At 39.3% G+C, this 217,702-nt stretch carries 191 protein-coding genes, 6 tRNA genes and 3 pseudogenes; 81 read left to right on the top strand and 119 right to left on the bottom strand.

Annotation, left to right across the window (positions count from 1 at the left end; genetic code table 11):
- Positions 1-131: 131 nt before the first annotated feature.
- Together BM015_RS11355 and BM015_RS11360 are read left to right on the top strand one after the other, a co-directional pair.
- Complete coding sequence (locus BM015_RS11355; protein ID WP_090658414.1) at positions 132-569, top strand: DUF1810 domain-containing protein; 438 nt, start codon at positions 132-134, stop codon at positions 567-569.
- Between the two features lie 144 nt (positions 570-713).
- Positions 714-1,823: an acyltransferase family protein gene (locus BM015_RS11360; protein ID WP_090658416.1), complete on the top strand. Its 1,110-nt coding sequence runs from the start codon at positions 714-716 to the stop codon at positions 1,821-1,823.
- 96 nt (positions 1,824-1,919) lie between these two features.
- Here the strand turns inward: BM015_RS11360 and BM015_RS11365 are convergent, their stop codons facing one another.
- The 8 genes from BM015_RS11365 to BM015_RS11400 form a co-directional block, all read right to left on the bottom strand.
- Positions 1,920-2,933, bottom strand: a complete 1,014-nt coding sequence (locus tag BM015_RS11365) for a tetratricopeptide repeat protein (protein ID WP_143075830.1) — start codon at positions 2,931-2,933, stop codon at positions 1,920-1,922.
- Positions 2,934-3,014: 81 nt separating this feature from the next.
- Positions 3,015-4,247, bottom strand: a complete 1,233-nt coding sequence (locus BM015_RS11370; RefSeq protein ID WP_090658422.1) for a DUF1015 domain-containing protein — start codon at positions 4,245-4,247, stop codon at positions 3,015-3,017.
- A gap of 3 nt (positions 4,248-4,250) precedes the next feature.
- Positions 4,251-4,592: a DUF5615 family PIN-like protein gene (locus BM015_RS11375; RefSeq protein ID WP_090658424.1), complete on the bottom strand. Its 342-nt coding sequence runs from the start codon at positions 4,590-4,592 to the stop codon at positions 4,251-4,253.
- Positions 4,585-4,827: a DUF433 domain-containing protein gene (locus tag BM015_RS11380; RefSeq protein ID WP_090658426.1), complete on the bottom strand. Its 243-nt coding sequence runs from the start codon at positions 4,825-4,827 to the stop codon at positions 4,585-4,587. Before BM015_RS11380 ends, BM015_RS11375 begins: the two co-directional genes overlap by 8 nt.
- Positions 4,828-4,853: 26 nt before the next feature.
- Positions 4,854-5,924, bottom strand: a complete 1,071-nt coding sequence (serC, locus tag BM015_RS11385) for a 3-phosphoserine/phosphohydroxythreonine transaminase (protein ID WP_090658428.1) — start codon at positions 5,922-5,924, stop codon at positions 4,854-4,856.
- Positions 5,925-6,078: 154 nt separating this feature from the next.
- Positions 6,079-6,711, bottom strand: coding sequence for a hypothetical protein (locus BM015_RS11390; protein WP_090658430.1), 633 nt, complete (start codon positions 6,709-6,711; stop codon positions 6,079-6,081).
- A 504-nt stretch (positions 6,712-7,215) separates the two neighbouring features.
- Positions 7,216-7,812, bottom strand: a complete 597-nt coding sequence (locus tag BM015_RS11395; protein ID WP_090658433.1) for a hypothetical protein — start codon at positions 7,810-7,812, stop codon at positions 7,216-7,218.
- 33 nt (positions 7,813-7,845) lie between these two features.
- The gene (locus BM015_RS11400) at positions 7,846-8,907 is read right to left on the bottom strand and encodes a HEPN domain-containing protein (RefSeq protein ID WP_090658437.1); all 1,062 of its coding nucleotides are present in this window, start codon (positions 8,905-8,907) and stop codon (positions 7,846-7,848) included.
- A 503-nt stretch (positions 8,908-9,410) separates the two neighbouring features.
- On the opposite strand from BM015_RS11400, the gene BM015_RS11405 reads away from it, so the two are divergent.
- Positions 9,411-9,797, top strand: coding sequence for a helix-turn-helix domain-containing protein (locus BM015_RS11405; RefSeq protein ID WP_090658439.1), 387 nt, complete (start codon positions 9,411-9,413; stop codon positions 9,795-9,797).
- A gap of 35 nt (positions 9,798-9,832) precedes the next feature.
- On the opposite strand, the gene BM015_RS11410 is transcribed toward BM015_RS11405, so the two are convergent.
- Genes BM015_RS11410 through BM015_RS21975 form a run of 6 tightly spaced genes read right to left on the bottom strand, consistent with a single transcriptional unit; the run spans position 9,833 to position 18,009 of the window.
- Positions 9,833-10,525, bottom strand: coding sequence for a M48 family metallopeptidase (locus BM015_RS11410; protein WP_090658441.1), 693 nt, complete (start codon positions 10,523-10,525; stop codon positions 9,833-9,835).
- Positions 10,525-13,578, bottom strand: coding sequence for a type I restriction endonuclease subunit R (locus BM015_RS11415; protein ID WP_090658442.1), 3,054 nt, complete (start codon positions 13,576-13,578; stop codon positions 10,525-10,527). Before BM015_RS11415 ends, BM015_RS11410 begins: the two co-directional genes overlap by 1 nt.
- Positions 13,579-13,605: 27 nt before the next feature.
- Entirely contained in the window at positions 13,606-14,358 is a 753-nt protein-coding gene (locus BM015_RS21730) for a hypothetical protein (RefSeq protein ID WP_218148484.1), read from the bottom strand.
- A gap of 8 nt (positions 14,359-14,366) precedes the next feature.
- Positions 14,367-15,581 (bottom strand): restriction endonuclease subunit S, encoded by a 1,215-nt coding sequence (locus BM015_RS11425; protein WP_090658444.1) that lies wholly within the window; start codon positions 15,579-15,581, stop codon positions 14,367-14,369.
- The gene (locus tag BM015_RS11430) at positions 15,569-17,410 is read right to left on the bottom strand and encodes an N-6 DNA methylase (RefSeq protein ID WP_218148485.1); all 1,842 of its coding nucleotides are present in this window, start codon (positions 17,408-17,410) and stop codon (positions 15,569-15,571) included. Before BM015_RS11430 ends, BM015_RS11425 begins: the two co-directional genes overlap by 13 nt.
- Positions 17,411-17,412: 2 nt before the next feature.
- Entirely contained in the window at positions 17,413-18,009 is a 597-nt protein-coding gene (locus BM015_RS21975; RefSeq protein ID WP_218148486.1) for an N-6 DNA methylase, read from the bottom strand.
- Positions 18,010-18,219: 210 nt separating this feature from the next.
- Here BM015_RS21975 and BM015_RS11435 point away from each other — a divergent pair, with 210 nt between their 5' ends.
- From BM015_RS11435 to BM015_RS11450, 3 genes are all read left to right on the top strand, one after another.
- A complete protein-coding gene (locus tag BM015_RS11435; RefSeq protein WP_143075831.1) occupies positions 18,220-20,313 on the top strand; it encodes a hypothetical protein in 2,094 nt (697 codons plus the stop codon).
- A gap of 59 nt (positions 20,314-20,372) precedes the next feature.
- The gene (locus tag BM015_RS11440) at positions 20,373-20,897 is read left to right on the top strand and encodes a CHAP domain-containing protein (protein ID WP_090658450.1); all 525 of its coding nucleotides are present in this window, start codon (positions 20,373-20,375) and stop codon (positions 20,895-20,897) included.
- Between the two features lie 368 nt (positions 20,898-21,265).
- Positions 21,266-21,523 carry a hypothetical protein gene (locus BM015_RS11450; RefSeq protein WP_090658455.1) on the top strand — a complete coding sequence of 86 codons (258 nt, stop codon included), beginning with the start codon at positions 21,266-21,268 and terminating at the stop codon, positions 21,521-21,523.
- Positions 21,524-22,281: 758 nt separating this feature from the next.
- Here the strand turns inward: BM015_RS11450 and BM015_RS11455 are convergent.
- Positions 22,282-22,923, bottom strand: a complete 642-nt coding sequence (locus BM015_RS11455; RefSeq protein WP_090658457.1) for a DUF502 domain-containing protein — start codon at positions 22,921-22,923, stop codon at positions 22,282-22,284.
- A gap of 120 nt (positions 22,924-23,043) precedes the next feature.
- Here BM015_RS11455 and BM015_RS11460 point away from each other — a divergent pair, with 120 nt between their 5' ends.
- From BM015_RS11460 to map, 5 genes are all read left to right on the top strand, one after another.
- Complete coding sequence (locus tag BM015_RS11460; protein WP_090658459.1) at positions 23,044-23,664, top strand: TetR/AcrR family transcriptional regulator; 621 nt, start codon at positions 23,044-23,046, stop codon at positions 23,662-23,664.
- Positions 23,661-25,001 carry a TolC family protein gene (locus BM015_RS11465; protein ID WP_090658461.1) on the top strand — a complete coding sequence of 447 codons (1,341 nt, stop codon included), beginning with the start codon at positions 23,661-23,663 and terminating at the stop codon, positions 24,999-25,001. The genes BM015_RS11460 and BM015_RS11465 overlap by 4 nt, the downstream gene beginning before the upstream one ends.
- Before the next feature lie 17 nt (positions 25,002-25,018).
- Positions 25,019-26,176, top strand: a complete 1,158-nt coding sequence (locus BM015_RS11470; RefSeq protein WP_090658463.1) for an efflux RND transporter periplasmic adaptor subunit — start codon at positions 25,019-25,021, stop codon at positions 26,174-26,176.
- A gap of 54 nt (positions 26,177-26,230) precedes the next feature.
- Positions 26,231-29,812, top strand: coding sequence for an efflux RND transporter permease subunit (locus BM015_RS11475; protein ID WP_090658465.1), 3,582 nt, complete (start codon positions 26,231-26,233; stop codon positions 29,810-29,812).
- Between the two features lie 125 nt (positions 29,813-29,937).
- On the top strand, positions 29,938-30,786 hold the full coding sequence (gene map / locus BM015_RS11480; RefSeq protein WP_245751372.1) for a type I methionyl aminopeptidase: 849 nt from the start codon (positions 29,938-29,940) through the stop codon (positions 30,784-30,786).
- 43 nt (positions 30,787-30,829) lie between these two features.
- Here the strand turns inward: map and BM015_RS11485 are convergent, their stop codons facing one another.
- Positions 30,830-32,467, bottom strand: coding sequence for a T9SS type A sorting domain-containing protein (locus tag BM015_RS11485; RefSeq protein WP_090658468.1), 1,638 nt, complete (start codon positions 32,465-32,467; stop codon positions 30,830-30,832).
- A 122-nt stretch (positions 32,468-32,589) separates the two neighbouring features.
- Between BM015_RS11485 and ppk1 the strand changes: the two genes are divergently transcribed.
- Positions 32,590-34,695, top strand: coding sequence for a polyphosphate kinase 1 (gene ppk1, locus BM015_RS11490; protein ID WP_090658470.1), 2,106 nt, complete (start codon positions 32,590-32,592; stop codon positions 34,693-34,695).
- 36 nt (positions 34,696-34,731) lie between these two features.
- Here ppk1 and BM015_RS11495 read toward each other — a convergent pair whose 3' ends face one another.
- Together BM015_RS11495 and BM015_RS11500 are read right to left on the bottom strand one after the other, a co-directional pair.
- Entirely contained in the window at positions 34,732-35,148 is a 417-nt protein-coding gene (locus BM015_RS11495) for an EamA family transporter (RefSeq protein WP_090658472.1), read from the bottom strand.
- 20 nt (positions 35,149-35,168) lie between these two features.
- Positions 35,169-37,337 (bottom strand): TonB-dependent receptor, encoded by a 2,169-nt coding sequence (locus tag BM015_RS11500; RefSeq protein WP_245751374.1) that lies wholly within the window; start codon positions 37,335-37,337, stop codon positions 35,169-35,171.
- On the opposite strand from BM015_RS11500, the pseudogene BM015_RS22065 reads away from it, so the two are divergent.
- Positions 37,316-37,393 (top strand): annotated as a pseudogene (locus BM015_RS22065) (hypothetical protein); the annotation flags it as partial. The gene BM015_RS11500 and the pseudogene BM015_RS22065 sit on opposite strands and share 22 nt — an antisense overlap.
- Here BM015_RS22065 and BM015_RS11505 read toward each other — a convergent pair.
- From BM015_RS11505 to BM015_RS11520, 4 genes and pseudogenes are all read right to left on the bottom strand, one after another.
- A pseudogene (locus BM015_RS11505) lies at positions 37,364-37,765 on the bottom strand (PepSY-like domain-containing protein); the annotation flags it as partial. The pseudogenes BM015_RS22065 and BM015_RS11505 sit on opposite strands and share 30 nt — an antisense overlap.
- A 93-nt stretch (positions 37,766-37,858) precedes the next feature.
- The gene (locus BM015_RS11510; RefSeq protein WP_090658802.1) at positions 37,859-38,542 is read right to left on the bottom strand and encodes a phosphatase PAP2 family protein; all 684 of its coding nucleotides are present in this window, start codon (positions 38,540-38,542) and stop codon (positions 37,859-37,861) included.
- A 78-nt stretch (positions 38,543-38,620) separates the two neighbouring features.
- Complete coding sequence (locus BM015_RS11515; protein ID WP_090658476.1) at positions 38,621-39,907, bottom strand: sensor histidine kinase; 1,287 nt, start codon at positions 39,905-39,907, stop codon at positions 38,621-38,623.
- Entirely contained in the window at positions 39,904-40,578 is a 675-nt protein-coding gene (locus BM015_RS11520; protein WP_090658478.1) for a response regulator transcription factor, read from the bottom strand. Before BM015_RS11520 ends, BM015_RS11515 begins: the two co-directional genes overlap by 4 nt.
- Before the next feature lie 264 nt (positions 40,579-40,842).
- On the opposite strand from BM015_RS11520, the gene BM015_RS11525 reads away from it, so the two are divergent.
- Together BM015_RS11525 and BM015_RS11530 are read left to right on the top strand one after the other, a co-directional pair.
- Positions 40,843-41,556 (top strand): tetratricopeptide repeat protein, encoded by a 714-nt coding sequence (locus BM015_RS11525; RefSeq protein WP_090658480.1) that lies wholly within the window; start codon positions 40,843-40,845, stop codon positions 41,554-41,556.
- 71 nt (positions 41,557-41,627) lie between these two features.
- The gene (locus BM015_RS11530) at positions 41,628-42,872 is read left to right on the top strand and encodes a histidine kinase dimerization/phosphoacceptor domain -containing protein (RefSeq protein WP_090658482.1); all 1,245 of its coding nucleotides are present in this window, start codon (positions 41,628-41,630) and stop codon (positions 42,870-42,872) included.
- Between the two features lie 37 nt (positions 42,873-42,909).
- Here BM015_RS11530 and BM015_RS11535 read toward each other — a convergent pair whose 3' ends face one another.
- From BM015_RS11535 to BM015_RS11660, 26 genes are all read right to left on the bottom strand, one after another.
- Positions 42,910-44,064, bottom strand: a complete 1,155-nt coding sequence (locus tag BM015_RS11535; protein WP_090658484.1) for an XrtY-associated glycosyltransferase XYAG1 — start codon at positions 44,062-44,064, stop codon at positions 42,910-42,912.
- A 37-nt stretch (positions 44,065-44,101) separates the two neighbouring features.
- Entirely contained in the window at positions 44,102-44,839 is a 738-nt protein-coding gene (locus BM015_RS11540) for a hypothetical protein (protein ID WP_090658485.1), read from the bottom strand.
- Between the two features lie 41 nt (positions 44,840-44,880).
- Entirely contained in the window at positions 44,881-45,708 is an 828-nt protein-coding gene (locus BM015_RS11545) for a glycosyltransferase family 2 protein (RefSeq protein ID WP_090658487.1), read from the bottom strand.
- The gene (locus tag BM015_RS11550; RefSeq protein WP_090658489.1) at positions 45,665-46,684 is read right to left on the bottom strand and encodes a glycosyltransferase family 4 protein; all 1,020 of its coding nucleotides are present in this window, start codon (positions 46,682-46,684) and stop codon (positions 45,665-45,667) included. Before BM015_RS11550 ends, BM015_RS11545 begins: the two co-directional genes overlap by 44 nt.
- Before the next feature lie 37 nt (positions 46,685-46,721).
- On the bottom strand, positions 46,722-48,059 hold the full coding sequence (locus BM015_RS11555) for a hypothetical protein (protein ID WP_177191886.1): 1,338 nt from the start codon (positions 48,057-48,059) through the stop codon (positions 46,722-46,724).
- Between the two features lie 14 nt (positions 48,060-48,073).
- Positions 48,074-49,297, bottom strand: coding sequence for a glycosyltransferase family 4 protein (locus BM015_RS11560; RefSeq protein WP_090658491.1), 1,224 nt, complete (start codon positions 49,295-49,297; stop codon positions 48,074-48,076).
- A gap of 24 nt (positions 49,298-49,321) precedes the next feature.
- Positions 49,322-50,386, bottom strand: a complete 1,065-nt coding sequence (locus BM015_RS11565) for a glycosyltransferase family 4 protein (RefSeq protein WP_090658492.1) — start codon at positions 50,384-50,386, stop codon at positions 49,322-49,324.
- A 52-nt stretch (positions 50,387-50,438) separates the two neighbouring features.
- Positions 50,439-51,542 (bottom strand): glycosyltransferase, encoded by a 1,104-nt coding sequence (locus BM015_RS11570; RefSeq protein WP_143075832.1) that lies wholly within the window; start codon positions 51,540-51,542, stop codon positions 50,439-50,441.
- Between the two features lie 25 nt (positions 51,543-51,567).
- Positions 51,568-52,692: an acyltransferase family protein gene (locus BM015_RS11575; RefSeq protein WP_090658497.1), complete on the bottom strand. Its 1,125-nt coding sequence runs from the start codon at positions 52,690-52,692 to the stop codon at positions 51,568-51,570.
- Complete coding sequence (locus tag BM015_RS11580; protein WP_143075833.1) at positions 52,693-53,724, bottom strand: glycosyltransferase family 2 protein; 1,032 nt, start codon at positions 53,722-53,724, stop codon at positions 52,693-52,695.
- Positions 53,725-53,881: 157 nt separating this feature from the next.
- Positions 53,882-54,889 carry a hypothetical protein gene (locus BM015_RS11585; protein WP_090658500.1) on the bottom strand — a complete coding sequence of 336 codons (1,008 nt, stop codon included), beginning with the start codon at positions 54,887-54,889 and terminating at the stop codon, positions 53,882-53,884.
- Between the two features lies 1 nt (position 54,890).
- A complete protein-coding gene (locus BM015_RS11590; RefSeq protein WP_090658502.1) occupies positions 54,891-55,703 on the bottom strand; it encodes an FkbM family methyltransferase in 813 nt (270 codons plus the stop codon).
- A gap of 9 nt (positions 55,704-55,712) precedes the next feature.
- Positions 55,713-56,813: a glycosyltransferase family protein gene (locus BM015_RS11595; protein WP_090658504.1), complete on the bottom strand. Its 1,101-nt coding sequence runs from the start codon at positions 56,811-56,813 to the stop codon at positions 55,713-55,715.
- Between the two features lie 5 nt (positions 56,814-56,818).
- On the bottom strand, positions 56,819-57,454 hold the full coding sequence (locus tag BM015_RS11600) for a DUF5672 family protein (RefSeq protein ID WP_090658506.1): 636 nt from the start codon (positions 57,452-57,454) through the stop codon (positions 56,819-56,821).
- A gap of 127 nt (positions 57,455-57,581) precedes the next feature.
- Positions 57,582-58,475, bottom strand: coding sequence for a glycosyltransferase (locus BM015_RS11605; protein WP_090658508.1), 894 nt, complete (start codon positions 58,473-58,475; stop codon positions 57,582-57,584).
- Positions 58,472-59,563, bottom strand: coding sequence for a glycosyltransferase family 4 protein (locus tag BM015_RS11610; protein WP_090658510.1), 1,092 nt, complete (start codon positions 59,561-59,563; stop codon positions 58,472-58,474). Before BM015_RS11610 ends, BM015_RS11605 begins: the two co-directional genes overlap by 4 nt.
- Before the next feature lie 2 nt (positions 59,564-59,565).
- Positions 59,566-60,498: a glycosyltransferase gene (locus tag BM015_RS11615; protein ID WP_090658512.1), complete on the bottom strand. Its 933-nt coding sequence runs from the start codon at positions 60,496-60,498 to the stop codon at positions 59,566-59,568.
- Positions 60,492-61,274, bottom strand: a complete 783-nt coding sequence (locus BM015_RS11620; RefSeq protein WP_177191887.1) for a glycosyltransferase family 2 protein — start codon at positions 61,272-61,274, stop codon at positions 60,492-60,494. The genes BM015_RS11615 and BM015_RS11620 overlap by 7 nt, the downstream gene beginning before the upstream one ends.
- 48 nt (positions 61,275-61,322) lie before the next feature.
- Entirely contained in the window at positions 61,323-62,243 is a 921-nt protein-coding gene (locus BM015_RS11625) for a glycosyltransferase family 2 protein (RefSeq protein ID WP_090658517.1), read from the bottom strand.
- A gap of 33 nt (positions 62,244-62,276) precedes the next feature.
- Entirely contained in the window at positions 62,277-63,365 is a 1,089-nt protein-coding gene (locus BM015_RS11630; protein ID WP_090658519.1) for a glycosyltransferase family 2 protein, read from the bottom strand.
- Between the two features lie 33 nt (positions 63,366-63,398).
- Positions 63,399-64,160, bottom strand: coding sequence for a hypothetical protein (locus tag BM015_RS11635; RefSeq protein WP_143075834.1), 762 nt, complete (start codon positions 64,158-64,160; stop codon positions 63,399-63,401).
- Positions 64,157-65,428, bottom strand: coding sequence for an ABC transporter ATP-binding protein (locus tag BM015_RS11640; protein WP_090658523.1), 1,272 nt, complete (start codon positions 65,426-65,428; stop codon positions 64,157-64,159). The genes BM015_RS11635 and BM015_RS11640 overlap by 4 nt, the downstream gene beginning before the upstream one ends.
- Positions 65,429-65,433: 5 nt before the next feature.
- Positions 65,434-66,405 carry a class I SAM-dependent methyltransferase gene (locus BM015_RS11645; RefSeq protein WP_090658525.1) on the bottom strand — a complete coding sequence of 324 codons (972 nt, stop codon included), beginning with the start codon at positions 66,403-66,405 and terminating at the stop codon, positions 65,434-65,436.
- Between the two features lie 63 nt (positions 66,406-66,468).
- Positions 66,469-67,317 carry an ABC transporter permease gene (locus BM015_RS11650; RefSeq protein WP_090658527.1) on the bottom strand — a complete coding sequence of 283 codons (849 nt, stop codon included), beginning with the start codon at positions 67,315-67,317 and terminating at the stop codon, positions 66,469-66,471.
- Between the two features lie 87 nt (positions 67,318-67,404).
- Positions 67,405-69,801, bottom strand: coding sequence for a GumC family protein (locus tag BM015_RS11655; RefSeq protein WP_090658529.1), 2,397 nt, complete (start codon positions 69,799-69,801; stop codon positions 67,405-67,407).
- A 109-nt stretch (positions 69,802-69,910) separates the two neighbouring features.
- The gene (locus BM015_RS11660; RefSeq protein WP_090658531.1) at positions 69,911-70,690 is read right to left on the bottom strand and encodes a polysaccharide biosynthesis/export family protein; all 780 of its coding nucleotides are present in this window, start codon (positions 70,688-70,690) and stop codon (positions 69,911-69,913) included.
- A gap of 915 nt (positions 70,691-71,605) precedes the next feature.
- Between BM015_RS11660 and BM015_RS11665 the strand changes: the two genes are divergently transcribed.
- The 7 genes from BM015_RS11665 (at position 71,606) to BM015_RS11695 (ending at position 82,899) form a co-directional block, all read left to right on the top strand.
- Positions 71,606-73,570: an alpha-L-arabinofuranosidase C-terminal domain-containing protein gene (locus BM015_RS11665; RefSeq protein ID WP_090658534.1), complete on the top strand. Its 1,965-nt coding sequence runs from the start codon at positions 71,606-71,608 to the stop codon at positions 73,568-73,570.
- Between the two features lie 330 nt (positions 73,571-73,900).
- Entirely contained in the window at positions 73,901-75,022 is a 1,122-nt protein-coding gene (locus BM015_RS11670; protein WP_090658536.1) for an aldose epimerase family protein, read from the top strand.
- A 230-nt stretch (positions 75,023-75,252) separates the two neighbouring features.
- Positions 75,253-76,935 (top strand): ribulokinase, encoded by a 1,683-nt coding sequence (locus BM015_RS11675; RefSeq protein ID WP_090658538.1) that lies wholly within the window; start codon positions 75,253-75,255, stop codon positions 76,933-76,935.
- 17 nt (positions 76,936-76,952) lie between these two features.
- The gene (locus BM015_RS11680; RefSeq protein WP_317040535.1) at positions 76,953-78,500 is read left to right on the top strand and encodes an alpha-N-arabinofuranosidase; all 1,548 of its coding nucleotides are present in this window, start codon (positions 76,953-76,955) and stop codon (positions 78,498-78,500) included.
- 175 nt (positions 78,501-78,675) lie between these two features.
- Positions 78,676-79,377, top strand: a complete 702-nt coding sequence (gene araD, locus BM015_RS11685) for an L-ribulose-5-phosphate 4-epimerase AraD (RefSeq protein ID WP_090658543.1) — start codon at positions 78,676-78,678, stop codon at positions 79,375-79,377.
- Between the two features lie 207 nt (positions 79,378-79,584).
- Positions 79,585-81,075: an L-arabinose isomerase gene (araA, locus tag BM015_RS11690; RefSeq protein WP_090658545.1), complete on the top strand. Its 1,491-nt coding sequence runs from the start codon at positions 79,585-79,587 to the stop codon at positions 81,073-81,075.
- A 102-nt stretch (positions 81,076-81,177) separates the two neighbouring features.
- Positions 81,178-82,899 (top strand): sodium:solute symporter family transporter, encoded by a 1,722-nt coding sequence (locus tag BM015_RS11695; RefSeq protein ID WP_090658547.1) that lies wholly within the window; start codon positions 81,178-81,180, stop codon positions 82,897-82,899.
- Between the two features lie 11 nt (positions 82,900-82,910).
- On the opposite strand, the gene BM015_RS11700 is transcribed toward BM015_RS11695, so the two are convergent.
- The gene (locus BM015_RS11700; RefSeq protein ID WP_090658549.1) at positions 82,911-83,432 is read right to left on the bottom strand and encodes an NUDIX hydrolase; all 522 of its coding nucleotides are present in this window, start codon (positions 83,430-83,432) and stop codon (positions 82,911-82,913) included.
- Positions 83,433-83,503: 71 nt separating this feature from the next.
- On the opposite strand from BM015_RS11700, the gene BM015_RS11705 reads away from it, so the two are divergent.
- A complete protein-coding gene (locus BM015_RS11705) occupies positions 83,504-84,697 on the top strand; it encodes a carbamoyl phosphate synthase preATP-grasp domain-containing protein (RefSeq protein WP_090658551.1) in 1,194 nt (397 codons plus the stop codon).
- A 183-nt stretch (positions 84,698-84,880) separates the two neighbouring features.
- Positions 84,881-85,738, top strand: a complete 858-nt coding sequence (locus BM015_RS11710; RefSeq protein ID WP_090658553.1) for a sigma-70 family RNA polymerase sigma factor — start codon at positions 84,881-84,883, stop codon at positions 85,736-85,738.
- Positions 85,739-85,816: 78 nt separating this feature from the next.
- Here BM015_RS11710 and BM015_RS11715 read toward each other — a convergent pair whose 3' ends face one another.
- Complete coding sequence (locus BM015_RS11715; RefSeq protein WP_090658803.1) at positions 85,817-86,482, bottom strand: heme exporter protein CcmB; 666 nt, start codon at positions 86,480-86,482, stop codon at positions 85,817-85,819.
- A gap of 134 nt (positions 86,483-86,616) precedes the next feature.
- Between BM015_RS11715 and pdhA the strand changes: the two genes are divergently transcribed.
- From pdhA to BM015_RS11750, 7 genes are all read left to right on the top strand, one after another.
- Positions 86,617-87,612: a pyruvate dehydrogenase (acetyl-transferring) E1 component subunit alpha gene (gene pdhA / locus BM015_RS11720; protein WP_090658555.1), complete on the top strand. Its 996-nt coding sequence runs from the start codon at positions 86,617-86,619 to the stop codon at positions 87,610-87,612.
- 42 nt (positions 87,613-87,654) lie between these two features.
- Complete coding sequence (locus BM015_RS11725) at positions 87,655-88,347, top strand: tetratricopeptide repeat protein (protein ID WP_090658556.1); 693 nt, start codon at positions 87,655-87,657, stop codon at positions 88,345-88,347.
- Entirely contained in the window at positions 88,347-88,829 is a 483-nt protein-coding gene (ribH, locus tag BM015_RS11730) for a 6,7-dimethyl-8-ribityllumazine synthase (protein WP_090658558.1), read from the top strand. The genes BM015_RS11725 and ribH overlap by 1 nt, the downstream gene beginning before the upstream one ends.
- Positions 88,830-88,918: 89 nt before the next feature.
- The gene (locus BM015_RS11735; protein WP_090658559.1) at positions 88,919-89,635 is read left to right on the top strand and encodes a (Fe-S)-binding protein; all 717 of its coding nucleotides are present in this window, start codon (positions 88,919-88,921) and stop codon (positions 89,633-89,635) included.
- 16 nt (positions 89,636-89,651) lie between these two features.
- The gene (locus BM015_RS11740; protein WP_090658805.1) at positions 89,652-90,677 is read left to right on the top strand and encodes a Smr/MutS family protein; all 1,026 of its coding nucleotides are present in this window, start codon (positions 89,652-89,654) and stop codon (positions 90,675-90,677) included.
- Positions 90,678-90,744: 67 nt separating this feature from the next.
- On the top strand, positions 90,745-90,969 hold the full coding sequence (locus tag BM015_RS11745; RefSeq protein ID WP_090658560.1) for a hypothetical protein: 225 nt from the start codon (positions 90,745-90,747) through the stop codon (positions 90,967-90,969).
- 6 nt (positions 90,970-90,975) lie between these two features.
- Positions 90,976-91,227 (top strand): Txe/YoeB family addiction module toxin, encoded by a 252-nt coding sequence (locus BM015_RS11750; protein WP_262497250.1) that lies wholly within the window; start codon positions 90,976-90,978, stop codon positions 91,225-91,227.
- Here the strand turns inward: BM015_RS11750 and pbpC are convergent.
- From pbpC to BM015_RS11770, 3 genes are all read right to left on the bottom strand, one after another.
- A complete protein-coding gene (pbpC, locus tag BM015_RS11755; RefSeq protein WP_245751377.1) occupies positions 91,221-93,542 on the bottom strand; it encodes a penicillin-binding protein 1C in 2,322 nt (773 codons plus the stop codon). The genes BM015_RS11750 and pbpC overlap by 7 nt on opposite strands.
- A gap of 186 nt (positions 93,543-93,728) precedes the next feature.
- Positions 93,729-93,986, bottom strand: a complete 258-nt coding sequence (locus tag BM015_RS11760; protein WP_143075835.1) for a YtxH domain-containing protein — start codon at positions 93,984-93,986, stop codon at positions 93,729-93,731.
- Positions 93,987-94,246: 260 nt separating this feature from the next.
- Positions 94,247-95,578 (bottom strand): exonuclease domain-containing protein, encoded by a 1,332-nt coding sequence (locus tag BM015_RS11770; protein ID WP_090658566.1) that lies wholly within the window; start codon positions 95,576-95,578, stop codon positions 94,247-94,249.
- Positions 95,579-95,820: 242 nt separating this feature from the next.
- Here BM015_RS11770 and BM015_RS11775 point away from each other — a divergent pair, with 242 nt between their 5' ends.
- The 6 genes from BM015_RS11775 to BM015_RS11800 all read left to right on the top strand — a co-directional run bounded on the left by BM015_RS11775 (position 95,821) and on the right by BM015_RS11800 (position 102,987).
- Positions 95,821-98,469, top strand: coding sequence for a valine--tRNA ligase (locus BM015_RS11775; RefSeq protein WP_090658568.1), 2,649 nt, complete (start codon positions 95,821-95,823; stop codon positions 98,467-98,469).
- A 55-nt stretch (positions 98,470-98,524) separates the two neighbouring features.
- Positions 98,525-99,121: a phosphatase PAP2 family protein gene (locus BM015_RS21855; RefSeq protein WP_090658570.1), complete on the top strand. Its 597-nt coding sequence runs from the start codon at positions 98,525-98,527 to the stop codon at positions 99,119-99,121.
- Between the two features lie 2 nt (positions 99,122-99,123).
- A complete protein-coding gene (locus BM015_RS11785; RefSeq protein ID WP_090658572.1) occupies positions 99,124-99,624 on the top strand; it encodes a GNAT family N-acetyltransferase in 501 nt (166 codons plus the stop codon).
- 182 nt (positions 99,625-99,806) lie between these two features.
- Positions 99,807-100,472, top strand: coding sequence for an ABC transporter ATP-binding protein (locus BM015_RS11790; protein WP_090658577.1), 666 nt, complete (start codon positions 99,807-99,809; stop codon positions 100,470-100,472).
- 7 nt (positions 100,473-100,479) lie between these two features.
- On the top strand, positions 100,480-101,928 hold the full coding sequence (locus tag BM015_RS11795) for a TolC family protein (protein ID WP_090658579.1): 1,449 nt from the start codon (positions 100,480-100,482) through the stop codon (positions 101,926-101,928).
- A gap of 420 nt (positions 101,929-102,348) precedes the next feature.
- On the top strand, positions 102,349-102,987 hold the full coding sequence (locus tag BM015_RS11800; RefSeq protein ID WP_143075836.1) for a hypothetical protein: 639 nt from the start codon (positions 102,349-102,351) through the stop codon (positions 102,985-102,987).
- Between the two features lie 1,334 nt (positions 102,988-104,321).
- Here BM015_RS11800 and BM015_RS11815 read toward each other — a convergent pair.
- A tRNA-Leu gene (locus tag BM015_RS11815) sits at positions 104,322-104,405 on the bottom strand.
- 430 nt (positions 104,406-104,835) lie between these two features.
- On the opposite strand from BM015_RS11815, the gene BM015_RS11820 reads away from it, so the two are divergent.
- Both BM015_RS11820 and BM015_RS11825 read left to right on the top strand, forming a co-directional pair.
- Positions 104,836-106,227, top strand: coding sequence for an MFS transporter (locus tag BM015_RS11820; RefSeq protein ID WP_090658587.1), 1,392 nt, complete (start codon positions 104,836-104,838; stop codon positions 106,225-106,227).
- 31 nt (positions 106,228-106,258) lie between these two features.
- Positions 106,259-108,130, top strand: coding sequence for a glycoside hydrolase family 13 protein (locus BM015_RS11825; protein ID WP_090658809.1), 1,872 nt, complete (start codon positions 106,259-106,261; stop codon positions 108,128-108,130).
- Positions 108,131-108,223: 93 nt separating this feature from the next.
- Here BM015_RS11825 and metK read toward each other — a convergent pair whose 3' ends face one another.
- Genes metK through BM015_RS11840 form a run of 3 tightly spaced genes read right to left on the bottom strand, consistent with a single transcriptional unit; the run spans position 108,224 to position 111,774 of the window.
- Positions 108,224-109,474, bottom strand: coding sequence for a methionine adenosyltransferase (gene metK / locus BM015_RS11830; protein ID WP_090658589.1), 1,251 nt, complete (start codon positions 109,472-109,474; stop codon positions 108,224-108,226).
- 44 nt (positions 109,475-109,518) lie between these two features.
- Complete coding sequence (locus BM015_RS11835; protein WP_090658591.1) at positions 109,519-110,952, bottom strand: DUF4270 family protein; 1,434 nt, start codon at positions 110,950-110,952, stop codon at positions 109,519-109,521.
- Between the two features lie 6 nt (positions 110,953-110,958).
- Positions 110,959-111,774 (bottom strand): glycogen/starch synthase, encoded by an 816-nt coding sequence (locus tag BM015_RS11840; RefSeq protein WP_090658593.1) that lies wholly within the window; start codon positions 111,772-111,774, stop codon positions 110,959-110,961.
- Positions 111,775-111,882: 108 nt separating this feature from the next.
- Between BM015_RS11840 and panC the strand changes: the two genes are divergently transcribed.
- From panC to BM015_RS11860, 4 genes are all read left to right on the top strand, one after another.
- Positions 111,883-112,728 carry a pantoate--beta-alanine ligase gene (gene panC, locus BM015_RS11845; RefSeq protein WP_090658595.1) on the top strand — a complete coding sequence of 282 codons (846 nt, stop codon included), beginning with the start codon at positions 111,883-111,885 and terminating at the stop codon, positions 112,726-112,728.
- Between the two features lie 24 nt (positions 112,729-112,752).
- A complete protein-coding gene (locus BM015_RS11850; protein ID WP_090658598.1) occupies positions 112,753-113,148 on the top strand; it encodes a DUF1801 domain-containing protein in 396 nt (131 codons plus the stop codon).
- Between the two features lie 55 nt (positions 113,149-113,203).
- A protein-coding gene (prfB, locus tag BM015_RS11855) for a peptide chain release factor 2 (protein WP_177191888.1) occupies positions 113,204-114,299 on the top strand; the annotation gives its coding sequence in 2 pieces (ribosomal slippage) (positions 113,204-113,263 and positions 113,265-114,299; 1,095 coding nt in all).
- A 196-nt stretch (positions 114,300-114,495) separates the two neighbouring features.
- Positions 114,496-114,714 carry a hypothetical protein gene (locus BM015_RS11860; protein WP_090658599.1) on the top strand — a complete coding sequence of 73 codons (219 nt, stop codon included), beginning with the start codon at positions 114,496-114,498 and terminating at the stop codon, positions 114,712-114,714.
- A 295-nt stretch (positions 114,715-115,009) separates the two neighbouring features.
- On the opposite strand, the gene BM015_RS11865 is transcribed toward BM015_RS11860, so the two are convergent.
- From BM015_RS11865 to BM015_RS11875, 3 genes are all read right to left on the bottom strand, one after another.
- On the bottom strand, positions 115,010-116,278 hold the full coding sequence (locus BM015_RS11865) for an alpha-amylase family glycosyl hydrolase (RefSeq protein WP_090658601.1): 1,269 nt from the start codon (positions 116,276-116,278) through the stop codon (positions 115,010-115,012).
- Positions 116,279-116,367: 89 nt separating this feature from the next.
- On the bottom strand, positions 116,368-116,835 hold the full coding sequence (locus BM015_RS11870; protein WP_090658602.1) for a gliding motility lipoprotein GldH: 468 nt from the start codon (positions 116,833-116,835) through the stop codon (positions 116,368-116,370).
- A 3-nt stretch (positions 116,836-116,838) separates the two neighbouring features.
- Positions 116,839-117,714 (bottom strand): YicC/YloC family endoribonuclease, encoded by an 876-nt coding sequence (locus BM015_RS11875; RefSeq protein WP_090658604.1) that lies wholly within the window; start codon positions 117,712-117,714, stop codon positions 116,839-116,841.
- 135 nt (positions 117,715-117,849) lie between these two features.
- Here BM015_RS11875 and BM015_RS11880 point away from each other — a divergent pair, with 135 nt between their 5' ends.
- From BM015_RS11880 to BM015_RS11950, 15 genes are all read left to right on the top strand, one after another.
- Positions 117,850-118,878: a glycosyltransferase family 2 protein gene (locus BM015_RS11880; RefSeq protein ID WP_090658606.1), complete on the top strand. Its 1,029-nt coding sequence runs from the start codon at positions 117,850-117,852 to the stop codon at positions 118,876-118,878.
- 42 nt (positions 118,879-118,920) lie between these two features.
- Positions 118,921-119,130 (top strand): hypothetical protein, encoded by a 210-nt coding sequence (locus BM015_RS11885; RefSeq protein ID WP_090658608.1) that lies wholly within the window; start codon positions 118,921-118,923, stop codon positions 119,128-119,130.
- 73 nt (positions 119,131-119,203) lie between these two features.
- Positions 119,204-119,276, top strand: a tRNA-Gly gene (locus BM015_RS11890).
- A 44-nt stretch (positions 119,277-119,320) separates the two neighbouring features.
- Positions 119,321-119,407, top strand: a tRNA-Leu gene (locus BM015_RS11895).
- 130 nt (positions 119,408-119,537) lie between these two features.
- Positions 119,538-119,608: transfer RNA gene (locus BM015_RS11900), tRNA-Gln, on the top strand.
- A gap of 35 nt (positions 119,609-119,643) precedes the next feature.
- A complete protein-coding gene (gene trmB / locus BM015_RS11905; RefSeq protein ID WP_090658611.1) occupies positions 119,644-120,348 on the top strand; it encodes a tRNA (guanosine(46)-N7)-methyltransferase TrmB in 705 nt (234 codons plus the stop codon).
- Positions 120,329-120,529, top strand: a complete 201-nt coding sequence (locus BM015_RS11910; RefSeq protein ID WP_090658613.1) for a C1orf53 family protein — start codon at positions 120,329-120,331, stop codon at positions 120,527-120,529. Before trmB ends, BM015_RS11910 begins: the two co-directional genes overlap by 20 nt.
- A gap of 93 nt (positions 120,530-120,622) precedes the next feature.
- The gene (locus BM015_RS11915; RefSeq protein ID WP_090658614.1) at positions 120,623-120,991 is read left to right on the top strand and encodes an MGMT family protein; all 369 of its coding nucleotides are present in this window, start codon (positions 120,623-120,625) and stop codon (positions 120,989-120,991) included.
- Positions 120,992-121,228: 237 nt separating this feature from the next.
- Positions 121,229-122,587 carry a Gfo/Idh/MocA family protein gene (locus BM015_RS11920; RefSeq protein WP_090658616.1) on the top strand — a complete coding sequence of 453 codons (1,359 nt, stop codon included), beginning with the start codon at positions 121,229-121,231 and terminating at the stop codon, positions 122,585-122,587.
- A 331-nt stretch (positions 122,588-122,918) separates the two neighbouring features.
- Positions 122,919-123,500 carry a Crp/Fnr family transcriptional regulator gene (locus tag BM015_RS11925; RefSeq protein ID WP_177191889.1) on the top strand — a complete coding sequence of 194 codons (582 nt, stop codon included), beginning with the start codon at positions 122,919-122,921 and terminating at the stop codon, positions 123,498-123,500.
- 65 nt (positions 123,501-123,565) lie between these two features.
- Positions 123,566-124,000, top strand: coding sequence for a cupin domain-containing protein (locus tag BM015_RS11930; RefSeq protein WP_245751379.1), 435 nt, complete (start codon positions 123,566-123,568; stop codon positions 123,998-124,000).
- 67 nt (positions 124,001-124,067) lie between these two features.
- Positions 124,068-124,262 carry a hypothetical protein gene (locus BM015_RS11935; RefSeq protein ID WP_143075838.1) on the top strand — a complete coding sequence of 65 codons (195 nt, stop codon included), beginning with the start codon at positions 124,068-124,070 and terminating at the stop codon, positions 124,260-124,262.
- Between the two features lie 313 nt (positions 124,263-124,575).
- Positions 124,576-125,373 (top strand): HipA family kinase, encoded by a 798-nt coding sequence (locus BM015_RS11940; protein ID WP_090658624.1) that lies wholly within the window; start codon positions 124,576-124,578, stop codon positions 125,371-125,373.
- A complete protein-coding gene (locus BM015_RS11945) occupies positions 125,351-125,734 on the top strand; it encodes a DUF3037 domain-containing protein (RefSeq protein WP_090658627.1) in 384 nt (127 codons plus the stop codon). The genes BM015_RS11940 and BM015_RS11945 overlap by 23 nt, the downstream gene beginning before the upstream one ends.
- A 111-nt stretch (positions 125,735-125,845) precedes the next feature.
- On the top strand, positions 125,846-128,374 hold the full coding sequence (locus BM015_RS11950) for a BamA/TamA family outer membrane protein (protein WP_090658629.1): 2,529 nt from the start codon (positions 125,846-125,848) through the stop codon (positions 128,372-128,374).
- A 51-nt stretch (positions 128,375-128,425) separates the two neighbouring features.
- Here BM015_RS11950 and BM015_RS11955 read toward each other — a convergent pair whose 3' ends face one another.
- Positions 128,426-128,935 (bottom strand): hypothetical protein, encoded by a 510-nt coding sequence (locus BM015_RS11955; RefSeq protein WP_090658631.1) that lies wholly within the window; start codon positions 128,933-128,935, stop codon positions 128,426-128,428.
- A gap of 76 nt (positions 128,936-129,011) precedes the next feature.
- On the opposite strand from BM015_RS11955, the gene BM015_RS11960 reads away from it, so the two are divergent.
- Positions 129,012-129,443, top strand: coding sequence for an acyl-CoA thioesterase (locus BM015_RS11960; protein WP_090658633.1), 432 nt, complete (start codon positions 129,012-129,014; stop codon positions 129,441-129,443).
- Between the two features lie 42 nt (positions 129,444-129,485).
- Here the strand turns inward: BM015_RS11960 and BM015_RS11965 are convergent, their stop codons facing one another.
- Positions 129,486-130,001 carry a YdeI/OmpD-associated family protein gene (locus BM015_RS11965; RefSeq protein WP_090658635.1) on the bottom strand — a complete coding sequence of 172 codons (516 nt, stop codon included), beginning with the start codon at positions 129,999-130,001 and terminating at the stop codon, positions 129,486-129,488.
- Positions 130,002-130,115: 114 nt separating this feature from the next.
- Positions 130,116-131,225: a 4-hydroxythreonine-4-phosphate dehydrogenase PdxA gene (gene pdxA, locus BM015_RS11970; protein WP_090658637.1), complete on the bottom strand. Its 1,110-nt coding sequence runs from the start codon at positions 131,223-131,225 to the stop codon at positions 130,116-130,118.
- Between the two features lie 186 nt (positions 131,226-131,411).
- Here pdxA and BM015_RS11975 point away from each other — a divergent pair, with 186 nt between their 5' ends.
- Complete coding sequence (locus BM015_RS11975) at positions 131,412-131,639, top strand: hypothetical protein (protein ID WP_143075839.1); 228 nt, start codon at positions 131,412-131,414, stop codon at positions 131,637-131,639.
- A 51-nt stretch (positions 131,640-131,690) separates the two neighbouring features.
- Here the strand turns inward: BM015_RS11975 and BM015_RS11980 are convergent, their stop codons facing one another.
- From BM015_RS11980 to BM015_RS12010, 7 genes are all read right to left on the bottom strand, one after another.
- Positions 131,691-132,689, bottom strand: coding sequence for a beta-ketoacyl-ACP synthase III (locus tag BM015_RS11980; RefSeq protein WP_090658641.1), 999 nt, complete (start codon positions 132,687-132,689; stop codon positions 131,691-131,693).
- A gap of 55 nt (positions 132,690-132,744) precedes the next feature.
- On the bottom strand, positions 132,745-133,239 hold the full coding sequence (locus BM015_RS11985; protein WP_090658643.1) for an asparaginase domain-containing protein: 495 nt from the start codon (positions 133,237-133,239) through the stop codon (positions 132,745-132,747).
- Between the two features lie 128 nt (positions 133,240-133,367).
- Entirely contained in the window at positions 133,368-134,024 is a 657-nt protein-coding gene (locus tag BM015_RS11990; protein ID WP_090658645.1) for a protein-L-isoaspartate(D-aspartate) O-methyltransferase, read from the bottom strand.
- 192 nt (positions 134,025-134,216) lie between these two features.
- Positions 134,217-135,668, bottom strand: a complete 1,452-nt coding sequence (locus BM015_RS11995; RefSeq protein ID WP_218148487.1) for a TolC family protein — start codon at positions 135,666-135,668, stop codon at positions 134,217-134,219.
- Entirely contained in the window at positions 135,649-138,882 is a 3,234-nt protein-coding gene (locus BM015_RS12000; RefSeq protein ID WP_090658647.1) for an efflux RND transporter permease subunit, read from the bottom strand. Before BM015_RS12000 ends, BM015_RS11995 begins: the two co-directional genes overlap by 20 nt.
- Positions 138,883-138,984: 102 nt before the next feature.
- Positions 138,985-140,106 (bottom strand): efflux RND transporter periplasmic adaptor subunit, encoded by a 1,122-nt coding sequence (locus BM015_RS12005; RefSeq protein ID WP_090658649.1) that lies wholly within the window; start codon positions 140,104-140,106, stop codon positions 138,985-138,987.
- A 77-nt stretch (positions 140,107-140,183) separates the two neighbouring features.
- Positions 140,184-140,549 carry a hypothetical protein gene (locus BM015_RS12010; protein ID WP_143075840.1) on the bottom strand — a complete coding sequence of 122 codons (366 nt, stop codon included), beginning with the start codon at positions 140,547-140,549 and terminating at the stop codon, positions 140,184-140,186.
- Positions 140,550-141,019: 470 nt separating this feature from the next.
- On the opposite strand from BM015_RS12010, the gene rocD reads away from it, so the two are divergent.
- Positions 141,020-142,255 (top strand): ornithine--oxo-acid transaminase, encoded by a 1,236-nt coding sequence (gene rocD / locus BM015_RS12015; RefSeq protein WP_090658654.1) that lies wholly within the window; start codon positions 141,020-141,022, stop codon positions 142,253-142,255.
- 103 nt (positions 142,256-142,358) lie between these two features.
- On the opposite strand, the gene manA is transcribed toward rocD, so the two are convergent.
- Entirely contained in the window at positions 142,359-143,564 is a 1,206-nt protein-coding gene (manA, locus tag BM015_RS12020; RefSeq protein ID WP_090658813.1) for a mannose-6-phosphate isomerase, class I, read from the bottom strand.
- A gap of 17 nt (positions 143,565-143,581) precedes the next feature.
- On the opposite strand from manA, the gene BM015_RS12025 reads away from it, so the two are divergent.
- Positions 143,582-143,941, top strand: a complete 360-nt coding sequence (locus BM015_RS12025) for a YraN family protein (protein ID WP_090658656.1) — start codon at positions 143,582-143,584, stop codon at positions 143,939-143,941.
- A 34-nt stretch (positions 143,942-143,975) separates the two neighbouring features.
- Here the strand turns inward: BM015_RS12025 and BM015_RS12030 are convergent, their stop codons facing one another.
- The 3 genes from BM015_RS12030 to BM015_RS12040 all read right to left on the bottom strand — a co-directional run bounded on the left by BM015_RS12030 (position 143,976) and on the right by BM015_RS12040 (position 146,608).
- Positions 143,976-144,380 (bottom strand): hypothetical protein, encoded by a 405-nt coding sequence (locus BM015_RS12030; protein ID WP_090658658.1) that lies wholly within the window; start codon positions 144,378-144,380, stop codon positions 143,976-143,978.
- 6 nt (positions 144,381-144,386) lie between these two features.
- Positions 144,387-145,403, bottom strand: a complete 1,017-nt coding sequence (locus BM015_RS12035) for a YihY/virulence factor BrkB family protein (protein WP_245751381.1) — start codon at positions 145,401-145,403, stop codon at positions 144,387-144,389.
- A 95-nt stretch (positions 145,404-145,498) separates the two neighbouring features.
- Positions 145,499-146,608 (bottom strand): DUF6600 domain-containing protein, encoded by a 1,110-nt coding sequence (locus BM015_RS12040; protein ID WP_090658660.1) that lies wholly within the window; start codon positions 146,606-146,608, stop codon positions 145,499-145,501.
- A gap of 150 nt (positions 146,609-146,758) precedes the next feature.
- Between BM015_RS12040 and tgt the strand changes: the two genes are divergently transcribed.
- A complete protein-coding gene (gene tgt / locus BM015_RS12045; protein WP_090658663.1) occupies positions 146,759-147,895 on the top strand; it encodes a tRNA guanosine(34) transglycosylase Tgt in 1,137 nt (378 codons plus the stop codon).
- Positions 147,896-147,970: 75 nt separating this feature from the next.
- Here tgt and BM015_RS12050 read toward each other — a convergent pair whose 3' ends face one another.
- The 3 genes from BM015_RS12050 to clpB all read right to left on the bottom strand — a co-directional run bounded on the left by BM015_RS12050 (position 147,971) and on the right by clpB (position 152,826).
- A complete protein-coding gene (locus BM015_RS12050) occupies positions 147,971-149,188 on the bottom strand; it encodes a formylglycine-generating enzyme family protein (protein ID WP_245751383.1) in 1,218 nt (405 codons plus the stop codon).
- A 173-nt stretch (positions 149,189-149,361) separates the two neighbouring features.
- A complete protein-coding gene (locus tag BM015_RS12055; protein ID WP_090658667.1) occupies positions 149,362-150,105 on the bottom strand; it encodes a PAS domain-containing protein in 744 nt (247 codons plus the stop codon).
- 99 nt (positions 150,106-150,204) lie between these two features.
- On the bottom strand, positions 150,205-152,826 hold the full coding sequence (gene clpB, locus BM015_RS12060; protein WP_090658669.1) for an ATP-dependent chaperone ClpB: 2,622 nt from the start codon (positions 152,824-152,826) through the stop codon (positions 150,205-150,207).
- 210 nt (positions 152,827-153,036) lie between these two features.
- Between clpB and BM015_RS12065 the strand changes: the two genes are divergently transcribed.
- Positions 153,037-153,843: a hypothetical protein gene (locus BM015_RS12065; protein WP_143075841.1), complete on the top strand. Its 807-nt coding sequence runs from the start codon at positions 153,037-153,039 to the stop codon at positions 153,841-153,843.
- A gap of 161 nt (positions 153,844-154,004) precedes the next feature.
- Here BM015_RS12065 and BM015_RS12070 read toward each other — a convergent pair whose 3' ends face one another.
- Positions 154,005-155,915, bottom strand: coding sequence for a DUF3857 domain-containing protein (locus BM015_RS12070; protein ID WP_090658673.1), 1,911 nt, complete (start codon positions 155,913-155,915; stop codon positions 154,005-154,007).
- Positions 155,916-155,920: 5 nt separating this feature from the next.
- Complete coding sequence (locus BM015_RS12075) at positions 155,921-157,933, bottom strand: transglutaminase domain-containing protein (protein ID WP_090658676.1); 2,013 nt, start codon at positions 157,931-157,933, stop codon at positions 155,921-155,923.
- Between the two features lie 138 nt (positions 157,934-158,071).
- Here BM015_RS12075 and queG point away from each other — a divergent pair, with 138 nt between their 5' ends.
- Positions 158,072-159,007 (top strand): tRNA epoxyqueuosine(34) reductase QueG, encoded by a 936-nt coding sequence (gene queG, locus BM015_RS12080; protein ID WP_090658680.1) that lies wholly within the window; start codon positions 158,072-158,074, stop codon positions 159,005-159,007.
- Positions 159,008-159,149: 142 nt separating this feature from the next.
- Here the strand turns inward: queG and BM015_RS12085 are convergent, their stop codons facing one another.
- Positions 159,150-159,560: a DUF4293 domain-containing protein gene (locus BM015_RS12085; RefSeq protein WP_090658682.1), complete on the bottom strand. Its 411-nt coding sequence runs from the start codon at positions 159,558-159,560 to the stop codon at positions 159,150-159,152.
- Between the two features lie 111 nt (positions 159,561-159,671).
- On the opposite strand from BM015_RS12085, the gene ffh reads away from it, so the two are divergent.
- The 3 genes from ffh (at position 159,672) to rimM (ending at position 162,379) form a co-directional block, all read left to right on the top strand.
- Positions 159,672-160,994 carry a signal recognition particle protein gene (gene ffh, locus BM015_RS12090; RefSeq protein WP_090658683.1) on the top strand — a complete coding sequence of 441 codons (1,323 nt, stop codon included), beginning with the start codon at positions 159,672-159,674 and terminating at the stop codon, positions 160,992-160,994.
- A gap of 238 nt (positions 160,995-161,232) precedes the next feature.
- Positions 161,233-161,670, top strand: coding sequence for a 30S ribosomal protein S16 (rpsP, locus tag BM015_RS22020; RefSeq protein WP_090658685.1), 438 nt, complete (start codon positions 161,233-161,235; stop codon positions 161,668-161,670).
- Between the two features lie 184 nt (positions 161,671-161,854).
- Positions 161,855-162,379, top strand: coding sequence for a ribosome maturation factor RimM (gene rimM, locus BM015_RS12100; RefSeq protein ID WP_090658688.1), 525 nt, complete (start codon positions 161,855-161,857; stop codon positions 162,377-162,379).
- Between the two features lie 384 nt (positions 162,380-162,763).
- On the opposite strand, the gene atpC is transcribed toward rimM, so the two are convergent.
- From atpC to BM015_RS21580, 11 genes are all read right to left on the bottom strand, one after another.
- Positions 162,764-163,012: an ATP synthase F1 subunit epsilon gene (atpC, locus tag BM015_RS12105; RefSeq protein WP_090658690.1), complete on the bottom strand. Its 249-nt coding sequence runs from the start codon at positions 163,010-163,012 to the stop codon at positions 162,764-162,766.
- Between the two features lie 87 nt (positions 163,013-163,099).
- Positions 163,100-164,602, bottom strand: a complete 1,503-nt coding sequence (gene atpD, locus BM015_RS12110) for a F0F1 ATP synthase subunit beta (RefSeq protein ID WP_090658691.1) — start codon at positions 164,600-164,602, stop codon at positions 163,100-163,102.
- Between the two features lie 157 nt (positions 164,603-164,759).
- Positions 164,760-165,104 carry a translation initiation factor gene (locus BM015_RS12115; protein ID WP_090658693.1) on the bottom strand — a complete coding sequence of 115 codons (345 nt, stop codon included), beginning with the start codon at positions 165,102-165,104 and terminating at the stop codon, positions 164,760-164,762.
- A gap of 11 nt (positions 165,105-165,115) precedes the next feature.
- Complete coding sequence (gene nadC, locus BM015_RS12120) at positions 165,116-165,976, bottom strand: carboxylating nicotinate-nucleotide diphosphorylase (RefSeq protein WP_090658695.1); 861 nt, start codon at positions 165,974-165,976, stop codon at positions 165,116-165,118.
- Positions 165,977-166,090: 114 nt separating this feature from the next.
- Complete coding sequence (locus BM015_RS12125) at positions 166,091-167,182, bottom strand: DUF695 domain-containing protein (protein WP_090658697.1); 1,092 nt, start codon at positions 167,180-167,182, stop codon at positions 166,091-166,093.
- A gap of 167 nt (positions 167,183-167,349) precedes the next feature.
- Complete coding sequence (locus BM015_RS12130; protein WP_090658699.1) at positions 167,350-167,664, bottom strand: rhodanese-like domain-containing protein; 315 nt, start codon at positions 167,662-167,664, stop codon at positions 167,350-167,352.
- A gap of 12 nt (positions 167,665-167,676) precedes the next feature.
- Complete coding sequence (locus BM015_RS12135) at positions 167,677-168,501, bottom strand: PASTA domain-containing protein (RefSeq protein WP_090658701.1); 825 nt, start codon at positions 168,499-168,501, stop codon at positions 167,677-167,679.
- Positions 168,502-168,522: 21 nt separating this feature from the next.
- Positions 168,523-169,506, bottom strand: coding sequence for a D-alanine--D-alanine ligase (locus BM015_RS12140; RefSeq protein ID WP_090658703.1), 984 nt, complete (start codon positions 169,504-169,506; stop codon positions 168,523-168,525).
- 125 nt (positions 169,507-169,631) lie between these two features.
- A complete protein-coding gene (locus BM015_RS12145) occupies positions 169,632-171,038 on the bottom strand; it encodes a peptidoglycan-binding domain-containing protein (RefSeq protein ID WP_090658705.1) in 1,407 nt (468 codons plus the stop codon).
- 65 nt (positions 171,039-171,103) lie between these two features.
- Complete coding sequence (locus BM015_RS12150; protein WP_090658707.1) at positions 171,104-171,661, bottom strand: cob(I)yrinic acid a,c-diamide adenosyltransferase; 558 nt, start codon at positions 171,659-171,661, stop codon at positions 171,104-171,106.
- 198 nt (positions 171,662-171,859) lie between these two features.
- Positions 171,860-172,018: a hypothetical protein gene (locus BM015_RS21580; RefSeq protein ID WP_177191890.1), complete on the bottom strand. Its 159-nt coding sequence runs from the start codon at positions 172,016-172,018 to the stop codon at positions 171,860-171,862.
- A 210-nt stretch (positions 172,019-172,228) separates the two neighbouring features.
- Between BM015_RS21580 and BM015_RS12160 the strand changes: the two genes are divergently transcribed.
- Positions 172,229-173,407, top strand: coding sequence for an aspartate aminotransferase family protein (locus tag BM015_RS12160; protein WP_245751384.1), 1,179 nt, complete (start codon positions 172,229-172,231; stop codon positions 173,405-173,407).
- A gap of 16 nt (positions 173,408-173,423) precedes the next feature.
- On the opposite strand, the gene BM015_RS12165 is transcribed toward BM015_RS12160, so the two are convergent.
- Together BM015_RS12165 and BM015_RS12170 are read right to left on the bottom strand one after the other, a co-directional pair.
- On the bottom strand, positions 173,424-173,780 hold the full coding sequence (locus tag BM015_RS12165; protein ID WP_090658817.1) for a helix-turn-helix domain-containing protein: 357 nt from the start codon (positions 173,778-173,780) through the stop codon (positions 173,424-173,426).
- 1 nt (position 173,781) lies between these two features.
- Positions 173,782-174,075, bottom strand: a complete 294-nt coding sequence (locus BM015_RS12170; RefSeq protein ID WP_090658713.1) for a type II toxin-antitoxin system HigB family toxin — start codon at positions 174,073-174,075, stop codon at positions 173,782-173,784.
- Between the two features lie 112 nt (positions 174,076-174,187).
- On the opposite strand from BM015_RS12170, the gene BM015_RS12175 reads away from it, so the two are divergent.
- The 3 genes from BM015_RS12175 (at position 174,188) to BM015_RS12185 (ending at position 177,405) form a co-directional block, all read left to right on the top strand.
- Positions 174,188-175,111 (top strand): PfkB family carbohydrate kinase, encoded by a 924-nt coding sequence (locus BM015_RS12175; protein WP_090658715.1) that lies wholly within the window; start codon positions 174,188-174,190, stop codon positions 175,109-175,111.
- A 51-nt stretch (positions 175,112-175,162) separates the two neighbouring features.
- Positions 175,163-176,794, top strand: a complete 1,632-nt coding sequence (locus tag BM015_RS12180) for a L,D-transpeptidase family protein (RefSeq protein WP_143075842.1) — start codon at positions 175,163-175,165, stop codon at positions 176,792-176,794.
- Between the two features lie 206 nt (positions 176,795-177,000).
- Positions 177,001-177,405 (top strand): acyl-CoA thioesterase, encoded by a 405-nt coding sequence (locus tag BM015_RS12185; RefSeq protein WP_090658719.1) that lies wholly within the window; start codon positions 177,001-177,003, stop codon positions 177,403-177,405.
- Between the two features lie 14 nt (positions 177,406-177,419).
- Here the strand turns inward: BM015_RS12185 and BM015_RS12190 are convergent, their stop codons facing one another.
- From BM015_RS12190 to BM015_RS12230, 8 genes are all read right to left on the bottom strand, one after another.
- Positions 177,420-178,616, bottom strand: coding sequence for a hypothetical protein (locus BM015_RS12190; RefSeq protein WP_090658721.1), 1,197 nt, complete (start codon positions 178,614-178,616; stop codon positions 177,420-177,422).
- A gap of 39 nt (positions 178,617-178,655) precedes the next feature.
- On the bottom strand, positions 178,656-179,945 hold the full coding sequence (locus BM015_RS12195) for a bifunctional folylpolyglutamate synthase/dihydrofolate synthase (RefSeq protein WP_090658724.1): 1,290 nt from the start codon (positions 179,943-179,945) through the stop codon (positions 178,656-178,658).
- A 139-nt stretch (positions 179,946-180,084) separates the two neighbouring features.
- A complete protein-coding gene (accC, locus tag BM015_RS12200; protein ID WP_090658726.1) occupies positions 180,085-181,422 on the bottom strand; it encodes an acetyl-CoA carboxylase biotin carboxylase subunit in 1,338 nt (445 codons plus the stop codon).
- 84 nt (positions 181,423-181,506) lie between these two features.
- Positions 181,507-182,001 (bottom strand): acetyl-CoA carboxylase biotin carboxyl carrier protein, encoded by a 495-nt coding sequence (accB, locus tag BM015_RS12205; RefSeq protein WP_090658728.1) that lies wholly within the window; start codon positions 181,999-182,001, stop codon positions 181,507-181,509.
- Between the two features lie 197 nt (positions 182,002-182,198).
- Positions 182,199-183,791, bottom strand: coding sequence for a bacillithiol biosynthesis cysteine-adding enzyme BshC (gene bshC, locus BM015_RS12215; protein WP_090658732.1), 1,593 nt, complete (start codon positions 183,789-183,791; stop codon positions 182,199-182,201).
- A gap of 45 nt (positions 183,792-183,836) precedes the next feature.
- A complete protein-coding gene (rimO, locus tag BM015_RS12220) occupies positions 183,837-185,144 on the bottom strand; it encodes a 30S ribosomal protein S12 methylthiotransferase RimO (RefSeq protein WP_090658819.1) in 1,308 nt (435 codons plus the stop codon).
- A gap of 128 nt (positions 185,145-185,272) precedes the next feature.
- Entirely contained in the window at positions 185,273-186,382 is a 1,110-nt protein-coding gene (locus BM015_RS12225) for an acyltransferase family protein (protein WP_090658735.1), read from the bottom strand.
- 218 nt (positions 186,383-186,600) lie between these two features.
- Positions 186,601-186,673, bottom strand: a tRNA-Lys gene (locus BM015_RS12230).
- A gap of 141 nt (positions 186,674-186,814) precedes the next feature.
- Between BM015_RS12230 and BM015_RS12235 the strand changes: the two genes are divergently transcribed.
- From BM015_RS12235 to BM015_RS12255, 5 genes are read left to right on the top strand one after another with little or no spacing between them, the layout of a single operon-like run.
- Positions 186,815-187,621 (top strand): SDR family oxidoreductase, encoded by an 807-nt coding sequence (locus BM015_RS12235; RefSeq protein WP_090658737.1) that lies wholly within the window; start codon positions 186,815-186,817, stop codon positions 187,619-187,621.
- A 25-nt stretch (positions 187,622-187,646) separates the two neighbouring features.
- The gene (locus BM015_RS12240) at positions 187,647-188,471 is read left to right on the top strand and encodes an SAM hydrolase/SAM-dependent halogenase family protein (protein WP_090658739.1); all 825 of its coding nucleotides are present in this window, start codon (positions 187,647-187,649) and stop codon (positions 188,469-188,471) included.
- Positions 188,464-189,774 carry an RsmB/NOP family class I SAM-dependent RNA methyltransferase gene (locus BM015_RS12245; RefSeq protein WP_090658741.1) on the top strand — a complete coding sequence of 437 codons (1,311 nt, stop codon included), beginning with the start codon at positions 188,464-188,466 and terminating at the stop codon, positions 189,772-189,774. The genes BM015_RS12240 and BM015_RS12245 overlap by 8 nt, the downstream gene beginning before the upstream one ends.
- A gap of 50 nt (positions 189,775-189,824) precedes the next feature.
- On the top strand, positions 189,825-191,039 hold the full coding sequence (lysA, locus tag BM015_RS12250; RefSeq protein WP_090658743.1) for a diaminopimelate decarboxylase: 1,215 nt from the start codon (positions 189,825-189,827) through the stop codon (positions 191,037-191,039).
- Between the two features lie 47 nt (positions 191,040-191,086).
- Positions 191,087-191,923 carry an ABC transporter ATP-binding protein gene (locus tag BM015_RS12255; RefSeq protein ID WP_090658745.1) on the top strand — a complete coding sequence of 279 codons (837 nt, stop codon included), beginning with the start codon at positions 191,087-191,089 and terminating at the stop codon, positions 191,921-191,923.
- On the opposite strand, the gene rpe is transcribed toward BM015_RS12255, so the two are convergent.
- The 10 genes from rpe to BM015_RS12300 form a co-directional block, all read right to left on the bottom strand.
- Complete coding sequence (gene rpe, locus BM015_RS12260) at positions 191,915-192,568, bottom strand: ribulose-phosphate 3-epimerase (RefSeq protein WP_090658747.1); 654 nt, start codon at positions 192,566-192,568, stop codon at positions 191,915-191,917. The two genes, BM015_RS12255 and rpe, sit on opposite strands and share 9 nt — an antisense overlap.
- Positions 192,569-192,612: 44 nt before the next feature.
- Positions 192,613-193,470, bottom strand: coding sequence for a tetratricopeptide repeat protein (locus BM015_RS12265; protein ID WP_177191891.1), 858 nt, complete (start codon positions 193,468-193,470; stop codon positions 192,613-192,615).
- Between the two features lie 16 nt (positions 193,471-193,486).
- A complete protein-coding gene (mfd, locus tag BM015_RS12270; RefSeq protein ID WP_090658750.1) occupies positions 193,487-196,903 on the bottom strand; it encodes a transcription-repair coupling factor in 3,417 nt (1,138 codons plus the stop codon).
- A gap of 97 nt (positions 196,904-197,000) precedes the next feature.
- Positions 197,001-197,318 (bottom strand): hypothetical protein, encoded by a 318-nt coding sequence (locus BM015_RS12275; protein ID WP_090658752.1) that lies wholly within the window; start codon positions 197,316-197,318, stop codon positions 197,001-197,003.
- Positions 197,306-197,527: a hypothetical protein gene (locus BM015_RS12280; RefSeq protein WP_090658754.1), complete on the bottom strand. Its 222-nt coding sequence runs from the start codon at positions 197,525-197,527 to the stop codon at positions 197,306-197,308. Before BM015_RS12280 ends, BM015_RS12275 begins: the two co-directional genes overlap by 13 nt.
- A gap of 33 nt (positions 197,528-197,560) precedes the next feature.
- Positions 197,561-199,411, bottom strand: coding sequence for an outer membrane protein assembly factor BamB family protein (locus BM015_RS12285; protein ID WP_090658821.1), 1,851 nt, complete (start codon positions 199,409-199,411; stop codon positions 197,561-197,563).
- A gap of 58 nt (positions 199,412-199,469) precedes the next feature.
- Positions 199,470-201,317, bottom strand: coding sequence for a RagB/SusD family nutrient uptake outer membrane protein (locus tag BM015_RS12290; RefSeq protein ID WP_090658823.1), 1,848 nt, complete (start codon positions 201,315-201,317; stop codon positions 199,470-199,472).
- A gap of 100 nt (positions 201,318-201,417) precedes the next feature.
- On the bottom strand, positions 201,418-204,048 hold the full coding sequence (locus BM015_RS12295; RefSeq protein WP_245751387.1) for a SusC/RagA family TonB-linked outer membrane protein: 2,631 nt from the start codon (positions 204,046-204,048) through the stop codon (positions 201,418-201,420).
- On the bottom strand, positions 203,930-204,850 hold the full coding sequence (locus tag BM015_RS21865; protein WP_245751389.1) for a carboxypeptidase-like regulatory domain-containing protein: 921 nt from the start codon (positions 204,848-204,850) through the stop codon (positions 203,930-203,932). The genes BM015_RS12295 and BM015_RS21865 overlap by 119 nt, the downstream gene beginning before the upstream one ends.
- 97 nt (positions 204,851-204,947) lie before the next feature.
- Complete coding sequence (locus BM015_RS12300) at positions 204,948-205,694, bottom strand: DeoR/GlpR family DNA-binding transcription regulator (protein ID WP_090658756.1); 747 nt, start codon at positions 205,692-205,694, stop codon at positions 204,948-204,950.
- Between the two features lie 215 nt (positions 205,695-205,909).
- On the opposite strand from BM015_RS12300, the gene BM015_RS12305 reads away from it, so the two are divergent.
- The gene (locus tag BM015_RS12305) at positions 205,910-206,638 is read left to right on the top strand and encodes a ferredoxin--NADP reductase (protein WP_090658758.1); all 729 of its coding nucleotides are present in this window, start codon (positions 205,910-205,912) and stop codon (positions 206,636-206,638) included.
- On the opposite strand, the gene BM015_RS12310 is transcribed toward BM015_RS12305, so the two are convergent.
- The 4 genes from BM015_RS12310 to BM015_RS12325 all read right to left on the bottom strand — a co-directional run bounded on the left by BM015_RS12310 (position 206,635) and on the right by BM015_RS12325 (position 210,812).
- Positions 206,635-206,850, bottom strand: coding sequence for a hypothetical protein (locus BM015_RS12310; protein ID WP_090658760.1), 216 nt, complete (start codon positions 206,848-206,850; stop codon positions 206,635-206,637). The genes BM015_RS12305 and BM015_RS12310 overlap by 4 nt on opposite strands.
- 90 nt (positions 206,851-206,940) lie before the next feature.
- The gene (locus BM015_RS12315) at positions 206,941-208,404 is read right to left on the bottom strand and encodes a glycine--tRNA ligase (protein ID WP_090658762.1); all 1,464 of its coding nucleotides are present in this window, start codon (positions 208,402-208,404) and stop codon (positions 206,941-206,943) included.
- Positions 208,405-208,605: 201 nt separating this feature from the next.
- Positions 208,606-209,118: a DinB family protein gene (locus BM015_RS12320; RefSeq protein WP_177191892.1), complete on the bottom strand. Its 513-nt coding sequence runs from the start codon at positions 209,116-209,118 to the stop codon at positions 208,606-208,608.
- A gap of 2 nt (positions 209,119-209,120) precedes the next feature.
- Entirely contained in the window at positions 209,121-210,812 is a 1,692-nt protein-coding gene (locus BM015_RS12325; RefSeq protein WP_090658766.1) for a S8 family serine peptidase, read from the bottom strand.
- A gap of 196 nt (positions 210,813-211,008) precedes the next feature.
- On the opposite strand from BM015_RS12325, the gene BM015_RS12330 reads away from it, so the two are divergent.
- Positions 211,009-211,797, top strand: a complete 789-nt coding sequence (locus tag BM015_RS12330; protein WP_245751391.1) for an alpha/beta fold hydrolase — start codon at positions 211,009-211,011, stop codon at positions 211,795-211,797.
- Between the two features lie 348 nt (positions 211,798-212,145).
- On the opposite strand, the gene BM015_RS12335 is transcribed toward BM015_RS12330, so the two are convergent.
- Both BM015_RS12335 and BM015_RS12340 read right to left on the bottom strand, forming a co-directional pair.
- The gene (locus BM015_RS12335; RefSeq protein WP_090658770.1) at positions 212,146-213,564 is read right to left on the bottom strand and encodes an MATE family efflux transporter; all 1,419 of its coding nucleotides are present in this window, start codon (positions 213,562-213,564) and stop codon (positions 212,146-212,148) included.
- Positions 213,565-213,903: 339 nt separating this feature from the next.
- The gene (locus tag BM015_RS12340; RefSeq protein ID WP_090658772.1) at positions 213,904-214,266 is read right to left on the bottom strand and encodes a CoA-binding protein; all 363 of its coding nucleotides are present in this window, start codon (positions 214,264-214,266) and stop codon (positions 213,904-213,906) included.
- 83 nt (positions 214,267-214,349) lie between these two features.
- Here BM015_RS12340 and BM015_RS12345 point away from each other — a divergent pair.
- Positions 214,350-214,424, top strand: a tRNA-Arg gene (locus tag BM015_RS12345).
- Between the two features lie 727 nt (positions 214,425-215,151).
- Here BM015_RS12345 and BM015_RS22070 read toward each other — a convergent pair.
- Together BM015_RS22070 and BM015_RS21590 are read right to left on the bottom strand one after the other, a co-directional pair.
- Positions 215,152-215,934: pseudogene (locus BM015_RS22070) on the bottom strand (recombinase family protein); the annotation flags it as partial.
- Between the two features lie 197 nt (positions 215,935-216,131).
- Positions 216,132-216,299, bottom strand: coding sequence for a hypothetical protein (locus BM015_RS21590; RefSeq protein ID WP_177191893.1), 168 nt, complete (start codon positions 216,297-216,299; stop codon positions 216,132-216,134).
- A gap of 18 nt (positions 216,300-216,317) precedes the next feature.
- On the opposite strand from BM015_RS21590, the gene BM015_RS12360 reads away from it, so the two are divergent.
- Positions 216,318-217,702, top strand: a 1,385-nt coding sequence (locus BM015_RS12360) for an Eco57I restriction-modification methylase domain-containing protein (RefSeq protein ID WP_218148488.1), incomplete at its 3' end; no start/stop codon positions are given.

The following is a 217,702-nucleotide window of genomic DNA, read 5'->3' on the forward strand; positions in this document are numbered from 1 at the left end:
TTTATAACGGGAATGTAATAGAACAACGCCCAATATACCGGTTCATATAAAGTTTTTAAACAAACAATTCAACCAGCTTCCCGATAGTGCGGGATACTTTTATACATTTGCTTAATTCAACATCATTTTAAATGGCACAATCATCTAACGATACATATAATCTTGAAAGGTTTGTTGAAGCGCAGGAAGCGGAATACAACATTGCATTAAACGAAATAAAAAACGGCAAAAAAGAAACCCATTGGATGTGGTACATATTTCCACAGGTTTTAGGCCTGGGCTTTACCAGCGTTTCCATGGAATATGGTATAAAAGATATGGATGAAGCAGCCGCTTATTTAAATCATCCTGTGCTGGGCTTGCGCCTGGTTGAAATATCCAACGTGCTCTTAACTCTTGATACCAATAATGCCCGTGAAATATTTGGAGGCTCTGATGCCGTTAAACTAAGATCAAGCATGACCTTATTTTCATTAGTGCCCAATGCTGATAAGGTTTTCCAGCTTGTGCTGGATAAATTCTTTAACGGGAAGAAAGACGAGAAGACCCTGCAACTGCTGGGGCTATAATGCCTTACATTAAAACCGGTTTTTTCCTATAGCATTATTAATGATAAAAAAATGCATTAAAACGGCGTTGTATTTAATATGTTTGTACTACCAAAATGAATTGACTTATTATAATCACCCCATGAAACAAATCCGATCAGCATAATGAATAAAATCAATAGCCGCAATTTCAATGTACGCAAACTTATTTTTCCATACGATGATAAAAAGGACCATTTTAAAGCGCTGGACGGTTTGCGCGGGCTTGCTGTTTTACTTGTTATCGTAAGCCATGCCAGTCTTGATAAAATATATGCTTTCCAGCATGCAGACTTTTCAGGAATGGGGAAGCCGGGTGTTTTTTTATTTTTTGTCCTTAGCGCTTATTTATTAGACCGGCAAATTATTGTTGGCTTCGTAAACGGAAAGGCCAATATTAAATTCTGGATGAATTATTTTCTGCGCCGGTTTATGCGTATCTACCCGATGTATGTTATTGCTTTATTTACTTTTTATTTATGTTATAAAGTTGGTTTTGGATCGCCTATACATGATTTACCAACCATATTCAGGCACCTTACACTGCAACAGGGACTTGGTATTTTCTGGAGTATTGCAGTAGAGTTTAAGTACTATTTTATTTCGCCGCTAATAATGGCTTTTTGCAATTATGCTTTACGATGGGACCTGAAAAAAGTAACTGCATTTATTTTAGCGATAATGATTGTATCTGTTTACCTGCAAATGCGCAATAAATACGATGAAATTACGCTCGTACGCTATCTCCCTATATTTCTCTCAGGCACCTTATTATCTATTTATGAAGTAGTGTTGGAAAAACGCCACAACCTGCAGCTTTTTAAAAGCAAAGGTTTAGGATATGCGGGCCTGTTTTGTTGTTTGCTCATTATTATAAGTATTCCATCTGTATATACCTGCCTGTTTCTGAAACCCGGTGAAAAATACCCGATAGCAGATTCCATATTTTATTTGCCTTATGCTATTGTATGGTGTGTTATTTTAATGGCAGTTAAGTATGGCAGCCTGAATTTTTTAAGAAGTTTCTTTGAGATTACTGCCATTCGTTTTCTTGGTGTTATAAGTTTCAGCATGTATTTATTTCATCTTCTTTTTTTAAAGATTGCCGGAATGCCTAAGCTGCATATTCCCCAATATGCGCAGTTTTATGTGTTCCTGCTCATTGCATGCTGCGCCAGTTTTTTCAGTTATGTTTTAATTGAAAGAAATCTTCAGAAAATAAAGATCAGGTATTAAGAAATTTCTATGTCCCAATTTGTATGGAGCTCATTATAAATAAACGGCCAGGTACTTTATAACAGGTTTCCTTGAAAGAACAACTGTTGACAGATATTACATCCTGCCATAATATTGTTCCGGCGGCATTTTAAATAAAACATTGCGCTGGTATTGCGTGAAGCTCTGCATTTCCTCATCGTGCGTGTAAACCCAGTTGTCATATTTATTCTTGTTGATGGCCTGCCCGAACAACCATTGGTTGTAAGCATCAAACATGCCATCACGCATTAATTTCAATTGCAGGTCGAATAATTTATAAGGATAATTATTGGCGTTTGTATTTGACCAGTTCAATAAAAACCTTGCCCGGAATGCAGTTATCATTTCAGGCGATATATCGCCGCTTTCGTTTTCCATAACGGCAAGCATAGATGATGCAACAGCTTTTTCAAAATCATTGCCGTTATTTTTCAGTTCCTCAATATTGGCTTTATTATTAAACAAGCCTTTATAATTGTTCAGTAATACAGTTTTTATTTCAGTAGTGCGTTTGGTAAGCGTTTCAATGTTTATGAATATCTCACCATAAATATTACTCCAGAAAATATTGTTGTTATCAGCATAATATTTACAGGCATAATAATAATTGCCGCTGTAACTGGGATCGGCGGCAATGCCTTTCTCCCATTGGTTGATGGCTTCACGCTTATTATTGTACTGCGTGTACATGTCGCCATATTCACTGTATAAAACACCGCTCTTAGGGAATTTTTTCAGTGCAGCCTTATACATTTTATCCGCATCCTTATAAGCTGCTATGGCCTTATATGCCATGCCGAGTATCTGGTAGCTTTGCACATCAGCATCATCACGGCCTGTAAGTGATTTACCTATTTTTATGGAACGCTGATAATCCCTGCTGATAAAAGCGATATAAGCCTCGTCTTTTAGCAGGTCAATATTATCAGGGTATTGCTCAAGCCCCTGTTCGAGTGTTTGAATAGCGCCGGAAAAATCCTGCTGCTGCGCAGCCGCCGTAGCCTGCTTGCGAATGGATTCAACTGTTTGCTGCGCATATAATAACTGCGAACTGTAAAGCAAAGCAATCAATAAAAAAACTCTTTTCATATACCGGCTTTTAATCATAAAGAAATCAAAACGCTTTCTTCATAAAATATCATGCCCATTAGCATCAATCACCCGTTAAATTTATTCATATATAAGATGGGTAACAAGCCCGTCCCTCAGTTTGGGTTCAAACCAGGTGCTTTTGGGCGGCATAATGCTGCCGCTGTCGGCTATATCAAACAACTGCTGTATGGTTACGGGATAAATGCTGAATGCCATTACACATTCGCCGCTGTTTACCCTTTTTTCCAGTTCATTCAGGCCGCGGATACCACCTATGAAATCAATATTCTTATCCGTGCGCTGGTCTTCTATGCCAAGGTATTTGCCCAGCACATTGTTTTGAAGAATGGTTACATCCAGCACGCCAATCGGGTCTTCGGAATAACTGCCTTCTTTTGAAGCAAGCTTATACCATTGATTGCCGATATACAAGCCAAACGTATGCGGTTGCTGTGGCTTATAAGCAGAGTTGGCTTTTTCCACTGTAAAATCTGCTTCCAGCTTTTGCAGGAAATCTTCCTGGCTTAAACCGTTCAGCGTTTTAACCACGCGGTTATAATCCATTATCTCTAACTGGCTGGAAGGGAATAATGTGGTAAGAAAATAATCAGAAGCCGGTGTTCTTTTATCGCCTAAGCTTTTGCGCACTTTAGCCGCTGAAGCAGCGCGGTGATGTCCGTCGGCAATATAAGTGAAGGGTATATTTTTCTCAAATATCTCCTGTATGCTGCTGATCACTTTATCATCGCTCACAATCCATAATGTATGTGCAATGCCATCTTCCGCTACAAAATCATACACGGAACTTTTCTTGCTTATCCAACTGTCAATTAAAGCATCCAGTTCAGCATTGGCCGGGTAAGCCAGAAATACATTACCCGTTTGTGCGCCGGTAGTTTTTATATGGTTAATGCGGTCGTTCTCTTTATCCGGCCTCGTGAGTTCATGTTTTTTAATGATGTTATTTTCATAATCATCAATGCTGCTTAATGCCACAAGCCCCACCTGGCTCCTGCCATTCATCACCAGGCGGTAGATATAAAAACATTCCTTGTTTTCTGAAAACAACACATCGCGTTTGCGAAATGCTTCCAGGTTTTCTTTCGCCTTTTCATAAACAGGTTCGCTGTGTATATCAGTGCTTTCGGGTAAATCAATTTCGCTTTTTGTAATATGGAGAAAAGAATTGGGATTACCCTGCGCTTCCACTTTTGCTTCAGCGCTGGTTAACACATCATACGGCTTACTCGCCACCTGCTTTGCAAACTGCGCCTGTGGCCTTAATGCTTTAAACGGTTTAATAATTGCCATTACTTATACTATCGCCTCAATTTTTGTTTTATAAATGTTTACAAGATTGTTGCTTGCAATCAGTGCTTCTACGTCTTTCCAGCAACCAGATAATAATTCAAAGAATGTTTTCATTTTTACATTTCCGAATTTTATATGTATCACTTTTGGGGGTGGACCATACGATAGCAGCATCAGTGAAAAATCTTTGTCCTTCGATATAATCGTCAGGTTATTTTTTTTTGCGTAATTCCATACCTCATCATCTGAAGCCTGGTCATCAATATCTCTTTGATGCACGAAATCAGCATTATTCCATAAAGAAAAATAGTATGGAAGATTTACATCAATCAAATACTTAGGCATTTACAATAATTGGTTGGATAGTGTAACTCATGCCTGAAATATTTGCAGCATATTTCAAACAGGCTTGTATATCTTCCTCTTCAAGTGAAGGATATTGATGTAATATCTCTTCATGGGTTTCTCCGGCGCTTAAGAATTCAAGAATAGTTTGTACAGAAATTCTCTTACCCCTTATAGATGGCTTGCCATCCAGGATGTTTTTGTCAACCGTAATTCTCTCAGGAAGGATATTCATGCTTTTTTTATAAAGTTAAATAATTGTCACCCATGCTTTTCATTAAAATCTTTCATCAGGTCGCATAAAACCTGCACGCTGCTTAACGGTAAAGAATTGTACATAGATACCCGAAGCCCGCCCACAGTCCTGTAGCCCTTTACGCCCACCATGCCATTGTTTTTACATATATCCAAAAACAGTTTTTCATGCTCCGGGTTTTGCGTGGTAAAAGTTGCATTCATTAAGCTCCTGTCGCGCTTATCCACCTTGCCCATGAAGGCATCCAATGAATCCAGTGTATCATAAAAAAGATCGGCACGCTCCTGCGCCCTGCGCTCCATTTCCGGCAACCCGCCTTCTTTTTTTATCCAGCGCAGCGTGAGCAGGCTCACATATACAGCAAAAACTGATGGTGTATTCATCAGGGATTTTGCCTCAATATGGTTGCTGTAATTTAAAATGGAAGGTATTGCCCTGCTTACTTTTCCTAAAATATCTTTCTTTACCACCACAATAGTTGCGCCCGCAGCGCCTGCATTTTTCTGCGCCCCGGCATATATGAGCGAATATTTTGAAAAAGGCATTTCACGGCTAAAGATATCACTGCTCATATCTGCTACCAGCGGCACATTGGCTTCAGGAATAAAATTCCACTGCGTGCCTTCCACCGTATTGTTGGTAGTGTAATGCAGGTAAGCTGAATCCTGCGGCACAGATAATTCCCTCGGTATATATGTATGTTCCCGGTCTTTTGAGGAACAGGCAATGTGCACATTGCCAAAAAGCTTTGCTTCCTTTATGGCTTTGGCGCCCCAGATGCCGTTATCACAGTAAGCAGCCGTTGCTTTTTCATCCAGCAAATTCATCGGCACCTGCATAAACTGCTGGGTAGCACCGCCCTGCAAATACAACACTTCGTATGAATCATCTAACTGCATCAGTTCCTTCACCAGCGAACGGGCTTCTTCCAGCACATTCACAAACCATTCCGTACGATGGCCTATCTCCAAAATAGATAAACCGATATGGTTAAAGTCTATAACCGCTTCGGCAGCCTGCTGCAATACTTCAGCCGGCAATATGGCCGGCCCTGAATTAAAATTATACATCTTCATTTGTACACCTTAAAAAAAGAGGTGCAAAAGTAAACGCTTTACGGGAGAATTATCTTCCTAAATGCAGCGTGCTGTATAAATGGCATGCGGGTGTTGAAAAATATAAAACCTATATAAAACCTATAAGGTTTCAAAAACCTTATAGGTTTGCCCCTTACAAGTCTAAAAACCGGCCATTCTCCGGTTTGGGGTAAACCACCTGCTGGTGAAATTTTATATATGCCTCCCTTCCTCCAAACCATTCCAATAATTCATTGCGCAACAGGCTTGTGGGCGCATTGCTTAATATAGGTTTATAACTGTCAAATGGCCATTCGCCTATTGTTTTGGTTAACCGGTGGTGCACTGCATTTTTATGAATATACCATACATACCCTGTCAAATCGCTTTCTGCCCCTGCCCTGCTTCGTTTTATATAATCCATAAACAAAGACCCCTTACGCTGGTATGTTTTATTGAAGGCTTTGGTGTAGCTGTTTAAAAAATTACTGAACCGTTCCATGGCAAAATCACAAATATCATGATGCAGCAGGCTGAAAGTAACCTGTTTTACTTTTTCAAAATGTGCTATCATACTTTCTTCGCTGTTCATTTTGGCCAATAAATGAAAATGGTTAGGCAGCAGGGCATAACAATATATTTTGCAAACGCCATCAGTATGTTCTTTTAATTTTTTTAGAAAAAAGAAATAATTCTCCGGCGAAAGGAATAATTTTTCGCTGCCTGTTGCCCTTGAAAACAGGTGATAAGTTTGGTTGGGCAGAAGTGGTTGATGGTACGGGTTCATATTTAAAGCTATAAAAAACCAGCAAAAAAACCTATAAGGTTTCAAAAAACCTTATAGGTTTTACATAGACAGGCCCGCCCGGTTGACTTTTTTAAAAAAATGCTCCGGAGGAGCAACATATTTTTGTAGATATAGATTGAATAATGAATGCATCCCGCCCGCCGGGGTTCGGGAATAAGAAATATTTCAACCCGGATTACAAAATTGAAGATGGCTGCAGAATATAAAACGCATCGAACGTCATTTCGACAACAGGAGAATTTAGAAGCAATCATCAAAACCTAAGAATAAATATGAATGAGACAAATTGAGATGTAGGGGGTATAAGGGTCAGGGCTCCTCCGTATCTCCTTGTACCCTCCTCCATACTTCCTCCATAGTTAGTGCATGGGAATGCATGGTTTCACCGGCTTCCCTTTAAACATATACAAGGTATAGAGCAGGTACCGCTATGGCTGCTCAAAAGCCATTCAATATATTATAACTCTTGCAGGGCATTATTGCTTAATGCTTGTTGATGGGTTTGCTGCCTTTAAACGGCATTCCCGTATCAAGCAGTTTATCCTGCTTCTTCTCCAGCCTGTAAGCCAGGCATACCAGCCATTTCAGGTACTGGTAAAACAACACCACATTGCGGTGTGTTTCTTTCTTAACACCTGTATAAGTAACCACGGCATCCAGTAAATCCATCAGTTCAATTACAGCATAGCTACGCCGGAATAATTTGCAGAAACGCAGAACCACTTTACCAGGTTTTTTTATTTCTTCTTCACATAGGTAATATATCTTGTTGTACAGCAGGCACATTCTTTTGGTTCTGTACCTGGGTTTGTTCAGTTCATATACAAGCCAAAACGCTTCCGCCAGTTTCAGCAGCGCATCCACAAAATCCATCATGTCTTCCCGCATATATGCTTCATCATAGGCACTTTGATCATTCGCCAGTGCCAGCCGCTGCCAGCGGATCAGCTCTTCCCTGCATATATGTAACTGGAAATTGATGAAAAAAGCACGTAACTTATTCAAAACATCTTTATTGCCTTTTATTAAATAGTGATAAGGCTTCTGAAACCTTGTTCTTATTATATCATCATTATTCATCACTTAAAAATTTAATGCCGGTATGCTAAAACATCAGCAATGAGCTTCTTTATTTTCCCGGTTGGTTTCAGCGTTAAGCATTGCGATTTTGCGCCGAAATATTTCCCCCGTGCGTTCATGCAGTTTTTTAGTGGCTTCAGTTATTAAAGTGAAATCATTATCACTTATATTGAAATGCTCCGAATACCTTGCTTCCAGGTAAGCCTTTTCCAGTATGCGCAGCAAACGGTTTTCTTCCGCTTCATCCTCTGACAACAGGTACCATAATTCAGGCACATAACGCCGCAAGGGCTTTTTTAGCTCAGCGAAACAATGCGTTTTGGGGCAGTTGCCTGACAACGCCTTTACCAACCCGCGTATATCCAGTTCAACGGCCTGTTGCAGCATAAAAGTTGCCATAGCTTCTTCATGCCGCCTGTAATAATCACTGGCGCCTTCCAGGAAGTTTTCCGCCCGCTGGTGGGCTACCTCAAATTCGTGGCTTGCGGTAGCTGCTTTTGTTTTCAGCATGCCCGGCTTTAGTGCGGGAAACGCTGTCTTTCCATCATCATACACCAGGTTTTGGCTGGTGCAGGCCAGTGAGTAGAAAATATGGCCTGCTTCCAGTTGTTGCTGCAGGGAAGCTGATTTGTGCAGCGACACATTGATCACGGCATTGTCAATACTGGCCATGGAGATTACCTGTTCATAATGGCTGAAAGCGGTTTGCGTGGTTTCAGGAATAACTACCAGCAGGTCAAAATACTCCTTACCCTGCTCATCATTATATTCAGCAAGCAGGTAAATCTTTTCCGGATTAATGCTGGCCTTAATAAAGCCAATTACTTGTTCTTTAGCGGTAGCAGGAAGTGGTTGCCCTTCTTCATGTTTGAATGCGTCAATTTCTTTACCGGCTTTGTCCAGTATGTCAAGCAGGGTATTGAAAGGATAAAAGAAATCATCTAAATAAAATGGCAAACCGGTACGTAGCTGATCTTCCAGGAAATCAATAAACATCCTGCGCAGGTTTTCTTTAAACTCTGCAGGATGCTGGTATTCGAAAAGCTGCAGGAAACGGTTGGAAACCTCTTCGCTGAGGGTATATGCTGTTTGCATGGCTATGGGTTTTAATTAGCATGAAGTACGGTTTTGTGTTTGGGATAAATTATTCCTGTGGTTACTGTTTTACGCGGTGTGGAAGGATGTTTTATTTCTCCTGTACTTTTTTCTTGATAAAAAAGTACCCCCGCCTGACCGGGGCCAGTCGGGCAGGAAAAAATCAAGAGCGAATGATATTGCTCAGCATCATGTTTGTTTTTATTGTCTTCGCGAACCTCCTTCGTCGGTTTCAGCACATTCGCTCATTCGCCTTGATTGCTCACTATATTTATTATTTTTTATGGTGTTCGCGAATCTCCTTTGTCGATTTTAGCTTTATGCTGATGATTCTTCAGCAGTTGAACCTTGATGCCTTAGTTCGATCCGGATTATGGCCTGCAATATGTAAACGTATATATGCTGACTTATAACCTGCATACCTGTTATTCAATATTCTTTATAACTAATAAAGTAACGCTGTAATTATTTTATCTTTATACCCTAAACCAGGTTATTATTATATGGAAAAAACCATACACGAAGGCCGCAACGTAAAACGCATCCGCGAAATGCTGGGCATAAAACAGGAAACCCTTGCCCTTGAACTCGGCGACGACTGGAACCAGAAAAAAATATCCTTACTGGAAGGCAAAGAATCCATTGAACCACAATTGCTGGATGAAGTAGCCAAGGCTTTGAAAGTACCGGTGGAAGCGATTAAGAATTTTGATGAGGAGAAAGCAATCAATATTTTTTCTAACACTTTTACGAGCAATGATACTTCAACTTTAAATGCGATAAACTACTATCCAACTTTTAACCCTGTTGATAAGATTATTGAGTTATATGAAAGGATGCTGAAGGACAAAGATGGGATAATTGAGGAGTTGAAGAAGATAGGTAAATAAAAAGCTTTGATTTATCCCTATAATATAGGGATAAATCAAACCGGTAATTCATTCAGGTTTTTCTTTCTCAACTGCCAGTTAGGTAAATATTGGTTCATGAGGGCAATAAAATCTTTATCATGGTGCCGTCTTAAAAAATGCATTAGTTCATGAACTACAATATACTCAATGCATTCAATTGGTTTCTTTACTAATTCGAGATTGAAATTAAGCCTGCCACTCTTGTCAGAACAGCTTCCCCATTTCGTTTTCATTGTTCTAATTGTATAGCCGGAAGGATTAACCCCGATTATTCTACGCCACTTGTCAACCAAAGCATCAAGTTTCAAAGCAAGTTGTTGGCGATACCATTTGTGCAATGCTTTTTGTTTTGCAATAGCATCAAATGGTTTTGGAAGTAATATTTCAATTGTACTATGATGTAATAAAACTTTTGTTCCTTTCACTGAATACGTAATCTTTAACAGGTAGCGTTTTCCAAACAGGTAATGCGATTCTCGGGTGATGTATAACTTTTCTGTTTCTCTTGGCTGAGTGATTATTTTTTTACGCTCTTTCCTTATCCATTGCAGTTTGGTTAAAAGATATACTTTAAGCTTATCAAGGGCAATATGTTCAGGCGATGAAATAGTTACCCGCCCATCTGGTGGATGCACACTCAAATGCACATTTTTAATGGGTTTGTATGAAACCTGCACTGCAATATCTGCTACCTTCAGCAACTGCATTAATAATCACTTTTATTATTTTCAACAATCTGGTAAATATCCAATGTACTTTGTTCGTCTTTTACTATTGCATAAATAGCAGCTTTTATCTCATTCTGTTTTTGCATATTTTCTCTGAAACCATCTTTCCTGGCATAATGTATGGCCGCATCACATTCCAGGGCTAAAGTTTCGTTGCCAAGATAATTGTAGATAGCCCTCACTCCTTGTGTTTTCAGTGAAACTGGCATAGCATCCCCAATACCCCTGTTTACCTGTTTAACCAGGTCGGCTATGCGTTGCAAATATTTTTTATATTCTATAACGCCCCGCTTTCTTTCTTCAATTAATTCATTCAGCAGATGCGACATTTTTTCAAAATAAACGGGATCTAACAAATGTTGTTTTACAATTTTTGAACGAACACTATTTTCTATTGTTTCGGCAACAGCCTCTTTATTATTTTTTATCCCTTCAGGCAAGCCATCAATTGCACCATTAATATCTGCTTCAATAAGGTCGAGCAGCGATATATCTTCAAAAGCAGTAACCACCTTAGAATCTTCTGCCTGTATATAATTATCAATCAGGTGCCGCATATCAGCCTCATAAGCCTTCATATCAAGCGTTTCTCCGCTGGCAATCCTTATTGTTTCGCGTAGCTTTAAATAAAAGTCAAGCCTTTCCTCAAAATGTTTTATTTCCCTTTCATTAAAACCTGCTTCTGTAAATTCACCGTTCATGTTCGCATAGGCCCGTATGTAGGCAACTATCAGTTTATATAAAGCAACCCGTTTATGTTCGTTAGCTTTTAAATCTTTCGATATTTCAGTATTGCCGCAGAAGTATTTTATAAAACTCAAATCATCTTTCGGGTACGGAACATCCGAGCATAACTCCTTTACTTGTTCAAGCGCTTCTTCCAATCGCTCACGTGCCATTTTTAAACGGTCTTTCAATACCACTTCCACTTCTTCTTTGGTAAAACTTTCTTCATCTAATTCGGAAGTATAAACATTAATAGCATCTGTCACATTACCGAACAAGCCCATGTAATCAATAATATAACCAAACTCTTTATCATCACTATCCAGCCTGTTTACACGGCAAATTGCCTGGAATAAAGTATGGTCCTGCATCTTTTTGTCAATATAGATGTAAGTGCATGGTGGCGCATCAAAACCGGTTAATAGTTTTGATACCACTATCAGCAGCTTCATTCTTGCAGGCTGTTTCCTGAATAATTCCTTGTTATCTATTTCGTAGCTTTCTGTTTTGGTTTTATTGGGTTTTGGAATAACATTTACCAGCAATTTTTCATACACTTTAAAAATGTATTCCCTTTCGGTTTCTGTATCCTCGCCTGTATCTTCCGTTGTAATATCGCTGTTGTTCGGGTTGTATGATGTGATAACGGCACATTTGTGCTTAAGTGGCGTTTCCTGGAAAAGTTCGTAATAGCGGCATGCTTCATAAATGCTGCCGGCAACAAGAATAGCATTGCCACGCTCTGATGATAAACGTGGCTGTACACTGAAATCAAACAGCACATCCTGCACAATTTTATCCATCCTCGACCTTGAACTGAGCAAATACTGCATTGTTCCCCACTTCTTTTTCAAGGCGGATTTCTGGAAATCATTCAAGCCCTTTGTTTTGGCTTCAAACCAGGCATCCACTCTCTCCTGCGATGATAGTTTTTGTTCTATATCCCTGCCTTCATATACAAGGTCTTTAACCACACCATCATCAACCGCTTCATTAAATTTATAAGTGTGGATATATCTGCCGAAAACATCCATCGTAGTTTTTCTGTCTTGTTTTAATAACGGCGTTCCTGTGAAACCAATGAATACAGCATTGCGTAGCATCACCTTCATGGTTTCATTAAGTTTGCCGCTTTGCGAACGGTGGCATTCATCCACAAACACAAAAATATTTCCCTGTGTTGGTATAGGATTGTTCTTTAATTCTTCGATGAAAACCTTATAATCAATATCGCCTTTCTTTACAAACTTGTGCAGCAGCGAGCAAATTAACCTTGGCCTTGAACTGGTTAAAAACTGCATTAACTCTTTGCCTGATTCCGTCCGTGCAATATCTTTTTCACCGGTATCCTGGAAAACGCGTTCTATCTGTTCATCCAGTTCTGTACGATCGGTTAAAATAACCATACGGGAGTTGGTAATATTTTCCAAAATCCATTTTGCCAACAGCACCATCATAATGCTTTTGCCTGAGCCCTGTGTATGCCATATAATGCCACCTTCCTGTTTTTGCACAAATAACTGTGCTTCTTTCAGCCCAAGGTATTGATGTGGACGCGGTAGTTTTTTAATACCCGCATCAAATACAACTCCGTTGTAAATAATATCGATAAAGCGTTGTTTGCCGCAAAGTTTTTTAAGGTATTTATCTAGTTTATAATCCTCGTTATCTGCTTCATCTTCTTTCCAGTTCAGGTAATATTTTTCAGGGGTTTCAATAGCGCCATAACGCAAACCCTGTGTATTGTTGCCGGCAAAAAGAAACTGAACTGTCGAATAAAACCATTCATGAAAACGGTCTTGTTGATTAGAGATGCTTTGCCGTATGCTTTCTGAAATATCTACAATGCCTCGTTTTAATTCAAGTACGGCAATGGCAATACCATTAATGTACAAAACTATATCAGGGCGGCGGGTGTTGTTGCCTTTTAACGTAACTTCTTCGGCAATACCAAAATCGTTATTTTCCCAGTCTTCTCCCCAGTCAATTGGAAAGACTGTCTGGTTCTGTTCACCAATATCTTCTTTGGCTTTTACGCCATAGCGTATGCGTTCATAAAAAAGTTTATTACGTTCGTATATATTGCCTGAAGTGCTTTTGGCAAGAGCTGTTATTTCTTGTATGGCTTTATTCTGCAAGGCCACACTGTATCCTTTTTTTTCAAGAAACTGCCTTAAATAAACTTCTTCTACATTGCTGTTGTTTTGCCTCTCTTCCCAATTGCCGTAATAAGTGTACCCAAGATTGGTAAACAGTTGTATTATCCTGTTTTGGGTTAAGCGTTCTATAGGACTGATCGTTGACATAATGGCTGGCAGTAATGGTTTATTGTATCATACTTTAATAATACTTGCTAATTTACTGCTTACAATTTTAATATCCTTTGCATGATCACGTTTTATCCGGTGCTTTTTATCATGGCTAAAATCAAAATAACCTAATTCAATTAGTGTAATGCCATGCCTGGGCAACACATCCCTGCGCCTTTGATCGTATAGTTCCCTTTGTACGCCCCTGTGTACACCGCTAACGGTTAATACATCCGGCTTGTCAAAATGTTTTACTGCGTTGGTATGTTGCGTTTCCCTGTATTCAAATACAAGGTTAAGCGAGGAATAATAAATATCCACAGGCAATTTTGTACCGGCATCACCCAACAAAAATACAAACCTGTGCTGGCGAATACCTTTTATACCTATAACCTCGTCACATAAATTTAAAACATACGCTTCATCACTGTCAGCCCTCTTTGATTTTGATACAATAGGTATTTTATTTATTGCTGCAGATTGCAGTTGCTTTTTAGCTACAGGCTTTTGTAAAACAAACTTACCAGTTCTGCCAAAGAACCAATTAGTGTTAATTGATTTTCTCTCAGCAATAACATAAGGAATTAAATGCAGTTGCCTTTCCTTATCCAGCTTTCGTAAAACTTTTCTTATTGGCAAACCCTTCTTTTCATCTTTCTCAAAAATACCAGCTTTTATAAAGTCAGGCATCATGTCTTTTGCTGGAATAGTTATTACAGACGGGTTGTTGCTGAAAAATTGTTGTAATACAGTATTTATGGCAGCTATCTTATTCATAAATTTATTTACACCAACCTTACTTTGCCTGTTAATAACGCCTGCATCATACCTCGTTTTATTTGTTGTGCTTTGACAAGTTTTTTTTCTAATACTTCTATTTCGGAATCCATATTGGAAAGTATGGAGGCGATGCGAGTCTGTTCTTTTTTATTTGGAATTACAACTTCAATTGATTTTACTTTAGTAGGGCTTATTTCTAGAAAAGTACTTCCACTCGCATTTTGCAATAAGGTAGATTTTTTTGTACTCATTAGATAATAAATAAATTCATTATCGTTTTCAGGCGAAACTAAAAGGGATTGAAACCCCTGATTTGTACAAGCTTTTATTTTTAAAATACCTAAATCACCAATAACAGCCCTGGATGTCATTAAAATTGCTCCAATAGGAAGAATTATTGCAGAAGAATTATTTAACCCAGATATAGATATTTTTCTTTTACTTGAAAATAAATATTTACTATACCCTATTTCGGTTGGAGTAAACCATTCAATACTGCCATTCCAATATTCTGATATTGACGTTGAAGGTGTTCCTCCTCCAATAACTGTTGCGACCGCTCCCAACTTCTTCACTTCCCAACCTTCTTTTGGTGTTAGCAGTTGTTGCATTGCACCTTGTTTAATAAGGCGTTTTTTGGCAATTAGTTTTTCAAGGCTTTCAATCCATGCATCGGTATCGCTTAATGCTTCGGCTATTGCTTTTTGTTCGGGAAGTGGAGGGAGGGGCAGTTTAATTTCACTTAATGTTTTAGGATAAATGTGAACAACGGCATCTCCCTGACCTTTAGATGCTTTCTGAAAATTGACAATTTTTGAATTAAGGGCATAACCCAAAAAAATCGAACTATCTTTTTGCGGAGATAAAATAATCACATCACCTCCAGCATATACTTCATCATTAAAAATAAATGCAGCACATTTACCAATCTCTTCTTTTGTTTCGCCTGAACCAGCAAAAAGTAAATCTCCTTTTTTTAATAATTTTGATTGCTTCGATACATTTTTAGAAATAAAAGAATGAAAAGATTTAATTATGTAGTTATGATGAGTGTATAATTCACCATATCTTATTGCGGGAATGTTTCCTGAGTTAGAATCTGATTTATTAATCCCCTTTCCTTTACTAAATGCTCCTATTTCACCTAATTCTTTCACCTCCCAGTCTTCCGGAATCAATCCAACTTCTGTTTCTTTATATTTTGTTTCTACCAGTTCCATCCCATTGCGTTTAAATGCATTTTTACTTTACTTTCATAATCCTGCACTTCCTGTTCTATGGCAGGCAATGTGTTTTCATAACGCTCTGCCAGTTCTTTAATGCGTTGCGCCAGGTTTTGGCTTATGCGCTCCTGTTCTTCCTGTAAAGCCTGTTGCAGGTGCTGCATCCATTTATGGTTAATTACAATATCTTTTATTTCATCTTCGGTAAGCATATCATACTGCGCTATCACCGCTTTTTCCATTTTGGCTTTGGCTGTTTTTATTAAGCTGTTGGTAAGGGCAAGCGTTTCATTCAGCTCAATGTAATTTTCAATAACCGCTATTTCTTCTTTGGGCGCAATCTCTGTTTTCCGCTGCTTTAAAAATTTCTTTGCACTGGCAAGGTTAAGTTTATCTAACTCGGCAAAAATGCCATCCTCAACATTGTTCTCTTCTTCGCTTTCTGCAATTTTCGCCTTTAATTCTTCTATATCCTGTTCAAATTTTTGCAGCACTGCCCAATCTTCGTGCAGGTATATTTCTATCAGCAATTGCGGTGGTATCATTCTCCCTGTAATGCCTTCCAAACCCTCTACTTCTCTGTCTTTGCCAGTCTTGCCTTCCTTGTTTTTCTTTGCTTTAATCACCTGTCGCTCCCATGTATTGCCGGCCTGCCAGCCATTTAGCGCAATAGTATAAAGATCATCCTGCATGGTTTCGTTCCAGTAAGCCATTAGTTGCTGATACAGGTCGTAAGCATCCACCAGTTTATTGCCTGCAAAAGCGTTTAACAGCAGGTCAGCCGTTTCTGCAATCTCCTGTTTGGGGTGTATGCCAGCAGTTAGTTGCTTAAAATGGGCAACTCTTTCCGTTTTCCAGCCGTCAAATGTTTGTTGCAACTGTGCATTGAAGGCTTTAAATTCAGCATGGTTGAATATGCATTGCTTTATTTCCGCAGGAGGCAATTGCAAAGCATAATAGTTATCGCTGATGCTTTTAAACAACGTGTTTTTTAAACTGGGATATACCTGCCAGTATTTATGCAGCGCATCAATATCAGTTTTTGGAATGCCGCCGTTCAAGTGCGCAAAAATATCCTGTATGTCTTCCGGCTCCTGGCTATCTATGTAGCGGGGAATATTCAGGTTGTAATCATTTTTTTCATCAGCAATTTCGTGCAACGGTACCATGCGGCTATATTTTGGCACTTTTTCAAAATGCGTGAACACATCGGTTATTTTGCGAATATCCTGTTCACGCAGGCGGTTTTTATTCCCGTCTTTTATAAAACCTTTGCTGGCATCCATCATAAAAATGCCTTTGCGTTGCGCTGCCTGTTCTTTATCAATCACCATAATGCAGGCCGGGATGCCGGTACCGTAAAATAAATTGGCGGGCAGGCCAATGATACCTTTTATATAGCCTTTGTTTATAATGTTCTTGCGAATCTCTGCCTCAGCATTACCACGGAACAATACGCCATGCGGCAACACCACGGCAGCTTTGCCATTAGTTCGTAAACTCTTTATAATGTGCAATAAAAAAGCATAATCGCCATTCTTTTCAGGTGGCACACCAAAGCCTGTAAAGCGGTCAAATTCATCAGCAGATGTTTGCACGCCATTGCTCCAGTTTTTTAGCGAGAACGGCGGGTTGGCAACCACGTAATCAAAGGTTTTTAATTTGCCATTTTCATTTTTAAAGAAAGGGCGTGATAAAGTATTGTCAGCAATAATTTCAGCGGAGGGATTGTTATGTAGTATCATGTTCATTCTTGCCAGGTTAGCAGTGGCAATTTCTTTTTCCTGACCGTAAAGCGTGATACTTTTTTCTGCTTCCTCTGCCACTTTTAACAGCAGCGAGCCCGACCCGCATGTTGGGTCATCGCTGTGGTTTGCGAAGTAGAATTGTTTTTATTGATTCCAATAACCTTTGCCAGTATGCGGCTTACTTCAGCAGGTGTATAAAACTGCCCTTTGCTCTTACCGCTTTCCGTAGCAAAATGGCGCATCAGGTACTCGTAAGCATCACCTAAGATATCATCGCCTTCAGCACTGTTGCCGGAGAAATCGAGATCCGGGGAGTTAAAAATAAGAACAAGGTTGCTGACTGTATCAACCAGGTCTTTATCTTTTCCCAGCTTACCCTCATCGTTAAAGTCCGGAAATTCATTTAAGCGGTTTGCTTCCTTAATCGGATTAAGTATTTTCTTGTTGACATCATCGCCTATATTGGATGTGCCTACCAGGTTTACCATGTCCTGGAAGCTGGAGCCTTCAGGTACCTTAATAGCGGCAAATGGTTTGCCTGCATACTTATCGGAAATATATTTTACAAATAAAAGCGTGAGCACATAGTCTTTGTATTGAGAGGCGTCCATGCCCCCGCGCAATTCATCACAGCTTGCCCATAGGGAACTGTACAGTTCAGATTTTTTGATGGCCATTAGTTAAAAAAGAAGAGGTTTTGGGCAAAAGTAGGGGGTTGGAAAGTATTAAGAATACCATTATTGGAAATACCATCTGTAAAGAAAGGCCTTTGAACAAGACATTAAGGGGAAAAAACATATAAATGGCGTGGTTTTTCACCTTACAGGCTTTTGATGTGGTTTTGATATTTGCACTTCATTTCTAATATACTCAAATATCAAAACTTTATGAAAAATATCATTATTAGCTGTTTATTATTAAGTAGCCTAAACGCGTTGTCACAAGACTCTGCTCAATACAATAACAAACGTCTTCAAACTGATGTTTTTACTTTAAGTGCTTGCTCGCCTAATCTTATTTCCATTCAGAGATCAGGTGATAACCCATATAAGAACAAACAGATCCCATTAAGCAAATTGTCAATCAACGTAAATAGGTTCAGTGCTTTTAAAGTTGAAAACATTAATCCCTTAAGGTACCATTATTATATTAATAATCAGTCTGTATCCCAATTCTTTGATGAAACAGATTTAATACTTGGCAATTTTATAAAAGATACTGCCGATCTTAAAATAAATGATATTGAGATTTTACAATTTTTTAAATCGGATTATAGAACTGACAAAACTCGTGATGAGATTGAAGACTCGAAGAAAAAAATCAATTTGTATAAAGATACTTTGGCAATTTTAAACAACTTATCGTATAAGATAATTGAAAGAATTAAAAAGAATAAAACAATGTATTATGATACTGCTTCCAACATAATTAAAACAACTGTTAAAGATAAAGAAGAAGAAAATAGTTATAACAAAACCAAGGACAGCATTAATACAGCCTGGGCCAAGCAATCAGCAAATTTGCAAAATGAAACAGATAATTGGGGCAGAAAAATGGAAAACCAAACTATCAATAATAACGGCAGCATAATTTTTGATGACATTCAAAAAATTAAAGCTCCAGGGTATGAAGATGTGCAGCAGTTGATTGCTAATGAAGCACAAAAAACCATTGATAATATGAAAGAGATTGAAAAACTGATTAGACAATTATCAGCTTTGCCATCCGATCAATATAATCAATCACATTTTGAATCTCTTTATAATAATTACAGCTATTATTCTAAATCGGATAATCAAGAAACAATAGATACTGTAATTAATCAAGTGAAAAAAATTAAAGAATTTGCTTCAAATAAAGGATTTATAGTTGATAAGAAAAAACTTGCAAGCGGTGATGAATTGGAAATATACAGAATAGAAGAATTTGCATTAAATGAAAAAACTAAACTTGCTGAATCTTTTGTAATTTTTTCCTCATTGCAAATAGGGAAATTATTACAAAGCACTCTAGTTAACTGCTCAAGGTTTAATAATGAAATTAACAGTCAAACATGTTTAAAGGATATTCAAAATAACATTGACTTCAACTTATTAAAAGATAGTGTTGTTTATACCTACATTCAGGATGTCTGTGCCGATTTAAATGTTTTAATAAATTTCCTGGCACTTGATAATCCGGTATTTAATAATACTGTGAAAAATATTAATGATAATTACAAACTGCTATTAAAGTTTATTAAAACGCTTGATTTTGTTAGCAGGAATAATGCAAAAGAGTTCACATTACCATTTTCTAATAATTTAAGGAATATTGATTTAATTAGATATTCTATAGAGCGAAAAGATAAACTAACAGGCAAAACAGAATCCTATGATTATGATATATGGGTGAAAGGCGGTCTCAAAGTAGATTTTAGCGTTGCCATTTTAATGTCGCAGCTAAGCGATATTACATTTAATAAAAACCCTTTATTTTCTAATCCTGTTTTTGATTCAGCAAGCAATAGCTATACGTCTGATCAAAGGAGTGACAGCTTTTATTTAAAAAAGACTGATGCAGGAAGATACAATTTTGCATTTGGTGGAATGGTCAATCTTATGTGGCGTACTGGAGCATCCTGGATAACACCCGGGTTAAGCTTGGGTATTGCATACGGAACAGGCACAAATAGCAAGTTACAGTTCCTGGGAAGTCTGTCATTACAATTTGGCAAAACAGAAAGATTAATTGCTCATTTTGGATTAGTAGCAGGTCAACAGCAACAACTAGATATTTCACAAATAACCTATAATCCAGCAAGAGATATTCTGGATCAGGGAAATACCTATAAAGTAAAAGGAGATTTCAGTACCATGGCTGTACCCTATAATTACAAATTCGTTTTTAAACCATTTTTTGGAATTTCTTATAACTTAAGTAAAAAGAATGCATTCAATGCAGTTGGCAGCAGCGCAAATAATTTTAAAGAGGCATTTTAAGTAACTGTTGTATGATTAACTACGGCAATAAAGGATGACAGCCTTCTTAATAAGCCATCTTGCACGAAGATAATAACACAAATAATTTAAAAAATTTTAAAAAATATTTTATGTCCAGACAGAATTTATTGGAGGTTGCCGCATACGAAAACGGCACCACTGAAACAAACTCCAATCTTACAAAATATGGTGAATGGTATGGATTAAACGGAGTAAAATGGTGTGCAATATTCGTAAGCTGGGTTTTTCATCATGCCGGCTATCCGTTAGGGCAAATTGATAAACCCAAAGGATTTCATTATTGTCCATCTGGTTATATGCATTGGAAAGAAAAAGGATGTTTTACAGATGATCCTCAGCCAGGAGATATAATACTTTACGATTTTCATAAACAATCTGGACAAATTGCAGATCATACTGGGATCTTTGTGCGTTGGATAAAAAGAGGCAGTTCATTTGAGGCTTGGGAAGGTAATACTTCTAAACATGGAGATACGGATGGCGGGCATGTTATGTTGCAAGATCGATATATCAACTCAGTTCGGGCATTTGTAAACCCTGAAGTGTACGGTTATAATTTTTAAAAAGGATCTCTTAGAAAGATATCTATCGCAGTAAGTTCCCTGCCCCGCAATATCTCTTAACCTCACTTTTCTGCGGGCAAGCACATTGCACCTTTTATTACAACTACTCCAAACCCCGCGGGTTTCAAAAATCCTCGGGGTTTCGTCGCCGCAGTGCCCCCATCCCTAAAGCCATTGCACACAGAATGAGCCCTCCGCTCAATACCTGCCTTAGGCCTTGCCCCTCCCACCTCAAACCTCATACCCCATACCCCAAACCTCATACCCCCCAAACCTCCCACCTCATTCCCCCTCCTCCTTAAAAAAAATTTTGGCAAATTAAATTTTGTAGTAAATTAGGTTATTCAATTTCACTAAACCAATTATCTATGAAACCCGCAATAACCAAAACCAGGAAGCCTTATTATAACAAACGCATTAAACCTGGAGTAAAGCCAATCCCGGTAACCAATACCACTATAAACGATTGGGTTGACAAACAGGTCATCCTCGAAACCTTCAAATTATCAGAGCGCACTTTGCAGAATTACCGTAGTAAAAGAATCATCCCCTCTTCAAACATTGGAGGCAAAATATTCTATTGCCTGCACGGCATCTTGCGCGTGTTGGAACATAATATGGGATAACGCCTTTCCAAAAATTGTTACCCCCTCACCTCATCCAAAACCTGCATAAAAGAGGTCGTTTTTAAACTTGCCGCTGCTGGTCTTGTTCACCAACAGCTTTTACCGTCTTTCTTGTTGTAGCGGGGGGCTATCAGCAAGGCCGGCCATCTTGTCAGGGGCATATCAGAAGCATATCAGAACTATACCAGGAGCATATCAAAGCTATCCATCCAAACTACACTCCCAGCCCGCAACAGCATTATTGTCAGTCCATGCATGTCTTTCGTGCCCCATGGTTGAATGAAGGCAGGAGCATGCATATTTGTGTTTGCTTAATCTTTAATCAGAAAAATCCTGTAAATCTGGTTCAGACAAACATCAAGGATCAACAGCCCAAAGAACCACCAAACCTACACCAAACCTATAAGGTTTTTGAAACCTTATAGGTTTACACCCCTTAGCCAAAGAGTCATCAGCACACCAAAGCTAAAATCGACAAAGGAGATTCGCGAACACTGCTAAAAGACAAACCTGCTGTGAGCAATATCATTTTTTCTTGATTTTTTCCTGCCCGACTGGCCCCGGTCAGGCGGGGGTACTTTTTTATCAAAAGAAAAGTACAGTAAGAAATCATTGTTATCAAGGGTAAAGAAAGTGACAAAAAGATTAAATCAAAGCTATTCATTTAGTGAAAGACATAAGCCGGTAGTAGAATATCATCCGTTTTTGATTTTTAGTACTTTTTATCAGGAAGAAAAGTACAGGAAGATGCGTCAGCCCTATGCATCATGTCCCTCCTCCAAATGCGTAACCCCGCCGGATATAACAAACTTCATAGCCTCTGCACTGTTCATATTATCAAGCGGCCTTATCTTTTCCTTCGGCACAAAATATACCACGCCGGTTAATGCATAAGACAGAGGCACATATACCGCCACATGTTCTTCAAGCCCAAACTGGGTAACATCATGCTGGGTAATAAAACCAACGCGCCAGGTATCTGCTGCATCCACGCTTACCAATACCGGCTTATCAAATTTTTTTCGGTTACCGCCAAAAGCTTCAAGAAAATCTTTTACGGCGGAATAAATATATTTTATACCGGGCGTTTGCTCCAGCACACGGTTTAAAAAACTCAGTATCCTCGAAACAAAAAATGAAGTGGATATAAACCCGATAATGGTTACAATTATTACAACCATTAAAAAGCCAAGGCCCGGGATAGTGCGCAGCGATCCGTCGGGCGCTGTCATCCATTTGGGAAACAGGGCAAACAGAATATCGGGCAGGAAATTATCAATCAGGTTAAACAGCCATACCACCACATAAATGGTGATGGCAATAGGTGCAATCACAATTATGCCCTGGAAGAAATACTGCAGTACATTCCTGAAACTGAATTTTTCGGGTGAGTTTTCCATAAAGCAAAATTCAGGTCAAAACATGTAAAGTTTACCGTTCAGCAAAAAATAATATAAAATTGTTTAGGAAACTTTGGTTACGAAAATAGTTTCCATAGTTTTGCCCCCGTTTTTTGAGTTATGAGCATAAAGGAAAGAATTCAGCAGAAAGCAGGCGAGCTTTTTTTCAGGTATGGTATCCGCAGCGTTACAATGGATGAAATAGCCAGCCAGCTTGGCATTTCAAAAAAAACCATTTACCAGTTTTATTCCGATAAGGATTCGCTTGTAAAAGACATATTCACCGGCATTACCGATGAGAATAAAAAGAAATGCATACGCTTTAAAGATGTTTCTGAAAACGCTATCCATGAGCAGTTTCTCGCAGCCGATTCAGCGCAGGAAATTTTCAATAACCTGAATGCTTCTGTGCTGTACGACCTTAACCGCTTTCATCCGAATGTGTTTGCAGATTTTGAAAAGTTTAAAAAACAGTTTCTTTTCAACTGTATTAAAGAAAACCTTCAGCGCGGCATAAAAGAAGGTTTATTCAGAAAGGATATTGATGTAAACATTATCACCTGGCTCAGGCTTGAAATGATTTCAGGCATTTTTCATAACGAAGAAGTTATAAGCGGCAAAACAAAACCGAACTATTTCGACGACGTAATGAAAGAGTTCTTTCTTCATGGCATCTGCACCGAAAAAGGGCTAACCTTATTATCGAAATATAAACACCAACGTCAAAAAAAATCAACATGAGTTTATTGAAGAGCACGTTGCTTTTGGGGTTAATATTCATTTCAGTAAAATCAATTTCGCAACAACCGGCAGCACATACATTCTCCGTTAAAGATTGCATTGAATATGCAATGAAAAATAATGTGCAGGTTAAGAATGCATTGCTGGATATACAGGTTCAAAAGCAGGATAACCGCGTAACAACCGCCCAGGCCCTGCCTTCCGTGAATGGCAGCGCCGGTTTTACAGATAACCTGAAAATACCCACACAGCTTTTACCGGGCGAATTTTTCGGCCAGCCGGCAGGCACTTATATTCCCGTGCAATTTGGTACGCAATACAGTGCAATGGGTTCTGTAACCCTGCAGCAAACGCTGTTCGACGGCCAGGTATTCGTGGGCCTGAAAGCACGTAAAACATCAATTGACTACCGCGAAAAAAGCCTTGCTGTAACGCAGGACATGATAAAGCAGAACATTTACAAAATATACTACCAGCTCGTTGTGAGCAAAACACAGATACAGCAAATTGATGCCAACATCAACCGCTCTAAAGACCTGCTGCGTGTAAACACGGCATTGCAAAAAAATGGTTTTGGCGAACAGATTGAAGTTGACAGGACATCTGTACAGCTCGCCAATTTTCAAACACGCAAACTCTCCATTGAAAGCACTATCAAGAACGGTTACTATGGCCTGAAGTTTTTAATGGGCATGCCCGAAAAGGACTCTTTGGTTTTAACGGATTCTTTGTCTGAAGACCAATTGAAACAGGGCCTGCTGAATGAAGGTATTTATAGTTACGAGAACCGCAGCGATTACCAGGTGCTGCAATCTACCGTGAAGTTGCAGGAGTTTAATCTGAAGCGCTATAAACTGGCCTTTTTACCAACTGTAAGCTTAACGGGTAATTATTTAAGGCAGGGCCAGGGAACGGAGTTTAATATTTTCGGCAAAGGGCAATGGTTTAGTTCCGCCTATGCTGCATTAAACTTATCTGTACCGCTCTTTAACGGGTTTTCAAAAGATGCCAACATAAAGAAGGCGAAGTTTCAACTGGAGCAGGCGCAAAATCAGTTGGAAGACCTTAAAAATTCAATCGACAACAGCACCATGCAGGCAGTTAACACGTTTCATTCAGCCATCAGCACACTTGATGACCAGAAACGAAATGTGGAGCTGGCAGAACGTGTGTACCAGCAGTCACAGAAGAAATATGAATCAGGTTTAGGTTCGCTGCTCGACATTACCAATGCACAGTCAGATTTAAGTATAGCGCAAAGCAATTACATCAGTGCCATGTATGATGCAGTAATAGCAAAAATTGATTACCTGTATGCAACAGGACAACTTCAATAACTAATCAAACTAAGTTTATGAACATAGTAAAGCATATAACAGTTGCAGTTTCTTTAATAATACTCGCTTCCTGCGGGGGCGAAAAAACAGGCAACACGCTTGCCGGTAAAAAGGCAAAGCTGGAGCAATTAAAAAAACAACAGGAAGATATTAACAAGCAGGTGGCAGACCTCCAGGCTGAGATCATTAAGCTGGACCCTTCAGCCAATCCTGAGAAAGCAAAGCTGGTTGCCGTTAAAACATTATCAACGGAAGATTTTCAGCACTACATAAACCTGCAGGGTAAAATTGATGCGGAGAATATAGCTTATGTCACGCCACGCAACCAGGGCGGCCAGGTAAAAGCGCTCTACGTAAAACAGGGCGATTATGTAAAGAAAGGCCAGTTGCTGCTGAAGTTGGATGATGCTATTTATCAGACCCAGTTAAACCAGGCGCATACACAATTAAAATATGCGCAGGATATATACCAGCGCAGGAATAATTTATGGAAAGAAAATATAGGCACCGAAGTGGAGCTTACAACCGCAAAGAATAATGTGGACCAGGCGCAGCACCAGGTTGATCTTATTAAAGAACAACTCGGCTATACAAATGTGTATGCAGAAATGAGCGGCGTTGCAGATGAGGTAACTATAAAAGTGGGTGAAACATTTACCGGCAACCCCGTTGCGGGCGGTTATATAAAACTGGTAAACACCAGCGATTTAAAAGCAACCGCACAGGTGCCCGATAATTATCTTGACAAAGTAAAAGTGGGCAGCACGGTAAAGGTTATTTTGCCTGATATTAATGATACGCTTACTTCAAAAATTACAACAGCGGGTAAAGTGATTGACCCTAACAGCCGCACCTTCCAGGTGGAAGCAAAACTTCCTTCAAACGCTAATTTTAAACCTAACCAGTTAGCGCTGATAAGAATAATGGATTATGCTGCCAATAACACATTCACTATACCGGTAAATACTTTGCAAACAGATGAACAGGGCAAATATGTGCTGGTGGCCGTAACTGAAAATGGTAAAACCTATGCCCGCAAAAAGCGCGTGGAAGCAGGCCAGTTGTACCAGGACCAGCTTGAAATAAAATCAGGCCTGGCCGCTGGTGATATACTTATTACAGATGGCTTTCAGAATTTATACGACGGCCAGTTAATTACAACTTCAGCCAGCTAAGCGCAGATTAACAAGCGGTGAAATAATATTCACCCGAAACATTAAACAGAATGTATGAGCTTAATTAATACCAGCGAAAAGTTTAAAGAATTTTTTGTAACCTCTTGGGCTGTTACCAATAAAACAGCGGTGTACCTGCTTATATTGATTGTTACACTCTGGGGCGTTACAAAATTTGTTACTACGCCAAAAGAACAGTTTCCCGATATTGTTATACCTACTATCTACGTTCAAACCATTTATGTAGGCAACTCGCCCAAAGACATTGAAAACCTTGTAACAAGGCCTATTGAAAAACAGATAAAAAGTATAACAGGCGCCAAGATCAATAAAATAACCAGTACATCGCAGCAGGATTATTCTGCCATTGTTGTGGAGTTTGATACCGAAGTAAAAACCGATGTGGCTCTGCAGAAAGTAAAAGATGCGATGGATAAAGCCAAGCAGGATTTGCCCACCGATCTTACGCAACAGCCAACAGCGCTTGAAGTAAATATTTCAGACCAGCCGATCATGTATGTAAACGTTAGCGGTAATTACGACCTGCAGCGTTTAAAGAAATATGCCGAAGATTTACAGGATGAACTGGAAAACCTGCCTGCATTAAACAGGGTTGATATTGTGGGCGCACCTGAAAGGGAATTCCAGATTAATGTTGACCGTAACCGCATGCAGTCTGCGGGCGTTACATTCGACCAGATAGCCAATGCCGTGTCTTACGAAAACCATGATATAACAGGCGGCTTGCTGCAGGTGGGCAATATGAAACGCACTTTGCAGGTACGCGGCCAGTTTAAAACTTCTTTTGATATTGAAAAGGTAGTGGTTACTAACACGTATGGCAATCCTGTTTACCTGAAAGATATCGCTACTATAAAAGACACTTTAAAAACAAGTGAAAGCTATGCCAGGCTCGATGGCAAAAGCGTAATTACGCTGAATATTATTAAACGCGCCGGTGAAAACCTTATTGAAACTTCCGATGCCGTAAAAGGTGCAGTGGAAGAAATGAAACAAACAGAATTTCCCAAAGACCTGGATATTGTAATTACCGGCGACCAGAGCAAGCAAACAAAAACTTCTTTCAACGACCTTGTAAACTCCATCGTAATTGGCTTTGTGCTGGTGCTTATCATTCTCATGTTTTTTATGGGTGTGGTAAATGCATTCTTTGTGGCATTGAGTGTACCGCTCAGTATGTTCGTGGCTTTTGTGTTTTTGCCTTTTGCGGATATAATTATCGGCGGCCATGTAACGCTCAATTTTATTGTGCTGTTTGCATTGTTGTTTGGCCTCGGTATTATTGTGGATGATGCCATTGTTGTAATTGAGAATACGCACAGGATATTTACGCAAAGCAAGGGAAAGCTATCGTCCACCATTTCAGCAAAAATGGCGGCGGGTGAAGTGTTTATACCCGTATTGGCGGGAACGCTTACCACGCTGGCGCCATTCTTCCCTTTGTTATTCTGGCCGGGCATTATTGGTAAATTCATGGTGTATTTGCCAGCCATGCTCATCTTCACTTTAACAGCATCATTAATTGTTGCGTTCCTGATGAACCCTGTTTTTGCGGTTGATTTCATGAACCATGAAGACCATGAAAACAAAAAGCCAAAGTCTGCTATTTTCAGGAAACCTTCTTTCTGGATTTTTGCTGCATTGGGTATTTTGCTCGACTTGTCAGGCGCTACGTTTGCAGGCAACCTTTTATTGTTCATTTTGATATTGATCGTACTGAACAAATATCTCTTTGAAGGCTGGATACATGCTTTCCAGAACAGGGCCTTACCCTGGATAATGAACCATTATGAAAACATGCTGCGCTGGGCATTGAACGGCAGAAGGCCGGTAGCCTTATTGCTGGGCACATTCGGGCTGCTCATTGTTTCTTTTTTCATGTTCTCTTCGTCTGTAAGCAGCGGCAGGGTGCAGGTGGAATTCTTTCCCAGCGGTGACCCCAACCAGATATATGTTTATTTAAAATTACCGGTTGGTACCGATGTTGAATACACAGATTCCGTTACCAAAGTGCTTGAAAAGAAAGTATATCATGTTTTGGGAATGGAGAATGGCAAAAAGAACCCTGTTGTGGAAAGTGTTATCAGTAATGTGGCCATTGGCGCCAACGATCCGTCAAGCGGTGACCAGAGCACACACCCCGAACGTGGCAGGATACAGGTTTCATTTGTTGAGTTTGGCGAAAGGGATGGCGTTTCCACATCACCCTACCTTGATTCAATCCGTGCAGAATTAAAGGGTATTCCGGGCGCCCAGATCAGTGTTGATAAGGAACAGAACGGGCCTCCTACCGATCCTCCAGTAAATATAGAAATCGCAAGTGATGACTTTGATGATCTTATTAAAACATCCGTTTCTCTAAAAAATTTCCTCGACTCCATACAGGTGCCGGGTGTGGAAGAATTAAAGATGGATGTTGACCTCACCAATCCTGAAATATCGCTTACCATAGACAGGGAAAGGGCCAATGCAGAAGGGCTTTCTACCGCACAAATAGGCAACGAAATAAGAACGGCCGTATTTGGCAGGGAGGTATCAAAAGTAAAAGAAGGCAAAGACGAATACAAAATACAGCTGCGCGACAAAGAGATGGATAAGGCCAGTCTTGTTGACCTGCTGAATATGACTATTACTTTCCGCGGTTCAACGGGGCAGGTAAAAACATTGCCTATCAGCTCGTTTGTAAACGTGGATTATACCACTACCTTAGGCAGCGTAAAACGCAAGAAATACAAACGTGTTATTACGTTAACATCCAACCTGCTTTCGGGTTATACAGCTACAACCGTAAACCAGCAACTGGCAGGTTATATAAAACAGTTTAAACAAAAGCCAGACACTGTAACAATAAGCCAGACAGGTGAAAGCGAGCAACAGGCAGAAACCGTATCGTTCCTCGGACAGGCTTTATTAATTGCCTTAATGCTGATATTGCTGATACTGGTGCTGCAGTTTAATTCGGTAAGCAAACCGGTGATCATTCTTACTGAGATATTGTTTAGTGTAATTGGTGTGTTTTTAGGTTTTAGTATTACCGGCATGACGGTAAGTTCGGTAATGACAGGCCTCGGCATTGTTGGCCTTGCCGGTATTGTGGTAAAGAACGGTATTCTTGTAATTGAATTTGCGGATGAACTGCGTGCCCGTGGTTTAAAAACCCACGAAGCTGTAGTGCAGGCAGGTAAAACGCGTATCATTCCCGTATTGCTTACAGCGATGGCCGCAATACTGGCGCTTATTCCGCTGGCTATTGGTTTCAATATCAACTTCATTACGCTGTTCTCCGAGCTTAACCCGCATATTTACCTCGGCGGCGATAATGCAGTGTTCTGGAAACCGCTTTCCTGGACCATCATCTTCGGCCTTGCCTTCGCTTTCTTTATGACGCTGGTAATTGTGCCAAGCATGTATTTAATTGCAGAGAGGTTAAGGCGGCCAATGCGCAGGATGTATGGAGGCAAATGGATAAGCTTTATGGGCATTCCGCCGCTTACAATTTTATTTATACCGATGGCAATTGCAACTACAATTGTTCAAAGAAGAAAAGCTGCCCGCAGGAGAAAGAGGGTTGATCCTAAAACCACAAATGAAGCCTTTGTTGGTAGCTGGTTTTAGTATAAATTTACAACGAAGGTTTAAGCGTTTACCACTTTAAAACTTTCAGAGGCCGCTTCACCTGGTGGGGCGGCTTTTTATTATTGTTTAACCTTGTTGGATTTTTTTTGCGAAATTTGCACCCTTTGAGCAGGAGATACAATATGATATTATATAAAACAGATGCAGAAATTGAACTGATGAAGCAAAGCGCCAGGCTTGTGAGTAAAACGCTTACAGAAGTTGCCGCTATGCTTAAACCCGGCATTACCACCATGCAGATTGACAGGTTGTGCGCCGAATTCATCAGGGACCATAAGGCTATTCCTTCTTTCTTAAATTATCATGGTTATCCTTTTACCATCTGCGCTTCGGTGAATGATGTGGTGGTGCATGGCTTTCCAAATAATATAGCATTAAAGGATGGCGACGTTGTTTCCATAGATTTTGGCGTGATATTAAATGGCTGGCATGGCGATCATGCTTACACATTTCTTTTGGGCGAAACCAGTGAAGATGTGCTGCAGTTAATGCGTATAACCAAAGAATCTTTATATAAAGGAATTGAAAAAGCCGTTGCGGGAAACCGCGTTGGCGATATTTCTTATGCTATACAGGAATATACCGAACGTAAACATGGTTATGGCGTGGTGCGTGAACTGGTAGGCCACGGCCTTGGCAGAAGCCTGCACGAAGACCCGCAGGTGCCTAATTACGGCAAGCGTGGAAATGGCCCAAGGTTAAAGGAAAATGCAACGCTGGCCATTGAACCCATGATAAATATGGGCACCAAAGATGTTTATACCGACGATGATGGCTGGACGGTAAGAACCCGCGATGGCAAACCTTCCGTTCATTTTGAACACGACGTTTGCGTAAAAAAGAATAAAGCGCTTATACTTTCTGATTATTCAATTATAGAAAAAGCTGAACAGGCTAATAGCAACCTGAATACTTCGTATTATACGCTGAAGCATGAAGCCGTTGCGGTATAATTTCAGAAGCTTTTATTTTTAAAAGGGTTTAGGGAAAATTATTCTATTCCTCTTTTATAAACTTTCTTGTAAATGATGTTACGCCATCTGTAATAACCATTGTATATATACCAGGTTTTAAATGTTCGATATTAATAGTAAGGTTTGCTTTCCCTTCGGGTTTTCCCAATTGTTTTATTAATGCCCTGTTACCTGAAACATCTGTTATAATAACGCGATATGCTGAAGCGCCGGCCGGGGCTGTGAAACCAATATTTAAAACATCCCTGGCAGGATTGGGAAATAATGTAAGGTTTCCGGTTACCAGGCCGGATGCTATTGCGGAAGCAGCCGCCGGTGCAATACCATATTTAATCACGATGGTGCTGCGGCCTGCAACATACAGGTTATCCGCAGGGTCTTTTTGAATGCCTAATGTAACCGTATTTTCAATTGAATTCAGCTCATATACATCTGTAAAAAACGGCGCCCCGTTTTTCTTATACCCGTTTGTAATGGCCACATGCCTGTTATTCTGATAATAACAGGTGCCTGTGACAATAACGTTTTGCTGTTCATCAACCACAATCCCCGTTGGACGGTCCGGCCCCCAAAAGCCTGCATTAAAAGTATCCGTCCATTTTTTTACACCTCCGGCAGCATATTTTGTAACGATGCGCTTGCTGTTAACATCAGCATAATTTAAAGTGCCCGCTACATAGCAATTGCCTTTGGCATCAATTGTAAAAGCACCGTAAAGAAACGGCATGGTAAAACTGCTATTCACTTCTTTCGCAGACCATAGTTGTTTTCCGGCCTTGTTATATTTTACTGTTAATATCCTCGGATTATTATAAAAAGCAATCGTATCTGTCTGGCCATTTATATAAATATTGTTGAGTAAATCGCATTGAACATAATAGAACCTTCCATTCTTATTATACTCATTAAAAACATTGCTCCATGCCAGGTTGCCGTTTGGCTTAAACTTTAAAACCATCGGTTTTTGTGTTTGAGGAAGGTTGCCGGGATCGGAAGCCCCGGCTATGATAATATTATTCATGTTGTCGAAGCAACCGGCATGGCCCACTACGTTATCCATTTTTTTTGTCCATAACGTTTTGCCTGCTTTATCCAGTTTCAGCAGGAGCAGGTTATTTATGTAGGTGCCCCATTCAGAGGCATACCTTGTTTCATTCCCCGTAACCAGGATAGCACCGCCGGGAGATATGGAAATATCTTTCGGGCTTGCCAGCACATAAGCAGCATCATGAAAACGGTTTAGCCAGATACGTTTACCGGAGCTGTCGTATTTCATGGTAACAATATCGCTTACAGTTGTTCCATAAGTGGCGCTGTCTTTCCGGGTTCCGGTAACATAAATAAACCCATCTGCATCTGTTGCAATTGCAATGGCTTCATCCATTGAATCTTTCAGGTTATTAAAATATCTTTTCCAAAGTGGTTTACCATCGCTGCTTACTTTTTTTATATAAAAATGCGTAAGCTGGTAATTACTCCAGTTGCTTTCATACCCTGCTGTATAAGTGTTGCCGTATTTATCAACGGCCATATCATTGAAATAATGATTGTCCGCAGCATTATCCTGGTATTGTTTTACCCACGCCCGCTCATACTGCTGCGCGAGGGAGAAAGAAATGCAAACAAAAAAGAAAATAAGTGTAGAAATGGTGCTTTTCATAATTATAAGTTTTAAATCTAAAAATAACCGTTTTTAAGACAGGAAATTCTGCGGGGAAATGATTTTTTAAAACTTAATATTCGTATGTTGTTCAAACCTATATTTTTGATTATAGCTATTGTATGAAAAATTTAATTCCAAGGGATATAAGCTGGCTTAGTTTTAATGCCAGGGTGTTGCAGGAAGCCGCAGACCCCTCTGTGCCTTTGAGGGAACGCATTCGTTTTTTAGGTATCCATTCGAATAATATGGATGAATTTTTCCGGGTGCGTGTGGCCACGCTGAAACGCATGATTGAGCTGGGCGGTAAAAAAGGGAATATGCACCTGGAAGAAAACCCTCAAAGCATAGTGGAACAAATTCAAACCATTGTACTTGACCAGCAGAATGAATTTAACCGTATATGGCAGGGCATCTTAAAAGAGATGCAGCAACAGGGCATTTACCTCGTTGATGAAAAAAAACTCAATAAACAGCAGCAGGCGTTTGTAAAAACTTTTTTTGAAGAAGAAGTACGTTCCAATATAATCCCTTTAATGATTGAAAGCCTGCCGCAACTCCCCTACCTGCGCGAAAAAAGCATTTATCTCGGCGTGGTAATGCGCAGGCAGGATACGGCTTACCAGCAGAAATATGCATTGATAGAAGTGCCCAGCCGCATCATTGGCCGCTTTATAGAATTGCCGGCGCCGGAAGGCCAGCATCATATCATATTGCTGGAAGATATTATCCGTTTTAATCTTCCTTATATCTTTTCTTATTTCAATTACACAAAATTTGAATCTTACATTTTTAAGGTTACAAAAGATGCAGAGCTGGATATTGATAACGATGTAACAACCTCCATTGTACAAAAAATACAAAAAGGTATTAAGAACAGGCGCATTGGCAAACCCACGCGTTTTGTGTTTGATAAGGAAATGGATTCAGGACTGCTTGAGTACATGATGAAGAAGCTGCACCTTACAAGAATGGATAATATTATCCCGGGTGGCCGCATTCATAATTTCCGGCATTTCATGGATTTCCCGGATGTATTCAAACAAAAAAGATTAAGGCGCCAGTCTTTTACACATCCGGAGCTCGTGAATACATCAAGGGTTACCGACATTATTTTAAAGCATGACGTATTGCTGCATTTTCCCTATCATTCCTTTAATTCTGTAATTGATCTTTTGCGGGAAGCAGCAATGGACCCTGAAGTGAATTCCATTAAATTAACAGCATACCGGCTGGCATCCAATTCAAAAGTCATCAATGCATTGATCAACGCGGTTCGCAATGGTAAAAGCGTAACGGTAATGCTGGAACTGCGTGCCCGCTTTGATGAAGAAAACAACCTTGAATGGAAAGAGTTGCTGGAAGAAGAAGGCGTGAAAGTACTGCTGGGTATGCCCAATATGAAAGTGCATGCCAAGCTTTGCGTTATTACAAAGCGCAGCAATAAAAAAACCATTCAATATGGTTTTGTAAGCACAGGCAACCTGAATGAAAAAACGGCAAAGGTTTATGCAGACGCCTGCGTGCTTACCAGCAACAGGAATGTAATGGCCGACATTAACCGCATTTTTAAATACCTTGAAAACCCTTCAAAGATTAAATACCTCAACAGTTGCAAAACGCTGATGGTTTGCCCAACATCCATGCGACAGCAATTAACCCAGCTAATTAACACGGAGATAAAGAATGCAAAAGCTAAAAAGAAAGCTTCCATTACTTTAAAGGTTAACTCTTTAAGCGATCCGCAACTAATATTAAAACTGTATGAAGCAGCAGATGCAGGTGTAAAACTCAACCTTGTTATCCGGGGTATATGCTGTGCAAAGCTGAAGCATAAAAAATGGCATCATGATGTAAAAGCTATAAGCATTGTTGACGAGTACCTTGAACATGCACGCATGCTTATTTTTGAGAATGGCGGCAGGGAAAAAATTTTTATATCATCTGCCGACTGGATGATCCGCAATCTCGACCATCGCATTGAAGCTGCCATACCAGTAAAAAATAAAGCGCTCTGCCTGGAGATAAAAGACATACTTGATATTGAGTTGAAGGATAATGTAAAAGCCCGCATACTCGATAATAATTTAGATAACAACTATGTGAAAACAACTGGCAGGAAAGTGCGTTCGCAAATTGAAATTTATAATTACCTCTATAAAAAAATAAAGCCTGCGAAACCAGCGGTAACAACGCCCATTCCTGAAGTGCAGGAAATTGTCGTGTAAGTGGTGCGGTTGTAATATACCTGTAAAAGTTGCCGGTTATTTTACAATCATTACCAAAGTTCCGGCAATGATCAAAGCGGCGCCTATTGCGGTTTTTAGCGTTAATGTTTCACCTAAAAAAATAATCGCTAAAATGATTGTAAGAGCTACGCTTAATTTATCAATGGGCGCCACCTGCGATACGTTTCCCAATTGCAATGCTTTGAAATAAAACAGCCATGATAAGCCTGTCGCCATACCCGAAATGACAAGAAAAATGATGTTCTGCTTAGATAACGAACTCATTCCTTTTGCATCACCTCTTGCAAGAATGATACACCAAAGCATTATCAGAACAACAATTGTCCTTATGCCTGTTGCCAGGTTGGAATTAATGTTGGCGACGCCAACTTTTGCAAATATTGCCGTTAGCGAAGCAAAAAATGCTGATAGTATTGCATATATCCACCACATAGTTGCTGGAATTAGTTTTATTATAAATGCCACTTTACAGACAGGTTAATTACCCTGCCGTCAATTGGCGCCCATAAAGGATTAAACACAGGGTTGGTAATTGTTCCGGTATAAAGAGCTTCCACTTTGCTTTGGCGGTAATCCAAAATATTTTCCCCATTTAAAACTACACTAAAATGCCTGCCTAACTTTTTTTCCATCATTGCCGCTATAAACATATAGCCCGGCGTCTGCGTATAATTTTCCCGGTACTGATGCCCGGTATAAGAGCCTTCAATACCAAACCTGAAACCTGCGTTTTCAAAATCTCTTACTATCGTGAACGCAAAACGATGTTTGGGCGTAAGTGGCACAAATTGGTTTTGTGCCAAATATTTTCTTTCTGCAATAGTGAAAGTATAACCAGCATACAATTCCCAATCATTAATAACTGCACGAATGTAAGTGTCTGAGCCTTTTGTAATGATTGATTTTGGTTCATTTTTGAATACGACATCATCGTTGTTTAAAACCGTTGCAACAACAGGATGATTTAACTGCGTTAAAAAAAATGCCTGGTTAACAAACAACTCATTACCGTTTCCCCAGGTGGTTTTATAATTTGCTTCTGCATTGTAACCGATGGATTTCTCAGCTTCTATCCCCGATGGCAATGATTGTATTTTTTGCAGGGCATAGTCTGTTGTTTGCGGCGCTAATGCGTTGGGGGTTTTATAACCAAAGCCAACACCTAACCGTGTTGCCCAGTGTTCGCTGAAACGATGAAATAGAGCTAAGCGTGGCAAAATAAAATTACCATAAGTAAATTGGTAATCGTTTCTTAAACCTGCTTCAATTATCGTTTTTTCTTTTATGTTCCATGTGTTTTGAATGAACAGGCCAACCGTGTTGTTATTGAAGTTATTCAGCGGAATATTGTTGGTTATTTTTTTAAACTGATCACCAGTTGCGTTAATACCTGCAACCAGGCTATTTTGTTTGTACGGAACTAATAATGACAATTCAGTATAATAATTTAATTGCCTGCCGGTAAAGTTGATATCGTTGTTATTGATTGTTCTGTTAAACGAACTTAAGCTGTTCTTAAAATCAAGCTCTTTTCCAGCAGATAAATTTCGTTGTGCAGTAAGTTCAAAGCTGTTTCGTTTAATATTATTTTTCTCAAAATACTGGTGTGTTGCATCAGCATTTCCTTTAAGCACCTGCATATCGCCACCGTTTCTTTTTTCAAAAGTGCCGGTATAACCGGCTACGATAGTTGTCTTGTCATCTGGATAAAAAAACAAACGTGGGTGAAGCACCAAACCGTTTAGATCACCAACATCAGAAAAACCATCATTATTTACATCAACTGCTTTCTGATAATTATAACCGCCAAAAAAAGTATAACCCACTCTTTTATATCTTTTAGACAGATAAGTGTTGAAGTTTGTTTCTTTTAAAGTGGTTTGATTAATGCTTACAACAGCTTCCTGTTGTGTAGTTGGTTTTCGTGAAATAATATTTACCAAACCACCAATAGCGCCACCGCCATATAAAGTGGATGCCGAGCCTTTTATCAATTCCACCTGTTTTAAATCCAAAGGTGGAATACTTAAAATGCCAAACCCACCACTAAAGCCATCATACAAAGGCATTCCGTCTTTTAAAATTTGTGTATACCTGCCATCAAGGCCCTGTATCCTCACATTGACATTTCCGGTAATAGCGCTGCTTTGTTGTATCTGTACACCACTCACATCGCCCAATATACTTGCAATGCCTGCCGGTTTTATAGCGCTTTCTTCATCCATTTCTTCACGTCCCAATACTTCTACTTTTAACGGTGAGTTTTCAATGCGTTGGTTATTTCTTGTTGATGAAACCACCGTTACTTCTTCCAGGGATTTTTCTGTTGCAGCAAGCGTTATCAATAAAGTATCAATGAAAGGTATTATTATTGAAGTATCGGCACCTTCAAAACCAACCGATGTAAAATGCAGGTGCACATTGCCTGGGTTGAGCTGCAAAACAGCTATCCCATTTTTATTCGTACTGCTAACAGATTTATTGTTCACAGAAATGCTGACAGCTTCCAAAGGCTCCTTGCTTACAGTACTTACAACCTTTATGTTTAACTTATTTTGTGCATTGGCTGTTAATGAAAGGAATGCTATACCAACAATAAATACTATCTTTTTCAACATCATTAGTCTTTATCTTCTTTAATAAAATTTCCAGCCGCATCAAAAATTACATCTTTGCCTTTTACTTCTGCTTCGTAATTTATTTCACCATCGGCTTTGGTAATTTTTGCAGCTTCTTTTATCCTTTGACCTGGGTAATTTTTTAAAGCATACGCTTTCACTTTTACAGGAAGCTCATCAACTTTAATTCCTGCTTCTGTTTCAAGAATATTCCCCGAAGCGTCAATCAAAACAGCATATTCAGTTTTGTTACTTTCAAAACCTGCTTCATAATTGGCTTTTTCTTTCTCCCATTTCACTTTCTTTATTTTGGGATATTGCTTTTGAAAAGCTGATTTTACTGTAGATGGAACATCTTTGTCCGAAATGTTTTGCGAATTGACGAATGTTATTGCAAACATTGCTGCTAAAAATAAAGTTGCTTTTTTCATTGCTTTGCTTTTTAAAATTTACAAGGCAAAAATGAAATGCGATTTGGAAGAAATTTTGAACTGCCAAACAATAACTTTTTTCGACAGAAGTAATTAATCGGGTATAACTGTCTCTTTTTTCCTGCCCCATTTGTATTGATGTGTCCAATAAGATATTTTTATTGAGAAGATACCAATGCCTGCACCCACTAACACATCACTGATATAATGCTTATTGTTTGCCATGCGCAAAATCCCAACTGATGTGGCTATGCTGTATGATACATAAGGCATCCATTTAAACTTGTATTTATATTCTTCGCTTAAAAAAGTGGCTGCGGCAAAAGCCTGTGCCGTATGTCCTGACGGAAAGGAAGAATAATTTGAGTGGTCTGGCCTTTGTATGTGTGTAGTGTTTTTTAAAAGCTGTGTAACCGCAATCATACTTAGTTCTCCTTTGAGCAGAACGGCTGTACGGTTTTGTATATCGGTTTTTGATTTTATGCCAAATGCATCCAGGCCATAAGCAATAGCGATAGGGCTGTATTGGAGGTAGTTGTCAACATGGGTTTTAAAATCCGGCAAATATTTATTTCGATCTTCAACAATTTCATTTTTGACACTTTCGGTGCTGTTGTCATTTAATATAAGTCCTGAAACAATAAGCGATGCAGGAACATACATTTTTTTGAATTGAAACTTGTATGGCGTAAGCAAATTCTCTTTTACGGTATCAGTTTTTGCAAACAGGCCGCTGTCCGCTTTCTGAGAATAACAACACTGAAATGAAATCAACATCAACAGAAATAATGCTTCTTTTCTCACCACATTTTTTGCTGCTAATGTCCATTTGGATTTGGAAGAAATTTTGAATTTCTAAAACGTTACAGTGAATGAATGAAGGTTGTTTTGAAAAGCATATTGTATTTGCCAGCCGTAACGGTTGCATATTTCTTTTATTATTGCTAATCCCAAACCGCTGCTGGCAGTTTGCGAAGATGAAACGGCAAAACGTTCAAATAGTTTTTCGTTGTTCAAGGCTGTTTTTCCTGTGTTGGAAACAGTTAATGTTCTGCCTGAAAATTCAACCTGTATAACGCCTTCCCTGGTGTTGTGAACTATTGCATTGATAAGTAAATTATTAATCAAAATTTCAAGCAGGGTTTTGTTGCAAACAACAGATAATTTTTGACTAAGGCTTTTAACTACGGTAATCTGCTTCGCTGTAATGTAGTCATTAAGCAGTTCATTGGTTTCATTTACAACTTCTGTAAGTTCAATATTTTCTACTTCCGCAAATTGGCTGTTTTCAATTTTTGCCAATAGCAACAGGTTTTTATTTATCCTTGTTATTCTTGCAACAGGCAATTCAACGGCTGATAATATTTCGGATTGTTCGCTTGTAATATCCTTGTTCTGCAACAACAAATTCATTTTTGATTTCAGCACAGCCAAAGGCGTTTGCAATTCGTGTGAAGCATTTTCAATAAACGTTTTTTGCTGTGTGTAAACTGAAATGTTTTTATCAATCAGCTTTTGCAATGATTGATTCAGTTCTTCAAATTCTTCAATATCTGTTTTATCAAACAAAACGGTTTGCCTTGCAGTTAAGTCAAACGATTTTAGTTTTTCAAGTGTGTTGCGGAAAGGCTGCCATATTTTCTTTGCTATTTGTTTATTCAGCACTATAAAACCAATTACCAATAATACAAAGAATAAAAGCGTTACAACAGTTATAGCCAACATGGTTTCTGCTGTTTCTTCCACATTGGTTTCAACCTGTAAATGATACAGCTTGCCGTTAATGCTGATGTATGATGAAAGCCCTCTGAAACGGTCAATCGTCTCATCTCCCGGGTATGCACTTATGTGTTCAACCGTATAAGTGCTATCAGCTTTAGTTGCAGATAAATTGGATGGTGTTAATGTTGAGCCGGGTTGTAATTTGTTCCAGTTTTTTAATATGCTGTTTAATTCAGTTTCTTCTATTTGACTTTTTTTAAAGCTGTTTTCAATGCCTTCTTTAATGATTTGATTGTGCTCATCCAATTCATTCATCCAGATAAAATCCACCACCCAATAATAAACGGGTATGCTGCACGCCAGGATGATTAAGGCGTAAATGGTAAATGCCTTGAATGGTTTATTTAATAATTTACTCATATCTCCCACTTGTAACCTGTACCGTAAATTGTTTTCAGATAGTTATCACAACCTGCCTCTGCGAGTTTCTTTTTCAGGTTCTTAACATGGGCATAAACAAAATCGTAGTTGTCAAACATATCGGCAATATCACCCGAAATATGCTCTGCAATGGCTGCTTTTGAAATAACCCTGTTTTTATTCCCGGTGAACAGTAACAATAACTCAAATTCCTTTTTGGTAAGGCTTAGTTCAACATCATTTACTTTCACGTTTTTACCTAACAAATCAATCATTATTTCATTTTGCTGTATGATGTTCGAGCTGTTAAACTGTTTTCTGCGGATGAGGGAATGAACCCTTGCCGCTAATTCCGAATGATGAAAAGGTTTTTCGAGATAATCGTCTGCTCCCATTTGCAGGCCCTTTACTTTGTCTTCAACTGAGTTTTGGGCTGAAATAATTATTACTCCGTCCTGCTTATTTTGTTTTTTTAATAGTTCCAGCAGTTGCAATCCGCTGCCGCCCGGAAGCATTAAGTCCAGTAAAATGCAATCGTAATCATACACCCAGATTTTTTCGGCAGCCTGCTCGTATGTTGTGGCCACTTCACATAAATAGTTCTCGCCTGACAGGTACTTTGCAATGTCTTCAACAAGTTCTTTTTCGTCTTCTACTATCAGGATTTTCATCCTGCAAACTTACCTTTTGAATTTTGAAGAAATTTGGAATGTGATTAAGGGAGTATTAGCGATGAGCGCATGCAGGTTAGTCACACAAAATGGCATTTAGTTTATGATTCTTTGAAACTATAAACTCAGTTTGATTAATAAAAATTCCACTGCTCTTTTCGTTTCCTCATCCTGATTAAGTGTCGTAGGCGCTGAAAAAGCCTGTGCCTGCTTGGAATAGTTTACCTGCTAAATGGTAATTGGGAAAAAGGGAAAACCTGCTTTATGCAGGTTATTGAAGCCCTTAAACGGGCGGGAGACAAAGCCGGGGCGCTTAATGCATTATTAAGGATGGCAACTGCCACATTTTGTGATAACTGCACAGAAAATATAGCTGCTTTAAAAGAAGCGTTGAAACTTTCGCAACAAACTGGCGACAGAGCGCAGGAAGCAGTTATCCGCCTGGAAATGGGATATAAATATTTAAACGATGGCAACGCCGGGCAAGCTGAAGAAGAAGCTGAAGCTGCATTAAAAATTCAAAAGGCAATTGGCTATCCAGCTATCTCCCATGCCTGTAAACGCTTGGCTGAACAAAGTATTTATAACGCTTCCGGTGATTATGGATACCTGTCAAATGCCTACTACCTGCTATCTGATTTAAGCCAGGATAAGGGGAATTTAAATCAAAAGCTGTTTTACATTTTTAAAGTGGTTGACGATGTTGAAAACAGCAATATGCCCCAGGAGCTTGACTACACTTATTTCCGGCTTGGCAATGCCTATTGGGAATTAGGTCAGTTTGACAAAAGCATGGAGTACCATAAGCAATCCGCAGCAATTAGTCATCAGAAAGGCCAGCTTATACAGGTAGGTATCGCCAGGCGAATGACTGCTGCTTTGCTCAATCGGGGAAAGGTTAAAGAAGCACTGGCGTTGTTACATGAGATTATAGACAAAAAACTGCTATGCAGCGTAGAAGATAAAATGTATATATAGCGCAAAGCCTGTGTTCCTGCTATAATGCACTTGAGCAATATGCAAGAGCAGAGAAGTATTATCTTGAAAGTGTGGCATGGAGCAGGCAATCACCCCTGCGCTTTCAGTTTGTCGCCTGCCAGGGAATCAGCCAGTTTTACGTTGCAAACGCCCATTATTCCAGGGCAGAGCCGTACCTGGAATTACTGCTCAAAGCGCCTCCCCAGCAGGTACTGCCAAATTATTTAACGGGCATACATTTAATGTGGTTCAAAGTGGATTCGGCGCGGAAAAACTATCCCCAGGCAATCAGGCATTACCAGCAATACAAGGCACTCCAGGATTCCATTTTTAACGCCACAAAAAGTAAACAGATAGCACAGCTAAGCATTCAATACGAAACAGCTAAAAAGGAACAGGATATCAAAATCAAAGAAAAGGATATTGCACTGCTGAAAGAACAAAATAAAGCACAGCAAAATCAACGCAATGCGCTTATTGTGGGCACAGGCTTACTGGCAGCTATACTTGTTCTCGGCTTTAACCGTTACAGCCTGAAACAGCGTGTAAACCGGCAACTGCAATACCAGCAGCAGGTGCTGCATGCACAACAAGCGCAGATTAAACAAAAAAACGAGCATTTATCTGAACTGCTTACAGACAAGGATATTTTACTGCTTCAAAAAGATACACTGATTGAAGAGAAAGACCAGTTGCTGACTGAAAAAGAATGGCTGGTGAAAGAGATCCATCATCGCGTTAAAAATAACTTTCATATTGTGGCAAGCTTGCTGGAAATTCAATCCAGTTACCTTAAAAATAAGGAAGCTTTATCTGCTATAAAAGACAGCCAGAACAGAATTCATTCCATGTCGATCATCCATCAGAAACTTTACCAGTCTGAAACACTGTCAATCATTCACATGCCCGAGTATATCTATGAACTGGTGGAATACCTTCGCGAAAGTTATTCCATCCGCGAAAACATCGGTTTTTCACTTCAAATAGAAAATATTGAACTGAACCACGCATCTGCCATTACATTAGGGCTTATTTTAAATGAAGCCATTACCAATGCCATTAAATACGCTTTTACCAAAACGAAAGACAAACAAATTTCTATTTCGCTCAGCCGCATTTCAGCCACGCAGCTGATGCTGGGCGTTGCCGATAACGGCCGGGGCCTTCCCGGTGATTTTAACACCGGGGTTGGCGCTTCCATGGGAATGGAATTGTTACAGGGACTTGCCTGTGACCTCGGCGGTAATTTCAGCATTGAAACAAATAACGGAACACAGATAAAAGTGATTTTTGATTATAAATCCCAAACTGTATAAATCATCTGAAATCCGCACGATGGAAATTTCTTCTGTATTATTTTCTTGTTACCTGCATTTTCAGATTCACCACTTCCCCATACATATCGCGATATTGTTTAACCAAGACTTCGGGAGAAAAATATTTGTCTATAATTCCCGGCGCTGCCGATGTAACAGCGCATCGTTTCGCTTTATCCTGCATTGCAGCTTCCAGCGCAGCCTGTATAGAAGTGGGTTCCGCCTTACATACCCATCCCAGGCCATGCTCTTTTATAAATGCGCTTAACGCCACGCCTTCCGTTACAAGTACCGGTGTCCCCGTGTGGAGCGCTTCGATTACGACGTTGCCAAAATTTTCGTTGTAACTGGGAAGTACAAAAATATCTGCCTGCATTAATACGTCAAATTTCTCTTTACGATCCTTCCACCCTATCCATTGTAGTTTGCTTGTTATGCCAAGATCAGCCGCCTTTTGTTTCAGGCTGCTTATATAGGCTTCATCGCCGCTGCCTGCTATCTTCAGATGAACCGGCACATTGATACGGCCTATGGCTTCAAATAATAATTCAAGCCCTTTTTTAGGATGGATGCGGGACAAAAAAAGAAGCGTAAAAACCGGGTTTTGTTTCTTGATAATATTAACCTGAGGCAGGTTATTGATGTTCGGTATCATCATGCCTTTCCAGCCCGGAATCATCCGCCGGCATTCCTCCATTTCTGATGCAGCCGTTGCATGGAGATAACTGTATGACAATAATGATTTGCCAAACAACTGATGGGCAAACTGCTTTACCCGGCTCTTGGAATGATAGATGATATAGTCGCTCAGCATGCCTCTTGGAGATAATACAACTTTTATCCTCTTTTTTTTGCAGATGAAAAGCCCCGCAAAACCAGGTATGTTCCACCAGGAATGAATATGTACTACATCAAACGTTTTACAATTTTTATACAGGTATTTAAGCAGGCCAATGGAAAAATGTAGTGGGTCTTTTGTTTGTCTTTTAAAATAAATAACCTTTACCCCTTCAACAAGATATATTTTCCCCGGATCAACTTCTAATTCTGTATTGCCGTTGGCCGTGGTGGTATATACGGTTATATCTTCCCCGGCCGCTGTTAATGCTTCGCAGAGATGGGCGATGGATTCAACAGGACCGCCATATATGTATGCGGGTTTATAGGAAGGTACAAGGTGAAGAATTTTCATGAACAATCGCAGGGCGTTTTATATCATACTGCACAAATTATGAGGCAGGAAGTATCCTTCTGAGTATAAATAAACCTATTGCTTCAATTCTTTTTTTAAATGAAGCATAGTCACTGTTGGAATGCGCTCCAATACCAATTGTACTAATTAAAAAAGGAAATCCTAACTGAATGCGATTTGATTGCCGGAGCGGCTTTAATGTTTTAAAGTATAAGGTCTCCATGTGCGATGCTGTATTTTCAGCAAGCTCCCGTTTAATATCGAAGAGATGTTGCTTATAAAATGAGGTTTTCATGATAAACAAAGTTGTAACTACGTAATGCTTCTCCAACTTCCAAAAGCTGAAATCCCTCGCATCTGAAAAGAAGTCATATTGCTTTTTATCCTGCAAATCAAGCAGTTTATTTAGTTGGGGAAAATACAACCGGCCTGTTGTTTTGATAATGATTGAATTTGAAGTTATCAGCTTGCTGTTATAAATAGCATAATCAATAATTTCCATATCGGAATAGCCATAATGAACACCTGGCAGACGTTCGGTTTCTTCAAATTGAAGAAATTCAATATTGCGCTTGTATATATTTTTTTTATTAGCTATTTTCTTCAATTCAATTAGCTCATAGCCCGAATTTTCCGCGAATACAATTGCTTTGATTCTTTTATCGGAATAATTAAGCCAGTACTCAAATGCTTTTTTATAATCTTCGAAACGAATATGAGGAGTAGCCCTAAAAGAAGACCGGTTGAGGTTTTTTGGTTTGATGCATGCCGTCATGAGCAACACATATTCACAACTTGTATGTATGCCGCGGGCATTCACTTTTTATTGATCTTTTCTTCCGTTAATCTCAATGAAATCAGCATTTCAACAATAGTTCTTTGTAATGTATAATGCCAGCCCCGCTGCCCGTTGAACAACATGCGTTTTCTGAGCAGGCAAAAGAAAAACATCATCAATGGAGTGTATATTCTTTTTTTCCTGAGTTTTTCAAGAAACGACATTTCCGGCCCAGGTTTGGTCATCAGCATTGTTGCTTCTTTCATAGAATAGGCAGACTGGTTAAGCAGCCACCGGCTTAATGGTTTACGGTCATCATGCAGTATCTTGTTTTTCAGGTCAGCCGTTTTGCCATTTATCCTGAGCCGCTGCGTGTGGCCGTCGTCATAATAAATACAATTGCAACGCTTGAATAACACGGGCCTCGGCGTAGTGTTATTGCTGGCCAATGATCTTTCAAATAAAACAAATTCAAAACCTGCATTAAAGGCGCAGGCATGGTTCTGTACAAGTTTTTGCTTAATCTCTTCAATAAAAGCGTAGGTGAGTATATAGTCGGCATCAAGACTTAATATCCATTCACTACTGCAGAGACTTAAACCATAATTCCATTGCTGTGCATGGGTATCAAATTTTCGTACATATATTTCTGTATTAGAAAAGCTGTTGATTAATTCCACCGTTTTATCAGTGCTGCCACTATCAACTATAATAATCTTTTCTAACCAGGTAAGATGATGCAGCGTTCTGGCTATATTTTCTTCTTCGTTCCAGGTAAGAATAACGGCGGTTAAAGTTTGGGCCGGAACAGCCCGGCTGTTATTAAAGCCTGGCTGCGATTGTTTTGTAGAGTTGATAGTAAGCATCAGCAATGGTTGCGGCATCAAAACGCTGGCTGTTTTTTTGCCCGTTTATAATGAGTTGTTCCCGATAAGCATTATCATTAATAATTTTAAGCAGCCCGCTGCGTATATCATCCACATTATATGGATTAACCAGGCAGGCAGCATCTGCCGCTATCTCCGGCATAGAAGATATATTGGAAGTAAGCACAGGCCTGCCCGTAGCATTAGCTTCAATAACAGGCATGCCAAAACCCTCAAATGTTGAGACAAATGAAACTACATCACAGTTTATGTATTCTGTATATAATTCTTCATTCGACAAACCTTGTTTAATAGTATAAGCTATGCTGTTTTCTTTAAGGCTTTTTAAATCCTTTCCTGAAACATTTCCTACTATAACCAGTTTACAAGGCAAAGATTGCAGGGCATCAGCCAGTCTTGCAATATTTTTATTTTCTGCCGCGCCTACCTGTAATATTACCGGGCAATCTTTATTAAAAATTTTAGCGGCAGGCTGAAAAATTTTATTTACAGCAACCGGTATCACCTGTATCTTCTCCGGCTGACAACCTGTGTAATGTATAACTGCCCGCTTTGTAGTTTCTGACACCGTTGTTATATAAGCAGCTTTTTTAACGGGAGCCTTCAGGTATAACCAACCTATTATTTTTTTTTGAAACCCTGTTTTGCGTTCCATGAAGCGGCAATCGTGTATGGTGAGCAACACATTTTTTTTTCGCATCAACAGGTTAAGGAAATGCACTTCGCCGGTAATATGTGTAACGCTGTCTTTTTGCTGTTTTAAAGCAGCACGAATAATATTAGTTAGTTTCGACAAGTAACCATCATTAAACCGTTTACAAACTTCAATATTAAAATTGATTTTGCTTTTTAGCTGATACCGCAGGTTTTCGAATATATCTTCTATACTGAAATTAAATCCGGGCCTGGGTTTGCGCTGAAAATGGATGACATTTATTTTTTCTGAACTTTTCAATATTTATTGTTTCTAAAAACAATCCCGGTTTTAAAGTTTACTCCTCATCAGTTTTCACCACTTCTTCGGCTAATATCTCTTCTTCCTCATCTTCATCCTCCGGTTTATTAAATGCAGCAAGCACCAATCCACCAGAAATAATGGAAAAACCTAAGTTGGTAGGCTGTCCCCATTGCCCCTGCAATATTTGTATAAATCCAAAACTTAAAAGCATCCAGGGTAATGCATTCTTTAATTTTAATTCCCTGATGCCTTTTGATAAAGTGGAAATACCAAAAGCTATCCGGACAATGATAATAATAAACCCCATCAGTAAACCCATTTCTCCTATTACCCTTCCCCATTCCTGTTCTGCAATAAGAAATGTAACTTTCCCTGTTAACATTTGTGCACCGGCATTCGTACCCATGCCCAGCCCATATCCAAAAAAGGGCATATTAGGCGCATTTTCAACGGCATAAACCATCCCGCCCAGAAACCTGTCCATAAATACGCTGTTTAAGCCACCTTCGCTTTCATTGGCAGAAGTAAATCTTGCAGTGAACACTTCCGTGCCCGTTGAAAAGAAGCCCTGGTTTTCTATCAGGTAAAAAACAGCCAGAAAAATTATTATGCCAATAGCAATACGCTTAAGATAGTTAGGCCGGTACCATACAGAAACAGTCATAAAGGCTGTAGAAAGAAATACTTCAAATAATAGCGTACGGCTGATGGAGAAAGGAACAGCAAAAAGCAAACAAACAGTAGATGTAATCAGCAGAAACCTGTTTATCAAAAAACTATTGAACCAAAAATAAAAAACATAAGCGGCCACTAATCCATAAAAAAGAGAAGTACCAGTTGTAAATGAAAAAGTACCCGGAGGCCTGTAATAACCTAATGCACCGCTGAATCCCGCTCCGCTCATATCTCCTCCCACGCCCCGGTTTACAAACGCACTTTGAGGGCTAAAGAACTGGGCAATAATCAGTGCTGTCATTGGCAATGATATCCACAATAATACTTTGCCATACCTGATTACATCCTGAATGGTAAATATCTCAGCTATAGCAAACATTAAAGGAAAATGGATAATGAATATTCTTGCCCCATATATTGCCACCATAAGATTACCGTGCCCCTGTAACAAGGCTGTTATAATGCCAAAGCAGCCTATCAGGATCATCCAGAAGCTATATGGATTAAATTTCAGAATTCCCTTCATCCTTGATACAAAAAGAATATAAATAGCAATAGGATCTCTTACAATCAGTAAAGGATTTGACAAACCTGGCAGAACCCATTTACGCAATGCCCCTTCAAAAATTAAAAGTATGAGGTACAACCATACAGCAGTTCTTAAACGCTTTAATGTTATGCTGTTACCCGTAACCATGGCAGGATAAAAATTTAATCTTTAAATGCGCCTAAAATTGTCTGGCCATACTTATCCCATGTATAATCAGAGGCATGTATAAATGCTGCCTCTCTCATCTCGCCTAATAGTAAACGGTTTTCCAAAAACCAGTTGATTTTTTCGGCAATTGCTTCCGGGGATCTGATAGGAACTAAAAAGCCGGTTTCGCCTTCCTTAATAAGATCTTCTCCGCCCGTATTAGGTGTAACTATAAGAGGCAGTCCTCTGCTCATGGCTTCCTGCATTACCAGCGCCCTGCCTTCAACAATTGATGGCAGGCAAAGCACATCACAGGTTTCCATTAATTCAAGTACTTCAGTATGAACTCTTGGCCGCTCATATTGAAATGAAGGACAGGCTTTTTGATAAAACTGAAGCGGCGCAAGCAAACTCCCTAACACAATAAGCTGTATATGATTTGTATTTAATAAACCAATAGCTTCAAATAAATCAGCCAGCCCTTTACGCTGGCTCATACTGCCTGCAAATAAAATACGCAGCGGCTTCTTAATGGACCTGTCATGAATTTTTTTATCATAGTTTGAAAAGCGAGGCGTGCCAAAAGGGGAAATAATTATTCTTTTTTGCATCGCCCAACCTGGTAATGATGCTGCCACAAACCTGCTTGGTGTAATTACCGTATCTGACAATTCCAATTCTATGATTTTACGTTGGAGCTTTTCTTTTGAATCAGCAATTCCACCTTTTAAAGTAGGTTTCCAGCCAGGCCATCGTTCGGCTTCTTCCGTCAATAATGTGCGTGCTGTTTCCCAATAAGCAATGGGCAACTCATACACACACTGCAATCCTCTTTCTTTAGCCGATGTGAAAGTATAATAGCTGCCATCTTCATATCCATAAACAGCTTTAATTGAAGGATAAGCATCGAGTTTACGGGCGAGGTACCTGTCTAAACTTTTATACACCGTATTAATACCGAAAGCACTTGATTCTTTATTGGTAAAATAAGATAACCCAAGTTTATTAAAAACGTGCCGGCCTGCTTCCCTCCAGGAATATGATTCTGTAAACGGACGCAGCTTTTCATCAAACTCTCTCCGGTTAAGGTCTTTAATAAGAAATCTTCTGAGCTTTTCTGAGTTTTCAAAACAGGCAATAGTAGTAAAAAACTTTTCAAGCATACCTGCCTTGTATAAACACATAACGATAGCCCTTACATTGGCGTTTCCTGTTGGATGTGAGATAACAAATTTCAAAAATATTCTTTGTATAAATTATCCTTAGGATGCAAAAACGGATTCCCATTTATTTATCAAAACTTCACGGGAAAAATGCTGTTTATAAAATGCCTGCTGCTTATCGCCTGATATGTCGCCATTTTTAATGTCGCAGGCAAGCTGCAAGACGGTTTGCTTTACCACTTCATAATCTTTTATATCAATAATTTTTGATAGAACAGGATCACAGGCAATATCAGCAATCCCCCCTTTGTTTGAAGATATCCATGGTATCCCGGCACTCATTATTTCCAGCAAAGAAATTGGCAACCCTTCCGCATGTGTGGTAAATAACAGGAAGGCATCCAGTAAACTGACGATCTCGCTAAGCTCCTCCTTGTTATTAAAAGCACCATGAAAAGACAGGTTAGGATATTTATTAAAAAAAGAGGAAGAGTATTCGTCACCTGTTCCCCACAAATGAAAAGAAATATTCCTGCAGTCCGGGTCTTCGCTAAGCCTGCATATTAAATCTATCCCTTTAGCAGGTATTAAACGGCCATAATAGCCGAAATGCAGTTTGTTACTGCTGTTTATTTCTTTGCGCATCTTTTTACTATTACTTAAATCACGCGAAAAACAGTGTACAGCATTAACAGGCCTTTTCAATTCTCTGTTAAGATTAATGGCATTAATATTTGAACAAGCAATAACATGATCTGCTAATAGCATACTTTTTTTATATTTTGGATTTAATGCATGGAAAAAATCCCGGTCGGCCTCCATGTGATGATGAAGTACCCATTTTTTATACCTGAGTATTTTTGCAGCTAAGAAAACACTTGCTCCATTTCCGTTTGTGTACAAAACATCGTATCGTTTAACTGATAAATTCAGCAAAGTCTTCATCAAAATAACCCGTCTTTTTAAGGGATTAGCTGACTTTATAAAAAACACCCTGCTGCAATTTCTTTTTAAAATTTCTTCGTGCAACTTCATTTTGAAGTTTGCAACCAGCAAATCAATTTCAAAATGCGGCAGCATGTTTTTACAAAACTCTATAATATGGCTTTCAATACCTCCCGAAGGCATTAATTGTGTACAATAAATTAATATTCTTTTCTTCATGCCGTTAGCAACTAACGTTTACAAGAAGGTGCAAAAAATTTCAAAAGATGATTCATTGATTCAATATGGAAAGAAATTTATGGCTTATATGCTGTACACCCCATTTTTCAGCAGGGCGTTGTGAGAGATATTTATTATAAGCATTTATTTCATTCTCATACTTATTGGTTGGTGAAGAGGAAAGCGTTACAACAGGAACATTGTGCAAGCGCAAAGCGGCATAGGCGCCGCTTTTACCAATAAATTCATAAGGCGTACATAAAACAGCTTCATCTAAAATATTCATCACACTTGATACATTTTCTTCCGTCAGTTCACCAAGTTCAACAAAACTCACCTTGTTTTTCAGTCTCTTTTTTAATTTCAGCAATTCATCAGGTCGGTTGTTTTTTCCAAAGATGATAATAGCAACCTGTTTATCATGCCTTTTATTTTCCAAAAACTTTGGAATAACCTCCGATAAATTAGACTCCGGGTAAAGCGTACCAAAAACACCCAGTTTATAAAAAGAATTTCCTTCCATTTCAACCGAATATTCTTTTTCAATAGATGAAATATATTCTTTATTTGGCTGGTGCCGGCTTATGTTGCTGAAAAGTGGCAGCCGCGTAACATCAATATCTTTTTCACTTAATACAAGCTCATATAAAACATTAGTTGTTGTTACACTTACAGGATTAAGCAATTTTATTAATGAAGCCGCAATCCTTCTTTGAAAATAACCATATATTTTATGCAGGAAAGGCGCGGCAGGGCTTATGCCTATCCATGTTTCATGAAACATAATGTGCCATTTGTAATTTGCAGTTAATCCCGACAATACACCAGGCAAATAAAATGGCAACCCTTTTTTATCGAAGCTATAAGACACATATTGAAGGCTTAGCCAATCAGGTTTGAAAGAAGATATGAGTGCTGCAACCTGCCTTATTTTTTCATTCCATTGCATGCCGGCAGAATAACGGTAGGCTGTTATCTCTTTTGATCCATCATGCTGCGCCTCTTTTACCCATGCTGATGACAGAAACTTATCGTTCAGGGAGATGATCACCGCTTCGTTTCCGGAAGCCATTAAACCGGCTGCCAGTTTCCTGGAATAGTCGCCAACTCCATCTCTGCCGGGTTGCAAAGAGCCACATAGGAAAATAATTTTCAATCTTCTGGATATTTAAGTTCAGGTGTTATAAATATGGTACCCCTGAGGTTTTCAGGCGATTTTCAGGAATGATTTTTTGCAGGATTAATGCAAAGTATTTTTTCCAGTAAATATGAGTTTTGTTAATAAAAAAACCAATCGCTAAACTCGATATTAAAACCACCATTATTGCTGCAAGCATAGCAACCCAATTACCCTCATCTGTTCCGAATATACTTCTGTAAAGAATAAATAATGGTGCATGAAGCAGGTATAAAGGGAAAGTAAGGTTTGCGAGCCTGCGCATTACAGCATTAAGGCTGTGTTGCATAACCTTTTTCGCCTCCACATTCGGCAATAACCAGATACCTGCAGAAAGTGTGAAGCCAATTATATAATCTGTAAAAAACTGGTTGGTAAAATACAGCGGTTTTTTACCCAGCGTAAATGGCATGGCAGGCAGTATCTCCATTAAAAAAACCGGCATAAGCATAAGTAAAATACCAGTAACCCACCGGAGCCGATAGCTAATACCAGGTTCGGGCATCCTGTAAGCAAAATAACCCATCATCCATACCGGCAACATCAGCAGTATTTTAGGGCCTGCCAACAGGCAGATGCCTGCCAATAACAAATAAAAAAATTTGGTGCTTCTTGCATACATGCACACCCCGCATAAACAGTAGTACCAAAATTCAAAACTCAACGACCAAAGGGGGCCGTTAATTGGAGGGGCGGCAGAAAAAAACCATATTTCGTTTAAGTATAAGGCGGAAAGAATATACCGTATAAAAGAATCTCCGCGGCTGTAACCTTCAAACAAGTTGGAGGAATTATAATATACATACAACTGAACAAGGCTTGTAATGATTAAACATGGAATAAGCACTGAATATAATTTTGACAATCTTGCCTGCGCATATTGTTTCCAGCTTCTTCTGTTTTTAAAAGTAGTGTATGCAATTACATAGCCTGACAATACAAAAAACACAACTACTGCAGTGTGCCCCCAATCTTTATCCAGATAGCCTGCAAATCCCCATTGAATAATAGCATGATGAATAAGAACGGTTATTGCGGCGGCTATTCTTAATACATCAAGCACTATGCTTTTTGATCCGGAGATTTCTTTGTTGCTTAGCAAATGATCGTTATTTTGGATTGGCTTCATTTATTCCGAGATCGCAGGCAAATTATCCATTCTGGCCTTTTTATAACCCTTTAAATACTTTAATCCGTTGAGCAGTTTTAAAGGCATTAACCTATTAAAGATATTGTAGCGCTTTACTATTTTCGGCGATGGTTTTAATTTAATTATCCTTATTAAATACTTCAGGATATCTGAAATATTCTTCGTCCCCAAACTCTCTTTAAAAGCCATCTCACGATTAGCATGCTTTATCGCATAAACCCTTACAATGTAATTGGAAAAATTATTTTCATTTAGATATTTAAGCAAAATTGCAGATGATCCAATTGATCGCTCTTGCCTTGCAATATTTCTCTGTTGTGAGCTTTGCAGTACTGAAAAATTATTACCGTGCACTCTCCATATTGACAAACTATTTTCAATAAAAAAACTCTTGCCATGAAGCAATACTGCATAAAGTAAAAACTCATCAATGTACATATCTATTTCGGCTGGTATATTTATCTTTTTAAGTACTGATGATCTTGCTGCATACGTTGACCCACCTCCAAAAAGTATGTTTTCAGAAAGAAAATAATGTAATAACTCAGTGCCATTAATAGGTTTATTCAAAACAGCCTTGCTTATTTTCTCTTTTGAAATTACTGCTCCAATTCTATTAACCAGAGTAGCGGCTGATGCTACATGTACGATATTTTTATCAGACTCAAAAACAGCAACCGTTTTACTTATTTTATCTGGCAAATAATAATCATCGGCATCGAGGTTAAATATATAATTGCCATTGCAAAGTGTTATTGCCTGTTGGGTAGCATAAGCCTTACCCTTATTTTTTTGAAAATAATACCGTATGTTACATGAGTCCTTATAATTGCTTACTATACTCTTTGTGTTATCAACAGACCCGTCATCGTAAACTATTATTTCTATTTGAGTTTTTGGATAGTCTTGTCTTAATACAGACTCAATCGCATCACCAATATAAAGCGCATAGTTATAAGTTGGAATTATTACGCTAACTAGCGGCATTCCCTGTTTATTTTCGTGTAGCAAAAGTTCTATGTTTTTCGCAGTAAAATGACTTAGTGTAACGGTTGATATCTCATTTTAATATAAAACAAATTGTAGCAAGCATACTTATTGCAAATTTAATAAAGGGCTGCAGAAGTAGTAAGTCTCTTGCAACTAAAATAATGATACCATAGAACTATTAGATTAAAATCTTATTGAAAGCTTGATGTATTAAATCCACTGCCCGCTTTTCGGTAGTCTGATCTCTTACCCATTTAAGCGAATTTTCTTGAAGCCTCAAATAGGCAGCATCAGATATACTACCGATAACATCTTTCAATTGTTTATAAGAGTTATAATTAATACAATTTATTCCATCAATTAATCCATGAGGGGCACATTCTGGCGGTTTTTTATTTAAATCCCTAAAACAGATAACCGCACCATTAGCAGCAATTTCGTAATGTCTCAAGCAATCCCAGCCTGAACGCTTTGTAGTAATTCCAAATTTAGCCTGCTGAATATCATCATAATAATCTGCCTCAGTGTTAAAAGCATATTTCTCCGTACTTGAATTTATTGACTTAGAAATTTCTATATCAACAACATGTTTTGTAAACAGCTTTTCTTTGAAAGGAAGAATAGTAATTATCTTTTCTTTTGGAATTGAAAAGGAAATAGGTTTTACGTTATCGCCAAGAAAAAAGCTATTAAATAAATTCTGAAAAAAATTCCAAAATCCTAACTGCGAATGTTTTAATATTAACTCACGTTTAAAATATGCAAAATGTGAATGTGGTTTTGGATAGAAAAAAAATTTAGCATATTTGCGCATGAAAGGGAAAAACCTGGAGCTATCTTCTCCATCTAATATTAATATTTTCGACTTTATTTCTTTCAATAGCCTAAAATGGGCATAAAAAAAATCAAATTGACGATGTATCGAAGAAAATATTATTAAATCAAAAGTATTTTTCACTATTGCTTCCTCAATATTAATATTTTCAGAAGCTTTTAATCTCTTATCCAACTTACCATATAATGTAAAACCATTACCCCGTAGAGAATGAAGATTATGATAATCATCATACAGAATGACCTTTGCAGGGAAATCAATAACCTCCTTTCCATACAGGCACTTAAAGCCATGTATAATCGAATCTTGCAAATAATCCTCTTCTTTACTGGTAAATATCAATATGCGCATACTATATTTTTCCCTTTATCAGTTGACTTACAGCAGCATAAAAATTCTTATTCACTGAAAAAAAATTACTATATCTGAAAAATTCACCGAACCGGGAATAATTAAATTCGTATAATCCATCCTTTCTTATAATGAATGTCTCATATTCATATTCCTTTAAAAAATTAATTGCATGTAGCAATGTACTACCAGCTATTGCCCAAGGAGCGTTATATTCAAACTGAATGAAGTTTATTTTACTTCCTCGTACTGCATGGACAGCACCTTCGAGAACAATAAAATCAAAACCTTCAGCATCAATCTTTAAAAAGTCAATATTGTTTAAATTATACTCCTCCATCAAGGCATCTATACTTATAAGTTGCACAGTTTTTTTAACAGCTGCTTTATTACTGAAATCCGCTGACAAAGAAGATGTTTCCCCTAACATTGGCTCTTCAAAAAAATAGGTTTCACCTGTTTTGTTAGCTGCTGCTTTGTTGATAAGAATAATATTATCTTGATTCTTAAATCTTTGCTTAAGAAAAGCCAACGCATTTGTTGAAGGTTCCAGTAATATGTATTTTGCTGTTTTGTTTTTACTCTTAAAATATTCAGTCCAATTACCTTTGTTTGCACCAACATCTATTATAACAGAGCAGTTGCTATATAAATAATCGATTATAGTATTTTCTCCATTTTTCTTTGAATCAGGCGAGTTAGTAAGATAATAAGCTATAATAGAATTACATTGGTTCCTTATGGCAACTAAGAATTTGACAAAAAAGGGAAATCTTGCGATAAAATGATGGGTTGAGTTAATCAATTTCCTCATAAACTTTCATTATTCATTCCAAAAGTTTTTTTGTTGAACCTGCAGTTTAAATTGCATATCAATTAATCTTTTACCATTCTTTGAATAGCAAAGACCATCTGATAAAATCTTTTTGGTGCAACCTATCAGGTCATTTGTTTCTAATGTACTGCAACAAATCGCCGCTTGATGCTTATTCAAAAGCTTACAAAGCGCACTATCTTCAGGGCCATGATAAAGTATAGTGCCCGGAGCACTCAAATAACCAATCATTTTAGTGGAAAGACTATATTTATAAAATTCAGGGTTCGTAAATTTTATAGGTAGGTATAAAATGTTCGCTGCGTCTATTTCATTTTTTATTTCTTCATCACTAACAAAATCATTTCTGTATTCTATTACTATTTTTCCGGCATCCAAACTTTTTAATGGGCCTGTTCCTCTTATGATTAATTTAAATTTTAAATTACCCGGATAATTATTAAGAGCTGTTATCAGTGATTTAAATAATTCCTGATAATGATAATGCAATAACCCCCCAAAATATAAAGTAATGGTATCCTTTTGAATTCTTTTAGGTATAGATATTTCCTCCGGCTTAACACCATCTGTAATTATTTCGTATGGCTTATTGGAAAATATAGCCTGATAATGTTCTCCCAGTTCTCTTGAAATAACAAACCTTCTATCTGCATTCTCCCATAGAACCTTAGAGTTTTCATAACTGCTTACTTGGGTATAATGATCATGAAAAGAAACCCAGAGTTGCTTATTTTTCTTACTCCATGGCTCACATAGACATGATAATAAAATGCCTTGATCAACAATATGTAATACATCAACGTCTAAACTTAAAGCAGTTTTTAAAATTCGCTTTTTATTGTATGAGGCAAAAAGGATTTTCTGAAAAAAGCCGTTTAAATTTCTGAGTTTCCATTTCATCCATTTCCTTCGCAAAGGGAACAATGTAAGTTTTAGCTCGGTTATATCTCCTTTAATTGCTTCATAATAATAATCGTAATATGCTATAGAAATTACATCCTGCTCCCTACCTTCATACAGGCGCCTTAAAACCCTGCCGCAACCACCGTTTTGATACAAAGAACAAGGTTGAAAAGAAAGTAGTTTCATAGTTTTTAAGCAGTCGGAATAAACTGATTCCAGAATGAATAATTTTTTTCCCAGGCATGGCAACCCATCGGCAGCCGGTTATTATTGAGGCGAAAGGATTGCTCCGGGTTAATATCAAAACCAAAATCCAATGCAGTTTTTAAAGAAGGAATTTTGAAAAAAGGATTATAAGAGTTAATATAAAAAGAAAAAAAGGCATCCTCGTTTCTATTAAAATTTTCTGCCTTCTTTTTAAAGAAATGCAGATTGATCAGAACACTCTTTACTTTTCTTAAAGAAAAGCCGCCATTACCTACAAGATTAAAGTTTCTATATCCAATTTTATACAATAAGGTACGCACAAAGGAGTAATGCGCGGCAGCAAACCCAGCCCAGGAATGACCAACCCAGGGGGAGCCGATATAATCATAGTTTTTATTGCACCAGTATTCCAGTTCATCCCTGAATATCCATGCATCTAACTGGTATAGCAGCATATATTTATATTCAATAAACCTTTCATAAAACCGGGTGGAAAGCATTAACCGGTTATAACCTGCCAAATCATTGAAATATGTATCGTTGAAACGTATTATCTGCAGATCACCCTTGGCAGCTTGTTCATAAAATTCAGTATTAAGGTTTTCAGGAGCAACAATCAACACCGGGTATTTATATAAAACCCTTAGGCATTGTTGAAACGATAAAATCTCAGTTAAACCTGGATTCGCCTTGTAAACAGGTATAACTACGCAGCAATTTATATTCTTATTACCCAACCTAACGATTTTAATCTGCTATACTGCGTGCATATGAACGCAAGATATTTAGCGGCAGCTTTACCTGCATCCACAACCAATATTTAAGCCCTACCAGGCGAATAAATTTTTTAGAAAAGTTTATTTGTGCAAATTGTTTCAATCCGTATTTCAATTGCAAAACGGATTTCAGTAAAAAATACCAGGCACCGGCTTCCTGCTCATACAACTCTTTATCTGAAAGCGGCTGTATGCTTTGTGGGAGCTTCCTGTTCCATTTACGATGTAATGCAAATGTATCCGCAAGCCAATACCTATCAAACCTGCCGGTTGATAAATGCTCTAACACCACATCGTATATTACGGCTATGGTATAGTGCCGGCCTACCGTAAGGGAAAAATCCATATCATAACAATGAAAGCCAGTGAAGCTGTTTTCATCAAACTTAACAGATGCAAATACTGCGGCTGTTGTGCAAAGGAAACAGCCATCCAAAACAATCACCGGCTCTATATCTTTATCATATCCCTTTCGTATAATATGCTGCCTTTGCCCATCAATGGTTTGAATAATATTTATTCTTAATCCAGCATTTCCCCAGGCAGAACCAAGACCTGAATATACATAAGGCTTATAGCGGCTGCCCGCAATACCAATCAGCCCGAGCCTCTTATCATTCGTAAAATGATCAATTATTTTCTGTCCCCAGCCATTTGTTTCAAACAACACATCTTCATGCACAAAACAGAGATAAGGATATTTTGCTTTGGCTGCGCCTTTATTATAAGCTTTGGCAAGCCCCATTGTGCCGGGATTATAAACTTGAATGATTTCAAAAGGCACTTTTCCTATGGTTGCCCTTACATTATTTGAAAAAGAGGCAAACAGGCCAGGCTGGTACGATGATACAATAACAGAAATCATGTTATGATATCAAAAAATTGCTGTACAATATGTTTTTTATCTTGATGCATGACCGCCAATTTTGCTTTCGCCTTTTCGCCATCTGCCCGTCTCAATTGAGGTTGAAGATAATAATCATATATACCTGCAGCCATTTGTTTTATGTCAAGATAATTAATGACTTTTCCTGTGCCTTGCACAAATTCAGGCGCACCACCTGCTTCGCTAAAACATATAGTGGGTATGCATGCGTCAGCTGCTTCCAATACTACAAGCGGATAAGGGTCTTCCCTTGAAGCAAGTACGAACAGGTCAATTCCTGCATAAAACAATGCAACTTCCTTGGTGGCAGGCCTTAAACTTATGTTTTGTAATCGGCATTTATTTATATCTGCTCGTAATAACTTATAATCAAGCGATTGACTATTACCTCCTATCCATACAAATTGTGCAGGTACACCAGGATGTTTTTCAATAAAATATTTTGCAAGCTGTACAAAAAGATCTGTCCCTTTCCTTAGTTCAACATTGCCGCAAGCTCCTATTATAAACCTGTTCTCGTTAGATTTTTTTAATGAATAATCTTTCGACGGAATGTAATAAGGTAAAATTTTTATTAATGAGGCTTGTACCTGGTATATTTCTTCAATTTTGCGTTTAACAGTTAAGCATGGCACCATTACAACATCAACCAGATTGAAGAAATCTTTACGGGATGATGACGAAATAAGAAAATCCATAGCCACCTCTAATTCATGTATATAACAAACCAGTCGCCCTTTATGGTATCTTCTTATTTGTTTAATTACATCTGCATTTAATACTGTATTAACTATCACCCAGTCATACTGTTTCAACAACAGTTTTTTAATAGCGGAAACCTGTGGATCAAACAATTTATTCAGCAACTTCCCGGCTATGCCAGTCTTATATTTAACACAAACAACTTTTCCAACCTCTTTAAAATCATTTAATATATCACCGTCATGTCTGAATAAAAAATCTATGCCATAAGATGTAATTTCTTTTATAGCTTTAGTAAGATTCAATAATAAGATACCAGACCCCGCTCTTTTTGCATCATAAGCAATAAACAAGATATGTTTCATTGTTAATATTTTAAACTTAAGTATGCATTTTTTATTAATCGCCTGCCAACACGCATAAAGAAAAACAGATCGGCTGCAAATATGGAAACCATCAATTTGAAGTTTTGCCTGACCTGCGTATCAACCTCAAGGTTTTTAAACCACAGGTCGCACATTCTGTTTTTCAAAAAAGCCTTTGTATGCTGATTGGAAGTTTTGGTAAGAATATATTTGTACAGGAGTATTGCTTCCTTAGTTAATATTGATGTGGTTTTATATCGCACAGTATTGGTATGCGAACGGAAAAAATCTATTTTTTTATTACAGAATATTACATCAGCCTGCAAACAAATATCTATCCACATTCGCCAATCGCCTGCAATTTTATAAGCAGTGTATGAAGTACCCGCTGACAGAAAAAATGATTTTCTAAAAACCACAGCGCTAGCATTTACCAACCAGTTGTCAATAAATAAATATTCTTCGGCAAAAGTTCTCCCGTCCATTACAGGTTGATTCGCGAAACACTCCGACATGCTTTGCCTGCAAGTAAATTTTGGTGTTATCAATATACCACTTTCATTTATCACATGGTAATCTGAAAAGAAAAGTCCCACCTGCCTGTTGTTTTCTAAATTTTTTACGGCTGTTTCCAAAAAACATTCCGCAGCATAATCGTCACTTTCTGCTATCCAAACATATTCTCCAACTGCTAATGCTACGCCTTTTTGCCATTGTTTGAACGTACTGCCACTATTCTTTTCATTAACAATTATATGGCTTACCTGCTGATGTTCTTTATATTGGTTGAGAATGTCAATGCTGCTATCAGTTGAGCAATCATCCAGCAAAATCATCTCAAAATCTTTATAGGTTTGATTTAAAATTGATTCAATACGCTGCTGAAGAAAACGCTCATGATTATAATTAGGTATGATAACAGAAACTTTTACCATTGTAACAATGCAGTAAAACCAGTTTTCAATATATAAGGCAATAATCCCGGTTTGCTTTGCTTCCGTGCGCTATGCCAGGCATATTTTAAAAGCTGCAACCTTCTTTTAACCGGTAGTTTATTGCCGGCATGACGCACATAATTAATAATGCGATGTTGCTCAAACAGTGCATCCCCGGCAGCACTAAGGCCGCCATCGCTATACACAGCAATATGTCGGTTTAAATAGCTATGCCTTACACCTCCTGAAAAAAACCAGCGCATGTTATGATCCCAATCTGCCTGTGCTTTATATTGCAGATTAAACAAACCTGTAAAAGCATATATATTCTTATGAAAGAATATAGCCTGATGGCAGATATTTTCATACAGCAATTTATCCGCATCAAACATTTCGCCATAATCGCCGCCAAACCTTTCACTCTGCACCTTACCATAAACCACATTATACTCGTTATGCTTTAAGAAGGTAGCTACATCACCTAACACATTATTGTCATACAAATAATCATCGCTTCCTAAGAAATAGAGCCATTCCGCTGATGCTTTTTTAATGCCTTTATTCATAGCATCATAAATCCCCTTATCCGGTTCACTCCACACCTTTATTCTACTATCAGTATATCGGGTAATTATATCCAGGGTATCGTCTTTTGAACTCCCATCTACCACAATTACTTCAAAGTTTGTAAAGTTTTGTTGCATTATGCTGTCCAGGGCAATGCTTAATGTTTCTGCTGAATTATAAGTTGGTATTATGATAGAAAAAAAAGGCAACTTTTTGCTCTGTTTAATAAATAAAATGCTTCTCTTTTAGAGAGCATCTTACTGGCGCAAATACAATGTCAACGTTTCTCTAAAAGCCCTCAGGGGGTTAAGAACTTTTTTGTAAAAAACATAAACATCCATAAAATTAGAAATAGATAAACCTTTATAGTGCATGTTTACAACATGAGATAAATTCCATATAGATGCATCTCTCACCTTTTTATATTCGTATCCGTTTCCCAGGTAGCTGAAATGATTTAATACCCAATTTAAAAACTGCAAATGACCTTTTAGTAAATTCCTCCTGTTTTTACTGGCTGTGCCTGAAATATTTTGATTGCTAACCCTCCAGTTAAGTTTTGCCCCCTTCATAGTACAAATACCTTTCACTGAAGAAAAAAGAATAGATGTTGCCCAATCAGCAGCCTGTGCGTAATCAGTATAAACAAACCCTTTATATTTCTCAATAATATTCCTGGAAAAAATATGATCCGGCATAGAGTTGCCTCTTTTTCCCATCAATATTTCAACAGCCATATTATAACTTGAATCAACAAAAGGGCTTTCGGGGGAATCTCCAAGAACGTTATCATGTTCGTTTATAATTCTCGTATCAAATCTATACACATCAAACTTATTATTATCCCCCGCCATGGTTTTATAAAAAATTTCTACACAATTTGCGTCAGCAATATCATCATCAGAAAAAAGCCACAGCCAGGGTTCATCTTTTGTTAATTGTATGCAGCGGTTCCACTGATGTACCAGGTATTTTGCACCAATATTATTTTCAAACCTGGTATAATGTATTTCAAGTTCGCTTTTGTATTTTTCCGTAATTCCTCTCATATCTTCAGGACTGCAATCATCGCCAACGTAAACGGTGAAGTTTTTATTGGTTTGATTAGATAATGACTGCAAGGCTTTATCAAAAAAAGCTGACTTATAAGCAGGAATAATAACAGCGAGAGCCTTCATTAAATATAAAAAAACTTATCAGCAATAATGTAATTATATATCTATTTTTCGGATGTTTAATTCCTCAAAAGTTTTCAACAAAGTGTTTTCTGTAAAAATATTATAGTCCAGAAGATATTTTTGGAATATCCATTTATAGACAACATAAATTCTGTGTATTGCTCCTCGCCTTCTTATATACAACAGAAAATCATGCATGTAGTTTATTTTGGCATAATACATTTCTTTTCTAAACTTTCTATATTGGGTTGAATAAGCTTTCTTGAAAAGTCTATGATTGTGATGAACAAAAAGATAACAACTATTAAGAAACCCTATTGTTGACCAAAGCGCACGACCTTCCCTCTTGTTTAAGCAGATATGATTGCTTTGAATATACTGAACAATATTTTCAAAAAAATCTATTCGTTTCTTAAGCGTTTCCAAAGAGGAAACGAATGGTATAGAACTTCCAATACTACCAATACTGTGTTGTCTATAATACGAATCCGGTTTCCCGTTTAAAAACTTCTTATACCTTTTTTTAGAAAGAATAAGCCGCAGATGCAAATCATAGTCTTGCCAGAATGTGAGTGTTTCATTAAAACCGTTCACTTCAAATAGGGTTTGCTTTTTATAGATTGCACCGGTTGTTTGCCAAAGAGCATCTATTCTCAGAAACCTAATCAAATCACTCTCTGTTGAATCTATATTCCATAATCCTTTTAAATTGGTTTTATTATTTTCAAAAAATAGCATTGGAAATACAAGGAAGTTTTCAGCGGGATATTGTTTAAAATAATTGATACGTGTTTCCAAGCAAAAATTTTCCAATAAATCGTCACTGTCAAGAAAAATAACATATTCACCAGAACAAATATCTAAGCCAGTATTCCTTGCACCCGGGGCTCCTTTTTTTCTGTTATTTTTAAATAGCTTAAATCGGTTATCCTTCTCGCAAAATGATTTTACAACCGTTTCAGTATTATCGGAGGAACCATCATCTACAATAATACATTCCCAGTTAACATAAGTTTGCTCAACTACGCTGTGAAGAGTTTCACCGATTAAAGTTTCTCTATTATAGGCTGGGATAATGATTGATACCAAAGGAAAACCAGTATCTTCTGTACTAAATTGCATATGGGTTAGCAACTTTATTACAACAAATTTTTATTATAGAGAAGTTAGAAAATCAAATTGTTTTGAACATACAATATATGTATCTTTTATTCCTGAATAAACGCCCTCTGAAAATATAATATTTTTTTCATTAAGTACCAATTTTAATTTTTCAATTGTTTGCTTTTCTCCTAAGCGATTATAATCATCCATAATTATTATAAAGTCTTTGGCTATCACATCATTTAAAACCATATCAACAATTTGATAACGTGAATTCTGAGGGCTTCCCAAAGGGCCATCTATTATTATCATATCGAATTTTTTCTGTTTGAGGATATTCAGCAAATTTTTATATTGATTTACTTTCACCCCTTCTATCATTACCTGCTCAATCTCCAGAATAGTTGTATTCTCTCTTATATCAAAAATCTGGTTAGAGAAATAATCCAACCATGCTTTATCCTGTTCAATTATTTTTAAATGGCTTTCCGGGAATGATTTGTTGTATTGATATGCTAGCTTGGTACTTTCACCAAGACCAAATTCAAGAATATTTACAGGCTTTATATCATTATAGATTCTAAATAATATATACAACATTGGATAGCCGGCCGCCCACCTGCCTGGGTTGAAAGATCTATTGATTAACCAGTCAGAATTGGAAACTGCATTATTAAAAATCATACCCCAATACAATTCATCTGATTTTTTATGTAATGCAATTAAATTATTTTGGATAGAAATGCTTTGATTAAACAGCTTGTCAAATCCTATTATCTTTTTATAAAAACTCTTAATGTTCGAAAACATCATTGAAATATTTGAAATTCTGAAACGAAAACACCTTGTCTTTCAGGTAACCGCCTGCCAGTTTTATAAAAATCTTCAAAAAGCATATTGAAGCCCGATGCATTCTCGATCCAGTCTTCAATTCCTTCATTACTCTCACAAAAGAGGTTCACATTATAAGCTCCTTCATTCAGCAATATTTTTTGTATAATAAATGAAACACTTCCTTTTTCCGGATCTATTTTATCAATAAGCATCGCTGTGCTCGCCCATGTAACCCTGTTTCCATAGATATCATTAATCCCAACATCAACTCTCAAGGTTTTACACATATATAATTCCTCAATGGCGATAAAGCTTACTTCAATTTCAAGGAATCTACCCACAATAAAGTCTTTCTTGGAAATACCATTCTCATCTTTAAAACATATATCGGTGAACCTGAGCCTGTTTCTTGTTTGCCTGCGTTCAAGATCATTTAAACTTAGCTTAGATACTTCGATCTGGTTTGTTATATATGCATCTATTGCTTCTTCTCCGGTACCTTTAAAATTTAATTCACCATTTTTTAAAATAATTCCTTTATTACAAAGATTTCTAACAGCTGCCATATTATGGCTCACAAACAACACCGTTTTTCCCTCTCCCTTACTCACCTCTCCCATCTTCCCCAGGCACTTCTTCTGAAACTCGGCATCGCCTACAGCCAGCACTTCATCTACAATCAATATCTCACTTTCAAGATGAGCTGCTACCGCAAAGGCAAGGCGCACATACATACCGCTGCTATATCGCTTTACAGGTGTATCGATATACCTTTCCACTCCGGCAAAATCAACGATCTCATCAAACTTGTGCGTTATTTCTTTTTTGCGCATGCCAAGGATAGCACCATTGAGATAAATGTTTTCCCTGCCGGTAAGTTCGGGATGAAAGCCTGTGCCCACTTCTAATAAACTAGCCACACGGCCGTTACCGGTGATTTTTCCTGTGGTGGGTGCTGTAACACGGCTGAGTATTTTAAGCAGGGTGCTTTTGCCGGCGCCATTCCTGCCGATTATGCCAACGGCATCGCCCTGTTCAATTTCAAAATTTATATCTTTCAGGCTCCAGACTACATCGCCTTCACTTTTGGTCGTACGGTCATTGGTTTCACCTATTTTCAAAAAAGGGTCTTCTTTGCCACGAGCCTTGGCATACCAGCGCCTGAAGTCGCTTTGCAAAGTTCCGGTACCAATCTGGCCTATCTGGTAGGCTTTGGAAAGATTCTCTACTTTAATGACTGTGGGCATAATTCTTACATTTCTAATCCTGCTAAATCCTCTCGAAATTTTCTGGAAATTATATAAAGGTCCTGCAGTTCCCACATACCTTTTTTAAATCGTCTATATTGCATAGGCTTAGGCTTAAGATTCTGGATCTGAGCATTTACATAATCTTCACTTACATAAGTCATTCCATATTGTGTTCCAGGCAAGCAGCCATCTTTGCTTAAAAGATTCACCTCCTCACTAACGGGAACAAATACTATATTTTGCTTTTGCAGAAACAAATTTTCTTTTAAGCTTTGATCATGTACAGTAAAAATCAGTAATCCATCATCATTTAGTAAATCATAAATACGCTGTAGCCATCTGCCAAAAGTTTCATCCGGTAGATGGCTGAATAAAGAGCCAACAAATATGAGATCAAATTGTTTAGTTAAGTGAAATGCATCAGGATCTTCGGAAGACAATATTCCATTAACACCAAATTTTTCAACTTGAAATTCAACAGCACCTTGTTTAATATCTGATATCCATATTTGTTTAGGATTAATTAATTCCGATGTATAACGGGTAAGACGGCCATAACCGCTTGCAAAATCAAGAAATGCTTTGGTTTTATAAAAAGGCTTGCCGGTCTGCTTAGCTATATTCATCAGTATATTCATCATGTGCGCACCTGAAGTTATATATTCAATATATGCCTTAGAGGAATCATTATAATGCTGTTTCAAAAACTGATACATGTAATCGTGCTTCGAAACCGACAAATTTCTGGGAACGGGGATATTTGGAAATTGCCATTGTTGCAAAATGCCCTTCTTTATCTCATTAGTTGGTATAATTATTTCTGGCTGTAGCTGAAAAACACTCTTTTCCAATTCTTCTATTTTTCTTATAATAGCTTGATCGATACCAGGCGTTTTATAAACTTCAGATTGAAAACGCTTTCTAATGGCAGTTTTCCATGAAATTGGTACAACATTTTTTACGATGCTAAACATGTTATTTTATTTATAATATAAGCAGAAACCTAATTAACTGGATGCTTTCAATACAGTATGACATCATACCGTGTCTATAAATTTTTTTTCAACCCTATTAAATACAATGATGCCAGCAGCAAATACAATGGTTGCAAAAAGTGCTGAATAACCCAATAGTTCCCAGCTAAAATTTCCCCTGCCTAAAAACCCGTAACGGAAGGTCTCAATAATGCCCGTCATAGGATTGGCTACAACAATCCACTTATATTTTTCCGGCGCTGCAGAAAGCGGGTAGATAACAGTAGTGCCATACATGAGTAATTGCATACCAAAAGTAACCAGGAATGCAAGGTCGCGGTATTTGGTGGTAAGGGAAGAGATAATCATGCCGCAGCCAAGACCGAGGCCTGCCATCATTAATACCAGCAAAGGAAAAAGCAGCATGTAAACATTGGGTTGAATGTTTGCACCCGAAAAATCATAAAACACCATAAAAGCAAGGAAAAGCAATAGCTGGATCACAAAACGCACGAGGTTGCTGATAATAATGCTCAAAGGCATAATTAACCTTGGGAAATATACTTTGCCGAAAATGCCGGCATTATCACGAAATACAGTAGAAGTTTTGTTAAGGCAGTCGGCAAAATAGTTCCACATAGTAATACCGGCCATATAGAACAGTGGCCCTGGCAGGCCTTCAGTTGAAATGCCTGCGATGCCGCCAAACACAAGGGTATAAATAACGGTTGTAAATACTGGCTGTATCAGGTACCATAATGGCCCCAAAATGGTTTGCTTGTAAGTAGCTACAAAGTCCCGCCGCACCAGCAGCCAGAGCAGATCGCGGTATGCCCAGGTATCCTGCAGCTTAAGGTCGAGCAACTTATGCTGCGCCGTTATTTCCCAATGATAATGTTGGTAGTCTGTCATTTTAAAAAACTACGTAAACGATATCGACCCTTTAACTCAAATTCCTAATTCCAAATTCCTAATTCCAAATTCCCTCTACCCTCTGCCTCATACCTTTTGCCTTACACCTTTTTTAAGCAGCTTCCCCCACCACGGTCTCTTTCCCGCTCCATGATACCCATATCCCATGCTGTAATCGTAGCCGTAGCTGCCGCCGTAAGCATAGCCGTAGCCATAATAGCTGCGAATACCTTTCACTTTTACATCATTAACCACCATTGCAAGGTTAGGCAGCTTCTTTTCCTTATACATTGTTTCCAGCATCTTTAACTGTTTACGCTGGGTGAACCGCTGGCGTACAATATAGAGACTGAGGTCAGCATATTCGCTTAGTACCTTGGCATCACTTACAATGCCAAGCGGCGGGCTGTCGATCACGATATAATCGAAATTAATTTTCAGGTAATCAAATAAATTTTTAAGACGGTCAGACAACAAAAGTTCTGCGGGATTAGGCGGCACAAATGAAGTGGTGATGGCATACAGGCTTTCATAGCCTTCTACCTGCCGGATAATTTTTTCAGGAGAAATATCGCCAGCCAGGAAACCCGGCAGATCGCCTGCAGCTTCAGAAGCTTTTAAGGCTACACCTATTTTAGGCCTGCGCATATCAAACCCCAGCAATATGGTTTTTTTACCTGAAACAGAAAGCACTGCTGCCAGGTTAAGTGAAACAAAAGTTTTGCCTTCGCCGGGCATAGTGGAAGTAATCAATATAGTGGAACCTTTTTTGTCTTTGGGCAAAAAATAACGCAGGTTGGTACGCACGATCCTGAACTGTTCCGGCAATATGCCCCTGGTTTTGCCTGCTATAATTGTTCTTTCTTTATCGGCAAAATGACTGATCTCGCCGATAATAGGCGTTTCGGTGAATTTTAATATTTCATCACGGGTGGTAACCCGGTCGTTCAGCAAATCCATTAAATACACAATCAGGAGGGGTAAACCCAGGCCTGCAAATATGGCCATCAGGTAAATGTTTGAATTTTTTAAATTGATGGGGCCGCCGCTCGAAGCCCTGTCCACAGCTTCACTGTTGCCTACTGCTGCTGCACGGGAAACCGCTGATTCTTCGCGCTTTTCCAGCAGGTAGAGATAGAGCTTTTCTTTGATGCCCTGCTGGCGTTCTATTTCAAGCAGTTGCTTTTCCTTGGCGGGTATAGAGCGGATTTTATTTAAAGAAGTTTCATATTGCCGGTGCGCTGCATTGTAGGCATCGGTATATACTTTTTTTACGTTGTTCACACTTTCCATTATCCTGCTGCGCGAATCGTCTAAAGCCGTTTCCAGCGCTTTCACCTGCAGGTTTTTTTCTCCCAGCGTTTTCAATAATTCATCCCTTTTTATAACATCTGCATTGTAACCGCTTACGAGGGCGCTTAAAGTGGCATCGCCAATGCCCAGGTTGGAAGGCACCAGTTCGTACCGCCGTTTCGGGTTATTGATATAGCTGCTTACCATATCAGCTATATTCATTTGCAGTTCCTGGTCGTCTAATTTTATTTCAAGGTCTTTGGCAATATCTGTTTCTGCCCTGCCTTCGGCGCTTATATTGAGCGAATTGGTTACCTTAAAATCTTTCAGGTTATTTTCCACTTCGTTCAGTTCGCCGCTGATGAAGATGAGGCGATCGTCAATAAACCGGATGGTATTTTCTGCAATCTTATTGCTTTGTTCAATATTATAACTATTATACTCTGCAGCCAGCGTATTCAAAATAACCTCCGCTTTGCGTGGCACCTGCGAAGAAGTGGACACCACCAGCACCGAAGAGTATTTACTTAAAGGGCTTACCGATATAGACCCGGCAAAGCCGCCTGCCACTGCATCGGTGGGGCGCCATACCGCCTGGTATTGATAATCAGGCTTATAATCTTCGGGATTAATAATATTAACCAGGTAATCAAAATCGGGTGTATGAATGGTGGTTTGGTTAGTTGCTTTTACAGCATTTTCACCATGTAAAATATAAATGCCGTCTTTTTTTACCTGCAGGGTAATACTATAGCTCCTGCCGGAATCTTTTATATTGGAAAATACGAGAAACCTTTTAATGGGGTCCGGCTCATACACCTCAATGGTATTTACCTTTCCGATAGAATAATAAGCGGTATTTAGCTGCTGTGTTTTTACCACCCTTGCCATTAGCTGATGCGACTGCAGCACTTCCATTTCGTTGTAAATATTAGGCTTGGAAGTATTGAGGAGTTCCGACAAAACCTGGTCTTCATTGCTTTCTTTACCAGCATTTTTAATGAGCACTTTTATACTGGTAGAATACACCGGCGTCTGGAAATGTATGTATATATAAGCTATGATAAGGGCAACCCCGAGAAAGATCGCGAACATAGGCAGGTAATTCAGCGATTTCATCAGTAATTCCCTGAACGAAAATTCGCTTTCTTCTTCCTTTATAATTGTTTTTTTGGTTGAAACAGCCGCCATTAAATTTTTATACTTTAATACCCTTTGAAAAATTAATTGCTTCCTGAACGGTTAAATTCAAAGCGAGTGTTTTCTCCGTCAAGAAAAAAGTAAAATGCCCAAACACGTTTTACCTGTTAATAATATTTACAATAAGCAAGGCAGCAGAAAGCACTGTCATGGCTAAACCCAGGTAACGTACATTCCGGTTAAGAAAAGCATCATTATTAATAAACTTTGCCTTGTCCGGTTCCACATAGATCACATCATTCTGCTGCAGGTTATAATAAGGCGACATAAATATTTTATTGGAAGAAATATCCACCCGGCCAAATTCGCGTTTGCCATCCTGTTCGCGTATCACCAAAATATTGTCCCGTTTGGCATAAAGGGTGAGATCGCCGCTTTGCGTAATAGCCTGCAGTATATTCATTTTACCATCAGGCACCTGCAGCGTACCGGGGCTTCCCACTTCTCCCATTACCATCACTTTAAAATTGGCAATATTCACTGTAACCACCGATCCTTTTATATAATCATCTAATTGCTTTTGTAACCGCTGTTGCAATTGAGCCGGCGCTAAGCCCGCAACAGGCACAGTGCCCAGTTGCAGCATTTGTATGTTGCCGGCAGCATCCACCAGGTAGCCTTGCACGCCCTGCGTGGCAATGCCCTGGGTAATATTAAATGCATCAGCCGCTTCCTTATTTATAGCGGTAATATTAATATTTAGCCTGTCGCCCGGCATTATTACCACTGGCTTTTGCAGCACCATACGTTCCGAATCGGTAACGCTGTCTTTGAGATATACAGCGTTTTGAAAATTCTTCGGCACGCCGCAGGAAGAAAACGCAGCGATAAAAATGATGCAGGCAAGCAGCGGGATAAGATATTTAAAACGAGAAAGCATTAGTCAGGTATATAGATGAATGCCCGGCTGGCACTTGCCAGGCAGTACACTTTTTGTACAGGAACAAAAAGCACATAAAATATTTGTTGTGTGAAAAGGAAATTACAGCACAGTATTCACGGCTTCGCCGTTCTCACTCCCAACTGCTTCTTAGGAACAATGCACCGGGAAAGAGAAAAAACTAAAGCAGCATTACCTGCTCAGTAATTCATAACATGCTTAAATGGAAAATATTGAACGGTACGGGCGTCCCCACCGGACGTGGGACTTGGCAAACAGTTTATTTTGGATTATTAATTTTTATTTTTTCGGATCCGGACTGATCATCACAAATTGCAATTCAGCAATCATCATCTCTCCTGCAAATATGCTGATAAAATAATTTCAAACAAAATTTAAGAAAGCCGAGTTGGTGAATGATGAATTGTACATTGTGAATGATGGATTATAAATGGTGAATGACATAATAGGCATGACAGGGATGAATATACAAGGCCGTTTCTTTTCAGGTAATACTTCCATGCTTTAACATCTTTCAGGTATGAACGAAGCATCCCGGTGTAATACCAAAGTCACAGCCTCTTCCCAAACACCTAAAAATAAGCACTTGCAGGCACAAAGCTGCAAGCCAGATCAGGCAATAGTGATCCCCGCTCCAATAATAAATGTTTTTTTGACAATTAAAAAACTTATCCTACTTTAGCATGCTTGTAAAACCTGCCGCACAGCAGGTTTTTTATACTATCAATAAGCTATAGCGCTATATGAAAATTGGTTACAGGATTAACCCGTATAAGGTTTTTAATACTTTTTTTATTTTTTGTCTAATAAGAATCCGGGAGCTGGTTTCTACCAGTTCCCTTGTTTTGTCTATACATACATTCAATTTAACCATGCAAAAAGGTAATTTAAGAAATGAAAATTAGCCGTGTAATTGCAATTGCTGCAATATTATTGTATGCCTGTACAACAGAAGGCCAGCCATTGGTTGTAAAGGCAGATAAACCAACTGCAGCCATTCAGCCAACCATGTGGGGAATATTTTTTGAAGACATCAACCTTGCAGCCGATGGCGGTTTATATGCAGAACTGGTGAAGAACCGTTCATTTGAATTTGCCAGCCCTTTAATGGGTTGGACTATTCAGCAGGCATCGCCCGGCACAGGCAATATTCTTGTTACCAACCGGCTGGAAACAGACAGCGCAAACCCGCGCTATATAAGGGTTACACGCAACACTGCCAAAGGAAAATTTGGATTAACCAATGAAGGTTTTCGCGGCATGGGTATTAAACAAAATGAGCAATACAACTTTACGGTTTGGGCAAAGAGCGAAACCGGCAATATTGAATTGCACGTGCAACTGGTTGACAGTACAGGTAGGGCTTTGGGTGAATCTCAACCTATCAATATTTCAGGCAATAACTGGCAACAATACAAAACAAGTTTCACGGCCACTGCAACTGAATTAAAAGCCAGGATGAATGTTTGGTTTGAAGGGGAAGGCGTTGCGGATATTGATATGCTTTCACTATTTCCCCAACACACCTGGAAACAAAGGCCCAATGGTTTACGTGCCGATTTAGTGCAGTTGCTGGCTGATATGAAACCCGGCTTCCTGCGCTTTCCCGGCGGCTGTATTGTTGAAGGGAGAGAACTGGCAACACGCTATCAATGGAAAAAAACGGTGGGACCGGTTGAAGATAGGCAGGTTATTGTAAACCGCTGGAATACGGAATTTGCACACCGCCCCACACCTGATTATTTCCAAAGTTTCGGGCTTGGCTTTTTCGAATATTTCCAGGTGGCCGAAGACATTGGTGCAACACCATTGCCCATTCTTAACTGCGGCATGGCCTGCCAGTTTAATTCTGCAGAAGTGGTAGATACAACACAGCTCGATCCTTATATACAGGATGCATTGGATTTAATTGAATTTGCCAACGGTGATGTTTCAACAAAATGGGGGCATTTGCGCGAAGTGATGGGCCATCCGGACCCTTTTAATCTTAAACTGCTGGGCATAGGCAATGAACAATGGGGCCCGCAATATGTTGAACGCTATAAAATATTTACGAAAGCCATCAAATACAAATACCCCGAAATACAACTGGTAAACAGTGTTGGCCCTTCTCCGGATGATGAAAGGTTTCATTATCTGAACGATACGTTGCGCAAGCTGAATGCGGATATATTGGATGAACATTATTACAGTTCTCCGTCATGGTTTCAAAACAATGCCAACCGTTATGATGATTATGACAGGAACGGGCCAAAGATTTTTGCCGGTGAATACGCAGCGCAAAGCGTGGCAACCGTTAGCCCATTAAATAAAAATAACTGGTTGTGCGCTTTATCAGAGGCTGCTTTCATGACCGGCCTCGAACGCAACGCAGACATTGTACAGATGGCATCCTATGCACCTTTATTTGCACATGTGGAAGGCTGGCAATGGACGCCCGATTTAATATGGTTTGATAATCTGAATTCTTTTGGCACGCCCAATTATTATGTACAAAAACTGTTTGCCAATAATAAAGGGGATAATGTTGTTGCCATTACATCGGATAATAAAACGCTTAAAGGAAGTGATAGTTTATATGCTTCTGCCGTAACAAGCACCGCCAATGAGGTGATATTGAAAATAGTAAATACATCTTCCCGGTCAATATCAAAACAAATAAGTATTGATACTAAAAGGAAGCTTGCAGCAAAGGCAACCGTAACAACGCTTCAAAGCAACGATCTTAATACGGTCAATTCAATTGAGTCGCCAAAAGATATCAGCCCGCTGGTGAGCGAAGCTGAGATAAAAAGCAGGCAATTAAACCTGGTATTACATCCTTATTCGTTTACTGTAATTCATATAAAAATGCAATGATAATTGCAAAACAACCTGGTCGCAGTAAACATAACTTTATTTAATTCTCAAAATAATTGAGATGTTTGCATTAAAGATTGAAACATAATGTTGAAGCACATTGCTGCTTATATATTTAATTAGCGGCGCAAATGCAGGCATTAAAATTGTTTTAATTTATAAGTTGATTGCTTGTTAGGCAACGGTAAAAGTGCAGCGGCGTTTTGCATTAGCGCTTAAAAAGATCAGAACTTTTTGATAAATTATATAATGTTCTCCAAAGCCAGCATCTTTCTTTGCAAGTAAAGAGAGAAGAAGGCAGGTCTTATTCATCATTTCAAAAAAATAAACATGACAAAATTGTTTGGTGCAGGTTTAATAATGGCAACGATGGCATTTGCATCCTGCAATGAAACACAACATGAAACTTCAGCAACTATGGGCACAACAAAAAAAGACTGGGGCGAAGTGGACGGTAAACAGGTTTACCTGTACACACTTACCAACAAGGCAGGCGATGTAGTTACAATCAGCAATTATGGCGGCACCATCACATCGTGGGTTTCACTGGATAAAAACGGTAATAAAAGCAGCATTATTATTGGCTTTGACAGCTTAAGCACTTACCGGCAAGACCCTCCTTATTTTGGCGCATTGGTTGGCCGCTACGGCAACCGCATTGGCAACGCACAATTTACATTGAACGGAACAACATATAAACTGGCAGCCAACAACGGCCCTAACAGTTTGCATGGCGGCATAAAAGGTTTCGACAAAGTGGTTTGGGATGCCACAGTCCCCGATTCCACACAACCTTCGCTTACATTAAAATATGTAAGTAAAGATGGCGAAGAAGGCTATCCTGGCAATCTTGATGTTACTGTTGTTTATACTTTGAGTGATGAAGATGGTTTAAAGATTGATTATACGGCAACAACCGATAAGGCCACGCCGGTTAACTTAACCAATCACAGCTATTTTAATTTAACAGGAAGTGTAAAAAATACAATTCTTGACCATACACTTCAAATTGATGCTGATCGTTATACGCCGGTTGATACCACATTGATACCAACCGGGGAATTAAAAGCGGTGAAAGGAACGCCATTTGATTTTACAACAGCTAAAAAAATCGGGCAGGACTTTAGCGCAGTACCGGGCGGCTACGATCACAACTTCGTATTGAACAAAAAAGATTCTTCTTTACAGAAAGTGGCAACACTAAGCGATTCTGTAAGCGGCCGCACGCTCGAAGTTTATACAACACAACCTGGCTTGCAGTTTTATACCGGTAATTTTTTAGATGGAAAATTCACCAACCACGATGGCAACCCGTTGTTGGCCAATACGGCTCTTTGTATGGAAACGCAGCATTTTCCTGATTCGCCAAACAAACCTGATTTTCCTTCTACTATTTTGGAACCGGGCCAAACTTATCATAACGTAACAGAATATAAACTGAGCGTGAAATAGTGGGTGGTGAGTATTTCGTGAATCGTCAAACGTGAATGTGGGAACGTGATAATTAAAGAGAAAAACTGAATTCATGTTTCAAACATTAAAATTAAAGAAACAAAGTTTTTGCAGCAGTAGTTTGTTTTGAAGTTTTCACGTTTGACGATTCACGATTGATAATTTTTAATTGTAATTTTGACAATTAAAAATCATTTCCTATCTTGCCCATCTAACGCAGCTCTTGCGATATGACTAAGAATACCAATTATGTTATCGGGGTTGATTATGGAACAGATTCAGTTCGCTCCATAATTGTTGATGCAGCAACCGGCGAAGAAGTTGCCGCTGCTGTTTTTTATTATCCAAGATGGAAAGAACAGTTGTTTTGCAATGCCGCTGTCAACCAGTTCAGGCAGCATCCCTTTGACTACGTTGAAGGCCTTGAAACAACCATAAAAAAATGCCTGCAACAGGCCGGCCCTGGTATTGCAGCTAATATTAGGGCAATATCAGTTGATACAACAGGCTCCTCCCCTGTGCTGGTAAATAAAAAAGGAACGCCGTTGGCGCTAACACCGGAATTTGAAAATAACCCTAACGCCATGTTCATTTTATGGAAAGACCATACAGCCGTAAAAGAGGCGGCTGAAATAAATGAGCATGCAAAAAAATTTGATATTAACTACCTGCAATACGTTGGCGGTATTTATTCTTCAGAGTGGTTTTGGGCAAAACTATTACATGTTTTGCGCGAAGATGAAAGTATTAGAAATGCTGCATATTCGCTGGCAGAGCACTGTGATTGGATTCCATTTCTTTTAACGGGCGGTACCGATGTGGCTTTAATGAAAAGAAGTATTTGCGCCGCCGGCCATAAAGCTTTATTTGCAAAAGAATTTGGAGGCTTTCCGCCGAATGATTTTTTTAAGGCCCTTGATCCATTGCTGGATGGCTTTACGGCCAGGCTCTTTGATAAAGCTTATACAGCATCGGAAAGTGCAGGCACGCTTTCAGAAGAATGGGCGGAGCGCCTTGGTTTATCAACCGGCGTGGTTGTGGGCATTGGCGCTTTTGATGCACACATGGGTGCTGTTGGCGGGCAAATTGAACCTTACTATTTAAGTAAAGTAATGGGTACATCCACCTGCGATATTCTTGTGGCACCGGAAAATGAAACACAGGATATTTTAGTGAAAGGTATTTGTGGCCAGGTGCCCGGCTCAGTTATCCCCGGCATGACGGGCCTGGAAGCCGGCCAGTCAGCCTTTGGTGATGCCTATGCCTGGTTCAGGAATTTATTAATGTGGCCTTTAAAACAAACCCTTAACCAGTCTGATATTATCGATGCTGATACAAGAAAAAAATTAATTGAAGAAAGCGAAAACAAACTGATTGCAGCCTTATCAGAACATGCCGCACAACTCGATGTGAATGAAGACGATGAATTAGCGGTTGACTGGTTCAACGGCAGGAGAACACCCGATGCCAACCAGATGCTCGAAGGCGCCTTTTACGGTCTTAGCCTGGGCAGCGATGCACCGCGCATGTTCAGGGCGGTGGCAGAAGCTACCTGCTTTGGTGCAAGGGCAATTGTTGAAAGGTTTATCGAAGAAAAAATACCTGTAAAAGGCTTGATAGGCATGGGTGGTGTTGCCAGGAAATCTCCGTTTATTATGCAGATGATGGCCGATATTATGCAGATGCCTATCCGTATTCATAAAAGTGAACAAACCTGCGCCGCAGGCGCAGCCATGTTTGCTGCAACAGCGGCGGGGTTATATAATAAAGTGGAAGATGCCATGGCCGCCATGGGGCTTGGCTTTGAAACGGAATATGTGCCTGATAAATCAAAGGCCGCCTTGTATAATAAACGCTATGCACAATACAAACAATTCGGCGCAGCCATAGAAAATCTTACCGTAAACAAATAATAAACAAACCTTGCTTTATGATGAAAAAACTTACCACAACGCTCTTTATTATTGGTATCTCGATTGCTGCTTTTGCGCAGGAAACTGTAAGCATGCAGGTAAATGCAAAGGCTGATAAAGACAAGATCAGCCGCTTTATTTACGGCCATTTTGCAGAACACCTCGGCCGCTGTATTTACGATGGCTTTTATCTGGAAGATTCCACTATGAATGTGCCGAAACAAGGCCGTATAAGAATGGATATTGTGAGTGCATTGAAGACCATCAATATTCCTTTGCTGCGCTGGCCCGGCGGCTGTTTTGCAGACAGGTACCATTGGAGCGATGGCATTGGCCCGAAAGATAAAAGGCCGCTGCGTATTAACTCAACCTGGGGCATGGTTCCGGAAGATAACAGCTTTGGCACCGATGAATTTTTACAGTTATGCAACCTGCTGAATTGCGAGCCTTATATAGCCGGTAATGTGGGCACTGGCACGCCGCAGCAAATGTCTGACTGGATTGAATACCTCAACTTCGGGGGCAAAAGTGCCCTGGCCGATATGCGCCGTGCTAATGGCCATGCCGATCCGTATAAAGTTGCTTTCTGGGGCGTAGGAAATGAAAGCTGGGGCTGCGGCGGCGATATGACGCCCGAATATTATGCTGACCTGTATAAACGTTATGCTGCTTTTTGTTTGAATTACCCCGGCGCTCCTTTAAAGAAGATTATGAGCGGCGCTAATGCTGATGATTATAACTGGACTGAAGTAAGCATGAAAAATGTGCGCCCTAATCAAATGTGGGGCTATTCCATGCATTATTATACGATTGTAAATAACTGGCAGCATAAAGGTTCTGCCACTAATTTTAATGAGGAAGAATATTTTAAAGGACTAAAAAGCTGCCTGCATATTGAAGACCTGATCAATAAGCATAGCGCCATTATGGATAAATATGACCCGCAGAAAAAAGTGAGTTTATGTGTGGACGAATGGGGCATCTGGACAGACCCTGAGCCTGGCACAAACGGCGCTTTCCTTTACCAGCAAAACAGCCTGCGCGATGCTTTGATTGCTGCCTCATCCTTAAATATTTTTAATAAACATTGCGACCGCATACGCATGGCCAACCTTGCCCAAACCGTAAATGTATTGCAGGCGCTGGTGCTAACACAAAAGGAGAAGATGGTGCTTACGCCAACGTACTATATTTTCGATCTTTATAAATACCACCAGGATGCCACTTTATTGCCGGTTAGCTTCTTCAGCCCGGATTATAAATATGGCGAAGAAAGCATTCCTGCAGTGAATGCCTCTGCCTCCAAAGACAGCAACGGCGTTATTCACATAACATTGGTAAACATCGACCCAAAGAATAAAATAACAATCAATACAAGTTTTAACGGGGCTGCATTTAAAACAGCAGAAGGACAGGTTTTAACTTCAGCAAACTTTACTGACATCAATACATTTGATAATCCAAACAAAGTAAAGCCTGCTGCTTTTTCTGATTTTAAAAAGAACGGAAATGAGTTAAGCATAAATCTTCCACCAATGAGCGCAACATTGATTACGTTGAAATGATTAGCGTGGTTCGTCAATCGTGAAACGTGAATGTAAAAGCGTGGCAATTTTAATTGCAATATTGTTCGGATATAATTTATAAAGAGATAAAAAACAAACGCATTTAAAAACAGTAATCAAACAATTAAATTTTCACGTTTGACGATTCACGATTAGCGAAAAATATTCATCCCACATGAGCAAATACATTCACATACAGCAGGAAGCTTTTGAAGCCAATATGCAGTTACCAAAACTGAACCTTGTTTTGTTCACCTTTGGTAACGTAAGCGCCGCAGACAGAAGTCTCGGCGTTTTTGCCATCAAGCCGAGTGGCGTTCCGTATGAAGAATTGTCGCCCGAAAAAATGGTGATTGTTGATTTTGACGGCAAAACAGTTGAAGGCAATCTCCGTCCTTCATCCGATACGCTTACACATGCCGTTTTATATAAGCATTGGGAAAAGATAAACGGCATTGTGCATACGCACTCAACGTATGCGACAGCCTGGGCGCAAAGCCTGCGCGACATTCCATTGTATGGCACTACGCATGCCGATCATTTAACCAGTGATGTGCCTTGTGCTGCGCCCATGAGCGATGAAATGATTAAAGGCGACTATGAATATGAAACAGGCTTTCAAATTATTAATGCATTAAAGGAAAAGAATTTAAGTTATACTGATGTTGAAATGATTTTGGTGGGCAACCATGCGCCGTTTACCTGGGCTAAAACTGCCGCAAAAGCGGTTTACAACAGCGCAGTTCTTGAACAATTGGCAAAAATGGCTTTCATAACAGAATCTGTGCATGCAAATGTTTTGCGCATGAAAGATGCTTTAATCAACAAGCATTTTGAAAGAAAGCATGGGCCAAATAGTTATTACGGGCAGGAATGATTGACGTCAACCGGCAATCGTGAAACGTGAATGTAATAGCAAAATAATTTGATATTCAAAATTAAATTCGAACATTAAGAATTAAAAAACGAATAGAATAATAAACGTGTTTGCAAACAAAAATCAAACTTAGAAGTTTTCACGTTTGGCAATTCGTCTGACGATTTAGAATTAACATAGAACAATCAAACTATAATAAATACAACAATGATAGATTTAAAAAACCTCGAGATATGGTTTATTACCGGCAGCCAGCATTTATATGGAGAAGAAACTTTAAAACAGGTTGCCGAACACTCGCAGGAAATTGTAAACGGCATGAATGCATCAAAACAAATTCCTTTTCCTGTTGTTTTAAAACCAACTGTAAAAACCCCTGAAGAAATAACAGCGGCCATTAAAGAAGTTAATGCATCAGCCAACTGCATCGGGATTATTACATGGATGCACACCTTCTCTCCCGCCAAAATGTGGATCAACGGCCTGAAGATTTTACAAAAGCCCTTGCTGCATTTGCACACACAATTCAATCGTAATATTCCGTGGAATTCGATTGACATGGATTTTATGAACCTGAACCAAAGCGCACATGGCGACCGTGAATTTGGCTTTATGGTAAGCCGCCTGCGCATGGAAAGAAAAGTAGTGGTAGGTTATTGGCAGGATGAAGACACTTTAAAAAGTATTGAAACATGGAGCCGTGCTGCTGCAGGCTGGCACGACTGGCAGGGCGCTAAATTCTTACGCCTTGGCGATAATATGCGTTATGTTGCCGTTACAGATGGTGATAAAGTGGAAGCAGAATATAAATTCGGGTTTTCTGTAAATACCTATGGCATTGGCGATCTTGTTGCTGTAATCAACAGCATAAGCGATGCCGATGTGAACAGGCTGATAGAGGAATATGAAGACAGTTATGTTTTAGCTGATGCCTTGCAAAAGAAAGGTAAGCAACGTAAGTCTTTAAAAGATGCGGCAAGAATTGAGCTGGGATTAAAAACGTTTATGGAAGCCAATAATTTTAAAGGCTTTACTGATACGTTTGAAGATCTGCATGGCATGTTGCAATTGCCGGGCATTGCGGCACAACGTTTAATGAACGAAGGCTATGGCTTTGCAGGTGAAGGCGACTGGAAAACAGTAGCATTGGTTCGTGCCATGAAAGTTATGGCGCATGGTTTAAAAGGTGGCAATAGTTTCATGGAAGATTATACCTATCATTTTGAAAAAGGCAACGAGATGGTATTGGGTTCGCACATGCTGGAGATTTGTCCATCTATCGCCAACAAAAAACCTTCCTGCGAAATTCATCCGCTTGGTATTGGCGGCAAGGCAGACCCTGTGCGCCTTGTATTCGATGTAAACGGTGGTGCTGCATTAAATGCATCAATTATTGATATGGGCAACCGCTTCAGGATGCTGGTGAATACAGTAGAAGCTGTTAAGCCCAAACATAAGCTGCCAAAGCTGCCTGTGGCAAGGGTTTTATGGAAACCAATGCCCGATATGAAAACCGGTTGCGCAGCATGGATATATGCAGGCGGTGCACATCACACATGCTATAGCCAAAACTTAACAAGCGAGCATCTGGAAGATTTTGCGGCTATGGCAAATATTGAATTTGTTTTAATAAACAAGAATACTAATCTTTATAGCCTTAAAAACGAGTTGCGCTGGAGTGAAGCATATTATAAATAACGCTGCATATTTTTTACCTGTTATAACGCAAGAACCATTGGCTACTTTTAATTATTTATACCCTGCTGCATTATTTCAAACAAAACATTAAACTAACGATACATGAACAAGCTTGTAACGCAAGACTACTTAGTATTTATCCTGTATTTTATAATTGTAGCATCGTATGGGTATTGGATTTATCGCCGCCGCAAAAGCAAAGAACATGATTCAAAAGCATTCTTCCTGGCCGAGGGTTCTTTAACGTGGTGGGCAATCGGCGCTTCTTTAATTGCTTCCAATATTTCTGCCGAACAATTTGTGGGGATGAGCGGCGATGGCTTCTTTGCCGGTGTAGCGGTAGCTTGTTATGAATGGGTTGCTGCCATTGCACTTATTATTATTGCTGTGTGGTTTATGCCTATCTATCTTAAGAATAAGATATATACCATGCCGCAATTTCTTAAGATGCGGTATAATAATACGGTGTCATTAATCATGACGGTGTTTTGGCTGTTCCTTTATATACTGGTAAACCTTACTTCAATTTTATATCTCGGTGCTGTGGCTATAAGCGGCCTTGTAGGCCCGGAATATCTGCACCCGATTATGATTGGCCTTGCCTTCTTCGCACTCCTTATTACATTGGGTGGCATGAAGGTAATTGGGTTTACAGATGTAATACAGGTAGCTGTATTAATTATAGGCGGTTTGGCAACCATTTATTTTGCATTGCAGCAGGTAAGTCATCATGTTGGCGATGGCACCGGCGTGGCCAACGGTTTTTCTACCTTAATGAAAGATGCACCGGATCATTTCCACATGATATTTGATAAGCCCACTGCGGAAAGCTCCCAATATGATATTCAGCGTTACGTAATCCTGCCGGGCATTTCTATGTACTTTCTCGGCCAATGGATCGTAAACCTTAATTACTGGGGATGTAATCAATACATTACACAGCGTGCACTGGGTGCCGATCTTAATACGGCCCGTACAGGTATTTTATTTGCCGGTATGCTGAAAATAATGATGCCGATCATCGTTATGCTTCCTGGTATTGCCGCTTATGTGCTTTACAAAAATGGCGTATCCATGACAGGGCTTACCCCCAATGTAGCGCCTGAAAACCTTTACCAGATAAAAGACAAAGCTTACTCATCTGTGCTCGCCTTTTTACCTACTGGGTTAAGAGGTTTGTCCGTAGCCGCACTTACGGCAGCTATTGTGGCTTCGCTGGCTGGCAAGGCAAACAGTATTTCCACCATTTTTACGCTGGACATCTATAAAAAATATATGGGAAAAGATGCAACCGAAAAACAGCTTGTGGTAATAGGCAAGCTCGCCATTGTGGTTGCTATGCTTCTTGGCCTTATGCTTACCTGGAATGATACGTTGGGTATTGGTGGCGAAGGCGGTTTCACATTCATTCAGAAATATACCGGCTTTATAAGCCCCGGCATCCTCGCAATGTTCCTGCTGGGTATGTTCTGGAAAAGGACCACTGGCGCAGCAGCAGTTGCGGGCATACTGGTGGGCTTTATTACTTCAGTGATCTTTAATAATTATGCTGCGGAATGGTTTGGTCACGAAACATTATTATATACAGCCTTTCCCATTATTAAAGAAGGCATTACTACATGGGAAATTCCGTTCCTCGTATGTATGGGATGGTCTGGTTTATTTACGGTTTTGGTAATGGTAGCAATTAGTTTGGCCGGGCCTAAAGTAAATCCGCAGGCCATTAATATTGAAAGAGGTATGTTTAAAGTATCGCCACGTGTTTTAACCATGATTGTTATTACACTTATATTGATTACGGCGATTTATGTAAGGTTCTGGTAAAAAAAGTTCAGTTAGAATAATAAAAAACGCTCCAAAACAGGGAGCGTTTTTTTTATGCGTGTAAAATCATAAACCCAAAATCTTTTTACAAGCTCTTCAATCAATGGCACCTGGTAAGCAAGAATTTTTTCCTTTGCCGTGACCGCATCAAACCATTCAGCCCTGTCAACTTCCGGCACTTCTATGCGTTTGCCGGAACGCGGCGGCCAGTCAACCCAAATTAAATTGCTGGTAATATTTGCTGTATCAAAATCCTGTTCTGCAGCAAAAGCATAAACGATTTTGCCGCTTTTATTTTTCACCGATGATAATTCAACAAAATCTTTCACTGAAATCTTTTTACCGGTTTCTTCTTCAAATTCTCTTTTCGCTGCCTTCAAAGCATCTTCTCCTTCATCTAACTCCCCTTTGGGTATTGACCAGGCGCCTGCATCTTTTTTTGCCCAAAAAGGGCCGCCGGGATGCACCAGCATTATTTCCAGGGAATTATTTTTTCTTCTGAATAAAATTATTCCTGCACTTTTTTTACCCATATTATCTGCCTTAACATTTTTATGTTTTGCAAGCTAACCACCACACATTACATTTGCGCAATTTACCTGTAATGAATCAAAAGCTTACTCACAACGAATCAGTCCCATCCAAAAAGAAAAAAATTATTGTTCTTGGCAGCGGCCCCAACAGAATTGGTCAAGGCATTGAATTTGACTATTGCTGCGTGCATGGCCTGCTTGCTATTAAAGAATGCGGTTATGAAGCCATAATGGTGAACTGCAACCCAGAAACGGTTTCTACAGATTTTGACATGGCCGATAAACTTTACTTCGAGCCTGTTTACTGGGAACATTTATGGGAAATAATTGAACTGGAAAAGCCGGACGGCGTCATTGTACAGCTCGGCGGCCAAACAGCTTTGAAACTGGCGAAAAGGCTGCATGAAAAAGGCATTAAAATTATCGGTACTTCTTTCGACAATATGGATATTGCTGAAGACCGCGGCCGTTTCAGCGACCTCCTGAAAGAGCTTGATATTCCCTACCCGCAATATGGCACAGCCTATACCGCCGATGAAGCCATTGAAGTGGCCAACCAGGTGGGTTACCCTGTTTTGGTGCGCCCGAGTTATGTTTTGGGTGGCCAGCGCATGCGCATCGTAATTAATGATGAAGAACTGGAAAAAGCCGTTGTAAGCTTATTAAAACACATACCTAATAATAAAATATTAATTGATCACTTTCTCGACCGTTGCCAGGAAGCGGAAATAGACGGCATTTTCGATGGTGAAACTTTTCACGTAATGGGTGTAATGGAACACATTGAACCTGCAGGCATTCACAGCGGTGACAGCAATGCCGTTCTGCCAGCCTTCAATCTTACGCCCCTGGTTGTAACGACGATGGAATATTATGCAGAAAAAATTGCACGGGCCCTGGACATCCGCGGGCTTATCAATATACAGTTTGCAATTAAAGACAACAAGGTTTTTGTGATTGAAGCCAATCCCAGGGCCAGCCGCACAACGCCGTTTATTGCAAAGGCTTACCAGATTCCTTACCTGAATGTAGCCACAAAAGTTATGCTGGGCGAAGCAAAGCTGAAAGATTTAGCTTTTGAAAAGAAGCTTGATGGTTTCGCTATTAAAGAACCTGTTTTCAGCTTTAATAAATTCCCAAATGTTAATAAAGAGCTTGGCCCTGAAATGAAAAGCACCGGCGAGGCAATCCGTTTTATAAAAGATTTACGCGATCCTTATTTCAGGCAACTGTATAAAGAGAAAAGTATGTACCTGAGCAAGTAAGTTCAGATTTATTGCATCATTAATTGTCTTATTAACAATTTCTGTGTGAAATATTCACATTTGGAAAATAAATCCCGGCGAAAAGTTGTAATTTTGCAGCCCGCATTTTATTTTTAGTAACTTTAACTAACAATAAGCATCCTTTTTGCGTATAACTTGTATTAATAACAAAGGACAACATATATGAGGCAGCTAAAAATCGCTACCCAAATCACCAACCGTGATTCCCAGGCCGTTGAAAAGTATCTGCAGGAAATTTCTAAAATTCCGATGATCACTCCCGAAGAGGAAACTACACTGGCACAAAGGATCAAGATGGGTGACCAGAGAGCACTGGATAAACTCGTGCAGGCCAATTTACGTTTCGTGGTATCTGTTGCTAAGCAGTACCAGCACCAGGGCCTTAGCCTTAGCGACCTGATCAACGAGGGTAACCTCGGTTTGATAAAAGCAGCCCAGCGTTTCGATGAAACCAAGGGTTTTAAATTCATTTCATACGCCGTATGGTGGATTCGCCAGTCCATTTTACAGGCGTTGGCAGAGCAGGGAAGATTAGTCCGCCTGCCTCAAAACAAAATTGGCACCTATAACAAAGCAAATAAAGCCTATATGGCTTTTGAGCAGGAACATGAGCGCGAACCTTCAACCGAAGAGTTAAGTGAGATTCTCGAAATGAGCGAAACCGAGATCAACAACATCTTTCAGAGCAACACCCGCCACACTTCACTGGATGCACCCGTGCACGAAGCTGAAGATGTAGCTATGGGCGATTTACTGGAAGGCAGCGATGATACGGATGAAGATGTGATGAAAGATTCTTTGCGTGAAGAAATCAAGCGTGTATTGAAATCACTTAGCCCGCGTGAAGCAGAAATTGTTAACGCATATTTTGGCCTTGAAGGCGAAAATGGTGTAACCATTGAGCAAATAGGCATGAAGTATGATCTTACAAAAGAACGCATTCGCCAGATTAAGGAAAGAGCTATCAAACGTTTACAAAAAGCACGTTATAGTAGCTCGCTCAAATCGTACTTAGGTTAAAAGCAATCGCTTTAAAAAATTAAGCCGCTTCATTTGAAGCGGCTTTTTATTTTATAATTATCAATTATTATTTAATAATTAATCCTTCCATAAAAAAGGAAACAATATTATTGAAAGCAGTACAATTAAAACATCAAGGCTGATAAGCAGTAAAACCATTTGCCACCAGCCGCCTTGCAAAGCATCGCTAAAAACCTTTGATGAAATTTTTCCCAACAATAATAACTGCGGAATTACGATAGGAAAACCCATAATAGCCATTAATGCAGATTGTTGCTGCGCTTTGGCTGCAATAGCCGCCAAAAATGTAAAAACAAGCCCTAAACCTACGCCACCTATAAAACTTATGATCACAAACTGAAAAAAATGAATAACCGGGTTGCCTAAGAGCAGTGTAAAGATTAATAAAGTAAGCAGGCTCATGACGAGCATGATCATTGCATTAAAAATTATTTTACCAATGATAAAATTAACAGGGCCGGAAATAGTATAATAATATAACATGCGGCCCTTACTGTCCTGTAAAAAACTTTTAGCCACCGCATTCACCGAAACAAATAACTGCACAATCCAGAATAAAGCATTCCATGTTTGATCCTCAGGCTGCCCGTTTGTAAGATATACAACAAATACGGTAGAAGCCACATACAACAGCACGCCATAAAACGTGTATTGCTGGCGGGTTTCAAGCAAAATATCTTTTTTTACCAGCGCCAGTATTTGCTGCGTGGAAAGTTTTTTCATGCATTGCAAATATACATGCATGTTAAGGCGCAAATGTTTTAAGTAAACGGTAATGGTAAAATTATGTTTCAGTTGCAAAACACTATGGCTTATTTACCGTTTGCGCTTATATTTGCGGCCTAAATTTTAGCTGCGTGCCTGTAAAATTTACTAAAGAGACTTATTTATATTGGTATGAGTTAATGCAACTCATACGCCAGTTTGAGCTTAAGGCTGAAGAAATGTATAAGATGGCCGGTAAAATCCGTGGCTTCTTTCATGCTTATGTTGGGCAGGAAGCCATTGCCGCCGGTTGCATGACAGCCACACGGCAGGAAGATATTTTTATTACTGCTTACCGCGATCATGGACTGGCTTTGGCCAAAGGCGCCAGTGCCAATGCCTGTATGGCTGAATTGTATGGAAAAGCAACAGGCCTTGCAAAAGGCAAAGGCGGCAGTATGCACTTTTTCAGCAAGGAACATTTCTTTTATGGCGGTCATGGCATAGTGGGCGGACAGATTGGTGTTGGCGCCGGTATTGCTTTTGCCGAAGCCTATAAAGGCACTGATAATGTAGTGCTTTGCTTTTTTGGCGATGGCGCTGCCAGGCAGGGTGTTTTGCATGAAACATTCAATCTTGCCATGTTGTGGAAGATACCTGTTGTATTTATTTGTGAAAATAACAATTATGCAATGGGCACATCTATTGAGCGCACCTCAAATGTTGTTGATATTTATAAACTGGCTGATGCTTATGAAATGCCCGGCGACAAAGTTGATGGCATGAGCGCCGAAGCGGTGCATGAAGCCATTGCAAGGGCGGTAAAAAGAGCAAGGGAAAAAGGCGGCCCTACCCTGCTGGAAATGAAAACCTATCGTTACAAAGGCCACTCTATTTCTGATCCCGGTAAATACAGAACAAAAGAAGAACTTGAAGATTACAAAGGCAAAGACCCTATTTTGCTTGTTTTAAAAACAATCAAAGACAATAAGTTCGCTTCTGACGAAGAGATAAAAGCTATTGACGAACGCATAAACGGCATAGTGGAAGAATCAGTAAAATTTGCCGAAGAAAGCCCATGGCCTGAAGACAGCGAAGTACTGAGGGATGTTTATACTGATAAAAATTATCCTTTTATAATTGACTAACGGTTTGCTTTTTTATTTTAAATTTTAATACTTAATATTTTTATGGCTGAAGCGCATGTGCATGAGGCAAAAACGGGAGATGCATCTTTTAACCTGGAGCGGTTTTGGTTTCGCAATCAAAAACCCATAATCGCTGTTATTATTGCTATAGTGGTTATTGCCGGCGGATGGTTTGCCTATCAGAATTATGTTGTTGCGCCCAAAGAAGCAGAAGCGCAAAATGCTATGTGGAAAGCAGAGCAGTATTTTCGCGAAGATTCTTTAAAGCTCGCATTAAACGGCGACCAATATAACCGCGGCTTTATTTATATAATGAATAATTACGGTTCAACAAAAACAGGTAAGCTTGCAAAATATTATGCTGGCTTATGCTATTTAAAAACAGGCGATTTCAATAAAGCCGTTGATAACCTTTCAGGCTTTACTACAAGCGCCAAACAAATCCAGATGATGGCTTACGGCGCATTGGGCGATGCTTACAGCGAGCTGAATAAAAATGATGAGGCTGTTGCTTCTTACAAAAAAGCTGCTGCCGAGTTTACAGATGATGCCGCCATGAGCAGTGAATATTTATTCCGTGCAGCATTAAAGCTTGAAACATTAGGCAAAACCAATGAAGCTTTGAATTTATATAAGGAACTTAAAGAAAAATTTCCAAACACCAACAGGGGTTTTGCTGCCGATAAATATATTTATCGTTTAAGTATAATTCCAAACGATTTTAGTACGAAATAATGGCATCAAAGGGAAATAAAACATTAAACAAAGGCATCCCCAAATTAAAGGATGCCTTTATAATTATAGTAAAAACCGAATGGAACAATCACATTGTTGACAAGCTTGAAAAAGGCGCCATTCAATTATTGCGGCAGCAAAATATTGCCTGCAAAACACTGGTGGTTCCCGGCGCTGTAGAAATACCTTTTGCTATAAAAGCTTATGCAGAAAGCGGGCAACAAAAAGCAAATGCCTTTATAGCATTGGGCACGGTGATACGCGGCGATACGCCCCACTTTGATTATGTGTGCAAATTTGTTTCAGATGGCATTCTTTCCTTAAATATGATACTGGATATACCTTCCATCTTCGGCGTACTTACTGTAAATGATGAGCAGCAGGCACTGGAGCGTGTTGGCGGTATCCACGGCAATAAAGGTGAAGAAGCAGCAATAACAGCCATTAAAATGATCGCCTTCAACCGAAAATTAAAGAAGTAATTTTGTTATCAGCGACATAACAATCATTGAGCACGGTTGTGTCACTCCCTTGTACTGATGAATCGCTATTCAGCAAACTTATTTTTGAAATGAATGTTCAGATTTTTATACCATGTTTTATTGATCAGCTATATCCTTCCGTTGGATTTAATATGGTAAAAGTATTGGAGAAAGCAGGTTGCAATGTCTCTTACAATACTAATCAAACCTGTTGCGGGCAGGCCGGTTTTAATGCGGGTTTTTGGGGCGAATCAAAAGATGTTTGCAAAAAATTTTTAAAAGACTTTAGTGGCAATGATTACATTGTTGGCCCAAGCGCAAGCTGTGTTGGCTTTGTAAAAAATTATTACGAAAAACTTTTTGAAAATACAATACAGCAAGCAGAAGTGGAAGATATAAAGAAGCGCATTTACGAGTTCAGCGATTTTCTCGTAAATGTTTTACACTACACTGATTTTAATGCAAGTTTTAATGCCACAGCAACTTACCACGATAGCTGCGCCGCCCTGCGTGAATGTCACATAAAGCAGGAGCCGCGTACGCTTTTAAAAAACGTAAAAGGTTTGCAACTGGTTGAGATGAATGATGTGGAAACCTGTTGCGGTTTCGGCGGTTCATTTGCCGTTAAATTTGAACCCATCAGTATTGCAATGGCCGATCAAAAAATTACTAATGCCATAGAAACAAATGCAGAATATATTATCAGCACCGATATGAGCTGCCTTATGCATATTGACGGATGCATTAAAAACAAACAGGTTAACCTTAAAGTATTGCACCTTGCAGATGTACTGGCTAATTTTTAATTAAGAAGATTTGATTGTGAAATACCAGCCCGGAGACGATATAATTATTTTACACACTAACGAAGAAGGAAAAGTAGCAGAGATCATCAATAACAAAATGTTGCTGGTAGAGGTACGCGGCGTTCGCTTTCCTGTTTACACAGACCAGGTTGACTTTCCTTATTTTAAACGCTTCACAAGCAAGAGAAATACACCTGCAAAAAAGCCGGCCAAAAAATATATTGACGACATTCCAAAAGAGAAAAAACAGGTACAGCAAACGGTAAGGGAAGAAGGCGTTTGGCTTTCTTTTATTCCAAAATTTACTATGGATGAATTTGGTGATGAGGTGGTAGAATTGTTTAAGTTATATCTCATTAATAAAAATACCATAGGTTATAAATTTCAATACATACAAGGCTTTTTTGGTAACGAAGAGTTTGAACTGAAAGGTGATATATTAATGCGTAATGATTTCTACCTGCATGATATACCTTTCAGCGATTTTAATGATAATCCTTTCTTCAATTTTGAGTTCAGTTTAATAACACCTGAAAAAAATAAAGCTGAATATTATGAAACATCCATCAAGTTAAAACCAAAGCAACTTTTTCAGCGCATTGAAGAAATGAAAGATAAAAATGAGCCTTCCATTAATTTTAAACTGTTTGATGTTTATCCTGAAAAAGCTATTGAAGAAAGCGTAGAGCTCACACCAAATATTCTTAAGAAAAATAAACTTTACCAGGCCGAAAGGATTCGTGAACATTTAGAACCCGCCCGCAGTGTGGTTGACCTGCACATGGAAAAGCTTTCAGATGACTGGCAGCATTTAAGCAACTTTGAAATTCTTACGCTTCAATTAAAAGAGTTTGAGAAATGGTATGAACTGGCATTGGCGCACCATCTCCCCTCTTTTACAGTTATTCATGGTGTTGGCAGCGGTAAGCTGCGTGATGAAATTCATGATATATTAAAAACAAAAAAAGAAGTAAAAACCTTCATCAACCAATATCATCCGAGATATGGTTATGGAGCAACGGAAATCTATTTTCAGTATTGAATTTGTTTTACTTCCCAACACTATAAAATTACCATGATTTGCTAACTTTAGGTACTAAACAATTAAAATGGAAACTACTATTCGTATAAATACAGATAATCTCACTGCTGATATACTTGAAGGAATAAAAAAAATGTTCCCGCATAAAACAGTTGAAATAACTATTCAACCGGCAGATGAAACTGAATATATAGTCAGTGACAGTGATTATGCATCTGAACTCGCAGAAAGAATTGAAGAATACAATACAAAAAAAGAAACTATTAAGGTAAGCCCTAATGATCTTTTATGAGAAATATTGAATTCGTTCCTAAAGCCTTTGAAGAATATAAAAAATTGGATACAAACAGACAGAAAAACTGCATTGCGAATAGGAGATTTAATAAGAGATATTTTACGAGATCCTTTTACCGGCATTGGAAAACCGGAGCCATTAAAACATCAATTCGCCGGCTGCTGGAGCAGGAGAATTGATAATGAGCATCGGCTTATTTATAGGGTAACAGATATTTCAGTTGTGATTTTCTCGTGCATGCATCATTATCAATAACCCTGCTCCTTCCCCACAATTTCAAAATTCCTCACAACCGATTCCCCGCTTTCATCCACAACAGTTAAAGTATGTTTTCCCGGAGAGGGATTAACCGCCATCTGATGAAAATTCTCTGTTTCACCTATATAAACATCGTCTAAACTCCAGAATAATTTTGCCTGATTATTACGTGCCGTTACGGTGAAAACCGTTCGCCCTTTTTCGCCGCTTATTTCTTTTGGCACTGATATTTTTGCGCCTTCCTGCGGGTAAACAATTTCAAATGCAGCTTGTATTTCATTCAAACATCCGCTCATAAAAGGCGGTAATACTTTATAATCTGTATGCCGCTGCCTGTAATAAAATTCCATAGTTGGAGGCAACACAAACCATTTCTGATGTACCATTTCAGACGGAGAAACACAATTAGCAGTTACACGGTATGTTCCCGTTTTATCAAGATGAATAATATGATGATAAGGGCAAACCGGCGCCTGCTGGGCGTTTTTGGAAACAAGCATGGTATCAACATCTGTACAATATTGGCCGGCTTTAAAACCGGATTGATGGCAAACGGGCAAATATGCAAAATCATATTGCGGTGGCTGAAACCATTTTGATTGCGGTAATGTTCTGAAAATATCAAACATAATTGGCGCTGCCGTATTAATGCCTGTTAAATCAGGGCGGCCAACGCCGGTTGTGTTGCCCACCCAAACCACCACGCAATATTTTGGTGTAAACCCAACCGCCCAGCCATCGCGAAAGCCAAAGCTCGTTCCTGTTTTCCACGCTATACGTTGCGCCGATTGAAACATTCCCCACAGGCCTTCTTCACCCGGCCGCATCACTTCATTCATAGCATTGAATGTGTGCCATAACGAAGTATAATCAAACATTTGAGCAGATGCTATCGTCTGTTGACCGTTAACTGTTGACCGTTGACCGTACTGCGGCATAAACCAATCTTCCCCATTCCATTTGCCTTTGTTTTGCTTTTGATGCAAATACATTCGTGCCATGCTCGCATACACACCACATAATTCATAGGGTGAAATTTCACAGCCTCCCAATATTAAGCTCATTCCATAAAAACCAGGCGGATGATCAAGCGTTGTGAAACCGCATTGCTTTAATACATTATAAAATCGCTGAAAACGATATTGCTGCAGCATTTTAACGGCGGGAATATTCAGGCTTCTTGCTAATGCACGATTGGCAGGAACCGCACCATCATAACCCAGGTCAAAATTTTGCGGCGCATAACCATTTATTTGCGTGGGAATATCAGGTACCAGTTGCTGTGGCAGCATTTTCCCTTCGCTTAACAGAGATGCATACAGCAAAGGTTTTAAAGTGCTGCCGGGACTGCGTTTGCTTGCGAGCACATCAACATAACTTTCTGCGGATGAATCTGCCGGTGTATAAATGTTGCCGATATAAGAAAGGATATCGCCGCTTTCAATATCAACCACCATTGCCGCGGCATTGTTTATCTGGTTTGATTGCAATTGCCGGTGATGCCGGTTAAGAATATCATTCACCCGTAATTGCAGGTTAATGTCTATTGTTGTTTGAATACCCGTTACAAGACTTTTATTGGAAGATGATTGTTGATGCGCAACAATATCTTTTTTAAACCTGTTTAGCAAATGCGGCGCTAATTGAGGAAGCGGTTTTGGCTCGCCGGGCAGCGGTTCTGATTTTGAAAGCATTGCAGTGGTCGAATCAATAATATTTGCAGCAGACAGCTTATCTAATAAAAAATTTCTTTTCCTTAATAGTTCCTGTTGGTTTTTCCCGGGCCGCACCAATGATGGCGCATTTGGCAAAACAGCCAGCGCAGCCATTTCGCCCCAGCTTAATTGTTCAGGGCTTCGGCCAAAATAACGCCAGGCCGCAGCATCCAGCCCAACTATATTACTGCCAAATGGCGCATTGGATGCATATAAAGCAAGAACATTTTTTTTGCGATGAGTGAACTCTAACCTTACAGCTAAAATGCTTTCAATAAGTTTATTAAAAATATTCCTGCTTTTGGCGCCACGGCTTAATCGTATAACCTGCATAGTTAGTGTACTGGCGCCACTTACCGTTGATTGCGATTGTATGTTCTGAACAAATGCCCTTGCAAAAGCAAGCGGGTCAACACCGGGATGATAATAGAATCTTTTATCTTCAAATGTTGTAATGCATTTGGCAAATTTATCGGGCACATTTTCATTAAAGGGAAAACGCCATTGGCCATCTCCGGCAATAGATGCATTTAAGAGGTTACCATTTTTATCTTCTATAACATAACTGGTTGGCGCGGGAAATAAGTTTGCAGGCAAACAAAAGCAAAACCATATAAAAAATATAACGGCAATACCCAGGAAAATTTTTCTACACAGAGGCAGTGCTGTTAATTTTTTTCTCAGACGGTGCACAAGTACGAATGTACATATAAAAAAAATCCCCCGGCAGAAACCGGGGGTAGTCAGGCACGGGGTTTTTCATGTAAAGCGTTTAACTACCATTTATACCTCGTACATTGATTCTGATTCCCCTTTAATTTCGTTATATTTATCTTTTGCACGATTTACAAGATCATTAGCCCGGGTTTTTACTTTGCCATAAGTTTCAGATACTTCGCCGGCAAATTCATCATAACTATCTTTAATGCCCTGCGCCCTTCTTGATATTTTTTTACGGGTTTCTTCCCCGCTTTCAGGTGCAAATAAAACACCAAGCAAAATACCAACGAGCACACCATTCATAAATGTTCTGAAATGCATAAATAAAATTTTAGTATTAATAAATACAAACTCTAAAATCAAGCCATATTAATCCTGGTTGGGCAAAGCCCTGGTTTTTCCTACAAACGCTGCAATTGTGCAGCTAATACCTAAACAAATAATGCCACTTAATACCATAATTATAGTTTTATGTGGAACAACATTGAAAATTTCATGCCTGCATCTTACATCCGGTAATTACGGCATGAATTTTAAAAATCAAAGAACTTTGTGGGAAAACTACTCCACACAAAATAACATCAATTTACTTTAACCAGCTTCTCCGTATTTTTTTGTGCATAAGATTTAACAAGTGTCCTGATCATTTCATTTTCAGGATAAGCTGTGAGGTAGGTTTTTAAATGAACCGGGTCAAATGACTCGTTGTCATGCGGCAACAAACCCATACCATAAAATTTTCCGTTTTCAACCAATACACAGCTTTTTTGATTGCCGGTGGCAGGCGCTTCAATAATGGCGAATGTGCCCATATTTTGCTGCAGAAAGTTTACAGCCTCTCTAACTTTTTCGTTATATAATTCACTGTTAATGGTAGCAGGTATATATAATTGTTTTTGCAGAAAACATAAAGCCGGGTGCAGCTCAAACTGTTTTACCATTTTCCATAATGCACGATGCGCATCGCCCAGCAGCGTAAAACTGGCAACGGGTTCTGTATGCTTTCTTTTTTTATCGATAGCAAGCCGTAAAAAACCTGCATTGTCTTCAAACAAATAAATGCCATAAAACTGTTCAGCATGTTTCTGGCTGAAGTTATATTCCGGCCAGTATTTTTTTATTTCAATGCTTTCAAGAATAAAAGCGGTAAACTCAGTAGGGCATTCTGTAAAACTAACCTCGTAAATATTGCGTAAAAATTCCTGGCGTTTTTTACCGGTATTTAGACCGGTGAAATGACTAAGCACGCGTTTTTTTAAATTCTTCGCCTTGCCCACATAAATTATTTTTCCTTTGGCGTTATGGAAGTAATATACGCCCGGCACATAAGGTAATTTCTGGATACTTTCTTTGGGAAGATTGGGCGGCAGAATTTGCTCGTGGTTATCCTTTTTCAGAAAGTCTTTAATAATTTTTTCGCCACCTTCTTTTAATATTTTCTGAAATAAAATAGCAGTGGCATCTGCATCGCCACCGGCACGGTGGCGGTTCACAACCGGTATTTCCAATACCTGGCAAAGATGGCCAAGGCCATATTTGGCCAAACCGGGAAATGCCTTACGGCTAAGCTTAAGCGTACATAATTTTTTAGGCAGCCAGTGATAACCATTTTCCTGCAAATGATGCCGGATAAAAGTGTAATCAAAGTTTACATTATGCGCGATAAAAATACGGTTGCTTAAAAGGTTATGAATATGCTGTGCCACCTGCGAAAAACTGGGCGCAGATGCTACCGTGTCATTACTGATACCGGTAAGATAAGTGATAAAAGAAGGAATGGGATAACCGGGATTGATAAGCGTTTCATAACGGCCTTCCACTTCCGTACCGTTATGTAAAACAATGGCTATTTCAGTAATGCCATTTTGTGCAGGATGGCTGCCGGTGGTTTCTATATCAACAATAGCATACACGCTACAAAGTAAAAATTAAAAAAGAAAATTCCTTAAAATTAAAAATTAAACCGGTTGCCATGAAACCAATATGCTCTCAATAGTACCTTTCAATTAAAAGCAGTTAAGTATTTTTGCGCCCTTGTTGCCGGGCAAAGCATTAATATTACAGGTGCGGGCAGGCTCCAGGGACGACACCACCTGCATTTCAACCGGTAACATAAAAGTAAAATCATTAAGAGCGAAGCGATTAATAACTAAACATGGAATTATCTAAAAATTTTAATCATACAGAAGCAGAGGCAAAATGGTATGCGCACTGGATGGAAAAAAAATACTTTAACAGTGTACCCGATGAACGTGAGCCTTACACCATAGTAATGCCGCCGCCAAACGTAACAGGTGTGCTGCACATGGGCCATGCTTTGAATAATACCATCCAGGATGTGCTGATTCGCCATGCCCGCATGCACGGCAAAAATGCCTGCTGGGTGCCGGGTACAGACCATGCCTCTATAGCCACGGAAGCCAAAGTGGTGCAAATGCTGCGGGAAAGGGGCATTACAAAGGCTTCGCTCAGCCGCGAAGAGTTTTTAAAATATGCCTGGGAATGGAAAGAAAAATATGGCGGCATTATCCTGCAGCAGCTCAGGAAGCTTGGCTGCAGCGCAGATTGGGACCGCACCACGTTTACCATGGATGATCACTATTATAAAACGGTGATTAAAGTATTCGTTGACCTGTACAATAAAGGCTTAATTTATCGCGGCGAACGCATGATTCATTGGGATGTCAAAGCCAAAACTGCACTGAGTGATGAAGAAGTAATTTACAGGGAAACCAATAGCAAATTGTATTATGTAAAGTATAATATAGTTGAAGAATCCGGCATAGGCTTGCATGATTTATCTTCTTTACAAAATGAAAAAATCATCATCGCCACCGTTCGCCCTGAAACTATTTTGGGTGATACGGCCATTTGTGTAAATCCTAAAGATGAACGCTACAAACACCTGGTGGGTAAAACCGCATTGGTGCCTTTAATCAACCGCCGCATTCCAATTATTGCCGATGATTATGTTGAAATGGAATTTGGCACCGGCGCCCTCAAGATTACACCGGCGCACGACATGAACGATTATAATATCGGCAAAAAATATGGCCTTGAGGTAATAGATATTTTAAATGATGACGGTACGATGAGTGAGGCCGCCCAGCTATTTGTGGGCGAAGACCGGTTTGAAGCCCGCAAAAAAATGGTGGCGGCGCTGGAAGAAGCCAAACATATTATAAAGATTGAAGATTATAAAAACCAGGTGGGTTACAGCGAACGCAGTGATGCAGTTGTAGAACCGAGGTTGAGCTTACAGTGGTGGCTTAGCATGAAAAAATTAAGTGATCCTGCTTTGAAAGCCGTACTGGATGAGACGATAAAATTCTTCCCCCCCAAATATGTAAACACGTATAGGTATTGGATGGAAAACATTAAAGACTGGTGCGTAAGCCGCCAGCTTTGGTGGGGCCAGCGCATCCCCGCCTGGTATGATGAAGAAGGGAATGTATATGTGGCAGAGAACGAAGAAGAAGCCAACCGTCAACGGACTTCGGTAAACGGTAAACTGAAACAGGATGAAGACGTGCTGGATACCTGGTTCTCTTCCTGGCTTTGGCCGATGGAAGTATTTAAAGGTTTATCTGAACCCGGTAATAAAGACATTCAATATTATTACCCTACACAAACTTTGGTTACAGCGCCGGAAATTATTTTTTTCTGGGTGGCAAGAATGATCATTAGCGGTTATGAATACAAAGAAGAAAAACCTTTCAGCAATGTTTACTTCACGGGTATTGTGCGCGATGAGCTGGGCAGGAAAATGAGCAAGAGCCTGGGCAATTCGCCGGACCTGCTTGCACTGATAGATAAGTATGGTGCTGATGCGGTTCGCTTTGGCATTCTCATCTCCTCTCCTGCCGGCAACGATTTATTGTTTGATGTAAAAGAAGAAAGCACTTTAAAACAGGGCAGCTTTTTCATCAATAAGATATGGAATGCCATGAAGCTGGTGAAGATGTGGGAAGGCCGGGCAACAGCCAACAATCAACAATCAACCGGGAACTTTGCTGTTACATGGTTTGAACAAAGATTGAATGAAGCCAAGCTTGAAATAGAAAAATTATATGAACAATTTAAATTGAGCGAAGCTCTAAAAACAATCTATTCTTTGATATGGGATGATTTCTGTAGTTGGTATCTCGAATGGATTAAACCCGGTTTTGAACAGCCCATTGAAAAAGAAGTGCACGATAAAACTATTTTCTTTTTTAATGAATTGATGCAGCTCCTGCACCCATTTATGCCATTTGTAACAGAAGAAATTTATCATTTGTTGCAGGAACATGAGGATGATATTTGTGTGAAACAATTAGCGGTGAATAGTCAATGGTCAGCAGATGTTTTACAGCAGGGCAACTTATTGAAGAATGTAATCACCACTATTCGCGATGCCAGGAATAAAAATAATATCAAGCCAAAAGAAAGCATAGAATTATTTATTCAAACGGCCAGTAAAGAAACATATACAAGTTTTGAAGAAATATTAAAGAAGCAGGTGAATGCGGCTTCTGTTGCATTCACCCATGAAAATATTGCTGGTTCGATTGTCACAACGAATGAAGAAGATAAGTTCTACATTAAGGGCGAACAGCAGGCAGATACTGCTGCATTAAAGGCTGAACTTGAAAAAGATCTTACTTACCAGAAAAATTTTCTTCAATCTGTACAAAAAAAATTAAGCAACGAACGTTTTGTACAAAATGCAAAGCCCGAAGTGGTTGAACTGGAAAGAAAGAAACAGGCCGATGCGGAAGCACGAATTAAAACGCTGGAAGAAAGTTTGAAAAACCTTGCGTAAAACCTTTTTGTCAACGACGGGTTTGCAGAATTATAAACACTGAAAATTGTACACGTTGAAGTTTCCAAACATTAAATCTTTTACAGGCATCCTGGTTGCAGGATGCTTTTTTATTGGCATAAAAACCAATGCGCAAAACTGGGATATTAATTTGCTGAGAGACATTAATCCACAGCATCCCAATTCGTTTATATGGAAAGGTGTTTCCAGTTCAGCTTATCCTGTAAGCATTGCACTGCCCGTTGGCTTATTTGTTGAAAGCAAGATCAATCACGATAAAAAAAATGAATACAGGGCTTATGAAATTGCAGGCAGTATAGTTCTTGCGGCCGGTGCTACTACCGTTATGAAACTTGTATTTGACCGGAAGCGCCCTTTTCAAAAATACAATGATGTTTTTCCGCACAGATATGAAGACGGGAAGTCATTTCCTTCAGGGCATGTTACGATGGCTTTTGCTGCAGCCACAAGCGTTTCGCTTCAATATAAAAAGTGGTACATTGTTGTACCGGCATATGCATGGGCAGCAGGCGTTGGTTATTCAAGAATGTATTTAGGCGAACATTATCCGACCGATGTTATCGCGGGTGCGGTTACAGGCGCCGGCAGCGCATTAATTTCACATTGGATAAGTAAAAAAATATTTAAATAAAAATGAATTTAGATATAACAATTCGCAGGGCCACAGAAACAGATATACCTACTATTCATAAAATGGCGCATGCCATATGGCCGCCAACATTTGGTGATATACTTTCAGCGGATCAAATAAACTATATGCTGAACCTTATTTACAGCGAAGCATCATTACTGAGCCAGCTTAAGGAAGGGCATATTTTTTTACTGGCAGAAGAAGGTGATATACCCATTGCCTATGCCGATTACAGTTTGCTTAAAAACGGCATATATAAACTCAATAAGATTTACATTCTTCCATCGCACCAGGGAAAAGGCGTTGGCAGGTTGCTGATTGAACACATTATTCAATCAATAAAAAAAGAAAATGCAACATCATTATTACTGAATGTAAACCGTTACAATAAAGCAAAAGGCATGTATGAGCGGCTTGGGTTTAAAGTAATTGGTGAAGAAGATATTGATATTGGCAAAGGCTATTTTATGAATGATTATATAATGGAGAAGAGTTTAAGGTAGATGCTTAAACTTTGCTTTTTCTTCAGCCCTATATCTAAGAAACTTCTATGCTGAAAATGAACATTAACTGTATCGAAACCGGACACCTTATCTATGTGTTGCTTAACTAACTAATTGCTTTTCAGGACTTGTGTTAATTGGTACATCTTTCTTATACTTGACGTACAATTAAATTAATCTGCATGATAGAACTACAGCATCTTTCAAAATGGATAACAGTGGGCGGCGCTAAAACTTATCTTCTGAAAGATATAAACCTCACCATTCAACAAGGCGAATTTATTTCTGTAATGGGCCCTTCCGGTTCAGGAAAATCTACTTTATTAAATGTATTGGGCATGCTGGATGAATTTAATGAAGGCGATTATTTTTTTATGGGAGAGCATGTGAATAAGCTGAAAGAAAAACATCGTTCACAATTGTATAAACAATATATAGGTTTCGTTTTCCAGGCTTATCATCTTATTGATGAATTAACGGTATATGAAAATATTGAAACGCCTTTAATTTATCAAAACTCAAAAACATCTGAAAGAAAAGCCATTGTTGCAGATATACTTGACCGTTTTAATATCGTTGGCAAAAAAGATCTTTTTCCAACACAGTTAAGCGGCGGGCAGCAACAGTTGGTTGGCATTGCCAGGGCGCTTGTAGCCAATCCTAAATTATTGCTGGCAGATGAGCCAACGGGCAATCTTAATTCAAAACAGGGCGAAGAAATAATGGAGTTATTTAAAAAGCTGAATGAAGAAGATGGCGTAACCATTATACAGGTAACACATTCTGAAAAGAATGCTGAGTATGGTTCCCGCATTATTAATTTATTAGATGGAAGAATAGAACAGTAAAAAGTATATGAAGAACAGCATTATGATTAAAACTGCATTAATAGCATTATTTACAATTATAAGCACAACAATATTTGCGCAGGCTGATTCCACACCCGCCAAACTTACATTGCAGCAATGCATTCAATTAGCATTAGAAAATAATAATGATGTGCAGCGAAGCGAAGTAACGTCGGGCATTTCAAAGGCAAACTGGCAGAATGCGAAAGGGTATATGATACCAACATTAAACGGAGATGTGAGCCATGGTGTAAACAGCGGGCGCAGCATCGATCCTTATACAAACTCTTATTCAAACCAAACAATAAGATATGGCAATTATGGTTTAAACACCAGCCTTACATTGTTTAACTTTTTTTCTATTCAGCGCGGCATTAAGCAAAGCAAGCTGGCTTTCCAGGCAAGTGAGTTCGAGATTCAACAGCAGAAAGATGCCGTGGCACTAAATGTAATTCTTCAATACCTGCAAATATTAACTAATGAAGAATTACTTTCTGCCGCCCGGCAACAACAGGATGTGTCTTCAAAGCAGGTGGAACGGCTTGAAATATTAAACCAGGATGGCAGCATTGGCCCGGAAGAATTATCTGACCTTAAAGGCGTGTATGCACAAAACGAATTGGCTGTAGTAAATGCTGATAATAATTTGCAAACAGCAAAAATAACATTGGCACAATTGCTCAATATTCTTTACAATAAAAACATGGAAATTGAAGCGATAAACATAGCCGGCATTACAGATAACACCACGTTAAATACAGATTCCATATACAGGTCGGCTTTACAAAACCTTGCCATAGTTAAAGCAGCCGAGCTAAGAAGAAACAGCGCTGTTTACGGCGTAAAAAGTTACCGTTCGCAGCGTTATCCTTCCCTTTATTTCAATGGCGGTTTATCTACCAACTATTCAAGCGCCGCCGCCACGCAGCAGTTTACCGGTTCAAATGATGTGGAAACAGATAATTATGTGTTGAACAATGGCAGCAAGCTTCCTGTGTATGCGGTGCAGAATAATTATGTGTCTCAAAAAATACCTTACGGAAGCCAGTTTTCCAATAACTTTTATAACTCTTTCAGTATTGGTATAAGCATTCCCCTGCTTAATAATTTCAGGAACAGGACGCAGATAAAAACAGCGTTGCTGCAACAAAAAGATGCAGAGATAGTTTTAAAAACCACTAAAACGCAGTTGCAGCAAAATATAGAACAGGCGCATGCCAACGTGGTATCGGCCAGGAACCGTTTTGCAACGCTTACAGAACAGGTAAGTGCATATAAAGAATCTTTCCGCATAGCCGAAATAAAATTCAATGCCGGCGCCGTTACTTCTGTGGATTATGTTATTGCCAAGAACAATTACGACCAGTCAAACCTGAGCCTTATCATAGCCAAATACAATTATGTTTTAAGTGCTATGGTAGTTGATTATTACAGCGGCAAACTAAAATTTGATTAATCTTTACCTGTTGTGCTATTAAAATTTAAGGAGTACCGGTTAAATAATGTTCTTAGCACGTCATGCCGAGGTAACGAGACATCTCTGCACAATCATCCGGGCTTTTTAGAATAGGGTTTGTTAAATGTAAAATGGCATCCTGAATTTTTAGAATAGGGTTTGTTCTTAAAAATGACGGGTTGGAGTTTTCCGGCGCTGCATGAGTAATGTAATTTGTGGGTTGGAATTTTACTGCAATGGGTCTTTAATCAGTGAAAGGAAAAGGGTGAATTGTCCTAACGACAATTGATTTTGTATAATATTAAAGTGTTGATTTTGAATAGCGGTTTTTTTGAGTAGTTTCGTATTATATAACATAAATCAGCGCGTGTTAGGCGCAATTATTTTATGAGACTCCCCAAAATTTTGTGGGTTTTAGTTTTGACACTTGTTGCTTGTTCATCAGGGCAACAAAGTAATTATGCAGCAGACACTTCGCAAGTTGCCAGACAGCAAGACACTTCACATTATGCAGACCTTTATCCTTTGGTAATTCAAGACCTGAATAAAAAGCATGTTACCGAAAGCGGTAGCTACTACATGCTGACACAATTTTCGGACAGTGCAGTTAAAATAACTTGGGGCAACGACACTATTAAACGGACTTACGACGAACCTCTTGATTTCATGTTTGCTGAAAGATTAAATGTGAAGTGGGAAAATAAAAACTATTTGATTTTGGATTATAGCACAGGTTCAGGTGCTTGGTTAAATGTGGTACTACCGCTTAACAATATGGAGCAAGTGCAAGAGTTCAACAACGGACTTTGCTTTGACAAAAAATACAACTTATTTGTGACAGAGGAATTTGCTGATACCGTTTTAGCAGTACGCAACTTAAAAACAAAAGCAACACAATTCGTTATTGAAAAAGAAAAACCGTGTGACGCTGGAAGCAATGACGCATGTTTGGACACCATTAGCATAAGCAGTAAAATGCTTTACTATAAATGGACAACACCACATAAGTATAGCGACAAGAAAAGCAGCATTGAAAAACGTGTTCGTGTGACAATATAGAAGCGCCTAATAACTAAGATCCTGTCGTAGCAGGGTCTTCATTGTATAGCCATGTGTGCAGGATGAGACTGCGTATAAGCAATTCAGTAAATTTGGAGATATTTGAACATAGCAGCGCAGGCTTTTATGAATTATAACAATCAAAACATTTTACCCCTGTTCATTATGAAGAGTTAAAATAAAACGCAGGGTCTCGTGGCTTTGCACAATGCCATTAACGAAGACCCTGCTGCGACGTAAAAGAGATAAGTATTAAAAATCAGGTGGCCATTTTTTTTGGAACTGCGTGGGATATTCGTAAATATTTGCGTTGGACATGATTTTCGCGATGAACGTAAAAAATGTATTTATAATTATTGGGCAAACCATTTCAGTTTCACTGTTTCTAATCATAGGTTTATCATTTATAAACAATCAGATCCCAGGGCACAGAGCTATTTGTGATGCAGAAAATATTTTCATCTTTAAAGCATTAATACTTTTTGTATTACTTGGAATTGCACTTTTCATTAATTCTTGGTATCATATCAAAAAAAATAAGTGGAAAAAATATAGAATTGTTTTAATTACTATAATTCCATTTATTTTCTGTTTATCCTTATTTCTAAGGCGAATGATAGTGCCTATTTTTTTTGGGAAAGAAAATAAACAGAATTGAAGGCAGCGATCCGATCAATGTAAAAATAACATTGTTTAAGAACGGAAAGTTTATCGCATATATTTATGACATAAGTTGCAAAAGCGAAAACACGGGCACCTACAAACAGATAGATACTCTATTGACACTAGAATTTGAAGATCAAAAATCTAAATATTTAGGTGCTAAATACAAAATTGAAAATGACTCTGTGAAATGTTTAGACTGCAATTTGGATTTAAGACTTAAAATAACTACGCCCAATAATTAAGCATTCGATGTTTACGAAGTACTCGTTGGAATGAATCTGTGACATGATGCGTGGGACTCAAATTCAAATCCGGCCTTAAGCAAACTCAAATCCCAATCTGCTTTCAAGCTTTGGTTTGAGGAATACAACCACAGGTTCGACTGCAGCGCGCCATCCTTCTTTAAACATACGCCCGGTAATGCACAAGTTGCATTTGTAATGTTTGTGCTGCAGAGCGTAATTGAAAATTATAAATTGTCCAGTGCGGTAATGATCGCTTGTATTATGCCGGCGTCAACAGGCTTGCCTTTGGCATCCTCCCCGGTCAATACCCTGTATTGCTGTTCCTCATCCTTTCAAAAACAAGTTCCTGTCCATCTAACCAGTTATTTACTGGCAAATTAAAAAGGCCGCTAAAGCGGCCTTTTTAAGCTATTGATAATCAAGTGCCCGGAACAGGAATCGAACCTGCACATCCGTGAAGATACCAGATTTTGAGTCTGACGCGTCTACCAATTCCGCCATCCGGGCTTTGAAAAGGAGTGCAATGTTACATCCTGAAATCAAATCAACCAAACACTACTGGCAACATTTCTTTTTGGGAAAGAAGAAATTCTTTAACCAGCGGGTTATTTGCTTTACCGTTTTCATTGTGCGGCAAAGGTACAGTATGCTTCATTCAGCCATTCCTATAATTCATACCGCATATCGTTAAAATAACGCGAGTTCTGGATAACGTTTTTTTATTAACCCAATGCTTTAGCATTGGGATGAATGAGCTGGTTTTTAACTGGCTTTAGCCAAAGTGAATGTAAATACTCAGGCTAAAGCCTTTTTATAGAACATTTCTTTAATCCCAAGCCTGAAGGCTTGGGTTATCCCCGAACTTACGTTAAAATAATCCATTCCAAAAACCCATTAAGTGTATTTTTCACACATCTTTGTTGCATAAACGATTGCCATGGCATTAACTGCTTCCTCCGCTCCTGCTTTCATATCAAAGCCAAAATTAAGTTTTGCGCAGATTTTCAATATGAGCTTTGGTTTTTTCGGAATCCAGTTTGGATGGGACCTTCAGCGTGCCAATATGGGGCCTATTTACGAATACCTGAAAGCTTCTCCCGAACAAATACCCCTGCTGTTTTTAGCAGCGCCGCTCACCGGCTTAATAGTGCAGCCAATTATTGGTTATATGAGCGACAGGACATGGCACCCGCGCTGGGGCCGCAGAAGGCCCTATTTTTTTGCAGGCGCCTTTTTAAGCACCATTTGCCTGTTTCTTATGCCTAACAGCGGATCGCTATGGATGGCCGCCGGTTTATTGTGGATTTTAGACACCTCCGGTAATATTGCCATGGAACCTTTCAGAGCTTTTGTTGCCGATAAACTACCCGAAAGCCAGCGTACACAGGGCTTTGCCATGCAGAGCTTTTTAATTGGCCTTGGCGGAAGCATAGCCTCTGCCCTGCCGTGGCTCATGTCGAATGTGTTTCATGTTTCCAATAGTTCTTCCGGCAATAGTATTCCGCATACGGTTGAATTTTCTTTTTATGCAGGCGCGGCCATTTTCTTTATAGCAGTTTTATATACAATTTTTACCTCCAAAGAATACCCGCCGGCAATTATTCCTGCAAAGGAAAAGGCAGTAAAAAGCGGGAAGGGTTTTGGCAACGGCTTCGTGGAAATTACACAAGCCATTAAAAATATGCCTTCAAAAATGAAGCGGCTTGCCCTTGTGCAATTCTTTACATGGCCGGGCTTATTCCTCATGTGGTTTTATTATAACACCGCCGTTGCAAGGGATGTATTTCATGCAACAGGTACCACCGATCCGCTGTACACAAAAGGTATTGAATACGGCGGTTTAACGTTATCGTATTACAACATCGTATCTTTTTTATTCGCGCTAGGCATTCCTTTTATAGCAGGAAAACTTGGCCGTAAAACCACGCATACAGTTTGTTTACTGTGCGGCGCCATTGGCCTGGTTTGCGTGCGTTTTGTAACACAGCCTTATGAATTATATTTCTGCATGACGGGCGTTGGCATTGCATGGAGCAGCATTCTTTCCATGCCTTATGCTATGCTGGCCGGTTCACTGCCTGAAGATAAAATTGGCGTGTATATGGGCATCTTTAATTTCTTTATTGTATTGCCCGAAATAATTGCTTCCCTGTTCTTTGGATGGATTATGGAGCATTTATTAAATAACGACAGGATGCTTGCGGTGCAGGCAGGCGGCGTACTTATGGCCCTCGCAGCTGTTTTATGTTATAGTTTAATTCGTGAAAATAAAAACGAGATAACTGATGACGCTGCTATTTATGAAACGGCAGATGACCGGCCTGTATAACCATTCATTTCTAATCAACTTAATTTTTATTATGAATAAATTATTTGTATTTCTCTTTATTGGTTTTGTTTGCTGCGCATCGCTTTCAGCACAAACAATTGATGTGTATCCAACGCATTGGTGGGCAGGCATGAAGAATCCTGAGCTGCAGTTAATGATCCACTCGACCAATATTGCAGATAGAATTCCTATGATTAAAATGACGGAAGCGGGCATGCGACTGGCAGATGGCATCACGCTTAAAAGAATTGAAAGGGTTGAAAATCCAAACTATATTTTTTTTGACCTTGTAATTGATAAAGATGCAAAACCTGGCAAACGCATTTTTAATTTTGGAGAAGGCAAAAGAAAGATCAGCATTAATTATGAATTGAAAGAAAGGCGGCAAGGCAACGGTACTGCTTATGCACAAGGCGTTACTTCTTCAGACTTTGTATATCTTTTAATGCCCGACCGTTTTAGTAACGGCGATACCACAAACGACCGTATTGCAGGTATGAAAGATCAATCGCTTAACCGCGATTCTATCTTCTTGCGGCATGGAGGCGATTTGCAGGGCGTTATCAATCATCTTGATTATTTAAAAGATATGGGCGTTACCACTTTGTGGATGACACCGGTTATTGAAAACGACATGCCCAACCGCACAGAACATGGTTATGCTTTTACCAATCATTACAAGATTGAACCACGCATTGGCGGTGAAAAAGCTTACCTGCAATTAAGCGATAAGCTGCACAAACGCGGCATGAAACTGATACAGGATGCAGTGTATAACCATGTTGGCCTGTATAACTTTTTTGTACAGGATATGCCTTCAAAAGACTGGCTGCATCAATGGCCTGAGTTTACTCAAACCAGTTATCGCGACCAACCTTTATTTGATCCACATGCGGCTGAATCTGATAAAAAAAGAACAAGCGATGGATGGTTTACGCAGCAAATGCCCGACCTTAATCAATCCAATCCTTTGGTGGCAAACTTTTTAATCCAGCATGCCATTTATTCGGTGGAAGAATTTGGTGTGGATGGCTGGCGCATTGATACCTATATTTACAACGATCTTGACTTTATGAACCGCTGCAATAAAGCGCTTACCGATGAATACCCGCACATAACCATGTTTGGCGAAGCGTGGGTGCATGGCACTGCTAGCGAAGCTTATTTTGCCGAGAACAATATCAACACTCCTTTTAAAAGCAACCTGCAGGGCATCACAGATTTTCAGTGTTTGTTTTATGGCATTCAGCCGGCTGTGAATGAACCTTTTGGATGGACGGATGGCGTAAATAAATTGTACACCACTTTAAGCAATGATTTTTTATACAAAGACCCAACACGCAATGTTATCTTTTTAGATAATCATGATCTCAGCCGCTGGTATTCTGTTGTGAATGAAAATTTGCAAAAAGATAAGATGGGTTTTGTATGGCTGCTTACCTGTCGCGGCATTCCGCAAATGTATTATGGCGATGAAGTGCTGATGAAAGGCATTACCAATCCTGACGGTTGGGTGCGGCTTGATTTTCCCGGCGGATGGAGCGGTGATAGCGTGAATGCTTTTACCGGAAGAAATTTAAAAGCGGATCAATTATCTGTTCAATCTTTAATAAAAACACTCGCGAACTTCAGGAAGAATTCCTCTGCTTTAAAAACAGGAAAACTAATGCAGTATTTACCTGTTGATGGCTTGTATGTTTATTTCAGGTATGATGAAAATCAAACCATCATGATTGTATTAAACACAAGTGATAAACAGCAAACAATTGATTTTTCAAAGTATACTGAGCGTACTTCAGGCTTTACAAATGCCATCAATATTTTTGATAACACAATAAATGCAACATCATCCCCAATTTTACTTGAAGCCAACACAAGCCTTGTGCTTGAGCTGAAAAAATAAGCGTCTCTCCTGCTGGTAATTTCAGTGCATAAATATAAAAGGCAGCAATTTGTATTTGCCGCCTTTTAATTATCTAAGATCTTTTTAAGTGAATTATAAACCAAAAGCTTCTTTTATCTTATCAACATAATCAAGCTTTTCCCAGGTAAATAATTCAACAGTTTTAGTAATCTTTTTGCCTTCAGGCGAAGAGAATGTTTTCTCAACCACTTCATTCTTGCGGCCCATGTGCCCGTAAGCTGCAGTTTCACTGTAAATAGGGTTACGCAGTTTTAAACGCTGTTCAATAAAGTATGGGCGAAGATCAAAAATACCTTCCACCTTTTTGCTTATTTCACCATCAGTTAAATTAACATTCGCAGTGCCAAATGTTTTTACGTTAATGCTTGTGGGCTTTGCAACGCCGATAGCATACGATACCTGAACAAGCGCTTCATCGCACACACCTGCTGCTACAAGATTTTTTGCAATATGGCGTGTTGCATAAGCTGCAGAACGGTCAACCTTGCTGGGATCTTTTCCGCTGAAAGCACCGCCGCCATGAGCGCCTTTACCGCCATAAGTATCAACAATAATTTTCCTGCCTGTTAAACCTGTATCACCATGCGGGCCGCCAATCACAAACTTTCCGGTTGGGTTTACGTGGTAAGTAATATTGTCTGTAAATAAAGGTTTGAATTCAGGGTTTTTCTTTAATATTCTTGGGATAAGAATATCCAGCACATCCTGCTTAATTTTCTTAAGCATGTTTTCTTCCGTATCGAAATCGTCATGCTGCGTTGATATGACAATGGCATCAATTCTTACAGGTTTATTATCATCAGAGTATTCCAGGGTAACCTGGCTTTTAGCATCAGGCCTTAAGTAAGTAATATCTTTATTTTCCCGGCGAAGCTCAGCCAGTTCAATCAAAAGTTTATGCGCAATATTTAATGCCAGCGGCATGTAATCTTCCGTTTCATTAATAGCATAACCAAACATCATTCCCTGGTCGCCGGCGCCCTGGTCTTCTTTACTGGCCCTGTCAACACCCTGGTTAATATCAGGCGATTGTTCATGTATAGCTGAAAGCACACCACAGGAATGCGCTTCAAACATATACTCACTTTTGGTATAACCAATTTTGCGAATAACGTTACGTGCTATATCCTGCACATCAAGATATGCCTTCGATTTTACCTCGCCGGCAAGAATAACCTGGCCTGTTGTTACAAGCGTTTCACAGGCAACTTTGCTGTTCTCATCAAATGCAAGAAAATTATCGATTAAAGCATCAGATATCTGGTCTGCAATTTTATCAGGATGTCCTTCAGATACACTTTCGGACGTAAATAAATAAGGCATATAATTTTTTTAAGAGTTGCAAATATAGTGCTATGCAGGAAAAATTATTCGGGCAATGAATACACTATATGCAAACGCATTTTGTACTGGCTGTTGTTATTGTTGCCGCCGCCCAGCCTGATCCTGCCTATTGCGGGATAATTAAGTGAAGGTGACGAAATAGGTACAGCGTATTGAAAATTTTTATCTACATAAATATATTGATTGTATGGGGCGGTTAACACCAGGTTATAAAGTGTATCGCTTCTTGTTATAATGCTTTGCACATATCTCGTAATATCAAAACTGTAATTATATACACCATTTTTTAATCTCGGTGAAACGCCAAACTGGGTAAGGTTACTTATACTTCCATTATATACGCTAACATCATAAGGCATTATAAACTGCTTTGCAGAATCTTTATTATATGCTGCCAGGAACAGGTTAGGCGGCGAAAGCAATGTATCGTTAGATGCATAAGGCACCTGGTTCATCAATATTTCTGCGCGGTGCACAATTACATTAGGCATTCCCTTTACATTGGAAATATTAATAAAGGCGCGTGTGCCCGGGCTTGTTTGCATAAATATCAAATCCTGGTTACTGTCTGGCCTGTTTACATAAGAAGGAATTTCAGTGCCGCTGTAATCTCTTAAAATCGTATTGGAGCTGGCTGAAGTTAAAGCCTTCGGTAAAAACCTTTTAACCAGTGTATCACCACCACCGAGTTTATGATAATATAATGAAAGCCGCGTAGTAGTGTCTGTAAGGTTCATGCGCATTAACGCCTGCCCCATAGCGCCGGGCTCAATCATAATACCTCTTAAATAAGTATAAAATGCAGAATCGCCGGTGTAGTAAGTGCTGCTGTCCAGCTTCAAAATATTTTCACCAAACGATTTATTTAATCTTATGCGAAGCTGGTTAGTTGTTATTTCAGTTGCAGCCACACCTTTTATAGTATCAACATCATCAAGCCTGCGGATATCTACATATTTAGCGGTATTAAATTCTGTAAGCTCCTGCCCTTTTATAAAGTTTTTTGTATTGGTATATGAGGAATTGCTGTTAAACAAATTTTCGGGGTCCATGCTGTAAACACGCAGGCTTAAAGGCTGCAATGAATCGCCCCAAACACCTTTGTATTTTAAAGATAGAACCACAGAATCCACCACAATACTATCTTTATTAATGCCGCGTGCAAAAGGGGAATTTTCCGGTGCTACCTGGAAGTTAATAGAAGCAGTGGTTTTTCCAAAAACCGGGTCGTTTACATAACCAAGCACATGATCGTCGGAAATGCTTACCGAAATGGTATCGAAGCCAAGGTTCTTTGTAAATACTTCGATAACAGTATCCTTTGTTATAACCCCATCAACCGGCGGAATTAACCCTGAACCAATGTCTGTAGTAATTATCTTGGTGCAAGAAAAAAGAACAACCAGAAAAAGTAAAGCACCCTGGAAAAACCTGGGCCGTAAATGAGGGTAATTCATGAAATTTTACTTCGACGCAAGCTCGTTATACAATTCTAAATACTCTGTTAAATCAGATTCTTTGCTGTAAGGCAATATCTTTTTACCGCGTGATTTAGCAAATTCTTCAACAAGTTTTTTGTCTATTTTCTCAGCGCCGAAAGTAATGGCATCTGCATAATGCGCACCGCCCCTGAACATGGCAGTGTTGTTATTATCTTTATAAGGTTCCAGTTCTTTTTCTTTAATGTTAGCATGAATAACAGCTCTTTCAAGAAAATGTTTTCCAAGCTTTTCTTTAAAAGTATTTTGACCAATAGTAAAGACTGTTTTGCTATGCAGAAAAACGGGTTCGCGTTTATAAACAGTTTTCAGGTACATGGGAATAAGGCCTGTCATCCATCCGCTGCAATGAATAATATCAGGAGGCCAGCCAAATTTCTTCACGGTTTCCAAAGCGCCCTTGCAGAAGAATATGGTGCGAAGATCATTATCATCAAACCAATGATCGTTCTCATCATGAAAAATATGCTTGCGCTTAAAGAAGTCTTCATTATCTAAAAAATAAACCTGCAACCTTGCATTAGGCAAAGACGCAACTTTTATTTGTAAAGGGTGGTCATCGTTATCAATAGAAACATTTATGCCCGATAATCTTACCACTTCATGCAGGCGGTGCCTTCTTTCATTAATCACACCAAAACGCGGCATAATACAACGCACTTCATAGCCATTATCATTACATTTTATTGCCAGCTTGTTTACAATCTCGGCAAATTCTGTAAGCTCCAGGTAGGGTGACATTTCTGTAGCTATGAATAAAATTCTTTTCTTTGTTGACATTAAAAACCTGTTTTTTACCTAATGCTAAAAAAAATAAAGAGTGCAAAGGTAACGAAATGCTTTGAAAATTAAGAGCTACAGGCATTTGGGCGTTGTTAAATCCCTTCAATGATATTATTTAAAACCATTCGGCCGCTGCAGACGAAACTGGAAAAACTGCGTAATAACAAACTGAAAATTGGCTTTGTTCCTACTATGGGTGCTTTACATTCAGGTCATCTTTCCTTAATGAAAGAAGCCAAAAAACAATGCGATATTGTTGTGTGCAGCATTTTTGTGAATCCCACTCAATTCAATGATAAAAGCGATTTTGATAAATACCCCGTTACAATTGAGCAGGATATTTTTTTACTGGAGACCAATAAAACCGATATTCTTTTTTTGCCTTCTGTTAACGAAATTTACCCGCAGGGCACACAGCATTTGCAGCATTTTGAATTGGGTTATCTCGAAAACATACTCGAGGGCAAATACAGGCCGGGCCACTTCCAGGGCGTGTGCAACGTGGTACACAGGCTATTAAATATTGTACGCCCGGACATTCTTTTTCTTGGCAGAAAAGATTACCAGCAATACCTCGTCGTGAAAAAAATGATGCAGGATTTTTATCCTTCCATAAATATACAGGCAGTTAATACAGCCAGGGAAACAAGCGGCCTTGCCATGAGCAGCCGCAACATGCGTTTAAGCACAAATGCACATTACAAAGCAACGGCGCTTTATGAATCTTTACAATTTATACAACAACATATTGCCAGCAGCGATATTGAATTGCTGAAAGTTGAGGCAAAAGAAAAAATATTGCAAAGCGGCTTTGATAAGGTTGATTACGTGGAAGTATGTGATGCTGAAACGCTGTTGTCTGTAACCACCGCAGAACCCGGCAAACAATTAATTGCACTTGCCGCTGCTTTTATTGAAGATGTAAGGCTGATTGATAATATTCTTTTGTAAATTACTATATCGAAATCTTGAACGATGGCTAACCTGAAAACAAAACAAACAGAAGACAGCGTTACTGCTTTTTTAAATAAAGTGGAAGACGCACAAAAACGCAAAGACTGTTTTGCCATTAGCGATATGATGCAAAAAGCCACCGGGCTTGCACCGGCCATGTGGGGCACCAGCATTGTAGGTTTTGGCAGCTATCATTATAAATACGAAAGCGGCCACGAAGGCGATATGTGTATAATAGGTTTTTCTCCGCGCAAGCAAAACATTGCCTTATATATTCCAGGCGGGATACATAAATATGATGATTTACTGGAAAAGCTGGGTAAGCATAAAACCGGCAAAGGATGTTTGTATATTAATAGCCTGGATAAAGTTGATGTTGAAGTTTTAAATTCTATTATCACACAATCGCTGCAATAACTTATAAAGGTTTTGATCTTTTCGAAAGTTTAAGCCACTTCTTATCTTCGCAGCTATGACACAGGAAAAATTACAGGAATTGCGGTCCCGCTTAACCGGGATAAGGAGGTTTCTTTGACGTTGATAACCGCACGCAAAAAATAGAAAACGACCGCCAGCTCTCGCTTTCACCAGGCTTCTGGAATGATAATGACCGGGCCACCGGCATTATGAAAGAAATTAAAACAAATGAATATTGGCTTAAGCTTTACAAGCAGGTAGAAACTGCTGTGGAAGATTTTGCCGTGCTGTTTGATTTTTGGAAAGAAGGAGATGCCACGGAAGAAGAAGCTAAACAGGCTTATGATAATGCACTAACCGCATTAGATGATGCAGAGTTTAAAAGCACGCTTAACCAGCCGGAAGATGAACTGCCTGCTGTATTACAAATTAATCCCGGCGCTGGCGGAACGGAAAGCCAGGACTGGGCTGAAATGCTGTTGCGCATGTACCGCATGTATGGCGATAAGCAAGGCTGGAAAGTTACAGAACTCGATTTCCAGGAAGGTGATGGCGCTGGCATTAAAACAGCAACACTGCAATTCGATGGCCCTTTCGCTTACGGATTTTTAAAGGCAGAAAGCGGCGTGCACCGTTTGGTAAGAATTTCCCCGTTTGACAGTAATGCAAGACGGCATACTTCGTTTGCCAGCGTGTTTGTTTATCCTTTAATTGATGATACGATTGAAATAAACGTAAACCCTGCCGACCTGGAATGGGAGTTTTACCGCAGCGGCGGTAAAGGTGGCCAGAACGTAAATAAAGTAGAAACTGCTGTTCGCTTAAAACATGCGCCCTCTGGTATTATTGTTGAATGCCAGCAAAGCAGAACACAGGGTGAAAACCGTGAGCTTGCATTAAAAATGCTGAAGAGCCGATTGTATGAAGAAGAATTACGTAAACGTGAAGAAGCAAAAAATGCAGCCAATGCAGGTAAGAAAAAAATTGAATGGGGCAGCCAGATAAGAAGCTATGTTTTCCATCCTTATAAAATGATAAAAGACCATCGTACAGATTATGAAGTAGGTAATGTGCAGCCCGTAATGGATGGCGAACTGGATGGTTTTATTAAAGCTTATTTAATGATGGAAAAGGAAGTGGAACAACAGTAACACACAGCAGATATATTAGTCACCGATGCACAGATAAAATTTATTATCAAAACATAAAAAATTATTTGTGCATCTGTGGCTAAATAAATTGCCCGGCCCGTTTTAAAATTCAGTAATCTTAAAATTTCCATATCATTTAATTATGGCACGATAATTTAAAGCTTATAAGTATTGTATAACCTTTAAAACTATTGTTATGCCGGATAATAAAATTGATCAGCAAGGTTATGCTGCTGTAAACGCCGATGAAGAAAGGGATTTAGCAGCAAAGGGAGGCCCTGCAAGTGGTTTAGGCATACCGGATGATAAGCACGGTATAAAACATCCTTATGATGAAGATACGCAAACACAACTGGCAGCATTAAGCACAAAAAATAAAAAAGATCAATCCTGCGAAAGCAAGAATAAATCTTAAAGATTATGGGAAATTCATAAACATCTCAGCTTTTGAGTAAACAGTTTATGTTTACCCGCTCCGGTTAGCAATGCTAACCGGTTTTTTTATGTAGTAACGTGTTGTGCTATTGGGCTGTGTGTGGGGAGGCTGAACCGTCATTTCGACGACAGGAGAAATCTCTAATTTATTTTGAATTTATAATTATGCAGAGATGCCTCGTTACCTCCACATGACGTGCTAAGAACATTATTTAATAGATGCTCCCTAAAATTTTAATAGCACAACACGTTATGTAGCAAACAAACCATAAACTTTATTTATAAGTTATGTGATATACCAGATACTCACCGGGCTGAAATGTAAACGTTTCTTTTCGTTTTATCTCAACAGGCATTCCTGAAAAAAGGTTGATATAATTTCCGGGCAAAGCCGGGTGGTCAATAAAAAATGTTGTTGTTTCTTTTCCAAGGTTCATTAGCACAAGCACCCTGTCTTTGCGCCGCCTGCATAAATAACCCAGCACATCAGGCGCGTTAGTATTTAATAATAAAACAGAAGCGCTTTCCTGCAAAGCTTTATTGCGTTTGCGAATGGTGAGTAAGGTTTTATAAAACCCATGTAATTCCACAGGGCCTTCCCAGTCAATAAAATCTTTTTCAAAAAATTCAAGCCGCTTATAATTTGGTTTTTCCTGGCCGGAGTATATTAACGGAATGCCCGGCCAGGTACAACTAAACACAGCCATTGCTTTTGCAGATGGCCCATATTTTTCATATTCAGTTCCCTGGTAAGTATTTTCATCGTGGTTGGATGTAAACAATAATTTTCTTGAACCGATGGGATAATGCGCATAATTAATCAACAGCGGCTTTATTTCCTCAAATTTTATTTCACCTTTAAAATATTTGTCAAAGGCACGCATTACTTCCCAGCCATAAGTAAGATCGAACGATTCGTGATAATTCAAAATTTCGCATTCGGCCAGCCAGAATAAGGGTTTAATGGCATCGCATTCGCCACGCGCTTCCACCCAAAAATCTACGGGAACGGTACGCGCCATATCGCAGCGAAATCCGTCAATATCAAAATTTTCAATCCAGTGTTTCATGGCAGCAATCATGCCTTCGCGCAAAGCGGGTATTTCATAATTCAGGTCTATCACATCAACCCAGCCATACAGTTCTGTAAAATTTCCCTGTTCATCTTTTCTGTACCAGTCGGCATGTTCTTTCGTCCATTGATGATCGTAACCGGTATGGTTGGCAACCCAGTCAATAATTACTTTCATTCCAAAAAAATGGGCTGTGGAAATCAATTCCCTGAAATCATCTTCCGTGCCATAGGCAGAATCAATATTGGTGTAAGAACTGGCCGCATAATAACTGCCAAAAGTGCCCTGCCTTTTCTCCACGCTAATGGGCGTAACGGGCATAAGCCATAGAATATCAATGCCCATGTTGTGCAGGCGCGGAATGTGTTTTATAAAAGCGTTGAAAGTGCCTTCGTGCGTGTATTGGCGTATGTTTACTTCATAAATATTTGTTCCGTTTCCCCAATCAATAATCGGAAAAGCTATTGCCATTTAAATTTTATTGCTAAAGAAATCAAGTATTATACCAATGACTTATATGATAGTTTGATTTTTGTTATCAACTGTAATAATTATGGTGTTTACTGCACCACTTTTTCCACTCTCACACCCGCATTCAATACATTTTCCAGCGGGTCTTCGCGCATTACCTGCCTTATGGCAAAAGTGTAAGTGCCTGAATCAAGCCTGGAAGGTTTGGTAAACAGCAGCATGCGCTGTTCAATAATATCATCCATCGCAGTGCCAATCCACCCTTTACCGTTGGTAAGCTTTAATTCAAAACGTGTTGTATGTGGTTTTTTGTTAGGAAATGTTGAAGTAAAGTCAATATATATATTATTAAAATGGTAGGCTTCTGTGTGCCGCAAAACAAAATAAATATTGTAATAGGCCAATGTATCTTTTGCCTGGAATGTAAACGACAGCGAGGTATCGCTGCTCCATTTATGCAGCGGTATTGGCGCTGTTTTTTCAAATACATCAATGGTATTGCAGGCGCTGAATAAAAAAGCAGGAACAATAAAAATTAAAAGCCTCAAATGCTTCATACACTACAATACATTTAAAATTTGCTCTTTTGCTTTTTCCAGTTCGTCTTTCATTAATACTACGCATTTCTGCACCTCTGCATCGTAAGCTTTGGAGCCGGTTGTATTTATTTCCCTTCCTATTTCCTGCAAAATGAATGATAACTTTTTTCCTTTTATAATAGCGTTATCATTCAGCACTTCTTTAAAATAAGTGCAATGATTTTTCAGGCGCACCTGCTCTTCGCTTATATCAATTTTTTCAATGTAATAGATCAGCTCCTGCTCAAGCCTGTTGGGATCATAATTTTCCTTGCCTATATTTTCTTCCAATACTTTTTGCAAACCTTCTTTTATTTTAACGCGGCGTTGCGGTTCAAGTGCTGCAACGGCAGCCTGCTGCAATTCAATATTGGTTATGCGGGCCAGCAAATCATCTTCCATGCTCTTGCCTTCTTCTTTACGATGATTATTCAGCTCTGCAATCACCTCTTTTAAAATGTTTTCAAATAAATGCCATTCAGCTTCGGCAATTACTTCATTAGATGTGCTTATAACTTCCGGCATGCGCAGCAGCGTGCTTAAAACATTTTCCTGCGACAGGTCCAACTCTTTAGACAATTCTGATACAGGTTCGTAATACGCCTTTATCAAAGCCTTGTTTAGCTTAACAGGTTTTTCAGAACCATTCTGTGAAACAGTAATAATGCATTCAATGCTGCCGCGCATCAATCCTTCATTTAAAATATTACGTATTTCAATTTCGTAAGGTTTTAGCAGCGATGGCATGGTAAGCCGTATATCGTATTGCTTGCCGTTTAACGAACGCAATTCAATTAAGTATGATTTGCCGCCGATTGTCTTTTCTGCGCGGCCATAACCGGTCATTGAGTAAAGCATAACTGCAAAGAAAAGTAATTATCTGCAAGCGGGCAGTTCAATTAAGCGGTGTATTTATAAATTATTTAATGAAAGCAGTTTGATTTTTATAATTTGATTTGAATGTTTTCAATTTATTTTTGAAATAAAACAGCATTGAATTTTCCCAGCGTTGCAATAGTTATACTGAATTACAACGGCCGTAATTTTCTCGAACAATTCCTGCCTTCTGTTTTTGCTTCCACGTATCCAAATAAAAGAATTATTATAGCGGATAATGCTTCCGCCGATGACAGCATTGATTATTTGAAAAATAATTTTCCCTCAGCAGAAATTATTGTGCTTGATAAAAATTATGGCTTTGCTGGCGGTTATAATGAAGCGCTAAAAAAAGTATCATCGGATTATTATATTCTTTTAAATTCAGATGTTGAAGTTACAGCAGGCTGGATAGAAGATATGATTGAACTGATGGAAAGCAATAAGCATATTGCAGCCTGCCAGCCCAAAATACTTTCCTATCATAACAAAAAATATTTTGAATATGCAGGCGCCTGCGGTGGCTGGATGGATACGTTGGGATATGCTTTTGCAAGAGGAAGAATTTTTGATGTTTGTGAAGAAGATACGGGCCAATATAATAGTAACGAAAAAGTGTTTTGGGCAACCGGCGCAGCCTTATGCATAAGGGCTGCCTGCTTTCATGAAATGCATGGTTTTGATGCATATTTTTTTGCACACATGGAAGAGATTGATCTTTGCTGGCGGCTGCAGCGCAAAGGTTATGCTATATATTGTTGCGCTTCTTCTGTAGTGTATCATGTGGGCGGTGGAACTTTGGCAAGAACCAACAGCCGCAAAACCTATCTTAATTTCAGGAACAATCTTATTATGCTGCTGAAAAATTTTACATTCTCTGAAGCAGTGTGGAAATTACCATTACGTATTTTACTTGACTGGCTGTTTGCATTCAAATCGCTTTTACAAAAAGATGCTGCTTCTTTTAAAGCAGTGTTTAAAGCGCATGGCCGTGTTATTAAATGGATGATGGTGGGCAATACATATCAAAAGCTTCCTTCAAAAAGAATAAAAGAAATACCAGGCGTTTATAATAACTCGGTTATATGGGCATACTTTTTAAAAAAGAAAAAACATTTTTCAGAAATTATTAAGGAGGGTAGATAATATTAACCGGAGGCCTTATTTTTGCAGCGTTAAAACTAAAGCATGTCACACGATACAAATATTTCAGAGTACAAAGACAAAGAGTTTGGTTATAACTGGGTAAACTCTTCACGCTTCTTATTTTACCTGCAGGTGCTTTGTTTAATAGCCCTTTTTACAGGCATGAGTTATTATCTTTATACTTACAGGTACAAGGGTAAGCCAGATGTGGAAATACCTGCCAATACTTTATATACGCCACAGTATAAATAAATTGCAAAAATATTTTGCAGTATCGGCTAGATTGCTATTTTTGCCATCCCAAAAAAAAGTTCTTAATCATAATGCGGAAGTAGCTCATTTGGTAGAGCACGACCTTGCCAAGGTCGGGGTGGCCAGTTCGAGCCTGGTCTTCCGCTCTGTAAAAGTTATTAGTTAGCAATAACTGGTAACTTTTTTTTTCGCCCTGGTGGTGGAACTGGTAGACACGCAGGACTTAAAATCCTGTTCGCCGCAAACGCGAGTGCGGGTTCAATTCCCGCCTGGGGCACATGCTGAATTTTCAGGCATATTTTTAAAAGGTTGTTCAATAATGAGCAGCCTTTTTTGTTTTAAAATCAATTCTTTCTGGCCGGGAGATTTCCATAAAAAAAATAATTCTCCTACATTTGCGCTCCCATTGCCCGGTAGTATAATGGTAGTATCTCAGATTCTGGCTCTGATGGTCTTGGTTCGAATCCAGGCCGGGTAACTTATCTTTCACGCATTACGCTTTCCTTTTATTTAATGGCGCAAAAAAAATTAATTCGTTTCGCAGAACTGGAAACGTTTCCTAACGTTTTACAACACCCAAAAAACATGCAGGGCAACTGGCATGCTTTTTTTCAAAACAATCAACCAATAACACTTGAACTTGCCTGCGGCAAAGGCGAATATGCTGTTGGCTTAGGAAGGTTATATGCTGAAAGAAATTTTATTGGTATTGATATAAAAGGCAACCGTATTTGGAAAGGCGCTAAAACCGCTTTAAATGAAGGCCTGAAAAACGTTGCCTTTCTGCGCACACAGATCGATCAGCTTGCAGATTATTTTACCAATAATGAAGTAAGTGAAATATGGATAACTTTTCCCGACCCGCAATTGCGTTTTTCCAAAATGAAAAAACGTTTAACACATCCAAAATTTTTACGTTTATATCAAAACATTTTACAGGAAAATGGCATTGTTCATTTAAAAACCGATAGCCCTGATCTTTACAACTTCACCAAAGCCGTTATTGATTTATATGGATTAAGAACGATTGCAGATAAAGATGACCTGTATAAAGAAGAGCACTTGCACGATGAACTTAAAATAAAAACACATTACGAAAGCCTCGATATTGCCCAAAGCAATAAAGTGCATTACCTTGCCTTTACATTGAATGCAGATTTGCCAAAAGAAAAAGATGAACAATTAAAAGCTTTATTCCGTGAACAGGCGCCTCAATGAAGATGACGATTATTATTTTAACAGCGATGGGCTTGTTGTGTTTACCAAGGAATATTTATTACAACGCGGTTATTGCTGTGGCAATGGCTGTAAAAATTGCCCTTACGATTATAAAAATGTTGAAGAACCAAGAAGAAGCTTGCTGCTGAAGAAAAGAGAGGAAGAGGGTGAGGTTGATTAGATTAGTTGAGAAGTTAATTGATTGATGTATTTTGGGATAAGGAATTTGTAATTGGGAAGAACAACCTGTGAACCCGTAATTATTGAACATTTTATGGCTGACACAAAAGAACATTTAAAAGACTTAACCAATAAGCACTCCTTCTTTGAAGATGTTTGGGATGTGGCGCGGCAAATTCCAAAAGGGCGCGTTACAAGCTATGGCGCTATTGCAAATTATCTCGGTACAAAAATGAGCGCCCGCATGGTGGGCTGGGCAATGGGCGCATGCGTGAATGTGAAACCTAAAGTACCTGCTCACCGCGTTGTAAACCGCGTTGGCTTATTAAGCGGCAAAATGCATTTTGGTTCGCCCGATGAAATGCAAAAACGCCTGGAAAAAGAAAAAATAAAAGTGAAAGACGATAAGGTTGTTGACTTTGAAAAACTATTCTGGGACCCTGCAAAAGAACTGATACTATAGCAAGCATCAAAACTGGAAAGCAAATTTATCAACATATCACTTGTTAATGATTAGCCTTGTTGCTTGAGTAAATACGTTGCAATAATTTATATACATTATAAACGTTCGCAAACGTTTTCGCAGATAAATTCAACTATTAATATTTTTACAAAGTCTGGAATAATGACCTTTATTTGTATGATAGGGATTGCCTATCTCATATCCTTATAAAATTTATTGACTAAAAAACGATAAGCCATGCCGAATTCAAGAAGAGATTTTATTAAAAAAACCGCCGGGGCTGCAGCCGCAACAATGATAGCAGGCCAGGGATTTTCCGCTGCAAGTTATAACCGCATTATAGGGTCCAACGACAGGGTGCGGGTAGGCGTAGTTGGTTTTTCAGACCGGTTCCGTTCATCTCACGTTCCGCCTTTTATGAAATTTTATAAAGAGATGAATTTTGATATGGTGGCCGTTTCTGATTTGTGGAAGAAAAGAAGGGAGGAAGGCGTTGCTTTCTTAAAAGAAAAAATGCAGCACGATATTACAGGCTGCAGGAATAATGATGAATTATACAGTCAGAAAAATATAGATGCGGTATTTATCAGCACAGCCGATTTTCAGCATGCGCTGCTGGCAAAAGAAGCTGTGCTGGCCGGTTGCGATGTGTATTGTGAAAAGCCTTTTGCAGAAACAATGGAAGACAACCGGGATGCTTTAAAAGCAATAAAAGCCAGCGACCGTATTGTTCAGATTGGCTCGCAGCGAAGAAGCGGCGCCAATTATAAAGCAGCAGCAGAATTTATTCAGTCGGGCAAGTTTGGCAATATTACTATGGTTGAACTAACCTGGAATGTAAACCAGCCGGGCCGCTGGCGCAGGCCAGACCTTGTTGCTCAATGCCGTGAAGAAGACCTTGACTGGAAGCGCTACCTGCTCAACCGCCCGTATGAAGACTTCGACCCGAGAAAATACCTTGAATACAGGTTATTCTGGCCTTATTCTTCAGGCATGCCGGGCCAGTGGATGAGCCACCAGATTGATACAGTACATTGGTTTTCCAAACTGAGCCATCCGAGAAGTGTTGTAGCCAACGGTGGCATCTACATGTGGAAAGATGGCAGGCGTAATTGGGATACCACAACGGCTGTTTTTGATTATGGACCTGCCAATGATCCTACATCTGGCTTCCAGGTAATTTTTTCTTCCCGCATGCATAACGGAGACGAGAACCCCGCAGAAATCTATTATTCAAACGGCGGCGAATTAAACCTTATTACCAATAAGGTTACACCTACCGGCGGCTTAACGAAAAATGCAGCGGCGGCTATGCACATGCAGCCAAACCTGCTTCCTGAATTAAACCTTTCTGAAGTTTCGGAAAAAGTTGTTGCCTCTGCCAATACCGGCGGCGATGTGCTTACCACTAACCATATTCATAACTGGATGGAATGCATACGGTCAAGGAAACAACCGAATGCGCCTGTAGAAGCCGGCTATTCTCATTCAATCGCTAATATTATGACAAATGCTGCCGTGCACACAGGCTATAAGGCAACGTTTGATGAAGCCACACAGGAAGTAATGGTTAATGGAAAAGTGTTCAAATATTAATAGCGTTACAGGATATAATATCCCGCTGTTTTAAAGCGGCGGGTTTGCTTTGTGTATTAGGTACTTGTGCGGGTTTGCTTTATTTTAAATTGCAAGGCACAAGTACGCCAATACATTTTCAGTTAACAGTAAAGGCCTGAATAGCAAAATTGCTTTGTAACATAGCGGGAATTACCAGGAAAACAGCAATAATAATTACAACAAAGGGCTTTTTATCGTTGTAATAAACAATGAACGATCATTTATAGATTTGGCTACAGTCACGAACACACAAATATCTATTACCGCCTGCGAAAACTGTAACGTTAGTCAGCCATAAAGTCTAATGCTTATGAACAGTTCACCGCTTTTAACTCATTTCAAACAGGAATATAATGCTTCGGATGAAGATTGCAGGAAAATCATTCCCCTATTTGAGCAATTGGAAGTAAAAAAGAATCATCATCTCTATCGTTCAGGTGAAATAGTGAGGCATGTTTATTTTGTTCAGCAGGGTTGCCTGCGGCAGTATTACATTAACAATAACGGAGAAGAACGTACCATTTATTTTAAAACGGAAAACGGGTGGTGCAGCGAGCTGGTAAGTTTCCTGGATAATAAGCCAACTGAATTATATGTGCAGGCGCTCGAAAACAGCAAACTGCAATGCATTAATCAAAAAAATTGGAAATATGCCGTAACACAAATACGGTCGTTTACCATGGGTTTTATAAGGGCGCAACAAGACACAAATTATATGCTGAAGAAAAGGCTCGCTGAAGCCACGGTGGAAACACCCGAAGAAAAATACAGGCGCTTTATAAAAGAAGAACCGTTTTTATTACAGCGAATACCACTGTACCACATAGCCGCCTATTTATCTATGACGCCGGAAACTTTAAGCCGCATCAGAAAAAAAATTACCGATAAGTAATTTCTTATTTCAAATCAAGAACATTGCTGTTTCGCGGCTATAGGTTTGCCTCATAAATTATTTTTATGAAAAAAGAAACCATCAAAGCCGGGCAAATTACAATTGACTTTTTGCTTGAAGCTGCAGACACTAATGGCGCTGCCGCCATGTTTGAATTTACCGTTCCTGCCGGTGCCAAAACGCCGCTGCCACATTACCACGAACACTACGATGAAACTATCTACGGTTTATCAGGGGTATTAACTTTTACAGTAGATGGCAAGATAACGGATATTAATCCGGGTGAAACCTGTTTTATACCACGCGGTGTAGTTCATGGCTTTGACAATTTAAAACAAAATGATGCCAAAGGGCTAACTATAATTACCCCGGCATTGCTCGGGCCCGTTTTCTTTAGAGAGGTAGCCGATATAGTAAACCAGCCAGGCACCCCTGATCTCAAAAAGCTGGGAATGGTAATGGCAAAACATGGGCTTGTGCCTGTTGTGCCCAAAAGATAATGCTGCACCGATTTATTTCAATAGATCTGAAAACGCAGAAACAAAAATTAAACTTATAAAAGCATATATGGACAAGTATCTTACAATGTTCTCTGAACATTTGGACGCAGCGTTTAAACCAGAAATACTTTTTCCGGATAAAAAAGTTCGCTTCAAAGAATGGATACAACGGAAATTCAGTGCAGTAAAGCACATAGTGAAAAACAACAAAAGAAGAAGATCAATAACAAACAATACACTTGAAACAGAACTGGTGCTCTAATCCGCAAAAGCAAGCGTTTATTTGGTGAAGACATTATGCCTGCAGCCTTTACTGTAACAGATTGACAAGCGGTGTAATTTTCGCTAACTACAAACATACCGGTAAAATGAAAACAGGCACGGTGAGTGGCTGACAAACAAATAAAAATCGTTTCATAAGAAGACTAAAGCTTTGTGCCACTATTGGTGTTCAGTAGCAGGCCAAAGCTTTTCCGGTTATTGCAGCGCTTTACTAACTGCGGGCTGCATTTTCACAACAGCTTATCCCAATTCATTCCGTTGCTATAATTTTAACCCTTATCAATTACAAAAAAATGCAGGCAATTGCTTTTGATGTCAGAACCGTAAATGTGATGCGCTACGTGGTTCCGCTGCGCGAAGGCGGCTCGCTGCCAGCCATTGCAGAGGCGGATGATGGTTTCATGTATGTAGTAAAATTTAAAGGCGCCGGCCAGGGCAAAAAAGCGCTTATTGCAGAATTAATTGGCGGCCTGCTGGCCAAAACACTTGGGCTTAAAGTGCCTGAAATAGTTTTTGCTAATCTCGATGCTGCATTCGGCAGAACAGAGCCCGATGAAGAAATCCAGGACCTTTTAAAATCCAGTACGGGTTTGAATATGGCGCTGCATTATCTTTCCGGCGCCGTTACATTCGATGCGGCTGTTACCGGGGTGGATGAAATGCTGGCATCAAAAATTATGTGGCTGGATTGTTTTATCTGCAATGTTGACCGCACAGCACGCAATACCAATATGCTTGTCTGGAACAGGGAATTATGGCTGATAGATCATGGTGCTTCTTTATATTTTCATCATGCATGGCAAAGTTTTTTAAAGAATGCAGAACGGTCTTTTGAACAGGTGAAAGATCATGTGCTTTTGAAATATGCATCAAGGCTTGAAGATGTTGATGCATTGTTTCATACAATATTAAATGATGCAATAATTGATGCTATTGTTGAATTAATTCCTTCCGCATGGCTTGAAGAAAACGACAGCGATGAAACGCCGGAAATAAAAAGGAATATATATGCACAATTTTTAAAAGCGAGGCTTGCCGCATCGGCCATTTTTATAAAAGAAGCAATACATGCAAGAAAAACTATTATTTGAATATGCCGTTATACGGGTGGTGCCGCGTGTGGAACGCCAGGAGTTCTTTAACGTGGGTGTAATTATGTATTGTGCTGCCGCCGGTTTTTTACAAACAAAATATGAACTGAATAAAAAAAAGATAGCTACGTTTTGTAAAGAGATTGATATAGATGACCTGCAAAAAAGATTGCTTGTTTTTGAACAGATATGCAAAGCTGATAAAAATGCCGGCCCTATTGCAGCATTACCGTTGGCTGGCCGGTTCAGGTGGTTAACGGCTGTAAGAAGCACGATTGTACAAACATCGCCGGTGCATCCCGGTTTTTCTGATAATCTTGAAGCAACGCTGGAGAAACTTTTTGAAACGCTGGTGTTGTAAGACCCCGTTCGCATTACATTAAGAAAGTTACTACAGGTCTGACGCTTTTGAAGCGTTTTCGAGCCGATTAACTATATCAATACTTGGCAGGATTTTTTTACATGGTAATGTATGAGAAAATTTTATCTCTTTTTTCCACAGTTTTTAATCTGCCTCGCTGCCTGCCATCCTGCTATTGCACAAACAACTGTTGATACCGCCGGGCATCATCAAAAAATAATTCCCGGCCCTGAATATGAAGCAGGCAGTTTTAAACGCTGGCTTTGGGGCAATAATTACAGGGATGAATGGACAATGCCTGCAACCATCCGGGTATTGAACCTTGACAGCACCGCAGCCAATTTCAAAATTCTTTCCGCCGGTATTAAGAATAATTTACTAAACCTGCACGTGCAAGATGCAGCCGGCAAGGAATATTTAATAAGGCCGGTTGACAAAAATTTGGGGAAAATTCTTCCTGAACTTTTCCGCAAAACATTTGTTGAACAAAGATTAACAGATGGCGGCTCTGCATCTAACCCTTATGCCGGCGCTCCCGTGCCTATACTGGCAAAAGCCGCGGATATTTATTCGGCAAATATTTCTTACCGGTATGTGCCTTCACAACCACTGCTTGGCGAATACAATAATACATTCGGTAATAAGTTCTTTGTATTTGAAGAACTCGTGCCGGGCAATTTTGAAAGTTATATTACAACAACAGTTTTATTGGATACATTAAACAGCAACGCCAATATAACCATTGATGAAAAAGCATTGATAAAAGCAAGGCTGTTCGACATGTTTTTAAATGACTGGAACAGGCCTGAACAAAACTGGCTTTGGGGCAAAACAATAAGCGGTGATAAAACAGTATATATTCCTTTGCCAGTTAACCGCGACCAGGCGCTTTCCAATTATGATGGGTTATTGTTTGGTGCAGGTTTAGGTATAGGCAGGTTAAACTATTTTCAAAAATTTAAGAACAATATTCCAAGCGTAAAATTTATTAACCAGCGGGAAAAAGATATTGACCGGAGATTGCTAAACCAAACCAGCCTGGAAGATTGGATAAGCATTGCGAAAGATTTGCAGCAGTCGCTGGCAGATGATGTTATTGAAGATGCCGTTAAACAATTTCCACCGGAAATGTATGCCGCCACGGGCAATGAAATAACGGCAAAGCTTAAAGAAAGACGCAGGCATATTGTGGAATGGGCAAATGAATATTATCATTTTATTTCCAAAGAAGTTCAGGTAACAGGTTCTGAAAATAACGACAGGTTTGATGTGCAACGCATTAATAACAATGAAGTGCGCCTGCAGGTTTTTGAAGCGGATAATAACTCTCCTTATTATGCAAAAACCTTTAAATCTTCTGAAACAAAAGAAATAAGATTATTTGGGTTGAATGGTAATGACAGTTACCGTATTTGGGGCGAGGGTAAAAATAATATCAGCATAAAAATAAGCGATGGCCTGAATAATGATTCTGTTATTGATATATCAGCGTTAAGCAAAAAGAATAATAACATAACGGTTTATGCAAAAGATGGCATTAAAACAAATGAGGCCAACAGCATTCACATCAGCAATGATACTATGTACCGGTCTTATCATTATGACTGGTTCAGGTATAACAGGCGCGGTATATCGCCGATAATATTTTTTACCCTGGAAGACAGGCTATTCGCAGGGCTTAGTTATAATATATTGTCAAATAAATGGGACAAGCGGCCATTTGCTTCAGCACAAAACCTCAGCCTGCATTACTCCATCATGGAAAATGCACCAAGCATAACTTACAAGGCATTATTTCCTAAATTAATTTTAAAATCAAACCTGTCGTTATTAGCTAATTATGATCATGTGCGCTGGCAGTTTTATTATGGGTTGGGCAACAAAACAACACATGAAGGCATTCGTAAATTAAAGTACTATACCACAAGAACAAGACAGTGGATATTCAGGCCACAGCTTACAAAATATTTTGGCAATAACAGCATTAGTGCATTTGCCAGCGTGCAGGGCATAAAGGTGATAAATGATACAGCAAGGTTTATTGCCAAACCTGGGATGAACACCACAAATTTTAAATGGCAAACATACGCAGGCGGCGGCTTAAGCTACAGCTATGAGCTGTTGAATGATGCCATTGTACCAACAAAAGGTTTTTATATTAATGCTTCAGCAATGGGCGAGCAAAACGTAAACGACCGTTCAAGCCATTATATAAAGTATGGTGGAAATGTTTACGTTTATATTCCGCTGGTATCAAAATTTTCACTCAATATCAGGGCTGGTGTTTCTACCGTTACCGGCAATCCTGAATTTTATCAATATCCTTCAATAGGTGGTGTAATATTCCGCGGTGTGCCGGCAGACAGGTTTCGTGGTAAAACAGCTTTTTATAATACAAACGACCTTCGTTTTATTTCGCCTTTTCATTCCTGGTTCTTTAATGGCAAAGCAGGTTTCCTTATTTTTTGTGATGATGGCCGCGTTTGGCTTTCGGGCGAAAAATCAAATACATTGCACATTGCTTATGGCGCCGGCCTTATAGTAGCGCCTTTCAATCTTATATATTTAGATGCCACATTTGGATTTTATAAAAATGAAAATACGCTGCAGGTGCGGGCAACATTTCCGTTAGTGAAATAAAATATCTTCTCTAATAATTCCATGCATTGAACAAATATTTAAATGCCTATTCTATAAGTAGAGCATCTTTACGTTATTTGATACTGTTTCTATAATCGGGTTTTTAATAATATAAAAATCATCTTTATAATACATGTACCTTTTATGCTTGTCTTCAACCATTATATTCACTAAATTCACAAATTGACCGTAGGTGCAATTCTCATTAAAATGAACTTTTATAATATTCATCGTATCGTGTGTGTATTCAATTTTTCTTGATTCATATTTAACAAGGTCAAACCGTTTTATATCTTCTGCAGGAATACCGGTAAGATAGATTGTTGTAATTTTTTTGCGCTGTCTTTTTGCTTCATTCAAAAACCCTTCACCACTAAAACGTCTTCCGAAATAGCTTGTATCCGGACCATCTTCCGGTAGGGCCATCCTTAAAACCACTGGAAATTTATATTTCTGGAGAACACGATCTGTTTGATGCATAAATGCAAGCAGCAGAAAAATCTGAACTCCATAAAGAAAAGCCATATTTACATTGTTCATTCTTTGTTTTGGTTTTGCCATACATTATAAGAAGCAAACAAATATTTTTTCCATAAAACTGCTGAAATAATACTAAGCCGTTCATTATCTTCAATACATGAATTATATAAAACAAATTGAAACCAGGTGGAGTGACCTTGATCCTAATTTTCATCTCCGCCATTCTGTTTATTATGATTTCGGGGCATATTGCCGTATTAATTTTTTGTTTGATAACGGCATAACAGAAGATGTAATGCGGGAACATTCCATCGGCCCAATTTTATTCCGCGAAGAATGTTTTTTTATGAAAGAAATAATCTTTGGTGATAAGATAAGCATATCGCTAAAGCTAAAATCTGTATCTGCAGATTTCAGGAAATTTTCTATGCAGCACGAAATTTTTAAAAACGAAAATGAACTGGCTGCGCTGTTAATTGTTGATGGCGCCTGGATGGATACTATAAAAAGAAAAATAGCTGCGCCTCCGCAAATGGTGATTCATACGTTGAATACCATTCCGAAAACGGAAGATTATAAAACTGTGTAATAATTTTTTGAACTAAATAAATGCAGGCAGGAATATTCTTCCTTAATTCAATTCTTTCTTTGCCTTTTGTTCACGCATCATTTCAGAGTAACCCATTTTTCTTGATAAGGCAGAAAGGGCCATTGCAATTCTTTTTGTTTTGGTAGGCTCTGTTTTAGCGCTGTCTATCCACTTGCTGAAATAATTCCTGTGGCTGCCGCTTAACGAATTGAAATGTTCCAGCGCTGCCGGCTCATCATTTAAGCAAGCCATAAAATCTTCATTTAATTGCACCGGCTTATTATCGGCTTCAAGTGTTGCAGTTATCATTGCACCTTTACGTTTGCCAATTGCTTTACGCATATCTGCATTTACCGGCATTATAAAACTGCCATCGCCCATTGGCATTATAGCTACACTGCTTAATTTATAATTATCCAGTTTGCCTTTTACGCGATATATTTTCTTACATCCAGGATTTATTTGCTGAGCAATATCTTCAGGTATAACAAAGTATGTCCAGCCGGTTTTTTCACCCTGTTCATCAAACTTTAATAATGTAGCGGTGATCTTTACCATTGTTATACTGCTTTCAGGTTAACAGTGAGTTGTCAGTAGTGAATGGTGAGTAATATCAAAACATATAATTCAGAAAAAAACAATCCAGGATTATGCACTTTCTCCAGCGATAAATCAGCTTTCACTTTCATCTTCGTTCACTTCAATTGCTTCATCGGCTGCATTGGCTATAATCACATTACTCATCTTGCGCAACGGGTTACTGCGGCTTTCATCATAATCTGCGCGGCGTTTAATTATATCTATACACTCAAATATAGCTGCAAGAAAAGAAGAAGCATCGGCCTGGCCTTTGCCCGCAATATCAAAGGCAGTACCATGATCGGGGCTTGTTCTTATTGCCGGCATTCCCGCTGTATAATTAACGCCCTCTCCTATTGCCAGCGATTTAAAAGGAATCAAACCCTGGTCGTGATACATAGCCAATACGGCATCAAACTGCTGGTACTGCGCCCTCGCAAAAAAAGCATCTGCACTAAATGGCCCAAAGGCAAGTATGCCTTTATCTTTTACTTCTTTAACAGAAGGCTTTATAATAGTTTGTTCTTCATTGCCCACGAGGCCTTCATCGCCTGCATGAGGGTTTAACCCAAGCACCGCAATCTTTGGCTTTTCAATACCAAAATCCCTTTTGAGGCTTTCATTTATTATAACAAGTTTGCTTATTATACTTTCTTTTGAAATATGGGCAGCTATGTCTTTTACAGGCACATGCTCTGTAACCAGCGCCACACGCAGGTTTGAAGCAACCATCAGCATAACAACATCATTTAAACCAAATGCATGTTTTAAATAAGGCGTATGGCCGGTGAAATTAAAATCGGCGGATTGTATATTTTTTTTATGCAGCGGCGCTGTTACAAGGCCTTGTATAAGCCCATCTTTTAATGCATTAACCGCATGCTGCAATGATGTTCTTGCATACCGGCCTCCGGTTTCGTTTAACTGCCCTGCAGAGATTGGCACTTCTTCATCCCAGCAATTAAATATATTAAGCTGCTTATGATTGATGCGTGAAAAATCCTTAACTGACTGGTACGAGAAATTAATTTCAGGCATTGACTTACGGTAAAAATTGATGCATTTATTGCTGGCAAAAACCACGGGTGTGCATTGGTCGAGGATGCGGTTATCACTTAATGTTTTAATAATAAGTTCAATGCCAATACCATTAATATCACCAGAGGTAAATCCTATCAATGGTTTTTGCTGTTCTGCATTCATAGTAATATTTTGTTTGGGTAAAAATAAATTAATCCGCAATAAAGCCTGTACCGGTTTTTATTTACGCATATATTTTTTGTGGCAAAAGTACTTGTATTTTAATTCTTTGCGCACCACGCACCTCATGCAATCTTTTACTGGCTTGATTGTTGAATAATTGTCATAAACGATTATATGAAACAAACTATGAAAACGACTGCTGCAAAGATGTTTTCATTATCATTTATTTTTTGCTTCATTACTTGCTGGTTATGTGCACAGGATACATCGGGCAATTTAGATGTTACGGCCACGGTAAAGCCAGCGCCCTGGTATGATCATACATGGATTTGGATAGTGGGGTCAGCCATATTTATTTTAATATTAGTAAGCCTTCCTGTAAAAAAATCCAAGCCAACAACTACTGAAATGTAGTTGGCTGTTATAGTAATAAAATAATGGAGGTTGCGAAATGCAACCTCTTTTTTATTTAGTATCGTAAGACCATTTAACCCATGTGGCGCCCCAGGTAAAGCCGCCGCCAAATGCTGCAAGGATCAGGTTATCGCCCTTCTTTAACTGCTTCTCCCATTCCCATAAACAAAGCGGTATGGTTGCCGCTGTTGTGTTGCCATACTTCTGAATATTAATCATCACTTTTTCCCTTGGCAATCCCATTCGGTTTGCAGTAGCATCAATTATTCTAAGGTTAGCCTGGTGTGGCACAAGCCATGCCACATCATCTGCGCCCAGGCTATTTTGCTTCATTATTTCTGCGCTCACATCGGCCATGCCTTCTACGGCATGTTTAAACACAGCTTTCCCTTCCTGGTAAATAAAATGTTTTTTAGCCTGAACGGTTTCAATAGTAGCAGGTTCACGGGAGCCGCCGGCTTTCATGTGCAGGTATTCAGCGCCTTTGCCGTCGCTTTTTAAGATGCTGTCTTTAATACCGGTTTCATCAATAGAGGGTTCCAATAAAACAGCGCCGGCGCCGTCACCAAAAATTATGCAGGTAGCCCTGTCTGTGTAATCAACTATGGCGCTCATTTTATCTACGCCAACCACCAAAACTTTTTTGTAGCGCCCGCTTTCAATAAACGTGGCTCCGGTTGTGAGTGAATACAAAAAGCCGCTGCAGGCAGCGCTTACATCAAAACCCCATGCGTTTGTTGCGCCAATTTTAGCCGCAATAATATTTGCTGTAGCGGGAAAAACCATATCGGGTGTTACAGTGCCCACAATAATGCAATCAATTTCAAGAGGGTCCAGATTTTTCTTTTTTATTATTTCCTGAATAGCTGGCAAAGCAAGATCGCTGCTTCCTTTACCGGCCCCTTTCAAAATTCTTCTTTCACTAATGCCTGTTCTTGTTCTTATCCATTCATCATTTGTTTCAACCATCGTTTCCAGTTCCTTATTCGTTAACCTGTACTCCGGAACATAACCGCCTACAGCAGTAATGGCTGCAGTTATTTTACTCATATTTTAAAATATTGTGTTTCAAAAGTATTGAAATTATAATTATTGACAGAACCCATCATTGCTTATACAGTTCTTCAAACATACCGGTTTGCCTGTTTTTACGGACATTATCCGCATGAAAATATTTTCCATTCATAGCTATATAAACACCGGGCGGCAAGGTTTGCACAAAAGCCAGTGCACTGCCGAGATTAAACAAACCATCTGAGCTGCCAAATTTATAAGGGATCATTGCGCCGGTAAGAACAATCGTTTTATTATTTATTCTTCCGGATAAAACTTTAGCTGTATCGGCCATTGTATCTGTGCCATGCGTTATAATGATCTTGTCTTCTTTAGCCGTTTCGCAATGATGCGTAATCAAATCCCTGTCTTCACTGCTCATGCCAAGGCTGTCAATCATCATTAATGTTCGTATATCAACATCAATATTGCTGCGGCCCAGCTTAAGCATTTCAGGCAAATGCGAATCTTTGAAAAAAAGTTCGCCGGTAAGCTCATTATATTCTTTATCGAAAGTGCCGCCGGTTATAAAAATGCGTATTGCCATACATAAAATTTTAGTTTACAAGTTCACAGGTTTTCTTGTTCACAGGTTGAAGTTAACCACGCAGTTGTAACCTTAGCCAGATGCTCAAACAAGTAAACTTGTGAACAGGTGAACGCTTGAACTTTTCTCTAATTATTTTTCCCTTTCAACATAGGTACGAAAGAAAAATAATCAAACCATTCTTCATCATAACTGCCATCAGCTTTTTTGGTAAGGCGCAGCATACGTTGCTTATCCCCTTCATTCACGGGCAATACCATTAAACCGCCTGCTTTTAACTGCTCCACTAATTTGGGCGGAATAAAAGGTGCTGCAGCTGTAATAAGCACTTTATCAAAAGGCGCATAAGCCGGCAATCCTTCAAAGCCATCTCCGTAAAAAAATTTTATGTTAGGATATTTTGTTTTGAAGAAGAAAGACTTATTAATGTCGTACAATTTACGCTGCCGTTCTATTGTATAAACCCATGCGCCTAATTCCGCCAGCACGCTTGCCTGGTAAACACTGCCGGTGCCTATTTCAAGAATTTTATCGCCGCGATGCACATTCAATAATTGCGTTTGATAAGCAACGGTATAAGGCTGGGAAATAGTTTGCTCCGCCGCAATGGGAAATGCCCTGTCTTCATAAGCAATTTTATCAAAAGCAGAATCTAAAAAAAAATGCCGCGGCACATTATACATGGCTTCCAGCACCATTTCTGATGTTATGCCTTTTGTGCGCAATGAATCTATCAGTTTTTTTCTTAACCCTTTATGCTGGTATGTATCTTCCAGTTTTCTCATTGCTGCAAACCTAAAAAGCTTGCGCTAACTTTCAATAGATGTTGAAGAAATTATTATGATGTCTGGTTATTAACATCTGCGCATTATATAGCATCTCCTTTAACTTTAAGGTAAATCTGCAACTTATGAAGAACGGTCGTCATTTAAAGCAAACCATACCATCTGCGGATTAAAATAAAAGTGCTTAAGGTGCTACTGCCATCCGCCACCCAGCGAACGGTATAATTGCACCAATGCTATTAATACATCTTTACGGTTATCATTTAGTTCGAGTTCGGCCTGCAATACACTTTTCTGAGCCGTAATAACTTCAAGATAAGAAGCGTAGCCTGCAACGTATAATTCGTTTGCAGAAGTTACGCCATTACTGAGCTCATTTACTTCCAGTTGTTTAAGCATTTGAATATGCCTTTTGTTTTTTATATCGTTCAATCCTATATACACTTCATTGAAACTATTCAGCAGTGATTGCTGGTATTTATAAAAAGCTTCCTTTTGGGCCGCCCCAGCTAATTGATAATTACCCTCTATTGCTTTTTTATTGAACAAAGGTGCTGTTAGCCCTCCAAGCAAACCATACGTAACCGAGGCGGCATTAAACAGCAAATTTCCCTTGAAAGAATTTAAACCGAAGTAAGGTGTTATGGTTAAAGCAGGCATTGCTGCCGCATTGGCCGATGCCACATCGAATTTGGTTGCCTGCAGTTCTAAAGCAGCCTGCTGCACATCAGGCCTTCTTGTTACCATTGCTGATGGAATGCCGGCATATATAACTTCAGGCAATTGTTTTTTTAAAGTACTGCTATCTCTTGCAACAGGCCGCGGATAGCGGCCAAGCAGGTAATTTATATGTGCTTCAATTGCTGTTATCTGTTGCTTTGCTTCATATTCATAACCCTGTGTATTGTACAACTGCGCCTGGAATTGCTGCACGGCAAGCGAGGTACTTTTGCCCGTTTCCTGCATAATTTTTACAACATCCAAAGCATCCTGCTGGTATTTAATATTTCGCTGAATTATCTTTAACTGGTTATCCAGTGCCAACAGGCTATAATAACTTGAAGCAATGTCTGCCACCAGCGATGTTACAATAAACTGCCTGCCTTTTTCTGAAGCCAAAACCCTTGCCGCAGAAGCTTCACGGGCATTTTTTAATCTTCCCCAAATATCAATTTCCCAGTTGCTGTGCAAGCCAATAAAATAATCCTGAACAATTGGCTGCGTTACACGTTGCTTATCGTTTATATTACCAGAAAGATTAGTGTCGTAATTGCCTACGCCGCTCATGGTATATTTACCATATTTATCAATAGCTGTTGAAACGGCTGCATTTACCGTGGGCTGCAGTGCCCCTTTATTCTTTAATAATTGCGCTTTGGCAGATTCTATTCTTTGCCAGGCAATCTGAATGTCCTGGTTATTAGCCAAAGCCGAATCAATCAGCTTAACTAACAAGCTGTCTCTGAAAAATGTGCGCCATTCTATATTGCCAATACCGGTACTGTCTTTGCCGGATTCTATAAATTTATCAGGCACATCCTTTAATTCAGGCGTTATAACAGGTTTATAAGTTTTACAGCCTGTGGCAACTAAAAGCAATACAATAAGGATATGATAAATGCTCTTATATTTTGTTTTCATCATTGTCTTTATTCAAACGTTTTTTATGATGGTGATAATGCGTATGTTCATGATGATCGAACTCTTCAGAAAAGGGAATTTCATGCTGATATGATGACTCCTCACTTTCTCCTTTTCTCTTCTTTCCAATACTTGCAAACAGAACATATAAACCGGGTATAATTAAAACCCCGAATATGGTTCCCGCCAGCATACCGCCTGCTGCTGCCGTACCTATTGAACGGTTCCCCATGGCGCCAGCGCCACTGGCCACACAAAGCGGGATAAGCCCTGCAATAAAGGCAAATGAGGTCATCAATATTGGCCGCAACCTCGATTTGGCCCCTATTACCGCAGCTTCCAAAATTGATATGCCTTTTTGCCGCTGCATTTCAGCAACCTCCACAACCAATATGGCATTCTTGCCCAACAGGCCAATCAACATTATCAATGCCACCTGCGCATAAATATTATTTTCAAGCCCTAACACCTTCAAAAAGAAAAAAGCGCCGAATATACCAGCCGGCAATGAGAGCAATACAGATAAGGGCAATGCGAAGCTTTCATATTGTGCTGCCAGCAACAGGTAAACAAATACAAGGCAAATAATAAAAATGTATGCTGCCTGGTTGCCGCTTTCAATTTGTTCTCTCGTCATTCCGCTCCATTCAATGGTGTAACCTCTTGGCAGTTTTTCTTTAGCAATGGTTTCAATAGCTTTAATAGCATCGCCGCTGCTATAGCCCCTGGCTGCATCACCAGTAATCATAGCCGATGTGTACATGTTATAACGCGTAATTTGTTCAGGGCCTAATACTTTTTCCAGTGTTATAAAAGATGAATAAGGCACCATTTCACCTTTATCATTCTTCACATACAAATTCAAAACATCATTTTCTGTATTGCGGTACGATGGGGAAGCCTGCAGCATTACCTTATACATTTGATTAAACCGTATAAAATTGGTGGCATAGTAACTGCCCAGCAGGGTTTGCAAAGTGCTCATGGCATTATCAATGCTTACACCTTTTTGCGCCGCCATATCCTGGTCAACATGAATTATATATTGAGGAAAGCTGGGATTGAAGCTGGTATAAGCTCCTGCAATAGCCGGGTTATTATTCAACTGCTCTGTAAAACTTTTTGTTACATTGGCCGTAGCAGCAAGCCCGGTTGCTTTATTTTTATTCAACAACCTTAATTCAAATCCACTTGCATTACCAAATCCCGGAACTGTTGGTGGTGAAAAATATTCAATAGAGGCATCAGCAATATATTTTGTTTTTTTATTCAGCATTTCTATTACTTCATCAATACTTTCTTTACGATCTTCCCATGTTTTAAGATTGATCATTGCCATGCCATAAGAAGCTCCTGATATTTCGCTCATTAAACTATAACCGGCCAGTGTGCTGATGTTATCCACCTGCGGCATATCTTTCGTTGCCAGTTCAATTTCATCAAGTATTTTCTCCGTTCTGTCAACTGTTGACCCGGGTGGTGTGGTAACATTCACATAAATCATGCTCTGGTCTTCAGAAGGAATAAAACCTGTGGGCAAAATGGTGGCTATTCCCCCTGTGGCTAAACAGAAAAACCCGAAAAGGGCAAGTGTTACAAGCTTACGGCCAGCAAGCTTTCCCACAATACCGGCATATTTATTTTCCACCTTATTATAACCTTTATTAAAACCACCAAACAGGCGTTGCAATAAGCTTTTCTTAGGTTTTGTATTATGCTTTAACAGTAAAGCGCACAAGGCCGGCGTAAGCGTCAAAGCATTAATGCCGGATATAACAATAGAGATAGCCAGTGTTAACGAGAATTGTCTGTAAAATACGCCTACCGGTCCCGACAGGAAGGCAACCGGTATAAACACGGCCGACATAACAAGCGTTATGGCAATGATGGCCCCGCTTATTTCTTCCATTGCTTCTACTGTGGCTTCCAATGGCGGCAGGTGCTGTTCCGTCATTTTCACATGCACTGCCTCTACCACCACAATTGCATTATCTACTACTATACCAATGGCCAGCACCAATGCAAACAGCGTTAACATATTTAAAGAGAAGCCAAGTATTTGCATAAATGCCAGCGAGCCTACCAATGCCACAGGAACAGCAAGTGCAGGAATAATGGTTGAACGGAAATCCTGCAGGAAAATAAATACAACAACAAACACAAGCAGGAAAGCTTCTATCAATGTGCGTACCACTTCATGAATACTGGCATCTAAGAACCTTGATACATCATAAGCATAATTGTACGTCATGCCGGGCGGGAAAGAACTTTCTTTCAATTCTTCCATCTTCGCCTTGATATTATTGATAACATCCCTTGCATTGCTCCCAGGCCTTTGCTTAATCATAATGGAAGCAGAAGGGCGGCCATCTGTTTTGGAAGACATATCATAACTCTCTGTTCCAAATTCAACAGCAGCGATGTCTTTTAGTTTTAAAATGGTACCGTCGGGCTGTGCACGCAATACAACCGCCTCATAAGCTTCGGGCGTATTAAACTTACCGGTATATTTTAATACAAACTGCGCTACCTGGTTGCCTTTGCCTGAGTTTTCCCCAATTACGCCTGGGGCTGCTTCTATATTCTGCCTGCGCAGCGCTTCTATCACTTCTTCGGTTGAAATATTATAGGCCAGCATTCGGTCTGGCTTTAGCCAAACCCGCATGGCATAATCACGCACGCCCATTATATCAACAAGCCCAACGCCTTCAATGCGCTTTAATTCCTGCAATACATTTATATCGGTGAAGTTGTAAATAAATTCTTCGTTCACCGTGCTGTCTTCACTAAATATGTTTAAAAACAGCAGCATGCTGTTTACTTCTTTTTCGGTGGTAACACCGGCACGAATTACCTCTTCCGGCAATTCATCTAATATGGTGGTTACCCGGTTCTGCACATTCACTGCTGCCTGGTCCGGGTCAGTTCCAACTTTAAACATTACCTGTATCTGCGTAACGCCATTGTTGCTGCTGACAGAATTCATATAAGTCATGCCGGGCACACCATTAACAGCACGCTCCAGGGGTATGGCAACCGCATTGGCGCATACTTCGGCATTGGCGCCATTATAGGTAGCTGTAACCACCACAGATGGCGGAACAATATCGGGGAATTGTGTAACCGGCAATGAAAACAGCGCCAGTACACCAAGCAATACTATAATAAGGGATACAACAAGCGAAAGCACCGGCCTTCGTATAAATATTTCAACCATTTAAATAACTTTAATTGTGCTGTAGCAATAATTATTTTGTGAAAATGCAACTGACGGGCTGATGCCAAAAGCACAGCTATATACCGCAATAATATTTATGATTTAACGCGTGGCGAGAAGGCTATCGGCTGCAAGCATGCGTGGCTCTATACGCATTCCATCACGTATGTTTTGCACCCCTTCATACACAATTTTATCGCCAGACTTGAGGCCTGACTGAACTACAAAATATCGGTCTATCCTGGTGCGTGGCACAAAGGTTTTCATCTTAACAGTACTGTCTGTATTCAATACAAAAACATAGTTTTTATCCTGTATATCAAATACAGCCTTTTGTGGCACCATTAAAGCATTATGCACTTGGGTAGTGATGCTGATTTTACCTGTAGAACCGTGTTTCAAAATCTTGTCGGGATTAGGAAACCTTGCCCGGAAAGCGATGGAGCCTGTGCCCTGGTCAAACTCTCCTTCCATGGTTTCTATTTTACCGCTACTGCCATACACTGAACCGTCGGAGAGAATGAGTTTTACGTTATTATCAGGAAGGTTCTTGTTGGTTTGAAGGTTGCGCACATATTCGAGGTATTCATTTTCAGATACCCTGAAATAGGCCAATACTTCAGAAAGGTCTGAAACAGTAGTAAGCAGGTCGCCTTCATTTATAAGGCTGCCCAGCTTAAGCGGTATTCGGTCTATAACACCATTAAAAGGCGCCCTTATTAAAGTGTGCGATAAATGCAGGGCTGCCTCATCTTCTATTGCCTGCTGTTCATTCAGCCGGGCTTGTGCGCCTTTTAGTTTTGACTGGGCTAATTCAAGTTCTGTTTTTGATATAACTTTTTTATCAACCAGCAACTGTATTCTTTTTATTTCCAGTTCAGATGCATGTACTGCAGCCTTTGCATCGGCTACGCCCGCCCTTGCTTTGGCAAGGTCGAGTTGAAACTGCTGATCATTTAATTTAAATAAGGGCTGGCCCTTTGATACAGGCTTCCCTTCATCCACATAAATTTTTTCAAGATAGCCCTGCAATTTGGAACGTATCTCCACATTTTGAACAGCCTGCACATCCGCTACATAACCATTTTGAAGGCTTGTATCTTCCGGCTTTAATTGTATAACAGGCAATACCGGAATTTCTTTTTGCTTTTTGTTTTCAGTATTAGAACTACAGCCTGTAATAACAATAATAATAGCGCAATAAATAATAGGTTTTATATTCATCGTTACAAATTTTTGGTTTAATCGTGCTCATAATGGCTATAAGCAATACCACATGTATTCAATATGTAACAATGAAATCAGAAAGGTGTTAAGCGAAAGAGAAAGTGATAATGTGCCGGAACGCTGAAGGTTCTGTTGCAAGCTGTAAGGCATTGCAATGCCGTTGCAGTAATTATTTTATAATTGTACTCAAAACTATTTTTTTTAGGGTATTCTTTTAAGCGAAACTGGTGGGTACGGGGCGTTTGCTTATCCATTTTAAAACTAAACAGTTCATGGCCATCGCCATTTAAATCCATATTCAACAGACCACCTAAGATGTGAAGCAACGACACATTATCTTGCGAGGTTGCTTCTATAGCATCTGAAATTGAGTCTATTTTATTATTGGCAAATGGCTGCACAGCATAGGATACAGTTCTTAAACCGAAACAAAAGAGCACTAAAAAACAAAGCCATTTTTTTAGTATATGGGTTTTGTATTTTTTATGCAGCAGCAATAATTACAAGATTTTTAAATGAGATAAATACCAACGCTGTAAAGATAAATTAAAGAGATGAAAACAGGGCCTGCCGCATTTCTAAGTTTTCTTAAAATATATATAAAGCGTATATAACACTTTAAATGAACCATCATCTTTTTCATCTGCTAAATCCAATATATTAAAAAGATATTTTCTCTTTACTATTACAATAGTGCGCCTTTAATTTTGATTGCAATAGGTACACTTTCAAATTCTCTCAATTGTTTAAAAAAATGTATCTTGCAACCTATCAGTAAATAATGAAATTCCTCTCTTCCAATTTAGATCTGCTCAATCACTAACACGCCGTTTTATACAGCGGGCAATTTCTTATGCCCTTTAGCATTTACGCTTCAAAAAATTTATCGTTCATTATTTAATCATTTATTATGCTTACTCATACTATATCCAAAAAAGCCCTGCATTATTTACAGTTAGAAGAAGATTTTGGTGCACATAATTATCATCCTTTGCCCGTGGTTTTAGAAAAAGGCGAAGGTGTTTTTGTATGGGACGTTGAAGGAAAAAAGTATTATGATTTTCTAAGTGGTTATTCTGCTGTTAACCAGGGCCATTGCCATCCGCGCATTGTAAAGGCATTAATTGAGCAGGCGCAAAAACTCACACTCACATCCCGCGCCTTTTATAATAATCTTTTAGGCGAGTATGAAAAATTCATGACTGAATTATTTGGCTATGATAAACTGCTGCCGATGAATACAGGTGTGGAAGCAGTGGAAACAGCCATTAAACTTTGCCGGCGCTGGGGCTATGAAAAGAAAGGCATTAAAGATGGTGAAGCAAAAATTATTGTATGTGCAGATAATTTTCATGGCAGGACCACAACGGTTATTTCATTCAGCACTGATCCTTTATCCAATTCAAAGTTTGGCCCGTTTACGCCCGGCTTTGTTGTTATTCCATATAATGATATAAATGCTTTGCAAAAAGCATTGGAAGATAAAACCATTGCAGGTCTTTTGGTTGAGCCTATACAAGGTGAGGCTGGTGTGGTTGTTCCGGATGAAGGCTATCTTTCCAAAGCCAAGCAATTATGCGAAGCCTATAATATTTTATTCATGGCCGATGAAATACAAACAGGGCTTGGCCGTACAGGAAAAATGCTGGCCTGCGATCATGAAAATGTAAAGCCGGATATTTTAATTCTTGGCAAGGCATTAAGCGGCGGAACAATTCCTGTATCTGCAGTATTAGCCAATAATGAAATCATGCTGAATATAAAACCCGGCGAGCACGGTTCCACGTATGGCGGCAATCCATTAGCATGTGCTGTTGCTATAGAATCGATAAAAGTATTGCAGGAAGAAAGCATGATTGAAAATGCTGATGCAATGGGAAACTTGCTGCGCAATGAATTGCAAAATTTAAACTCACCTTTTATATCCACCATTCGTGGTAAAGGTTTATTAAACGCCATTGTAATTGAACATGCGAATAAAGAAGCGGCGTGGGAACTTTGCCTTCAGCTTAAAGAAAATGGTTTACTGGCAAAACCAACACATGGCGATAAAATACGTTTTGCACCGCCGCTTGTTATTTCAAAACAACAAATACTGGAGTGCGTTGACATTATTGCCCGCTCATTAAAGGATTGTTTAAGCTAATTGTAAGATTAATATCAGCTTTTTAGTTTGCCACAGATGCACAGGTTTTCATTTGTGCATCTGTGGCAATAATGTTCTGCGCATTATAATATTCCTAAATCCTTTAAGGCACAAAAGCTTTGTAAGCAATAAGTTTTTCCGGCGTAGAAAAAGAATAAGTTTCACCAGCTAAAACAGCAACTACTTCTCCCCTTTTAGCTGTAATATTATTACTGCCTTCAGCATTAAGTTCGCCTTCAATTATCACAATAATTTCAAGCGAAGTTGCTTCTGCTTCATAAACTTCATTTGCATTTAATTCTATTTTACTAATGCCAAAATCAGGAACGGGGCAGGGATAATTTTTCTCACCGCTCGTAAGGTCTATCCCTTTCATCACATTCGGTTCAATGCCTTCAAATATTATATGCTTTATTAATTCAGGCACATCAATATGTTTTGGCGTAAGGCCGCCGCGTAATACATTATCACTGTTGGCCATCAGCTCCACGTTTTGCCCTTCAAGATAAGCATGTGGTAAACCGGCGCCCTGGAATACGGCTTCACCGGGATTTGTTTTTACGATATTAAAAAAGTAAATGGAAAATATACCACGGTCAAGATTGGAAAAATTTTCTTGCTGTTCATACAATTTTGCAACCCACCAGCCTGCGTCGGCTTTTGTAAGTTCATTATTTCTTTTACGGTTAATTTCCCTTTCAACAAGTGGCGTAAGCAAGGCATCAACTTCCACCTGCGGCATCAGCATCACATGTTCATATAAACCTTTATAGCCTTTGTCAATAACAAGGCTTTCAAAATTTTTAAATTCAGGCACAGTTTGCAAAACTTTCAGCAATTTATCTTCACTTAAAAAACCATGCAGCAGCCAAAACTCACTTAAGGCAACCATTACTTCGGGTTTATGATTTTTATCTTTATAGTTGCGGTGCGGCGCATTAATCGCAACACCATTTGCTTCTTCATCATTAAACCCTTTTTCAGCAGATTCTTTTGAAGGATGCACCTGTATGCTGAGCATATCTTTTACATCAAGGATCTTAAAAAGATAAGGAAGCTCGCCAAAAGTTGCATTCACTTCTTCACCAAGAATTGAATTGGCATCTTGTTGAATTAAGTTGTATAAATTTTCTTCTTTTCCATTAACGATCAATGCAGATGAGGCTGATGGATGGGCGCCCATCCAATATTCTGCAAACGGTTTATTTTCTTTGTTTTCAATTCCCAGCCAGTGCGGAATATATTCAGTGCCGCCCCATGCATAATGTTGAACTTTTCCTTTCAGTTTAAAAATTTTATCTTGTAGCATAATCAACCCTTGATTTTATGTCGGGATGGAACAAAACTACCGGAAACAAAGGAGAAGACCTTGCCGCAATTTATCTTTCTGAGAAAGGTTATGAGATCATTGAACGCAACTGGCGTTTTGGTTATGCTGAAGTTGATATAATTGCTGCACTGGGCGATCGCCTTCACTTCTTTGAAATAAAAACAAGAACCACTTCTAAATACGGTAAGCCTGAAGAAAGCATGAGCCATAAGAAAATGAAGATGCTGAAAATAGCGGCTGAAGAATATCAATACCGGAACCCGCAATGGAAATACCTGCAGTTTGATGTGCTGGCAATCACCATAGAATACGGCATACCAACAGAATATTTTTTAATTGAAGATGTTTATTTTTAATATCACTGTGAAAGCTCAGGACGTATAAACAATGTCAGGAATGATTATTCTTTTTCTCTTTTTCGATTATATCGGCTTCAAGTTTTTCTTTTTTAAGTGTAACCCTTATACGCGCATAAATGCTCATATAAATATTAGCTACCCAAACTATTGAAAAGAAAGAAATAAAATAACCTTTCCAATCTGTATATAGCAATTGAAATTTTGTGATGATGAGTAGCAATGCTGTTACATAATGGCTAAAGCAGTATTCGCAGGTAAACAAATAAAAGAACTTTCTTTTCAAAATATTTTTGCTTTCATTTTTACACTTTACACAATAATTTTTCAACTCAGCAAAAGCTTCTTCGTGTGTGATCGTCCATGCAATGCAGGCAACAGGTATTGCTATTATAAATAAAGCCGCTACAGCTTTTCCTGTTATTATAAAATCCTGCATAAATAATTATTTACCTGTTTTTATGGGATGTGTTGTTACATTTTCAAAAGAGCCCTTCTTCTCCATTTCCACGGTTTCAGTCCATACCGCATAATCATTCGGATAAATGCGCCGGCCTTTAAAATGTGCATAGTTTTTTGTGAAGGCAGCGCCTCCATATAAAATAATGGATGAATAATACACCCACAATAAAATAAGGATGATAGAGCCGGCAGCGCCATAAGTATTGCCAATATTTCTTGTGCCGAGATAAAAGCCAATAGCGAATTTGCCAAGCATAAAAAGTAATGCCGTTGTTATAGATCCGGTAAGCACATCGCGCCATTTTATTTTAGCATCGGGCAGCACTTTAAAGATGATGGAGAACAGTAAGGTTATAATTAAAAAAGTAATAAAAAGATTAATACCATACGCCAGTTTTGCTTCCAGCCCTATATTGGGAAATAAACTTATAAGATTAGGCATAAGAGCGCCTAAAAAAATATCCAGTATAGTATTTATCAGTAACGATACCAGCAAAATAAAACTTACACTCGCAATAATTGAAAAACTTAAAAGCCGGTTTAATAAAATTTTTATCCATCCTCTTTTTGGTTTAGCTTTTAAGCCCCATATTAAATTGATGGAATCCTGTATTTCGCCAAACACACTTGTAGCGCCTATTACCAAAGCTATAATGCTTGCAAAAGAAGCAAACCAGTTGCCTTGTTTTATAGTTGCTTTTTTAATAAGTTCCTGAATTTGCAAAGCTGCATCGCTGCCAACAAATGATTTTATTTCATGATAAATGGAACCTTCAATTGCGCCTCTTCCAAAAAAAATTGCAGAAAGGCTAATTATTAAAATAAGCACGGGAGCAATGGAGAAAATAGTATAATAAGCCAGCGCTGCACTCATGCGTGTAATGCGGCAATCAGTAAAATCACTGCCGGTATCTTTTAATATTTTCCATAAACCTTTAAAAGTAAGTTTAACTTTTCCAGGTTTTTCTACAGTAATGTTTTGATTAGAGTTATTCATCATGCAGCCTGTATGTTTAAATATGAAATATAGCAACAAACACATAACAAAAAGCCGGCTAAAAAATGAAGCCGGCTCTTTATCCATCACATTATCACTCACCTTTTTTTATCGTTATTGTCATTACGCTGTGGTTTTCTTTTAGCCACGTCGTTATTTTTTTGTTTTTGCTGTGGTTTTACAGCAGGTTTTGCTTTTTGCTGATTTTTTTTCACCACCTGGTTTTTAAGCTGACTATTTGCAGGCTTTTTGTTTAGCGATTGCGGTTTCTTTACTGCTTCTTTTTTATTTGTTTTATTTACCGGCTGTTTTTTAACTGCTGCTTTCTTGTTGTTTTTATTAATGGTTGTTTCACTGTTTGCTTTTGCAGCAGTTTGCTTATTAACCGTTACTTTATCGGTTCTTTTATTTACTGTAACAGCATTTTTATTTTTATTCACCGTTGTTTTGTTATTACTGTTTTTATTCACCACAACAGTTTTGCTATTATTAATTGCCGGCCTGTAAACATTCACTGTATTATTATTAACAACTGTTTTGCCAGGTTTTGAAGAATTGGAAACGGTATAAGTTTTAACCTTCGTTCGATTCACCCTTTCAACATCCTGCCTTCTCGGGCCTGCCACATAATGCACGTTATTTTTTACAGTAACATTATTTACCACCGTAGTGTTTTTAATAATAGTTACGTTACGGTTACGCGGCACATAATAGCGGCTAATAGCCCGGCTTGTTATATACCTGTGCGGTGCAAATACCCACCAGTTTGCAGGTATGGTATTGAAATTAACAGTTACACTTAATCCCGGCGACAAAGGCGCCCATCCATAATAATCACCGCCGCCTCTCCAGGCCACCCATGCAGGCGCCCATTCATAGCCAGGCACCCAATACCAGCCATAATTAGTGTTATAATTCCATCTTCCATAATGGAATGGCGCCCAGCCCCAGTCGTAATCTGAAACCCAGGTCCAGCCATAATCTGTATAAGCCCAATGGCCTCCGGTGGAGTAAGGAACAAAATTCCTGTCATTGCTTATCCAAACCTGTCCGTAAGTGGAATTATTCATCCACCGGCCGTAAGGTTTAAGTGAGTTATAAAAGACAGAAAAACTCACATTGGCAGCCTGCGATTGTGCTTCATTAGCGTGCACCGATGCTGCACCAACCAAAACTGCAAGCAGGTATATTTTAAATAATTTTTTCATATAAGTTAATTTATTTCATTAAATCATTTTTATATTAATAAGAAATAAAACCGGGCCAAAAGATTACAGGTTATTTGTTAAAAGATAAGAGTGCAAAAACATGAATTAACCTCGTGGAATTAACAACTTCATTATTATACATTTGCAGCTATGGCACTCAGTTTCAGCCTGGAACATACCGATGCAGATTCCAAAGCAAGGGCAGGGAAAATTACTACGGCGCATGGCGAAATTTCAACGCCCATCTTTATGCCTGTTGGCACTGCCGGGAGCGTAAAAGCCGTTACGCAGCAGCAACTTTACCAGGAAGTAAAAGCACAAATAATATTGGGCAATACTTATCATTTATATCTCAGGCCGGGGATAGAAATACTTAATAAAGCAGGCGGCCTGCACGGGTTTATGCATTGGGATAAACCTATACTTACCGATAGCGGCGGCTACCAGGTTTTTTCGCTGGCGCAAAGCAGGAAAATAAAAGAAGAAGGCGTTTTATTTCAAAGCCATATTGATGGCAGCCGGCATTTATTTTCGCCGGAAAAAGTAATGGATATACAGCGAAATATAGGCGCTGATATTATCATGGCATTTGACGAATGCCCGCCCGGCCAAAGCGAATACAATTATGCTAAAAACAGTTTAATGCTCACGCAACGATGGCTTGACAGGTGCATTAACCATCTTAACTCAACAGAACCATTATATGGTTATGAACAAAACCTGTTTCCTATTGTGCAAGGCAACCAGTTTCATGACCTGCGGAAAATGTCCTGCGAATATGTTGCTTCAAAACAGGCGCCGGGCAATGCTATCGGCGGCCTTAGCGTGGGCGAACCTGAAGCGGTAATGTATGAAATAACGGCGCTTTGCTGCGAGCATTTGCCTGCAGATAAACCCCGTTATTTAATGGGCGTTGGCACACCCTGGAATATATTGGAGTGCATAAGCCTTGGCGTGGATATGTTTGATTGTGTTATGCCCACACGCAATGGCCGTAACGGCATGCTGTTTACAACGAATGGTGTCATCAATATAAAAAATAAAAAATGGGCTGATGATTTTACGCCCATTGATGAAGGCTTGCCAAACGAAATAAGCCATTATTACACCAAGGCTTATTTACGGCATTTATTTGTGGCCGGGGAATTACTGGGCTTAACGATTGCCAGCCTGCAAAATCTTTGTTTTTATTTATGGCTGGTGAGTGAAGCGAGAAAGGAAATAATAAAAGGCACATTTACTTCATGGAAAAATGCCATGACTGAACAACTTAAGCAAAGATTATAATGCCTGTTTCGTCCTGAAAAAGCCGGCCCCCAACAGTAAACAACTTAAAGCATACTTAAAGTCGTTTGCCCGATTCTACTTATTTGATAAGGCGGCAAGGTCACCGGATGAAGCATCTTTCACGCAGCGGAAACCAACGTGGTTGGAAGCAGACCTGTATTCGCCTTTGCCCCTTGTTCCCACCATATAACGGGTGCAATATTGATCGGTGCAAAGGAATGAGCCGCCACGCTGCACTTTCTTTTTTGCACCGGGTTCATCAGGATCATAAGGTTCAGACGGCCCTTTCGGATTTTTGGAAACAGCGCCTTTTTCTGCAAGCGTTTTGTAATAATCGGGCCTGTACCAATCACTGCACCATTCCCAAACATTACCAGCCATATCGTAAATATCATACCCGTTTGCCGGGTATTTTGCTACGGGTGCAATGCCTGCATAACCATCCAATGCCTGGTCGGTGGATGGAAATTTTCCTTCATAAATATTGGTCATCCATTTGCCATCAGGTTTTAGCTGGTTGCCCCAGGTGTACATCTCTCCTGTTTTGCCACCTCTTGCTGCAAACTCCCATTCCGCTTCTGTGGGTAATCTTTTGCCGGCCCATTTTGCATAAGCTTCGGCATCTTCCCATGATACCTGTACAACAGGATAATTATCTTTGCCTTCAATAGTGCTTCCCGGCCCAAGCGGGTGCTGCCAGTCAGCGCCACGCACATAATTCCACCACTGTAAATAGTTGGAAAGATTTGTTGTGGCGGATGGCGTAAACACAGCAGAACCAGCCACCAGGTCTTCTTCAGGCACACCTGGAAATTCTTCCCTGGTTGGTTTACGTTCAGCTACTGTTACATAACCTGTAGCTTTTACAAAAGCAGCAAACTCCGCATTGGTAACTTCTGTTTTATCCATGAAAAAACCATTCACATACACACGGTGAATGGGCCTTGTATCATTCATCAATTCATGGCCGCCATCTTCCATATTGGTGGGGTTAACATTGCCCATGCTGAATTCACCGCCGGGCACCCAAACCATATCTTTTATAGTGTGTGAAGGTTTATAATCGTTAACAACAGTTGGTTTAAATTCTTTTCCGCCCTGTTTCATATAAGTTACACTATCAGCTATGGTGAAGCCAAGCACGCTGCACGAAACAGCACCGTCAATTTTTGCCTGTGCAACTGCACTTTCGGCAGTTGAATCAATGTGCTCATCAGGCGTTTTATTGTTGTTGCAGGAAAAAAATGCCAGCATTAAAAGATTTGTTGCTGCAAATAACTTTATGCGTTGCATATAAATAATTTTTAAATGCCGGTGGTTTGTTTACTGAAAATGCAAATCTATACATTCATAAAAGTAGGAACAATACTATATGCCTGCAATTATTAAAATTTCGGGATGGATTAAAAGGCTTTCAACCATGTATCATGCAAGAGTTGAAGTGATTATGCTGTTGTACAAGTAGGTTACTTTATTTCTTTTATCATAACCAATAGTTTTCTGTCTATACCCGGAACACCTTCAATGAGCTTGGCGAAAAAACTAATTTTTTTTGTATCACCAGAATGTGTTTGCAGTTCGAATATTTTAGTCTCGTTTATGTTATGTCGTGTAAGAAAATTAAGCGCTTCCTGTTTTACATCAGGCCGTTGCCAAAAAGGATTATCAATATCAGACAAACGGCTGTTCTCTGCAGGCGCTTCCCCTAATTCAAACAGCCGGAGAAACGTTTTATTGGTTTTAATAACACGCAGCCTGCTATCGAGTATAATAAGGGCTGATTCTTCTACTGAATCAAAAATAGTATCAATAAATTCATGCGATTCTATGAGGAATCTTTCCAATTGTTTTTGCGCATGAATATTATGCACCACTTTAACCAGGAATGAATCGCCATCTTTATTTTCTATGTAAACAGATTCGCCTGTAACCCAAACCTTGTTACCATTCTTATGTACCAGGTAATTCTCATCGTTGGCAGAACCCTGTGCCAAAACCGTTTGCAGTTCTGTTTCCGGTTTTAAAGCAAGCTGATCTTTTTCGGTAAATAATATTTTAAAATTTTTACCCGTTAAATCTTCAGGCGTATAACCGAAACGGGCGTGGAAGGCTTCATTTATGTTTAAAATAATGCCTTGTTTATTCATTATAACAATGCCGTTATACCGGGCATTGCTAAAGAAAGTTTCAAAAAAACCTGATGTATCCAAGACTGAAATTTTTGTGGTTAATAAGCAAATGTATTATTGTGGCCGAAATAAAAAAATCCCCCGGCAAACGGGGGATTTGTAAGGGAAACTCAACAGTGATTATTGCTTCACCTTTTCTAACACCTCATTCCTAAATACAACTACACCATCAAACACATCAACCAAAACAGGGTTCGACCTGTCTATATCGCCTGCGAGTATCTTTTTACTTAGCTGGTTTACAATCTCTTTTTGAATTAAACGCTTCAACGGCCTTGCACCAAACTGCGGATCGTAACCGGCTTCAGATAAATAATCAATTAAATAATCTGTGAATTCAAGTTCAATATAATTTTGCTGAAGGATCTTCTTCAAATCATTCAACTGTATTTTTACAATGTTCTTTATTTCTTTGCGCATCAGCGGCTGGAACATAATGATCTCATCAACCCTGTTTAAAAATTCAGGACGGATGGTTTGACGCAATAAATTCATTACTTCCAGCTTTGTTTTATCAACCACTTCCTTCAGGTTCTTTTCGCTTACATTCTGAAAAGCATCCTGTATCAAAGTACTCCCAATATTGCTTGTCATGATAATGATCGTATTCTTGAAATTTACAACCCGGCCTTTGTTATCGGTGAGCCTTCCATCATCCAAAACCTGCAGCATAACATTCCAAACATCAGGATGTGCCTTTTCAATTTCATCTAACAATACAACGCTGTAAGGTTTGCGGCGAACGGCTTCAGTTAGCTGGCCGCCTTCATCATATCCCACATAACCCGGAGGCGCACCCACCAAACGGGACACTGTATGCTTTTCCTGGTATTCACTCATATCAATACGCGTCATCATGCTTTCATCATCAAATAAATATTCTGCAAGCGCCTTTGCGAGCTCTGTTTTACCAACGCCGGTTGTACCGAGGAATATAAAAGAACCAATAGGTTTTTTAGGGTCCTGCAAACCTGCACGGCTTCTGCGAATAGCATCTGCCACAGCCGTAATGGCTTCTTCCTGCCCCACTACCCTTTCATGTAAATGGTCTTCAAGCTGTAATAATTTTTCGCGTTCACTCTGCATCATTCTTGTTACCGGGATGCCCGTTGATTTGGCCACGCTTTCTGCAATGTCTTCAGCGTCCACTTCTTCTTTCATCAGGCGGCGGCCATGCTTGCTCAATTCATCTAACTGAACGGTAAAATCGTGAATGATCTTTTCCTGTTCCTTTACTTTACCGTAACGTATCTCAGCAACCTTTCCATAATCGCCATTGCGTTCTGCCTGTTCTGCTTCGAGTTTTAATTGTTCGATGGAAGCCTTTGCATTCTGAATTTTTTCAACCAGTTCTTTTTCCTGTTTCCATTTTGCTTTCAGGGTATCACGTTCAACGCTCATATTGCTTATTTCAATATTCAGCATCTTCAGCTTGTCTTCATCATTCTCCCGCTTGATGGCTTCGCGTTCAATTTCCAACTGGCGTATCTGCCTTTCGAGGTTATCTAATTCTTCGGGCATTGAATTCATTTCAAGGCGAAGCTTGGCAGCGCTTTCATCAATCAGGTCAATGGCTTTATCAGGCAAAAACCTGTCGGTGATATAACGATGCGATAATTCAACGGCTGCAACAACCGCTTCATCCTTTATGCGCACATGATGGTGCGTTTCGTAGCGGTCTTTTAAACCACGCAAAATTGAAATAGCATCTTCAACGCTCGGTTCGTCAATCAATACTTTCTGGAAACGGCGTTCCAGCGCCTTATCTTTTTCAAAGAATTTTTGGTATTCAGTTAAAGTAGTTGCACCAATTGCACGCAGCTCGCCACGGGCTAAAGCAGGTTTTAAAATATTAGCTGCATCCATAGCGCCTTCACCACCGCCTGCGCCAACGAGCGTATGAATTTCATCTATAAAGAGAATGATCTCTCCATCGCTGTTGCTTACCTCTTTTACTACGCCTTTCAGCCTTTCTTCAAATTCACCCTTATATTTTGCGCCGGCAATAAGCTGGCCCATATCCAAAGCATATATGATTTTTGATTTAAGGTTTTCAGGCACATCGCCGTTTACAATGCGGTGAGCAATCCCTTCTGCAATGGCCGTTTTACCAACGCCGGGCTCACCAACAAGAATGGGATTATTTTTTGTTCTGCGTGAAAGGATATGTAAAGTTCTGCGTATCTCTTCATCGCGGCCAATTACAGGATCAAGTTTGCCCTGCCTTGCCATTTCATTCAGGTTTTTTGCATATTTATTCAATGCATTAAACTCCTGTGACTGTGTTTGAGAAGTTACGGTTTCGCCCTTGCGCAATTCTTTAATAGCTGCAATCAAACCTTTTTCAGTAAGGCCTGCATCCTTTAATATTTTGGCTGAAGTATCGTTGCCCTGAACAATAGCCAGCAGTAAGTGTTCAGGCGTGATAAAGTCATCGTTAAACTGTTTAAGGCCGGCGCCGGCGCGTAATACTACGTTATTAGCATCGCGGCTGATGGATTGCGCTGCTTCGCCGCCCTGTTGTTTCGGGAGTTTCTTAAGCGCTTCATCCAGCTTGGTTTCAAGCACGTTAACAGTAACGTTATTTTTCTTGAGCAGGTAGTCAACAGGAGAATCCTGCTGCTCCAGCAGGGCTTTTAAAATATGTTCTGTTTCTATATTGGGATTGGCATTATTAAAAGCAAGCTGCTGCGACTGCTGAAACGCTTCGGCTGCTTTTATAGTGAAGTTTCCTAAGTTCATATATTAATTTTTTTCCTTTTTTGAAGTGAGTGTATAATTCCGGGAATTATTATCAAAAATCATTCAGAAAAGTTACACCGGTTTCTTTATGAAAAAATGTCACTTAACTTGCTGATTTTATGAAGAAATTACAGTTTATTTTAATTTTTACTGAAAACATTTCCGCTTACTTTTGCGAGACCTTAATAAAGAGGATAATACAATACGGGGATGAAGCGACTACTTATTTGTTTGGCCGCAGGTTTCACTTCTATCTGCGCAAAAGCCCAAACACCAAAACGTCATATTATTTATGGCATGTACCTGCAATGGGGCTATAATGCTGAAACATACACACGCAGCAATATTCATTTTAAAATGAGCAATGGCGACAACTTCGTGCTGCATCATGTAAGGGCGCATGATAAAGGTGATTATGATGATATTTATAAGAAGCCAGGTGAAATTTCAATACCTCAATACAATTATCGTATTGGCTTCTATTTAAATCACAGCCTTACAAAAGGTATTGAGCTCAATTTTGACCATGCAAAATATGTGGTAACAGATGGACAAAAAGTGCACGTTACCGGTACCATTGCCGGGCAGCATGTTGATGGAGACAGCATATTAAACCCTGAAACTTTCCTGCATTTTGAACATACCGATGGCGCCAACTGGCTGCATATAAATTACTTTGAACAAAAACCACTGATTGAAAACAGGGCCAAAACAAGGGATTTACTTACACTTATCTATAAAGCCGGAGCGGGCATCAACATTCCAAGAACAGATTTTACTTACCACGGCGATAAACTAAATAATGATTTTCACATTGCAGGTTATAATATTAGTGTTGAAGGCGGCTTAAGATTTTATATGTTCCGGAATTTCTTTCTTGAAGCAACCGGCAAAACAGGTTATGTGCGCTATATAGATGCACTTGCCAATACAACTACAGCCAAGGGCAACCGCGCCACACATGGAATAGGATATTTAGAAGGAATTGCTACACTTGGTTACCAGTTCAGGTTTTAAGCAGGTTGCCAATATAGTTGCTTCAATAAAATATTCAATATTCAACAATACAATACCCAATGTTCAATTGTAAACATCTGCAAAATAACTATTGAATATTGAGCATTGATTATTTACAATTTTAAAATCAGCCTTAAGAGAATGATGTTGGCTCATCACCATCAATTCTCTTTTTTTACCAGCACCACCTGGCTGCGGTCTGCTTTATAAATATCATTAATGAATTTGGCAAATTCGGCGTAGTCTGATGAAGGGAAACGGCCGGCAAACCTTGTATAGTTTCGCACTACACTGATATTATTGTTGGCAACTTTAAACTCTATATTATAGTTACCAAATTTGCTGTTCAAATCAAGATTTTTTGGAAGTGCTTCTGTCGTATAACCATCGGGTATTTTAATATCAATTGAATCAATATCATGAAATGAATAAGTGTATTCAATATCAAATAAACGCTTATCATCAACATTAAATTTACTGCCGGTTTTATTAAACAAATTGGGTTTAATAAATAAGCGTTTTCCTGAAACCGAAGCATAGTTTTGAGCGCTTATATGCAGGTCTTCATTTATTTCAGGTATCAATCCTTTATTTTCTGTATAGTTTGTTTTATCAACCTTATAAGTAGGCAGGTTTAATTCATCATTCAGGTATTTTTCGCGATCTTCTTTTGTGGTATGGTACATAAGCGCATGTGGCAGTTGCTGCTGAATGCCTGTATATTTTGTAACAAGCGCTGCATCTAAATTTCCTTCCGCATCAATTGAAGCTGTTACAACACGTGTTTGCAGGTTTTGTTCAGCTTTGTAGGAAGGTGTATTTACTACATGGCCGCCATCATCTTTAATCATTAAAGCTTTTCTATTGCCAACAGATGAACCCATGAACCCAGGCGTTGCCGTTTGACTGGTGCATTCAAACCATAATGTATCTTTTCCATCCGGCATACACAGCACCGCATGATTAAAGTAAGGAGAAGGAAAATCTTCCCAAAGCCCGTGCGTATCGTCATCATCAGAATTAACCAGTACATAATAACCATTTAAACCAGCCTCCTTTAAAAGACTCTTCATATAATTGGAAAGCGCTTTACAATCGCCATATTTTTTTGTGGCTACATAACTGGCATCATAAGGTTGCCAGCCGCCAATACCCAGTTGCACACTTATATACCTTGTGTTTTTTTGAAGGTAGTTGTAAAGTGTAAAAGCCTTTTCTTTTGGTGTAGATAAATTATCGGTAAGGGCATGCACATCTTTCTTTACATTTTCAGGCAATGCGTCCCGGCCCGCATTTAGCTGTGCAATGAACTTTCCAAGGTTTTTCCAGCTATCCATTTCGCCGGTATAATTTTCAATTTTAAAGTTTACAGGTGCAATAAAAACCGACGTTGTCATTTCTTCCCATTGCGGTGAAAAAGCTTCATCCTCAAAAGCATGCAGGTTTTTAACTTCCCATGTATAGGTAATTTTTTTCCCGTCATTCACGATTACCGGGTTACCGGCATAGTTAAACTGTTTGTACCGCAGCTTATAACTAACCGGCGTTTCCACAATAAACCTGCTTTGCTGCACGGCACAGCGATTAGTGCGTTGGGGAATCCAGCGTGGCAGAAAAAAAATGCCGTCAAAACTCTGCTCGTCTTCATATTCAACAGTATAAGGATAAGCGGAGTAATAAAAATCATGTACTTTAAAACGTGCATCCGTTGCAAGTGTGGCTTCATCATCGCCGGAATAATCCGCTATATCTTTTCTCTTTACATTTTTTAAATGCTTGCCTGCGGCATCATAAAGATTGCCATCTATATCACTTAAATCTTTCAGCTTGTCGTAAGTATTACTGTAAGTGGCATACCGCCTGCCGGCTTCGTTTAAAATGGTTATTGCATATTTACGGGAAACAACTGCGCGGTCAATATCTTTTATTGAAATCTTCAGCTCTTCATACCGCTTTACAGCATTTGCTTTATTTGTAAGCGAATCTGGAATGAGCATTATGTTAAACGACTGCGCTTTTGCCAAACCGATAGTTGTACAAAAAATAATTAAAAGCAGTTTAAAGGTTTTCATGTCTCTTACATTTTCTTGAATACAATTTGTTCGTTTTGCTTTTCTACAATAAAAGCGAAAAAGCTGCGCAGGGTTTCGTAGTCTTCAGGTTCAAACGTTGCTTTATTTAGCTTGGTGCGGCAGCGCAATTGAATACCATTCCCGCCTGCCTGTATCAAATACTCAAACATGCCTTCGCCGCCATTTAAAGAAACACGTGCGGGCTTTGGCAATTCATCCACTTTATAACCCGCAGGTATTTCCATATTCAGGATATATACTTCATCAATGCAATAAGGAATTTCCACGGGATAAAAACGTTGCGCTGCTTTAAAAGGGTTTTGCTTATAGGCATCGGCTGTCATCATCGGCGAGAAATAAATAATATCCTCATCAGCATGAAAGCTTACGTCGTATTGAACCGATACCGGCATTTCTTTTTGATCAAGGGAATCAATAGCGGTATTGCTAAGATTTACTTCAAAAGGATAGGCTTTTTTAATGTCCTTAAAATATTCTTCTTTATTGGTTTTCTTCATCTTCTCACGCATATTTTCGGAACCTACTGCGCCAAAAACAGTTTTATATGATCCGGTTAATTTGCCATCACCATCATTGGTAACAAAGAATGAAGTAATGGCAGACTCCTTTAAAGAATCCGCTTCCAGGTTTATTAAAGAAGGCATGGAAGCTATTACCCTTGCATTGCCGTTATAACAACTGCCGCTTAAATGCCCAAAACCTAAAACGGGATCTGAAGCATCGAGCAGGTATTGCTTGTCATCAATGTTAAGGCGGGCAATAAGGTAATTAAACCGGCTCATTATAGGATACATATCATACGTTTTCCCGTGTCCCCTTGTGCTCAATAACACCGGGTCGGCAGTATAACCGGCCATTCTCAGCATAGTGATCAGCAACATATTGATGTCAACCACATTTCCTTTTTTCGACTGCGCTGTTTTTTTAGGCGGCTGTGATAAATACCTTGCCGAATTTTCTGTGCAGGTATAATTATCCCTCACATATTCATAAATCTTTTTTGCTTTATTTACCGGGTCCGTTTCGCCATTTACAGCAGTTTTTACATCGTCTTTCAGCCATCCGTTTTCTTTGTTTAAACCGGCGCCAAAATCTTCATCTTTCATTAACTGGTCAACCGTTTCGTACCAGTTATGAAGGTAGGTTTTCGGTTCCTGGTTAGGAAAACGTTCTGCTGAAAACTGGAATTCCAGCCGCTCCACATGGTTATCGAGCGTGGTAACAAAGCTTTCTTCTTTCAATGCTGGAATATCTTTAAAAGCCCAGGTATGTTTTACAACGCCACTTGAAAAATTTACCGTTCTTGATGCGCCGGTGGAATTTGGTATCAATACATTGAAATTATCTTTTGTTATGGATGTAGTATCTATCACAGGATTGAGGTAGCCCTGGTTTAAAACCACAAATTCAAAAAACTGCGGCTGTTCAATGGTAAATTCGCTCCATAATTCCGGGTAGCCACCCTGGAAAGCCCATGAGGGGATATGCTGGTAAAACGGACTGTTGGTTGTGTAGGTATATTCTATTATTGAACCTTCCTTTATATTGGGAAAGGTAAATTTTACTACTTCGTAATCGCCGTCTTTATCTTTAAAAATTGAATTCTTATCAACCTTGGTTTGCACCACTTTTCCATCTTCAAGGTTATAAGTGGCAGCCTGCAGGTTTTCTATTTTTTCTTTTGCAGTGCCGCTTTCATACAGGTTTATTTTCACAGTGCTTAAATCATCAAAGCTGTTTTTGCTGGTGAGTAAAATACGCCGGTGAACTTTGTAGATCACAGAAAACCATCCATGGCTATTTCCTTCATGTTTTACAGAGCCCGCTTCGTACAGATACACGGCTTCTGCTGCGGAATCGAGTGAAGAATAATCTTTTGTAAATTCTTCGGGCTTAATATCGCCGAATTTTACTTTAGGCTCCCTGCTCTTCTGAGCCAGGGTTGCAATAGACATCACGAGGCATAAAGCCAGGGTGGTTGCACGGTTGAAGTACATAAATAGTTAGTTTAAAAGAAGTAATTATATTTTAGAAAAAACCTGCATGGTCTCGGGCTTTTTGAGGGAAGCTGGTTTCAAAGCAATGTGTTTTCTAAAACAGTGCAAACATACAGGTTTTGCAAATATTTTTGCATATTGAATAAAATTCATCATACAAAATTTATAAAGGATTCAGCAGAGCAGCTTGGCTTTCATTATTGCGGCATTGCAAAAGCTGTGAAATTAGATGATGATGCCCGCCGCCTTGAACAATGGCTGCAGCAAGGCATGCATGGCAACATGCATTATATGGAAAACTATTTTGACCTCCGTACCGACCCGCGTAAACTTGTGCCAGGGGCCAAAAGCGTTATCACTTTATTGTTGAATTATTTTCCCTCAAAGCAGCAGGAACAAGACATTCCAAAAATTTCCAAGTACGCTTATGGAAAAGATTATCATGAAATGATTCGGGAAAAACTCAACAGCCTGCTTGAACTGATCCGGCAAAATATAGGCGACATAAATGGCCGCGGTTTTGTTGACAGTGCACCGGTACTTGAACGAAGCTGGGCCGTAAGAAGCGGCGCAGGATGGATTGGCAAAAACGGTAATCTTATAACTAAACAGCAGGGGTCGTTCTTTTTTATTGCAACGCTTATAACAGATCTTGATCTTATTGCTGATGATGCCTTTGCCAAAGATTACTGCGGCAGTTGCCGAAAGTGCATTGACCACTGCCCCACCAATGCTATACAAGCAAATAAAGTAATTGATGGCAGCCGTTGCATTTCGTATTTCACTATCGAATTAAAAGATGCCATTATTCCTGCAGAGATGCAAGGCAAGTTTGAGCACTGGATGTTTGGCTGCGATATTTGCCAGGACGTTTGCCCCTGGAACCGTTTTAGCAAACCAACAGAAGAAATAGCATTTACGCCCATTCCGGAAATACTTAATCTTTCAACCAAAGAATGGGAAAGTATGAGTGAAGAAGCTTTCAGAAAAACATTTAAATATTCCCCGTTAAAACGTGCAAAGTATAAAGGCTTGCAGCGTAATCTTAAATTCATTCAAACCACAAAATTGTAAAGCCTGTTTGACGTTTTAATTTTTTGCAGGCGTATGGGAACATTTGCCTGTAAAACCTACTATCAGCGGACAATTTGGAAATGTCGTAACATCTTGTGTGTGGGCTGAAAAATCTTCTGAAATATTTATAAAAGCACAAAGCTTAGCGCAGCCTGTCCATACTTCTTACCAGTTTCTGGTCCCTGTAAATGCCCTGTATTGCAAAAAATAAAAACACGGGAATAATAAAAGCTAAAACAGAAGTTAAGGCAAGCCCTCCGCCGGCATAATCTTTTTTATAATTGAAGTAAAGAAGAATATTACCAACGCTTATTATCAGTGCAAGTATGGTTAACCAAATTTGAAGTTTGCGTTGTTTGAATATAAAAACAGTAAATAAACTAAGCGTGCCTAAAATGGCTGTGAGGATTAATAAAACAATTTTAGTGGTGGCGTTAAACTGGTCTGAAGCGAGGTCAGGATTGGGGCCGATATAATAAAATGGAAATTTCATGGTTAAGAATGTGCAAGCAGCAGCCAGCAGCAGCCAAACAGTTTGTATTCTTTGTATCATACGTTGATATTTAAAATCAATTTAAAAATAAAGCTAAGTAACAAGCCGTAAAGTAAATGATAATGATCCTTATTTTTCGTGCTATATATTTGCAATCCTTAAAAAATCTCTATGTTCAATAATCTTACCGAAAGGCTGGAAAGCGCTTTTAAGAATTTAAAAGGTGAAGCGAGAATAAACGATCTGAATATTGCCAATACGGTCAAAGATATTCGCCGCGCTTTAATTGATGCCGACGTTAACTATAAAATTGCCAAAGAATTTACAGACAGGGTTAAAGAAAAGGCAACCGGCGAAAAAGTAATCAACGCTATTAGCCCCGGTCAGTTAATGGTAAAAATTGTGCAGGATGAACTTACCGACCTGATGGGCGGCACCGAAGCTACATTCGACATTACCGGCAACCCGGCCGTTGTTTTAATTGCGGGTTTGCAGGGTAGCGGTAAAACCACTTTCAGCGGCAAGCTGGCGAATTATTTAAAGGGACAGAAAAAATCGCCTTTGTTGGTAGCGGCAGATATTTATCGCCCTGCAGCCATTGACCAGTTAAAGGTTTTGGGCGAACAGATTAATGTAGAAGTTTACAGTGAACCTGAAACAAAAGATGCTGTTGCCATTGCGCAGAATGCTATTAAGGAAGCCAAAACAAAGAATAAGAATGTTGTTATTATAGATACAGCCGGCCGCCTCGCCATTGATGAAGCCATGATGACCGAAGTGGCTGATATAAAGACTGCGGTTAATCCAACTGAAATATTATTTGTGGTTGATTCTATGACAGGCCAGGACGCGGTGAATACAGCCAAAGCCTTTAATGACAGGCTTAATTTCTCGGGCGTTGTTTTAACCAAGCTTGATGGTGATACACGCGGTGGTGCTGCCTTGTCTATTAAATACACGGTAAATAAACCCATTAAGTTTGTAAGCAGTGGAGAGAAATTAGACACGCTTGATGTTTTCTATCCCGATCGTATGGCCCAGCGTATTTTAGGCATGGGTGATATTACTTCACTGGTAGAAAAAGCGCAGGCACAGTTTGATGAAGAACAGGCGAAGAAACTGGAAAAAAAGATACGTAAGAACCAGTTCGATTTCCAGGATTTTTATGACCAGCTGCAGCAGATAAAAAAGATGGGCAACCTGAAGGATTTAATGGGCATGATACCCGGCGTGGGTAAAGCCATAAAAGATGTGGATATAAGCGACGATGCTTTTAAAGGCGTGGAAGCTATCATTAATTCCATGACGCCTTATGAGAAAGCAAATCCTGATATTATTAATCAAAGCCGCCGTACCCGTTTATCAAAAGGTTCGGGCAAATCCATGGAAGATGTGAATGCTTTTATGAAACAGTTTGAACAAATGAAACAGATGATGAAGATGATGAACAAAATGCCAATGGGCGGTATGCGCATGCCCGGTATGCGCCGGTAAATATTTTTTGAATAGGGAAAGCAGGGCAAACAGAGAAAATTAAAAGCTTGTTTTTGGGCCTTCTTTTCTTCTGCACTATATCTTAATTTCCATGTTCCGGATACTCTTTGTTTGCAGCTGATAAAAAAAAATTAATTTTTATATGCAGCGTTTTTGAAATCATTATTTATCACTTACATTCGCAGTTCAATTATTCATTTAAACCTTTTGAAAAAAGGCCTTTAAATTTCTATTTAAAATGGCAGTAAAAATCAGACTTCAAAGGCACGGAAGTAAAAAGAGACCTTTTTACTTTATCGTAATAGCCGATGCCCGTGCACCCCGTGATGGAAAATTTATCCAGAAAATTGGGACCTACAATCCGCTAACTGTTCCTGCAACAATCCAGTTAGACCGTCAAAAAGCATTAGAATGGTTGCACAAAGGTGCTGAGCCAACAGACACTGTTCGCCGTATCTTATCCTTCAAAGGAGTGCTCTATTTAAAACACTTATTACGCGGTGTAAAACTTGGCCTGTTCGATGAGGCAGCAGCCATGCAGAAGTTCCAGAAATGGCATGAAGAACACGAAGTTCATGTAAAGCGCCGTAGTGATGAGCATAAAAGAGCCAGGATTGCTGCCCGTCCGCAACCTGCTGCAAGAAAAGCACAAGCTCCGGACTCTACAGAAGCGTAAGCAGCCACATGGAAAAATTTTTCTTAAAATCCCGTTAGCAATAGCGGGATTTTTTTATTTTGTTTGCCGGCAAATTAACTCCGGGTTAAACCACGGTTGTGTCACTCCCTTGTACTGCATATTTTCATGGCAGCTATGGGTTGCATGCTCAACCGGTTAATTTTAAATTTTACATCATTATATTTTGAGCGAATATATTCACATAGGTAAATTAGCTGCCACACACGGCCTCCAGGGCGAGTTTGTATTAAAACATGTATTGGGCAGGAAAACAGATTTTAAAAATACTTCAGCCATCTTCATAGAAAAAATAAAGGGTGAATACCTGCCTTATTTCCATGAAAAAAGCACTATAAAAAACGATGCTGAAACCATTATAAAACTGGAGGGCATAAACACAAAAGAAGCTGCGGCCTCATTACTCCAGAAAAAAGTATGGCTCACCAAAACAAATTTTGATAGCCTGGTAAGTAAAACAGCCCCGGTAAACCTTATTGGTTTTACCGTATATAATGACAATGAAAAACTGGGTTCCGTTGAATCGGTAATTGAACAGCCGCTGCAAGTATTATTACAATTAACCATAAAGAATAAAGAAGTGCTTATTCCCTTAAACGAAGCAACCCTTCTTCATATAGACAGGAAAAAGAAAGAAGTGCATGTTAGTCTTCCTGCTGGTTTATTAGAAGTTTACCTGGGCAATAATTGAGTGTTTCTTTATCGTAAGGGCGCAAAAAAACCTACCTCAACGATTTCTTACCAGGAATAAAGCAAATAACCTAAGGCAAATTACCGTCGTTAGCAATTAAAGGCAAAAATCAATTGTTGTACGTATTAAATTCAACCTTTCTCAGCTAAGAAAAAATTGAATTAGTACATCAACAATTTCAGGTTTAATTGTGCTTGTCTGGGGCATATTTACTGGTGTTTGATTCATAGACTTCATGATTTTTGTTATGAAAAAATGTTGTCCTGAGCTCTTGTTTAATAAAAAAACCGGATAAAGCCAATTGAATTAATTTATCCGAACTGCTAAAATAACAAAACCCTCTTTTTTAGGGAGGGTTTCGTTATTTTCTCTTGTTAAAAAATTTTATTCTGCGGCGCCTTCTACCAAAACCGTTGTTTTGTTATCCAGCACTTCTGCAAAACCGCTTTGAATTGTATAGCTGAAAATCTCTGATTTGGTTTTCAAAACCTTTATTTTTCCTTTTCCAAGTGCGGCTACAAGCGGCGCATGTTTTTCCAGTATTTCAAAAGACCCTTCAATACCTGGCAATTGAACGCCGTGTACTTCTCCGCTGTATAATTTTGTTTCAGGTGTTAATATTTCTAAAGTCATTTTGATGTGCTGATGTGCTGATGTGATAATTTGCTAATAATCTTGTGATTTTCATTAGCAGGATTAGCACATTAGCTTATTTGCTAATTATCCTTTTGCCTGTTCAATCAGTTTCTTACCTTTTTCAATAGCATCTTCAATAGTGCCTACCAGGTTGAAAGCAGCTTCGGGATATTCATCCACTTCGCCGTCCATAATCATATTGAAACCGCGAATAGTGTCTTCAATACTTACAAACACACCTTTTAAACCGGTAAATGCTTCTGCTACGTGGAAAGGCTGGGAAAGGAAGCGCTGTACACGGCGTGCACGGCTTACCACCAGTTTATCTTCCTCGCTTAACTCATCCATACCAAGAATGGCGATAATATCCTGCAATTCTTTATAACGCTGTAAGATCAGTTTTACACGGTTGGCAGTATCGTAGTGTTTATCGCCAACAATAGCCGGCGTAAGAATTCTTGAAGTAGAATCCAGCGGGTCAACCGCAGGGTAAATACCTAAGTCAGCAATTTTACGGCTTAATACTGTTGTGGCATCCAGGTGAGCAAAAGTTGTTGCCGGTGCAGGGTCAGTCAAGTCATCCGCAGGCACATAAACTGCCTGTACAGAGGTTATTGAACCGTTTCTTGTAGAAGTAATTCTTTCCTGCATCAGGCCCATTTCAGTTGCCAGCGTTGGCTGGTAACCCACGGCTGAAGGCATACGGCCTAACAAAGCTGACACCTCAGAACCAGCCTGTGTGAAACGGAAGATATTATCTACGAAGAAAAGAATGTCTTTACCTTTTCCGGTACCATCGCCATCACGGAAGTATTCTGCAATTGTTAAACCACTTAAAGCCACACGTGCACGGGCGCCGGGAGGTTCATTCATCTGGCCGAATACGAATGTGGCCCTTGATTCTTTCAGGCCTTCCATGTCCACCTTGCTCAAATCCCATCCGCCTTCTTCCATGCTATGTTTGAAAGAATCGCCGTATTTCATAATACCTGCTTCAATCATTTCACGCAGCAGGTCATTTCCTTCACGGGTTCTTTCACCAACGCCTGCAAACACAGAAAGGCCACCATAGCCTTTTGCAATATTATTAATCAATTCCTGGATCAATACCGTTTTGCCCACGCCGGCACCACCGAACAAACCAATTTTGCCACCTTTTGCATAAGGCTCAATAAGGTCGATAACTTTAATACCGGTAAATAAAACCTCTGTAGCAGTGCTAAGGTTCTCAAAAGCCGGCGGCAATGCGTGAATAGGGCGGCCATTTTTCTTGTCAACAGCAGGTAAGCCATCAATTGCATCTCCGGTTACATTAAATAAGCGTCCGTTAATGGCTTCGCCTGTTGGCATTGCGATTGCTTTGCCGGTATCAACAACGTCAGCTCCGCGAACAAGGCCTTCTGTGCCGTCCATTGCAATGGTACGAACACTGTCTTCGCCCAAATGTTGCTGAACTTCAAGTACTAACTTGTCGCCGTTAGAACGTGTTAATTCAAGGGCATTATAAATTTCCGGCAGTGAACCGTCAGGAAAATGCACGTCAACCACCGCGCCGATAATTTGTTTAACCTTACCTGTGTTGGCCATAAAAAATATGCTTTTTTAAAATTTGCGCAAAAGTAAGCTTATAGCGCAAGAAAATCGAATAATAGTTAGCAATTCTGATTTTAGATTTCAGTTTTCTGTATAAAAAATGTTTAAAATTTACGGATGAATGACAAAGCAATTCCCGAAATAGCAGCTTTTATATTTTTTTGGATTGTTTATAGCCGTTTTTCAGCAGCCATTGCAGTATTTTTTCCCGCTGATCACCCTGTATAATTATTTCGCCATCTTTAACAGCGCCACCGGTACCACAAAAATTTTTAAGTTTTTTCCCGAGGTCTTCGAGATCATCCGTTGCGCCAATAAACCCTGTGATTAAACTTACGGTTTTACCACCGCGATGTTTGGTTTCAAGCCGTATCCTCAATTTTTGCTGCGCCGCAGGCAGGGTTTCCTGCTCATCGTTTTCATCAGCCTGAAAAGAAAAGTTGGGGTCGGTACTGTAAACAAAACCCCTTGAATCTGGTTTGTTTTTCTTACTCATACTTTACACGTTCAAATTACAACAGCTTTTAAACTCAGGTCTAAGCTTTGCGCCTGGTGAATTAAGCCGCCCACACTTACATAATCAACGCCGGTTTCAGCGTAAGATTCAATATTATTCAAATTAATGCCACCGCTGGCTTCAGTTTCAAAATCATTTTTAATAACATCCAGCGCCTCTTTTATTTGGGCGGGCGTAAAATTATCAACCATAATGCGAAACACTTTGCCTTTGCCAACCGCACACACCTTTTTTACGTCGTCTATATTTCTTGTTTCTACTTCTATTTTCAATCCCGGTTTTTTTGTTCGCACATACTGCCAGGCCTTTTCAATAGCTTTCTCAATACCCCCGGCATAATCAATATGATTATCTTTCAGCATAATCATATCAAATAAGCCAAAACGATGATTAACGCCGCCGCCAATACGTACTGCTTCTTTTTCCAGCAACCGAAAATTAGGTGTTGTTTTTCTTGTATCTAACAACCGGGTTTTATAGCCTTTTAATTTTTCTGTGTATTGATGAGTTAACGTTGCAATGCCGCTCATTCTTTGCATGCAGTTCAATACCAGTCTTTCGCATTTCAGGATAGTGTGAATATGCGCTTCTACTTCAAAAGCGTTTTCGCCATTGTGCATGGCTTCGCCATCTTTTTTATAAATATTGAAAATGGAAGAAGGTTCTGTATAATTAAAAATCTGCAGTGCTATATCAACGCCGGCAATAATACCATCCTGCTTTATTTTTAAAACAGCTTTGCCTTTTTGTGCAGATGGAATACAACTTAATGAAGAGTGGTCGCCATCGCCAACATCTTCGGCAAGTGCCTCTTTAATTAAATGATGTAAACGTTCGTTGAAAGATTGCATGAATTTATTTAGTGCTAAGTTAAGTGAGTTGCCGGCAATGAATAATGAGCACACTCAAAACAGATCACTTTCTGCTCGCTTTAAGCTAAACAATTCATCGCTTTAAACATTACATTAGTTCTGTTTAAAACGATTAAATGACCGCCAGTATTTGTCTTTATAAATATTGTATGATATTTCAAATTTATCATCGAAATGGCGTTTTACCTTATCAAACACTTTGGAAGGTTTGCGAAAATCTTTACAGGCAAAATAAATTTCTCTTATGCTTTCCGCTGTTTGCCTGCCTACATTTAAATAGCCATCGGCATCTTTAAGGTCTTCGCAAATTTTCTCTTCAATTACATTCAGCAGTTCTGCCACTGTTTTGTCCGGCATGCCGCCGCCATACTCGCCTTTATATTTTATTTCAAATTCGCCAATCCAGGGATGTGAACTTTTGCCATCCCATTCAAGCAAATCCATATTCATGGTTGCAATTAAGGAGTTCCCGTTTTTTAATGCAACCTTGAGTGTTGCATATTGATCGTTTTCAGAGCTGTGGCGTATGCCATCATATTTTTCAACAAATTCTTTCTCCCGCCATTTTAAATAGGTTTTTAATTTTTCTATCGGGATAAGCGGCCGGTTAGCCAATGCTTTCCTGATTACTTTCATATTATCTATCGTCGTTGCAAAATTTAATTCGCCTATATAATTATCAAGGAAAACATAAACACCGTTTGTAATTGCCTGCCAGTTATCTTCAACCAAATCATCATGTACTATGGATATATTTATTTCATCCGGATATTCATCGTCACCGTTTTCATAAAACCAAATATTCTCACTGTTGAAAGAATAGCCAGACATGTTTATAACGACATTCTTTATATCAAGTGCAGGTTTTAGCGCCGTGAATTTCCAGCCTTTGATTTTAGGGGCAGCAGCCACCAGTTCTTCAATAAAAACAATATTTTTAATTACGCCTTCTGCAGTAAATATTAATTCAACAGTATTATCGTTGCTCATACCGGTAAGATAAAATATATCTTTACTTACCTCATTTAATTTAGGCGCAAGCTTATTGAAAAAGGCTTCTTCAATATTGCCCTTATTTTTTATTACGGTGTGAAAATCTTTTTCATTTTTCTGAAACCAGTCCCAAAAATTCCTGTACAGATCCGATTGAAATCTTTTGGTAAAAATTTTTTTGAGAAGTCCCATGATTTTGTGATTTAGAGTTGTTGTAGAATATTTAAGAGTTAATTGTTTGCAGCAGCCGCTGCTAAATTACATATTATTTTGATTGCCCGCGCTGAGGGCTAAGCAAAGCGGGCTTAATCAAAATATGGATAAATATGTAATTTATAAATTATACGGGCAAGGCATTTTTAGCTGCCTGCACCAAAATTTTGCTGCCACGCCAGCATGCCGCCTGTCAGGTTTTTTACATTTTCAAATCCCAACTGCTCAAGTATCATTGCTGCCTGGCCGCTGCGGTTGCCACTTCTGCAATACACCACCACTTCATCTTTTTTCCAGTCATCAACAGGTTCTGTTTGCATATTGCGTACTTCACCAAGCGGAAGCAGCGTGCCGCCAATATTAAATTCAGCATTTTCGTTTGGTTCCCTTACATCCAAAAGATGAATTTTTTCTCCTGCATCAAGGCGTTGTTTTAATTCCTGTACTGTTATTGTTTGCATAATAGATTTTTATTAATTATTAATAACCGGCGGAGTTACAGATGAATCTTTTACCGGCGGGGTTGTACTTATCCATATATCCATCATTTGCCCGGCGCGAATACGGTTATTTACTCTTTCACCGCTTGGCAATAATGTTGTTGGGTCAGGGTTTTGGCGAACAATATAGGCATTGGCCGTATCTGCAACCGCACCTTCCGTGAGTATTACACCTATGCCTATATTATCCCCCGATAAATATTCCTTTGCCTGAGACACCGTTAAACCCACAAGATCGGGAACAGCAAGCTGTGTATCACCAAGCCCGTTACCAAGCACAAGGTCTATGGCAGTGCTCATTGGCACTTTGGTACCCGGGTTTACTGTTTTTCCATTCAGCAACTGGTCTTTAACCGCATTGCGGGCAATATCCGGCGTATAACTTATGTTACCCAGTTTAAGCCCCAGGCTTTCCAAAAACATTTGCGCACTTCTGTAAGAGAATCCTTTCAGATCGGGCATTTCAATTAATGGCGGGGTTGCACGGTTTATAGTTAGATAAATAGTGCGGTTTGCTTTTACTACTTCTTCACTTTCGGGAGATTGCTTAATTACAGTAAGCGGCGGCACGGAATCAATATATACAGAATCCTGTACAGCAACCTGGAATTTTTTTTGTTTCAGGAAGCTGATTGCATCTGCCAATGTTTTTCCTGTTACATCCGGTATGGATATAGATTCATTATGTTTTGTAACAGAGCTGAGTGAAAAGAAAAACGCAAAAATTATTAATAAAAGCAGCGCTATTGCCACTAACAGGTTTACAAAAAAAGAACGTTGCGTTATGAATTTAAACATTAATGATTTGTTTCTTATTAATTAATTCCAGCATTCTTCAATAAGCGCTGTATAAAACTGCTCCAGCGTCCACCCCATTGCTTTTACCTGTTGCGGAATAAGGCTTGCCGCACTCTGACCGGGCACGGTATTTACTTCCAGCATAAAAGGCTCGCCTTTAGCTTCGTTGTAAATAAAATCTATTCTCACCACACCACGGCAATTTAATACCGAATATATTTTTCTTGCAGCTACCTGCACTTTTTCAATAATTGCAGGATCTGCCTGCGCCGGCGTAATCTCTTCGCTTAAACCTTTATATTTCGCTTCAAAATCAAAAAAATCCTTCTTCGATTTTACTTCTGTAATGGGCAATGTAATTATTTCGCCTTTTGTTTTAAATACACCAATTGTAAATTCCCGGCCCTCAATAAATTCTTCAATCAGCACCTGGTCATCTTCATTAAAAGCTTTCTGTAAAGCTATTCCAATTTCCTCCGAAGGCCGGTTTACTTTACTCATGCCTATGCTCGACCCTCCATTATTGGGCTTCACAAACACCGGGAACTTCAATTTATGAATAATGTCTTCCTCGTTTATAACATCGTTTCTAAAAACATGCATGGATTTGGCAACGTTTATTCCTGCGAAACCTGCAACGGCAACTGTATATCGCTTATTAAAAGTCAGGGCCGATGTGGCCGCATCGCAGGTTGTATAAGGTAACCCTATACAATCAAAATAGCCCTGCAGTTTTCCATCTTCACCAGGCGTACCATGAATGCACATTAATACGCCGTCAAAATTTATTTTTTCGTCGTTTACAGTTATTGAAAAATCGTTTTTATCAACACTTATTTTTTCCCCGTTGGCATCTTCATAAAACCATCCTTCCGGGTTTATATCGATAAGATAAACATCATATTTATTTCTGTCAACATTATTGTTTACCGTTACCACGCTTTGATAGCTTATTTCAGATTCGCGGCTATAACCACCAGTAAGCAATGCAATTTTTTTCTTCATAACCTTTTTATGAAACGCAAAGAAATAGAAAAAAAGTACAAGCCATTCCTAAATCATTGCCGCTTTTTATTCTACCCGTTAGCTGCCGGCGGCAACAGGCAAAAACATTATTGGCACACAGAAGATTATGGCTGATACTCCACTACCACTCTTGCATTTTTTTGTTTATCGCTTGATACAAACAACTGGTAGCGCTTGCCACCTGTTGTAATAATCATCAATGCTGTATTGGGCGGAATGGAGCCGAGGTTATCGGCCACCATCACAAATTCATGCATTGTGTTGCCGGCATCGGCTTTCACATTAATTGTAACAGGCTTATCCGTTAAACCTTTTTTCCAGGCAATAACCTCGTTGTTATGATATACCGTTATGGTATCGCCATCAATATCGCCGTTATCATACAATTCAATCTTAATATCAGGTTGATTGGTAACAATCGTTCTGATAAGCGGGTTACTCCTTGTTTTAATAACCTCCGGCACCGGTATCTTTATTTTTTCCGGGATAACTTCAGGCGCTTTTGCCGGCGGCTGTGTTTTCACAACTGTATCAGGTTTTGGCGCTGAGGGATGTGCCGGCATTTTATTCTTCGCAATTGCATCTGCTTTTTTAATACGGTTTATCAAATCATTTACCTGGTTTGTATTGGTTACATCAAGCCGTTCTTTAAAACCAGGCAATTTATTTTTTAAAGCTGCAATTGTTTTAGGCCCGGCAACGCCATCCGCAGGCACGCCCAACGCGGTTTGCAGCCGTTTGGCATTTGCTTTTGAAATATCATTTGCCGGCGATGGCGTTTTTACGGTAGCAGAAGAATTAGTTTTCTTAATACGGTCTATGAGTTTGTTAATAGCATCCGTATCATTAAAATCCGGTTCATCGTTATAACCGGGCAGTTTTTTTCTAAGAGCCGCCATGGTTTTAGGGCCGGCCTTTCCATCTGCCGGAACACCCAGCGCTGATTGCAGTTTTTTTGTATTACTTGTTATAACTGTATTTTTAGAAGATGGCCTTGGCCCGATGCGATCCTGCGGTGAAGGCGCCGATGGTTTTTTCTTCAGCAAAAAATCTTCTTTATGAAAATCTGATTCCTGCACCCTTTCCAGGTAAACGGTGCCGCTGCCACAATCAGTTTTGCTGTTTACGTTTATGCTTGTAAAGGTGCCGCTGAGAATTTCTTTTCCATCCTGTTTTGAATATTCAAGGTTGCATGTCATAGCGCAGGCCTCACTGTTACCAGCCATTTTAAGCTCAACAAGCTTTAATTCCTTTATAAGGGCGCTTTCTGTTTTTGGAAACCATATACCTTCAAATGTGGCCTTACCATAAAAAACAGTGGTGCGGTAAGAATAAGTTACGCCTTTTATAGAATTGTTATTCAACTGATCTATCTGCACTTCGTATTTATAATATTGCTGAAAAGGCGGTGCGCCGGCATAAAAATTACCACGCCAGATGCCGGTTAAATCCTGGGTGAAAGCCGGGCACAGAAAAAACATCAGCAATAACAACAAGAAAAAGCGCTTCATGTTACAAATCTAATTTTCAGCATTAAAAGGAAGCGTTAAGGTTTGGCTTATTTAATGAGCTGCAGTTAACGCGGTTTCCATATAATTTCGGCTGCATGCAATTCCTGTGCAGTAAAACGGGCAAGCACAAAAAGATAATCACTCAGCCGGTTAAGGTACTTTAATATAAGCGGTTCAATAAACAATTCGTGCTGCTGCATATTTACGCATAAACGCTCTGTGCGCCTGCAAACACAACGTGCAATATGTGTTGCAGAAACAGCCACATGCCCGCCCGGCAGGATAAAATTTTTCATGACAGGCAATTGTTCATTCATATTATCTATTTCGTTTTCAAGTATAGTAATATCATCTTCCCGTAAATCAGGAATATGCATGCCGGTTTCTTTTCGAGGATCGCAGGCAAGAGATGAACCTATTACAAATAACCGGTCCTGCACCAGTTTTAAAACCTCACGCTGATGTTCATCAGGCGTATAATCCGTTACAAGGCCAATATGTGAATTTAATTCATCAACAGTACCATAGGTTTCGATACGGATATCATTTTTAAGAATTTTCGTTCCGCCAATAAGAACGGTTTTTCCCTTATCTCCCGTTTTTGTATAAATCTTCGTTGACATAGGGTAAAGTTAAGTACTTGCGCATCATTCTCACAGGCTTAAACTTTAAAGTTATATGTATAAAAAAGAAAAAATGACTTGCGGTTAATACAAGTCATTTTGCATATAGGAAGAAGCTGTTATCTGATAAAGATTTCCAAAACACCTGATCAATAATTCATACAAATTTTAAATAAGACAAACCAACAGTTCATTGAATTAGTTATCATGTATCTCAACTTTTGGCGGTGGCGGCGGTGGTTCACCGGGAGCCGGATGTTTGGGAACTTTTACGGTAGCGGTACAGGAACAAAGCATTATTGCCGCTATTACTATTGCACTTACAGGCTTTAATATTTTTCCGGAAATATTTTTCATAGTAAAAGGTTTTATAAGCATAATAATTATAAAACCATGCCATAAAATCATTATGAAACAAAAACAAATGTTTAAACGCTGTTTATAAAGCTCCGCTTTCGTTTCACCGTCAGGCTTTATAAAACCACGATACATTCCTTCGGCATAGTTCACTATTATTATTTTGCTTTGCAGAAAAATATTTCAACTTCATATTAAATCAACATTGTTTTGCGCGACATATTTTTTAAACACATTGCCCAAACATCGCCTGCACCTATCGGGCTTGAAATTGTAAAGGCTGAAGGCATTTATCAATACGATGTAAAAGGTAAACGATACATCGATTTAATTTCGGGTTTTAATGTGGCCAACATAGGGCATTCAAATCCTAAAGTAATTGAAGCTGTTAAAAAGCAGGTGGATGAATATATGCACCTGATTGTTTATGGTGAGTTTATAGAAACGCCGCAAACGGCTTATGCCAAATTGCTTACGGAGCATCTTCCTTCAACATTGGATTGCATTTATTTTACCAACAGCGGTGCAGAAGCAACAGAAGGCGCTTTAAAGCTGGCAAAACGCGCCACCGGCCGCACGAATATTATCGCATTCAATAAAAGTTATCATGGCAGCACGCAGGGCGCATTAAGCGTTATGGGCGATGAATATTACCGCAATGCTTTCAGGCCTTTGCTGCCCGGCATTTTACATATCGACTATAACAGCGATGAAGTTTTTGACCTAATAAATGAAGCAACAGCCTGCGTAATTCTTGAAACGGTACAGGCAGAAAGTGGTATTACTGTACCATCAAAAACATGGATGCAGCAACTGCGAAAAAAATGCACAGAACAGGGCGCTTTACTCATTCTTGATGAAATACAGGCAGGCTTTGGCAGAACCGGAACGTTGTGGGCATTTGAACAATTTGATATTGTTCCTGATATTTTATTATTGGGTAAAGCTTTAGGTGGCGGCATGCCGCTTGGCGCATTTATAGCTAATAAAAATGTGATGCAAACTTTAAGTTTTAATCCCGTGCTTGGGCATATCACAACGTTTGGCGGGCATCCTGTAAGCTGCGCTGCGGGCAAAGCTGCGTTTGAAGTTTTATTAGCCGGGAATTATATAAACTATGTAAAAAAGAAAGAAGCACTTTTAATTGAACAATTACATCATCTGTCCATAAAAAAAATAAATCATTTTGGCTTATGGGCTTCTCTTCAGTTTAAAACAATGGAAACAGCTCAAAACATTATTCATGCATGTGTTGATAACGGTTTGATTACAGACTGGTTTGTTTTTGCGCCTGACAGATTGCGCATCGCCCCGCCTTTGATAATTAAAGAGGATGAAATTAAAAATGCTTGTGAAATTATTTTGAAGGCGATTGAAGAATATGCCTGAAATTAAAGCACTACTATCAGTAAGCCCGGATTAAAACTTCCGTGGGGATATTCCAGTTTTTGTGAAGCTGCCGTATCATTTCCAAAGAAAGCTTTCTTTTTTTATTAAGTAGCTCGCTTGCCCTGCTTTTATGCCCAATAATGTCAGCAAGATCAGTTTGTGTTAAGCCTAATTGTTCCATCCTGAATTTAATAGCTTCCACTGGGTCGGGCAAATCAATTGGGAAATGATCATCTTCATATTTTTCAATCAGGAGGCTCAACACTTCCAATTCATCGCCATTGTCTGTATTTTTTTTAGCATCAAATAAAGTTTCCAACCTTGCAAGGGCGCGTTCGTAATCTCTTTTCGTTTTAATTAGCCTAATGTTCATTTTAAATATTTTTAGCATTTATTTTATCATATTCTGCATGTGTTCCTATAAAACGAATCCATACTATTTTATAGTCATAATTTATTTTTACAATTAACCTGTATGTATTGCCTTTTATGTTAAACACAATTCTGTTACTGCCAATAATACTTGCAGCCGGGTATTCCGCTTTTATTTCATTTAAATTGGACCATTCTGCTTTTAAAGCTTCATGGTACCATGCTTTAAGTTGTTGTTCACAATCTCCGTGTTTCTCCCAGAACTCACGAAGTATTTTTTTTGCAATAACTCTCAACAATATCTATTTTATCAAAGATAAGAAAAGTTACCAAATTGGGAAATTACAATATTAACCGTTTTTTATTTTCCGCCATTGCTTTAGGTTTGCGGCAAACCAAAAAATTAAAATGAGTATTACTGTAGTAGGAACAATGGCTTTTGATGCTATTGAAACGCCTTTTGATAAAACGGATAAAATTATTGGCGGATCGGCAACCTATGTGGCTTATGCAGCGTCTTTTTTTGTGCAACCAATTCAACAAATTTCCATTGTGGGCAACGATTTTCCACAGGAAGAATTGCAGGCGCTGCAAGCCAGGGGTGTTAAAACAGATGGCGTTGAAATTGTGCCTGATAAAAAATCATTTTTCTGGAGCGGCAAATATCATCTTGATATGAACAGCCGTGATACCTTAATTACCGACTTGAATGTACTGGCTGATTTTGACCCCAATGTTCCGGACAGTTACCAGGATTGCGATTTTTTAATGCTCGGCAATCTCGTGCCTGCCATTCAGCAAAAAATAATCAACCAGTTTAAACAGCGCCCGAAATTAATTGTAATGGATACCATGAATTTCTGGATTGAAACGGCATGGGAAGACCTTAAACAAACGCTTACCATGGTGGATGTTTTGCTGGTAAACGACAGTGAAGCCAGACAAATAACCGGTGAATATTCGCTTGTAAAAGCAGCTAGAAAAATATTAACAATGGGGCCAAAATTTCTTATTGTGAAAAAAGGTGAGCATGGCGCTTTACTGTTTCATGAAAACAAAGTTTTCTTTGCTCCCGCAATGCCATTGGATGATGTGTTTGACCCAACCGGCGCCGGCGATACTTTTGCAGGCGGCTTCATTGGCCATCTTGCAAAAACAAAAGATATTTCTTTTGAGAACATGAAAACTGCCATTATTGTTGGTTCTGCCATGGCAAGTTTTTGCGTGGAAAAATTTGGTACGGAGCGCTTAAAAGAAATTTCAAAGGAAGATATTGGAAACCGCTTACAGGAATTTGTGCAGCTCGTTAACTTCGATATTACTTTGGCATAAAAGCATTGCTTTGGTGTGATAATTGAAAATAAAATTCCCATAATTTCAAATATGAAAAAATTATTGTGGGCTATTCTTTTTACAGGTATTGGCGTTTATTCATGCAAATCAAAACAAAAAGAAAAAATAGAAGTTGATAAAAGTATTAATCAAAAAACATCTTTTAATAACCTCTTCATTGATAGTAATACCATCAAAGTTTTTTTAACAAAACATCCTGAATACACAAAGTTCATCCAGCAGTATAGTGATTTTTATAAGTTACGCAATTATCAATGTGCATGGTTTGACAGCAGTGGCATTGGCGAGCAAGCTTATAATTTTATGAACCTGCTCGCAAATGCCGTTGATACATATAGCGACAGCAGTTTATACAATAAAAAACTCTCTGATGAAGTAGATGAGTTTAAAACAGACACTTCAAATAAAAATATAAAAACAACGCAGAATATTACTGACACAGAGTTAAAGCTCACGGGCCAGTTCTTTGCTTATGCTTCAAAAATTTATGGCGGCAGCGATATAAATATCCAGGAGCTTGGCTGGTTTATTCCACGTAAAAAACTAAACCTTTCTGTAATGCTTGATTCGCTTATCGCGAATAAATCAGACATTAAAAAAACTGAAATTCCTTTAAGCAGTGCATATAAAAAGTTGCTCGACTATCTTTCCGTTTATCGCAAGATAGCACAAACCACACCATGGGATTCTCTGCCATATCCTGAAAAGGCACTTCATAAAGGCGCCACATCACCCGAAATAATAACCATAAAAAAACGCCTGTTTGCTTTGGGAGATATGGAAGAAAGCGATACAACAGATATTTTTGATTCGTTAATGCTGTCGGCCGTAAAAAAGTTCCAGGTGCGCATGGGTGTAAGCCCGGATGGTGTAATTGGAAAATCATTTATTACACAACTAAATGTAACGCCGGCTAAAAGAATAGAACAAATTCTTATAAACCTTGAGCGCCTGCGCTGGATGCCGCCAATGAATGACAGCACAAATTCGATTGTGGTAAACATTCCTGAATATAAAATGTATGTGTATGATAGCGGGAAGCTTCAGTTTCCTATGAACGTTGTTGTAGGTTCATCGGCCACCGGCACCGTTATATTTACGGGCAACTTAAAATACATCGTGTTTAGCCCGTATTGGAATATACCGGCAAGTATTGTGAAGAAAGAAATATTACCGGGCATTGCACGCAATCCTAATTACCTGGCCGCACACCACATGGAGCAGTTTGGCATGCAGGCAAAAGGTGTTCCGGCAATAAGACAATTGCCCGGCGCTGACAATGCTTTGGGCAGGGTAAAATTTTTATTTCCAAACAACTTCGATATTTATTTTCACGATACGAATAATCGTGGAGCATTTAATGCATCAAACAGGAACATCAGTCATGGGTGCATTCGTTTGAGCGAACCTAAAAAACTCGCTATGTATTTGCTGCGTTACGATACAGCAACTTACAATAACCAAACGGTTGACAGCCTCATGAGCCTTGATAAAGAAAAATGGGTAACGCTTAAAAAACCAGTACCGGTAGTAATAAGTTATTATACTGCGTTTGTTGACAATAATGGCAGCCTCAATTTTCGCCGTGATATTTATAAACATGATTCTGCAATGGCAGCCAAATTATTTACCGGCAACAGTAATTTAATGGCATTGAAATAAAAGATGTTCAGTCAGCATTAAACACATTTTTCGTGAATTGTCAATCGTGAATATAAAAGTATGATGATATCGATGCAAAACCAGGTTTGATTTATTTATGAAAAAGCCTGCTGACGTTAATAACAATTATTGATTTGAAGCATCTTACTCACAACTGGCCACTCACAATTCACACAAAAACTTTTCACATTTTATCATATCAAACCATGCCGTCCATTCCAAAAAAATTCAGCATACACATGCAGGTGCAGCAACCTCATATTGATGCAATGAACCATGTAAACAATGTGGTTTATATACAATGGATGCAGGATATCGCTTCTATGCACTGGCATGCAATCGCCACGCCTGAATTAAAAAATAAACTTGTATGGATGATAAGAAAACATGAAGTGAATTATCATAACCAGGCTTTCTTAAATGATAACCTGCTTATAACAACATGGACGGGAGAATATACAAACGTGACCTGGAAACGCCATTATGAAATAACCCGCCCGGCAGATAATAAAAAAATTATCAGTGCAGTAAGCTTGTGGATACCTGTTGATGTGGAAACGCAAAAACCTCAGCGTATTGATGAAGCTATGGTAAGATTGTTTATGCAGTAATGGTTATATGCGCATTACTTTCCATCATAATAGAAAACAATTTTAGCATTGGTTTGCATATCTGTTTTTACAGATAATTTATAAACCTTCTCTCCCACCGTAACACGCATCAGTGCTGTATTTGGAGCAATTTTTCCAAGGTTCTCTGCAATCATGGTAAACTCATGCATTGGGTTAGCAGCATCAGCATGAATTTTTATAGTGATAGGTTCTTTTAATAAAGTTTGATTGTTTACAATTAAAGCACCATTATGATAAACGCTTACCCGGTCGCCATCAATTTGTGCATTGTCAAACAGCTCCAGTAAAATATCCGGCGTTGTTATGTGATATGTGTTTAATAAAACATTATCCCTTGTTTCCAACGCTTTTGCAGTTGTGGGGCTCGCTGAATCTTTAACAGGCAATGGCGCTTTTGGTATAGAAGCTTTTGCAATGGAATCGTTTATATGCTGCGTTTTTTTTTGTCTGGCAATATTATTAGCAGCAGTTATCGAATCCTGCATTTGTTTATCATGCTTCTTTGCAAGGTTTATTGAATCAGCAATCTCTTTTCTTCTTTTTTTTACAAATGCAATTGCAGCAATTGTTGAATCTTTAATTCGTTGCTCTTCATTTTGCCGGACAATATTATTTGCAGCCGCAACAGAATCGTTATACTTTTTTTCTGCGGCAATATCAGCAGGCGTTTTTTCTTTGCATGCAGAAAGATCATCTGCACCATCGCCAAAACGGGTAATAAGATATTGCTGTGTTGCTGAATCAAAATCGCAGATTGATTTATGGTAAACAGTAACGCCATTGCATTCCTTTTTACAACCAGAAATACGTGTAGTTAAAACAAGCCTGCTATTTTCAATCGTTATATTATTCTCAGAGTTACAGTTTGAACAATCGCTCCATTCGCCATTTGGCGGGTTTTTCCTGTAAAGCACAGCACCATTCTTAATCACGATAGTTTCACCATCAACAGAACCGATGAGCGCCGTTTCAACTTTTATATTATGACGGCCTTTTATTTCATTGGTTCTTATACCAAAAAAAGAATTGCCATCAGTAGAATCTATTATGATGGTTCTTACGAGTTCAGTTTTATTAACGCTGGATGACCCATTCCATGTACCTAACAACCAGTTAAGGCTTTGGGCATTGTCGGCAAAGCATATAAAGCAGCCAGCCAGCAGCAGCGCCGGTTTTTTAAGTTTAATCATAGAGCAAACAATTAGCTTCGTATACAGGATTAAAACGTGTTACAAATTTACTTCTGCTACTAAAAATACGCTGCCACAAATTAAAACCAGGTCTTCTTTATCAGCACGGGTAATGGCTTCAGAAAGCGCTGCATTTACATCTTCAAAATATTTTCCTTTCAGGCCATGCACAGCAGCAAGGCCGGCAAGCATTTTTTCGTTTAGGGCCCTTGGCAATTGCGCTTTGGTAAAATAGTAATTCGCAGTTACAGGCAACAAAGACAGGATGCTTTCAATATCTTTATCTTTTACAAATCCAATAATCAAATGCAGGCGGGTATAGCTTTCAAGCTCAAGTTGTTCCAGCAGTTGTTTTATGCCCGCAGCATTATGCGCCACATCAACAATTACAGCCGGGTTTTCTTTTAATTTCTCCCATCGCCCGTGAAGGCCGGTGAGATGTTTTACTTGTTTTAAAGCCTTTTGTATATGCTGCAGTTTTATTTGCCATCCCTTGAGCTGCAGTTGATGCACCGCTTCTAAAACAGTAACTATATTTTTTGTTTGATAAATGCCCGGCAAATCGAGCAGGAAAGTATGATGTTCATCTTTTCTCACATCAACCACTTCTGCTTTCAAATGATTGTTTTCATAGTTGAAGTCCTGCACATAAAAATTTTCCTGTGCAAAAATCAGCGGTGCGTTTTTTTCTTTGGCAGCCGTTTGAAAAACCGGTCTTGTTTCATCCACAACTTCGCCGATTATTGCAGGAATATTTTGCTTGATAATACCTGCTTTTTCATAGGCTATTTTTTCAAGCGTATCGCCCAGTATTTGCGTATGATCGTAACCAATATTTGTAATGATTGAAAGTTCAGGCAATATAATATTCGTGCTGTCAAGCCTGCCGCCAAGCCCCGTTTCTATAACAGCTACATCTACATTTTGCTGCGCAAAATATTCAAACGCCATTGCAACCGTTATCTCAAAAAAAGAAGGTTCGAGACGTTCAAACTGTGGTTTAATTTTTTCAGTGAAATCAATAATAAATTCTTCAGTGCACATTATACCATTCACTTTTATTCTTTCCCTGAAATCTTTTAAATGCGGCGACGTATATAAGCCTGTTTTATAACCGGCAGTTTGCAAAATGGCCGCCAGTATATGGCTAACAGAACCCTTGCCATTTGTACCTGCAATATGAATGCTCTTAAATTTTTTTTGCGGGTTATTTAATGCAGCGCAAAGTTGTTTGGTATTGGTTAAATCTTTCTTGTAAGCATCTGTGCCAATGCGGCTGAACATGGGCAACTGTTCGTATAAATATGCAAGCGTATCAGCGTACGTCATACTGCAAAGTAAAATGAAAGATATTGGATTTGTATTGTAATCAATATTAGAAATATTAGATTTATATGAGATAGACTGTAATTAAAAGGCCGGAAAGCTTTTACACTTCCCGGCCTTTTATCGGTTATTAATTTTTACTTTATTCCATTACAAAAGTTTCCAGGAATTTGGTAGTGAAATTTCCTTTGCGGAAATCTTCGTTCTTCATCAATTGAAGATGGAAAGGAATGGTTGTTTTTACTCCATCAATTACATACTCGCTTAAAGCACGGTACATGGTATCAATTGCTTCTTCACGGGTGCGGGCAACCGTTATGAGCTTGCCGATCATAGAATCGTAATACGGCGGAATTACATAACCTGCATATACATGGCTGTCAACACGCACACCATGACCGCCGGGTGTATTCAATACATTTATCCTACCGGGTGAAGGCCGGAAATCATTATACGGGTCTTCCGCATTTATACGGCATTCAATAGCGTGCATTTGCGGTGCATAGTTTTCACCGGAAATTCTTTCGCCCATTGCAATTTTAATCTGCTCTTTTATAAGATCGAAATTGATAACTTCCTCTGTAACGCAATGTTCTACCTGTATGCGGGTGTTCATTTCCATGAAGTAAAAATTACGGTGTTTATCAACCAGGAATTCTATGGTGCCCACGCTTTCATAATTAATAGCCGAAGCAGCTTTAATAGCGGCAGCGCCCATTTTTTCACGCAGTTCAGGCGTCATAAAAGGCGAAGGGGATTCTTCTACCAATTTCTGGTGCCTGCGCTGAATGCTGCAATCGCGTTCGCTTAAATGGCAAACCGTACCAAACTGGTCACCTGCAACCTGTATTTCTATATGGCGTGGCTCTTCCACAAATTTCTCCATATAAATGCCATCGTTTTTAAACGAAGCGGCTGCTTCAGCTTTAGCGGTATTATAAGCACGTTCAATTTCGCTTTCATTCCATACAACGCGCATGCCTTTGCCACCGCCACCAGCGGTTGCTTTTAATATAATGGGATAACCAATTTCCTTTGCCAGCGATTTGGCTTCATCCAGGTCTTTTAATAAACCTTCACCGCCCGGCACTACAGGCACGCCTGCTTTTATCATGGTTTCTTTGGCGGTTATTTTATCGCCCATAGCATTAATCATGGCCGGCGTGGGCCCTATGAATTTAATACCATGATCGCCGCATATCTGTGCAAACTTTGAATTTTCTGCCAGGAAACCATAACCCGGGTGAATAGCATCAGCATTGGTAATTTCCGATGCGGCAATTATATGCGGAATATTAAGATAAGAATCGCTGCTTTGAGGCTTGCCAATGCATACAGCCTCGTCGGCAAAACGCACATGAAGGCTGTCTTTATCGGCAGTAGAATAAACAGCCACCGTTTTAATGCCCATTTCTCTGCAGGTTCTTATAACACGAAGGGCAATTTCGCCACGGTTGGCTATGAGTATTTTTTTAAACACTTTAATAAATTAAAAATTAAAAATTAAAAATTAAAATCGCGTTATGTCAAATGATGTTTTGACTTTTGATTTTTTAATTTTTACTTAGGCTGGTTCTACTAAAAACAGAGGCTGGTCGAATTCAACGGGGCTTGCATCTTCAACAAGTATTTTTGCAATTTTGCCGCTCACTTCACTTTCAATTTCATTAAAGAGTTTCATGGCTTCTATTATGCAAACAACTTTACCCGGTGCAATTTCATCCCCAACTTCTACAAAATTTGGTTTGTCAGGGCCAGGCCTTTTATAAAAAGTACCAATCATCGGGCTTTTTATGGTGATGAGATTATCTGTTTTTAAAGGAGCAGTTGCGGTTTGCTGTGCCGGTGCAGTTGCTGCGGCTACCGGCTGCGGAAGAGCAGCGGCCTGTGGCTGAACATATAGCGGCGCCTGTACCGGGAATTGCTGTATCTCAGGTTGATAAACTTTGTCTCTTTTCTGTTTGATTAATATTTTAAAATCTTTTTCTTCAATGCTCAATTCCCCTATGTTGCTTTTATTTACAAGCTTAATAAGTTCCTGAATTTGTTTATAATCCATAATTTAATTTTTGGGGTTATTTATATGATTTTAGTGAAAAAGGGCAGGCAAAATAGGCAAAAATTGCACAGAACAGCCAGTTTTTGTAAAAAACAGGCGTTTTCTCAGAAAATATATTTTTAAAAAAAAGCTTCATTTTTTGCATACAATAGTGTATAAGCAATGCCTGGTTTTTATTGTTGTCATCAATATGCATTTTATCGGACCAATATAGCGAACTGCTGGCTGAAAGCGCCTGACGCTGCAAAAATATCTTTAAAGAAAGATGGCTTTGAAACAGTATAAAATGCCGAAAAATTCTCTACTCTTTCCTGCAGGTTACCGGAAGGGAAAAGTTGCTTTTTTATTTTTTGCAACTGCACCTGGTCTGTAACATATTTCTTTTTTTCAGCACGGAGCATTTTTTTCTCGAGGCCGGAAAGCCCCTTAAGCGTTTTTACTTTTAATGCTGCAATATGCTGAACAAGCGTGGTATCTATTTTTGAAGCAATGCCCGAAATTTCATTATACAATAACTCTGCCTGTGTAAATTCTGCTTCAAGGCTGGTGATGTTATTACTGTGCTCGTGCACAAACCGGTTCATTAAAAGGTGTTCATCTTCAAAGAAATCGGCGGGAGCAAAATCCATCGCTTTTATCTTTCCTGCCGCTCTTTCATCTACCAGTAAAAATGAATTGCGCAAAACAAGCATGGGATATGGAATATCCACCGCATTAAAAACATCTTTTAGCTCAAGCCAGTAAGCCAGCTCTCCACCGCCGCCAACGAAAATAATGTTCGGTAAAATGGTTTCCTGCAAAGCGCCACGCAAAATAACATTAGGACTGAAACGTTCAGGATGTTCGTCGAGTTCCTTTAATATTTCATCAAGCGACCATTCCAATTTTAAACTTTCAACCTTGAACTTTTCATCTTCGGCTTCAATCCGCTCCCGCTTATCATCAATTAAATAAAACAGGTTTATCTGCCGGCCGCTTGCCTGCACCTTGTAATGCGCTTCAAGCTGTTTTGTTGTTTTAGCAACAGCTTTATGTGAAAATTGTTCTTTTAATTCTTTTTCAATTACAGGCTGAAAAAGTTTTTTGAGAGCAGCATTATCAGGAATTAAAACAATCAATCCATATTCTCCAAACAAACCATTTAATAAATGAAGCGTTGCCTGTTGAATACTTGTTTTTTCTTTATAGGCAGAACGAAAAAGTTCCATCAGTTCTTTACCATACGGCAATACGCTAAGCTGTCCTTCTATTTCATTCAACACCTGCAGCAAAGCTTTATCAACATACATTCGGCCAACAGCGCCGGTTTGTTTTGTTTGCCAGGTGTATTTTATCTGGTTGATGGTAATATTATTCAGTTCATCAAGATCTGCATCTTCGCTGCCCATAAAATACACCGGCACAAAATGTTTTTCTTTATGAGAAGCGTTTAATTCTTCTGCAATTTTTATAACATGAAAAATTTTATAGATAACATATAAAGGCCCGGTAAAAATATTGGGCTGATGCGCGGTTGTAACAGTAAAAGTGTTTTCATTTAAGAGCGACTGAATATTAGAAGATGTTTTTTCAGAAACGCTTAACCCTTCATACTGTTGCTGAAGCTGCTGAACCAAAACCTGGCGGTGTTTAAAACCTTCCTTTTGAGCGATGGCAGCCGACACATTTTCCGGTTGCGGACGAAGGTTATAAAAAGGCTGCAAGGCCTCAGCGTTATTTAAATAATCAATAACGAGCTTAGAAAAATATCCTGTCTTTTCGTAAGAAACATAACTACAGTGTGTATCCATTGGGATGCAAATTAAGGCACTAAACAACACGTTCCGTTACCGGCTCTATATAACTTCTCCTTCTAAATCGTAATCGAAGGCATTGGTTATTTTTACCTGTATAAACTGGCCCGGCTGTAATTTTTTGCCTGATTGAATAATTACTTCATTATCCACCTCAACGCTGTCAAATTCTGTGCGGCCCAAATAGCGGCCTGCTTCTTTTTTATCTACGATAACTTTAAATACTTTGCCTACTTTTTCTGCATTTTTTTCATAGCTTATTTCCTGCTGCACTTCCATTATTTCTTCTGCACGCTTTTGTTTTTCAGCAGCAGGTACATCATCAACAAGGTTATAGCCACTGGTACCTTCTTCATGTGAATATGTAAACACGCCAACTCTGTCAAAACGTTGCTCCTGCAAAAAAGATTTCAGTTCTTGCACATCATCTTTTGTTTCACCTGGAAAGCCAGCTATTAAAGTAGTGCGCAAACATATACCCGGCACTTTATCACGGATAGTATTTAATGTTTCAATGATTTCTGTTCTGGTGCTTTGGCGTTTCATTAGCTGCAGCATGCGGTCACTGGCATGTTGCAAAGGCATATCAAGATAATTGCAGATGTTTTCACGCTCACGCATTACATCCAATACTTCAAAGGGAAATTTGTTAGGATAAGCATAATGCAAACGAATCCATTCCAGGCCCTGCACATCGCTTAATTTTTTCAGCAGGTCGGCCAGCATTCTTTTTTTATAAATATCCAAACCGTAATAGGTAAGTTCCTGTGCTATCAGCATGATTTCTTTTACGCCACGTTTCACCAAACCTTCTGCTTCTGCTACAATTTCTTCAATGGTTTTGCTGATGTGTTTACCGCGCATTAAAGGAATAGCGCAAAAAGCACAAGTGCGGTTGCAGCCTTCGCTTATTTTTAAATAGGCATAATGTTTTGGCGTACTTAATAATCTTTCGCCTAATAATTCTTTTTTATAATCGGCATCAAATTCTTTCAATATCAAAGGCAATTCCAATGTTCCAAACCAGGAATCCACTTCCGGGATTTCTGATTCAAGGTCATTCCGATAGCGTTCACTCAAACAGCCGGTAACATACACTTTATCCAGCTTGCCACGCTTCTTTAAATCAACCTGTGCGAGAATAGTGTTAATGCTTTCTTCTTTGGCCTTATCAATAAATCCGCAGGTATTCACCACCACAATGTTGTGATCGAGTTTGGCATTTTCATGCACCACATTTATTTCATTGGCTTTTAGCTGGCCGCTAAGCACCTCGCTGTCAACCAGGTTTTTGCTGCAGCCCAGTGTAATAATATTTACCTTATCAGGTTTTAATGTTCTCGCCTTCATAATAAAGTGTGCAAAGGTAAAGCAGGGAAATTTATGCAGGAAGATATTAACAAGTAGCCGGAAAGCAACTGCAATTGTTTTAAACTGATATGAATACATTGCAGGTATCTCTCATTTCATCAACCCGTCTATCCCAGTTTTTTTCGCAGCCATTTACGAACCGGCTCATCATACCATTTTAAACTGGCATACGCCAAAACGATGCTACCTATTAAAATTAACAACGCATAAGGCCAGGCCTGCGCGATGGTAACACCTTTATGGTTGCTGATCCAGGCAACATAAAAATACACTATTGGATAGTGCACGAGGTAAAGCGGGTAAGATATATCGCCTAAGAATTTGCATATCCTGCGTTCAGCCTGGCTATATATTGCGCCACTGGCACCGAGGTAAACAATAAGTGGAAAAATAATGATGATACACACTGATTCATAAACTCCGTTCATCCAAAGATGTTCAGCACCGCCTATGCGTGGCATGTATAAAACAAGGGCAATTAAAAAGCTGCACCATAAAAAAGCATTCTTAATGCGGGTGGGTTTAGCTATGCGTGAAAGCAGCAGGCCTGCAAAGAAGGGATACATAGTGCGGGTAATGCCCACGCGTACCTGTTCTGCATTTAACGTCCAGCCGCCGCTGACATCGCCGTTGGTAATGGCTAAATGCGCGAGTGCTATGGCCGAGATCAATACTAAAATACCCAACGCTGTTTTTGAGAACTTCCTGATGCCGATGGCATACAGAATATTGGCAATGTATTCAAAAAACAATGACCAGCCTACACTATTGAGCGGGTGCATTTCTTCCCATCCACGTATATCCATTGATAAAGGAACAGGCAGGATAGTATATCCAATAAACATCACAAGCAGCATTTTCCACAGGGGAATGGTATGGATGATAGGCCAGATGGTTGAATCTGTAAAGTAAAAGCCAATTGCCCCAAGCGTCATTCCTAACACCACCATTGGTTGAAGCCGTTCAATACGGCGCTTAAAAAAAGTGCCGGCAGTCATTTTATGCCAGCGGTCGTCATAGGCATAACCGATTACAAAGCCTGACAACAGGAAGAAGAAATCAACAGCCAGGTAGCCATGGTTAACAATAATATCCAGATGCCCGGTTCCTAATGGTTCTGTAAGGTGAAAAGTTACAACGATAATGGCTGCCACACCACGTAATCCATCCAATATGAGGTAATGCGGCTTTGTGGAAAGACTGTTATTATTACTCATTGAGCTTAAATATGAAACCCGGCCTTAATAAGATTAAATTGTTATTAATAGACTTTTGTAAAAATAGGTAAGCAGCTTATCTGAATTAAACCAAATCGTATCAAAATGCAGACAGATAGTTTCAATTTTATATAATTGAAGTGGCTGAAATAACATATCAGCCATCATCTCTTCAAATCTCTTAAAAATAAAAAAGGCGCAATTGCTTGCACCTTTCGTGAACCCGCTGGGACTCGAACCCAGGGCCCCAACATTAAAAGTGTTGTGCTCTACCAGCTGAGCTACGAGTTCATCCCTTTTTGTTTTTGGGAGTGCAAAAATAGAAGAAAAACATATTGCACCAAAACTTAAATAATATCTTTCTTCTTACTTTTCAATATTTACATTTCTACAACCTTTACAAGTAACTAAATTTGCAGGCAAATAAATGATATGTCGTTTTTTACAAACAAAGTAGTATTGGTTACCGGTGGCACGGATGGAATTGGCAAGGCGCTCGTTTATTCATTAATGCAGCAGGGTGCAAAAGTTGTTACCTGCGGGCGTGACTATGACAAGCTGTATCATTTACAAACTGTATATGCAGGCAAGCCATTGCTGGCATTGTCTGCAGATGTAAGCAACGAAGCTGATTGCAAGAGTATGGTTAACCAGGCTATTACCACTTTTGGTACTATTCATATATTAATTAATAACGCAGGCATTTCTATGCGGGCATTGTTTAGTGAAACAGACCTCGAAACCATTCATCGTGTAATGGATATTAATTTTTGGGGCGCCGTTTATTGCACCAAATATGCTTTGCCTCATATACTCAAAAACAAAGGCACTGTTGCCGCTATTTCATCTATTGCAGGCTACAGGGGCTTGCCGGGAAGAAGCGGTTATTCCGCATCAAAATTTGCATTGCAGGGATGGATGGAAGCGCTAAGAACAGAATTACTGGACAGTGGTGTAAACGTAATGTGGGCCTGCCCGGGTTTCACAAAATCGAATATTCGAAATGTTGCTTTAAATAAAAATTCCCAGCCGCAGGGCGAAACACCGCTGGATGAAGAAAGCCTTATGAGCGCTGAGGAAGTGGCTGAACATATTTTAAAAGCCATTGAAAAAAGAAAACGTACCCTGGTTTTATCAGGACAGGGAAAACAAACAATTTTTCTAACCCGTTTTATGCCTGAGCTTGCAGATAAATTAGTGCATAAATTCTTTTTTAATAAAGGAGTTTTGGTTAAATAAAGCGAATGCCTGTTATTTACAATTCATGCCTGTAATTACATTATCTACTGATATAGGTCAAAGCGATTATGTTGTTGGTGCTATTAAAGGGCAACTTATAAAAGCTGTTCCTTCAGCTTCAATTATAGACATTACACACCAGCTTGTGGCCAATAATTATTTGCATGCCGCTTATGTTTGCACCAATGCTTTTTCTTTTTATCCCGCAGGTGCTTTTCATTTTGTAATTATTAATTTATTTGAAAAATCACCTGATCATTTATTGCTTGCAAAACATAACAACCAGTTTATTGTTTGCCCCGATAATGGCATCTTAACAATGATCGCCGGTGAAAAACCTGCCGAAATTGTTTCCGTTAAAATACCAAATGCATTAGGTGTATTAAGCTGCACCGAAGCTTTTGCCAAAGCACTGAATGCAATAGAAAATGGTTCATCATTACAGGCAATAGGCGATGTGGTTACAGGCATTGAAGAAAAATATCCATTTCGTTCAACTGCCGGGCCTGACTGGATTGACAGCCAGATAATATTTATTGACCAGTTTGAAAACGTGGTCATTAATCTTACCAAAAAAGAATTTGAAGAACACCGTAAGGGAAGAAAATTCAGGATAGTTTTACCTGCCCGCAACGATGGCGGCATTGTAAACATTAGTGAAAATTATGCATCAGTTGAACAGGGCGAAAGACTTGCCTGGTTTAATTCTGCGGGTTATCTTGAACTTGCTATCAATAAAGGCAATCTTGCAGGTTTGTTCGGGCTGAAACGTTTTTCAGGCGGCACTACTTTAAACACTTTGCCCAGCAATAAATTAATGTATGAGCGTGTAAAAATCTTCTTTGAATAATGCCATGCGTTTTCAATCGTATTTTAATTCAGCTATAAAAATTATACAGTTGTATGATGGAACTATGCCGTTACAACATTTCTTAAAACAATATTTTTCGCAGCATAAAAAACATGGTTCGAGAGACAGAAAGATTATAACGCATGTTTGCTATAATTTTTTCAGGCTGGGAAAAGCTTTTTCAACTATTTCAGCAGAAGAAAGATTAAAGCTTGCCATTTTTATTTGCAATGATAATATTGAAAACTGGAAATTTTTGTTTGAAGGCGAATGGCTGAATAATCATAATAATTTAGAAAAACGCATAGCATTTGTTCAGTCAAAATATTCCTTTTCGTTGCAGGACGTTTTTCCGTTTTATAATGAAGCCAGCAAACCTTTAGATAATGATGCTTTCGCCAAAGCTTTCTTTATTCAACCAGATGTTTTCTTAAGAATAAGGCCTGGTTTTAATAATGGGGTTATAAATAAACTGCAATCACATAACATTCAATACAACATTATAGAAGAAAGCTGCATCGGCCTCGCTCCTTCCACCAACATTAATTCAGTTATAGATATTAATAAAGAAGCTGTAATTCAGGATTATGCTTCGCAGCAGGTGGGCTCTTTTTTATATGAAGCAGCGCAACATCTGCCAGCTATCAGCTATCAGGTATCAGCTATCAGTAAAGAAGAAATTCAAAATCGTATATCAGTGTGGGATTGCTGCGCGGGAAGCGGCGGTAAATCAATACTGGCTTATGATGTATTAAAGAATATTGAATTAACTGCTTCTGATATTCGTTCATCCATCATACAAAACCTTAAACAACGTTTTGCAAAAGCAGGCATCAAAAAATATAAAACTTTTGTGTATGATGCGGCCAATTCCCAATCCCCAATTCCCAATTCCATATTTCCAACTCCTCACGCTTCAACCAATCAACTTTTCAACCAATCAACTCTTACCAATTCCAAATTCCCGATTCCCAATTCCCCTTACGACCTCATCATCTGCGATGCACCCTGCACCGGCAGCGGCACCTGGGGCAGAACACCGGAACAACTATATTTTTTTAATGTAATAAAAATTGAAGAATATGCTGCACGCCAGCAAAAGATTGTGCGCAATGCGGTTGAATATTTAAAAACTAATGGCTTCTTTCTTTATATAACCTGTTCAGTTTTTGAAAAGGAAAATGAAGCAACTGCTGATTTTATTCAGCAAAAATTAAAACTGGAATTGATAAAACTGGAATTAATAAAAGGCTACGGTAAAAAAGCGGATACCATGTTTGCCGCTTTATTCAAAAAGAACTAACATTTTTAAATCCTCACTTCGCTTACATTCGCAAAATAATTTTTTTATACATGAGCCAGAGTTTGAGCAGAAAACAACTGATTGAAGCAGCAGAAGAATTTGGAACACCGCTGTATGTTTATCACGCAGAAAAAATTGAAGAACAGCTTAATGAATTAAACAAGGCATTTAAAGAATGTAACGCTAAGTTTTTTTATGCCTGCAAGTCGTTAACCAATATCAATATTCTTAAGTTAATGCATAAGCTGGGCGCTGGCCTCGATTGTGTAAGCATCAACGAAGTAAAACTGGGTTTAAAAGCCGGCTTTACGCCCGATAAAATATTATTTACGCCCAACTGCGTTGACTTTGAAGAAATAGAAGCGGGAAAGTTATTGAACGTGCATATCAACATAGATAATATTTCTATGCTGGAACGTTTTGGCAATAAATACGGAAGCTCCTACCCTGTTTTCATTCGCCTTAACCCGCATATTATGGCAGGTGGAAATTTTAAAATTTCAACCGGGCATGTTGACAGCAAGTTTGGCATTTCCATTCACCAGGTAAGGCATATTGAACGCATCATTAAATCAACAGGTTTAAATGTGCAGGGCCTGCACATGCACACCGGCAGCGAAATAAAAGACACGAATGTATTTATTGCCGGGCTTGAAATTATGTTTGAAATGGCGCGCCAGTTTCCGCAGATAGAAGTGATTGATTTGGGCAGTGGTTTTAAAGTGCCTTATTACGATGACGATGTGAGAACAGATGTGCACGACCTTGGCAAGAAATTAGCACAGGCTTTTACAAAGTTTGAAAAAGAAACCAGCCGCAAGCTGGAAGTTTGGTTTGAACCGGGAAAATTTTTGGTAAGTGAAGCCGGTTATTTTATAGTAAAGGCAAACGTAGTAAAAACAACAACTGCCACGGTTTTTGCAGGTGTAAACAGTGGGTTCAATCATTTAATAAGGCCAATGTTTTATGAGGCTTATCACCGCATAGAAAACTTATCAAACCCAAAAGGCGCTGAGCGCATTTATACGGTTGTTGGAAATATTTGTGAAACCGATACGTTTGCCTGGGACAGAAAATTAAATGAAGTGCGGGAAGGTGATTATCTTGTTTTTTATAATGCCGGCGCCTATGGTTTTGAAATGAGCAGTAATTTCAATTCGAGGTTAAAACCTGCGGAAGTGTTGTTTAAAGATGGCAAACCGCAACTGATAAGAAAACGTGATGAGTTTGAAGATTTGCTGAAGAACCAGGTGGAAGTATTGTAATTGTTGTTGATTAACATTACCGATACAGCAACCTGAAACATATAGATATGATTGAAGTAAAAAATATAAGAAAGAGCTTTGGCGACAAGGTTATACTTGAAGATATAACCGGTGTGCTGGATACAGGCAAGTGCAATCTTATTATTGGGTCAAGCGGCAGCGGCAAAACGGTTTTTACCAAATGCGTTGTTGGGTTGTTCAGGCCTGACAGAGGCGAGATTTTGTATGATGGCAAGAATATGCTGGAGATGGACCGCGAAGAAAGGACAGAACTTCGTCAAAAGATAGGCATGCTATTCCAGGGCTCAGCTTTATTTGATTCGATGACGGTGGAGCAGAACATTATTTTTACGCTGGATATGTTTTCTAACTTAAGTTACCGCGATAAAAAGAAGCGGGTGAATGAAGTGCTGGAAAAAGTAGAACTGGAAGGCTCGAACAAGAAATTTCCGGCGGAAATAAGCGGCGGTATGAAGAAGCGTGTGGGCATTGCCAGGGCAATTGTGCTTAACCCGAAATATCTTTTTTGCGATGAGCCTAACAGCGGCCTTGACCCGCAAACTTCACTGGTTATTGACCAGCTTATAAAAAACATTACTACTGAATACAACATCACAACAGTGGTGGTTACCCACGATATGAACAGCGTAATGGAAATAGGCGATCATATTATGTATTTATACAAAGGCAGAAAAGAATGGGAAGGTTCTAACAAGGATATTATTTTCAGCAAGAATGAAAGGCTGAACGAATTCATTTTTGCTTCTGAATTTTTACAGGGTGCAAAAGCCATCCGCATGCTGGAAGTGGAAGGAAAGATTGAAGAAGGCGCTGCTGTAAAAGAAGCTGAAAAAATTATTAAGGAAGGCGATAATTTACCTTGAGCAGGCTTTTAGTTTTTTTATTGTTTCTTTTGGGTCAGCAGAACTGAAAACGGTATTGCCCGCTACTAAAACATCAGCACCTGCATTAACCAGCGATTGCGCATTTTCAACTGTAATACCGCCATCTACTTCTATTAAAACATCCAGTTTTCTTTCATCAATCATACGGCGAAGTTTCTCTACTTTTTTAAGTGAGTGCGGAATAAATTCCTGGCCGCCAAAACCGGGGTTAACGGTCATAATCAAAACATGATGCAGGTCGGCCAAAATATCATCCAGCATAAAAATAGGTGTATGCGGGTTGATGGCAACAGCAGCCTTCATGCCCAGTTCTTTTATCTGTTGAATATTGCGGTGCAGGTTAGCACAAACTTCATAATGAATAATAATGCTGTCTGCACCTGCTTTTTTAAATGCAGACACAAGGTTTTCCGGCGTTTCAATCATTAAATGCACATCGCAGAATTTGGTGGTTGCTTTGCGCACATGTTCAATAACCGGGATACCAAAACTGATGTTGGGAACAAACTGACCATCCATTACATCAAGATGCAGCCATTCTGCTTCACTGGCATTCACCATTTTACATTCATCTTCGAGCTTTAAAAAATTAGCAGCTAATAATGATGGCGCAACGATAGACATAGTTTGTTTTTAAATCAAAAGTAAAAATTAAAAACTCAAAATATTTATTCCCCCAATTGTTTCAGGTGTGCTTTGGCTTCATCCAGCGTGGGATCGAGCTGTAACGATTGCTTAAAACGCAAAACAGCGCTGTCTTTTTTATTCATCATTTCATAACAACGCGCCATATAATAATAGGCATCGGCATATAAATTATTAACTGTTGATGCCAATTGAAAAACAGACAGCGCTTTGTCATATTGCTTCATATCAAAATAAACAAGCCCTTTTTCAATATAGGCTTCCATGTAAGTATAGTTATTGGCAATACATTCGTCAAAATATTTCACTACATCATTTGCTTTGCCGGTGCGTGCAAAATATACACCTGTTATAAAAGCGCAGTTGGCATCTGCTGCCCTTCCCAGGCTTAAAGCTTTAACGCGGGAACATAATAAAACAGCACGTTCATTTTTCATTTCTGCATAAAGATTTGCCAGTGCCAGCAATACATCAGGAGATTCATAAATGTTGGCAGCCTTTGCATAGCTTTTTATGGCAAGCGCCGTATCACCTGCATCTTCCGCTATCTCACCCTTTGCGAAAAACAAACCGTAATTGGCAGAATCTTTATTGGTTAACGAATCCATTTGGGCAAGCGCCTCTTTATACATTTTAACGCTATCCAATGTAAACGCATATTGCAGGCGCAATCCCGCACTGTCAGGATATGTTTTTAATTGCTTTTCCATCGATTCAAGTAAAGGCTGCAAAGCGTTTTTTACTGAATCATCTTTCCTGGCGGAAGAAGATGCATCGTTACTGTTGCAGGAAAAAAAGGTACAGCAAATGCAAATAATAAAAAGCATTTTGAAAAGCCTGGAGACTTCGCGGAACGATAACCTATATAATGATTTCCTCATTGAATGAAATAATGTTTTATGCATTTGCGGTGCTGGCATGTTTGTTTACAACAGCATTATGCATACGCTGCAGGAAAGATAACATTACATTCATATCATCTACATCATTCACCACCAATAAAAAGTTCTTACCCACTTGTTTTAACCTCGCTTTATTAGTTCCGGTTTGCAGGTATTGCATAATGCCCTGAAATATGTCGCTTTCAAAATAAGGCGAATCATTTTTATTGATGAAATAACTGCGCAGCGTTTTATCTTTTAATGTCATCTTTTCAAAACCCAAATCAACCGCAGCCCAACGGCAGCGCACAGTTGTAATCAAATCTTTTACTTCATTTGGTAACGGCCCAAAGCGGTCTATCAATTCTTTTTCAAATGACTGCAACTCCTCATCTTTTTCACAATTATCCAATCTTGTATAAAGCGATAAGCGTTCTGTTATGCTTTCCACATAATCATCAGGAATAAGAATTTCAAGATCGGTATCAATGGTACAATCGCTTACAAAATCATCCTGCCTGCTAATCTCCTCCTTAAATACATCTTTAAAAGAAGTGCGCTTTAATTCACGTATGGCTTCATCCAAAATTTTCTGATAAGTTTCAAAACCAATATCAGCCATAAAGCCGGTTTGTTCGCCGCCTAATAAATTGCCGGCGCCACGAATATCCAGGTCGCGCATGGCAATTTGAAAACCACTGCCCAATTCACTGAATTGCTCCAATGTTTGCAAACGCTTTCTTGAATCAGTAGGCAATGTGCTCATTGGCGGCGCAAACAAGTAACAGAATGCCTTTTTATTACTGCGCCCAACGCGGCCACGCAATTGATGCAAATCACTTAATCCAAATTGATGCGCATTATTAATAATGATAGTATTTACGTTCGGAATATCAACACCGCTTTCAACAATATTGGTGGACACAAATACATCGTATTTCCTGTCAATAAAATCCAATAATCTTTCTTCAAGTTTATTGCCTTCCATTTGCCCGTGCGCAAATGTTATACTTAAATCGGGGCAAAGGCTTTGTATCATCGCACTCATTTCGGCCAAACCAAGCACGCGGTTGTGAATAAAGAAAACCTGGCCGCCACGTTCTGTTTCATAATAGATCGCATCGCGAATGGCATCTTCATTAAACACGGCCACTTCCGTTTGTATGGGCTGGCGGTTAGGTGGCGGTGTATTGATGATGCTTAAATCCCTTGCACCCATCAAACTAAACTGCAATGTTCTTGGTATGGGTGTTGCCGTTAAGGTTAAACAATCAACTGTTGCTTTTAATGTTTTTAATTTCTCTTTATGCGCCACGCCAAACTTCTGTTCTTCATCAATTATCATCAAACCGAGATCTTTAAACTTAACGCTATTGGCAAGCAAACCATGTGTGCCAATAATAATATCGATCTTTCCTTCTTCAACTTTTTTGAGTGTTTCCTTTTTTTCTTTGGCAGATTTAAAACGATTGATATAATCTATGGTTACAGGAAAATCTTTCAACCGCTCACTGAAAGTTTTATAATGCTGAAACGCAAGAATGGTTGTGGGCACAAGCACAGCAGCCTGCTTACCATCAACACAGGTTTTAAATGCAGCACGCACGGCCACTTCTGTTTTACCAAAGCCAACATCGCCGCAAACCAGGCGGTCCATTGGTGAAGCTTTCTCCATATCCTGTTTTACATCTTCTGTTGCTTTTGCCTGGTCGGGTGTGTCTTCATAAATAAAGGATGCTTCAAGTTCGGTTTGCATATAATTATCCGGCGTATGCGCAAAGCCTTGCTGCGCCTTGCGTTGAGCGTATAATTTAATAAGATCGAACGCAATTTCTTTAACCTTCGTTTTGGTTTTTTCTTTCAGCCTGTTCCATACATCACTGCCAAGTTTATTAACCTTTGGTGCTGTACCTTCCTTTCCTGTAAACTTTGATATTTTATGCAGTGAATTAATATTCACATATAAAATATCACCGTCTTTATAAATAATCCTTACAGCTTCCTGCAGCTTGCCATTCACTTCAATTTTTTGCAAGCCGCTGTAAGTACCCACGCCATGATCAATATGCGTAACAAAATCTCCGGGCTGTAATTCTTTCAACGTGCGAAGTGTAAGCGCTTTATTTTTATTATAAGCCTGCTTAACACGGTATTTATGATAACGCTGAAATATCTGGTGATCTGTATAACAAACCACTTTTACATCATCATCAATAAAGCCTTCATGGATGGACGTGGCAATGGGTGTAAACTGAATATCTGTATTAAGATCATTAAAGATAGAATGTAAACGCTCCAACTGCTTTGCCTGTTCTGCAAAAATGTATAACGCGTAACCTTTAGCTTCATGCGTTTTTAAATCTTTTATTAAAAGATCGAACTGGCGGTTAAATGCAGGTTGCGGTTTAGTGTTTAATTCAATTTCAAAATTGGAGAGATGCGGCTTATAACCAAATTCCACCAAATGATGTTGCTGTATTTGCCTTTCAATTGTTGCAGCAGGAACAAAGTCTTTCAGTTCAACCGTCTTTAATATTGTATTATCATCATCTTCTTCGGTGGACTGTGGACTATGGACTATGGATTCCAGATAATCTCCCAACTGTTCTTCCTGTTCATGTATCACTTCCCGGATAACATCCCAGTCTTTAATCCAAACTACAGTTTGTTCAGGTAAAAATTCAAGCAGGGAAATTTTCTCATCGCTTTCAAACTGTGTATCAATATTTGGTATGATGGAAACCTGTAATAATTTTCTTTCACTTAACTGCGATTCCGGATCGAATATGCGAATGCTGTCAACATCATTGCCGAATAGCTCAACACGGTAAGGTTTTTCATTGCCAAAAGAATAAATATCCAGGATACCGCCACGCAAAGCAAACTGGCCCGGTTCATATACAAAATCGGTGCGCTCAAAACCATACATCACAAACAATTCAAGCAAACTGTCAAGGTTAAGCGTATCATTTGTTTTTATGTGAATGATGTTACTGCTTAACGTTTTTGACAATACAACTTTCTCAAACAACGCTTCAGGATAAGTGATAATAATACCTGAAGGTGCAACAGACATTTTGGTTAAAGCTTCTGTACGCAGCATAACATGGCTGCTGTTAAGATGTTTAAAATCTTTTTTGCTTTTGAAAGAAGAAGGAAAATAAAACAGGTTCAATGCTTGTGTTAAATTTTCCAGTGTATTGTGAAAATAAGCGGCTTCTTCCGCATCATTCAAAACAACCAAATGTGTTGCTGCATTGTTTGTTTTATCATTTTGATATTTATCAAACAAAGCCGCTAAAACAAATTCGGCGCTGCTTCCCTGTAAGTTTTTAAGAAATATTTTTTGAGTATCGGCAAAAGTAAGCCTGTCCGCCAGGTGAAAAAGGCGGGGATGTTGTTTGTACTTTTCAAGTAACGCACCAAGATTCATAAACGCGGTGCAAAGTTAATTCATTCAAAGGCAAATATTAAATCTTTGAGTTTAAGGGAATGATAATTTAAAAATATTCTCCCGCAACAACTCTCATTTATGCCTTTATATATTCAGGATAATCGGTTGTATGATTATTAAAGATGTTTTTCACCAGCCATGTTTCACCATCGGTATCAAAAGTTATATACCAGGCTGTGTGGCGGTTAGGTTTGTACATGCAATAAAACAAGCCGTATTTTGGGTTGGTGGTATGATAAGCCTGTTGGGTTGGAATGGTGTTTATAAAATTTTCTATTCCCTTTACATATTCAATAGCTGAAGCCCTATAACTAAAATATTCTTTTTTATAAAGAATGCTGACTAACTTATTTAATTTTCTGGTTACGGATGGTTTAGCTATTACTTGTCCCATTTAAGGCTATTTATAAAGTCGTACACCTGTTTAAAAGCTTCATCTACCGGTATCGCATCTTCACAGTCCTTTTCAAATTGTGTTTTTTCAACCAGGCCCATCTCTTTCAGTTTGCCAACAGCTTCAGGATGTTTGTGTACATCTATTACAACATGCGTTAAACGACCATCGTTGTTCTTTATTTCTTCAATGCCCTCTATATGTGCCATACAAAAAATTTACTTGTAAAAATACAATAAAAATCATCGAACTGTTTCCAAACACACAACCTTCCCGTCCATTGTAGTTACGATGATCCTGCTATTTAACGCGGCAGTAATATTTGTAACAAGCGCATTTGAAATTTTATGTTTCCATAAAATAGACCCGTCTTTATTTATGGCAACAACAGTTCCATCATCAGAAGGCACATAGATTAAACCATTATTTGTAACAATTGCTGTTGGCGCAATTTCATATCCCAAGCTAGTATTTAATTTGAAATCAATTTGCATACTGTCGGCTTTGGTTGAAATACCAATCACCTCTCCTTCCATTGTTTTTGCATAAACCAATGAACTGTCTTCTGATAATCCCATTGATTCCCTCACCCTGTTTGCAGGGTCTTGTTTACGCCAGATAACATTACCTGTTTCTGCATCAAAGCAGGTTGCATAACGATCAGGCGCAACGATAAAAACGCTGTTGTTAGCAGCAACGGGATAACATGCCGCCGGTGAATACATCCTGTTGGCAGAACCATTATTCCAATTCCATGCAAGCGTTCCATCATCCGCATTTAATGCATAAAATTCTGTGCCCCATGTGCCAAAGTATATTTTATTATTATAGAATAAAGGTTTGTCAACCACAAAGCCTTTTACACCATCGTAACTCCATTTTAATTTTCCTGTTTGCAAATCAAAGGCGCGGAATTTTCCATCGGCTGAACCTATGTAAACCACATCATTTTTTATTAAGGGCGAAGCAACGATTGGCTTATGGGTTTCAAATTTCCAATGCAGCTTTCCGTTAGTTGTGTTCAAACAATAGATATTGTTATCGGTTGATGCAACTACAACAAAATTATTTTCTGCAGCAGGCGTTGAATAAATTTTCCCCCTGGTTTTATACGACCATACCTTCTTCCCGTTATTAATATTCAACGCATAAATAAACCCTTTTGAATTGCTTGCTATAACAAGATTACCTGGTATTGCAACACCGGAACCTATGTCGCTGTTATCTGTAAATTCCCAAACCGTTTTTACATTTTTGTAAGTTGAATTAACTGCATACGATGGCCGGTAATATGTTGTTGTATCTGCTTTGAAATTGTGTTTATACAAAGCCACCTCCGCCCATTGCTTTTCTCCTTGCGTAACGGGATTGCGTTCTGTATAAATTACCGTATCATTTTTTATGGTAACGATGTTATAACCGCCCACATCTTTTCTTGCGCGAAGATTAGAGCGTCCCATAATACCAGGTATGCCTTCAAAATTAAACTGGTGATTTGCGTGGCCATGCCCGCATATAATAAGTTGCGTATTTTTTGTTTTTAGAAGATCAATTACATCGTACCAGTTATTCAAAGAACTATCCATTGGATAGTGGTTTACAAAAATGATAGGCTGCTTTTTATTCTTAAGATGTTTTAAGGCAGAATCGAGCCATACAACATTTTCCCTTGGCACCTGGCCAGGGCTCATGCGCATGTTTGGCCCGCAGGCTGTGCCGATAAAATAATAACCGCCATATTCAAAGAAGAATGTTTCACCACCGAATATTTTTTTGAAACTGTTTGTACCGCTTTCACTCCAGTTGGCATCGTGGTTGCCGGGAATAATGTGCCACGGTTTATTTAAACTATCAAGAATTTGTTTGGCAACAATAAACTCAGCATCAGAACCAAAATCGGTTATGTCGCCGGAAAGAATTACAAATGAAATGGACGAATCGTTGTTGATGCTTTGCACTGTTCTGCGTAAATCATCTTCTGAATTATTACTCCCGATGTGTATGTCGGAAACATGTGCAAACGTAAAACCGTCCTGGGCTTTCGCTGAACCAAAGCTCCATATAAATACAATAACAAACAGTACTTTCTTCATGCTTATAAAATAAAAAAGCACAGGCTTTTACACCTGTGCTTTACATGCAACAATTTTATTACCAGCCTTCCGTTTGAGAAAGCGTGTAACCTTTATCCTGGTATTCATCAATCTGCGTTTGCCCCACAGGAGATAAGTAATTCTTATCTGAAAATCCATCCCTGTTTGCAGCATTCTCTACCACCCAAAAGCCTACCATATCACTTGCATTTGTTCCGTCATAGGTAACGATTGTGCCGCCTGCCTTTTTCACTTTTACATTCCCTTTTGAAGCGGCTGCATCAGTTAAAGCTGTAGGCAGTTCAACAGGCAGGTTCACCCAGGGACCAAGAAAGTAATCGGGATTAGTGCTGAAATCCATATACTGAAGTTTCTTCCATCTTTTCAGGTCTAATAAACGGAAACCTTCAAATACAAATTCCATCCTTCTTTCTCTCCGGATTTCCCATATTAATGCCGGTACATCTGCATCTCTTTCCGGGTCGTCCGGAAGCGCTGATAATGTAAGCGGAGCTGTTTTCTGCACGCCTTTTGCAATTGCATCTGCATCTAAAGGACGGCTACGGATAGCATTGATTGACTGATCCAGGTCTGCCTGCGTAACTGAAGGACCGCCATAATATTGTGCAAGAACAGCCTTTGCTTCAATCCAGTTTAAGACTACTTCGCCTAACCTTATTACCGGCGCATCACTTGTGTTTGTATTGCTTCCCCAAGCAGCGGGATAAGTTTTTCCTATGTAAGTAATAGCTTCCCTGGATGCAAATTTATATCCATACAACAGGGTTGCGGAAGCCGGGTTGGCATTATCAATAAATGAAGCTTCAAAACGTGGGTCTCTTGTTTTGGCAAGATTGGCAATGGAAAAATCATCAGCACCCGGCTCGGAAGAATGCTCCCAAACATTACCATCATTCATAATAAACGATTTGGCCAATACAAGATTTGGATCCACCCCTACTACTTCAGTGCCATTAGAATAAGAACCTATACAATGGGTTATTGACAAAGCGGCGTCATATTTCCTGTATAATAACACTTCCGGGTTGCCGGCGAGGTTTTCGGAAGAAAACAATGCTTTAAAATCGCTGCCAAAATTATATTTACCACTACCCATTACTACATTTGCGGCATCAACTGCAAATTCAAGGTATTTCTTAGCCCTTGCAGCATCTAAGGAATGATAATGTTCATACGTTCCTTCAAACAGCATAAACCTGGAGATAAAAGCGGCGGCAATGGTTTTGTTTAAAAACAACGCTCCATCATCGTCACGGATATTGTCCAGTACAAATTTAAAATCATCATACACTTTATCCATTACATCTCCCCGGTTATCCCTGTCTTTATACAAACTATCCAGTTCGCTTTCCTTAACCACCCTGCCATAATAAGGCACATCGCCAAACACACTAACCAGACGGGAATATTCAAATCCCCTGAAAAACCTGGCCACAGCGCTCCAATGCCGGTAAGCCTCATCTGTAATATTTGCTTTTGCTATATTATCCATACGGTCAATAAAAATGTTGGCTTTGCGCACCCACGCAAAATCCCATGTAGGGCCAGCGTATTGAGACATCCAGGCCGCAGCTTCGGAAGTTGAACCTCTTGATGAAGGCACTGAACTTTCAAAATTAGACTGAACGTTTTTACCGGTTAAATCATCATTAAATGTATAGCCGCGTACTGGTGTGTAATCTGCTGTAAAGGAAGTGTTATACCCGTTAAAATAATTGGTATAAAAACCATTGGCATACATGCGGATGTCGTCTTCATTTCTCCAGTATTGTCCGTCCGCATCCACATAACTCGTAAGCGGCGGCCTGTCTAAGAAATCTTTTTTGCAGGAAGTGAAGAGCATGCATGCTATTCCAAAACCGCAGATATATTTATATATTTTCATCCGAATATTTTTTGAGTTTTTATTTGCCGGACGGAACCTCGCATACTCAGCTCCATGTGCATTAAATATTTTTATCGTGTTCGGTTTCATCATGATAATTTTAAAAGTTTAATTGAACACCTATTGATATGCTTTTGAATGCGGGCGTGCCTATACCGGTACGGCCCAGGTTATAGTTTGATGTATTCCACATGGAATAACCATTAATAGCTTCCGGATCAATGGGTAATCCCCTGAGATGGTCCCAGGTGATGAAATTTTCCAACGCGCCATAAACCCTGAAAGAGTTAACGCCCACTTTTCTAAGCAGGTCTGGCGAGAAGGAATACCCTACGGTAAGGTTTTTAAGCCTCAGGTAAGCCATGTTTAATAAATACCTGTCCTGCACCTGTATATTATTAGCAGAATTGCTGCCGGCATTATTATAAGCAGCAGGATAAAATGCATTGGTATTATCCGGCGTCCAATAGTTATCGGCAATAGCTGCAGGCATGGCGCCATCTGCAGAGTTATATCCCGGAATGGCTAAAAATCCATCGCCCCATATCTGGCGGCTGCCCACGCCCTGGAAAAACAGGCTGATGTCAACGCCTTTATAATCCGCGCCAATCCTGAACCCATACTCATATCTTGGTGTGGAATTACCAATTACAGCCAGGTCGCCATGATCATCCAGGGTTGCGCTGCCATTATCGATAACGCCATCGCCATTCAGGTCTTTAAACTTCACATCGCCCGGCCCAAAGAAGAAGTTGGACGAGTTCTGAAGGAATACCTGGTAAACTGGCTTTTCCCCATGTGCCCCAGGTTTTAACTGGTTAGCTTTTTTACCTGCATATTCTTCAGGCACATCATCTGCTGTAAGTGTAATTAACTGCGGGTTGCCATCGGGGCCTAATTCAAAATCACTTGCCTGGTAAAGCCTGTCTGTGCGATAGCCCCATATTTCCCCTATATCTTTTCCATTGTAATAACTGTTCACACCGGTAGATGTGCCATATTCCAGGATATGCGTTTTTGCATCTGAAATATTTCCCCTGAAATTCACGCCCAGGCCATTTTTAAACCTATGGTTAAACTCAACAGTAAGTTCCCACCCGTTTGTGCGTAACGAGCCGAAATTTCCCTGTGGGGCGCCTGTGCCGAAAGTATAAGGTATGCCTTCAGACGGAACAATCATATTCCTGGTATTTCTCTGGAAAAGATCGAAAGTAACAGACAGCTTGTTTTCGAAGAATGCAAGGTCAACACCAAGATTTTTTGTTTGAATGTCCTGCCAGGTAATATTATTTACAATGGCCGGTGGTGTTCCAACCGTAACAGCCCTCGACCCGTTAGCACCAATCCAGGAGGAAAGGCCGCTGGACATGAGCGGCAAATACAAAGTGTTCGGCACTGTTTGATCACCAATAGTTCCCCATGAACCTCTTATTTTGAAAAAGCTCACTACATCCTGTGAAAGCATGAAGTTTTCCTTTGATATTACCCAGCCTGCAGAAACTGAAGGGTACCATCTCCACCACAGGTCGCGGGGAAATTTGGATGAACCGTCATAGCGAAGGTTGCCTTCAATAAGATACTTATCTTTAAAGGCGTAGTTAATACGGCCAAAATAACCTAATTGTGATTCCCAGAATTTATCGCCATCTACGATTGGCGGCGAGCCAACAGCAAAACTAAACTCAGGGTTATGAATGTCTGTCAGCTGGTTCACCTGCTGTGATTGCCATTCGGTTTGGGCAGCCACCCGGTTAATACCAAGCATGAATTTAAACCTGTGGTCATCTTTCAAATTCAGGTTATAAGTTGTATAAGCATTGATGGTGCTGCTGTGGAAGTTAGTAGTGCGGCGATAAATGTGATCAGGATTTGCACCCAAAGAAGTATAAGTATCATAAGACAGATCAAAAGCGGGCATGGCGCCGGGTGCCGTGGCAGATACCACGTTTCCGGTACTGTCCACATAAATGGGACCGCCGTTGTCATCCACTCTTGCTTTGGGCGCTACCCATGAGTTACGTGCCGTATATCTCGTTCCGGGACGGTTCCATATTTCTTCCTGGTTAGAGAAAGTATAGTCAAAATCGAATGTCCAGTTACGGGTAAAATTAAGGGTAGCGCCAGCGTTTACATTCATATAATTCTGGAGAATGTTTGCTGTGTTGGCAGCACCGGCTTCGCTTACCGGGCTGCGGATGGGATCGCCGTTTTCATCATTACCAAAGGGATACAGCGAGCCCCACCGGTACAGGTAAAGCCAGGGATCGGCAGTGGTAGAACTGGTAACATACGGATATTCCTTATTTCTTCTTGAATACATAGCCCCTGCACGAACAGTAATGTATTTATTTATTTCGTTTGAAAGTCTAAGCGAAGCATTATACCGGGTGAAATCGTCTTTTTTAGCTGGCTTTATCATACCGCTTTGATCCAAATATCCCAGCCCGATGTTATAAGTAGTTTTATTTAATGTTTGCCCAACAGAAATATTATGCTGCTGGGTAGGCGCCCATTCTTTGATCATATAATCATAAGGGTCGTAAGTTCTCACGCCCATCTTTTGATTACTTGCTCCCTGTACATACCAGTCGCGGCCAAAGACGGTAGGATCATCAGGCCCTATCTTTCCGCCATATAGTTTCTGCCATTCTACTGATCTCAGGTAACTGGCCCTGTCCACATAATAGAAAGCTCCGGTTGGTGTGAAAGTGCCCCACACGTTCAGCCGCATCCACAGTATATTTCAGGGCATTCACCTGGCCAATCTCAAAATCTTTCCATACATTTTGCCAGGAGAAATTATTTGAATAAGTAACCTGCGGCTTGCTGCTGCCTGAACCTTTTTTGGTAGTAATCAATATAACGCCATTAGATGCTTTTGCACCATAAATGGAAGCTGCAGCCGCATCTTTCAATATGGTAATAGAAGCAATATCGTTTGGATTTACAATCTGGATGCTTGGTATTTCAACGTTGTCTAAAAGTATCAGCGGTGTGCTGGTGCCCTGGAAAGAAGTCATTACACCTCTTATCTTTATAATAGGGTCAGAACCTACTTCACCACTTGGTATAGTTACACTTAAGCCTGAGGCTGAACCCTGCAGCCCCCTGCCCACGTCGGCAATTGGCCTGTTGGTTAATGTTTTTGACACATCAATTGTTGAAACAGCGCCTGTAAGGTTTGCCTTTTTCTGGGAACCATAACCCACCACAACCACATCTTCCAGTGCGTTTGAAGCATTGTCCAATAAAACAGATATGGTGTTTGCATTGCCCAGAACAACTTCCTTATCTGCATATCCAACATAGGATAGCAGAAGTGTTTGGGCCGGTGCAGCGTTAATGGTGAAATTGCCCGAAGAATCGGAGATAGTGGAAATTTTAGTTTCCTTTACCGTTACTGTAACACCGTACAGTGGTAAATTGGTTCCTGCTGCAGATACATTGCCATTAACTGTTCTTGTTTGGCCAAAACAAAAACAACAGGTTAATGTGAGCAGAAAGGAAAAAAATAAGTGTTTAATTGCCCGCATAAATGCTCTTTTTTGTGATTAAGAATAATTAAATAAGAATAAATAAAACTGCCATTCAATTTTGAATAGCTATAAAGTCTACAGTTCACTTAAAAAATTACAAGACTTTGATTCCCGCATCCTTATAAGGCTTGAGTTTCTCATCATCAGGAGATAATTCGGTTATAAGCATATCAATCCTGTCGAGACCGCAAATATGTACAGGCTGCCTTGTGTTGAGCTTTTCTGAAATGGTTAAGCAAACCTGTTTATCTGATGATTCTATCATTACTTTTTTTACCTGCGCCACTTCCCAATCGTTATCTGATACGCCGGTGGTATTAATGGCGTTTACACCCAAAAAACACAAATCTGCCCTCAGTTCCTTTATTTTGGAGATAGCATCCGGGCCCACGGTTATCATGGAGCTTTTTGAAACCTTATCGCCAACCACTATTACTTCTATATTTGGATGAAGGATATATTCAGACAATACAGGTATGCTGCCGGATATAAAAGTGGCATGCAGGTTATGCGGTAATATTCTCGCCATTTCAATTATGGTGGTACCGCCGCTGGAATGAACAAACATTCCATCTTTTATGAGCCGCACGGCTTTTTCTGCAATTATTTTCTTTTCCTCGTAAGCATAAATGCTTTTGGGTGTTGAATGTGAATTATAAAATGACGGCGATAAGGCGCCTCCATGCACTTTTATAATTTTCCCGGATTTTGATAACTCGTGCAGATCGCGGCGAATAGTGTCATCAGAAACATTGATCCTTTTACTTAAATCAACAGATAACACCTTATTGTGCAGGTTCACCTCATGCAGTATTAATGATTGCCTTTCCCTTTTAAGCATAGCAAGCTTTCGTTTCGTTAACGAATATAGAAGGAAATCATAGTTAAAATGCAAATACCCGCAAAAATGTGCATAAATACTTTACAAAAACCGCAAATAACCGCTTTTATTAAATCAACCTTTCATCAAAGGCGCCAATGCTTTTTGATTCTGAAAAAAAACATAAATACTTGCTTTTAAAAACTTTGAATTGTATCTTACCTTAAAATTTTGCTATGCCAGAACCTTGGAGAACAGGCCGGTTTACCAGGATTGAAAAAATTAATGAAGCTGTACTGCGTTTTTGGATTGAGATACCGGAGCTCCCGGTTTTTAATTTTAAACCCGGCCAGTTTGTAACGCTCGATTTGCCGATTGGCGATAAGCCTGTTAAACGCTGGAGAAGCTATTCCATTGCTTCGCACCCCGATGGAACGAATATAATAGAGTTGGTTATTGTATTGCTGGAAGGCGGGGCAGGCACGCATTATCTCTTTAACGAAGTTACAATTGGAACTGAAGTTCCTGTGCGCGGGCCGCAGGGTGTTTTTACCTTACCTGAACAGATAGATAAGGACCTGTTTTTTATTTGTACCGGAACGGGCATCGCCCCTTTCCGCTCAATGATAAATTACATTCAACTGCATAACCTTGAACATAAAAATATCTACCTCATTTTCGGCTGCCGTAAATTATGCGATAGTTTATACGGCGAGGAAATGAAGGCTGCCAGCCAGGTACTTAGCAACTTTTATTACCTGCCCTCTTATTCCAGGGAAGATAAAGAGAATGAAACAATAAGGCATGGTTATGTGCACGGTATTTACCAGGACATTCTTAATGCACAAAAGCCCAATGCTGATTTCTATTTATGCGGATGGAAAAATATGATTGATGAAGCAAAACAAAATATCCTTTCAATGGGATATGATAAAAAATCTATACACCTGGAACTGTATGGTTAGGAGATTTTTAGATTGCGGTCAGTTGGCTTATAATTTTCACTTTCTTTCTGAAGTTCAGCTATCTTTTTTTCAAGGCCTAATATGGTTGAATGATTAGAAAGCATTTCATCTTCAAGGCGAAGTATTCTCTTTTTTTGCTTGGTTACCATTGCCTTTTTATACAATAAACCCAGGCAAAATGCCACAACCGCGGCAACTGCTAATGATATCATAGATCTATATTATTGGTTTTCAAAAACGCAAATAGTTATTCCGTATTTATACGGATCAGGTTATAAAATAGTTTACTGCGTTAGCTTCAGTTATGCACTGAAAATTAACAAATCCAGTAATTTGTCTTTGATTTCTTTTACGGGTATCCTCTCCTGTTTCATAGTATCCCTGTATCTTATTGTAACGGTTCCATCTTCTTTTGTCTGGTGATCTACCGTAACGCAAAAAGGGGTTCCCACTGCATCCTGCCTGCGGTAACGTTTGCCTATCGTATCTTTTTCTTCGTAAAAACATTTAAAGTAAGGTGTGCATTCGGTAATAATGCTTCTCGCAATTTCCGGCAAGCCGTCTTTCTTCACCAGCGGCAATACCGCTAATTTAACCGGGGCAATTTTGGCCGGAATGCGCAATACCACGCGGCTATCTTCTTTACCATCTTCCTTTACCCATTTTTCTTCCTGGTATGCATGGCTTAAGATGAGTAAAAACATCCTGTCTAAGCCAATGGAAGTTTCAATTACGTAAGGAATGTAATGCTGGTTAAGCTCATTATCAAAATAGGTAAGTTTTTTACCACTGTATTTTTGATGCTGGCTTAAATCAAAATCTGTTCTTGAATGTATGCCTTCAACCTCCTTAAAACCAATGGGGAATTCATACTCAATATCCAAAGCGGCATCAGCGTAATGCGCCAGTTTGGTATGGTTATGATAACGGTATTTTTCTGCCGGAATGCCGAGGCTTAAATGCCATTTCAGCCTTTCTTCTTTCCAGTATTCATACCATTCTTTTTGTGTGCCGGGACGAATAAAGAACTGCATTTCCATCTGCTCAAATTCGCGCATGCGGAAAATGAACTGGCGGGCAACAATTTCATTGCGGAAAGCCTTGCCGGTTTGTGCAATACCAAAGGGGATTTTAAGCCTTGACGTTTTTTGTACGTTCAAAAAGTTCACGAAGATACCCTGTGCGGTTTCAGGCCGCAGGTAAACAATATTATCATCAGGATTATCGCTGGCAACCGCCCCAAACTCCGTTTTGAACATGAGGTTGAATTGGCGTATATCAGTCCAGTTGGAAGTACCACTTATGGAGCAAACGATTTTATTATCATCAATCAGCTTTTTCAAACCCGCCAAATCGCCTTTTGCATCCAGCTCTTCCAATTTTTTTAAAATAGAGTTAGCCAGGTCTTCTTTACCCTCTTCTTTTAATTTATCGGCATGCGCTTCAATGAGATGATCTACGCGATAACGTTTCTTACTGTCTTTGTTATCAATCATCGGGTCGCTGAAACTATCCACGTGGCCGCTGGCTTTCCAGGTGGTTGGATGCATAAAGATAGCAGCATCAATACCCACAATGTTTTCATGCATCTGCGTCATGCTTTTCCACCAGTAATCCCGGATGTTCTTTTTCAACTCGCTACCATACGGGCCATAATCGTAAACAGCGCTCAAACCATCATATATCTCGCTGGAAGGGAATACAAATCCATATTCTTTAGCATGGGAAATTATTGCCTGGAAACGGTTGTCTTGCTGTACGCTCATAACGATAAAATGGGCGCAAATATATTAAAGTTTAAGGTTTTTTGCTGAATATGTACAAGTTCACCGGCTTATGGGTTCATCCGGTTGGCAGGTTTCCGGTTTTTATTCAGCCATATATTTTTGAGGCTTAGGAGTTTAAACAGCCGTTGCACAATAAAACGAAAATCCTGAAAATACAGGTATCTTTCTAAATTGAAGGGACTAAACACCATAACGTTCCTGCAAAATATTGCGGTGATGTAAAAGATGGCCGTAAATAATATAAGCAAGGGCATTTACCGAAACCGCATTATTGGAAGCCGTGCCCATACGCTTAACCTGGTCTTCATTTAGAGCTAACAGGAATATATCAGTGGCAGCGCGAACCGAATTAAATTCCTGCTTAAGCGAAGACAGGCTTCTGTCTTCTGCAAAACCATTTTCAACATAAGTATTTTCATCAAAGGAAGCCAGTGGCGTTGCATCGCCGCGGCTTATGCGCAAGGCCCGGTAAGCAAAAACGCGTTCCGCATCCGCAAGGTGCTGCAATACCTGTTTTACCGTCCATTTATTTTCTGCATAGGCAAAATCCGCCTTGCTTTCAGGCAGATTATTATAGAACTCCTGTATATCAAAGGCATAATTGTTTACCAGTTCAGTTACTGAACTGCCTTCTGCCAGCGCAATATATTTGTGATAATAAGCTGCTGATTCGTTAGCCTGTGGTCTTGCCATGATCATTTTTTTTCAAGGTTATTCTGCAAAGGTTTGCTGTTTACTTTTTTCGCTTCAGGTTTTAAGGTGGAAGCCAGCTTTACAGCCGCAGCTGCATTTAGTAAGCCGCCGCTGGTAAGTTCGCTCATTTCAATTGACTCATCTGTTGAATTATCGTCCTTTAAAGGCTTATTTACTGTACCTAAATGTGTGGCAGAACCGGTTAACGCATATTTTATTTGCGCCGCCGTTAACTGCGGATAATAAGAGCGCAGCAATGCCGCAACTCCCGTAACAACCGGTGAAGCCATGCTGGTGCCATCGTGATAACCATAGCTATGCGGTAATGTTGAATAAATTTTTACACCGGGCGCAAAAATATCAACCGTGCCCTTGCCATAATTACTGAAATAAGCTATGAATTTACCGTTATTAATTTTAGGATCGCCATAAGCGCCAACTGTTATAAAATTATCCGGTGCAGTTGTGGTGTTAAGAAAATCCGGATTGGGAAAGTTATCAACCGAATCAATATTATTAGATTCATTACCCGCTGCATGCACCAGCAATACGTCGTGGTCTTCAGCATATTTCACCGCTTCATCCACCCATTTCTTCTGCGGCGAAAAACTTTTACCAAAACTCATATTAATCACTTTTGCGCCATTATCAACTGCATATTTTATGGCCAGCGCCACATCTTTATCATATTCATCGCCACCGGGAGGCAAAGCCCGAACCATCATTACCTGCACATTATCTGCAATACCATCCACACCAATTTTGTTGTCTCGCTGCGCACCAATTATTCCGGTTACATGTGTGCCGTGATCCGGATCGTTTGCCATAACATCGCTGTTACCATAGTATTTATCATTTATATCGTAATAATTATCTTTTATTGATTCTGCACGGTAATCAGGCGGCGCTGTTGTTTTGTTTTGCAACGAACTCTTTTTACCATCAAGGTATTCTTCAAGGTCGGCCAGCAGGCTTACATTGGTAGTGGTGCTGTCTGTTTGCACAATTTTTAAAATATTCATGTAGCTTGTTTTGGCCTGCTTGCCTGAAATACTGGCTATCTGGCTATGTTCAAGATCGCTGATAGAATATTCTTTTTTACCAAGCTCCTGCTGCAAAATAGCATCTTGCTTGCGCAGGCTTTTATCTAATGCTTCCAGCATCATCACTTCCATTTGTTCATCGGTGGAAATGGTCATATCGGCGGCAGCCTTTTTCCATTCTGTATATATCCATTTTTCATCGGCGCTTAAATTTGCTGTATCAATATTCTTTCCTTCATATCTATCGCGGTAAGCATAATAAACACGGGAACGTTCATCAGAAGTTTTGGTAAGATTATCGCCATTTTTATTACCAAGAAAATTCCATCCGTGAATATCATCTACGTACCCATTGTTATCGTCATCAATACCATTGCCCGGAATTTCTTTTTTATTCACCCAAAGAATTTTCTTAAGGTCTTCATGCGTTGTGTCAACGCCTGTATCAATCACCGCAACTATTACAGGCGTGGATTTTTTTCCTTTCAAAAGCTCGTAAGCTTTATTAAGGCTTATGCCATCCATAAAATCAGCGGCAGAATCCTGCTGATACCATATTTTCGTATTGATACGGTTAACACTGTTTTGGGCGTTAACTGAAAAACTGCAGCAAACAAAAACCAGCAACACAATAGCACTCGATAAACGCATAATAAAACTTGATTTTTTTGAGACGACAAATATCTTTAACAGATAAAGAGTAAATTTTTAAAGAAAGGCAATTTAGGAAACTATTAGTAAAGTTAATGGCTGATATGTGAAGGAATACCAAAAAGGAGTTGCCCGGTTATTTAATCATATTTAATACAAAAAAATGCACAGGAATCTTAACGTTCTAATGTTAATAATGGCGGGTTTATTTATTTTAAATACAAACCTGCAGGCACAAATAATACCAGTTGATTCAGGCTATTTTAAATCGTTTGACAATACAAAAATTTATTATGAAGTGCGGGGCAATGGCTTCCCTGTTTTACTGGTACATGGCTTTATTGTAAACAGCAATTCCTGGCGGCATGCAGCTTTATATGACAGCCTTATTGCAGCGGGGAAGAAAGTGATATTAGTTGATCTGCGGGGCAACGGGAAGTCTGACAAACCACATACCGATGCCGCATATAATAACGATGCTGAAGCAAAAGATTTAATGCTGTTATTAAAACATCTTCACATAAATAAATACGATGTGGTGGGTTATTCGAGAGGCTCTATTATAACAGCAAGATTGCTGGCATTGGATAAAAACCTGCATAAGGCGGTAATGGGTGGGATGGGCTCAGACTTTACCAATCCCGACTGGCCGCGGCGCATACAGTTTTATCATGCCCTGGCATTTGATACAGTGGCTTCGCTGCATGCAATGGTTCAAAATGTGCAGAAAGCAGGATTAGACCAGGAGGCGCTTGCATTGCTTCAAAAATACCAGCCATCTACATCTAAAGAAATTTTATCAAAGATTAAAACGCCGGTATTGGTTATTCATGGGGACAGTGATGTTGATAACGGCAATGCAGATGAACTGGCTTCTTTCTTTCCTAATGCAACAACAGCAGTTACACCCGGCGATCACAACCACGCAGCTTCAACGCCTGAATTTGCTGCAGCCGTGATGGCCTTTTTGAAGAAGAATGATTGAACACCTGGCATTAGAGGATGGGAAATAGTGCCGTTTTAATATTAGCGAATGCATTTTTTTCGCTGTTTTCCTGCTATTTCTCGCTGTTTAACGCAATCTTTTCGCTGTTTTTTCGATTATTCCCGCTGTTTATTTGATCCATTTCGCTGCTTTATTGATAATTCTCGCTGTTTTTCCGATTATTCTCGCTGTTTTATAAAACATTTTCGCTGTTTAAACTTCCATGGTTTTAATAAATATCCCGGTTTTAAACACAGGAAGGTTTAGTACAGTCAGCATACTAAACCCTTCCTGCATATTTATTTAAAGATTTCAACCCGCCGGAGAAAAACTGCCCAAAGCCGTGGTTTAAACCTTTACTTTTTTCCATCCACCGCGCCTGAAAAAATACCAGGCAACAATCGTGATTAATGTTTCAGCTACAGGTATGGATACAAACACGCCGGTTGGCCCGAAACCGAAATATAAAGTAAGCAGGTAGGCCAATGGTATCTGGAAAAACCAAAAACCTGCAAGGTTTATCCACGTTGGCGTCCAGCTATCTCCGGCGCCGTTGAAAGCATTTGCCATTACCATGCCTATGCCATAAAATATATAACCTGAGGCCATGATGCGCAATGCTTTTACAGCAATTTCCTTTACCGCCTCATCGTTGGTAAAAAAGCTAATAACAGGATAGGCGCCTAACAGGAATATTAATGATACAAGCCCCATAAACACACCATTATATTTTGCTGTTTTTATAACACTCTCTTCTGCACGCTGCAACTGTTTTGCACCAAGGTTTTGGCCAACCAATGTTGCAGCGGCATTACTCAATCCCCATGCAGGCAGTATGAAAAACACAACCACCCTTAGTGCTGTTTGATAACCTGCCGATGTTACGCTATGGCCGGTATCTGCTACCAGCCTTGCCAATACCACCCAACTGCATGAAGCAATGATAAACTGGAACACTGCAGGCGCTGCAATATTGATAAGTGACTTAAGAATTGACCAGTCAACATTAAAATGTTTGCGCTGTATTTTAATAATGCCATCGCCTTTAAATAAATGGTATAACTGGTAACAAACTCCAATGCCCCTTCCTGCTGTGGTTGCAATAGCCGCACCTGTTAATCCAAGTGCGGGAATCGGGCCAAAACCGCGAATAAGCACCGGGCAGAGAATGATATTGAAAATATTTGCAAGCCACAAACTCTTCATGGCCATTGATGCATCGCCGGCGCCGCGAAATATGCCGTTGATAAGAAAAAGCAGCATGATAATTACAGCGCTTCCCATATCAATGCGGGCAAAGGCAGTACCTATAGCTACCGTTTTTTCATCAGCGCCCATAGCACGTAAAACATCGTCAGCAAATACAACACCCAGTATGCTTAATATGATGGCTATTGAACATGCAAGCCATAATGACTGAACTGCTGAATGTGCTGCTTCATCAGCATTCTTCTCTCCTGTCCGCCTTGATACTACCGCTGTTGCGGCCATGCTTAAACCGAAAGCAATTGAATATATTATTGAAAGAACTGATTCGGTTAAACTTACAGATTGCAATGTGTGCTCGGCATCAGGCAAATGCCCTACAAAAAATAAATCTACCAATGCAAACACGCTTTCCATACTCATTTCAAGTATCATAGGTATGGCCAGCATAATAATCGCTTTGCGTAAACTGCCTTGCGTATAATCCATCTCTACCCCTTTGATAGAACTGACGGCAAGTGTTAGAAATTCTTTTGACTTATAGGTTAGTCGTTTCAACATTTTAATTTGGTTTTACATTTTTGCTATACTGAAATTCAAAAACGTGCGGGCAATAAAAAACCCCGTTGATAGCGGGGCTGTTATAGTCAGTTAGTAACAGTTGTGGTTAGCTGAAATAAGCTGCCATGCCCGCAATCGGATAATCTACCGGGACGAAATTTATTCCGCGGGTATCATCCTTTTGTATATAAGAGCATAACATTTTCACTGTTCAATTTTTTTTAAGAGACGCGAAGTTGCGGGTATTTTTACTGCCCACAAACTTTTTTTAAGAATTTTTTTAGATTCTTTTTATTATTGAAATACTATTGTGATAATCTATATAAGTAAGTTGTTCAATTAATATTGATTAGTACTTAGTAAAACCAATGTGCAGGCCTGCATTGGCTGTATATTATTTTCAAGCGCAAGCTTAGCCAGTTCTTCGTTTTCAGCACCGGGATTAAATATGATCCTTTTAGGATGCAGCGAAAGAATATAATCGTAATACTGTTTTTGATTCTGTGCATTCAGGTAAAGCGTTACCGTATCCACATCTTCAACGTTAATCGTTTCATTTACTATATCAATATCATTTATCCGTCCTTTTCTTTTGCCGATTGGTATTACGGTGTGCCCATGCGCTGCCAGCCTGCCGGTTGCAAGATTGCTATAACGTGCGGGATTTGGAGAGGCGCCTAATACAACAGTTTTTTTATTCATACTGCAAATTATAAATATTGTAAAAGTCCGAAATGTTTGATGAAAGATTTTGTTGTTAAACCTTTACATTTGCGCCAAATAATGGCCCTGTAGTTCAATGGATAGAATAGAAGTTTCCTAAACTTTAGATACAGGTTCGATTCCTGTCGGGGCTACCATACAGGACTGGCTTCCATTATTGGAAGCCTTTTCTTTTCTCCATCCTCTGTAACCCTTGCCACTATTGCATAAAAGCATGAGTATCTCATTGGCTTCTTTGGTTCGATATTCACCCTCAACAAATTCAAGTTTCTCAGGAAATATCAAACCAAGCATCTTTTGCTTTACTTCCAAATTGGCAGTTTCGTAGTAATGAGAAAGGTTGCTTAACAAAGACATTCCATATCGGCTATACTTTGAAAAGCCGCTTTCTATATGCTGCAAGTCGTTAATCCTGGCACTAATTCCGTTTAATTCATTATCCAGTTGCTCTTTAATACGGCGGAAAGTATGTTTGTCCAGATCATCATTTACCAGCTTAATGCCTGCCTTTGTAATCATTTCCCTTTTCTCAGCTTGTTCGCCTTGTAGCTTCGTAATTTCCTTATTCCGGTCGCCTTCCCTTGTCTTAAACACATCCTCCATGATGGCGAGATATAAAGAAGCTACTTCAGAACGGAAACTTATTTGTGCTAACCATTGAGAAAAATGGCTGTGTGCAGTTTCAGCACGGTATCTTTCATTGCAACCAGGTTGGCAGTGATAATAGAAGTACCTGCCGCCATTTCCTTTTGAAGCACTCCCTGTTAAGTTTTTGCCGCATTTGCTGCAAACAAGGTTACCACGTAAGTGCAGTTCCTCAATTTGCTTTGAAGGCTTTGCCTTCTTTTGCTTTCTCTTAGTGGCAACTTCCTGTACTTTGTAAAATATCTCTTCGCTGATGATTGCTTTGTGTAAGCCATCAACTATTTCTTCCGGTTCATCTTTATATTCAGGTACACGGATTTTACCACAATATACCGGGTTACGCAGCATTTCTGAAAAGCTGTTTTTAGAAAGACTCATTCCCCTCGGCTTTAGTTTCTTTCTTAGTTCTTCTTTTTCATATACGCCTGTTGCGTATAATTCAAAAGCCTCTTTCACCAAAGCTGCTTTATCATCTTTGAGAGTAATAACAGGTCTGTTCTTGTTGTCCCGGTTATTTTTATAACCAAAGGGAGCTGTCGCCATCCACCGACCTTCTTTTAATGCTTTACGCATTCCATTTTTTGTATTGAGGGAACGCCTTGCATTTTCCACCTGTGGTGTAGCCAGGTAGATTGCTTTCATTAAGAGGTTTTCAGGAATATCATCATCGAGAGGTTGTTCGATAGCTTCTACTTCCACACCATATTTCTTCAATGTGTTTATCATAGCCAAAGCACCTGCCATGTCTCTTGAAAACCTATCCCACTTAACAACAAACAGTTTTTGAATAAACCCCTTATTGCTTTTCACAAAGCTCAACAGCTTTATAAACTCAGGTCGCTCAAAAGTTTTGGCAGAATGCCCGTCCTCATAGTGCTTTATTACTTCAAAACCTTTTTCGCTGCAATACTTTTCAAGTCTTGCTTTTTGGTCCCGCAGGCTGTACCCTTTTTCTTCCTGTTCATCGGTTGAGACACGGGTGTAGATGATTGCGTTACGCATCGTTCATTTGTTTTAGAAGTGAAGTGTAAATAATCAAGTTCTGCCAACTGGTATAAGAACTCTCTTATTCGTTTAATTTGCTCAGGCTTATAAGAACCGCCTTTCTGTGCAAGAATCTTCCTGCACTTTTCAATACTTAGCATTTAAAATTGCATGGCTCTCACGCCGGTTGCTCCGGTCATTTAAGCAAAACGCAATTACTTAGGGTTGCTCCCTTTTGTAAACTTCTTTTTTATCGTTTGAAAGATGGCAGTTATTTCGCCATCTTCTTCCTGAATTTGTATGTCCTGGTAGTTATGCTCCCTCATAATTTCTTCAATCCGTTTCTTAGCTTTCAGACGTTGTACACCTTCAAACTTTTCCATCTGCCCATTAAGAAAAAAATGTCTTTAGATGACTTTGAAACACATCAGGAAGAATTGCTTGAAGATTCTGATATTAGAAGTGCTTGGCTGACTTATTTAAATAAGTTTCCACATATTAGTCAGTACTATAGAAAAGCAAAACAATATGCTAATCAGATTTCTATTGTAAATGGTAAGAAGGCGGGATCTGATATAAACCTTTACAAGCTATTTTTAGAGCAATCCTATAATCTACTCAAAGATGGTGGCTATTGCGGGATTATTATTCCATCAGGAGTTTATAGTGATTTGGGAAGTAAACAATTAAGAGCTCTGTTGTATTCCAATTGTAGTGTTGAACAACTAATAAGTCTATCAAATGAGAAGTTCTTATTTGAAACTGTCCATCACGGTTTCAGATTTTGCTTACTATCATTTAGAAAAGGAGGCAAAACTGAAAAAATTCATTCAGTATTTAAGATTAATCCGAGAGAAGCAATCGGTAAAAGCGAAATTGAAAGTTTTTTAAATGATAAATCAGTCTTGCTTCCTATATCAGTTGATTTTATTACCAGACAGGCTCCAGATAGTTTATCTATTATGGAGATCAAAGATGCTATTAGCTTTTCCATAATGGAAAAGGTTTTAAAGTTTCCGATGTTAGGTGAGAAAATTGATCACACTTGGAATGTTGAGTTTACAAGAGAGGTAAATAATACAACTGACAGGAAATATATTACAGATACAGTTCGTAAAAATTATTTCCCATTGTACGAAGGGAAAAATATTCACCAATTTTCAAATTCTTTTTCTGATTTCAATTTGTTTATTGATGTATCGAAATTCAACAAAGAAAATAGCCTGGTATTCAATAAAAAATTTCCCTCAGACTACTATAGACTTTGCTTCAGAAGGCAGTCTGCATCGACAAATGAAAGGACTTTCATTGCTACAATAGCTCCAAAAGACAGGTTGTTTTACGACAACTTAGGGTATGTAAAACCATTTAATGAGACTAAAAGTTTAATCAGCGATATTGAAATACTTTACCTGCTCGGCTTTTTTAATTCGTTTTGTATTGACTACATTTTGAGGCAAAGTATCAATACTAACTTATCCTTTTATTTTTTATATCAATTACCAATTCCAAGAATCAAGCATTCAGATAAGGCTTTCAGATTAATTGTTGAAAGAGTTGCAAGTCTTATTTGCACAACTGACGAATTTGCTGAATTGTGGGAAGAAATAATGAAGACCAAATGGAATGAAAAGTCAGTAATGATTGATGAGGAAGAACGCAATAAAACAAAAGCTGAAATAGATGGTATAGTGGAGGCGTCGGCAAAATTGACCACTCTTCGCCGGTTTAAGCTGACCAGGTATCGCCAAAGTATATTGACCACCTTTGGCCAGCCTAAATTGAC

Source organism: Parafilimonas terrae (assembly GCF_900115755.1).
In the GTDB taxonomy this organism is placed as follows: Bacteria; Bacteroidota; Bacteroidia; order Chitinophagales; family Chitinophagaceae; genus Parafilimonas; species Parafilimonas terrae.

What these genes read in the sequence shown, in the direction of transcription:
- BM015_RS11510 (WP_090658802.1), bottom strand. Translation starts at nt 38,542, where the DNA reads ATGTTGATTTCATTTCAGTGTTGTTATTCTCAGAAAGCGGACAGCGGC.
- BM015_RS11695 (WP_090658547.1), top strand. Translation starts at nt 81,178, where the DNA reads ATGAACAAGCTTGTAACGCAAGACTACTTAGTATTTATCCTGTATTTT.
- BM015_RS11700 (WP_090658549.1), bottom strand. Translation starts at nt 83,432, where the DNA reads ATGGGTAAAAAAAGTGCAGGAATAATTTTATTCAGAAGAAAAAATAAT.
- BM015_RS11975 (WP_143075839.1), top strand. Translation starts at nt 131,412, where the DNA reads ATGAAAACGACTGCTGCAAAGATGTTTTCATTATCATTTATTTTTTGC.
- BM015_RS11450 (WP_090658455.1), top strand. Translation starts at nt 21,266, where the DNA reads ATGAAACCCGCAATAACCAAAACCAGGAAGCCTTATTATAACAAACGC.
- BM015_RS11930 (WP_245751379.1), top strand. Translation starts at nt 123,566, where the DNA reads ATGAAAAAAGAAACCATCAAAGCCGGGCAAATTACAATTGACTTTTTG.
- mfd (WP_090658750.1), bottom strand. Translation starts at nt 196,903, where the DNA reads ATGAATCTTGGTGCGTTACTTGAAAAGTACAAACAACATCCCCGCCTT.
- manA (WP_090658813.1), bottom strand. Translation starts at nt 143,564, where the DNA reads ATGCTACAAGATAAAATTTTTAAACTGAAAGGAAAAGTTCAACATTAT.
- nadC (WP_090658695.1), bottom strand. Translation starts at nt 165,976, where the DNA reads ATGCAATCTTTCAACGAACGTTTACATCATTTAATTAAAGAGGCACTT.
- BM015_RS12315 (WP_090658762.1), bottom strand. Translation starts at nt 208,404, where the DNA reads ATGAGCGTACAGCAAGACAACCGTTTCCAGGCAATAATTTCCCATGCT.
- BM015_RS12225 (WP_090658735.1), bottom strand. Translation starts at nt 186,382, where the DNA reads ATGAGTAATAATAACAGTCTTTCCACAAAGCCGCATTACCTCATATTG.
- BM015_RS11925 (WP_177191889.1), top strand. Translation starts at nt 122,919, where the DNA reads ATGAACAGTTCACCGCTTTTAACTCATTTCAAACAGGAATATAATGCT.
- BM015_RS11915 (WP_090658614.1), top strand. Translation starts at nt 120,623, where the DNA reads ATGGCTGACACAAAAGAACATTTAAAAGACTTAACCAATAAGCACTCC.
- BM015_RS11545 (WP_090658487.1), bottom strand. Translation starts at nt 45,708, where the DNA reads ATGCTTACTATCAACTCTACAAAACAATCGCAGCCAGGCTTTAATAAC.
- BM015_RS11515 (WP_090658476.1), bottom strand. Translation starts at nt 39,907, where the DNA reads ATGAGTAAATTATTAAATAAACCATTCAAGGCATTTACCATTTACGCC.
- BM015_RS11365 (WP_143075830.1), bottom strand. Translation starts at nt 2,933, where the DNA reads ATGAAAAGAGTTTTTTTATTGATTGCTTTGCTTTACAGTTCGCAGTTA.
- BM015_RS11705 (WP_090658551.1), top strand. Translation starts at nt 83,504, where the DNA reads ATGAATCAAAAGCTTACTCACAACGAATCAGTCCCATCCAAAAAGAAA.
- BM015_RS11995 (WP_218148487.1), bottom strand. Translation starts at nt 135,668, where the DNA reads ATGATGAAAACAAAATATAAGAGCATTTATCATATCCTTATTGTATTG.
- araA (WP_090658545.1), top strand. Translation starts at nt 79,585, where the DNA reads ATGATAGATTTAAAAAACCTCGAGATATGGTTTATTACCGGCAGCCAG.
- BM015_RS11965 (WP_090658635.1), bottom strand. Translation starts at nt 130,001, where the DNA reads ATGGTAAAGATCACCGCTACATTATTAAAGTTTGATGAACAGGGTGAA.
- BM015_RS12140 (WP_090658703.1), bottom strand. Translation starts at nt 169,506, where the DNA reads ATGAAGAAAAAAATTGCATTGCTTACTGGTGGTTATAGCCGCGAATCT.
- BM015_RS11665 (WP_090658534.1), top strand. Translation starts at nt 71,606, where the DNA reads ATGAAAATTAGCCGTGTAATTGCAATTGCTGCAATATTATTGTATGCC.
- BM015_RS11745 (WP_090658560.1), top strand. Translation starts at nt 90,745, where the DNA reads ATGGAAACTACTATTCGTATAAATACAGATAATCTCACTGCTGATATA.
- pdxA (WP_090658637.1), bottom strand. Translation starts at nt 131,225, where the DNA reads ATGAATGCAGAACAGCAAAAACCATTGATAGGATTTACCTCTGGTGAT.
- BM015_RS11790 (WP_090658577.1), top strand. Translation starts at nt 99,807, where the DNA reads ATGATAGAACTACAGCATCTTTCAAAATGGATAACAGTGGGCGGCGCT.
- BM015_RS21975 (WP_218148486.1), bottom strand. Translation starts at nt 18,009, where the DNA reads ATGGCCATCAAAAAATCTGAACTGTACAGTTCCCTATGGGCAAGCTGT.
- BM015_RS11885 (WP_090658608.1), top strand. Translation starts at nt 118,921, where the DNA reads ATGTCACACGATACAAATATTTCAGAGTACAAAGACAAAGAGTTTGGT.
- BM015_RS12025 (WP_090658656.1), top strand. Translation starts at nt 143,582, where the DNA reads ATGTCGGGATGGAACAAAACTACCGGAAACAAAGGAGAAGACCTTGCC.
- BM015_RS12335 (WP_090658770.1), bottom strand. Translation starts at nt 213,564, where the DNA reads ATGTTGAAACGACTAACCTATAAGTCAAAAGAATTTCTAACACTTGCC.
- metK (WP_090658589.1), bottom strand. Translation starts at nt 109,474, where the DNA reads ATGCCTTATTTATTTACGTCCGAAAGTGTATCTGAAGGACATCCTGAT.
- BM015_RS12070 (WP_090658673.1), bottom strand. Translation starts at nt 155,915, where the DNA reads ATGAAAACCTTTAAACTGCTTTTAATTATTTTTTGTACAACTATCGGT.
- BM015_RS11380 (WP_090658426.1), bottom strand. Translation starts at nt 4,827, where the DNA reads ATGAATATCCTTCCTGAGAGAATTACGGTTGACAAAAACATCCTGGAT.
- BM015_RS12235 (WP_090658737.1), top strand. Translation starts at nt 186,815, where the DNA reads ATGTCGTTTTTTACAAACAAAGTAGTATTGGTTACCGGTGGCACGGAT.
- lysA (WP_090658743.1), top strand. Translation starts at nt 189,825, where the DNA reads ATGAGCCAGAGTTTGAGCAGAAAACAACTGATTGAAGCAGCAGAAGAA.
- BM015_RS11725 (WP_090658556.1), top strand. Translation starts at nt 87,655, where the DNA reads ATGGCTGAAGCGCATGTGCATGAGGCAAAAACGGGAGATGCATCTTTT.
- BM015_RS11485 (WP_090658468.1), bottom strand. Translation starts at nt 32,467, where the DNA reads ATGAAAAGCACCATTTCTACACTTATTTTCTTTTTTGTTTGCATTTCT.
- BM015_RS11835 (WP_090658591.1), bottom strand. Translation starts at nt 110,952, where the DNA reads ATGAATTACCCTCATTTACGGCCCAGGTTTTTCCAGGGTGCTTTACTT.
- BM015_RS11935 (WP_143075838.1), top strand. Translation starts at nt 124,068, where the DNA reads ATGGACAAGTATCTTACAATGTTCTCTGAACATTTGGACGCAGCGTTT.
- BM015_RS11940 (WP_090658624.1), top strand. Translation starts at nt 124,576, where the DNA reads ATGCAGGCAATTGCTTTTGATGTCAGAACCGTAAATGTGATGCGCTAC.
- BM015_RS12255 (WP_090658745.1), top strand. Translation starts at nt 191,087, where the DNA reads ATGATTGAAGTAAAAAATATAAGAAAGAGCTTTGGCGACAAGGTTATA.
- BM015_RS11785 (WP_090658572.1), top strand. Translation starts at nt 99,124, where the DNA reads ATGAATTTAGATATAACAATTCGCAGGGCCACAGAAACAGATATACCT.
- BM015_RS21730 (WP_218148484.1), bottom strand. Translation starts at nt 14,358, where the DNA reads ATGAATAAGATAGCTGCCATAAATACTGTATTACAACAATTTTTCAGC.
- araD (WP_090658543.1), top strand. Translation starts at nt 78,676, where the DNA reads ATGAGCAAATACATTCACATACAGCAGGAAGCTTTTGAAGCCAATATG.
- BM015_RS11615 (WP_090658512.1), bottom strand. Translation starts at nt 60,498, where the DNA reads ATGGTAAAAGTTTCTGTTATCATACCTAATTATAATCATGAGCGTTTT.
- BM015_RS11635 (WP_143075834.1), bottom strand. Translation starts at nt 64,160, where the DNA reads ATGATGTTTTCGAACATTAAGAGTTTTTATAAAAAGATAATAGGATTT.
- BM015_RS12310 (WP_090658760.1), bottom strand. Translation starts at nt 206,850, where the DNA reads ATGATATCATTAGCAGTTGCCGCGGTTGTGGCATTTTGCCTGGGTTTA.
- BM015_RS11680 (WP_317040535.1), top strand. Translation starts at nt 76,953, where the DNA reads ATGATGAAAAAACTTACCACAACGCTCTTTATTATTGGTATCTCGATT.
- accB (WP_090658728.1), bottom strand. Translation starts at nt 182,001, where the DNA reads ATGGATTATAAACAAATTCAGGAACTTATTAAGCTTGTAAATAAAAGC.
- BM015_RS11405 (WP_090658439.1), top strand. Translation starts at nt 9,411, where the DNA reads ATGGAAAAAACCATACACGAAGGCCGCAACGTAAAACGCATCCGCGAA.
- BM015_RS11675 (WP_090658538.1), top strand. Translation starts at nt 75,253, where the DNA reads ATGACTAAGAATACCAATTATGTTATCGGGGTTGATTATGGAACAGAT.
- BM015_RS11495 (WP_090658472.1), bottom strand. Translation starts at nt 35,148, where the DNA reads ATGTGGTGGATATATGCAATACTATCAGCATTTTTTGCTTCGCTAACG.
- BM015_RS11610 (WP_090658510.1), bottom strand. Translation starts at nt 59,563, where the DNA reads ATGAAACATATCTTGTTTATTGCTTATGATGCAAAAAGAGCGGGGTCT.
- BM015_RS12085 (WP_090658682.1), bottom strand. Translation starts at nt 159,560, where the DNA reads ATGATACAAAGAATACAAACTGTTTGGCTGCTGCTGGCTGCTGCTTGC.
- BM015_RS12125 (WP_090658697.1), bottom strand. Translation starts at nt 167,182, where the DNA reads ATGGGACTTCTCAAAAAAATTTTTACCAAAAGATTTCAATCGGATCTG.
- BM015_RS11475 (WP_090658465.1), top strand. Translation starts at nt 26,231, where the DNA reads ATGAGCTTAATTAATACCAGCGAAAAGTTTAAAGAATTTTTTGTAACC.
- BM015_RS12145 (WP_090658705.1), bottom strand. Translation starts at nt 171,038, where the DNA reads ATGAAGCGCTTTTTCTTGTTGTTATTGCTGATGTTTTTTCTGTGCCCG.
- BM015_RS11990 (WP_090658645.1), bottom strand. Translation starts at nt 134,024, where the DNA reads ATGAGAAAACTGGAAGATACATACCAGCATAAAGGGTTAAGAAAAAAA.
- ffh (WP_090658683.1), top strand. Translation starts at nt 159,672, where the DNA reads ATGTTCAATAATCTTACCGAAAGGCTGGAAAGCGCTTTTAAGAATTTA.
- BM015_RS11850 (WP_090658598.1), top strand. Translation starts at nt 112,753, where the DNA reads ATGGCTAACCTGAAAACAAAACAAACAGAAGACAGCGTTACTGCTTTT.
- BM015_RS12305 (WP_090658758.1), top strand. Translation starts at nt 205,910, where the DNA reads ATGCCAGAACCTTGGAGAACAGGCCGGTTTACCAGGATTGAAAAAATT.
- BM015_RS21580 (WP_177191890.1), bottom strand. Translation starts at nt 172,018, where the DNA reads ATGAAAAATATTTCCGGAAAAATATTAAAGCCTGTAAGTGCAATAGTA.
- BM015_RS11390 (WP_090658430.1), bottom strand. Translation starts at nt 6,711, where the DNA reads ATGAACCCGTACCATCAACCACTTCTGCCCAACCAAACTTATCACCTG.
- BM015_RS11375 (WP_090658424.1), bottom strand. Translation starts at nt 4,592, where the DNA reads ATGCCTAAGTATTTGATTGATGTAAATCTTCCATACTATTTTTCTTTA.
- BM015_RS12320 (WP_177191892.1), bottom strand. Translation starts at nt 209,118, where the DNA reads ATGGCAAGACCACAGGCTAACGAATCAGCAGCTTATTATCACAAATAT.
- BM015_RS11455 (WP_090658457.1), bottom strand. Translation starts at nt 22,923, where the DNA reads ATGGAAAACTCACCCGAAAAATTCAGTTTCAGGAATGTACTGCAGTAT.
- rimO (WP_090658819.1), bottom strand. Translation starts at nt 185,144, where the DNA reads ATGAAGGCGAGAACATTAAAACCTGATAAGGTAAATATTATTACACTG.
- BM015_RS12195 (WP_090658724.1), bottom strand. Translation starts at nt 179,945, where the DNA reads ATGACGTACGCTGATACGCTTGCATATTTATACGAACAGTTGCCCATG.
- BM015_RS12290 (WP_090658823.1), bottom strand. Translation starts at nt 201,317, where the DNA reads ATGAAAATATATAAATATATCTGCGGTTTTGGAATAGCATGCATGCTC.
- BM015_RS12340 (WP_090658772.1), bottom strand. Translation starts at nt 214,266, where the DNA reads ATGAATAAAAAAACTGTTGTATTAGGCGCCTCTCCAAATCCCGCACGT.
- BM015_RS11435 (WP_143075831.1), top strand. Translation starts at nt 18,220, where the DNA reads ATGAAAAATATCATTATTAGCTGTTTATTATTAAGTAGCCTAAACGCG.
- BM015_RS11775 (WP_090658568.1), top strand. Translation starts at nt 95,821, where the DNA reads ATGGAATTATCTAAAAATTTTAATCATACAGAAGCAGAGGCAAAATGG.
- BM015_RS21865 (WP_245751389.1), bottom strand. Translation starts at nt 204,850, where the DNA reads ATGCGGGCAATTAAACACTTATTTTTTTCCTTTCTGCTCACATTAACC.
- BM015_RS12330 (WP_245751391.1), top strand. Translation starts at nt 211,009, where the DNA reads ATGGCGGGTTTATTTATTTTAAATACAAACCTGCAGGCACAAATAATA.
- BM015_RS12325 (WP_090658766.1), bottom strand. Translation starts at nt 210,812, where the DNA reads ATGCGTTTATCGAGTGCTATTGTGTTGCTGGTTTTTGTTTGCTGCAGT.
- BM015_RS11540 (WP_090658485.1), bottom strand. Translation starts at nt 44,839, where the DNA reads ATGACGGCATGCATCAAACCAAAAAACCTCAACCGGTCTTCTTTTAGG.
- rocD (WP_090658654.1), top strand. Translation starts at nt 141,020, where the DNA reads ATGCTTACTCATACTATATCCAAAAAAGCCCTGCATTATTTACAGTTA.
- BM015_RS11735 (WP_090658559.1), top strand. Translation starts at nt 88,919, where the DNA reads ATGAATGTTCAGATTTTTATACCATGTTTTATTGATCAGCTATATCCT.
- BM015_RS12180 (WP_143075842.1), top strand. Translation starts at nt 175,163, where the DNA reads ATGAAAAAATTATTGTGGGCTATTCTTTTTACAGGTATTGGCGTTTAT.
- BM015_RS11520 (WP_090658478.1), bottom strand. Translation starts at nt 40,578, where the DNA reads ATGAAAATCCTGATAGTAGAAGACGAAAAAGAACTTGTTGAAGACATT.
- BM015_RS11400 (WP_090658437.1), bottom strand. Translation starts at nt 8,907, where the DNA reads ATGCAAACAGCATATACCCTCAGCGAAGAGGTTTCCAACCGTTTCCTG.
- BM015_RS12240 (WP_090658739.1), top strand. Translation starts at nt 187,647, where the DNA reads ATGCCTGTAATTACATTATCTACTGATATAGGTCAAAGCGATTATGTT.
- BM015_RS12295 (WP_245751387.1), bottom strand. Translation starts at nt 204,048, where the DNA reads ATGCGGCTGAACGTGTGGGGCACTTTCACACCAACCGGAGCTTTCTAT.
- atpD (WP_090658691.1), bottom strand. Translation starts at nt 164,602, where the DNA reads ATGGCCAACACAGGTAAGGTTAAACAAATTATCGGCGCGGTGGTTGAC.
- BM015_RS11860 (WP_090658599.1), top strand. Translation starts at nt 114,496, where the DNA reads ATGCCGGATAATAAAATTGATCAGCAAGGTTATGCTGCTGTAAACGCC.
- BM015_RS12150 (WP_090658707.1), bottom strand. Translation starts at nt 171,661, where the DNA reads ATGTCAACGAAGATTTATACAAAAACGGGAGATAAGGGAAAAACCGTT.
- BM015_RS12050 (WP_245751383.1), bottom strand. Translation starts at nt 149,188, where the DNA reads ATGCAACGCATAAAGTTATTTGCAGCAACAAATCTTTTAATGCTGGCA.
- BM015_RS12165 (WP_090658817.1), bottom strand. Translation starts at nt 173,780, where the DNA reads ATGAACATTAGGCTAATTAAAACGAAAAGAGATTACGAACGCGCCCTT.
- BM015_RS11565 (WP_090658492.1), bottom strand. Translation starts at nt 50,386, where the DNA reads ATGAAGAAAAGAATATTAATTTATTGTACACAATTAATGCCTTCGGGA.
- BM015_RS12075 (WP_090658676.1), bottom strand. Translation starts at nt 157,933, where the DNA reads ATGTACTTCAACCGTGCAACCACCCTGGCTTTATGCCTCGTGATGTCT.
- BM015_RS11865 (WP_090658601.1), bottom strand. Translation starts at nt 116,278, where the DNA reads ATGGCAATAGCTTTTCCGATTATTGATTGGGGAAACGGAACAAATATT.
- trmB (WP_090658611.1), top strand. Translation starts at nt 119,644, where the DNA reads ATGGCGCAAAAAAAATTAATTCGTTTCGCAGAACTGGAAACGTTTCCT.
- BM015_RS12005 (WP_090658649.1), bottom strand. Translation starts at nt 140,106, where the DNA reads ATGAATATAAAACCTATTATTTATTGCGCTATTATTATTGTTATTACA.
- serC (WP_090658428.1), bottom strand. Translation starts at nt 5,924, where the DNA reads ATGAAGATGTATAATTTTAATTCAGGGCCGGCCATATTGCCGGCTGAA.
- BM015_RS11840 (WP_090658593.1), bottom strand. Translation starts at nt 111,774, where the DNA reads ATGTCAACAAAGAAAAGAATTTTATTCATAGCTACAGAAATGTCACCC.
- rpsP (WP_090658685.1), top strand. Translation starts at nt 161,233, where the DNA reads ATGGCAGTAAAAATCAGACTTCAAAGGCACGGAAGTAAAAAGAGACCT.
- BM015_RS11590 (WP_090658502.1), bottom strand. Translation starts at nt 55,703, where the DNA reads ATGAGGAAATTGATTAACTCAACCCATCATTTTATCGCAAGATTTCCC.
- BM015_RS12185 (WP_090658719.1), top strand. Translation starts at nt 177,001, where the DNA reads ATGCCGTCCATTCCAAAAAAATTCAGCATACACATGCAGGTGCAGCAA.
- BM015_RS11415 (WP_090658442.1), bottom strand. Translation starts at nt 13,578, where the DNA reads ATGTCAACGATCAGTCCTATAGAACGCTTAACCCAAAACAGGATAATA.
- BM015_RS21590 (WP_177191893.1), bottom strand. Translation starts at nt 216,299, where the DNA reads ATGGAAAAGTTTGAAGGTGTACAACGTCTGAAAGCTAAGAAACGGATT.
- BM015_RS11795 (WP_090658579.1), top strand. Translation starts at nt 100,480, where the DNA reads ATGAAGAACAGCATTATGATTAAAACTGCATTAATAGCATTATTTACA.
- BM015_RS11645 (WP_090658525.1), bottom strand. Translation starts at nt 66,405, where the DNA reads ATGTTTAGCATCGTAAAAAATGTTGTACCAATTTCATGGAAAACTGCC.
- BM015_RS12035 (WP_245751381.1), bottom strand. Translation starts at nt 145,403, where the DNA reads ATGATGAATAACTCTAATCAAAACATTACTGTAGAAAAACCTGGAAAA.
- BM015_RS11655 (WP_090658529.1), bottom strand. Translation starts at nt 69,801, where the DNA reads ATGGCGGCTGTTTCAACCAAAAAAACAATTATAAAGGAAGAAGAAAGC.
- BM015_RS11820 (WP_090658587.1), top strand. Translation starts at nt 104,836, where the DNA reads ATGGCATTAACTGCTTCCTCCGCTCCTGCTTTCATATCAAAGCCAAAA.
- BM015_RS11585 (WP_090658500.1), bottom strand. Translation starts at nt 54,889, where the DNA reads ATGCGCATATTGATATTTACCAGTAAAGAAGAGGATTATTTGCAAGAT.
- BM015_RS12115 (WP_090658693.1), bottom strand. Translation starts at nt 165,104, where the DNA reads ATGAGTAAGAAAAACAAACCAGATTCAAGGGGTTTTGTTTACAGTACC.
- BM015_RS12280 (WP_090658754.1), bottom strand. Translation starts at nt 197,527, where the DNA reads ATGGCACATATAGAGGGCATTGAAGAAATAAAGAACAACGATGGTCGT.
- panC (WP_090658595.1), top strand. Translation starts at nt 111,883, where the DNA reads ATGATATTATTTAAAACCATTCGGCCGCTGCAGACGAAACTGGAAAAA.
- BM015_RS11625 (WP_090658517.1), bottom strand. Translation starts at nt 62,243, where the DNA reads ATGAAGGCTCTCGCTGTTATTATTCCTGCTTATAAGTCAGCTTTTTTT.
- BM015_RS11370 (WP_090658422.1), bottom strand. Translation starts at nt 4,247, where the DNA reads ATGGCAATTATTAAACCGTTTAAAGCATTAAGGCCACAGGCGCAGTTT.
- BM015_RS11410 (WP_090658441.1), bottom strand. Translation starts at nt 10,525, where the DNA reads ATGCAGTTGCTGAAGGTAGCAGATATTGCAGTGCAGGTTTCATACAAA.
- BM015_RS11525 (WP_090658480.1), top strand. Translation starts at nt 40,843, where the DNA reads ATGCAGGTTATTGAAGCCCTTAAACGGGCGGGAGACAAAGCCGGGGCG.
- BM015_RS11425 (WP_090658444.1), bottom strand. Translation starts at nt 15,581, where the DNA reads ATGGAACTGGTAGAAACAAAATATAAAGAAACAGAAGTTGGATTGATT.
- BM015_RS12000 (WP_090658647.1), bottom strand. Translation starts at nt 138,882, where the DNA reads ATGGTTGAAATATTTATACGAAGGCCGGTGCTTTCGCTTGTTGTATCC.
- ppk1 (WP_090658470.1), top strand. Translation starts at nt 32,590, where the DNA reads ATGAAAAATTTAATTCCAAGGGATATAAGCTGGCTTAGTTTTAATGCC.
- BM015_RS12065 (WP_143075841.1), top strand. Translation starts at nt 153,037, where the DNA reads ATGAAGCGACTACTTATTTGTTTGGCCGCAGGTTTCACTTCTATCTGC.
- BM015_RS12030 (WP_090658658.1), bottom strand. Translation starts at nt 144,380, where the DNA reads ATGCAGGATTTTATAATAACAGGAAAAGCTGTAGCGGCTTTATTTATA.
- BM015_RS12190 (WP_090658721.1), bottom strand. Translation starts at nt 178,616, where the DNA reads ATGATTAAACTTAAAAAACCGGCGCTGCTGCTGGCTGGCTGCTTTATA.
- BM015_RS11710 (WP_090658553.1), top strand. Translation starts at nt 84,881, where the DNA reads ATGAGGCAGCTAAAAATCGCTACCCAAATCACCAACCGTGATTCCCAG.
- tgt (WP_090658663.1), top strand. Translation starts at nt 146,759, where the DNA reads ATGGCACTCAGTTTCAGCCTGGAACATACCGATGCAGATTCCAAAGCA.
- BM015_RS11985 (WP_090658643.1), bottom strand. Translation starts at nt 133,239, where the DNA reads ATGGCAATACGCATTTTTATAACCGGCGGCACTTTCGATAAAGAATAT.
- BM015_RS11640 (WP_090658523.1), bottom strand. Translation starts at nt 65,428, where the DNA reads ATGCCCACAGTCATTAAAGTAGAGAATCTTTCCAAAGCCTACCAGATA.
- rpe (WP_090658747.1), bottom strand. Translation starts at nt 192,568, where the DNA reads ATGTCTATCGTTGCGCCATCATTATTAGCTGCTAATTTTTTAAAGCTC.
- BM015_RS11660 (WP_090658531.1), bottom strand. Translation starts at nt 70,690, where the DNA reads ATGCTTTCTCGTTTTAAATATCTTATCCCGCTGCTTGCCTGCATCATT.
- BM015_RS12135 (WP_090658701.1), bottom strand. Translation starts at nt 168,501, where the DNA reads ATGTTTAAATTCATAACGCAACGTTCTTTTTTTGTAAACCTGTTAGTG.
- BM015_RS11980 (WP_090658641.1), bottom strand. Translation starts at nt 132,689, where the DNA reads ATGAGTAAAATAACTGCAGCCATTACTGCTGTAGGCGGTTATGTTCCG.
- ribH (WP_090658558.1), top strand. Translation starts at nt 88,347, where the DNA reads ATGGCATCAAAGGGAAATAAAACATTAAACAAAGGCATCCCCAAATTA.
- BM015_RS11920 (WP_090658616.1), top strand. Translation starts at nt 121,229, where the DNA reads ATGCCGAATTCAAGAAGAGATTTTATTAAAAAAACCGCCGGGGCTGCA.
- BM015_RS12300 (WP_090658756.1), bottom strand. Translation starts at nt 205,694, where the DNA reads ATGCTTAAAAGGGAAAGGCAATCATTAATACTGCATGAGGTGAACCTG.
- BM015_RS11605 (WP_090658508.1), bottom strand. Translation starts at nt 58,475, where the DNA reads ATGATTTCTGTTATTGTATCATCGTACCAGCCTGGCCTGTTTGCCTCT.
- BM015_RS11950 (WP_090658629.1), top strand. Translation starts at nt 125,846, where the DNA reads ATGAGAAAATTTTATCTCTTTTTTCCACAGTTTTTAATCTGCCTCGCT.
- clpB (WP_090658669.1), bottom strand. Translation starts at nt 152,826, where the DNA reads ATGAACTTAGGAAACTTCACTATAAAAGCAGCCGAAGCGTTTCAGCAG.
- BM015_RS11465 (WP_090658461.1), top strand. Translation starts at nt 23,661, where the DNA reads ATGAGTTTATTGAAGAGCACGTTGCTTTTGGGGTTAATATTCATTTCA.
- BM015_RS12285 (WP_090658821.1), bottom strand. Translation starts at nt 199,411, where the DNA reads ATGAAGAAAGTACTGTTTGTTATTGTATTTATATGGAGCTTTGGTTCA.
- BM015_RS11575 (WP_090658497.1), bottom strand. Translation starts at nt 52,692, where the DNA reads ATGAAGCCAATCCAAAATAACGATCATTTGCTAAGCAACAAAGAAATC.
- BM015_RS11945 (WP_090658627.1), top strand. Translation starts at nt 125,351, where the DNA reads ATGCAAGAAAAACTATTATTTGAATATGCCGTTATACGGGTGGTGCCG.
- atpC (WP_090658690.1), bottom strand. Translation starts at nt 163,012, where the DNA reads ATGACTTTAGAAATATTAACACCTGAAACAAAATTATACAGCGGAGAA.
- BM015_RS11360 (WP_090658416.1), top strand. Translation starts at nt 714, where the DNA reads ATGAATAAAATCAATAGCCGCAATTTCAATGTACGCAAACTTATTTTT.
- BM015_RS12175 (WP_090658715.1), top strand. Translation starts at nt 174,188, where the DNA reads ATGAGTATTACTGTAGTAGGAACAATGGCTTTTGATGCTATTGAAACG.
- BM015_RS11870 (WP_090658602.1), bottom strand. Translation starts at nt 116,835, where the DNA reads ATGAAGCATTTGAGGCTTTTAATTTTTATTGTTCCTGCTTTTTTATTC.
- BM015_RS12265 (WP_177191891.1), bottom strand. Translation starts at nt 193,470, where the DNA reads ATGAGGAAATCATTATATAGGTTATCGTTCCGCGAAGTCTCCAGGCTT.
- BM015_RS11825 (WP_090658809.1), top strand. Translation starts at nt 106,259, where the DNA reads ATGAATAAATTATTTGTATTTCTCTTTATTGGTTTTGTTTGCTGCGCA.
- bshC (WP_090658732.1), bottom strand. Translation starts at nt 183,791, where the DNA reads ATGGATACACACTGTAGTTATGTTTCTTACGAAAAGACAGGATATTTT.
- BM015_RS11555 (WP_177191886.1), bottom strand. Translation starts at nt 48,059, where the DNA reads ATGGTTACGGGTAACAGCATAACATTAAAGCGTTTAAGAACTGCTGTA.
- BM015_RS11955 (WP_090658631.1), bottom strand. Translation starts at nt 128,935, where the DNA reads ATGGCAAAACCAAAACAAAGAATGAACAATGTAAATATGGCTTTTCTT.
- BM015_RS11650 (WP_090658527.1), bottom strand. Translation starts at nt 67,317, where the DNA reads ATGACAGACTACCAACATTATCATTGGGAAATAACGGCGCAGCATAAG.
- BM015_RS12130 (WP_090658699.1), bottom strand. Translation starts at nt 167,664, where the DNA reads ATGCAAACAATAACAGTACAGGAATTAAAACAACGCCTTGATGCAGGA.
- BM015_RS11395 (WP_090658433.1), bottom strand. Translation starts at nt 7,812, where the DNA reads ATGAATAATGATGATATAATAAGAACAAGGTTTCAGAAGCCTTATCAC.
- BM015_RS12040 (WP_090658660.1), bottom strand. Translation starts at nt 146,608, where the DNA reads ATGAAAAAATTATTTAAAATATACCTGCTTGCAGTTTTGGTTGGTGCA.
- BM015_RS11630 (WP_090658519.1), bottom strand. Translation starts at nt 63,365, where the DNA reads ATGCAATTTAGTACAGAAGATACTGGTTTTCCTTTGGTATCAATCATT.
- BM015_RS11470 (WP_090658463.1), top strand. Translation starts at nt 25,019, where the DNA reads ATGAACATAGTAAAGCATATAACAGTTGCAGTTTCTTTAATAATACTC.
- BM015_RS11715 (WP_090658803.1), bottom strand. Translation starts at nt 86,482, where the DNA reads ATGAAAAAACTTTCCACGCAGCAAATACTGGCGCTGGTAAAAAAAGAT.
- BM015_RS11670 (WP_090658536.1), top strand. Translation starts at nt 73,901, where the DNA reads ATGACAAAATTGTTTGGTGCAGGTTTAATAATGGCAACGATGGCATTT.
- BM015_RS11960 (WP_090658633.1), top strand. Translation starts at nt 129,012, where the DNA reads ATGAATTATATAAAACAAATTGAAACCAGGTGGAGTGACCTTGATCCT.
- BM015_RS11595 (WP_090658504.1), bottom strand. Translation starts at nt 56,813, where the DNA reads ATGAAACTACTTTCTTTTCAACCTTGTTCTTTGTATCAAAACGGTGGT.
- BM015_RS11460 (WP_090658459.1), top strand. Translation starts at nt 23,044, where the DNA reads ATGAGCATAAAGGAAAGAATTCAGCAGAAAGCAGGCGAGCTTTTTTTC.
- BM015_RS11760 (WP_143075835.1), bottom strand. Translation starts at nt 93,986, where the DNA reads ATGCATTTCAGAACATTTATGAATGGTGTGCTCGTTGGTATTTTGCTT.
- BM015_RS11535 (WP_090658484.1), bottom strand. Translation starts at nt 44,064, where the DNA reads ATGAAAATTCTTCACCTTGTACCTTCCTATAAACCCGCATACATATAT.
- BM015_RS11500 (WP_245751374.1), bottom strand. Translation starts at nt 37,337, where the DNA reads ATGATGTTGAAAAAGATAGTATTTATTGTTGGTATAGCATTCCTTTCA.
- BM015_RS11355 (WP_090658414.1), top strand. Translation starts at nt 132, where the DNA reads ATGGCACAATCATCTAACGATACATATAATCTTGAAAGGTTTGTTGAA.
- BM015_RS11875 (WP_090658604.1), bottom strand. Translation starts at nt 117,714, where the DNA reads ATGCTTTACTCAATGACCGGTTATGGCCGCGCAGAAAAGACAATCGGC.
- BM015_RS12275 (WP_090658752.1), bottom strand. Translation starts at nt 197,318, where the DNA reads ATGGGACAAGTAATAGCTAAACCATCCGTAACCAGAAAATTAAATAAG.